Source organism: Sphingobium sp. B2D3A (assembly GCF_025961795.1).
Taxonomy (GTDB): domain Bacteria; phylum Pseudomonadota; class Alphaproteobacteria; order Sphingomonadales; family Sphingomonadaceae; genus Sphingobium.
Map to the genome: position 1 here is coordinate 1 of NZ_JAOQOI010000001.1, position 228,346 is coordinate 228,346.

Genomic DNA, 228,346 nt, shown 5'->3' on the forward strand with positions numbered 1-228,346 from the left:
CACCACGATCAGCCCGTGGATCGTGACGATGGAAGCGCTCGCGCCCTTCCGCGTGGCCGCGCGCGGTCGGCCGGGCGACGAGCCGGCGGTCGCCGCCCATCTGCTCGACGCGCAGGATCGCGCGGCAGGCGGCATCAACATCGAACTCACCGCCGACTTCGCCAATGCGGCGGGATCGAGCGCCCGCATCGTGCGCAGCAATCTCGCCGAACTCTATTGGACGCTGGCACAGATGGTCGCGCATCAGGCCTCCAACGGGGCACCGCTGGAAGCGGGCGACCTGATCGCGACCGGCACCGTCTCGGGCGCCGCGCAGGAAGCGCGTGGCTGCCTCGCAGAGATCGTGCTGCGCGACGGCGAGACCATCGATTTGCCGGATGGCACGACACGCCGCTGGCTGGAGGATGGCGACACCCTCACCCTCAAGGGCCGCGCAGTGGCGGAGGGCTATGTGCCCATCGGCTTCGGCCCGTGCAGCGGCACCATCCACCCGGCAGGAGCAAAGGCATGACCATCACCACCTGTGGCGACCGCCAGCCGATCAAGGTCGCCGCGCGCGGCAAGCATCTGGTGGTGGACATCCATTGCCACCTCGGCATTCCCGCCGCCGACGCCATCGTGCAGGCGCGCCACCCCGGCCCGCCGCCCGGAATCAACGATTTCACCAGTGCGAAAACGAGTGAGGTCAACCGCGCCCAGTTCGCCACGATGGGCCGCACCCTCAACACGCTCGACCAGCGGCTGGCCGACATGGATCGGCTCGGCATCGACGTGCAGGCGATCAGCCCCAGCCCCGGCCAATATTTCTATTATGCCGATGCCGATGTCGCGCGGGAGGCCGCACGCACCGTCAATGACGGCATGGCCGCCGCGGTCGCACAGCACCCTGACAGGCTGGTCGGCATGGGCACGGTGCCGCTGCAGGATGTCGGCCTTGCCGTCGAGGAAATGCGCCGCTGCGTGCGCGATCTGGATCTGCGCGGCATCGAGATCAGCTCCAACGTCAACGGCCGCGACTTCCATGCCGAGGAGTTTCGGCCGTTCTTCGCGGCCGCCGAAGAACTGGGCATCCTGCTCTTCATCCACCCGCTGGGCTTCACCCATGCCAACCGGATGAGCGAATATTATTTCAACAACCTCATCGGCAATCCGCTCGAATCGACGCTGGCCGTGGGTCATCTGATCTTCGGTGGCGTGCTGGATCGCTATCCGGGGCTGCGCATCTGCGTGGCCCATGGCGGCGGCTATGTGCCCGGCTATTGGGGCCGGATGGACCATGGCTGGCGCGCGCGTGGCGATTGCAGCGAGCATTGCCAGCACGAGCCCTCCAGCTATCTGCGCAAGCTGTGGCTGGATACGCTCGTGTTCGATCAGGACCAGCTCGACAGCCTCGTGCGCACCCATGGCGCCGACAAGCTGTGCTTGGGCACCGACTATCCCTTCGACATGTCCGAGCCCGATCCGCTGGGCTTCCATGCCCGCCTGAGCGACGAGGAGCAGCGCAAGATCCTCGGCCTCAACGCCGCTGAACTGCTGGGACTGGAGACTGCCGACAAGAGCTGACCCAGCTACATACGACCACCACCAAGGCCGCCGCACGAAGCAGACCTCCCATAAGAGGCAGGACCGATCAGGAGAGAAGACGGTGACGAAGACGCAGCACGGCGGGGCCTGGGTGCCCGGCTATACTCTGTTCCTGCTTTTCGTGAGCAATGTGTTCAATTATGCCGACCGGGCGCTGCTCGGCATCGTCGTCGATCCGGTGAAGGCCGATCTGCAGCTGAGCGACACGGCGATGAGCCTTGTGTCCGGCACGGCCTTCGTGCTGTTCAACCTCATCGTCGGCATCTTCATCGCCCGCTGGGTCGATCATGGCAATCGCAAGAAAATCCTGCTGCTCGGCGTCGCCATCTGGTCCGGCGCCACGGCGCTGACAGGCCTTGCCGAAGGCTTCGTGTCGCTGGCGCTCACCCGGGTTCTGGTCGGCGTCGGCGAGGCGACGGCCTTTCCGGTCGCCATCTCCGTCATTGCCGACCTGTATCCCAAGGATCGGCGGCCGCGCGCGCTGGGCATCTATCAGTCGAGCGCCTTCGTCGGCATCGTCGGCGGGTCGATCGCGGCGGGGATATTGGCCGCGATATTCGGCTGGCGGACGATGTTCTTCATCTGCGGCGGCGCGGGCCTCGCCTTCGTGCTGCTGCTCGCGCTGACCATGAAGGAGCCACAGCGTGGCATGCATGACGAGCCGGATGCGGCGGATATGGGCATGCGCAACCTGCCCCAATCCATCCGCTTCCTGCTCGATGTGCCGGGTTTCCGCATGCTCGCGGTCGGCATGGGGATCTCGGCGATGGGCGCGGGCGTGCTGCCGGTGTGGGCGCCGGCGTTCCTGCTGCGCAGCCATGGCGTGAGCCTTGCCGAGGTGGGCGCACTGATCGCGCCCTCGGTCGGCCTTGGCGGCATCGCCGGCGCCATTGCATCCGGTTTTATGGCCAGCTACTTCACCAAGAAGCACGGGCGGGAGATCGACAGCCTCATGGTGCCCCTGATTGCACTGCCCCTGTCCATCCCCTTCTTCATAGCCTTCTGCTTCGCGCCGTCGCTGGCCCTGACGCTGGGCGCAGCGGCGATCATGAACTTCCTGCTCTCCAGCGGCATCACCCCCTGCTTCTCCGCAGCCATGGGGCTGGCCACGCCGCAGACCCGCGCGGTTGCATCGATGTTGTTGCTCGCTTCGTCGGGCATCATCGGCTCGGCGCTGGCGCCGCTCGTGGTCGGTGCGGCCAGTGATGCGCTGACGCCGCAGTTCGGCACCGAATCGCTGCGCTATGCCATGTCTGCCGTGACGGTGGCTCCGCTGCTGGGCTGCGTCTTCCTCTGGCTCGCTTATCGCCGCGCCCGCGCGACGGCCATGGCTGAGACCGCCACCGCGTGAGCACGCCAGCATCCCCGTCCGAGTTCCGCCATGGCTGGCCGGTGGTCCTCGCCGCCGCTTGCGGCTCGGGACTGGGGATTGCCGGATTGCTGACCTACTCGGCGGGCATCTTCGCGAAAGATCTCGAGAGCGCGATCGGCCTCAGCCGCACGACGCTGGGCGCAGCCTTCTTCCTGGCGACGGTGGCGCTGGCCATCGCCCTGCCCATCGCCGGCTGGCTGATCGACCGCGTCGGCCCGCGCTGGCCTGCCGTCGCCGGCTCACTGGCGCTGAGCGGCGGATTCGCGCTGCTCGGGACCGTCGTCCATTCGGTCGCCGGCTATATGAGCGTGATGGCAGGTATAGGCCTCCTGGCCGCCTGTTCGTCGCCCGTAGCCTACACACGCGCCGTCAATGCCGTCTTCGACCGCGCACGCGGACTGGCGCTCGGCCTGACGCAGGTGGGCATCGGCATTTCCGCCGCCGTCGTGCCGCCTGCTCTGGCCATCATTGTGGCAGAACGGGGTTGGCAGGCCGGCTATCTGGCGCTCGCCGCCATTGCCGCGATGGGCGTCATCCCGGCGCTCAGCCTGCCCAACCTCCGCAGCCCCCGGACGCCCGATCGCGCAGGCGGCATGGCCCGCGCCCAGATGCGCTCGCCGCTCTACCTGCTGGTGCTGGCATCCTTCGGCATGATGGCGCTCTCCTTTGCCGGCCTGCTGCCCCATTTCGTCCCGATGCTGCGAGAATCCGGCCTGGATGCCCGCACCGCCGGATCGCTGGCGGGCCTTATCGGCGGCTCCGTGATCGTCAGCCGGGTCGTCGTCGGCTGGCTGGCAGATCGGGTGCCGGCGCCACGCATTGCCGCGGCCTGCTGCGCCTTGTGTGCGCTGGGATGCATCGCGCTGGCAACCGGCGGCGCAACGCTCGCCTGGGTCGGCGCCATCGCGCTTGGCACGGCCATGGGCGCGGAAGCCGACCTCATCGGCTATCTGACCGCCCGCTACTTTGGCATCACCCATTATGGTGCGCTGTACGCCGTGCAATATGCCAGCTTCATGCTGCTGGCGGGGCTTGGCCCACTCTGGGTCGGCGCGCTGGCCGACGCCACTGGCGGATATAATGCCCCGCTCTGGGTGGCCGCTGCCGGCCTTGGCGTTTCCATCCTGCTGTTCCTGCGCTTGCCCAACCCGCAGACGAGCCGCTAGAGGCTGTCACGAGGCAGGCCGCAACCAAACGACCGCCGCGACCATTCACCCGAGGTCGAAACGGCTTTGATCCGGCGCATGGCCGGGCCAGACTGACCGTCAACCCAAAACCGGAGGCCTGCGCCTGATGCCTTTCTGCCCGCCATCTGCACCCTTCGCCCGTCCTGTCGCGCTGGCGCTGACGCTCGGGCTCACGCTCGGCGCCTTCGCGTCGACCGCCTCGGCCAAGGAGAAGGAACCGCGCCGCGTGCGCATCGCTATCGGGCCGGAAATCCAGCCCAGCTTCCCCGGTTCCGACAGCCTGTCCGTCCGGCCCTTTCTGGAAGGCGACATTGCGCGCGGGAATGAACCTTTCGAGTTCGAGGCACCGGACGAGAGCTTCGGCATCCCGGTGGTGAGTGTGGGCGGTTTTGAGGTCGGCCCATCCATGGCCGTTGAAGGCAAGCGAAAGGCGGACGAGGTTCCCGGCTTCGTCAAGGTCAACCGCTCGCTGGAACTTGGCGGGTTCGTGCAGGTCTTCCCGATCCCGTCCTTCCGCCTGCGCGCCGACGTGCGCCAGGGCGTGACCGGGCACGAGGCGCTCGTCGGATCGGTCAGCGCGGACTGGGTCATGCGCGATGGCGACCGCTGGCTGGTGTCGCTCGGCCCGCGCGTCACGCTCGGCAGCGGTAAGCACCAGCGCACATGGTTTGGCGTGTCGCCCGCGCAGTCTGCGGCCTCGGACTTGCCAGTGTATGAGGCAAACGGCGGCGTCCAGTCCATCGGCGCTGCCGCCGGCTTCATCCGCCAGCTCGACGCACGCTGGAGCCTCCATGGCTATGCGCGTTACGACCGCCTGATGGGCGATGCGGCTGATTCGCCGGTCGTGCGGGCCTATGGCGCGCGCGACCAGTTTTCCGGCGGATTGGCGCTGGGCTACACCTTCTGGTGGGGCAATCGCTAATCCGCGCGGGGCGCCCTATCGCCCCTTCAGCCGCGCGTAGGCAGGCGAGTGGGTAAAAGCCTCCCAGCGCGTGCACCATTGGCGCACCGGCTTGGCATCCGGCCAGAACGGCGTCCAGATCTCGCCCGGCTCGGCGCCCAGGGCCTGGGCGACCTTCTGGCTCGGCACATTGTCATCGGCGATCATGTGCAGCGTCTCACTCTGGCCAAGGGCCTCGTGCGACCAGCGGAAGGCGGCGGCTGCCGCCTCCGCTGCATAGCCCTTGCCTTGCGCGGACGGGAAGATGCACCAGCCGATCTCGAACGCCGGCCAACCGGGCGGGTTCATCGGCCCGACATGGCCGATGAATGCCTCGCTCGCTTTCTCTTCCACCGCGAAATTGCCATAACCGCGCGCCACCCAATGGCCGGCGAGACTGCAGAAGCGTTGCCAGCTTTCGCCATAGGTGAGGCCGCGCCCTTCCTTGGTGATGAACCGCGCGAAGTCATCGTCCGCCATGGCCGCGCACAAGGGCTCGGCGTCAGACGCACGGAACGCTCGCAGGATCAGCCTGGACGTTTCGATAGTCGGTGCGCGGTCGATGGTTGGGGCAGTGCAGTTCTGTTGGGTCATCCGTGGCCTCTCCTTGTCAGCGCAAGTCTTGCCGGAGACCTGCGCGGTGACAAGGCATGATTAGGCCCCGAGGATGATCCGCGCCCGCACGACATCGGCGCTCATCTGCTCGACCAGCGCATCCAGGCTGTCGAACTTGCGCTCGCCCCGCAGCCGTTCGATGAGGGCGATCTCCAGCGTCTGGCCGTAAAGGCTGCCGGAGAAATCGAACAAATAGGTCTCCAGCAGCTCGCGCGGCGGCACGAAGGTCGGGCGGATGCCGAGATTGGCGGCGCCGCAGACGATTCGGCCATCGGGCAATCGCGCGCGCACGGCATAGATGCCGTAAGCCGGGCGCAGATAATGGCCCATCTCCATATTGGCGGTCGGGAAGCCGATGGTGCGGCCGCGCTTATCTCCATCGATGACTTCACCGGCAATCGCGAAAGGCCGGGTGAGGAGGCCCGTCGCCGTGACGCAGTCGCCAGCCAGCAGGGCCTCGCGCACGCGGCTGGAGGAGATGATCTCGCCCTGCTCGTCGCGCACCGGCGCCACGGCCTCGGCGGCCAGGCCGTGCACCGCGCCAAGCGTGCGCAAGGCGGCGACGTTGCCCGAGCGCCCGCGCCCGAAGGTGAAGTCCTCGCCGGTCACCACCCCCGCCGCGCCCAGTTCGGTCGCCAGCATGGCCACGAAGTCCTCCGCGCTGTGCGAGGCCAGCTCAGCCGTGAAGTGGAAGACCAGCATGGCATCCGCGCCCGCCTCGCCGAACAGGCGCTCGCGCTGATCGAGCGTGGTCAGGCGGAAGAAGGGCGCATCCGGCCGGAAGAGGCGCATGGGATGCGGATCGAAGGTCGCGACAATGGCCGGACGGCCCTGCGCACGGGCCAGTTCCACGGCGCGGCCGACCACGGCCTGATGGCCCCGGTGAAAACCGTCGAAATTGCCGAGGGCAATGATGGCACCGCGCAAATGTGCCGGTATCGGCTGATCGCTGCTGATCCGTTCCATGGCGGGCGCCTATAGGCGGAGCGACGCGCGGGCGCCAGCCCCGATGGCGGCTCGCATGCGCACCGCGATCAGGCTCCGCGCCGCAGAAATGTGCGGTAGCTGAAGGCGGCGACTGCGCCCTCCGCCGGGTGATCCTCGCGCATCGTCTCATCCCACCGGGCGGGATCGGGCGCATCGATGCGCGCGTCGCCGGGCGGCGAGAGATGTACTTGCGTGATCTCCAGCCGGTCGGCCAGCGGTTCGAACAGCCGATAAACTTCCGCACCGCCAATCACCGACAGCACCGGCGCCTGCGCGGCGGCAAGGGCTTCATCGACGCTGTGGACAACCTCTGCGCCGTCCGCCTGCCACGCGCGGTCGCGGGTCAGCACGATGTGGCGACGGCCCGGCAGCAGCCCGGGCAGGCTATCGAAGGTCTTGCGCCCCATCAGCATGGGCGTGCCCATGGTCATGGCCTTGAAGCGCTTGAGATCGCCGGGGATCCGCCAGGGAATGTCGCCCTCGCTGCCGATCACGCCATTGTCGGCGCGGGCGAGCAGCAGCACGATTTCTGGACGCGCGTCCATCGTCATGCCGCGCTATCGCTTATGTGCACGCGCGTTACATGGCCCATCTTGCGGCCGGGGCGTGCCTCGTTCTTGCCGTAGAGATGGAGATGCGCCGTCTCGTCGGCCAGAATCGCCTGCCACTCATTGGCCTCGTCTCCGATCAGGTTCTGCATGGAGACGGCCGGCGCGGCAAGCGCCGTCGATCCGAGCGGCAGGCCGCAGATGGCGCGGACGTGATTCTCGAACTGGCTGGTGACAGCGCCCTCAATGGTCCAGTGCCCGCTATTGTGGACACGCGGCGCCATCTCGTTGAAGATCGGCCCGGCGGCCCCGGCAAAGAACTCCAGCGTAAGCACGCCAACATATTCCAGAGCCTGGGCGACGCGCGCGGCAATGGCCCGCGCTTCGGGCACCTGCGCCAGCACGACCGCCGGAGCCGGCAGCGTAGATGTCGCGAGAATGCCGTCGACATGCACATTATGCGGCGAATCCCAGAAGCGCACGGTGCCATCCTGTCCGCGCACGAGCACGACCGAAAACTCGTGGTCGAAGGTGACGAACCCTTCCAGCACCGCCGGATTGCAGCCGATTGCCTCCCAGGCGGTGTCCAGAGTCTCGGGCGCCGCATCCATCAGGCGGACCTGGCCCTTGCCGTCATAGCCAAAGCGCGTCGTCTTGAGGATGGCGGGCGCGCCGATCCGCGCGATTGCATCCTGCAGCACCGCGCCGCTGGAGACGGGCGCATAGGGAGCCGTCCGTCCGCCAAGGCCGGCGACGAAGCTCTTTTCCAGCAACCTGTCCTGCGCGACCGCCAGTGCGCGGGCATTGGGCCGGACGTGCCCGAGCTTGGCGAGCAAGGCAACGGCGTTGCTCGGCACATTCTCGAATTCATAGGTGATGATATCGACCGCGTCTGCGAAGGCGGTGAGCGCGGCGTCATCCTCATAGGGCGCCTGCGTCCACGCGCTGGCAATGTCAGACGCGGGGCCGCTCTCCTCAGGCGCGAAAATATGGACCCGATAGCCAAGCTGGATCGCGGCCATGCCGATCATCCGGCCAAGCTGGCCGCCGCCGACGATGCCGATGGTCGACCCGGGCGCAATCGTCATGGGGGAGGTCATTGCGGGCTGCCTGCCACCGAATCCGTTTGCGCCGCACGCCATGCATCCAGTCGATCGGCCAGCGCCGCGTCGCTATTGGCTAATATTGCAGCTGCGAGCAAACCGGCATTCTTGGCGCCTGCCTTGCCGATGGCCAGCGTCCCGACCGGAACGCCGCCGGGCATCTGTACGATGGAAAGCAGACTATCAAGCCCGGAGAGGGTCGCCGACTGCACCGGAACACCGAGCACCGGCACGCGAGTCATGGCCGCGACCATCCCCGGCAAATGGGCCGCTCCGCCGGCTCCGGCGATGATGACGTGCAGACCTCGGCCTGCTGCCGTCTTGGCATAATCGACGAGTCGATCCGGGGTGCGGTGAGCCGAAACAATCCGCGTTTCGCATTCAATTTCAAGGTCTTGCAGAACATCGACGGCATGGCGCATCGTGTCCCAGTCGGACTGCGAGCCCATGATCACACCGATTTTCGCCATTCTTCGCCGCCCCGTCCTCGTGCTGCCTGGCGTCAACGGGAACGCCGGCCGGAAACTTCTCTTTAAGTCTCAGCCCATAGACACCAGCGCCATGGCGCACAACCGGTCAAAACGCTCTGATCATACGGCGGAACGCGGGTTCCGCAGTGCACAAAGGCAAAGCTTGGAACTATACCCAGCTCACAGGGTTACATGCTGCGGTCGCGCACAGGAGATAGAGCTTTGATGGAAGCCACTGCGCGGACGGTCGCACTCGATCTTCCCGCACCTGACATTTCAGCGCTTGAGCAGGAGTTGGATATACTCCGCCGGGAGCTGTCCCTTCTTAAAACCGCCAACAAGGAACTTGAACGACTCGTCATTCGCGATACGCTCACCCCGCTCTACAATCGGCGGCATTTCATGAACTGCCTTCGGGATCGGTTGGACCGGCTCGAACGGCATGAAGGCAAATGCGCACTGGTGTTCATCGATGTGAACTCGATGAAGCGGATCAACGATCGCTTTGGCCATGGCGCCGGTGATGCCGCTCTGGTGCATATGGCGCGCCTTCTCGCGAATGGATTGCGGTCCACAGATGTCGCGGCCCGCATGGGGGGCGATGAGTTCGCGTTGTTGCTGGACGATCTTGACCCTGAGGCCGTCGAGGAAACCACCCGGCGGCTCCAGCGCATGATCGCGGAATCGGCCTGCTTGCACGAAGGCGTGCTGCTGCCACTGTCCATCTCTGTCGGCTGGACGGCCCTCGAACAGGGCGACACGGAATTTTCCGCCCTTACTCGCGCGGATATGGCGATGTATGCTGCCAAAAGACCCGGCAGCACCTTTGCCGAGGCAGCAGAATAAGGAGCAGGTCATGGCCCACGCGGTTCAGGACAATGCCGAGCGCAACCGCTACGAGATCATAGTGGACGGCGAGATCGCTTTCGCCACCTATGAGCGCGATGGCGACACGCTGGCGATCACGCACACCTTCACCCCACCGGCTTTGCGGGGGAAGGGCGTCGCGGCCGATCTGGTCGCCGGGCTGCTCGACGATGCGCGCGCACGCGGCCTCAAGATCCAGCCGGTGTGCAGCTACGTCGTCACCTATTTCGAGCGCCACCCCGATCAGCGCGACCTGCTCGCCGCCTGACGCGCGGGCCGTCCGCTCACGGTCAGGCCCCCTCTAGCTCGGCCTTCTCGCGGTCCATCATCGCCTGGAGGATACGCCGCCCCTGCACCGCGGTTCCGTCGCTTTTGAGCATCAGCTCGGGCGGGAGGACGTCCAGCGTGGAAATGATCTTCTCGATTTCCTCAGTCGCGAACTTGTCCTCATCCAGCACAGGCTCGAGACGCCGACGAGCGTCGTCCACCCGCGCCTGTGACGGCGCGCTCATCGCAAAGAAGTAGTTGCAGCTGGTCTTTTTCGCCGGCGTGACGGCATGCCAGACCCGGCTCGTGTGGAGCACCTCGCCGGCCTTCTCATGACCCTGCGGATAGCGGGATTCCCCAATCCCTGCGTGAAAGCCGGGGAAGAAGAAATCCATGCCGGAGATACGATCGACCAGCCCGTCGTGCACGCTGCGATCATGATAAGGCGGCATCGGCGTATCGCGCATGATCCGCCGGCTCGACAGGCGACGGTCATTGAGGTCGCGCACTTCGGGCGTCGCGGCATCGTCGGGCGTGCCGATCGATGTAGCATGGAGATAGCCAAGATGGCTCAGGTCCAGCAGGTTATCGTTGAGCAGTTGATAGCGCCCATCGACATGCATGGAATAAAAGGCATCCGGGATCATGCCGGGAATGTTGAAACCGATCTCGTCCAGCGTCGGGATGAGCGACTCATCCGCCTTGTCGGGATCGCCCGGCCAGATCCACGCCCATAGCCCGCGCTCGACCAGGGGATAGCTTTTGATCCGGTAGACGCCGGGAATGGTGCTCTGGCTCGGCACCATCGTGCAGGCCCCCGAAGAATCGAAGGTGATGCCGTGATAGCCGCACTGGATCGCATCGCCGACGCGCTTGCTCGCGCCCAGGGGATAATGCCGGTGCGGACAGCGGCCTTCCACCGCCACGGCGGTGCCATCTTCCTTGCGATAGAGAACAACCGGCTCGTTGAGGATCCACCGGCTGAGCAAATCCTCGCCGATTTCGCGCACAAATGCGGCGACGTACCAGCCGTTGCGCGGCGCGTAGCTGCCAGGGGTGAAAGGATACATAGGGTCCGCTCCTAATCGAACATCGTTCGTTTAGCGATTGATGCTTTTTCACCGGCAAACTGTCAAGGGAGCAGCATGTCATTCGCGAAGCTGGATCAGGACGGGATCGTCGAGGAAGCCATTGCGCTGCTGAAGGAAGAAGGGCTGGGGGCAGTCAGCCTGCGGAAGATCGCCACCCGGCTCAGCGTCAGCGTCTCATCGCTTTACTGGCATGTGGAGGACAAGCAGGCCCTCCACGCACTCATGTCCATCTCCATTTTCAAGGCCTGCCTCGACTCGGTGCCGCCGGCAGAAAGCTGGTGGGCATGGCTGCATGATTTCGGCATCGCCTTATGGGACGCGCAGACATCCATACGCGATGCGCGTCAGCTCATTGCCGTCACCCGCGCGCAGCGGGGGGCTGGCAACCATCTGATCGGGCAAATCGTGAAGGAGTTGACCGCGCTCGGCCTGAACGCAGAGAGGGCCGCCGTCGCGCAGCGGTCCGTCCAGGCGCTCGTCACGGGCTGGACGACGCTGCGCGCGGTTCAGGTCGAGGCGGACCGGGACAGCTTCATCCTGGCGCTGGATGTTCTCATCGACGGCTGGCGAACACGCGCAGCAGCGGATCAGCCGTGACGGACACGCCAAAACGCCCGGCCAGCAACTGACCGGGCGCCTGATCGGCAGAGGCAGGGCGAAAGCGCCCCGCCGCGCGTCTTCAGCCCTGGCGGGCCTTGAAGCGACGCTGCGTCTTGTTGATGACGTAGGTGCGCCCACGACGGCGGATCACGCGGTTGTCCCGGTGACGGTCCTTGAGCGACTTGAGCGAGTTGCGGATCTTCATGATCGGGTCCAAATGATTCTTGCGTGACGGAAAATTCGAAGCCGCGCCTCTATGGGTCAGCCTCCGGAAAGTCAAGGCGGCGGTGCAAGTTTTGCGCAGCCCCGTCCCCTCATGCCGGCAACCGCTTTCCTGAACAATCGTTAAGCCATCATGCAGCATTTCCGGTGCAAACTCGACCGATGAGACGCCATTTCAGAGAGATGGCCAGATGATAAGGGATGCAAGGCCATGACGAGCAGTTTTCCCATGCCGCCGCTCCATGGGCGGGCGACTCCCTACATCGAGGGTCGTCCGCGATTCGGCGCGCGCAAGGCCGGCGTCGCGGCCATTTTGCTTGGCGCGCTCGCCCTGGGTGGCTGCGCCACATCCACCGGGCCTGTCGACGTCACCCGATTCCATCAGCCGGACGTCGCCCGGCAGGGCACCGTGCTCATCGTGCCCGGCAATCCGGACGATAGCGCCAGCCTCGAATTCCGCACCGCCGCCAATGCTGTGAGCGCGGCGCTGGCGCGGGCGGGCTTCTCGCCTCTCCAGTCCGGCGCGTCCGGTGCAGGCGCAGCGCAATATGAGGCGGTTGTGGACATGGGGCGGGAAACGATAGCGCCCCTGCCCGCACGCTCCCCGGTGAGCGTCGGCGTGGGCGGATCGACCGGTTCTTATGGCAGCGGAGTCGGCCTTGGCATCGGGATCAATCTCTCCGGCAAACCCAAGCCAGTGGTCGTGAACCGGATGCGCGTGCAGTTGCGCCGCGCGGGCGACAAGGTGGTTGTGTGGGAAGGTCGCGCTGAGACGCAGGCCAAGGAAGGCACGCCGGCCGCCCAGCCCGGCCTCGTGGTCGGTCGTCTCGCCGATGCGCTGTTCAAGGGCTTTCCCGGCACGTCGGGCGAGACTATCACGGTGCCATGACCGCACAGCAGACAGGCAGCACCCCGCCCCTTCGCATCAACAGTAGCTTCGATAGCGGCAACATCCGTGTCGAGGCGATCGACGGCACCACCGCGACTCTCTCCATCCACAAGGACCATGAGAGCGATTTCTTCCAGTGGTTCCACTTTCGCGCTGCCGCGCCGGCGGGCACGCGCCTGACCTTGCGCATCACCGGACTTGCGCAATCCGCCTATCCCGATGGCTGGCCCGGCTATGCCGCCTGCGTATCGGAAGATCGCGAGCGCTGGGGCCGTGCCGCCAGCCGTTATGATCCGGGCGTCGATGGCGGCACCCTCACCATCGACTACACGCTCGTCGGCGATGCCGCATGGTTCGCCTATTTCGCGCCTTACTCACAAGAGCGGCATCACGATCTCGTGGCGCAGGCGGCAGCCTGCGAGGGCGTAACGGTGCGCCAACTGGGCGAGAGCCTCGACGGCCGACCGATCGATTGCCTGGAACTGGGGAGCGGTGACAAGCCGATCTGGCTGATCGCGCGCCAGCATCCCGGCGAAACGATGGCGGAATGGTGGATGGAAGGGGCGCTCGACATGCTGACCGACCCCACCAACGCCCATGCCCGCGCCTTGCGTGCCGCCTGCCGCTTCTACATCGTGCCGAACATGAACCCCGATGGCGCCTTTCGCGGCCATCTGCGCACCAATGCCCGGGGTATCAATCTCAATCGCGAATGGCACGAGCCGCAGGCCGACCGCGCGCCGGAAGTGCTTTGCGTACGCAATCGCATGGACGAAACCGGCGTCGCCTTCGCCATGGACGTGCATGGTGACGAGGCGATCCCCGCCGTCTTCCTTGCCGGGTTTGAGGGCGTCCCCTCGATCAAGGACGCGCAGCTTGCGCTGTTCCGGCGGTATCGCGATACGCTGGCCGTCCGCACGCCGGACTTCCAGACCCGCTTGGGCTATCCCGAGGCACGCCCCGGCAAGGCCAATCTCTCCATGGCCACGGCACAGATCGCCGAGCGCTTCGGCGCGGTAGCAATGACGCTGGAAATGCCGTTCAAGGACAATCACGACCTGCCGGACACCGCCCAGGGCTGGAGCCCGGAGCGCTCCATGCAACTCGCCCGCGACTGCCTCGCCACGCTGGCGGAGATGGTCGGGGATATTTGAGAGCGGTCGACACGAGGCGACCGATTAATATGCCGTCACCCCGGGCTTGACCCGAGGTGACGGATGCTGGGAGCGATCAGCGCTCTCACCTCACCCCAGCTCATCGCCCAAAAACGCCATCGCAGCGCGCCAGCTGCACCGGTTGGTCTCCGGCTCGAAGCCGAAGCTGCGGTCCGCATTCAGCGGCACATCGTCTGCGGTGAAGGCGTGGCCGGTGCGACTATAGGTGGTGAACTGGAAGTCCACGTCCGCCGCCGCCAGCTCCTTGCACAGGGCCAGCTTGGCATCGGGCGGGCAGAGATTGTCGTTCCAACCGTCGCAGATCATCAGTTTGGCGGTGATCGGCGCGTTGGGGAATGGCGGCGCGTCGTAGACGCCGTGGAAGGAGACACCGGCCTTGATGTCCGCCCCGGCGCGCGCAAGATCGAGCACGCATTTGCCGCCCGCGCAAAAGCCGATGGCGCCGATCCGGCTGCCATCCACGCCCGGCAACGCACGAAGCTCCGCAAGGGCATCGAGCAGCCGGGCCTTCACCGCCTGGCGATCCGCCATGAAATCATGCAGCAGCTTACCCGCGCTCTCCATGTCCGTGCCGCGCTTGCCCTGGCCGTAATAGTCGACGACCAGCACCTTGTAGCCCTGTGCCGCCAGCGTCTCGGCCTTGGCGAAATCCCATTCCTTGGTGCCCATGAAGTTGGGGAACAGCAGCACACCTGGCTGATCGCCTGCATCCGCATCGCCGACGAACATCGATTCAAAGGGACCGCCGGGGCCTTCATGAAGGTGGACAGTGCGGGTGATCGCCATGGTTCCTGCTCCTTTGCTGCAATGGGATGATGCGCTCATCCATGGCGAATTGTGCTCGGGCGGACAAGGGCGCTTGCGGCAGTGATCCCGGCCGAAAAGACAGCCCGCGCCGGTGGTTTCTCAACATTTAACGCAGCCGGTCGCTTTTGCCGGAACCAACCGGCCCCGGCGCAGTTTTCTGCCAGCAATATGGGAGTTTACGAGATGAAGACGTTGTGGGATCCGGGCTTTCTCCAGAGCCAGATCCAGCAATTCGAAGCGCAGGCCACAACGGCGATGCACCCGGATGAGAAAGCCGCCTATCAGAGCTATGTGCAGCATTATCAGACGATGCTGAAAGCGCTTCAAGCGCGTGGCCACGCCGCGACCCTCGAGCACGCCTGAAGCGTCTCTGCGCGTCTTCAAGACCCGCCCGAACGGATTGCGCTCACACCAAATCCCGCTATCAGGCCCGATAACGGTAAAACCGCCGAAGATCGGGAGATAAGACCTCATGCCCACCCTCGTCCTCATCCGCCATGGCCAGTCGGCCTGGAACCTGGAGAACCGCTTCACCGGCTGGTGGGATGTCGACGTGACCGAGAAGGGCGCTGCCGAAGCCAAAGCGGCCGGCGCGCTGATGCGGGACAAGGGCCTCGATTTCGACCAGTGTTTCACCTCGCTGCAGACCCGCGCGATCAAAACGCTCAATCTGGCGCTCGAGGAAATGCAGCGGCTCTGGCTACCGGTGGAAAAGGACTGGCGGCTCAACGAGCGGCATTATGGTGGCCTCACCGGCCTCGACAAGGCCGAGACGGCTGCCAAGCATGGCGATGAGCAGGTGAAGATCTGGCGCCGCAGCTTCGACGTGCCGCCGCCGCCACTGGAGCCTGGCAGCGAATTCGACCTGAGCAAGGACCGGCGCTATGCCGGCATCGCCATCCCGGCGACGGAGAGCCTCAAGGATACCATCGCGCGCGTGCTGCCTTATTGGGAGGGCCGGATCGCGCCCGAGCTGAAGGCCGGCAAGCGCGTGCTCATTTCAGCGCATGGCAATTCGCTGCGCGCGCTGGTCAAGCACCTCTCGAACATCCCCGACGACGAGATTACGGGCCTCGAAATCCCGACCGGCCAGCCCATTGTCTATGAGCTGGCCGACGATCTTTCCGCGAAGGACCGTTATTATCTGTCTGAGCGGTAAGGGTAAGGCGGCCGGTCAGGCCGCCACCTTCACCTCAAGCTGATCGACGGCGGCCAGCGCCGCCTCGATACCGGCCGCGCGATGTTCGGGGCCGGCGGCAGCGCCTTCCGCCACGATGAATTCGGGCGTTATGCCGATGAAGCCGAAGACGGCGCGCAAATAGCTCTCCGCATGTTCGACAGCGGCGGCAGGCGTGCCCGCGCCGTAAAAGCCGCCGCGCGAGAGGGCGACGATCACGCGCTTGTCACCCGCCAGGCCGATGGCATTGCCAGTCTCGTCATAGCGGAAGGTTTTGCCGGCCACCGCGATATGGTCGATCCACGCCTTGAGCTGGGTGGAAATGGTGAAATTGTACATCGGTGCGCCGATCACGACCGTGTCCGCATCCAGGAATTCAGCCAGCACGGCCGCCGCCTCGTCCGTCCCGAAGCCGGGCAGCGTCAGGTGCGGCAAGGGCTGCGCAGCGAGATCGCGATAGCGCACGTCCGCGCCGGGCTGCTCCGCCTTGAGGCGCTCGACGATGGCTGCCGAAATCTGGCGGGTGATGGAGTTTTCGCCCTGAATGCTGGAATCGATATGCAACACGGTCATGGTCGGCCCTTTCGTAAAATTGCTGTTGAGAGACGGATCGGGAAGATCAGTTTCTGTTTGCAACCAGCTAGGGTGGACCTCTAGAACCAACAAGAACGCATTTTTTCGAGACCTAGTCACATGGATATGACCACCACCCGCCTCACCGTGACGTCGCACAAGGAGTGCATGCGCATCACGCAGACCCTCGCGCGCTTCGGCGACCGGTGGACATTGCCGGTGGTGGCAGCACTGGGTGATGGCACGATGCGCTTCAACCAGATCCGCCGGGAGGTGAGCAGTATCTCGCAGCAGATGCTCACCCGCACCCTCCGCGCGCTGGAGCGGGACGGCATGGTCAACCGCACCGTCCACCCGACGACACCGCCGCAGGTGGATTACGCCCTCACCCCGCTCGGCCATTCGCTGGCCCGCGAGGCGATCCGCCTCGGCAGATGGGCGCAGATGCATCGCGAGGAGATCGACGCGCATCGGGAGCGGTTCGATCGCCTGCAGGAGGGCTGAGGCGCTCTACATCATACAAAGTCCTCCTGCGAAGGCAGGAGCCTAGGACGGCAAGGCCCGGCATCTGAGCCATGGGCTCCTGCCTTCGCAGGAACACTGTGGTGGACCTATGCCTTGCTGCGGACGAACGCCACGGCGATGCCGGCGATGAACAGCGGCAACCCGAAGGCCAGCGCCACGCCGAACGGTCCAACACCCTGCGCCAGCAGCCAGCCCCCGGTCGCCGGCCCGATGATCGCCAGCAGTCGCCCCGCCCCGGCCGTCCAGCCAAGCGCCGTGGAGCGGATCTGCGTGGGATAGGCCGCGGAGATGAAAGCATAGAGCCCGCTGATCGAGCCGACCACGAAGGCGCCGAAGGCAATCGCCATGAACGCGGCCAGTGCCGGCGTGAACGGCTGTACCATGTAGACGAGCATCGAGGTGCCGCCCGCGAAATAGCAGAAGAGCAGGGTGCGCTTGACGCCGATCCAGCCGACCAGCGCGATCATGATGAACGGCCAAACGATTGCGCCGACGGAGGAGAGGGCAAACAGCGCCGCCGCATCCGCCATCGGGAAGCCGGCCTGCATGTGCCAGAAGGTCGGCGCCCAGGAGGCAACGGCATTGCCGACGAACATCATCATGCCTCCCGCCAGCATGAACAAGAGGGTCATGGCCAGCCGCCCCTCGGCAAAGACGGACTTGAGTGACGCCCGCCCGGCTGGCGGCTCATCGAGAAAATAATGGGCTGTGTCGCTGACGTCGCGCGTGATGTGCCGCAGGACGCGGTTGACCTGTGCAGTGCTGCGCCCGGCGGTGACGAGAAAGCGCGGAGATTCAGGCAGAGTGAAGATCAGCACTGGCAGGAGCAGCAGCGGTGCGGCGCCACCCGCCAGAAACGCGCCCCACCAATCGAGCCGATGAACAATGAGAGGCGCAAGCGCGCTGCCCATCGCCGAACCGAATGCGAAGCAGGCGGTGACCAGAATGATCTGGCGGGGACGGATGTGGCGCGGCGAAATCTCCGCCACCATTGCGATGATGTTGGGCGTGATGCCGCCGAAAAACGCAAAGGCGACCAGCCGCAGTAGCGAGACCGCCGTCAGGGTCGATGCCAGGGCCGTGACGAGCGTGACGAGGCCGAAACCGAGCACGCACAAAATGACGATCGGCTTGCGTCCAACCCGATCTGCCAGCGGCGCGATGAAGGCATAGCCCAGGGCCAGGCCGATGCCCTGCGCCACGAACACGGCGGAAATCGCGGCTGGCTCGACAGCAAGACCCGCAGCAAGAGCCGGCACGATGGCCCCGAGCATGTACATGTCGAAGCCCTCCATCGCCATGGCGATGCCGCAGAGCGCAAAGATGTACCACCGCCAGGCCCCGTAAGGCCGGTCCAGAATGGCCTCGATGTCGATCCGCTGCCCGTCTGCATGGGACTGCGCCATGTATCTCTCCCCCGAAGGCTGGTCGGTCTGTATTCGAGGGTCGAATGATGAGAACCGCCCCCGCCGCATGTGCGCTCCTGCGGAACCGCTGCCCGTCTGGCAAGCCAGAATTCACCGTGACCAACCGCGCGCGAAGCAAGATTTTGCGCCGGCGAACAATGCCTTGCGGCTGCCTCCCATAGCGCCGGTTGAAGGAATTCTGGCCCTTCGCGATCACGTAAAGGTAGAGCGCTCCGCTGCGCTTTCATCGAAAACGGGTCCGATTGTGCGGTTGCACCAAAGTCGTGCGCCTGTAATGTCCCGCTCAGGTGCGCAATTCATCAGGCCACGAAGGGTCCCCAGTCTTGTTCGAAAAGTCCGCGACACTCATCCTGTTCGGCGCCACCGGCGATCTGGCGCACCGGATGCTGTTTCCTTCGCTCTACCATCTGCTGTGCGACGGGCTGCTGCCCGAGCCGTTCAACATCCTCGCCTCCGGCCGGTCCGAGATGGATGACGCGGCCTTTCGTGAAACCATCCGCAAGGCGCTGGCGACCTATCTCGCCGATGAGCATCATGATGAGGCGCGCGTCACTGCTTTTCTCGAAAAGATCAGCTATTGCGCCGTGTCTGCCGGCGAGCAGGCGCATTTCGATGCGCTGGCGAAACGGGCGAAGGCGCTGGGCGAGGGTCCCATCGCAGTCTATCTGTCCACCCCGCCCTCGCTCTTTGCGCCCACCGCCCAGGGTCTCGCCGCCGCTGGTCTGGTCGATGCGCACACCCGTATCGCCATGGAAAAGCCCATCGGCAAGGATCTCGCCTCGTCCAAGGTGGTGAACGACGCCATTGGCGACCTGCTCGATGAAGAGCAGATTTTCCGCGTCGACCATTATCTGGGCAAGGAAACGGTGCAGAACCTGATGGCGCTGCGCTTTGGCAACCGCCTGTTCGAGCCGCTGTGGAATGGCGGGGCGATCGATCATGTCCAGATCACCGTCGCCGAGACGGTGGGGCTGGAGGGCCGCGTCTCTTATTATGACGGCGTCGGCGCGCTCAAGGACATGGTGCAAAACCACATGCTCCAGATCCTCTCGATCATCGCCATGGAGCCGCCCGCGCGGATGGATTCCACCTCGGTGCGCGACGAGAAGGTGAAGGCGCTGCGCTCGCTGCGGCCGATGACGCCCGAAACGGTCCGCACCCACAGCGTGCGCGGCCAGTATCGCGACGGCGCGGTGAAGGGCAAGATCATCGCCGGCTATGCCGAGGAACTGGGCAAGGACAGCGATACCGAGACCTTCGTGGCGTTGAAGGCCCATATCGACAATTGGCGCTGGACCGGCGTGCCGTTCTATCTGCGCACGGGCAAGTGCATGCCCAACCGCCAGTCGGAAATTCTCATCCAGTTCAAGCCGGTGACGCACAGCATTTTCCGCCGCAACGGCTATGATCGCGCGCTGGAGCCCAATTCGCTGATCATCCGCCTGCAGCCGGACGAGAACATCCGCCTGTGCATCATGGCCAAGCGGCCGGGGCTCGACCGGGATGGCGTGAAGCTGCAGGAAGTCGGCCTCGACGTCTCGCTCACACACGCCTTTGCCGGTGAGCGCCGACGGATCGCCTATGAGCGGCTACTGTTGGATCTGCTGGAGGGCGACACCACATTGTTCGTGCGCCGCGACGAGGTGGAAGCGCAGTGGACCTGGATCGATTCCATCACGCAGAGCTGGCAGGAATCCGGCCAGCAGGTCGTGCATTATGCCGCCGGCACCTGGGGGCCATCCGCTGGCATTGCCTTGATCGAGCGCGATGGAGCAAGCTGGTATGACTGATCTCAATTCCACCGTCGCCGCCGTCACGCAGCGCATCGTCCAGCGCAGCGCGGTCAGTCGCCGCAAATATCTCGACCTCATCGAGCGCGGGCGCGATGCCGGCACCAACCGGGATCGGCTTTCCTGCGGCAACCTCGCCCATGGCTTTGCCGCCAGCGGCGAGGACAAGCCGGTGATCCGCGCCGGCAATGCCATGAACATCGGCATCGTCACGGCCTATAACGACATGCTCTCGGCCCATCAGCCCTATGGCCGCTACCCGGAGGCGATCAAGATCGCGGCGCGGGAAGTCGGCGCCACGGCGCAGGTCGCGGGCGGCGTGCCGGCCATGTGCGACGGCGTGACGCAAGGCCTGGCCGGCATGGAGCTATCGCTCTTCTCGCGGGACACCATTGCGCTCGCGACCGCCGTGGCGCTCAGCCATGCGATGTTCGAGGGCGCGTTGATGCTCGGCATCTGTGACAAGATCGTGCCCGGCCTGTTGATGGGCGCGCTGCGCTTTGGCCACCTCCCCACCATCTTCGTCCCCGCCGGGCCGATGCCTTCGGGCCTCGCCAACAAGGAGAAGCAGCGCATCCGCCAGCTCTATGCCGAGGGCAAGGTGGGGCGCGAGGAGCTGCTGGAGAGCGAGAGCGCCAGCTATCATGGGGCGGGCACCTGCACCTTCTACGGCACGGCCAACACCAACCAGATGATGATGGAAGTAATGGGCCTGCACATGCCCGGCGCTGCCTTCGTCAATCCCGGCACCAAGCTGCGCAGCGAGCTGACCCGCGCCGCCGTGCATCGTGTCGCCTCCATAGGGTGGGATGGCGATGATTATCGCCCGCTCGGCAAGTGCATCGATGAGAAGGCGATCGTGAATGCCGCCGTGGGCCTGCTGGCGACTGGCGGATCGACCAATCATGCCATCCACCTGCCCGCCATCGCGCGCGCGGCGGGGATCGTCATCGACTGGACGGATCTCGCCGATCTCTCCGCCGCGGTGCCGCTGCTGGCGCGCGTCTACCCCAATGGCGCGGATGACGTGAACAACTTCCATGCCGCAGGCGGCATGGCCTGGATCATCACCGAATTGCTGCGCGGCGGCCTGCTGCACCGGGACGTGATGACCGTCGCCCGCGCTGATCTCACGGATTACGGGCGGATGCCGACGCTGGAGAATGACGCGCTCGTCTGGGACGAACCGCTAACCGCGCCCGGCAACGAGGCGATCCTGCGCCCCCTCTCCAACCCATTCAGCGCGGATGGCGGAATGCGGCTGCTCGCCGGCAATCTCGGCCGCTGCATCATGAAGACCAGCGCCGTGGACCGCGAACGCTGGACCATCGAGGCGCCGTGCCGTGTGTTCTCCGATCAGGATCAGGTCATGGCCGCATTCAAGGCGGGCGAGCTGGATCGGGACGTCGTGGTTGTCGTGCGCTTCCAGGGGCCGCGCGCCAACGGGATGCCGGAACTGCACAAGCTCACCCCACCGCTCGGCGTGCTGCAAGACAAGGGCTTCAAGGTCGCGCTGGTGACCGACGGGCGCATGTCCGGCGCCAGCGGCAAGGTGCCGGCGGCCATTCACCTTTCGCCCGAGGCGCTGGGCGGTGGCCCCATCGGCAAGCTGCGCGATGGCGACATCGTCCGCGTCTGCGCCGAGAGCGGCACGCTGGAAGCAAAGGTGGATGCCGCGGAATGGGATGCGCGCGATCAGGCCGAAGCGCCGCCGCCGCCCTATGACACCGGTCGGGAACTGTTCGCCCTGTTCCGCCATAACAGCGATCTGGCGGAAGCGGGCGCCTCGCCGCTGCTGGCAGCCATGGATGCGGAACTATGACCGATCTTGTCGCCGCCGACATTGGCGGCACCAATGCCCGCTTCACCCGTGCCACGCTCGATGCGCGCGGCGTGCCCACGCTGGGCACCGTGCGCAAGTACAAGGTCGCCGATCATGCCAGCCTGCAAAGCTGCTGGCAGGCCTTTCTGGCCGATGACGACGGGCCGGCGCCCGAGCGGGTCTCCATCGCCTTCGCCACGGCCATCGGGCGGGAGGTCATCAAGCTCACCAACTCCAGCTGGATCATCCGTCCTGCCCAGTTGGCCGATGACCTCGGCGTTGCGGCGGTGCGGCTGGTCAATGATTTCGAAGCAGTTGCGCACGCCATTGCGCGGTTGCCGCTCAGCGATCTACCGTTGCTGTTCGGGCCAGACGAGGCCTTTCCCGAGAATGGCTCGGTCACGATTCTCGGCCCCGGCACCGGTCTTGGCGTGGCGATGATCGCGTTTGACGAGGGCGTGCCGCATATCGTCGCGACCGAGGGCGGTCATGTCGATTTCGCGCCGCTCGACGCGCTGGAGGGCCGCATTCTCGCGCAGTTGCGCACCGATCTCGTGCGGGTCTCGACGGAGCGGATCGTCTCCGGACCGGGGCTCAATACACTCTACCGGGCGCTGGCGACGATCAGCCAGGCGCCGGTCACGCTGATGAACGACGCGGACCTGTGGGCCGCCGCTCTGGATGGCAGCAATCCCCTCGCCCGCACGGCGCTGGAGCGGCTGTGCATGAGCTATGGCGCCACGGCCGGCGACCTCGCTCTGGCGCATGGGCCGCATCATGTGGTGCTGGCCGGCGGACTGACGCAGCGGATGCGCGACTTCCTCGTGAACAATAGCGCCTTCCATGACCGTTTCACCGCAAAGGGTCGCTTCGAAGCCTTGATGAGAACCATTCCGGTTCGCTTGGCAACCCATCCTGAAATTGGCCTTTATGGCGCCGCCGCTGCATGGCGGGAGAAGAAAGCATGAGCATGACTGTCGATGACGTAATGGCGCTGGCACCGGTGATCCCGGTACTGATCGTGGAGTCCGTGGCGGATGCCGTCCCGCTGGCGCAGGCGCTGGTCGCCGGAGGTCTGCCGGCCCTCGAGGTCACCATGCGCACCCCCGTCGCGCTCGAGGTGATGCGCGAAATGGCACAAGTGCCCGGCGCCGTGGTCGGGGCCGGCACCGTGCTCAACCCCCGGCAGATCGATCAGGCGCTGGAGGCGGGGGCGCAGTTCATCGTGTCGCCCGGCCTCACCGAGCCGCTCGGCAAGGCCGCGATCGCCAATGGGGCCACCCTGCTCCCCGGCGTCGCTACGGCGGCGGACATCATGCGCGGACTGGATCTGGGGCTTGAGCGCTTCAAATTCTTCCCGGCCTCGACCAGCGGCGGCCTGCCTGCCCTCAAGGCGCTGGCGGCGCCCTTTGGCGGTGTGCGCTTCTGCCCGACCGGCGGCATCACGGCGGCCAATGCGCCGGAATGGCTGGCCCAGCCGTTCGTCGGTTGCGTCGGCGGAAGCTGGGTTGTGCCCAAGGGGCCGCTCGATCCCGCAGCCATAGAAGCGCTGGCGAGGGAAGCTGCGACGCTTCCGCGATAATCGGAGAGGCGCCGCTGGCGTGCCTTGATGGGCACGCCCACGCCGAAGTTTCCGTCAGTCCAGCGCGCCCCACAGGCTCGCGGCCTGCACATAGCCGCGCCGGCCGTTCACCTCCATCGCGCACCAGCCGTCCGAGCAGCCGGAGAGCCGCCCCACGACGCCCGGCGCCAGGCGGAACAGAAGGCGAGCGCTCTCGGAGGGGCCGTCGCGCATCTGGGCGATATTATCCTTCACGATCGCGGTCGCTTCATCCTTGAGCAGCCGCACGTGCATCCAGCCCTGCGTGCCGTCCGGATCCTCGATCTTGCGCCAATTGGTATAGACCTCGACCACCTTCACCGGCAGGTCGCGCTGGCGGTAGATCCAGCTCGCCGGATAGTCGGCGCTCGGCCCCACGCGCATCTTGGCCTCCCCCTTGGAGAGTGAGGCCCAATAGGGCGTTGGGCGACCGGTTTGCGCCTGCGCGTCGGCAGCGCCCAATCCCAGGGCCAGCGCCGCAAAAGCCGTGAATAGCCCGCGCGCGTTCATGCCATCGATCTCCCGGAAAATGCCCACACCATAAGGCCCGCTTCTGCCACGGCCACCGCATGGCATCAACCGGAAGCAGCCTTGCGCGAATTGCCGCTTGCCTTTCCGCTCTCGCCTGAGCATTCCCGCCACATGTCCAGGCGTCCCCGGCCCGCTTCGCCCCGCGTGATCGTGACGCGGCGTCTGCCGCAAGCGGTGGAAGCCCGGCTGGGCGAACTGTTCGACGCCCGCTTCAATGTCGACGATCATCCCATGACCCACGCCGAGTTGCATGAAGCCATGCAGCAGTGCGACGTGCTGGTGCCCACAGTGACGGACGATCTCGATGCCGATCTGGTCGCCGGCGCAGGCGATGCGCTGCAGCTGATCGCCAATTATGGCGCCGGCGTGAACCACATCGCCCTGCCCGCCGCCCGCGCGAAGAACATCATCGTCACCAACACGCCCGGCGTGCTGACCGAGGACACGGCGGACATGACCATGGCGCTCATCGTCTCGGTGCCGCGCCGCTTGGCCGAGGGCGAAAAGCTGGTGCGCTCCGGCGAGTGGACCGGCTGGAGCCCCAGCAACATGCTCGGCCATCGCATCGGCGGCAAGGCGCTCGGCATCGTCGGCATGGGCCGCATCGGCCGCGCCGTCGCCCGGCGCGCCCGCGCCTTTGGGCTCTCCATCCACTACCATAATCGCCACCGCCTGCCCGAGGTGGCGGAGCAGGAAGTGGATGCGATCTGGCATCCCGATCTCGATGAGATGCTGCGCAGCATCGACATCCTGACGATCCACACGCCGCGCAATGCGCAGAGCGAGAATCTCATCGACCGGCGCCGCATCGGGCTATTGCGTCCCCATGTCTACCTCATCAACGCCTCGCGCGGCGGCATCGTGGATGAAGAGGCGCTGATCGAAGCGCTGGAAGCCGGGCAGCTTGCCGGGGCCGGCCTCGACGTGTGGGAGTTCGAGCCTCAGATCGACCCGCGCCTGCTCGCTTTGCCCAATGTGGTGATGACCCCGCATATGGGCTCGGCGACCTTCGAGGGCCGCATCGCCTCGGGCGAACGGGTGATCGCCAACATCCGCATGTGGGTCGGCGGCGACCGGCCGCCGGACCAGATTCTCGAAGGCTGGGTTTGAGGACCGCATAGGCCTCACACGCTCGTCATCCCGGACTTGATCAGGGATCCCGCTTCTTCTTCGCTCACGATTACAAAGGCAGCAAGACCCCGGGATCAAGTCCGGGGTGACGAGACCTCGAGCGGCATTTGAACCGGATTAACCCGCCAGCGCCTTCGTCGCCTCAATCGCGCTGCGATAGGCTTCCTGCCGCGCTTCGCTCCAGTAAGCGAGTTCGCCGAGCGGGATTTCCACCCCGCTCACGGCGCAGATTACGAAACGGCCCGAGCGGACCACCTGATAATCCGCCGCGCGATATTTGAGGATGGCGAGGCCCGGCATGTCCGGCGTGCGCATCATGCTCATCAGTCCCCGGTGAGGATGCGGTCGACCAGTTGCTTCACGGTCGGCACGAACCCGTTGGAGTAGAAGGGGTCCTGCTTGAAGCGATAGGCGCCATGGCCGGCGAACAGCAGGTTCTTGTCGACATCGCCGCCATGCACTGCGTCCTGCAGGGTCTTCTGGATGCAGAAGCTGCGCGGATCGGCAAGGCGGCCAGTCGAATAATCGTCATGGTCCTTCCACGACGAGAAACCGCAATGCGAGAGGCAGCCCATGCAATCAGCCTGATCCTTGCGGATAACGGCGCGGTCCTCGTCGGTAACGAAGACCAGCGTGTTGTCGGGTGTCTTGAGCGCAGTCTCATAGCCCTGCAGCACCCACTCGCGAGCGCGCAGCAGATCGTTGCGGGTCACCCAGTAATTGCGGCCTTTGATGCCGACATCGAGCTGATGGTTGTGGTCGCCCGCTTCCTCCATGGAGAAGGCAATCTGCCGCTCCGAGCGCGCCTCGAGATCGCGCAGGAAGGGATTGCGGATCGCGGAGGAATAGAAGCCGGTCGGCGAGAAGCGGTGGAGGAGGATGTCGCCTTCCTCCAGCGTCATCAGCTTCTCCTTCCACGCCTGCGGAATCGGGCTTTCCTGCGTGAGCAGCGGACGGGTGCCGAACTGGAAGGCAATCGCTCCCAGCTCCGGATTGTCGATCCAGTCACTCCAGTCCCGCAGATACCAGACGCCACCGGCCATCACGATCGGCACTTCGTCGCTGATGCCGCCCTCGCGCATCGTGTCGCGCAGCGCCTTCACGCGGGGATAGGGATCCTCCGGCTTGGTTGGGTCTTCCGCGTTGGACAGGCCGTTATGGCCACCGGCCAGCCAGGGGTCTTCATACACCACCGCGCCCAGCCACTCCGCAGCCTTGTGATAGGCCCGCTTCCACAGCGCGCGGAAAGCGCGGCCTGAGCTGACGATCGGCAGGTAGCTGACCTGATGCTGCGCAGCAATCTCGCTGAGCTTGTAGGGCATGCCGGCCCCGCAGGTCACGCCTGCGACCATGCCCTTGGTGCGCTCCAGCACGCCTTGCAGCACGGCCTGCGCGCCGCCCATTTCCCAGAGCACGTTGATGTTGATGGCGCCCTTACCGCCGGCCATCTCATAAGCGCGCTTCACCTGCTCCACACCACCTTCGATGGCGTAGGCGATCAGCTCTTCATGGCGCTGCTGGCGCGTGCGGCCATGGTAGATTTGCGGGATGACATTGCCGTCGGCATCATAGCTGTCCGCATTCACGGCCGACACGGTGCCGATGCCGCCAGCGGCAGCCCATGCCCCGGAGCTCATGTGATTGGAGACCGCAACGCCCTTGCCGCCTTCGATAACCGGCCACACCTCGCGACCGCCATAGACGATCGGCTTCAAGCCCTTGAACAAATGAAACTCCTCAGTGCCCCATCGGCCAGCTTCGCAAGCCAGCCACGAGCGCCTTTACCAGCATTTTCCTCAAACCAAGTGCTAAAATGCCACAAAACTCAAAATAACGCCAGTTCGTTACCGACCGCCTCACCATAGAGCCGGGCGTAGAGCTGGATCATCACGGCTTCATCGAAACAGCGCCTCGCTCTGTCGCGATTGGCTGCGCCGATGGTCCGACGCAGATCGGCATCCCCGGCCAGTTCTGCAAGGGCAGCCTGAAAATCATCGGTCGCATCGGGGGCCACGATGAAGGGCCGGTTGTCCGGCGCGACCATGCCGAGCGTATCGCCGACGTCGGTCGCCACCACCGGCAGGCCGGCCGCCATCGCCTCCATCAGGGCAGTGGGGAACTGCTCACTATCGGAGGACAATGCGAAAATATCGAAGGCGCCGACATAATCCTGGGGGCGCGGCAGGGCACCCGGCATCAGCAGATCGTGCATCCCTTGCCGCTGCGCCTCCGCCAGAATCGCCTCCCGCTCCTCGCCGTCACCGACGATGACCAGACGCAGCCGGTCGCGCAGGGGCGCCACCGCCCGGACGAGCCGGGGCAGGTTCTTGACCGCACGCAGATTGGCGACGGTGCCCACGATCAGCCGTCCGTCCGGTACCAGCCCGGGAATCGCAGCGACCGGCCGGGTGCCTTCATAGGCGGCGACATCCAGCCCGTTGGGGATCTGGTGGACTTTCTCGGCGGACTGCCGCCACTCCGCCTGAGCGATATGCGCCAGCTGCGCCGACGGGACGACGAGCGCCCGCGCGCCCTGCAAGGCGATCTGGCGGTAGCGGTTGCGAGCGGCCTGGCGGACGAACGCCTCGTCCACATCGAAGCCCTCTTCGTGGTGGATCAACGGCGGCAGGCAGCGCAGCCGGCGGAAGAGACGGTGCGCCATGACGCCATCGATCGCGCCCCAATTGAAGCTCAGGATGAGATCATAGCCGCGCATCGCCTTGGCCAGCGCGTTGAACCGGGCGAAGGTCGCGGGCCCCTCCAGCGCGGGCGAATCGAGAAAGCGCACCTTCAGCGTGGGGTCGAGCAAGGCTTGCGCCCCAGTGGCACCCGGCTCGGCCAGCAGGATGTCGTGCTGCATCCGCCCACCCCAATGATTCATCAGCCGGGCAAGGCGCGCTTCCTTTCCGCCCAGATCGAAGGTGCGGTGAATTTGCAGCACGCGCAGCGGCTCGCGGGAGAGATCGCGCCGGGCCGCCCGCCGCGTCATGGCTTCTCGCTGATCCTGGCGAGCAGCCTGTCGAGCGCCGCCACCGCTTCTGGCTCTTCCAGCGTGGGTGCATGACCCACCCGCGGCACCGTCACCAGATCCAGCTGCGGGAGGCGCGTCTGCATCGCCTGCGCCGTCTGGACGGTCAGCAGATCGCTAAGCGCGCCACGCACCAAGGTGAGCGGGATATCGCCGATCGCCTCGAACGCCGGCCACAGGTCGACGCCCGCCGCACCGCCGGGCGCCCGGAACGGCTCGGCGAGGCGCTGGTCATAATCCAGCACGATGCGCCCCTGGCTCGTCAATCGATATAGCCGCTTGGCGATGCGCAGCCAGTCGGTCAGCTTGTAATCGGGGTAGATCACCCCCTGCACATCCGCCACCGCCCGCGCGGCGTGCACCCAGGTCGGCTGCGCGCTACCGGTGCCGACCCCTTGCCGGATGCGCTCCAGCCCTTCCTCGGCGATCTCCGGCCCGATATCGTTGAGCAGCGCGCCCGCGAGGCTCCCGCGCCGCGTCGCCGCGATCAGCATAAGCATGATCCCGCCGAGCGACGTGCCGACCCCCACGAAGCGCGGCAGGGCCAGCTCATCGATCAGCTTGAGCAGATCCTGCAGATAGACCAGCGGCACATAGCTCATCGGGTCCTTGGCGTAAGCGCTCTCGCCGCGCCCGCGCAGTTCCACCACGATAACGCGCCATTCGCCCGCTAGCCGCTCTGCCACCGGCTCGAAGTCGCGGACGTTGCGCGTCAGGCCTGGCAGGCACAGGATCGGCGGCCGATCGTCGCGCCCGGGATAGTCCCGGTAATGCAGCCGTAAATTGTCCTGCGACCACCAATATTTGTCTTCATAGCCCGACAAGCTTGATCCTTTCCCGGGGCGCCCCCCATATCAGAGCATGGACGCAGCGCTTAAGACAGACATATTTCATCCGGAACGCGCAATAGCTTTAATTGCGGATTTTCTGGCCGATCCCGTGCAACCGGCGGATTTCCCGCAGACGATCCTCCGCTTCCGCAATGATTGCGCGGCCAGCACGGTGGGGCTGGCGGCGCTCGACGATGCGCAATGGATCAGCCATTTCGGCCGCTTCACGCCCCTGCCCGGCGCGCAGCCGGAACCACTGGCGCTGCGCTATCACGGTCACCAGTTCCGCACTTACAATCCCGATCTCGGCGATGGGCGCGGCTTTCTGTTCGCCCAGATGCGGGAGGCCGCGCCTGCAGGCGGCCGATTGTTGGATCTGGGCACCAAGGGCTCGGGCCGCACGCCCTGGAGCCGCACGGCGGACGGCCGCCTGACCCTCAAGGGTGGCATGCGCGAAATCCTCGCGACCGAAATGCTGGAAGCGCTGGGCGTCACCACCTCGCGCACCTTCTCGATCGTCGAAACCGGCGAGCCGCTGGTGCGCGGCGACGAGCCTTCCCCCACCCGCTCGGCGGTAATGGTGCGGCTCAGCCACGGCCACATCCGCATCGGCAGCTTCCAGCGGCTCGCCTATCTCGGCCAGCGCGAGGAGAGCGCACGGCTGATCGACTACTGCCTGCGCCATCTGCTGGCGGTGGAGCCGGGCGAGGTGCCCGCGCTCACGCTGCTGGAGGCGGTCGTCGCGCGCACGGCCGATCTCGCCGCGAGCTATATGGTCGCCGGCTTCGTCCATGGCGTCCTCAACAGCGACAACATCGCGGTCACGGGCGAGAGCTTCGACTATGGGCCGTGGCGCTTCACGCCGCGCTGGGAGCCGGGCTTTACCGCCGCCTATTTCGACCAGACCGGCCTCTATGCCTTCGCCCGCCAGGCTGAGGCTATCCACTGGGATGTCGCGCAACTGGCGCAATCGCTCGTGGAGCATGCGGAGACGGAGGCGCTGGTCGAGGTGCTTCGGCGTTTCCCGGCCATTTATGAGAATCGCCTGATCGAGCGGTTCCTTTGGCGGCTGGGCCTGACCGCGCCAGACGCGCAGGCCGGCCGCGCCTTCGTAGTCGCCGCTGTCGAGGCGCTGCGCGGCAGCGATGTACTCATCGACCGCTTCTTCTTCGATTGGCGACGTGGCGACCATGCCGAATCGCGTTATTCGGGCGCAGCGTGGGACGAGGTGCGGGCCGCGCGCGAATCCCTCACCCTACGGCCCGGCGCCGGTGACCACCCGTATTGGCACGGCGATGCGCCCTGCTCGATGCACATCGAGGAAGTCGAGGCCCTCTGGGCGTCCATCGCCGAGCGCGATGACTGGAGCCCGCTTTACGCCAAGATCGAGGCGATCCGCGCCATGGGGGCGGGGCACGGCCCGGTGCCCGGCCAGCCGCTCGCCTCGCGCAGCGCATAAGCCGATGCGCGCTCCGGCGCGCGCGTCGTAAATCCGCTGGAAACTAATTGCGCCGCATAGCCGCTCCATGTTGCACGCGCCGCTTCATGCCACCGAGGCTCCGCACGAGCCTGCCATCGTCGAATCGCTCGATCCGGCGACGAGCGAGGTCGTCTGGCAGGGGCAGGAGGCCGACCCCGCCGCGCAGATCGCGCTGGTGGCGCACCAATGGACCGCATGGGCAGGCCTCTCCTCCGCTGTCCGCATCGAGACCATGCGCCGCTTCGCCAATGCCGTGCGCGCCAGTGAGGAGGCCTTCGCGACCCTGATCTCGCGCGAAACCGGGCGACCGCTCTGGTCCACGCGGCAAGAGGTGATCAGCCTGTTCGAGCGGGTCGAGAAGGCCGTGCAGGCCTATTCTGAACGCACGGGCCAGCGGCAGAGCGAAGGCGCGATGGGCGCCCGCACCGCCCTGCGCCACAAGCCGCATGGCGTGCTCGCCATCATCACGCCGCATTGCCTGCCCGCGCGCATCCCGGTCGATCATATCGTGCCGGCGCTGCTGGCCGGCAATGGCGTGCTGTTCAAGCCCTCCGAGAAGGTGCCCGCCACCGGAGAAATGCTGGTGCGCCTGCTGCATGAGGCCGGCGTGCCGCACGATCAGGTGCAATGCGTGATCGGCGGCCCGGGGGTCGGCGAAGCGCTGGCCGCGGCGCCGGACGTTCACGGCGTGCTCTTCACCGGATCAACCCGCACCGGCCGCGCCATCAACCGCGCCTGCGCCGACCAGCCCGGCAAGCTGCTGGCCCTGGAGATGAGCGGCAACAATCCGATCATCGCCTGGGACACGCCGGACATCGCCAGCGCCGCCGCGCTCATCGTCCAGTCCGCCTTCGACATGAGCGGGCAGCATTGCCTGTCCGCCCGCCGCCTCATCGTGCGCGATACCCTCGCCGAGCCCTTGCTGGGGGCGGTGAAGGCGCTGACGGACCGCCTGATCGTCGGTCCGCCGACCGGCGATCCGCTCCCCTTCATGGGGCCGGTGATCGACATGGATGCTGCCGACGGCCTCACCGAGAGCTTCCTGTATCTGATGAGCCATGGCGGCCGGCCGATCCGGCACATGCAGCGCCCGGTCGAAGGCCTGCCCTTCGTCACGCCCGGCATCATCGATGTGACGGCCATGGCACCGCGCAGCGACGTCGAACTGTTCGGCCCGATCCTGCAGGTTATATGCGTTACCAGCTTCGACGCGGCGATCATCGAAGCCAACAGCACCCGCCACGGCCTGTCCGCGACGCTGATCGGCGGTGGTCCCGAGCAATATGATCGCTTCTGGGCTAATAGCCGCGCCGGCATCGTCAATTGGAACCGGCCCACTTACGCGCTTGCACCTAACGCACCAGTCGGCGGCACAGGCCTCTCGGGCAATCACCGCCCGGGCGGCAACTATATGGCAGACAATTGCGCCTACCCCGTCGCCTCATCCGAAATGCCCCAGCCACGCGCGACAATTGGGGTTGGGCTGAGGCCGATCGTGGCGGATCGGTGAGGGTCAAGGCGATCAATCATGGCTTGCCTCTGTCAGCCAGTATCGAGTGAGCAAATAGACTGCTTTATGGCTGCTCTGTCGCTTACTCATTGTAGCGCGCGGCGACCGCTTTGGCATGGGGAGCGAGCATTGTGGTGCTGACCGTCAGATGGAGATCGCTATGATATCGAAGATGATCGAGGAGGGACTGCGAATTGCAGGTGTCGTTGACGTCGACACCGGTGATGATTTCAGCTTTGAATTTCCGCTGCGTGACCTGTATTTTCCTGAATTTGGTACAGCTCACCGGGGTCAGCCAAAATTCGGATTATTCATCGGTTGGGAGTTGCGCGCTGACACAGCTCAAGCATTTCTAGAGGTGTCATCTGAGGCCGCAGCAGTTTTTGCCTGGCGCTTTACTGCACTTTGGCATCAATGTGGCGGACACTTGTGTAGCCAAGAAGCTTTCTTAGCTACTCCGATGCGAGTTCGAGCAGACACCCTTGAAACCGTAAAGGAAATTGTCGACAAATACTGGTATTCAAATCTGCAGAGAGCGCCTGCGGAAAAGCATTTTACGGAGTATAAGGAATTTACGGCTGCCCGTAAGATTGCGGTCGACGAGGCGCTGGCGCGTACGGACTGTTTCATGGAATCAGTCTACCCCATGGATGCCAGCCGGGCCAATCTTGAACGCTTGGCAGCCGATCCTGACCGCCATATGAGGTCTCTGGAGCCCTTCATGGAGAATAAGCTTCTCTCAGAACGACTTTGCATTTTCCTCATTTCAGATAATTGCGATTAGCGTCGGCAGGGATTTTCTCCGCGCCGATGGGCTGCTTGTTTTTAGACCCCGATGAACACCCTCACGCCGCCAGCGGCTGCTCGTCCCGCCGCAGCGTCAGCACCTCGACGCCGGTCGCCGTCACCGCCACAGTGTGCTCGAACTGCGCGGAAAGCTTGCGGTCCTTCGTCACCACCGTCCAGCCGTCGCCCTTGGTCATCACGCCGCGCGTGCCCTGGTTGACCATCGGTTCCATGGTGAACACCATGCCCTCGCGCAGTGTGAGGCCAGTGCCCGGACGGCCGAAGTTCATCACCTGCGGGTCCTCGTGCATCTCGCGCCCGATGCCATGGCCGCAATATTCCCGCACGACCGAGTAGCCATGCTTCTTGGCGTGGCGCTCGATGGCAAAGCCGATGTCGCCGAGGCGCGCGCCGGGGCGCACCTGGCGGATGCCCTGCCACATCGCTTGCTGGGCAACACGCACAAGCCGGCGCGCGGCGGGCGAGACCGTGCCGACGAGATAGGTCTTGCTGCTGTCGGCAATGAAGCCGTTCTTCTCCAGCGTGATATCGAGATTGATGATGTCGCCATCCGCAATGATCCGGTCGGCATCCGGCACGCCATGGCAGACGACCTCGTTGATCGAACAATTGAGCACATAGGCAAAGCCATATTGCCCCTTGCTCGCCGGACGCGCCGCCAGATTATCGACGATGAAGCGGTCGACCAGATCGTTGACCGCCATGGTGGAGCGGCCGACAAGATCCTCGCCGTCCAGCATCTCGAAGACCGATGCGAGCAAGCGGCCGGAGATGCGCATGAGGGCGAGTTCGTCCGGCGTCTTGACCATCTCAGGCGGCCTGCGCGGTGGCGAGGTCCTGCCGGTCCTTTTCCATCTTCACGATCTCGTTGAACGACAATGTGGGATGGGCCTCGGCGAGCATCCCGATCTTCATCCAGAACTCGGCCTGAGCATTGATGGAGCGGCACATGACGGCGCTGGTGCGGCGCGCTTCCTCATGCAACCCATCCTCGATCTTGACCAAACCCATGAACCGCTCCGCATATAGAGAATATGCGGACCATATATGGTTCATATCGTCCTACGTCAAACGATAGGGCTCAGCTGGTGAGGCCCGCCAGCGTGGCCAGGCCCAGGAAGGAGAGGAAGCCCATCGAATCGGTGACCGTCGTGACAAAAATCGACGAGGCGACCGCAGGATCCACATTGAACCGCTCGAACAGGATGGGCACCGCGACTCCGGCAAAGCCGGCCGTGACGATGTTCAGCACCATCGCGGAGCCGATGACTCCGCCCAGCAAGGGGTCCTGGAAGAACAGCCCGACCCCGATGCCGAGCACCACCGCGACCGTCGCCCCGTTCAGCACGGCCACGCGCAATTCGCGCATGATCATGCGCCAGGTGTTGGATGCGGTGATCTGGTTGGTGGCAAGGGCGCGGACGGTGACCGCCATGGTCTGGCTGCCGGCATTGCCACCCACGCTGGCGACGATGGGCATCAGCACCGCCAGCACGACCATCTTCGCGATCGCATCCTCAAAGGCGGCGATGATCGCGGTGGCGAACAACGCGGTGATGAGATTGGCGAGCAGCCAGCGCACGCGCGCCTTGTAGCTCTCCCGCACCGGCTCGTTGATGTCACCTTCACCGGCGCCGGAGAGGCGGAGAATGTCCTCGCCAGCCTCTTCCTGAATGATGTGGACCACGTCGTCCACGGTGATCATGCCGACGAGACGCCCACCCGGGTCGACCACCGCCGCCGAGATCAGCGCATATTTCTGGAAGCGCAGCGCGACCTCTTCCTGATCCATATCGACCGGGATCAGCGTCTGCTCGCGCTTCATCACATCGCTCATGGCGATTTCGCGCGGGCAGCGCAGCACCCAGGAGAGCTGGCAGGAGCCGATCGGCCGATGAGCCGCGTCGACAACGAAAATTTCCCAGAAATCCGATGTCAGGTCGCGGGTATCGCGCAAAAAATCGATGGTCTGGCCGACGGTCCAATGCTCAGGCACCGCGACCAGATCGCGCTGCATGAGTCGGCCTGCGGATTCCTCGGGATAGCCCAGCGCGCTCTCGATAGCGGCGCGGTCTTCCGGCTCCATCGCATCGAGGACGGTCTGCTGGTCCTCCTCGTTGAGATCCTCGATGATGGCGACGGCATCGTCGGTATCCAGTTCGCCGGCCAGTTCCGCGAGCTGCTCAAGCTCCAGCGCCTCGACGACGGTATCGCGCACATAATCGTTCAGCTCGGACAGCACTTCCGCGCCGACCAGCGAGCCCAGCGCATGAACCAGCCCGGCCCGTCGATCCTCGGGCGTCAGCTCGAGAAGATCGGCGATGTCGGCGGGGTGCAGCGTCTCGACCAACGCCTGCGCTGCATCGTCCTTGCCCTCCTCGACTGCGGACAGAACGGCAGAGACGAACTCCGGCCGAAGACGATCATCCTCGTCCAGATTGGTATCGACGAGCGCGTCTTCCTCCTCGGGAGGGATCGCGCCGGGCTGCGATGCGGCCTCGGTCTCGCTCATGCGGCGCCTCCCTTTCCGGCTGCGGCCGCCACTGGCCACGCCTGCTCTCGATAATCGCCCCTTTTGCCCATGCCCGGGGCAAATGCAACGTCATGCAGCCTTCCCTTGACGAAAGCAGTCACTATAGAGGCCGCTCCATTCCCCCGCCCGCTTCCGCTCCGCATTGCGACCCGAGGCCGGTAGAGACAAGGAGACTGCCCCCATGGCCGACCAGACCCTTACCCTGACGCTCGACACCGGCGACGTCGTGATCCAGCTGCGCCCCGATCTGGCCCCCAAGCATGTCGAGCGCATCAGCGCGCTTGCCAAGGACGGCTTTTATGATGGCGTGGTGTTCCACCGCGTGATCCCCGGCTTCATGGCGCAGGGCGGCGATCCGACCGGCACCGGCATGGGCGGCTCGAAGCTTCCCGATCTGCCGGCCGAGTTCAACAGCGAGCCGCATGTGCGCGGCGTGTGCTCTATGGCACGTAGCTCCAACCCGAACAGCGCCAACAGCCAGTTCTTCATCTGCTTCGACGATGCGACCTTCCTTGATCGTCAATATACCGTCTGGGGCGTTGTGACCGAAGGCATGGAGCATGTCGACGCGCTGCCCAAGGGCGAGCCGCCGGCAAAACCGGGTAAGATCGTGAAAGCTACGGTGAGTGAAGCCTAAGGCAAGATTGCCTGCGCGATTGTAATACTATCGTGAAGTCTTCAAGTAAAACTGAACGCCAAGTGAATGGCTCCGTTGTGTAGCACATGTGCAACAGCGGGGCCTTTCCACAATTGCTCCACAATTCATTCGGGAACGGTTCATCTGGCTGAGCCATTTTAGGGACAGTGATCGACGCAGGTCGGTCGCGAAACGAGGACCTAAACAGTCCTGTTCTGTTAATAGAAGGTTCAGTGTTATGAAAGCTTTTCCCCTCACCCTCGCCGTTGCTCTGGCAGCGGGTCTCTCGGCCCCGGCTCTGGCACAGGACGCGCAGGGCCTGCAGCCCTATGTCGGCGTGATGGGCGGCCTGCATGACTTCGACAACCAGCAGCCCGCAGGTGGACCGCCGAGCGGCTATCGCGGCTGGGTCGCTGAAGGCGTGGCCGGTCTGAACTACGACCTCGGCCCCGTCGTGGTCGGTGCCGAAGGTAGCGTCGCCAAGGGCTTCGACAAGGACATCGACTGGGAATATGGCGCCGCAGGCCGCCTGGGCCTCAAGGCCGGTAAGGACAGCATGTTCTTTGCCAAGGTCGGATATCAGTGGACCCAGTTCAATGACAAGACCGTGCCGCTCGCCGACACCGATCGCCACTATCATGGCGTGACCTATGGCGGTGGCGTCGAGCTCTCGCTGGCCGACATGGGCAGCACGGCCGAAACCAGCAACATCCGTCTGCGTGCGCAGGTCGACACGCGCGGTAACTTCAACAGCTTCCGCCCGATGGTCGGTGTTGTTGCCAAGTTCTGATCACCAGTGACTGCGATCCGCTCGATCTGAGCAGATCGCATGAAAAGAAGCGGCCGGGAGTTTCCTCCCGGCCGTTTTTTTAGTGGCTTACCCTTCCGTTCGCCCTGAGCTTGTCGAAGGGCCGTCCTTTTCCTCTGGCCGGGGAAGAGGAAAGCAGACCTTCGACAAGCTCGGGCGAACGGGACGAGTGAGAGGGGGCCGCAACGCCTGCCCGCCAGCCGTTCCTTATCCGCTGTTGCGCAGGGCCGTGGCAATTGCGTTGATCGAGAGTTCAATGCCTTCGCGAATGCGCGGGTCGGTCTCCCCGGCGCGGTGGCGCTTGAGCAGTTCCACCTGCAGCAGATTGAGCGGCTCGATATAGGGCAGCCGCAAGCGGATGGAGGCGTCCAGCGCCGGGCTGTCCGCCAGCAAATGGGTCTGCCCGGTGGCAGCGAGCAGCTGGTCATGGGCAAGATTCCAGCCCTCGCGGATGCGCTCGAAGATCGGATCGCCCACCGCGCGGTCCGCGACCAGCGGCAGATATTTGGCGGCGATCTCCAGATCCGACTTGGCGAGCACCATTTCCATGTTTGCCATGCTCGCCCGGAAGAAGGGCCAGGCCTGCGCCATGTCCTTGAGCAGAGCGTCATCCCCAAAATCGCGCAGCGCCTGCCCGACGCCATACCAGCCAGGCAGCATCACCCGCGCCTGCGCCCAGGAGAAGACCCACGGGATCGCGCGCAGATCCTCGATGCGATTGCTCTTGGTGCGGCTGGCCGGGCGCGAGCCGATCTTGAGCCCGCTGATCTCCTGAATGGGCGTCAGCTCGCGGAAGAACTCGCGAAATCCCTTGGTCTCGTAAACCAGCCCGCGATAGGCTTCAAAAGCGAGGCCGGAAATGCGCGTCATTGCCTGAGTGAAGCGCTCGTTGTCCGCAGGGGAGAGCCGCTCGGGCTCCAGACTAGCCAGCAGGGCCGCGCTGGTGACGGCCTCGAGATTGGTGCGCGCGCTCTCCAGCGTGCCATATTTGGCGGCGATGACCTCGCCCTGTTCGGTGATGCGAATGCGTCCCTGCACGGTGCCGGGCGGCTGCGCCTGAATGGCCGCGAAGGACGAGCCGCCGCCGCGCCCGACTGCACCGCCGCGCCCATGGAAGAGCTGCATCGCAACGCCGGCTTCCTCGAACACCGGTGTGAGCGCAAGGCTGGCTTCGTACAGGCCCCACGTCGAGGTGAGATAGCCGCCATCCTTGTTGGAATCGGAATAGCCGATCATCACTTCCTGATGGCCCCGCGCCCGGACCAGCGCGCCGATCTCCGGCAGGCCGAAATAATCGCGCATGATGGCAGGCGCCTTTTCGAGGTCCGCGATCGTCTCGAACAAGGGCACAGCCATGATCGGCGCGTGCGGCGCGCCCTCGCCCTGCGCCGCGCGCCACAGGCCGGCTTCCTTGAGGAGGATGTTCACCTCCAGCATGTCCGAGACGCTCTCCGCCTTGGAGATGAGGTAATGGCGAATGCAGGCCGCGCCATAGCGGCGATGCGCCTCTGCGGCCGCCTCCACAATGCCGAGTTCGGTGGCGGTTTCCTCGCTCCAGTCCGCAAAGCGGGAGCCCAGCGGGCGGTTGGTGGCCAGTTCGCGGCGCAGCAAGGCGACGCGCGCCTCTTCATCGAGCGCGAGATAATCCGGCTCGACGCCGGCGACCTTGAGCAATTCCGCGACGACGCGCTCATGCACCGCGCTGTTCTGGCGCATGTCCAGCGTGGCGAGGTGGAAGCCGAACAGCTCGACCGCGCGGATCAGGCGGGCGAGACCGCCGCCGCTGCCGAGCGCGCCATTGCCTTCCACGGCGAGGCCGCGCCCAAGCGTCGCGAGATCGGCGCGCAGTTCGCCCGCATCGGCATAGGGCTCGCCCGAAAGGCGTGAGGGCCGCGGCGGCGGAGTGCCGATGAGCTGCTCATAGGTCGCGGCGACGCGCGCATAGATGCCGGCCACAGCGCGGCGATAGGGCTCGTCGCGCCGGCTGGCGGCCTCGTCACCGCTGGCGGCCGCCAGATCGCGCACGCCTGCGGGAATGGCCGCAAGCTCGCTGGAGATGGAGAGCTGCGCGCCCAGCTCGTGCAGCGCATCCATGTAGAAGCGCAGGGTCGATCCGCTCGCCCGGCCCAGCGCGGTGCGCAACTGCTCGGCCTGGACGAAGGGATTGCCGTCCCGGTCCCCACCGATCCAAGTGCCGAGCCGCAGGAAATTGGGGACGCGCTGCCCCAGCACCCGGTCCCAGCGGGCGTAAAGGCTCGGCAGCACCGGCATGAAGATGTCGCGAAAATAGGAGAGCGCATTGTCGATCTCGTCGCGCACGAACAGCCGCTCACGGCGCAGCGGGCGCGTCTGCCAAAGCAGCGCGATCTGGCGGCTGATCGCCTCGTCAATCGGCTCGCCATGATCGGTCTCGCTCGCGCCGGTATCGCGCAGGGCCATGAGATCGGAGATCACGTTGCGATGGTCGATCATCGACTTGCGGCGCACTTCCGTCGGGTGCGCGGTCAGCACCGGCACCACCAGCGCCGTTTCCAGCAGCTTGACGATATCGGAGGGGCTGACGCCATGCTCGCTCAGCTTGGCGGTCGCACTGGCAACGTCCGCGCCCGGTTCGGCGGCGACGCCCTGGCGGTCCTCCGCGAGATTGGCGAGCATGGAGAACAGCATGAAGCCGCGCACGAAGGCGAGCGTATCGTCCAGCGTCAGCGCATCCAGGCCACTGTCCACGCCCTCGGCCGGGGCGACGCCACGCGCCCGGTCGACGGAGGCGGACCGGATGTATTCGGTCTGTTTGAACAGGCGCTCGCCGCCATAGACGCGAATGACATCCCCGAGCAGGCGCCCGAGATAGCGAATGTCAGGATTTTGGGTGATGGCGGGGCGCATGGGTGACATGCACGCCATGCTGCATTGCAGCGATCAACGGGTCAAGAACGGATTGGGCGGGCGGGCTACAAGTTCAGCCGCCCGATCAGTCGGTCAGGCATGCTCCAGCGTGCACTGGAGCGGATGCTGGTTCTGGCGGGCGTAATCCATCACCTGATTGACCTTGGTTTCGGCCACTTCATAGCTGAACACACCGCACACGCCGACACCGCGCTGGTGGACGTGGAGCATCACGCGGGTCGCCTGCTCGATGTCCATGCGGAAAAAGCGCTGCAACACATCGACGACGAATTCCATCGGCGTGTAGTCGTCGTTGAGCATCAACACCTTGTAAGGCGTGGGCTTGCGGGTGCGTGCGCGCGTACGGGTGGCAACGCCAAGACCGGGATCGCCCGGCCCTTCCTCATCGGGCCGCCCAGCCATGAGCGGCTGATTCATGATCGCGCTTCTGTCTTGCATGGCCCAAAAATAGGGCATCGCCCCCCTTGGTTGCAAGGGCACAGAGACGGACTGCCCAAAAAAGCAAAGGCGGCCCGCCGGAGCGAGCCGCCTTTTCTCAAGCAGATCGGCCTGATCAGGCTGCGATCGACTTCACCTTTTCCGTCACAACCGACACGCGGTTGCTGATCGGCTGGGAAATGTCGCTCACCAGCTTGAGCATCTTTTCGCTGTTCTTGGCAGCCTCGGACGCGAAGCTGTCCATCGTCTGGCTGAGCAGTTCGCTCTGGAGCTGGAAGAACTCGGCCGGCGACTTGATGGAGGCAAAGCTCTTCATCGTAGCGCTCGACTTCTCGAAGGACTTGCGGCCGAATTCGGCGGCGTCCTGGCCCAGCGTTTCCATGCCCTTGGCAGCGATCTTGGAGGATTCGACCATCGCCTCGAGATTGCCGCGCGTCAGTTCGCCCAGCTCTTCGAAAGCCCTGCCAGACTTCTCCATGGCAGCCTTGGTCTTCTCGTTCATTTCAGTGAAGGCACTCTGCATACGGGTCTTGGCCTCCTCGGCATAGGTTTTCGCGGTGTCCATCATATCGGTCATGGTCGGTTCGCCTTTCGCTGCGGCGGATTTCCCGGTGTCGGGAAGGGGGATTGCATCCGCCAATTCTGGGTTCGAGACAGGTGAGAGGGGCGCCGGACTGGCATCAACGGCTTCAGCCTTGGGGGCAGCGCTGACGGGCCATTCCACCGGCGTTCTGACGGCCGGCTTCTCCACAATCGCCTCAGTGGCAGGTGCGGCTTTAGGAGCCGCTGCAACAGCAGGCTTGGGCGCGGGGGGAGCCTTCGGCGTCACCGGCGCCTTGACCGGCATCGGAGCGGCCGCCGCGACCTTCTCACCCGTGGGCTTGGCCACAGGCTTGGAAACCTCGTTCTTGGCCGGGCTCCGTGCAGCGGACGTCGCGGGCCGGGGACCGGCTTTGGACAAACGGGACTTGCGCGGGGTTGCCAACAGACTCACTCCTCGAACTTTGCTGCGATGCAACATAAGCGAATCGGATCGAATCTGCAAGTAAAATGATGCAGTGCAACAAAACTGTCTTATGGGCGGCGAATCAACGCAAAAGCGCCGGTCAACGCTGCGTGACGTAGCGTCCGGGCGCATCCTCGATTGCGGGAAGCTTGCCTTCTCCCGGCATCCGCGCACCGCTGGCACTGACAGTCTCTGGCGACAGCTCTGCCAGCCACGCCCGCCAATCCGGCCACCAGCTCCCCTTCGTTTCCTGCGCGGCTTTGCGGAAAGCGATAAAGTCCGGCTGCGGCGCGGCGCTGGTCCAATATTGATATTTGCCTGCTGCGGGTGGATTGACCACGCCGGCGATGTGCCCCGAGCCCGCCAGCACGAACCGCCGGGCCCCGGAGAACTGGTCCATCAGCTTCCATACGCTGCAGGGCGGCGCGATATGATCCTCGACACCGGCCTGAATATAGGAGGGTGTTTCCACCTTGCGCAGGTCGATATGGATGCCCTCAATCTCAAGGCCGCCCGGCACGACCAGCCGGTTATCGCGATATAATTGGGTGAGATAGGCCCGGTGCCATTTCGCCGGCAGGTTGGTGGTATCACCGTTCCAGTAGAGCAGGTCGAACTGGGGATAATCCTTCCCCAGCAGGTAGTTGTTGACCACATAGTTCCAGATCAGATCCTGCCCGCGCAGCAGGTTGAATGTTGCCGCAAGATAGCGCCCATCCAGATAACCGTCCTTCACGAAGCCATCGATCAGCGCCAGTTGCTCGTCGTCGACGAAAAGAGCGAGATCGCCGGCCTCGGAGAAATCGACCTGGGTGGTGAAGAAAGTGGCGCTGGCGACCTTGTCGCTCTCACCCCGCGCGGCCAGCCATGCAAGCGTCGCGGCAAGAAAAGTGCCCGCCACGCAGTAGCCGATGGTGTGGACGCTCGGCACATCGAGCAGATCGCGCACCACATCGATCGCGTCCACCTGCCCCTTGAGCATGTAGTCGCCCAGGTCGAAATCGGCCATGCTGGCATCGGCGGATTTCCAGCTGACCATGAACACGGTCAGCCCCTGATCCACCGCCCATTTGACGAAGCTCTTCTCCGGATTGAGGTCCAGAATGTAGAAGCGGTTGATCCATGGCGGGAAGATGAGCAGCGGGGTCTTCATCACCTGCGGCGTGGTCGGCTCATATTGGATGAGCTGGTAGAGCGGTGTCTCATAGACCACTTTGCCCGGCGTGGTGGCGATGTTGCGCCCCAGCTGGAAAGCGGACCCGTCCGTATGGGTGAGCTGGCCGCGATCAACGTCGGCGAGCATATGTTCCAGCCCCGTCAGCAGGCTCTCGCCCTTGGTGTCGATCAGTCGCTGGAGCGCGGCGGGGTTGGTGAACAGGAAGTTCGCCGGGCTCGCTGCCTCGACGAACCGCTCGGTCACGAAGCGCAGCTTCTCCTTGTCCCGCACATCGAGACCATCGACGCTGTCGGCCAGTTGCATGAAATAGTCGGAGGCCAGCAGATACATCTGGCGAATGAGGTCAAACACCGGATTGTCGTGCCAGCTCGGATCGGCAAAGCGCCGATCACGACTGGCAGGCGCAGGTTTCGCATCGCCGTCCGGTCCTGCGCCGTTGGCGTCCATTGCTCGCGCCAGCACCTGCTGCCACACCGCCATGCTGCGTTCCGCCGCCTGCGACTGGATGCGCGCAATCTTCTCCAGATTGGGCCGCGCCTCATGCCCGGGAAAGCGCGTCGCCTGCTCCGCCAGCTCGGCGCTGCGCTCCAGTATCGCCTGCTGGGCAAGCCCCACCACTCGCGTCCAGTGCTGCAGCTGAGCAAGGCCGGTCGCGTCTTTCAGGTCCTGATCCATGGGAGATGCCTCGCTCGATTGTCCGGACGATCTGTTTTCCAGACTCGCCGCCCGTTGTTTTGGTGGCACGACTGGCTGGCGCAAGCTATATGCAGCATTGGCCGGTCCTTACCACTTGCAGTGTGACACGGCCATTTCAACCCAAATGGAGATCGACATCCCAATGTCCGACGAATTCTACCGCATCAAGCGACTGCCGCCTTATGTCATCGCCGAAGTGAATGCGATGCGGGCAGCGGCGCGCGCGGCGGGCGAGGACATTATCGACCTCGGCATGGGCAATCCCGACCTGCCGCCGCCCGATCATGTGATCGCGAAGCTGGTCGAAGTGGCGCAAAAGCCGGATGCCCACGGCTATTCGCAATCCAAGGGCATTCCCGGCCTGCGCCGTGCCCAAGCGAATTATTATGCCCGCCGCTTTGGCGTGGAGGTGGACCCGGAGACCGAAGTCGTGGTGACGATGGGCTCCAAGGAAGGGCTTGCCAGCCTCGCCACGGCGATCACCGCGCCCGGCGACGTCGTGCTCGCGCCCAATCCGAGCTACCCGATCCACACCTTCGGCTTCATCATTGCCGGCGCGACGATCCGCTCGGTGCCGACGACGCCGGATGAGAATTATTTCCGCGCGCTGGAGCGGGCGATGCACTTCACCGTGCCGCGCCCGAGCATCCTCGTCGTCAATTATCCCGGCAATCCCACGGCGGAGACGGTGGACCTGGCGTTCTACGAGCGGCTGGTCGCCTGGGCGAAGGAGAACCATGTCTGGATCCTCTCCGACCTTGCCTATTCCGAACTGTATTTCGACGGCAACCCGACCCCTTCCATCCTGCAGGTGCCGGGCGCCAAGGACATCGCGATCGAGTTCACGTCCATGTCCAAGACCTACTCCATGGCCGGCTGGCGCATGGGCTTTGCGGTCGGCAACCAGAAACTGATCGCGGCGATGACGCGGGTAAAGTCCTATCTCGATTACGGCGCCTTCACCCCCATTCAGGCGGCTGCCTGCGCGGCGCTCAATGGTCCGCAGGATATCGTCGAGAAGAACCGCCAACTCTACCAGAAGCGCCGCGACGTGATGGTGGAGAGCTTTGCGCGGGCGGGCTGGGATATCCCGTCCCCGCGCGCATCCATGTTCGCCTGGGCGCCCCTGCCGCCAGCGCTCAAGGAGATGGGGAGCCTCGAATTCTCCAAGCAGCTCCTCACCCATGCCAAGGTCGCGGTCGCGCCGGGCGTCGGCTATGGCGAGGATGGCGAGGGCTATGTGCGCATCGCCATGGTCGAGAATGAGCAGCGCCTGCGTCAAGCAGCGCGCAACGTGAAGAAATATCTCCAGTCCATGGGCGTGAACACACCGGTGACAAAAGGCGCGGCCTGATGCCCGTGCCGGTGCTGGAAGCGCCCGAGGTCAGCCTCGTCGCGCACACGATCCAGTTGGCGGTGGCGCCGGTGTTCCTGCTCGCAGGCATCGGCGGCTTCCTCAACGTCTGCGCCAGCCGCCTCGCCCGCGTCATCGACCGGGCGCGGGCGGTGGAAGCGCAGGTGATGCGCACGACGGGCGCCGAACATGACCGGCTGATCGACGAGATCCGCATTCTCGACCGGCGCATCACAGTGGTGAATGCGGCGATCTTCCTTTCGGTGCTTGCCGCGCTGACGATCAGCGCGGTGGTCATTCTGCTGTTCGCCTCCAACCTCATTGAGGTGAATCTGGGCACGGTCATTTCGCTGCTGTTCGTGGGGTCGATGACCTCCATCGCCGCAGCATTCGCGATCTTTCTCTACGAGACCCGGCTCGGCTCGCGCGTGACGCACATCCGCAATGAGGTGCTGTATCACAAGGTGGAGAGCGAGCTTTCCGGCGAGGGGCCGCGCCCAAGCAAGCCGGCCGTTCCCGCGCCCGAGGTCAGGCAGTCGCGCTAAACCCGATGCCCGAGCCGCTCCGTCTCGTCATGCCGGCGCCCGTCTACCTGCCTGCCTATCGCGCGGCGCTGGAAGCGGGCTGGTCGCCGGACACCGTGCTGGGCAATCTGGCGACCCAGCGCGAGCTGGACCGGATCGACCGCGACGCCATGGCCTTCCTTCTGTCACTGGATGATCCCAAGGCCAAGGGGCCGCCGGTGCTGATGAAGGATGGGACGCCCCGGCCACGTCTACCGGGCTATCGCCGCTGGATGTGGGATGGCGAGTTCTGCGGCAGCATCAGCCTGCGCTGGCAGGAGGGCACGGCTGCGATGCCGGACTACTGCCCCGGCCATATCGGCTTTTCCGTCGTGCCCTGGAAGCGCGGGCACGGCTATGCGGCGCAGGCGCTGGGCGCCTTGCTCCCTGAGGCACGTGGACGCGGCCTCCCCCATGTCGACCTGACGACGAACATCGACAACGACGCGGCGCGCCGGACGATCGAGCGATGTGGCGGGATTCTGGTCGACCATGTCGAGAAGGACGCCGGCGACGGTGGCGGCAGCGCGGCGCGCTATCGGATCATGCTGGGATAATCGCCCGACGATCGGCAAGCCGTGCTCGCCACCCTCGCGACCAAAGAGACATAAGCCCAAATGAGAGGGGCCGCCGGAACCTCCCATCGGAGGTGCCGAGCGGCCCATCAGCATGGTCAGCGGCCGGAAGTGCCGCCACCCGGGGATTTACGCCGCGGTCCGGTTTCCCTCAGGAGACCCTCGCGCGACCCGCCACCAATGCCTTAGCGGCAGGCTCCCCGAACGGACTTGACCGACCCCATTGCTGAACCATGAGACATCGGATCACCTCCTTTCGCTTGCGTTGAAACTCTCTCGCCGGGTTGGCTGGAAGCCGTGCGTCCCTGCGATGGGTTAGATGTGAGTCATTCCGCGCTTGCGAACAAGACTTGTAATTATCTTTTTTCGAATCATAATCATGCGCTCGCCGATTTTAGGGCGACGCAGCCGGAACGGCCTAGCTCCGGCAGTCCTCTACGACGCGCCCGATTTCTGAGACCACCGGCAGAATGATCCGTTGCCCGCCTGCGGGCTCGATGGACACGCGACCGCGCGAAAATGCCATCCAGTCCAGCCCGGGATCATTGGCGGGGCGCGTGATGACCAGCCCGCTGGCGCCACCCATCGGCTGGGTCGCCCCGCTCCAGTCGAGCACGCCCTTGCTGGTACGCAGGGTGACGCGCGGACTGGGGCTCCCCGCCAGCGTCATCGACACTTGCCGACTGCTCTTCTGACAGCGCAGGACCACCAGCGGCGCCACGGGTGAGGCGCCAAAGCTGGCGACACTCTCGCCAGTGCGGCTTTCATAACCCCAGCTACCGGACGTCACCGGCGCCACTTCCCAGGCATCGCTCGACTGCGACGGGGCAGGGACGGGCGCGGGGGCCGGAGCAGTTGGCGCGGGCGTGGGCGCCGGCGAGGGCTGCCGACCGCCCGTTTCCGGCACGACCTGGCAACCAGCCAGCGCGATAATAACGAGGGAAGCCGTAATATGCGGCGCGACGCTTCTGCTGATACGCATGATCAGGGCCGGACCTGACCGGTGCCGCGCACAACCCATTTGTACGTCGTCAGCCCTTCCAGCGCCACCGGCCCGCGTGCGTGCATCCGCCCAGTCGAGATACCGATCTCGGCGCCGAGACCGAATTCGCCGCCATCGGCAAATTGGGTGGAGGCGTTCCACATGCAGATCGCGCTGTCGCAGCGGGCAAGGAACTGCTCAGCAGTCGGGGCGTCCTGCGTGATGATCGCGTCGGTATGGTGGCTGCCATGCACCGCGATGTGATCGAGCGCCTCATCGACGCCATCCACGAAGCGCGCCGCGATGATGGAATCGAGATATTCGGTGTTCCAATCACCATCCTGCGCCGGCTCGATGCGGGGGTCGAGCTTGGTGACGGCCTTGTCACCGCGCACCTCGCATTGCGCATCCAGCAGCGCGGCCACCAGCGCTTGCGGCTCGGCATAGCCCTTGTCGATCAGCAGCGTCTCTGTGGCGCCGCAGATGCCGGTGCGCCGCATCTTGGCATTGACCACGATCTCGCGGGCCATTTTGGGGTCGGCGGCGGCATGGACATAGGTGTGGCAGATGCCATCGAGATGGGCGAGCACGGGCACCCGCGCCTCGTCCTGCACGCGCGCGACGAGGCTCTTGCCGCCGCGCGGCACGATGATGTCGATCAGACCCACCGCGCGCAGCATCGCGCCCACCAGCGCACGATCGGTGCTGGGAACATATTGCACCGCATCGGCGGGCAGGCCGGCCTCGGTAATGCCGCGCACCATGGCAGCGTGGATCGCCCGGTTGCTCTCCACCGCTTCCGATCCGCCCCGCAGGATCACCGCATTGCCGGAGCGCAGGCCGAGCGCAGCCGCATCAGCGGTGACATTGGGGCGGCTCTCATAGATGATGCCGATGACGCCGAGCGGTACCCGCACACGGCTGAGGCGCAGGCCATTGGGCCGCTCGGATTCATCGATGACCTGCCCCACCGGATCGGCAAGATTGGCGACCTGTTCGACCGCGTCCGCAATGCCATTGATCCGCGCCTCGTCCAGCCGCAGCCGATCCAGCATGGCAGAGGAGAGGCCATTGGCGGCGCCGCGCTCCATATCGGTGCGATTGGCTCGGATGATCTTCGGCATCGCTTCCCGCAGCGAGCGCGCCGCGGCAACCAGCGCCTGCGCCTTCAGCTCGCTCGGCGCCTGCGCCATGTCCGCAGCGGCGCGGCGAGCACGCGCACCCATCTGGGCAATGAGCATTTCAGGCGTCTGCGTGAGATCATTCATGATAAGAGTCGTCCTGTCCGGCGGAGGGCACTCCCCATAGCATGGGGAGAGAGTCGCGCAAATGGCGGCAACCCGACGCATGGCGGAGCGTTTGCCCTTTCAGCCGAAGGGAACCGCGAGCGATGCCCAACAGGGAGACGAGCATGAACCGACTGAGCCAGATTTCCTCGATTGCCGTGCTCACCTTCATCCTTGCGGGATGCCAGGTGTCGCCCGATGCGGACAATCAGGCCAATGGCATGAACGCGGCGCAGGCGGACGAAGCCCTCGATAACGCGCTCAATGCCAATGACAGCGGCACCACTTCGGTACAGCCGGAATTTCTCGGCACGCTCGTTCCCCCTGCCCCTGGCGAGCAGGGCGGCCTACCCGATGACCGCACCCCGCTCAACGAGGCGGCCGCGCGCGTGCCGACCAGCGTTGAAGCCTCGGGCGCGACCATCCAGCTTTGGGGCCTCGCGCTGGCGCAGGGGCGCTTTGGCGATGCCTATAGGCTCTATGCCGATTCCGGGAGGGGCAGCGGCATGACGGAGGCGCAGTTTTCGAGCGCCTATAACCGCTACAGCGATGTGCAGGTTCTGGTCGGCCGTCCCCAGTCGACCGGCAATCAGCGCGTGAAGGTGCCGGTGCAGATGTATGGCCGGATGCGCGAGGATGGTCGCCCGTTCAACATGATCGGCACAATGACATTGGTGCGCAACCCCGGCGGACAGAAAGGCGAGAGCGGCCAGATGGCCTGGCTCATCGCGGAATCGGACCTCTCGCCGCGCGGCACGGTGAAGATCATCCCGCCGGGCGGCGAGACAGGCGCCGGCGCCATTCCGCAGGCCTTCCGAGGCAACTGGTCGTCCAGCGCGGCGGCGTGCGGCAAGCCCGGCGACAATATGCGGCTAGCGGTGGGCGCGGACGACCTCACCTTCTACGAGAGCGTCGGCAAGGTGACGCAAGCCCGCCCGCTCTCGCCCAATCGCCTGAGCGTCACCGCCACTTACTCGGGCGAGGGCGAAAGCTGGACGGATACGGCCGCGCTGACTCTCTCCGGCGGGGGCGACGTGTTGACCATCGGGTCCGTCAAGCGCGTGCGCTGCCCGAGCTAATGCCCCGCACGAGGCTGGCGCAATAGCAGGACATTTAGTTTGAAAAGCCGGGCAGAAAAATGTCCGGAATGAGAGCCTTGCCTGCGTCGGCGATCCGCTTTACGCCCGCCACCGCCGCCCTGTTTGTCAGACAGTATCCGCCTCCGAAGGGGCGGACATGCAGCGCCGGCAGGGAGAGGCGCGATGAGTCAAACCACGAGTCTGTTGGCAGGCCGGCTTCGCTGGGGCGTCCTCGCCGTGCTGTTTGGCGTCACCGTCATCAATTATGCGGACCGGGCGATCCTCTCGCTGGCGGCGCCCCTGATGACGCGCGATCTCGATATCGATCCGCTGCAACTCGGCATCGTCTTCTCGGCCTTTGGCTGGTCCTATGTCGCGGCGCAGCTCCCCGGCGGATGGTTGCTCGACCGATTTGGCGTTCGCCGGGTCTATCTCGTTGCCATTGTGGGCTGGTCGCTGTTCACGGCCGCGCAGGGCCTGGTGGTGTTCCTCTCCGGCGCCGCCGCCATCACCGCGCTCTTTCTGCTCCGGCTCCTCGTTGGTCTGGCCGAAGCCCCGTCCTTCCCCGGTAATGCGCGGATCGTCGCCAGCTGGTTTCCCGCCAGCGAACGCGGCCGCGCCACGGCCATTTTCACCTCCGCGCAATATTGCGCCACGATCCTGTTCGCGCCGATCATGGCCTGGATCATCGGGGTCATCGGCTGGCCGGAGGTCTTCCTGTTCATGGGCGGGGTCGGGCTGGTCGCGGCCATGGCCTGGGCGCGCACGGTCCACGAGCCGCATCGTCACCCGCGCATCCAGCCCGCAGAGCTGGCACTGATCGTCGATGGCGGCGCCTTGATCGAAAAGGCCGAACCGGCAGGCCGGCCGGATGGCGAGACGGCGCGGCACGTGCGGTCCCTCATTCTCGCCCCGTCGCTCTGGGGGCTTTATCTCCACCAGTTCTGCGTGAACGCCCTCACCTATTTCTTCATCACCTGGTTCCCGGTCTATCTCGTGCAGGAGCGTGGCCTCTCGATCATCGAGACCGGGCTGATGACCGCCATTCCATCGATCTGCGGCTTTCTTGGCGGCTTGCTGGGCGGCCTGTGGTCGGACTGGCTGCTCAAGCGCGGGCATAGCATGACGCTGGCCCGCAAACTCCCCATTGTCACCGGCATGATGGGTTCGCTCGCCATTCTCGGCTGCAATTACACCAGCGCGCAGACCATGATCATGATCTTCATGAGCCTCGCCTTTTTCGGCAAGGGCTTCGGCGCGCTGGGGTGGGCCGTCATGTCCGATATCGCGCCACCCGGTGCGGCGGGTTTGAGCGGCGGCATCTTCAACATGTTCGGCAACATGTCGTCCATCGTGACGCCGATCGTGATCGGCTTCATTCTGCAGCAGACGCAATCTTTCGAGCTGGTGCTGATCTTCCTCGCCGGCTGCGGCTTCACGGCCGCCTTCAGCCTGCTCTTCCTGTTCGGCAAGGTCGAGCGCATGAAAGCGCTCGCCCCTGCCGCTGGATAACCCGAAGCAATTTAGTCAGAGTTATTCATCGATCGGCTGCGGCTCGGGCAAGGCGTTGGTCGGCTTCGCACCCCACAACGCGTAGAACAGCACGTAGAGTTCGCACGCCGCCGTCAGCAGGAACGACATCTGAAGGCCATAGCTGTCCGCCAGCCAACCCTGCACGATGACCAGCGCGCCGCCGGCAATTGCCATGATCAGCAGCCCCGAGCCTTCCTCGGTCAACGGTCCCAGCCCCTTGATGCCGAGCGTGAAGATGGTCGGGAACATGATCGAGTGGAAGAAACCCACGAGGATCAAGGCCCACATCGCCGCCGGGCCGGTGGTGAAGACCGTGACCAGCATCACCACGAACGCACCGATGGAGAAGGCCGCCAGCACCGTCTCCGCCGGAATCTTCTGCATGATCGCCGAACCGACGAAGCGGCCGACCATCATCCCGCCCCACAGGAAGGTGAGGTAGCGACCGGCCTGCTCATGGGTGAGGTTGGCGATGTGCGGCTGACTGACGAAGTTCACGAACAGATTGGCGACGCCGATCTCGGCAATCAGGTAGATGAAGATCGCCGGCACGCCGAACACGAGATTGCGGTGCCGCCAGAGCGAGTGGTTGCGGCGCTCCTCCTTGCTCGCACGATTGGCGGCCGACCCCATGGCGGGCAACGGAAAGCGCGCAATGACGATGGCGAGCACGATCAGCACGACCGCGACGAGGCCATAAGGTAGGATCACCGATTGCGCATCGGCAAGGCGCTCCGCCTGGGTGAGCACAACGCCCGCTTCCGCCGTGCCGCCCTTGGAGCGACCGAGGATCAGATAGGCGCCGAACAAGGGCGCGAACATCGTGCCCGCCGAGTTCATGGCCTGCACGAGATTGAGGCGGGAGGATGCCGTTTCCGGCGACCCGACCACGGCGACATAGGGATTGGCAGCCACCTGCAGCAGCGTGATGCCGCTCGCGATGACAAAGAGCATGACGAGGGTGACGCCATAAGATGGCAGGCTGGCGGCGAGCATCATGCCCAGCGACCCCGCCGCCATCACCAGCAGGCCGACGACCAGCGACTTCTGATAACCGACCCGCTTGATCAGCCAGGCTGATGGGATCGACGCGACGAAATAGGCAATGAACCAGACCGATTCGATCAGCGTCGTCTGCGTATAATTGAGATCAAACACGCTGCGCAGATGCGGCAGCAGCGTGTTGTTGATGACGGTGATGAAACCCCACATGAAAAACAGGCTGGCCAACAGCACCAGGGCAGGGGTGTAATTGACCCCGCCGCTGTCCCTGCTCACCCCATTTGCAACCCCTGCCGGTCCGGCCATCGGCTCCATCCCCTCATCAATTTTGCCGGGGCGTTTTCGCCGGAATGTCGGCTTGCGTCAATGTCATTTGTCTGACTATAAACCCGCACAGCGCGGACAGAGACAAAAGGATTGGGGCAGGGATGCGAAGTGCATATTGGATAGCGATCATCTCCGGAACGCTGGCGATGGCGATGCCGGTTTCCGTGGTTCAGGCCGCCGAGGCGCACCGTGCGGCTGCCGGCACCCTCGCCGATGGCACCGCCATTGAGGCGATCACGCTCAAGAACGCGCAAGGCGTGGAAGCAAAGATCATCACTTATGGCGCCACGCTGCAGTCGCTGCTCGTCCCCGGGCGCGACGGCAAGCGGGCTGATGTCGTGCTCGGCTTCGACAGTGCGGCCCAATATGAGGCGCACCCCAATTATCTCGGTGTAACCGTCGGGCGGTTCGCCAACCGCATCGCCAATGGCCGGTTCGCGCTGGATGGCAAGACCTACCAGCTGACGCAAAATGACGGGACCAATTCGCTGCATGGCGGCGGCAAGGGCTTCGATCGCGCCGTGTGGAAGGTCGTCTCGGTGGAGAGCGGCCCGACCGCGCGTGTCGTGCTCGCTCATGTCAGCCCGGATGGCGACGCCGGCTACCCTGGCAAGCTGGACGTCACCACCACTTACACGCTGGATGAGAGCGGCGCGCTCGGCATTGCCTTCGAGGCCAGGACGGACAAGCCAACCATCGTGAACATGACCAACCATGCGCTGTTCAACATGGCCGGCGAGGAGTCACCCGGCGGCGCGCTCGACCAGTTGCTGACCATTCCCGCCAAGGCCTTCACGCCCGTCGATGCCAAGCTGATCCCCACTGGCGAGCTGCGCCCGGTGGCCGGCACGCCGTTCGACTTTCGCAAGCCGCGCCGCATCGCGCAGGACATTCGCGATGGCCGGGACGACCAGATCCGCGCCGGCCGCGGCTATGACCATAATTTCGCGCTCGACAAGGGCGTGACGGCCAAGCCCGAACTGGCCGCCCGCCTTGAAGACCCCGCCTCCGGGCGCGTCCTCGAAGTGCTGACGACCGAGCCGGGCGTGCAATTCTACGCCGGGAATTTCCTGGATGGCACAGTCCCCGGCAAGAGCAGCCGCCTGTATCGCATGGGGGATGGCATCGCGCTCGAACCGCAGAAATTCCCGGATGCGCCGAACCATCCCGATTTCATTTCCGCCCGCGTTGATCCCGGCAAGCCCTACCGGCATGCCATGATCTACCGCGTTTCAATCCAGCAGGGCACGCACCACAAATGACAGACCCAAAGGGCTCGCGCCTGCGCTCGCGCGCATGGTTCGACAATGACGACAATATCGACATGACGGCGCTCTATCTGGAGCGTTACCTGAATTTCGGGCTCAGCCTCGAGGAACTCCGCTCGGGCAAGCCGATCATCGGCATCGCCCAGACCGGCAGCGACCTCTCGCCCTGCAACCGCCACCATCTCGTGCTGGCCGAGCGGGTGCGCGAGGGCATTCGCGAGGCCGGCGGCATCGCCATCGAATTCCCCGTCCACCCCATTCAGGAGACGGGCAAGCGACCGACAGCCGGGCTGGACCGCAACCTCGCCTATCTTGGCCTGGTCGAGGCGCTGTACGGCTACCCGTTCGATGGCGTGGTGCTGACCACCGGCTGCGACAAGACCACGCCCGCCGCGCTGATGGCCGCAGCCACGGTGAACATTCCCGCGATTGCGCTCTCCGTTGGCCCGATGCTCAATGGCTGGCATGAGGGCGAGCGCACCGGATCCGGCACCATCGTGTGGAAAGCGCGGCAGATGCTTGCCGCCGGCGAGATCGATGATGAAGGCTTCATCAGGCTGGTCGCCTCCTCAGCCCCCTCAACCGGCTATTGCAACACCATGGGCACGGCCACGACCATGAACAGCCTTGCCGAGGCGCTGGGCATGATGCTGCCGGGCTCCGCCGCCATTCCCGCGCCCTATCGCGACCGGCAGGAAGTCGCCTGGCGCACCGGCAAGCGCATTGTCGAGATGGTGGCGGAAGACCTCAAGCCGTCCGACATTCTGACGCTCGACGCCTTTCACAATGCCATCGTGGTGAATTCGGCCATCGGCGGCTCGACCAATGCGCCCATCCACCTCGCGGCGATTGCGCGCCATATCGGCGTCGACCTGCCGCTCAAGGATTGGGAGCGGCTCGGCCACAAGGTGCCGCTGCTGGTCAACCTCCAGCCAGCCGGCGAGTATCTGGGCGAGGATTATTATCGCGCTGGCGGCGTGCCCGCCGTGGTCGCGCAGCTCATCCGCCACGGCCTGATCCGCGAAGGCGCGCTGACCGTGAACGGCGCCAGCATGGGCGACAATTGCCGGGATGCGCGGATCATGGACGAGCGCGTCATCCATCCGTTCGAGCAGCCGCTGGTCGAGGACGCCGGCTTTCTGGTGATGAGCGGCAATCTGTTCGATGCCGCCATCATGAAGACCAGCGTGATCAGCCAGGAATTCCGCGACCGCTACCTCTCCAACCCGGACGCGCCGGGCGTGTTCGAAGGCCCCGCCATCGTGTTCGACGGCCCGGAGGATTATCACAAGCGCATCGATGATCCGGCCACCGGCATTACCGAGAACACGCTTCTCTTCATGCGCGGCGCCGGTCCCATCGGCTATCCCGGCGCGGCAGAGGTGGTGAACATGCGCCCGCCGGCCTATCTCATTACGGAAGGGATCAGTGCCCTCCCCTGCATCGGCGACGGGCGCCAGTCCGGCACGAGCGCCAGCCCGTCGATCCTCAATGCCAGCCCGGAAGCGGCGGCCATGGGCGGCCTCGCCCTGTTGCGCGACGGTGACCGGGTGCGCATGGACCTGAATGCCTGCACGGTGGATGTGCTGATCGCCGACGCGGAGCTTGCCGAGCGCCGTGAAGCCCTGATAGCCAAGGGTGGCTATGCCTATCCCGCGTCCCAGACCCCATGGCAGGACATCCAGCGTTCGCTTGTCGGGCAGCTGGACAAGGGCGCGATTCTGGAAGGCAGCGAGCAGTTCCAGCGCATCGCGCAAACCCAGGGCCTGCCGCGCGACAATCACTAAGGCCGAAAGGGCAGCAGGATGACGGGCTGGCGGATCGTCGAGCGCGACGTGCGCGACGAGCTGGGCGAGGGGACGCTGTGGAGCGCGCGCGACAACGCGCTCTACTGGACGGACATTCTCGCGCCGGCTCTCAACAGGCTCTCGCTCGCCGATGGCACGGTCGACCGCTGGGCGATGCCCGAGCGGCTGGGCTGGGTGGTCGAGCGCGATCAGGGCGGTTTCATTGCCGGGTTCGCGAGCGGCTTTGCGCGGCTCTCGCTCGATCCCCTCACCATCGAGCCAATTGGCAACCCCGAGCCGCATCTGCCGGACAACCGTATGAATGACGGTAAGGCCGATGCCGGCGGGACGATCTGGTGCGGCACCATGCACAGCCGGATCGAGGGCGAAAGCGGCACGCTCTACCGGTTCACGCCGGATGGTCGCTGGACGCCGATGGACAGCGGCTACACCGTCACCAACGGCCCCGCCTTCTCAACCTGCGGCCGCTGGCTCTACCACACCGATACCATGCGCGGGCTCATCTACCGGTTCGCGCGCACGCCGGATGGTGGCATCGCCGACCGCGAGGTCTTCGTCCGCTTTGGCGAGGGAGATGGCGGGCCGGATGGCATGACCGTCGATGCCGAGGACGGGCTGTGGGTCGCGCATTGGGGCGCCGGCCGGGTGAGCCGCTTTTGGCCGGATGGCACGTTGGATCACAGCATTGCGCTACCCGCCTCCCAGATCACCAATATCGCCTTTGCCGGTGAGCGGCTCGACCGAATGTTCGTCACCTCTGCGGCGACCGGCCTGCCTCCGTCCGACTATGATGGCGCCCTGTTCGAGATCGAGACGTGGTTCAAGGGTGTCGCGCCGGGCCTCTTTCCGGCCTGACATCGACGCCAAGCCTCATCCGTCCTGCCCTGATCCTATTAGCGAGTAGCTATAACTTATAGCCTCACAGGCCGTTGCTTCTAACTGCCTCTCCGCATGACAAGGTGGTTCAAAATAGGGAGAGGAACGATGAGCTATTCAAGGAAGATGGCGTCCAAAGCCGCGTGGCATGGCGCCAGCCGGCTGATTATCGCGGCATGTGCGGGCATTGGGCTTTCCGCCGCGATGGCACAACAAGGCGCGAATTCGCAGCAGGCGTCGCCGCCGGTCGGCCCTGACTGGACCTATTATCCGCAGCCGACCAAGGCCCCCAAGGGTGCCCCCAATATCATCCTCGTCCTTATGGACGATGTGGGCTTCAGCGCCTCCACCTCTTATGGCGGCCCCATTCCGACGCCGGTGTTCGACAGTCTCGCTGCCTCGGGCCTGCGCTACACGCGCTTCCACACCACCGCCATGTGCTCGCCGACGCGCGCCGCATTGCTCACTGGCCGCAACCACCATGCCGTCGGCAACGCATCGATCTCCAACGTATCGATCGATGCGCCGGGCTATACCTCCGTGATGCCGGACAGCGCCGCGACGCTGGGCCGGGTGCTGCGCGATAATGGCTATGACACGTCTTGGTTCGGCAAGAACCATAATATCCCCGACTGGGAGACCGGGCCGATGGGTCCGTTCAAGCGCTGGCCGATCGGCCTGGGCTTCGATTATTTCTACGGGTTCAACGGCGCGGGTGCCGACCAGTTCAACCCAACCATTGTCGAGAATATCAACCCCGTGCGGCGCGACCGGACGGACGATAATTATATTTTCGACCGTGACATGACCGACAAGATGCTGGGCTGGCTGGGCGCGCAGCAGGCGCAGGACCCGAACAAGCCCTTCTTCCTCTATGTCGCGCCCGGCGCCATGCACGGCCCGCAGCAAGCCCCGGCCGATTGGGTGGCCAAGTTCAAGGGCAAGTTCGACATGGGCTGGGACAAAATGCGCGGCCAGATTTTCGCGCGTCAGAAAGCCATGGGCATCATCCCCAAGGACGCCCGCATGGCGCCGCCCCTGCCCGGCGTGCCGCGCTGGGATAGCCTGCCTGCCGATCAGAAGGCGCTTTACGCGCATATGATGGAAGTGGCCGCCGCGCAGCTTGCCTTCTTCGACGATCAACTGGGTCGCGTGATCGAGCGGGTGCGTCAGGATGGCGAGCTGGACAACACGCTGGTGATCTTCATCAACGGCGACAACGGCGCGGCGCTGCACAATATGTACGGCTCGATCAACGCTTACTCGCAGTTCGCTGGCATCAAGGAAACTCCCGAGACGCTGCTGCCGCAGAAGGACAAGTTCGGTACGGAGGAGAGCTTCGGCAACTATCCGGTCGGCTGGGGCTATGCGCTCAACACGCCCTACCCATGGGGCAAGACGGTCGCCTCCCAGCTCGGCGGGTTGCGTGTGGGGATGGTCGTCTCCTGGCCTGATAAGATCAAGGACAAGGGCGGCATCCGCACCCAGTTCAGCCATGTCATCGACATCGCGCCGACCATCTATGACGTGGTGGGGATCACACCGCCGGCCACGGTGGACGGTGTGGCCCAGCAGCCGATCGACGGCATTTCGATGAAGTACAGTTTCGATGCCCCCAAGGCCCCGTCGCAACGGCGCGAGCAGTATTTCGAGATGCTGGGGAGCCGCGGTTATTACAAGGATGGCTGGTTCGCCGGGACCGAGGTCAATTGGGAACCATGGGGACCGAACAAGACCGACCCGACCAAGGCCGGCTGGGAGCTGTATAATCTCAACGAGGACTGGTCGCAGACCCGCAATGTCGCCGCGCAGTATCCCGACAAGCTGGCCGAACTGAAGGCGGACTTCGAGGCGGCGGCCCAGAAGTTCCATGTCTATCCGCTCTCGGCCGACTTCTTCGAGCGGCTGAACTACAAATATCGCCCCAACGCCCTCGCGCCCGAGCGGACGCGCACTTATTATACGAGCGACATCCGCTATCCGGCCGTGACCTTCCCGGAACTCAACCCCAACTGGACTGCCGAAGCCCGCGTCAAACTCAGCGGATCAGCGGTCAGCGGGCCAATTCTGACCCAAGGCGCCAAGTTCGCGGGTTATACGCTCGCGATGGAGAACGGCGTGCCGGTCTTCACCTACAACCCCTCGGGCCGCGCGCAGGAACGCAAGGTCCTGCGGGGCACCCAGGCGCTCGGTGCGGGCGACCATGTGATCACCGCCCAGATCGCCCCGGCGAGCGAAGGGCTGACGATCTCGTTGCTAGTCGACGGCAAGTCGCAAGCAACAGCTTCGATCCCCCGCGTCATCAAGATCGTGACCGGCGAAGCGATGATCGGCCACGCGCTGATCGATGATCGCACGGGGCCGCTGAACTTCCCCGATACGATCGAGAAGGTGACGATCACCAGCTACTGAGACCAGCACTTGCCCATGGCCGCCTGCCTATCGGTGGGCGGCCATGTCATTTGGGGTATGCAGGCCGCTTAGCGGCCGCTGTTGACCAGCAGCAAAATGGCCACGATCAGGATCGCGAGTGCCTGGAAGGTCACGCGGCCCATCATCGCCTTGTTCTGGCGCAGGCTGGACTGGCTCGGGCCGGTGCCATCGCCTTTCAGCTCCGCCTCGGTCGTGCGCAGGAACGTCACAATGCCGCGAACGAGCATGAAAAGTGCGCCTAGCATGGCGAGCACCAGCAGGATGATCATGAGGGCATTGCCCATAGCTTGTCTCCTTGTGGCCCCGATTTAGGAGGCTTCGACCCTGATTCCAACCGGAAAGCGGCCAGCCTGCAAATCTTCGGCGAGCGCCGGGCCGGAAAGGCCCTGATCGCGCAGCTCCGCAAGGCTCAGGCCATCGGCGCGCTTGGCAAGGCGCTTGCCCGCCGCATCCACGATCAGCCGGTGATGCCGGTAGCGCGGACTGGGGAGGCCGAGCAGCGCCTGCAGGGTGCGATGGGCGTGGGTGGAGGCGAACACGTCCCGCCCCCGAATGACATGCGTGACGCCCTGTGCCGCATCATCGACCACCACCGCGAGATGATAGCTGGCTGGCCGGTCCCGCCCCTTGATGATCAGATCGCCCAACGCATCCGGCTCGACCGGGACGGTGCCGGCAAAATCGTCCTGCCAGACCAGCGGACCAGTGCGCGCCAGCGCCGCGCCCATATCCAGCCGCCAGCTATGCGGATTGCCTGCCGCGATCCGTGCCGCGCGCTCCTCCAGCGCCAGCGCGCGGCAGGTGCCGGGATAGAGCGGCCCGTCGGCGCCATGGGGGGCGTGAAGGCTCGCGGCCAGTTCTCGCGCGATATCGCCGCGCGTGCAGAAGCAGGGATAGACGACGCCCGATGCTTTGAGTCGGTCCAGAGCCTGCTCATAGGCATCGAAGCGCGTCGACTGGATCATCAGCCCGTCCCAGCCGATGCCCAGCCAGCGCAAGTCTTCGTAAATGCCCTCGGTAAATTCGGGCCGGCAGCGGGTGACGTCGGTATCCTCGATGCGCAGCAGGAAGGTGCCGGCATTTTCCCGCGCGAAGTCATGAGCCTGCAACGCCGACCAGCCATGGCCGATGTGCAGGCGCCCGGTCGGGCTCGGCGCGAAACGGGTCACCACATGTCGTGGAGAGTCGTTTTCCATCATACAAGGCCTTGACGAAGACTCATCGTCTCTGCTGTCATATGCACGTCACGCTTCTCTTGGAGAGAGTGCGGCGAAACGAAAGGGGCAAGAGCGCGCATGTATCATCCCGATCGAATACGCCATCCAGAAAATTGCCCGGCGCTCGTGTTGAACGCCGACTACACCCCGCTTTCTTATTATCCGCTGAGCCTCTGGCCCTGGCAAACCGCCATCAAGGCGGTTTTTTTGGATCGGGTGGACATCGTCTCCAGCTATGAGCAGGAAGTTCATTCGCCGAGTTTCCAGATGCAAATCCCCTCGGTGATCGCGCTCAAGCAATATGTGCGGCCGAGCGAGCATCCCGCCTTCACCCGTTTCAACCTCTTCCTGCGCGACAAATTCTCCTGCCAATATTGCGGATCGACCAAGGATCTCACCTTCGATCATGTCGTGCCGCGCCGCGCCGGTGGTCGCACGACCTGGGAGAATGTCGCCACCGCCTGCTCGCCGTGCAACCTCAAGAAAGGCGGGCGAACCCCGCGCGAGGCGCATATGCCGCTGCGCCAAATGCCGATCCGCCCGACGACCTGGCAGTTGCAGGACCATGGCCGCGCCTTCCCGCCCAACCATCTGCACGAGAGCTGGCACGACTGGCTCTACTGGGATGTCGAGCTGCTGGCCTGAGCCAGGGAACCCGTCTCCGCCCTGCCCCTTGCACGCGGCTCTGGAGCCGCTAAGAAGCCGCGATGGACCGTATCCTCATCCGCGGCGGCAAGCCGCTCTCCGGCAAACTCCCCATCTCCGGCGCGAAGAACGCCGCGCTGACGCTGCTGCCTTGCGCGCTGCTGACCGAGGAGCCGGTGACCCTGCGCAACCTGCCCCGTCTGGCGGACGTGGACAGCTTCGGCCATCTGCTCAACCAGCTTGGCGTATCGACCACCATCGAGGGATCCCGGCAGGAAGATTTCGGCCGGGTGATGACGCTCAAGGCCGCGCGCGTCACCTCATCGGTCGCGCCCTATGACATCGTGCGCAAGATGCGCGCCTCCATCGTTGTGCTGGGGCCACTGCTGGCGCGCACCGGCGAGGCGACCGTGTCGTTGCCCGGCGGCTGCGCCATCGGCAACCGCCCCATCGACTTCCACCTGCGCGCCTTTGAGACGCTGGGCGCGACGATCGAGATGGCCAATGGCTATGTCCGCGCCATTGCGCCGGATGGTGGCCTTAAGGGCGCGCTCGTTACCCTGCCCTTCCCCTCGGTCGGCGCGACCGAGAACACGCTGATGGCGGCGGCGCTCGCCAATGGCGAAACGATCATCGAGAATGCCGCGCGCGAGCCTGAGATTGTCGACTTGTGCGGCCTGCTTGTCGCCATGGGTTGCGAGATCGAGGGCATCGGTACGGACCGGATCGTCATCCACGGCAAGCAGCGCCGCTATGGCACCACCTATCGGGTGATGGCAGACCGTATCGAGGCGGGAAGCTATGCCTGCGCCGCTGCGATCACCGGCGGGGAGCTGGATCTGATCGGTGCCAATGCCGATGACATGCACGCGATCCTCAAGGGCCTGCGCGATGCCGGCGTCCACATTGAGGAAAGCAAGACCGGCATCAAGGTCGCGGCCGACGGCCCGCTGAAGCCCCTGACGCTGACAACGGCGCCGCACCCCGGCTTTCCCACCGACATGCAGGCTCAATTCATGGCGATGCTGACGCTGGCCGGTGGCGCGAGCGTGCTCACAGAGACGATCTTCGAGAACCGCTACATGCACGTGCCCGAGCTGGCTCGCATGGGCGCGGATATCACCGTGAACGGCCGCACCGCCGTGGTGCGCGGCGTGGAAAAGCTGACCGGCGCGCCAGTGATGGCGACCGACCTGCGCGCCTCGATGAGCCTGATCCTCGCCGGCCTCGCCGCACAGGGCGAAACCGTAGTGAGCCGCGTCTACCATCTCGACCGGGGCTATGAGCGGCTGGAAGAGAAACTGAGCGCGGTCGGCGCCGACATCGAGCGCGACAGCGACGGGTAAGCCCCCGCCGCAGGTCTGATGGGGCGGTCTGCACGGCGTTTTAATCGCTAATCTTTCGTCATTCCCGCGAACGCGGGAATGACGGTCATAGAAATCGGCGGATGACTCTGCCGCCGATCTTACCGGCAAAGGGGTAAGAGCGGCCCTCTCAGGCCGCCGTATCGATGCCCAGTTCCGCCAGCTTGCGGTAGAGCGTCGAGCGGCCGATGCCGAGGCGACGCGCCACTTCCGTCATGCGGCCGCGATAATGGCCGATGGCGAGGCGAATGACGTCGGCCTCGATATCGGCCAACGCGCGCAGATGGCCGTTCGGCTCGTAGAGCGTGACGCCGATGCCGCTTTCCTGCGCGTTGCGGACCATGGGCGTGACCTGCCCGTTCTCGCGCCGCACCGGCTCGCTCTGGTTGAGCTTGCCGGAGAGTTGCGGGAAATCCGCGGCCGTGAGGGCATCCCCCTCGCACAGCACAGCCGCGCGGAAGAGCGTGTTGTGCAACTGACGGACATTGCCCGGCCAATCGTGCAGGGCGAGCAAATTGATCGCCTCATTGGTGATGCCGAGGCTGCGCATCCCCGGCTGCGCCACCACGCGCTCCAGCAAATGACGCGCCAGCGCGGGGATATCGCCGCGACGATCCCGCAGCGGCGGAATGGTCAACTGGACGACGTTGAGGCGGTAATAGAGGTCTTCGCGAAAGCGCCCTGCCTCCACCTCGTCAAGCAGACGCTTGTTGGTCGCCGCGATCACGCGGACATCGACCTGACTGGGCAGGCGCGCGCCGACCGGCTGGATCTCGCCATCCTGCAGCACGCGCAGCAGCTTGACCTGCGCATCGAGCGGCAACTCGCTGATCTCATCGAGGAAAATGGTGCCGCCATTGGCGGTGCTGAACTTGCCGACATGCCGATCGAACGCGCCAGTAAAGGCGCCGCGTTCGTGGCCAAACAGGTCCGATTCGACCAGATTCGACGGGATCGCGCCGCAGTTGACCGTGACCATCGGCGCGCGGGCGCGCGGACTGGCGGCGTGGATGGCGTGGGCGATGACTTCCTTGCCGACGCCGCTCTCCCCCTCGATCAGGATAGGCACGCGGGCACGCGCCGCCTTGGCGGCGATGGCGAGGGCAGAGCGGAAGGTGGGCGAGGAGCCGACAATCTCGTCGAAGCCGAGCGGTGCGCGGTTCTTCTCGGTGAGCGGGCGCAGTTCACCCGCGCTGCCTGAATGGTTGAGCGCCGCCTGCAGCGCGCTCAGGAAACTGTCCGGCGCGATCGGCTTGATCAGGAAATCATGGGCGCCGGCCCGCATCGCATCCACCGCCCGCTCGGCAGAGCCATTGGCGGTGATGACCAGAACCGGCAATTGCGGGCGACGGACGCCGATGGCGCGGATGAGGTCGCTGGCCTCGCCTTCCTGCGTCCAGTCGTCGATCATCACGGCATTGATGCGCGCGCCTTCACGGGAATCGAGCAGCTCGAGCGCATCCTCGGCCGTGCTCGCGCTCATCGCACGCCAGCCTGCCCGATGCGCCATGGCAATATTGAGTCGGCGCTGCGCCGGCTCGTCGTCGACCAGCAGCAGAACAGGATTTTCGGGATCGGTCATGCTCTCTTCCGCTCGTTGCAGCCGCCGGAATTAAAGAGCGGGGGTAAAGAGGCTGTTAAGCCGACCTGTCTTTGCGGCAAGCTGCTTGAGGCCGCCAAATAATGCCGCTAGGACATTGCGAAGACGACAATCTGGAACAGGATAGCCATGGCGCACGAACAGGACATGAATCAGGCAACCGGCAGCTACAGCGGCTTCGTGACGCTGATGAAGTGGGGCACGATTCTCAGCGCAATCGCCGCGCTCATCGTCATCATGATCATCGCCTGATCCCTCCGAACGGGGGGATGTTCATGAAAATCGCCGTCATTCGCGAGACCGCCGCTGGCGAGCGGCGCGTGGCCGCGTCGCCTGAAACCGTCCGCAAGTTCAAGGCGCTCGGTGCGGAGCTGGCGGTGGAAACGGGCGCGGGCCTGTCTGCCAGCGTCTCCGATGCGGAGTATGAGGACGCTGGCGCTACGGTGACCGACCGGGCTGCCACCGTGCAGAACGCGGGCATTATCCTGTGCGTGCAGGGACCGGATCCCGAGAGCATTGCGGGCGCGGCGCCGGGCGCATGGCTGGTCGGATCGCTCAATCCCTTTGGCGAGCGCGCGCGGATCGATCGTTATGCGGCAGCCGGGCTGGAAGCGCTGGCCATGGAGTTCATGCCGCGCATCACGCGCGCGCAGAGCATGGACATTCTCTCCTCCCAGTCCAACCTCTCGGGCTACAAGGCGGTGCTGGACGCCGCTGCCGAATATGGCCGCGCCTTCCCGATGATGATGACGGCGGCCGGCACCGTGTCCGCCGCGCGCGTCTTCGTGATGGGTGTGGGCGTCGCAGGCCTTCAGGCCATCGCCACCGCCCGCCGGCTCGGCGCGCAGGTGAGCGCGACGGACGTGCGCGCCGCGACCAAGGAACAGATCGAATCGCTCGGCGCCAAGCCGATCTTCGTGGACGCGGTGAAGGGCATCGAGGGCGAAGGCAGCGGCGGCTATGCCACCGAAATGTCGCCGGAATATCAGAAAGCGCAGGCCGAGTTGGTCTCCAGCCATATCGCCAAGCAGGACATCGTGATCACCACTGCGCTGATCCCTGGCCGCGCGGCGCCGCGCCTGATCTCGGACGCGCAGATCGCGACGATGAAGCCGGGCAGCGTGATCGTGGATCTGGCTGTCGAGCAGGGCGGCAATGTCGAGGGCGCGGTGCCAGGCGAAATCGTGGAGCGCCATGGCGTGAAGATCGTCGGCCACCGCAACATGCCCTCGCGCCTCGCGGCGGACACCTCCGCGCTGTTCGCGCGCAATCTCTACAATTTCCTGTCCGCTTATTGGGACAAGGACGCCAATGCGCCGGTGCTGCCGGATGACGACGAGATCGTGAAAGGCATCCGCGTCACCCAGGGCGGCAAGGTGGTGAATGAGAGGCTGCAGACAAGCAGCACCTAGTCTCCATGGGAGGGGACCAGAATCATGGACTTCATTGCGGTTCTTTCGATCTTCGTGCTGGCCTGCTTCGTGGGCTATTATGTCGTGTGGTCGGTCACGCCCGCGCTGCACACGCCGCTGATGGCGGTAACCAACGCGATTTCCTCGGTCATCATCGTCGGCGCGCTCATCGCGGCGGCGGAGGCGGGCAATCCGCTGGCTGAGTGGCTGGGGCTGATCGGCGTGGTGCTGGCCTCGATCAACATCTTCGGCGGCTTTGCCGTGACCGAGCGGATGCTGGCGATGTACAAGAAGAAGGAGCGCAAGTGATGCTGGCGTTCCTGCCTGTCGGGCCGCTGGCGGCCCTCGCCTATCTCATTTCCGGCGTGCTGTTCATTCTGGCGCTGCGCGGCCTTTCCAACCCGGAGAGCAGCCGGCGCGGCAATCGCTTCGGCATGCTCGGTATGTTCATCGCCGTGGGCACCACCGTGGCGACGCATGATGCGGTGGCGATGCCGCGCATCGGCATCGCGATCATCATCGGCGGCGTGCTCGGTTTCGTGATCGCGCGGCGGATCGCCATGACGGCCATGCCACAGCTCGTCGCGGCCTTTCACAGCCTTGTCGGCCTTGCCGCCGTGCTGGTCGGCGTCGCCGCCTTCCTCAGCCCGGTGTCCTTCGGCATTGCTGACGAGCTGACCGGCGCGATCCATGCCGCCAGCCGCATCGAGATGGCGCTGGGCGTGGCGATCGGCGCGATCACCTTCTCGGGCTCGGTCATCGCCTTTCTCAAGCTCAACGGCAATATGAGCGGCAAGCCGATCCTGCTGCCGGGCCGCCATGTCATCAACATCGGCACGCTGCTGGCGATCCTCTTCTTCACCTACGGCTTCTGGCACAGCCAGGCGCCGATGGACTTCTGGATCATCCTTGTCCTCGCCTTCGTCATCGGCTTCCTGCTCATCATCCCCATTGGCGGGGCAGACATGCCTGTCGTGGTCTCGATGCTGAACAGCTATTCCGGCTGGGCGGCCGCCGCCATGGGCTTCACGCTCGGCAACAGCGCGATGATTATCACCGGGGCGCTGGTCGGCTCCTCGGGCGCGATCCTCAGCTACATCATGTGCAAGGCGATGAACCGCAGCTTCCTGTCCGTGATCGCCGGCGGGTTCGGCGCAGAAGCGGCGAGCGGCGATAGCGAGGCCAAGGAGCAGCGCCCGTGGAAGCGCGGCAGCGCGGAAGACGCGGCGTTCCTGATGAAGCAGGCGGACAGCGTCATCATCGTGCCCGGATACGGCATGGCCGTTTCCCAGGCGCAGCACGCGCTGCGCGAGATGGGCGATATGCTCAAGGCGGAAGGCGTGAGCGTCAAATATGCCATCCACCCGGTGGCAGGCCGCATGCCCGGCCATATGAACGTGCTGCTGGCCGAAGCCAATGTGCCCTATGACGAGGTGTTCGAGCTGGAGGACATCAACAGCGAGTTCGCGCAGACCGACGTTGCCTTCGTCATCGGCGCCAATGACGTGACCAATCCCGCGGCCAAGACGGACAAGTCCTCGCCGATCTACGGTATGCCGATCCTCGATGTGGCCAATGCCAAAACCGTGCTGTTCGTGAAGCGCTCCATGGGCGGCGTGGGCTATGCGGGGGTGGACAATGACGTCTTCTACATGGACAACACGATGATGCTGCTCGCCGATGCCAAGAAGATGGTCGAAGAGATCGTCAAGTCGCTCGGGCACTGACACGCAAGATGGAGTTTTGATGCGCAAGCTTGGACTGATCGGTGGCATCTCCTGGACGTCCACGGCCCGCTATTACGACCTCATCAACCGATCCGTGCAGCGCGAACTGGGCGGGCTGCACAGCGCGACGCTGCTGATCGACAGCCTCGACTTTGCCGATGTCGCCCGCTGCGCCTCGGCCAATGACTGGGATTGCGGGGCCGGCCACATGGTCGGCGCAGCCAAGCGGCTGCAGGCGGCCGGCGCGGAAGCGCTGATGATCTGCGCCAACAGCCTGCACAAGGTGGTGCCGCAGATCGAGGCGAGCGTGGACCTGCCGGTCATCCACATCATCGACGAGATTGGTGCGCGGCTGAAGGCGGACAAGGTGAAATCGGTCGCGCTGGTCGGCACCAGCAATGTGATGAGCGACCGCGATTATCGCCAGCATCTGGTGCAGGAGGGCGGCGTCTCACTGCTGCCCGCCGAGGCCGATCTGGCCGAGGGCATCGACAAGCTCGTCTATACCGAGCTGGCGGCCGGCATCATCACCCGCGAGGCCGAGCGCTACATGAAGACCGAGCTGACCAACATCGCCAAGGAGGATGTGCAGGCCGTGGTTCTCGCCTGCACGGAGCTCGACCTGATCGTGGACGTGAACGCCAATGTGCTGCCGATCTACGACAGCACGACCATCCATGCGGAGGCCGGCGCACGCTTCGTGCTGGGCAAATAGCCGGGCCGCTTTGGGCTTGTGCCGGGGTTCGCGCCGGGCGATACATACGGTCCTAATGGTTTGAAAGACCAAGCGAGAGGATCTGCCCGATGCAAGTCTCCCCGACCAAGATCTCGTTGCCTTTGATCGCCGCCGCGCTGCTGCTGAGCACCGCGCCTGCTTATGCCCAGATGCGAGCACTTAATGACGCGGTGGTGGCGCATCCCGACCCCGAATCGCTGTTCACGAGTCCCGACCCGAAGCTCCATCGCAACAAACAGGCCGCGCTCAAGATCGTGAAGGAGCTGCTGGAGGCCAATCACTGGGACCGCGCGCCCCTCTACCTCACCGATCGCTACATCCAGCATAATCCGATGGCGGGCTCCGGCCTTAAGGCCGTGATGGACTTCTTCATGAACGTCGCCAAGCGCACGCCCACGCCGATCCCTGAGAAGATGAAGACGCCGGTGGTGGCGGTGCAGGCCGAGGGTGATTTTGTGACGGTCAGCTTCGTGCGGGAAGTGCCCTATCCCAACGATCCTTCCAAGACATACACGACGACCTGGTTCGACATGTGGCGCTTTGTCGATGGCAAGGCCGACGAGCATTGGGACCCGGCAACGCTGCCTGCCGCCCCGCCGCCCGCAGCCGCCCCGACGGCGGCGCCTGCCGCGCCGTCCCAGCCCGTGCCGCCGCCGGCCGGCTGAACCATAAACAGGGAGAGGACAGATGACGACACGCACAACTCTGACCGGCGTGGCGCTGAGCGCACTCATGCTGGTCGTTCAGCCTGCCCCGCTGCTCGCGCAACATGCCGGGCATGGCGATCAGGCCGATCACGCCCGCATCCTGCAGGAAGTGCAGGACCGCACCCAGATCGAGAAGCTGATGTGGGATTATGTGCGCGCGGCCGACAGCTTGAATGCCGAGGCCTATGCCGCGCAGTTCACGCCCGACGGCGCGTTCAACGACGTCAAGGGCAGCGAGGCGCTGCGCAAGATGATCACCGCCATGAAGACCAGCCAAGAGGAGCGCCGGGCCAAGGGCGAGCATATCGGCGCGATGCACCACATGATGAGCAACCAGACCATCACCTTCATCGACCGCGACCATGCGCAGGTGAATTACTACTGGCAGACGGTGTTCGCCGACCGCGCGCTCAATCCTCCGCCGCGCCTCGCCGCCGCCGGTCGCGGACGCGACGACGTGGTGCGCGTTAACGGCAAGTGGCTGATCCAGCTGCGCAATGTCGCGGTAAAGGACTGACAGCGGAGGTCCGCCCGTGCAGCAACAGGTCGCCGTCATCACGCTGGGCATCGGCGATCTGGCACGCGCGCGGCGCTTTTATGGCGAGGGTTTCGGCTGGACGCCGGTGTACGAGGGGGAGGACATCCTCTTCTACCAGATGAACGGCTTCGTCCTCGGGCTTTGGGCGAAGGACGCGTTGGCGCAGGACATGCAGCGTCCGGTGGCTGGCCATGGCGCTGCTTCGGTGGCGCTGGCGCATAATGTCGCGACGCAAGCGGAGGTCGCGCCGCTGATTGCCCGGCTTGTCGAAGCGGGCGGCGAACTGCTGCGTGCCGCCGACGCGCCGCCCCATGGCGGGATGCGCGGCTATGTTGCCGATCCTGACGGCCATGCCTGGGAGATTGCGTGGAATCCGGCCTGGCCGATCGATGCCGAGGGGCGCGTGACCTTCGCGCTATAAGCAGGGGTCGAGCCGTTCGCGGACAATTATAGCCCCTCCCCTTCAGGGAAGGGTTGGGGTGGGGCTCAACGCCTACGAATGTTCGCAAAGCGAGCGATGCTGCGCATCGCCCCCACCCCCTCCCCCTCCCCTGAAGGGGAGGGGTTGATGGAGGTCAGCTTTCGGCCGGCTCCTTCGCAAGCAGGATCGGATCGTCCAGCCCCGCCGCCAGCGCATCCTCGACCGTCTCTAGCCAGATGAACTCCAGCTTCTCCCGCGCATTCGCGGGGATGTCGTCATAGTCGCGCTTGTTGCGGGCGGGCAGCATCACGCGGGTGATGCCGGCGCTCGCGGCGGCGACGACCTTCTCCTTGATACCGCCCACCGGCAGCACAAGACCGCGCAGGGAAATCTCCCCGGTCATCGAGGTATCGCTGCGCACCGTGCGGCCGGTGAGCAGGGAGGTGAGCGCCATGAACATGGCGACGCCCGCGCTTGGCCCGTCCTTGGGCGTGGCGCCAGCGGGGACATGGACGTGAATGTCGCTCTTCTCCAACAGCTCCGCCGAGACGCCGAGGCTGTCGGCTCGGCTCTTGAGCAAGCTCAGCGCCGCCTGCGCGCTTTCCTTCATCACGTCGCCGAGCTGGCCGGTGAGGATGAGCCGGCCGGAGCCGGACATCTTCGTTGCCTCGATGAACAGGATATCGCCGCCGACGGGCGTCCAGGCCATGCCGGTGGCAACGCCGGCCACGCTGGTGCGCTGCGCCACCTCATTCTCGAAGATGCGGTCGCCCAGCACCTCGTGCAGATCATCGACACCTATTGAGACCTGCGCGGCGCTGCCCTCGGCAATCCGCACGGCGGCGTTGCGGATGGTTTTGCCGATCTCCCGCTCCAGGTTCCGCACGCCCGCCTCGCGGGTGTAGTAGCGGATGATCTCGCTCAGCACGGCATCGTCCACCGTCACCTGCTCGGCCGTGACACCATTGGCGGCGAGTTGGCGCGCGACGAGATAGCGCTGGGCAATCGCCAGCTTCTCATCCTCGGTATAGCCCGAGAGGGTGATGATCTCCATGCGGTCGCGCAGCGGGCCGGGGATGGTCTCCAGCATGTTGGCGGTGGCGATGAACACCACGCGCGAGAGATCGAACGGCACGCCGAGATAATTGTCCCGGAAGCTGCCGTTCTGCTCGGGATCGAGCACTTCGAGCATCGCGGCCGAGGGCTCGCCCTGCACGCCGCGGCCCATCTTGTCGATCTCGTCCAGCATGATGACGCAATCGCGCCGCCCGGCCTTGCGGATCGCCTGAATGATGTTGCCGGGCATGGCGCCGACATAGGTCCGGCGGTGGCCGCGAATCTCCGACTCGTCATGCACGCCGCCCAGACTCACGCGCTCGAACGGGCGGCCCATGGCCCGCGCGATGGACTGGCCCAGCGAGGTCTTGCCGACGCCGGGCGGGCCGGCGAAGCACAGGATCGGCGCCTTGCCGCCGGGCGCGAGCTTGCGCACGGCGAGATATTCGACGATCCGCCGCTTGATCTTGTCGAGGCCATAATGATCCGCATCGAGCGTCTCGCGCGCCTTGGCGATGTCGATGGGCTGCTCCTCGGGAATGTCCCACGGCAGCTCCGTCAGCCAGTCGAGATAGGTGCGGATGATGCCATGTTCAGCGGCGGCCTCGGGCATCCGCTCGAGCCGGCGCAGTTCCTTGCGCGCTTCCTTCTCGACCGCCTCGGGCATCTTGGCGGCCTCGATCTTCTCGGTCAGCTCCGCGATCTCCGCCGCACGGCCATCATCCTCGCCGAGCTGGCGCTGGATGGCGGCCATCTGCTCACGCAGGATCGCCTCGCGCTGGCGGCTGGTCAGCGTCTCCTGCACGTCCTTGCCGATCTCGGCCGAGAGGCGCAACACCTGCAGGCGCTGCTCCAGCAGCCGTGAGACACGGTCCAGCCGCGCAGGCAGCGAGACAGTCTCAAGCAGCTCCTGCTTCTGGGTGGTATCCACGTCCAGATAGGCGGAAATGGTATCGGCCAGCGTCGATGCCGACGCGATGTTCTGGATCGCCTCAGCCAGACCCTGCGGCGCCTGCGGCAGCAGCTGCACCGTTTCCAGCGCCTGTTTGCGCACATGGATCAGCCGCGCCTCGACGTCCGGGGTCTTGTCCTCCTGCTCGGCGAGCTTCTCGACCCGCGCGACCATGAACGGCCAGCCTTCCAGAAACTCGACGATGCGAAAGCGCGTCTCGCCCTGCAGGATGAGGTGATGGGTGTCATCGGGCGCCGTCACATAGCGCAGCACATTGGCGAGCGTGCCCATGGCGTGCATGTCCGCCGGGACCGGCGCGTCCACGCCCGCATCGCGCTGGGTGAGCACACCAATTGGCAGGCTCTCGCGCACCGCAGCCTGTGCGGCGTTGACCGAGACGGCCCGGCTGAGCGCCAGCGGCATCACCACATCAGGGAACAGCACGAAGCCGCGCACGGGGACGATGATGATCGCATCCTCCGGCAGCGGGCGGAAAGGCTGCGTCTCGCCGGGCGCGGCGCCCTGGGGCTGCGCGGCGCCGGTGGACGTGGGATTGGCGGTGTTCGTGGTCAGAACGTCCATCAGAAGCGGCCTCCATCGACCTTGCTGAGCGTAACGAGCAGGCAGCCATTCACGGCGGCGCGACGCACGCCGTGATACTGGCCGCCGGGGAGCGGCAGGCGGCGCTCGAAGCGGCCCTGCGGCAATTCGAGGCGATGAATGCGCGCGGTGCGCAGCTCCGGCGGCAGGATGCGCTGGCCGCGCACGATGAGCACGCCATCCTCGATGAACGCCTCCGCCTTCTCTGCATCGACGCCGGGCAGCGCGACGATGGCCAGCACCTCATGCGCGGTCTCAATCATGTCGGCGGGCGGCTCCCAGGCCGGCGGACCGCTGGCGGCGCGGACGGGCGCGTAATTCTGCTGCTGCAGGCGTTGCATACGATCCAGCAGGTCGACCGCATCGGCCCACATCCAGTGCCTGTTCCGCGAAGTCATGCGCGCCCCCTTCCCCTTGGACCACCGGGCGAGATGCGCGGCGTGCATCCAATAAGGTTGCTCGCCGGACCGATTTCAAGCCCGGCAGGAGGGCGCGGGGAAAGCCCGGGCAGCAATCAGCTGCCGGTCAGCACCGCAGGCAGATGCACGGGCGCGTTCGGCCCGAGCGGCAGGTCAAGGAGCGTCCAGCCGGCGAGCAGTGCCCCGCCAAAGAGCAGCAGCCAGAGGGAATAAGGCAACATGACCGCCGCGAGGCTGCCAAGGCCGAAGCTCGGCACCCAGCGCTGGCAATAAATGAGGATCAGCGGGAAATAGACCATCAGCGGCGAGATGATGTTGGTCGCCCCATCGCCGACCCGATAGGCGGCCGTCGTCGTCTCCGCACTGATCCCGAGCAGCATCAGCATCGGTACCAAGACCGGGGCAAGCAGCGCCCATTTGGCGCTGGCCGAGCCGACGAACAGATTGAGCACGGTGGTGAACAGCACGATCAGGAGCAGCAGGACCGGCGTCGGCAAGGCGACGGCCTGCAGACCGCCGGCGCCGTGAATCGCGAAGATGAGGCCGAGATTGGACCAGCCGAACATCGCCACGAAATGCGCCGCCGCGAAGGCGAGGACGAGATAATAAGCAAGGTCGCCCATCGCCCCGCTCATCATCTTCACCACGTCGCGATGATCGGCGATGGTGCCCGCCGCCTTGCCATAGGCCCAGCCGCCGGCAAGGAAGAGCAGGAAGAAGGCGCCGACCAGCGACTGGTAGAAAGGCGTCAGTCGCGCCTCCGGCACCACTGCATTTGCATCGACCAGTGGCGCACCCGGCATCAGCGCCATGATCGCCCAGAGTGCGACCACCGCCAGCATCGCCAGGCCGCCATGGCGCAGGCCCTTGCGCTGCGCGGTGGTGAGGCGCTGTTCGGCGGTGGCATCCGGCGTGCCCGCGATCATCGCCGCCTTGCCCTGCGGCACATAGCCGCCAAGGCGTGGCTCGATGATCCGGTCGGTGACGTACCAGATGACCGGGATGTAGAGGATGAGCAAAGCGGCCATGAAGAACCAGTTGCCGGCAATCTTCATCTGCCAGTCGGCATCCAGCAACTGCGCGGCCTGCTGTGTGATGCCGAAGAGCAGCGCGTCGAGCTGGCCGGGCAGGAGATTGGCCGAGAAGCCGCCGGACACGCCGGCAAAGGCGGCTGCGATCCCGGCGACGGGATGGCGACCCGCCGCCGCATAGATGATGCCGGCCAGCGGCACGAGCACGACATAGGCCGCATCCGCCGCGAGATTGCCCATCATCGCAACGAAGGCGACCATCGGCGTGAGCAGCGCGGCCGGTGCATTGGCGACACTGGCGCGCATGGCAGTGCCGAACAGGCCGGAGCGCTCGGCCACGCCCGCGCCGAGCATCACCACCAGCACATAGCCGAGCGGATGGAAATGGGTGAAGGTGGCGGGCATCTCGACCCACAGGCGGCGGATATTCTCGGCCCCGAGCAGGCTCTGGGCGGTGATCGTTACCGGCGCGCCGGTTTGCGCATCGACCTGCGTCGGGTGCACGGCCGACAGGCCGGCCAGCGCGGCGACGAGCGAGATCAGTACCAGCGCGAGGATCAGGTAGAAGAAGATGAACACCGGATCGGGCAGCTTGTTGCCCGTCCGCTCGATCCAGCCGAGGATACCCTTTGGTGCGCTGTCCGTCCCCGCCTGTGCCACGAGCCCTCGCTATGTGATTGTGATCGCTTGGCTTGTGCTAACCCGACGGCGCGAGTGGGGCAAGGCGGGTGGTGGGCTGGAGGCGATCCAGTGCTCCTGCGAAAGCAGGAGCCTCGGGCAGATAAGGTGGTCGGTTGGGCCCTGGGCTCCTGCTTCCGCAGGAGCACGCGGGGGACCTAGTAGCGATAATCCACCGCAATGCGCACGGTGCGCGGGCGCTGCGGCGTGGTGTAGCCGCCGGTGCCGGTGCCAAAGGGCGTGCCGAGCGCGAAGCGGTTGCCGGTTGTGTCCAGCAGATTGGTGAGGGACAGCGTGACCCCTCGTCGCGCATCGCCGTAGCGGGCGGTGACGCCGGTATCGACATAATCGCCCTGCTGATCGCCCAGCACCGGCCCGATGCCAAGGCGCGAGGGGCCGATATATTTGAGCCAGCCGGCCAGCCGCAGATCCGCCGCACCCAGCGGCACGCGATAATCGATGCGCGCCTGCGCGGCATATTCCGCGACATTGGGAATGCTGCCAGGCGAGGCATCCGCGCTGAGCTGGCCCAGAGAGCCCAGAGCGGGAAGCTGGGCCAGGGCGTTGGTCACGGGCAAATCGGTGGCCCGCAGCGCGGCGAGCCGGAACGCCTCAGGCGTCAGCGCGATGACGCGGCTGTGATTGTAGACGGCATTGAAATCGATCTGCAGCCCCTCGAGCGGGAAGAGCGAGAGGCTGCCGGCTATGGAGGTGATGCGGCCATTGCCGATATTGGCCGTGGTTGGCAGCCCATTGCCGTCGATGAAATCGGCCTGGATGTCGCGCCAATAGGCGTAAGCGGCCGAAAGGCTGGCGGCGAAGCCATAATAAGCGCTACCCATCCGCACCCCGCCTTCCAGGCTCTGGATGTGATCGTTGCGGAACTGGCGGACGAACTGGGATTCGATGGCCAGGCCGCCGGGGCGGAAGCCCTCTTCATAGCGGGCATAGACGGTGAGCCCCGGCACCAGATGCGCCAGCACCTCGCCGGAGGGCAGCAGCTTGGTCTCGGTCCGGCTCGCGACAATATCGCCGCCCTGCAACGCGAACAGCGGCTGCACATCCTCCGCGCTGCCACTCAGCCGGCTATGGGTGATCCGCCCGCCGCCGCTCAGCAAAATGCCGCGCGACACCTCGACGCTGAGCTTGCCATAGCCGGTCAGCTCCGTGACGCGATTGCGCACGCCCGTCGCCGCGGCGCGCAGCGTGGTGAGCCCGAAGGCGCGGCGCTGCTCGGCCTCATTGTCGATGGCGCTGACGCCCAGCACCCAGCCAAAGCCATTTTCGACCGGGCGCCACAACCGCGTCTCGCTCGTCAGCATCCGCGTGCGGTTGCGCTGCTCGAACACGCGCGGGAGCGTATCCGTCCGTGTCGCATCGAAGCGCTCGTCCAGACCGTGGCTGACATAGGCATTGGAGGACTGGAAGCGCAGCGCGCCGAAATCCTTGCGGACCACCAGCGTCGCCATGCCATAATCGGCATTGGCATCCTCGACTACAAAGCTGTTGCGCGTGAGCGGCGGAGCCTCGCGGTCGGCATATTGCGAATCGTCGATGAGCGTCGACTGATAGATGCCGCCGACATCCACCGTCCATGCATCCCCTAGGTCCAGCCGCAGCACGGCGCGCCCGCCGGCAATGCGCGTGCGGTTGACGTCGTTCACGCCGCGCACCGGATTGTCGATATAGCCGCCGTCGGTGATGCCATAGCCGGTCAGGCGCAGGGCATGGCCGCGCGTGCCGATGGGCATGTTGACGGTCGCGGCGACATCGGCGCCCGGCTCGCCATGCTGGGTGAAGCTGAGCCCAGCGCTGGTCTCAACCGTGAACCCGCGCGGATCAGGATCATTGGGCACCAGCCGGATGATGCCGCCGAGGGACCCCGCACCATAGAGCGTGCCCTGCGAGCCCTCCAGCACCTCGACCTGCTTGATGTCCTGCAGGCGCAGATCCGGGTCCGGCGCATTATAGGTGAGGCGCAGGTCGCCCAGATACTGCCCTACCGTCGCCTGCGTTGGCCCGGTGAAGCTGGAATCGGCGATGCCCCGGATGAACAGCTTGTTGCGCCCGGAGCCCAGATGCGTCGAGGCAACGCTGGCGAGGCGCGAGGCGATGGAGTCCGTGCCGCGCTCACCGCCAAACCGCAGGTCACTGCCATCGAGCAGATGCACCGCGCCCGGATAATCCTCATAGCGCTGATCGAGCTTGCTGGCGGTGACGACGAAGGATTCCACTTCGGCCGGCGGGGCCGGAGGGGGTGGCGGAGCGACCGGACGCCTGGGCCTTTGCGCCTGCGCTACGGCAGCGGGCGCGCTCACCGCATCGATCCGCCAGCTCGTGGCGCTCAACTGCACGGCCCGGCTGCGCGTGCCGGCCAGCATCCGCGCAATGGCCTCGGCCGGCGTCATGGTGCCGCGCACGGGCTTGACCTTTGTGCGCCAGAGCGCGTCGCTGGTCACACTGATGCTGATGCCCGCCTGCCGCGCGAGTTGCGGCACCCGATCGGACAAGCGCCCTGCAGGCACGTCGATGGGCCGGGTCTGCGGCGCCTGCGCGGCGGCCGGCCCGGCGACGCCCAGCAGCGCCGCCGTGGCGAACAGCGCCAGCTGGGCACGAGCTATCTTGAGAGCGTCCACCCTCCGCTTTCCTTTGTCGCAGAGGTGCCGGAAAGGGCCGCGAGATCGTTCACCAGCCGTTCCTCGGGCAGATCGGTGCGCAGGGCCCCGCGGAAGCGGATGCCTGCCGCGGCTGGCGTGGTGCGCAGGGCAATGCCGGTGGTGCGCGCGACTTCCGCCGCGACATCATCCAGATGCACACCATCATAGACGAGCTGGCCGGCGCGCCAGCCGCCTACCGCTGCGGGACTGACCGCGCTCAGGTCCGTCGCGCTGCCATCATCCCGCACGGTGAAGCGATAGCCGGCATCGACGCGGATCGCCGCGCCGCGCGGATTGTAGACCACCGCGCCTTCCGACACGGCCACGCTGATCCGCCCGTCATTGCGCGCGACATCGAACACCGTGCCGACATCGACCAGCTCGGCGCCGCCGACCGACACACGGAATGGCGCAGCATCCTTGTGGACGACGGAGACGAGCACCTGCCCTTCCTCCAGCTCGATCCGGCGCGGATCGCTGCGGCTGAGCTTGACCGAGGAGCCGCCGTTCACCGCAATCTCGCTGCCATCGACAAGGGTGACCACTTGCGAGCGGCCCAGTGGGGTCTTCACCCGGTAGCTATCCGACGACGCCTGAAACAGGCCAATGCCGACCATGCCGGCGATGGAAGCCGCCAGCGCGCCCCCGACCCACAGCCGACGGCTGAAGCGACGCGGCATGGACGGTGTGGCGGGCGCGGCCCGGCCCCCGTCCCGCGCCACGGCGGCGCCCTCCGGCCAGATATCCTCCGGGCGGGCGGGCAAGGTATCAAGATCGGCATCCAGCGCGGCGAGCTGGTGATAGGCGGTCGCATGGGCCGGATCGCTCTCGAGCCAGTCGGTGAAGGCTTCCCAAGCGTTGAAGGCCGGATCGCGCTGGCGCATCAGCCAGTCGATGGCCGCAGCGTCCGCCGGGTTCATCCCCGCCTGCCGATCATGCGTCATCGGGCTGTCTCCTTGCGGCCAGCAGGGCAGCATAAGCACGGCGCAGATCGCTCTCGACCGTGCTGAGGCTTACCCCCAGCTCGGCGGCAATCTGACGTTGGGGCACGCCATCGAGGCGATAGCGGCGGAAAACCTGGGAGGCGCGCGAGCCGAGCGCGTCCAGCGCGCGGTCGAACCGCCGCAAATCCTCGCGCGCAATCAGCTGCGCTTCCGCAGTCGGCTCGGGTACGACCTCGCCCATGCCGCGCGCCTCCGTCCATGCCTGGTCGCGGGCACGGGCCTGCCGCTCGGCACGATAGCGATCGACCATGAGGTTGTTGGCGGCGCGATACAGATAGCCCAGCGGGTTGCCGACCGGGCCGGTAGGGCGCTGGGTGACGCGCATCCACAGTTCCTGAAACAGATCCTCGGCGGCATCTCCGGCGCCATGGGCAACCAGAAAGCGGATGAGCTGGACGCGATGCGCCATCAGCGCACTGGCCAGCCCCTGCCCTTCGACAGGACCGGTATCGGTTCCCGTTTCACCTCTCATGGCCCGTCCGTTGTGGCTTCCCCGTGCCTTCATCGCCCGGCGACCTGTGTCCCGGGTCGCACCTGAAGCTCCTGCGCGGTATAGCCCGCTGACACCGACGCGCAAGGGCCGGCGCAGCCTGCTCCACACGGGCTCCACGCCCCGTGAGCGAACGGCGCAAGGGGACTGTGAGCCAGCGTGCGTGCAGCGGTCGATCGCAAGGACGGTCATCTCCATTCAACTCCGGGTTGGGCAAGAGGGAGTGGGGGGGTGGTGGGCACGGTTCCACGCTCCCTCTTGCCCGCACATCGGCCTCAAGAACCGTTTAGAGGCCGATGCGAAGACTGGCGCGCAGCGACAGAGCCCAATTGCCCTGATACTGCTCCGCGCCGAGTTCACCGCCGATCTGGAAGCCGCTGTTGCCGGCGACGCCGCGCAGGCGCCCGACCCAACCACTTTCCCGATCATCGGGCAACAGCGTGAACGCCTCGCCACCCATGAACTGCGCCACCGTGGTACCGAGATTGCCGCTCACGATCTCGCGACGACCGGCCTCTACCTCCAGCCGGGACCAGCCGGACCACTCATCCTGGCCGCCCATGTCGATGCCCAGCACTGCGGTGCCGGTGACCGCCAGCTCGTCGCTGGTCCGCGAGCGCACGATGAGGTTCATGGCATCGCCGCCGCCCGTCTCGGTGTAGCCATTCTCCTTTAGCCGGAAATAATCGAGCGACACGACCGGGCGGAAGGAGATTCCGCCCTGCGACACCCAGTCGTAGGAGAGCGTGCCCATGGCCGAATAGAGTCGGGCATTGCGATCGCTATTGGCGGTCAGCGTGGTGGTGGCGCCATCCTTCAGCCCGTCGAAGCTGCGCTTGCCTTCCAGGTCGACGAAGCCGACCGACCCTCGCGCCGTCGCCCGCAAGCGCCCGGTCTTCAGGCGCCAGTAGCCGGCGACCTCGATCTGGTTGGCGGTCACCTGATTGGCCGTGTCGCCATCGCGATTGCGACCCCACAGATAGGCCACCGATGTACCGAAGCTGCCAAAGCCGGTCTTGATTTCGGCGCCGCCGCCGAAACCCCAGCCGGAGGTCTCATACGCCGCCGTGTCGCCGCGCCCCTTTTCGACGCCCCAGACGAGCTGGTTGATCCAGTAGCCCCATTTGCCTTCATCCTTGAACGGGCCGGTGGGGTCATCCAGCATCCGCCCGAAGGTGCGCGATCCTTGGGTGACGACCTGGAAGGTGCCGCCGGCATGATCCGGCAGAAGCTGGCGCAGGCTGGTGCGGAAGTCTTCGCCATCGGTGATGCCGAGGAAGGCGGTTTCCACCCGTTCGTCCTTGGAGAGGGCGGCATAGATCGCATCGAATGCCGCAGCCTCCGAGCGGTTGAGGCCTAGGTCCGCAGTGGTCTTGCGGCCGAGGGTCACGCTGAGCGTGTTGGCGCTGCTGCTGAGCGTCGCCTTGTAGAGATAGGGCACTAGCGCGGTTTCGGCATTGAGGTTGCCGGCGCCTGTGAGCGTGCCGGCGGTCAGCACCAGATGATTGCCCACTGCATTCTCGATATCGCTGACCCGCAGCACCAGCCGCGAGTCCGCCGCGAAGCTCGCGGTGCCGGCGACCGAGAGATAGGCCGTGCTGTTGCCGGCCGCCCCCAGCGTGATGCCGAGCGCGCCCTTGTCGGTCACGGCCAGGCTGCCGATCTGCGCCGGGCCCGTGAGATCGAGTGCACCGCCCGCAAGGCTGAGCGCCAGTTGGCCGGCATTGGCAAAGGTGCCGGAATAGACGGCGGTACCGCCAATCGAGAGCGTGCTCGCGGTGCCGCCGAAATCGGTCGTGCCCTTGAAGCGCGACGTGCCGGCAAGGCTCATCGTGCTCGTGCCGGTGCCGAAGGCGACATTGCCCGTGTAGACCGCATCGCCGCGCAGCCGGAGCGTGTCGGCTCCGGCCCCGAAGCTGGTGTTGCCGGTGACCGTCCCGTCCGCAATGTCGAACACGTCATTGCCGCTGCCGAACCGGACATCGCCCACAATGCTGGGCGCGGTGGCGCTGGCGGCCACCTCGGTCTGCTTGACGGTCACGCCGCTGCTGTTGGCGGTGAGATCGATAGCGATGTTGCGCCCCGAATCCGCCTTGGCGCCGGTCGCCGAGATGGCGCCGCTATTCTCGATCAGCGTCAGGCCGCCCGAGGCGTCGACGATGGCGACCGCGCTGCCGGCCTCGCCGGTCGTCGCCTTGATCGTGCCGGCATTGCGCAGGGTCGGCAGGCTGGCGCCGGCATCGACGCGTACGGCGGTCGCCGTCGCGCCATCCTTGCTGGTGCCGGTCGCCTCGACCTTGCCGGTAACGTGCAGCAGCGGCGTCGACGCCCCGGCGCCGAGGCGCAGGGCCGTCGCCGAGGCATCGCGGGCGGAGGCCTCGACGCTGCCACTGATGCCGATGCCCCCGGCGATGGTCACGGCGCCACCCTGGCCGCCGACGAGCAGGCCATTGCCCTGCACGCCGGTGTAGAGGCCGCTGCCGGACACGGTGCCGTCGATGATCAGGCCGTAGCCGCTGCCCGTCGCCGGCACCGCACCGATGGCGATATCCCGCCCGGCCGCGCCGATCCGCATCGCCGGTGCCGCGCCATAAGAGCGCACGACGGCGGAGCCTTCCTCGCTGTCCTTGATGCCGTCCTTGTCTTCGTCATCATCGGTGGTGCTGCTGTCTTTGGGGGGTACGGCAAGGATGATGCCGCCCGCGACATTGCCTTCCACGATGACGGCCGAACCGCCCTGCAGCAGGTCGTCCGCATCCAGCTTGGAGGGGTCCGACGGCGGCGTGGTATAGCGATAGCCGGTGGCGCTGATCGCGCCCTGAATGGTCAGCGTACCACCGACATTGCCCAGAAACGCAGCGCCGACCGCATTGACGCCCTGTGCGCCAACGGTGCCAGCAAGGCGGACATTGCCGCTGATGTCTCCGGCCTGCACGCCGATCGCACGATCGCCCAGCACGCTGGTCGTGCCATCGTGCGAGAAGGCGCCAGTGAGCGGACCGCCCAGCCGGATGCCGAAGGAATCATTGCCCTCGACCTGGATCGTGGCACCGCGCGCCACCGTGATGGCGCCGGAATAGGCGCCCAAAGTGCGGATGCCGTGGCGCCCGGTGCCGACCGCGAACGGCCCGTCGAGATCGCCGTCATTATCGCCATCGGTGGGCGTGTAGCTCTCATCAATGATGATCTTGCCGCTGTGGACGATGCCGCCCGACGTGCCGGCATTGGCGACGATGCCCGCGGCATTGTCCGCATTGCTGATCTGAATCGTGCCTTCACTGGTGATCTTGTTGGCACTGTTGACCGTGACCGCAACGCTACCTGCGCCGGTCAGTTCGATCGATCCCGCCGAGGCGATCTTGATATCGTCGGCCGCGCCATTGTTTGCGGTGGCCGTCGCGATTGCGGTGGTCCGCCTGGTCGTGATCGAGGTTTCCGCTGACGCCGCACTGGCAAGAGCGAAGGCGCAGGTGGAGGCAAGCAGGAAATGACGCATGAATACTCCGCTGGTCGTTCAGTACCGGGGAGTGTTCCCTCCCCCCTTGACCAGCAGGACGGAGCCGAGGGCATACAGCCTTGGCTCCGACCGATATTCTGCGCCGCGTGATGCGGCGACCGGCGGACTGAGGCCCGCCGATCCCGCAGCTTATTGCGGTTTTGCCGCCACGCTCATCACATAAGTGGCGACGTCGTTGATGTCCTTCTCGCTCAGCTGGCCCTCATAGCCCGGCATGGCGCCGGCGCCTTTCGTGACGCGCTCGACGATCAGCGCATGGGTGAGATTGGCATTGCCATCCAGCGAGGGGCCGATGGGGCCGCTGGCATCGGCTGCGGCCAGCGTGTGACAGGCACCGCACACGGTGCTCTCGAACACCTGCTTGCCATGGGCAGGATCGCCGGCGGGCGCATCGGCTGCCTGCGCCGGAATCAGGGCGAGCGGTGCTGCGGCGAGCAGGGCGGCAATCGCTGATATGCTCCACATCTTGGCGGCGTTTGCGCGTGTCACAGAAAATCCCTCCGTCCGAATCATTGCCATTCTAATCATCTGCGCCCTAAGTCAGGATCGGCAAAAAAGTCCAGAACCGCGCCTGACGCTCAAGGTCTTCGTTCCGGCGCCTGAACCGGGGCGGCTGAACGGCGGCTGACGCGCGCGGCAAGACGAGAGGAGCAGAGCCATGGGCCAGGCAGACACAACGCGCTTTTCCGACGTGCGCTTTCCCCAGAGCGGTGGGTGCCAGTGCGGCGCGGTGCGCTATGAACTGAACGCGCCGCCGCTGGGCATCTGGGCCTGCCACTGCAGCCTGTGCCGCAAGCAGAGCGGCAGCGCCTTTGGGCTCTCCATGGGTGTGGCTATCGAGAGCCTGGTGTTCACGCAGGGGACGCCGGCGATCTGGACGCGCGACACCGACTCGGGCCATCGGCTCGACTGCCTGTTCTGCGCTGATTGTGGGTCGCGGCTGGTCCATCGTCGCCATCGACATGAAGGCATGCAGACGCTCAAGCCGGGCACGCTGGACGATACGAGCTGGGTGGTGCCGGGGCGCCATTTCTTCGCGGAGACGGCGCTGGATTGGGTGAGGCCGCTGATTCAGGGCACGGACTAACCGCTGATCTAAAACCTATTTGGAATATTCTTTAAGATCAATCCAAATTCGCGCTTCCTCGGCTGAGGCTGCAAAGACCTCAAGTCTCTGGTGCCCCCTGCACTTGCCAATATCCCCAGTCAGGCCCATGGGATGGCGATGCTTTCGCTGCTCTCCATTCTGATCGGCGCGGTCGCGCTGATTCTTGCCATTCCCGCGATCATCCCCGGCCTTGGCTGGGCCAATTGGGTGATTGTGCCGATGGCCCTGTTCGGGGCGCTGATCGGCCAGTTCGCGGCGGGCACTGGCGCGCGCAATTTCTGCCTCGCCGTCGCCGCCTTCGGCATGTTGCGCCTGTGGGCCGGCGGCGGAATTTTCTGAACGAGAGCGGCAATATGAGCAGCCAACCCACCGACATCGCGGATGCCGAACAGGCGGCCCAACGGCGCGCGGGTCTGCTCGCCGGCGTCGGCGCCTATGCGATCTGGGGCCTGATGCCGCTTTATTTCAAGCTGCTCGGCCATGTCTCTCCTTTCGAGATCGTGGCGCATCGGGTGATCTGGTCCGTCGCCTTTCTCGCCATCGTGCTGGCGGCGATGCGGCAATATCGCGCCTTCGTCGCGATCTTCAGCCAGCCGCGCATTCTCGCCGCGCTGGCGCTGAGCGCGGTGCTCATCGGCATCAACTGGCTCGTCTATATCTGGGCGGTGGATACCGACCATGTCGTGGCGGCGAGCCTTGGCTATTTCCTCAACCCGCTGGTCAATGTGCTGCTTGGCACGCTGGTGCTCAAGGAAGTGCTGCGCCGCCGGCAGGCTGTCGCCATCGGCATCGCGGCGGTGGGCGTGGCATTGCTCGCCATCGGCGAGTGGCAGACGCTCTGGATCAGCCTCGCGCTGGCGATCAGCTTTGCCTTTTATGGCTTGGTCCGCAAGCTGACGCCGGTGCCCTCGACCTCGGGTTTGGCGGTGGAGACGCTGGTGCTGTGCGCCCCGGCCCTCGCGCTGGTGAGCTTTTATGCCGCGCAGGGCACCCTGGCCTTCGGTGAGGATCGCTGGGTGACGCTCGGCCTGATCGGCACCGGGGCGCTCACCTCCGTGCCGCTGATCCTGTTCGCTATTTCCGCGCGCGCCCTGCCGCTCGTGACCCTTGGGCTGATGCAGTATATCGCTCCCTCGCTGCAGTTCCTGTGCGGGGTGTTCCTGTTCGGCGAACCGATGTCCGCCGGGCGCTGGGGCAGCTTCCTGCTCATCTGGCTCGCCCTCGCGCTGTTCGTGTGGGATAGTCTGAGCGGCGCTCGCGCGCGGCGGCGCACGCTGGCATGAGCAGCGCCGCCGCTGCCGCGGCCCCCTCCGCGCCCGCACGCCGCGACCGGCCCCTGTTCGCGATCATGCTGCGGCTGCTGGCGATGATGATGATCGGCGCGACCTACGCCATCGGCAAGCTGCTGATCGAGCGCGGCGCCAATCTGGCCGAAGTCGTGTTCTACCGGCAGTTATTCGCCTTCCCCGTCGCGGCGATCTGGGCGGTCGCACTGATGGGCACGGCCCTGCTGCCCAAGGCGCCGATGCGCACCCATATCACCCGCACCAGCCTCGGCATGATCGGCATGTTGCTCAACTTCGGCGCGGTCGCATTGCTGCCGCTGGCGGAGGCGACCTCCATCGGCTTTACCATGCCGATCTTCGCCACCATCCTTTCCGCCCTTCTGCTGCGCGAACAGACCGGTATCCACCGCTGGAGCGCGGTGCTGCTCGGCTTTGTCGGCGTGGTCATCATGACCCATCCGGACTCCGCCAATTTCGCCTCTGCCGGCGTGTTCGTGGCGCTCGGTGGGGCGATGGTGACGGCGCTCGTTGCCATCGTATTGCGCGATCTCGGCAAGCGCGAATCGGCCCCGATCATCGTCTTCTGGTTCACCCTGCTCTCGCTGCCACCGCTTGGGCTGATGCTGATCTGGTACGGGCAAAGCCACGATCCCGTCGCATGGCTGCTGTTCGTCGGCCTTGGGCTGACCGGCGGGGCGGCGCAATTGTTTATGACCTCGGCCCTGCGCTACGGGCCGGTCTCCATCGTCATCCCCATGGATTACAGCCAGATGATCTGGGCCACGCTGGCCGGCTGGCTGCTCTGGTCCTACTGGCCGGAGCCTTCAACGTGGGTCGGGGCGGGCCTGATCGCGGCGAGCGGCCTCTACATCGCCTGGCGCGAGCATGTGCGCCGCCGGGCGCTCACCGTCAGCCCGGATGAGGACCGCGCCGGAAGATCAGGCTGAGATTATTGGCCGGCATCTCGACAACGCGCTTCAGCTCGAAGCCCTCGGACGCCGCTGCCGCCTCGACATCATGCACCCAGCGCAGGCCCCAGGCGGAGTCGCGCGCGCGCAGCGACTCATCGAAAGCGAGATTGCTTGGGGCCGTCTCCACCTCGCAGCGGAAATAGGGGCCGTAAAGAAAAAGCGGCGCGCCTTCCGGCAACAGCATCGCCGCGCCGTGGAGCAGGCCGAGCGTCGCAGCCCAAGGCGAGATATGCACCATGTTGATGCACAGGATCGCGTCCGCCTCGCCGATCGGCCAGGCCTCGGGGTCGGCGGCGTCGATCTGCAGCGGCGGGGCGAGATTGGGCAGCGCCACCTCATCCGCCCAGGCGGTGATCGAGGCGCGCGCGACCGGGTCAGGGTCGCTCGGCAGCCAGCGCAAGGCAGGGAAGCAGCGCGCGAAATGCACGGCATGTTCGCCCGAGCCGCTGGCGATCTCCAGCACGAGCCCGGTGGCCGGCAGGGTCTGCGCGAGCAATTGGGCGATGGCATCGCGGTTGCGCACCGTGGCGGGGGCATGACGCTTGCCGCCCCGTGCGGGGGCTTCACCGGTCAGCCAAGGCTTCGACCTGTCATCCATCGATCCATGCTCCCTGTTCAAGCTCACCCTCTATAACAGACCGGGCGACGAAAAGAGGCATCAAACCGACGTAAAATGGCTCAATCCCAGCGCATGACGGTCTTGCCGATCAGCGCACCCGCCTCCAGCGCGGCGTGCGCCTCGCGCAGCGTGTCGACACTGGCTGTGAGCGTTCGGGTGCGGGTGGAAACCAGCGTGCCCGCATCGACCAGCGCCGCCACCTGCCGCAAAACCGCCTGCTGCTCGGCCATGCGAAAGCCGTTGATCGACTTGGCGAACATGAACTCCCAGTGGACCGAGAGCGCCTTCTGCTTGAACGGCAGGATGTCCAGCGCGGCGGGATCGTCGATGACCATGAGATGACCAAAGGGGCGCAACAGCGCGGGAATGACCGGCAGATAGGCGTCGGTATGCGTGGTGCTGAAGATGGCATGGAGATCATGCAGGCCCAGCGCCGCCAGTTCGGGCTGCACGTCGCGGCCGATGACATGATCGGCGCCCATAAGCTGCGCGAAGGCGACCGTCTCCGGCCGGGACGCGGTGGCGATGACGGTGGCCGGGGTCAGCGCCTTGAGCAGCTGGATCGCCATCGAACCGACACCCCCTGCCCCGCCGATGATCAGCACGCGGCTGTCCGCATCATAGACGATGCCGCGCTCCAGCATCGCCTCATAGGCGGTAAGCGCGGTCAGCGGGAGGGCGGCGGCATCGGCGAAATCGAGGCTCGCGGGCTTGTGCGCGACAAGGCGGTGATCGACCGCTTGCAGGCGGGCATAGCTGCCCGGCCGGTTGAGATCGCCGGCATAATAGACGGCATCACCAACCGCAAAGCCCTGCACCTGCGCGCCAACGGCCTCGACGATGCCGGCAGCATCCCAACCGAGCACGACCGGCGCATTCGCCGTGCCGCCGCGGCGCTGGCGGATCTTGGTATCGACCGGATTGAGCGCGAACGCCACGACCCGGACCAGCAGATCCTGTGGGCCGGGCACCGGATCGGGCAGGTCGCGCAGGGTGAGCGCAAAGTCCGTCAGCGGGTGGGCGGCGTCATAAGCAAAGGCCTTCATCGCGGGTCGACTCCTGGCTCCTGAATTGGGCATCTGGTTGGAAAGGGCGCCGTCAGTCCTTCAGGCGGACCCAGACCGGGGCGTGATCGCTGGCTTTCTCCCGCCCGCGATAGGCCTTGTCCACCTGCGCATCGGCCAGCCGGTCGGCAGCAGTGGGCGAGAGCAGCAGATGGTCGATGCGGAAGCCCGCATCGCGTTGCCAGGCGCCGGCTTGATAATCCCAGAAAGTCCACACGCCGCCGAGCGGATGGCGCGCGGCCAGCGCATCGGTCCAGCCGTCGTTGAGCAGGGTCTTGTAGGCGGCGCGGCTCTCCGGCTGCATCAGTGCATCGCTGGCCATGGCGGGTGGCGACCAGACATCGCGATCGAACGGGATGACATTATAATCGCCGGCCAGCACGGCGGGCACTTCCTCCGCCCAGATCTGCGCCGCACGGGCGCGCAGCCGCGCCATCCAACGCAGCTTGTACTCGAACTTGGGGCCGGGCACCGGATTGCCGTTGGGCAGATAGATGGAAGCGATGCGCACCCCGTTCACGTCCGCCTCGATGTAGCGGCTGTGCTCGTCTTCCGGCTCTCCCTCGAGCCCGCGCGTCACTTCCTGCGGGGTGGCGCCCTTCGCCAGGATCGCGACGCCGTTAAAGCCCTTCTGGCCGTGCCAGATGGCGCCATAGCCGGCATCCTCGATATCCTTGATCGGGAAGCCTTCATCCTGCGTCTTGATTTCCTGCAGGCAGGCGACGTCCGGCTGGGTTTCCGTCAGCCACTCGACCAGACGCGGCAGCCGCGCCTTGATGCCGTTGATATTGAAGGTCGCGATCCGCATGAACTAAAGCCCTTTTGCCGGCACCTGCCAGTGAGGGTCCGTCTTAGGGAGAAGCGGGGCGCTTCGACAAGCGCGTCCCGGCGCAAACGCTCAGAAAGTCAGACCGAGAAGCTGGTTCCGCAGCCGCAGCCGGCGGTGGCATTGGGATTTTCCACCTTGAAGGCGGCGCCGCCGAGATTGTCCACAAAATCGACCACGCAGCCCCGCACCAGATCGAGGCTCATGGAATCGACGACCAGCTTCACGCCGTCCGTCTCGACCATCACATCGTCCGCCTCGGGCGCATCGGCCAAGCCGAAGCGATACTGGAAGCCGGAGCACCCCCCGCCTTCCACCGCGAGGCGGAGAATAGCCGGCTTGCTCTGGCGCTCGGCGATCCAGGCGACCCGTGCGGCGGCGGTGGGAGAGAGGCTGATATCCATGGCTGCTAGATAGGGCGCGCGCGCCACAACGGCAAGCGGCGGCCCGCAAGGGAGCCGCGTCGCGCTTGACGATAGAGAAGGAAACTCAGGACAGCCTGCTCACCCGAGCGGGCGAGCGGCGATCAACGATCGCGGTTGTCGGTGGGGCGGTTGGCTTCCGGGCCACCCATGGCGACCTGACGATCGCTGTGCTCCTTGGCCTCGGCCAGAGCCAGCTCGTAATTGGTGCCTTCCAGATAGGGCATCGGGTTCACGGCGCTGCCGGCGATGCGGACTTCATAGTGAAGGTGGCTGCCGGTCGAGCGACCGGTGGAGCCCATCAGGCCGATGAGCTGGCCGCGACGGACGCGCTCATTGGGCTGGGCGATCAGCTTGGACATGTGGCCGTAGCGGGTCTCGAGGCCGTTGCCATGGTTGATCTCGACGAGATTGCCATAGCCGTTCACCCACTGCGAGCGGCGCACGACGCCATCGGCCGTCGCATAGATCGGCGTGCCGATCGGGCCGGGAATGTCGATGCCCTGATGCATGCGAGCGCGGCCGTTAAACGGATCGCTGCGGGTACCGAAGGAGGAGGTGAGACGCACATCGTCGACCGGCTGGCGCGACGGGATGGAGGCCTTGCTGTCCGTGCTCTGCTCGGTGGACTGCTCCATCTGGACCATCGCCGAGAAGAGCGAGGCAAACTGGGCGTCGTGGCCGGCATCGGCCAGGGCAGGAGAGGCAACCATCAGACCGGCAATCGCCAGAACCTTCGCGGCAGCTTTGAGGACACCCTCTTTGGCGAAGGTCATAGCGCTCGAATCGATCATTTGGACCCCGTGATGGGCCGTGACCGACCCCTCAATGTTTTTGTGTTTCCGGCTCATGTGAACCGGCTGGGGCTTTTCGAGCGAAGAACGGGTTAAGGCGCAAGAGGCAGGTAGAAATCGCGCGTCAAACCGGCCTGACTCCGCGCTGAGTCGTTGAACGGCGGCTTAACGGCACCGCGAAAGTGGCGCCGAACCAACATTTGGTAGCTTTCCTGCGGGTTTGCGCCGGATCGATTCATCGACCACAAAAACCATTTCGTCCCTGCGCCGACATGACGAACTTCGTCGTCAACGATTCGGGTCAGCATCCGCGCGGTCCGCTCATCGTTGAAATGCCTGAAACGCACGATGGTTTCCGGCGTGATGTCCAGCGCCCGCGCTTCCAGCACCATCGGCACGATGGCGAGGCGAGCAGCGACGTCATGCGCGGTTTCGATCGCGGCCTCCCACAGACCGTCATGGGCGGGCAGATCGCCATAGGCGCTGCCCAGTTCCTCCAGCCGGCGCGCAAGCAGGGCGAAATGCATCGCCTCGTCGGCACCGACACGCAGCCAGTCGTCGGCAAAGTCGGGCGGGAAGTCCGCGCCAAAGCGTGCGATGAGATCGAAGGCCAGGTCGATGGCGACGAATTCGATATGCGCCAGCGCGTGAATCATCGCGATGCGGGCGCGCTCCGAGCCACCCTTGCCGCGCTTGGGCATGCGGTTGGGCGGCAGAAGCTCAGGGCGCTCGGGCCGGCCGGGTCGGTCTGGCGGGGGCGTATCGAACCGGTGCGCGAGGCGCCCGAGGCGCCAGTCCCGTGCCGCCTTGCGTGCCGCCATCACCTTCTCGCGCGGATTGCTGCATTGCAATACGGCGACGCAGGCCTCGCCCAGAGTAGCGGGTTCAGTCAGAGCCATTCCATCAGAGCCTTCCCGATGTAGAGCATGCCAATCGCGGTGACGATCCACGCCGTATAGCGCCGGAAGTGGCCGTCACTGATCCGGTCCAGCAGTCGCCCGCCAAGCATCGTGCCGACCATGGACAGCGGCACGGCGATGGCGAACACCCACCAGGGCGGCATGGCGCTCCGCCCCGCAAGCAGCATCGGCGTTCCGAACACGCCGATCTTCGCGATATGACTGAAAACCTGTCCCGCCGCCTTGGTCGAAACGATCTGGTGGCGAGTGAGCGGGGTGCGGACGAAGAACACGTCCATCATCGGGCCGGCAACGCCCGCCGTCAGGTTGAGACCAGACACAGTGAACCCGGCAAGGAAGGCATGGGAGGGCCGGGATGCATCGAGGGCGATCCACCGGCGGGGCAGCCAGACGACCAGCGGCACCAGCCCGAGCAGCAGGAACAGCAAGGGCCGCGAGGGCGAGAAGCCGACCATCGCGACCACCGCACCTGCAGCAAAGACGCCCAGGGCATAAGTGCGCATGATCGGCCAGACGACATGTTCGCGATGCACCACCGCGCGCCAGCCATTGGCGACAAGCTGGAGGATGCCATGCGTAACGAACGCCGCCGACACCGGCAGCAGGAAGGCGAGGATGCCCATCAGCAGCAATCCCCCCGCCATGCCGAAGATGCCGGAAAGAAACGCGGTGGCGAAGGCCGCGATTATGATCAGGACGCCCGTCATTGTCGGCGCGGTTAGCCGCTTTTGGTCGGCCCGTCACCCGCCTGCTTGCCCATCACCAACGCGCCGCCGCATCAGTCTTGCCGGGCGAGAACGACGCGCCTAGGGCGAAACCGTGTGACGGATCAATGATCGCGACAGCACGGAGGGGCCAGGCATGATGAGCGCGCAGCAGATGAGGGACCAACGGCCATGAGCAGCGGGGGCACCTTCTCTCCCTTGCGCCACCGGACCTTCCTGCTGATCCTGCTCGGCAGCCTGTTCTCGCACTTCGGCAATGCCATCCAGTCCGTGGGCGCCGCCTGGCAACTCACGATCACGGGTCAGCCGGCCGACGTCATCGCCCTCGTCCAGAGCGCGACCAATCTGCCGATCATGCTGCTGGCCCTGCCGGCCGGCGCCTGGGCGGACATGTTCGACAAGCGGCTGGTGATGCTTGGCGCGCAGACCGGCATGGTCTCGCTTTCCATCCTGCTGGCGGCGCTCGCCTTTGTCGGGACGACACCGCCGGGGCTGCTCATCGGCCTCACCGCCCTGCTCGCGTGCGGCGTGGCCTGCTTCAACCCGGCGCTCGCCTCCTCCATCGGCAGCATCGTGCCGCGCAGCGAACTGGCCGCGGGCGTCGCGCTCAACATTCTGGCCTTCAACATCGCCCGCAGCCTTGGCCCGGCCATCGGCGGCGGCATCGTCGCGCTGGGCGGCGCGAAGGCCGCCTTCGTCGTCAATGCCCTCTCCTATCTGATGGTTATCGTCATCCTGCTGCGCTGGCACACCGCGCCACCGGCACCAGCCACAAGGCGCCCGCTGCTGACGGTGATCGGCGAGGGCTTCCGCTTCGCGCACGGCTCCCCGGCGATCCGCACCGTGCTGGTCCGCGCCATCAGCTTCACGCTCGCCGGCAGCGCCGCCTGGGCGCTGATGCCACTGGTCGCAACACAGATGCTCGGCCGGGGATCGATGACCTTCGGCCTGCTCCTCGGCGCACTCGGCCTAGGCGCGGTGATCGGCGCGGCGAGCAGCACATGGTTCCGCCAGCGCTTCTCCAGCGAGGCGATCATCCGCGGCGCGGGGCTCCTCTATGGCGCGGTGTGCGTGTGCGTTGCGCTCGGCATCGGGCTGGTCCCCACGCTTGTGCTGCTGGTGATGGGCGGCGCCGGCTGGGTGCAGGCGCTCTCCGGCTTTGCCGTTGCCGGCCAAATGTGGTCGCCCGCCCCGCTTATCGGGCGCATTACCGCCATGGTGAGCAGCCTGACCTTCGGCGGGATCGCGCTGGGGAGCTGGCTCTGGGGCCATGTGGCGCAGGCCCATGGGGTTGCCAGCGCCCTGCTGTTCTCGGGCCTGGCGATGCTGGTTCTGCCGCTCATCGGCCTGATCTGGCCGATGCCCCGGCACGAGGGCGCTAAGCCCGCCTGAGGCGCTGCTTCCCCGGGGCCTCCCCCGCCCTCCTGCCCCCACGCTCTTGCCGCCGCTGGCCCACGCGCCTAGGGAAGCAAGGGACCATGGCCGATCCCCGCATCATCGACATCGTGCTCGACGAGAAGACGATATTGTGGCGCAGCGCGGATGTGGAGCAGGAGCGACGGATCGCGATCTTCGACCTGCTGGAGGGCAATCATTTCGCACCGGTGCGCCAGCATGAGGACGGCTATGCCGGCCCTTACCGGGTGTTTCTCCGCGTGGCGGACGGGCGGCTGGTGATCGAACTGCGGCGCACGGACGACAGCGCGCTGGAAGCGATCATCCTCGGCCTCGCCAGCCTGCGGCGCGCGATCCGGGACTATTTCGCGATTACGGAGAGCTATTATCAGGCGATCCGCCAGGCGACGCCGAGCCAGATCGAGACCGTCGACATGGCCCGGCGCGCTGTCCACAACGATGCCGCCGAATTGCTGCGCGGGCGGCTGGAGGGGAAGATCGACGTGGATTTCGATACCGCGCGGCGGCTGTTCACGCTGATCTGCGTGCTGCATATCCGCGCATAACAGGACTGACGAACAACATGAGCACCACAAAGGCCAAGCGCATGAGCAGCGCTCCGGGCGCCCGGCGCCGGCGGATCAAGGTGACGCCGCTGCGCCTCTTCATGCTGCTGCTGGTGATCGGCGGCGGACTGGTAGCGGGCCTGTTCATGCTCGCCCGCAGCTGGACGCCCTCGGCCAGATATTTCCCCGTGCAAGGCATCACGCTGAGCGCGCAGAGCGGTACGATCAACTGGCGGATGGCCCGCGCGGCAGGTGCCGACTTCGTTTATCTACGGGCCACCGATGGCGCGCGCGGGCGGGACAGCGCCTTTAATGATTATCTCGCCGGCGCGGTCGCCAACGACATGCGCCACGGCGCGATCCATCGCTATGATCTGTGCAGCAGCGCCTCGGCGCAGGCCACGCGGTTCATCGCCACCGTCCCGCGCGACCCACAGATGCTGCCGCCGGTGGTGGAAATGGGCTTCGACCTGCCCTGCACGGCGCGGCCCAACCGCGATACGCTGCTCGCCGAGCTGAACACCTTTCTCAACCAGATCGAAACCCACTCCGCCAAGCCCGCCGTGATCCGCACCAGCCGCGAATTCGAGGCGGCCTATGACGTGGCCGGTGGCATCAACCGCACCTTGTGGGTGGACGGCGACTTCTTCGTGCCCGATTACACCACGCGTCCCTGGACGATGTGGACCGCCTCCACCTGGAAGCGGATCAACGGCGTCGAGGGGCCGATCGAATGGAATGCGGTGCGGCAATGAGCGATGAAGCGACCCGACAAGACCTGACAGCGCCGACCCCGGACGAGCGCACGCTGATCGACGCCGCCCGCGGCGCAATGGCGCAGGCCCATGCGCCCTATAGCCGCTTTGCGGTCGGCGCGGCCTTGCGGCTGACCGACGGGACGATCCTCACCGGCGCCAATTTCGAGAATGCGAGCTACGGCCTGTCGCTCTGCGCCGAGACCGTGGCCATCGCTGCCGCCAATGCGCAGGGGCAGCTACGGGATATCGCGGCCATCGCGGTGACGGGCGCCGCGATGGACGGCGGGGATGGCGGCATCATCACGCCCTGCGGTCGCTGCCGGCAGATCATCAAGGAGGCGCAGGATATGGGCGGGCGCCCGCTGACGATCCTGTGCGCCACGCCAGATGGCGGCGCCGTGCTGCGCCTTACGCTCGACGCGCTGCTGCCGCACGCCTTCGGCCCGGCCAATCTCGGCATCGGTCCGGGCTGATCCTCACCATATCATCGCCTCTGGCATTCGGCGCGGCGAGCGATTAGCAACGCCCCCATGGCCATACTCTCCGACAAATGGATTCGCCGTCAGGCGCAGGAAAACGGCATGATCGAGCCGTTCGTGGAAAGTCAGCGGCGCGAGGGCTGCATCAGCTACGGCCTCTCCTCCTACGGCTATGACGCGCGAGTGGCCGAGGATTTCAAGATCTTCACCAATGTCGACAGCGCCGTGGTGGACCCCAAGGATTTCGCCGCCAACAGCTTCGTCGACCGCAAGACGGACGTGTGCATCATCCCGCCCAACAGCTTCGCGCTGGCGCGGACCGTGGAATATTTCCGCATCCCGCGCGATGTGCTGGTGATCTGCCTCGGCAAATCCACTTATGCGCGCTGCGGCATCATCGTGAACGTGACGCCGCTGGAGCCGGGCTGGGAAGGCCATGTGACGCTGGAATTTTCCAACACCACGCCGCTGCCCGCCAAGATCTACGCCAATGAAGGCGCCTGCCAGTTCCTGTTCCTGGAAGGCAATGAGCCGTGCGAGACGAGCTATGCCGACCGCGCCGGCAAATATATGGGCCAGCGGGGTGTGACTCTACCCAAGCTCTGATCGCGGAGGCATATCGCCGGAAAGCTTTTGCTAAGCACGATTGCGCTGGCCGGATCGCGCCCGCTCGTTTTATATGGAGAGGCACATGTTTGGCCTCTTCAAATCCAAGTCAAAGCCTGAACCTCTGACCCATGCGCCAGACCTGGGCGAGGGCCGCCGCGTCTATGCGATCGGCGACATTCATGGCCGGCTGGATCTGCTGCTCGAACTCATCGATCTGATCGCGGCCGACGACCATAGCCGTGGCCCGACCGGCAGCACGCAACTGGTGTTTCTGGGCGATTATGTCGATCGCGGGCAGGACAGCAGGGGCGTGATCGACTATGTGCTGCAACTTCGCGACTGGTGGCCGAACATCCTCTGCCTGCGCGGCAATCATGAGGAAGTGTTCGCCATGGCCGTGGAAGGCGATGAGAGCGCGCTGCGCTTCCTCACCCGCATCGGCGGCCGCGAGACGCTCCTCTCCTATGGCGCCAGCGAGGCAGATCTCGACACGATGACGCTAGGCGAACTGCGCGACTGGCTGACGAGCGCGGTGCCGGACACGCATCGCGCCTTCCTCGCCGAGTTGACGGACAAGGCGATCATCGGCAACTATGCCTTCGTCCACGCCGGGGTCCGGCCCGAAGTGCCCCTGGACGAGCAGGACGAAAAGGACCTGCGCTGGATCCGCGAGGAATTCCTGTTCTACGACGAACCGCACGATTATTTCATCGTCCATGGCCACTCGATCACCGAGGCGGTTGAGCCGCGCGAGAACCGGATGGGAATCGACACCGGCGCGTACAAGTCCGGCGTGCTGACAGCGGCCGGACTTGAGGGCACGGAGCGGTGGTTTCTCTCGACCGGTAGATCGGGGGCTAGGTCGGCTCCGTCAGGCACAACGCAGACACTGCGATGAGTGCAGCCGGACTGCCCTCGCTTCCCGTCACCTACGGCTCCCCACCGCTCCGTTCGTGTCGAGCGAAGTCGAGACACGGTTGGCACAGGCCTCGCGTGTCTCGACTTCAGCCAAAGGCTGAAGTTCATCCCGAGCGCTCGCCTGCGGGCAGTCGAAGGGCTCGACACGAACGGCGCGTCTGTTCTGAGCACATGATGCGATCGCACCGATGGTGCCATCGCCACGGGGTTGAGGCCGCGCGCGCAAGTGCTTTAAAGGCTTCAGCTCACGCTCTACGAGCGCCTTGTCGGTCGCCTCGCGCGTCCGCCCGGCCGCGCGTGTCAGGAATTTGAATCACCATGAATTATCGCCATTCCTTCCATGCCGGCAACAGCGCCGATGTCGTGAAGCACAGCCTGCTGATCGCCCTTGTGCGCGCCTTGCAGCAGAAGCCGGGCGCCCTGACCCTGATCGACACCCATGCCGGCTGCGGGCTGTACGACCTTGGCGGCGAGCAGGCCCAACGCACCGGCGAGGCCATGAACGGCGTGCTGCGCGCCTTTGCCGATCCTAACCCCTTGCTGAGCGACTATCGCGCCGCCGTGCAGGCGGTGAACGTGGGAGCCGAGCCGCGCCTCTACCCCGGATCGCCGCAGATTCTGGCGCAGCTTCTGCGCCCGCAGGATTTGCTGATCCTCAACGAAAAACATCCCGAAGACGCTTACTCCCTGCGCGGCGTAATGCGCGGCACGTCCGCCGCCGTGCACGAGCGCGATGCCTACGAGCTTTGGCTGGCGATGGTGCCGCCCCGCACCGCGCGCGGCGTGGTTGTGGTCGACCCGCCTTATGAGCAAACGGACGAACGCGCCCGCATCACCGCCACCCTCGCCGCCGCTCACCGCAAATGGGCGCATGGCGTGACGGTGATCTGGTACCCGCTCAAAGACCGCGCCACGCATCAGCGGTGGAGCGGGCAACTCCGCAAGCTCGGCATCCCGAAATTCCTGCAGGTGGATCACTGGTTATACGATGCCGACCAGCCGGGCATCTACAACGGCGCAGGGCTTTATATCGTCAACCCGCCCTACGCCTTCACGCAGGCGCTGCCGCCTCTGCTGGACGCCCTGCGGGCCACGCTGGCGCCGGAGGGGCACAGAGGCGAGATTAAGGCCGATTGGTTGAGCGAGTAGGGCATCATTCGAGCCGGGGCGGCAGTGAGCTCGAAAGCCCCCGTTTGCCGGTGGGTCAGCGCATGGCCGGTCCTTCGATACGCTGCTTCGACAGGCTCAGCAGCTACTCAGGACGAACGGAGGATTGTCGGCTACGAAGTCGTGCCCGGATAGGCTGCTTGTAGAGCATAGGCAGTTTACGCCGCTCGGAAGATCGCCTGGGGTGAGAGTGCAGTCTTAGCCCCTCCTCTTCAGAGGAGGGGTTGGGGTGGTGCAACAACGCCTCGGTCACTCACTCCCATGCCACCCCGGCCCCTCCTGTGAGTTGCAGGCAAGCGAAGCTCAACCAGAAGGAAGCATCATTCGGGATGCGGTTTTTGGTCGCAGACGACGCGGCGGCTATTCCATCCGAGACTGCATCTATCTGGGGGGTGCGCCAAGTCCAATCGAGGCGCTTGTCTGCCCTGGGCTCCTGCCTTCGCAGGAGCACGGGGTTGTTTTTTTGGAGGGCGGGTGTGTCCGGTATAAGGGGCGTATAGGCTGCCCCCATGCGGCTCCCCATCCCGCGTCTGCCGGTTCCGGCGAGGTCCACGCAGCAAAGGCCGACGGATCGCTCCGCCGGCCTTCGCCATAAATCCAGTTCGCAGCGTGACGTCAGGCGACCTGCGCCGTCTCCAGCTCGTCGATGATCTCGTCGGGATCGCGCAGCACATAACCGCGGCCCCAGACGGTCTCGATGTAATTGTCGCCGCTGCATGCCAGGCTGAGCTTCTTGCGCAGCTTGCAGATGAACACGTCGATGATCTTGAGTTCCGGCTCGTCCATGCCGCCATAGAGATGGTTGAGGAACATCTCCTTGGTGAGCGTGGTGCCCTTGCGGAGCGACAGCAGCTCCAGCATCGCATATTCCTTGCCGGTGAGGTGGACGCGATTGCCATCCACTTCCACGGTCTTGGCGTCGAGATTGACCGACAGCTTTCCGGTGCGGATGACGCTTTGCGAATGGCCCTTGGAGCGGCGGACGACGGCATGGATGCGCGCGACCAGCTCTTCCTTGTGGAACGGCTTGGTGACGTAATCGTCTGCACCGAAGCCGAAGGAGCGGACCTTGCTGTCCATCTCGGCAATGCCGGAGAGAATGAGGACCGGGGTCTGCACGCGCGATGCGCGGAGCTTCTTGAGCACGTCATAGCCGTGCATGTCCGGCAGGTTCAGGTCCAGGCAGATGATATCGTAATCGTAGAGCTTGCCGAGATCGAGGCCTTCTTCGCCCAGATCGGTCGTGTAGACGTTGAACCCCTCGGTGGTCAGCATCAGCTCGATAGCTTTGGCAGTCGTCGGTTCGTCTTCGATCAGCAACACGCGCATACACCAGCCCCTTTGCTCAGTTGGCCGGAGAGCTGCTCGTCACTCAATCCAACCACCAGTAACTATTAACCATATGAAGAGTGAACGCAAAAGGTTAATTTTACGTAAACTGGCCTGAAAGCACGAGTCGCGGGCCGTTTGCGTGCTTAATGGAGTGAGAATCAATGCGGCTCCCTCCGCCAATGGCAAGTAAATGGAGGCCATCCCTCCCTGCGTCTTCCCCCTGCGGGCGATAGCGCCTAGGGAGGCTGCATGTCCTTTACCCATGATCCCCGGAACAGCCGCAGAGGGTCGCCCGTGGGCGATCTGTCCCCCCTTACCGACCGGGTGATCTTCATGGATGGCGAGGCCATCGTGCTGGACAAGCCGGCGGGCCTGCCCGTCGACCGCCCGCGCGACGGCGCGCTGAGCCTGGAAAATCATCTCGACAGCCTGACCTTCGGCTTCCAGCGCTGGCCGGTGGCGGTGCATCGGCTGGACCGGGACACCAGCGGCTGCCTGCTGCTCGCTCGTAATCCCAAGGCTGCCAAGCGCTTCACCCAGGCCTTCGAAGCGCGCGAGGTGGAGAAGGTCTATCTTGCGGTGCTGGACGGCGTGCCAGCGGAGCGCGAAGGCGTGATCGACCTGCCGCTGGGCAAGACCAGCACGCGCGAGGATGGCTGGCGGATGCAGCCGGACCCGAAGGGCAAGCCGGCCGTCACGCGCTGGCGCCTGCTGGAGGCGCGCGATGGCCGCGCGCTCGTGCAGTTCCGCCCCGAAACCGGGCGCACGCACCAGCTGCGCGCCCATGCCCTGCACGGCCTTGGCCTCGGTATATTGGGCGACCGTTATTACCCCTCCGCGCCACCCGGGGCGCCATGGGATGGCCGGATGCTGCTGCACGCAGTCAGCCTCAAGCTGCCGCGCGCAGGCAAGCCGCCCGTCGAGGCCGAAGCCCCGCCCCCGGCGCCGTTTGCAGCGGCGGGCTTCCCCGATGCCCAGTCGCTTAACCGGGACGCGCCTTCACCGGCCGAGGGCTAACAGGGCTGGTCAGACCTGCGCCTTGAAGGGCGTGAAGTCGGTCTGCTCATCATAGACGTCCAGCCCCTCGCGCCGCTTGAAGAAATTGACGGCGAGGTAGGTGACCGGCGTCAGCACCGCTTCCCAGCCTACTTTCAGCGCCCAATTGGTGACCATCACGGTCAGCACCTGATCGGTGGACCATAGGCCATAAAAGGCCAGCGGATAGAAGAGCAGGCTGTCAACGCCCTGCCCGACGATGGTCGAGCCAATAGTGCGAGTCCACAGATGCTTGCCTTTGGTCAGCAGCTTCATCTTGGCGAGCACGAAGCTGTTGGTCAGCTCACCGGCCCAAAAGGCGAAGATCGAGGCGAAGACGATCCGCGGCACCTGGCCAAAGACCGACTCATAGGCCGCCTGCCCGTCCCAGCCATCCGCCGGGGGCAGCGAGACGACCACCCAGCTCATCAGGGCCATGAACAGCATCGCGGCGAAGCCGGCCCAGATGCAGCGCCGGGCGCGGGCATAGCCATAGACTTCCGTCAGTACGTCGCCCAGCACATAGCCTAAAGGAAAGAACAGGATGCCGGCACCGAAGGTGAAGCCCCACAGGCTCGCCAGCTTGGCGGCGCCGATGACGTTGGAGAGCAGCAGCACCGCGACGAAGGCGGCCATCACGAAATCATAATATTGCAGCCGGTGGCCCGCGAGCGCGCTGGCATCGACATGAGCGATCGAATGGGGAGCGATCGAGGGCGGAGTCGCGGCGGACGCGGCGTCGGAGGGAGCAGCCATGGCGCGGGACTATGCCGCGCGATATCGCGCCCTGCAATCGATCTTGCAGCCTCCTGCCCCCACCCAAAACCGCGCGCGGCATCGCTTTGCCATTGCCAGACGCCCGGCGATGCGGTTAGCGGATCGTTCCGTGGCCCCGTAGCTCAGCCGGATAGAGCATTCGCCTTCTAAGCGAATGGTCGCAGGTTCGAATCCTGCCGGGGTCGCCACTTCTTCCATTTCGCGTCAGCAAAGGCCGGGAAAGTTAAGCCCGCGCCGCCTGTGCCTGAGCGCGCCGTCGCTTGGCGGCATAGAGCGCCTCGTCCGCCTCGCGCATCAGCACTTCCATGTGGCTCTCCTCGGCGCGCGCGGTCGCGGTGCCGATGCAGGTGGAGATGCGGATGCGGTTGCCCTCGATGACGAAGGGCTGCGCGATGGCGCGGACCACGCGATCAGACAGCAGCGTGGCATCCTCCGCCTTATCGAGGCCGAACTGCACGATGACGAACTCATCGCCGCCCAACCGCGCCACGATATCCTCGCTGCGGATGGCACTGCTCAGCCGCTTGGCGACCATCTGCAGCAGCGTATCGCCGGCGGCATGACCGTGGGTGTCGTTCACCGGCTTGAACCCGTCGAGATCGAGATAGTGAACCGCCACGATCCCCTTTCCCCGCTTGAGGACCACGGCCTCATCGAACCGCTCGCGCAAGGCGAGCCGATTGGCAAGGTTGGTCAACGGATCGCGCCGGGCCAATGATCCGGAGGTCAGCCGCTTGCTGATCCCCGTCACGGCAGACTCATGCCGCGTCGCAAGACTCTGCGCGCCGGCATAGAGGAAGGCCAGAATGGAGGCGCCGGTGGCGATCGACATGGCGTCGGCACGGATAAAGGCGGCCAGAGCGGTGGGGAGGCTGGCCGCCAGCATGCCCGGCACGGCAACGGGGGGGCGCAGGCCCGACCCGGCGGCGAGGCCGGCACAGAAGCCGACGACCAGACACACCATCAATGGCTGCCCGTCCGACTTCTGCAGGATGACAAGCCCGCTGAACAGGCCAAGCGCGAGGGCAAAGCTGAGCTGGGGTATGAGGAACATGAGCTCGAGCTGTCTGGCCCGGACCGGGTGAAGGTCGCTGGCTAGCGCCTGTCCGCGCAAACGCAGCGTGACGATGATCCGCACCCCCATCGCCAGCACCCCGGCCACGCCGAGCGTCAGCGTGAGCCGGTCCCGCGTCTCGTTGACAATAAGGGCGACGCTGAGGGTAAAGGCGACCGCCATGATGGCAGACGGCGTCACATTGACGAACAGGCTGCGCACCAGTTCGACATACACCTTGTCCGCGAGCAGCACCTGCCGGTTGATCATGGCCCTCTTCCCTGCCCCCTTCTACCAGCAAAACACACGGGCGCCGAGAATGTTCGCCGGGAGCCGGAAAAGACGGGAAATGCCAAGACGGCGCAGTGGTTCCCTACGCGCGCAGTTAGCGCGTTATCCGCGGATCAAGGTTCCGGCGGCCCGCAGGCTTTCGTCACTGTTGACCAGCATCGACCAGCCCTGCGCATGCTGCTGCTCCAGCAGGCGGCCGATCTCGCGATAGCCCTGCGCCAGCGGGTAGCGCTCGTGCGCCTCCAGCCAGAGCCGCAGGAGCAACCGCTCGCGACCGGGCGTGTTGGTAAAGCCGGTGCGCGAGTGCATCACCCGGAAATTGTGCCAGAAGATCATCTCGCCCGGCTGCAGGGTGAAGGACACCTTCAGCTCCGGCCGCGCCGCCATGCGCATCAAGACGCGCAAGGCCTCCACGAAGCGCTCCGGCACCGGCTCGCCCCTGATCTGTGCGGCCTGCACGATGAAGAGCACATAATTGTAGATGCCGATATGCCCGTCGATCACGGAGAAGCTGGGCACCTTGTAATCGGTGACGCTCTCCAGGCTGGTCGGGTAATAATAGCCCTCCTCCAGCACCGCCAGAACGTCCGGTCGCTCCGCTTGGATCGCCGCGTAGACGGCGGCAGCACTGACCAGCCCGCTTACCCCGCCCTCCGGCGAGGTGACGACGGAAGCCAGGCTGAGGATCTCGTGATAGTCGGTGTGCGGCCCGAGCTCGGTATCGTTGAGATAGCCGCGCCGTTCGGGATTGGGCTCCTTGCGCACCAGCCCGATGCGATCGTGGCGCGCGCTCTGTTCGACCGCGCGGCCCAGATGCGTGCCAAGACCGAAGTGCAGGCGCTGGAACGCTTCCAGGTCGTAGCGCGCGATGTCGATCCCGCTCAGCAACACGGCGCCGCGCCCGGCCATCAGGTCGTAATTCACCGCTGCCATCAGGCTCGCGATCGCCGGCGCGCCGAAATCCTCCTGCGTGACGGCGGTCGGCGCGCGGCCCTGCGTGGCGCGGACGGCAGCGTCCAGCGCGTCGAGCTGCGCCGGTCCCAGCCGCCGGGTGAGGCCCTCGGCACCCCCGCCGAGCGTGCCGGTCCATGCGCCGGAAGGCTTACCGAGACGGGTCAGTTCGCTCGGGTCGGGGCGGGATAGGGTCGCGCTGTCAGTCATCAATACTCTCAATTCACGGGATTATTCCGCTGCGGCGGCCTGCTCGGCTTCCGGCATCTTGCCTGCCTGGTCATGCAGGAACACGCCCTGCCTGCGCAACTCTGCCTGCAGGCTGGTCACATCGAGCGCGCGCGGCTGAACGCCGGCGTTCACGCTGAGCGCCGCTGCGGCGCCGGCGGCCTGTCCGGTCAGCCAGCATTGCGGGATTTCGCGCATGAAGCCATGCGAGTTGGCATCGCAGCTGATGTGCTTGCCGCCCGCCAGCAAGCCATCGAGCTTGCGCGGCACCAGCGCACCATAGGGCACCGAGATCACCGGATATTTGAGGCTGACCGATGGGCTGACCCCGACCTCGTCAGGGAGCGCAATGCCGTCGGCCCACTGGCTGCGCAGGATCTTGCCCATGCCGGCCAGACGCCGTGTGTGCCGCACGCCAAGCTGCGAGCCGCTCTGCAGCATATAGCATTGCTCGAACCCCGGCGCATGTTCGAGGAAGAATTCGCAATGGGTCTGCATGAACCGGTGCGAGCGGATCTCCAGCTCGGTCTGGTCATCCACGTCCAGCGCGGACAGGCCGGACTGGCGCGGGCCGAGGAACAGCGCGATGTCGTTGCGCCAGGAGACATAAGGCGGCTGGAAGAAGCCGAGGCGCTCACGGCCGAGCTTGGCGAACTCGGCATATTGCTCGGGCTCATTGGCGCGGAAGGCCAGCCAGCGGTCCATGTCCACACCGCCCAGCATGAAGCCGGTGTTGGCGCTGTGATGGACGTCGCCTTCCTCAATGTCGGTGTCGAACTCGGCCCCGGCGCGCGCGAAGATGTCGCCATCGCCGGTGGTATCGACGACCACCTTGGCACGCAGCGCCTGACGCCCGGCCTTGGATTCGAACACCACGCCCTCGACCTTGCCGTCGGCGACCATCGGCACTGCCGCCCAGCTGTGGAACACCAGCCGCACGCCGGCTGCCAGCAGCATCTCCTGGCTGATCAGCTTCAACCGCTCGGGATCGAGCGTGGGCGACCAGCAGACCGTGCCGTGGAACGCCGCAGTGCGCTGGCCCCAGTAGCTGGCCTTCTTGGGATCGCGCGAGCCCCAGTCGGCGCGCGGCGGCCCGGCGAGGCCCGCAGCGGGCAGGCGCCCCAGCACATCATTGGCAAAGCCCTGGATGACCTGCCGGCCGGTCCAGTCGGTCATCCGGTCGATCCAGATGACGAGGCCGCCGGTGGAAAGGCCGCCCAGATGATTGTAGCGCTCCATCAGCACCACATCGGCCCCGGCCTGCGCCGCCGCCCAGGCCGCCGCCGTGCCCGAAGGCCCGCCGCCGACCACCAGCACGTCGCAGCTGTGATACACCGGAATCTCGCGCGCAGGCTCGACCCAGGTCCCCGTGCCATTGGCCCGCGGCAGCACCCGACCACCCGTCTCGAACACGTCAGAGGCCAGAAAACGATCCTCCGACTGGCGAACCTGACGGACCTTCGGCGTCTGCTCTTCAGCCATCTGACATTCTCTCCTCACTGATTCGCCTTGCTTCATAGTCAAGGCAACAAATTTTCGCTCGTGTATAGAGAGCTTGCTAATTATTAGTTCAGATGTAGCTAAACAGGTAGCGAAATGATCGCAGTCCCGGCAAAGGACGGCGAGATATGGATAATCTGCACGAAGAGGGAGATGCCTGCGGTATGGCCAGAGCGGCAAAAACGGTTGATCTTGCGACGTTGCTCGACGGACGCAAGCTCACGCCCTTCAACTATCTGCTGATCATGCTCTCCTGGCTCGTCACGCTGTTCGACGGGCTGGACATGATGATGATGTCGTTCACCGCCCCCTATATGCAGGACGAACTGCAACTGACCGACATCGAGATCGGCAATGCCTTCTCGGCCGGCACGGTGGGCATGGTCGTCGGCGGGTTGATCTTCACTTATGTCGGCGACCGCATCGGCCGCCGCCCGACCATCATCATGTGCACCTTCGCCTTTGGCATCCTGACCTTCCTCACCGGATTCGCGACCAATTATCCCGCTTTGCTCACCCTGCGCTTCCTCGATGGGCTGGCCATTGGCGGCGCGCTGCCGCTCGCCTGGGCGCTCAATGTCGAATTCGTGCCACCCAAGCTGCGCGCAACGGTGATCGCCTTCATCATGATGGGCTTCAGCCTCGGCAGCGCGGCCGCCGCCCCGCTCACCAACATGATCGCACCCATCCATGGCTGGGAAGGCGTGTATTTCGCCGGCGGTATCGGCTCGGTCGTCTGCGCGCTCGCCATCGCGATCTTCCTGCCGGAATCCCCGCGCTTCCTGGCCAGCAAGGGCATCAAGCCCGAGCTGATCGTCGCGACCATCAAGCGGCTGGACAAGAGCATCGACGTGCAGGCGGACGACCAGTTCATTCTGGCCGACGAAGGCAAGCACAAGCGCAACTTCCGCTTCAGCGACCTGTTCGTCGGCAATCTGCGCCTGCTCACCCCGATAATCTGGATCGGCTATGGCGCCAGCGCCCTCGGCATCTTCTTCAAGTCCGCCTTCGGCCCGCTGGTGCTGGAACGGATGGACGTGGCGCGGGAAACCGCCGCCAACGTTTCGGCCATCGGCGCGCTGCTCGGCGCGGTTGCCGGCGTGGTCATCATGCGCTTCTCCGCCCGCTACGGCCTCAAATTCGCGGCTGCCTGCACGCTCCTTATCGTGCCCATGGCCGTCGGCATCGGCATGGAATGGATTCCGCGCGCGATGCTGCTGCCGACCATCGTGGTGCAGAGCATGCTGGTCGGCGGCTGCCATGCGGCAATCATCAGCCAGCTCGCGCTCTATTATCCGAGCGCGATCCGGGCGAGCGCCGGTGGCTGGGCCTCGGCGGTCGGCAAAATCGGCGGGATCGTCGGCCCGCTGATCGGCGGCGCGATCCTCGCGAGCGGCATCCCCGCCGTGCGCACCTATGCACTGGCGGCGATCTGCCCCTTCATCCTCTTCCTCTCGATCCTCGTGATCAACATGCTGCTCAAGCGGCCGGAACGCCCGGCGCCGGAGGCTGCCGGCACTGCGGCGGCTTAACTAGATCCTCCCCGCTTGCGGGGACGGGGACCGCCGAAGGCGGTGGAGGGGGTTATCGTCCACCCCCTCCGTCAGCGCTGCGCGCTGCCACCTCCCCATTTCATGGGGAGGATCTAGCGGCGCTTAGCCGAGCGCGCGCTCGATCAGCGCCATGGTGGAGGGGTCGAAGCCCTGCGCGCCGTTCTGTTCGATGGACTTGGCGATCTCCTTGCCGAGTTCCACCCCGAACTGGTCGAAGCTGTTGATCTCCATCAGCACGCCATTGGCGAAAGTGCGGTGCTCATAGAAGGCGATCAGCGCGCCCAGCGTGTGCGGGCTCAGCTCATCGATGAGGATCGTCGTCGAGGGGCGGTTGCCCGGATAGGCCCGGGCCGGATCGGCCGCATTCTCGCGACCCTGCATCAGCGCAGCGCCCTGCGCGAAGCAATTGACCAGCAGGGTCTGGTGATGGGCAGGATCGAGCGTGTCGCCCGGTTCGGTCACCGCGACGAACTCCACCGGCACGACATGCGTGCCCTGATGGAGAAGCTGGAAGACCGCGTGCTGCGCATCCGTGCCGACACCGCCCCAGGTGATTGCAGACGTCGGTCCATCGACCGGGCTGCCATCCGCCTTCACCGACTTGCCGTTGCTCTCCATCTCCAGCTGCTGGAGATAGGAAGGCAGCAGCCGCAGCCGTTGATCATAAGCGAAGACGGCGCGGGTCTGGCAGGCCATGACGCGGGCATAGAACAGGTCGACAAAGGCAGCGCGCAGCGGGGCATTGTCGCGCGGCTCGGCATGGCGGAAATGCCGGTCCATCGCCGCAGCACCCTCCAGCAGCGCCTCATAGGCATCCCAGCCCAGCGCCAACGCGGCCGGGAAGCCGATGGAAGACCAAAGCGAATAGCGCCCGCCGACGCTTTCGGAAAAGCCGAGGATGCGCGTTTCGTCCACGCCCCATTCGATGGCCTTGCCCGGCGCGGCGGTGAGCGCGATGACCTGGCCATAGGGATCGTCCACCCCGGCCTGCGTCATCCACGCGATCGCGCTGGCGGCATTGAGCATCGTCTCGGTGGTGGTGAACGTCTTGGAGGCGATGACGAGCAGCGTGAAGGCCGGATCGAAACGGGCCATCGCATCCTCCAGCGCCACGCCATCGACGTTGGAGACGATGGCGACGTCATAGCGGTCGGCATGACGAGCAAGCGCATCGACCAGCAGATCAGGCCCCAGCGCCGATCCGCCGATGCCGACGTGGAGGATGTGGCGGATCTCGCCGAGCGCGCCGGCCTCGATGGCGTCGATCAGCGTGCGCATCCGCACCTTGTGCTCGCGTGCGGCGGCCACGCTGTCCGGGTTGCCCTCGCCACGCTCCGCGGTGTGCTCGACAGCGCGACCTTCGGTCACATTGATGACCTCGCCGGCGAACATCGCCGCGCGCTTGCCGTTAAAATCAACTGCCTGTGCCAGCGCCTCGAAGGCCGAGAGCGTCGTCTCGGTGAGGTGCGTCTTGGAGAAATCGAAGCGCAGGCCGGCCTCCTCGACCACATGGCCCGCCAGCCGATCCGCCTCGTCGCGGAACAGGCTGCGCAGATCGGGAATCGGCGCCGCCTTGATGTCGGTCCAGCAAGCGGTGATGCGATCAGGGTCTGTCATGGTGCGTAAGCGCTCCGGTCTGGCGTTGCTTCATTAAGGGGCGGCATATCCAATGCGCAGGCCTATTGCACGTGCGAAGCGCGCCACAATGCTTGACGCCGCCACCCCCGCCCCGCAAAGACGCTATATTCCCGTCATCGCGACGAACCTGTCTGGAAAGCTGCCTTTCGATGTCCCACAAATCCGAGACACGGGATTTCCTGTGGTTCCTCGTCAAGCTTGTGGTGATCGTGGTGGCGATCCGCTCGCTGCTGATTGCGCCGTTCAATATTCCGTCCGAATCCATGCAGCCGCGCCTGCTGATCGGCGACTATCTGCTCGTCTCCAAATGGTCCTACGGCTATTCGCGTTACAGCTTCCCGTTTCAGCCCGCTTTGTTCGAGGGGCGGGTGATGGGCAAGGTGCCCGAGCGCGGGGACGTGGTGGTGTTCGCCTCGCCGGGCAATCCCAAGGAAGACTGGATCAAGCGCGTTATTGGCCTGCCGGGCGATACCATCCAGATGCAGGACGGCGTCGTCTATCTGAACGGCAAGGCCATTCCCAAGCGGCGAATCGATGATCTGGTGATCCCCGTGACGGCCAACATGCTGCAGGCAGCCAATACCGAGCGCAGCCCCTCGCCCTGTTTCATCGAGGAATTCGAGTTCACGGATGCCAAGGGCGAGGCGTTTTGCCGCTACCCGCGCTATCGCGAGACGCTGCCGAACGGAAAAAGCTACGAAGTGCTGGACCTTATCGACGGTCCGGCGGACAATAGCGCCGTCTCTGTTGTACCGGAGGGCCACGTCTTCGTCATGGGCGACAATCGCGACCGCAGTGCCGACAGCCGCATTCCCGTCGACGCCCGGGGCGTCGGGCCGTTGCCGATCGACCATCTGATCGGGCGGGCGCTGGTCAGCTTCTTCTCCACCGACGGTTCGGCCAATCTGCTCCTGCCCTGGACATGGTTCACCGCCGCCCGGCCTGAACGTATCGGCGAAGGCTTTTGAGCACGGCCGATCTCGACGCCTGGCTCGCCGACCTTATCGGTCAGGCGCCGGGGCATCGGGCGCTCTATGAGCAGGCGCTGACCCATGGCAGCGCGAGCGCGACCCATTATGAGCGGCTGGAGTTTCTGGGCGACCGGGTGCTGGGGCTGGTGATGGCCGATTGGCTCTACGTCCGCTTTCCCGCCGAGAAGGAAGGCCAGCTCTCCCGCCGGTTCAATCAGCTGGTGACCGGCACTAGCTGCGCGCAGGTTGCTCGCGAGATTGGCGTGCGCACGCATCTGCGCCTCGGCAAGCAGGCGCGCGACGACGGGGCGGTCGAGAGCGACAATGTGCTCGGCGATGTCGTGGAAGCGCTGATCGGCGCCATGTATCTGGACATCGGCATGGATGCCGCGCGCGCATTCATCCACCGCATGTGGGAGCCGATGGTCGAGGGACAGGCCAGCGCGCCCAAGCACCCCAAATCCGCGCTGCAGGAATGGGCGGCCGCCCATAACCGCCAGCCGCCACATTATGAGCTGCTGGAGCGCAGCGGGCCGCAACATGCCCTGCGCTTTACCATCTCGGTGTCCATCCGCAGTGCGGGTGAGGCGCAGGGCGAGGGCCATTCCAAGCAGGAGGCCGAGACGGCCGCCGCCATTGCCCTGCTCGCCAAGCTCAAGGCATGATCCGCACCCCCTTTTCAGCCAGCGCGCGCCATGCGCCCGACGGAGTGACCAGTGACCTCAACGCCATCGCCTGACCATCAACGCTGCGGCGTCGTCGCGGTCGTGGGGGCTCCGAATGCGGGCAAGTCCACGCTGACCAATGCCTTGGTCGGCCAGAAGATCGCGATCACGAGCCCCAAGGCGCAGACCACCCGCACGCGGGTAATGGGCATCGCCATAGAGGGGCCCGCGCAGATCATCCTTGTCGATACGCCGGGCATCTTCCAGCCGGACAGGCGGCTCGACCGCGCCATGGTGCAGGCCGCGTGGGGCGGCGCGCAGGATGCCGACCTGATCGCGCTCATCGTCGATGGCCGCGCCGGCCTTGGGCCCAAGATGGAGCCGATCCTCGATGGCCTCGCCCAGCGGCGCGAAACAAAATGGCTGATCGTCAACAAGGTGGACATCGCCGCCAAGGACAAGCTGCTCACGCTGACCCAGCGTCTGCATGAGCGGGTGGATTTCGCTGAGACCTTCTTCGTGAGCGCCACCACGGCGGACGGTCTGGTCGACCTCAAGGCCGCCATGGCCGCCGCCGTGCCGGAAGGGCCGTGGCATTTCCCCGAGGATCAGGTTTCGGATGCGACGGACCGCCTGCTCGCCTCCGAAATCACGCGCGAGCAGCTCTATCACCAGCTCCACGACGAACTGCCCTATCAAAGCGCGGTCGAGACCGAGCAATATAAGGAACGTGCCGACGGGTCGGTGGAGATCCACCAGCAGATCCTCGTCGCGCGGGCCACGCAGCGGGGCATCATTCTCGGCAAGGGCGGGCAGCGGCTGAAGGAGATCGGCAGCAAGGCCCGGGCCGAACTGTCGAGCCTGCTGGGCGTGCCCGTCCACCTCTACCTGCATGTGAAGGTGAAGGAAGGCTGGGACGAGGACCGCCACGTTTATCGTGACATCGGCCTCGACTGGGTGGACTGACCCCATCCCTCGCGCAATCCCGGATTGGATCAATCCGCTCCTCGCGTCGAAACCAGTGGTTGACGCCACGACCCTGCTTTTTCATGGAGCTTAGGTCGCTACCGAACGCCGGGAGGCTCGGTCGCGGGGGTGGGAGGATTGATCGCTTTTGGGAAGAGCGCTGCCCAGTCTGACCGAAGCTATCCTGAGTGCGCCTCTCACCGAGGGCGGCTGGGAGGACGCCTTGCGTGCGCTCGCCAGAGAGACGCGGTCCTTGTCCGGCCAGTTGCTCGGGATCGGATCGCCAACCACGCTGGCCTTCAACCTCCTCACTGACCCGGTTAACGAGCGTCTCTGCCGCCAGTTTGACAGCGAGGTTGCCAATTATTCCCATGGGAACTGGCGGGTCGCCGCTGCCAGCGGTCCGCTCGATGTGCGCCACGAATATCATTATGATGCCATCAAGGCCGCGCAGAACACCGACATCTATGACGACTTCACGCATGACGCCAACATGCCACATGGCTGCCAGGTCGTGCTCGTCAATGACGGGCAGGTGATGGTTGGACTGGCCGTTCTGCGCACCTTTCAGGATGGGCGCACCACCGAGGCTGATCGCGCCGTTTTCACGCAGGCCGCGCCGCTGATGCAGTCCGCCGTCCGGATGCAGCGCACGCTGGAAGGCGAAGGCGCAAAGCTGCTCGCCGGATCGCTGGACACGATGAACACCGCCGCTTTCGTGTGCGACGGGCTGGGCCGGGTGTGCGCCACCACCCGCGCCGGTGAGGCGCTGCTCCGCGCCGAAGACCTGATCATGCTGCGCGACGAGCGGTTGACCGCCCCCAACAGCGCCGAAGCGCGCGAACTGCGGATGCAGATCGGCGCGATGCTGCAGGCAGGTGACCTGGCGCTGCCGAGTTGCGGGGTGTGGCTGGGCCAGCAGCGCCCTATCGCCCAGCGCCGCCTGTGCGAGATCTTCCGCCTGCCGGCCAAACCCGCCGCGCTCGGCTTCGAGCCGCGGCTGCTCGTCACTGTACGCGCGGCTGGCAACATTGGCGCGATGGAGCGCCAGGCATTGCAACGCATGATGGGCCTGACGCGGGCCGAGACCGAGATCGCCATGCTGCTGGCCGAAGGCACCTCCCGCGAAATGATCGCCCTGCAGCGCAGCACGAGCCTTGGCACCGTCAACATCCAGATCAAGCGCCTGTTCGAGAAGACGGGCACCAATCGGGAAGCCGAGCTGGTCGCGCTGATCAATCGCCTGCTCCGCTGAGCGGCTTTTCGGACTTTATCAACGTCAACCATCGCGCATGGCTTGACCGGCGGGGGACAAGCGGGCAGCAGCGGCAGCACGAGACTTTTCGAGAGGAGCCGGAAATATGAGCGCCGGAAATATGAGCGATCGCCGCATGGTGACCATTGCGCCCACCGGGGGCACCACCTTCAAGAGCGCCAACCCGGCGCTGCCCACCCAGCCGCAGGAAATCGCTGACGACGTCTACGCCTGCTACAAGGCCGGCGCCTCCATCGCCGCCATCCATGCGCGGCGCCCGGACGACGAGGCCACCTGCAACCCGGCCATCTATCGCGACATCAACGAGCGCATCCGTGCCAAGTGCGACATCATCCTCAACAACTCCACGGGCGGCGGCAACAGCGGCGACATGCTCATCGAGCGGCCCGACGGCATGTTCGAAAACAGCTTCGAGGAGCGCCTCAAGGGCACCGAGGGCGGCGCGGAAATGTGCACCTTCGACGGCGTGACCGTGGTCGACACGATCAGCGGCAAGGACGTGCTGGTCATCACCCCGCCCTCGCGCTGCGAGACGCTTGTCAAGGCGATGGTCGACAAGGGCATCAAGCCGGAGTGGGAAGTCTTCTCGCCCGACCACATCCTTCAGGACGTCGCGCGCCTGATCCAGAAGGGCTATGACAAGCCGCCCTACTACATCAACATCGTGCTGGGCGGCGAAAAGGGCTTTCAGGGCGCGATGCCCTACAGCACCGACATTCTCGACTTCATGGTCAAGTGCCTGCCGCCCCAGTCGATCTGGTGCATCTCCGGCATCGGCCCGGCGCAGCTTCCGGCCACCACCCAGGCGCTGCTGCTCGGCGGCCATGTCCGCGTGGGGCTGGAAGACAATCATTATTATTCGCGCGGTGTGAAGGCGACCAATCTCCAGCTCATCGAGCGGCAGGTGCGCATCATGAACGAGATGGGCATCGAGCCGATGAGCGCGGCGGAGTCGCGGGAGTTGCTGGGATTGAAGGCGGTCTGAAGTCAGGCGGTGGGGGGTGAGTGATGTGCCGCTGCCTCAACGGCAGGCACAGGTGCGAGCTTGCTCCCCACCCCAACCCCTCCCCTGAAAGGGAAGGGCTTAGGAGGGTACGCGCAGCGGTTTGACTCTGCTGCACTGACCATCCAAGGTTGCCCGGTCGATGAACGCGCGGACGGGCTGCTGAGATCTGCCTCATCGAGCATGGAACCGCCCGATTGTCCGCGCTGACCGCGCCGGCCTGACGGCTGCCGGGGATTGGGACGGACAGCATGGCGGACGCATCGATGGGTTTCGGGCTGGGGCAGGCCATCATCCTGATGGGGGCCGGCGTGATTGCGGTGCCGCTGTTCCGGCGGCTGGGTCTCGGATCGGTGCTAGGCTACCTCGCCGCCGGCCTCTCCATCGGTCCCTTCGGGCTAGGGCTGATCAACGATCCGCAAGCACTGCTGCACATCGCCGAGCTAGGCGTGGTGATGTTCCTCTTCATCATCGGCCTCGAGATGCGGCCGCGCAAGCTGTGGAACCTGCGCAAGCAGATCTTCGGCCTTGGCGCGGCGCAGGTGCTGCTGTGCGGGGCGCTGCTGACCCTGCTCGGCATGGCGGCCGGCCTGCCTCCGGCCGTAGCGGCGGCAGGCGCGATGGGCTTCGTCCTCTCCTCCACCGCTGTCATCATGCAAATGCTGAACGAAGCTGGGGACGCGGGCACCGAGGAAGGCCAGAAGGCGATCTCCATCCTGCTGCTGGAAGACCTCGCCATCGTGCCGCTGCTCGCGCTCGTCGCCTTCTGGGCGGCGTTCCATGGCGCGGTGGGTGTGGAGGACGCGCCGCCCGTCTGGCAAAGCATCGGCATGGCGCTGGCGGCGCTCGCGGCGTTGATCGCGGCGGGGCGCTGGCTGCTCGATCCGCTGTTCGGGCTGATCGCGCGGGCCGGGGCGCGGGAAGTGCTGACCGCCGCCGCGTTGCTCATCGTACTGGGATCGGCCGTGCTGCTCGATGCCGCCGGGCTGTCCATGGCGATGGGCGCTTTCCTCGCTGGCGTGCTGCTCTCCGAATCCAGCTATCGCCATGAGTTGGAGGCCGATGTCGAGCCGTTTCGCGGCATCCTCCTCGGCCTGTTCTTCATCAGCGTGGGCATGTCGCTCGATCTCTCGACCGTGCTGCGCGAGTGGCAGCTGGTGCTGGGCGGCGTCCTCGCCTTCATGGTCGTCAAGGCGATCGGCATCTATACCGTCGCGCGGCTGATGGGCTCGGCCCACAGCGCCGCGAGCCACCGCGCAGCGCTGTTCGCGCAGGGCGGCGAGTTCGCTTTCGTGCTCTATGGCGCCGCGCTGGCAGTGGGCCTGTTCGATGCGCGCATCGCGGCGATCATGAGCGCGATCGTCATCCTTTCCATGGCGCTGACGCCACTGGTGCTGATCGTGCAGAGCCGGATGCGCCGCAACGCGCCGGTTTCGCTCGACGGCGTCGACAAGGCCAAGGACCTGACCGGCCGCATCCTGTGCATTGGCTTCGGCCGCTTCGCGCAGGTGGCGAGCCAGGCGCTGCTCGCGCGGCGCTTCGAGCTCTCGCTGATCGAGAATGATGTCGAGATGATCCAGGCGGCCGGCAATTTCGGCTTCAAGGTCTATTATGGCGATGGCACGCGGCTGGACGTGCTTCATGCCTCCGGCGCCGGGCGGGCCGAGGCGATCCTCGTCTGCGTCGACAAGCCGGATGTGGCCGACAAGATCGTCGAGCTGTGCCGGCACGAATTCCCGCTCGCCAAGCTCTATGTGCGCGCCTTTGACCGCGGCCATTCGCTGCGCCTGATCAAGGCGGGCGTCGACTATCAGATCCGCGAGACGTTCGAATCCGCGCTGGCCTTCAGCGAGGCGGTGCTGACCGACCTTGGCGTGGACGAGGACGACGCTCGCGAGGCGATCGAGGACGTGCGCGAGCGCGATGCCCAGCGGGTGGAGCTGCAACTGGTCGGGGGGATCACGGCAGGGCGTTCACTCATGCGTGGGAATATGGTGACCCCGGAGCCGGAGCCCTTCTTCCCGCCGCAGCGGGCTGAGGGCGGCTAGGGGGGTTGGGCGGGCCGGAGTATCATGCCCGCGTTCCATTCGTGTCGAGCGAAGTCGAGACACGCCAGAACTGCGCATGGTGTCTCGACTTCGCTCGACACGAACGGGGGTAGGGGTGGGAGTAAATCCCGCTCTTCCCTTTTCCGTTCACCCTGAGCGAAGTCGAAGGGCCCTGCTGAGCGGAGGCGAAGCCAACCTCGCTGCGCTCGGCTTCATCCTTCGACTTCGCTCAGGGCGAACGGTGAGAGGGTAGTCGGCGCGAGAACCGCTCGGCTCAGCCCTCGCTGAGCGCAGCCACCAAGGCTTTCACCTTCTTCTGCCGCCATTGCGGGAGCGGAGCGATAAGCCAGTAGCCGGGGCCGTTACGCGGTTCCCCAAGGGCGGCCACGCGGCCGGCGGCGATGTCCGCGGCCGCCAGCAGCGCGGGTACGCAGGCGCGGCCGAGGCCGTTGGCTGCGGCATCGATGGCGAGGCCGGCGTCGGCGACGCGGACGATGGCCTTGCCGTCATCGACCGGGCAGCCGGGCCAGGCGATGGGCGACTCCAGTCCGCCGCCATCGGGCGCGCCGACCGTGACGAAGCGCGGCTCGCCGAGGGCGACGCCCTCATGCTCGCCGGCACCGTCGGTCAGGCGCAAAGCGAGATCGAGATTGGCCTCGGTGAAATCGAGCGCATCGTCGGCAGCCACCAGCATGAACTGCACGCCTGGCTCCTGCGCCGCATAAGCGGCGAGGCGTGCGCTCAGCCATTTGGCGGTGAGATCGCGCGGGGCGGCGATGGTGAGATGCTGGCTGCTCTGCCCGGCCTGCATGGCACGGACCGATTCCTCGAGTTCCAGGAAGGCGCTGCGCAGTGCGGGCAGGCCAGCCTCCGCTTCGGGCGTCAATTCCAGCCCGCGGGGCGTGCGACGGAACAGCACGACGCCGAGCATATCCTCCAGCGCGCGGATCTGCTGGCCGACGGCGGCGGGGGTCACTGCTAGCTCATCCGCCGCGCGGGTGAAGGAGAGATGCCGAGCTGCCGCGTCGAACACGCGCAGGCCGTTCAGCGGTAAATGGGTCCGCTTCATCCCGAGACCGCCGGCGCCTGCAGCGCGAAGCGGGGGATGCGCACATCCAGCAGGCTGCCGCCGGCATCGAGCATCTGATAGCTGCCTTCCATCCAGCCGGTCGGCGTCGAGAGTGGGCAGCCGGAGACATAATCATAGGCCGCGCCGGGATGGATCACCGGCTCCTCGCCGACCACGCCCTTGCCCTCGCGCTTGTACAGCGCGCCGCGCCCGTCCGCGATGGTCCAGTGACGGGTGAGCAACTGCACCGGCGCCTTGCGGCCATTCTCGATGCGGATGTGATAGGCCCAGAACCATTTGCCCATATCCGGCTCCGACTGCTCGGAGAGGAAGTTCACGGACACGCGCACGGTCACGTCATGCGTCGTCTCGGCATAGGCGAAAAGGGCGTTCATCAAGGCATTCATGCTACGACCCGTCCTGTGTCCTGCCTAGCCCCGAGACCGACCCTACTCAAAGGCCGACAGCGGTCAATGCCTGATCCAGATCGGCGATGATGTCCTCCGGGTCTTCCAGCCCGACATTGATGCGCACCATGCCCTCGCCCACGCCGGCCTCGGCGCGGCCCTCCGGCCCCATATTATTATGGGTGGTGGAGGCGGGATGGCACAGCAACGTGCGGGAATCGCCGATGTTGTTGGAGATGTCGCACAGCTCCATCGCATTGAGCAGCGCCATCGCCTGTCCGCGATCAGCGAGGTTGAACGAGAAGATCGGCCCGGCGGCGCTCATCTGCTTCATCGCGAGATTGTGCTGCGGATGGCTCGGCAGGCCGGGATACAGCACATCCACGCCACGCTGCTCCATGAAGCGCGCGACCTTGAGCGCGTTTTCGGACTGCCGATGGGCACGCAGGTCCAGCGTCTCCAGTCCCTTCAGCACCACCCAGGCGTTGAAAGGCGAGCAGATCGGCCCGGTGTTGCGCTGGAAAGGCGAGAGCACGCCGTTGATCCACGCATCCGTGCCGCAAATGGCGCCGGCAAGCACCCGGCCCTGCCCGTCCATCAGCTTGGTGGCGCTGTAGGCCACGACATCCGCGCCGAAATCGAGCGGGCGCTGCAGCACCGGCGTCGCGAAGGCATTGTCCACCACCGTGGTGATGCCATGGGCACGGGCGAGGCCGCAGACATGCTCCAGATCGACGATGTCCATCGTGGGATTGGCCGGCGTCTCGAAGAAGAACACCTTGGTGTTGGGCTGGATCGCCTTTTCCCACGCATCATTGTCCCGCGCGTCGACGACGCTGTGCGTGATGCCGAAGCGGTTGAGCACATTGGAGAGGATCCAACGGCACGAGCCGAAGGCCGCGCGCCCGGCGACGACATGATCGCCCGCGCTCAGCATGCACAGCAGCGCACTGGTCATCGCCGCCATGCCGCTCGCCTGCACCTTGCACGCCTCGGCGCCTTCCATCAGCGCAATGCGCTCTTCCAGCATCTGCACCGTCGGGTTCTGGAAGCGGGAATATTGCATCCCCGTCGCTTCCCCGGCGAAGCGGGCAGCGACTTCCTCCGCGCTGTCATAGGTATAGCCCGAGGTGAGGAAGAGCGCCTCGCTCGTCTCCCCCTGCTCGGAGCGCCAGGTGCCGCCGCGCACGGCCTGTGTCGCGGGCCGCCAGCGGCTGGTGCGGGAACGATCCTGTCCGGTTTGTCTCTTCATGACGTTGCCTTCTAGACCCTGTCAGGGGCCGGTCAATCCAATGGCGTCAGAGCGCCGCGAGCACGGCATCGCCCATGGCAGACGTGCTCATCGTGCCGCCGAGGTCGGCAGTGCGGGCACCACCGGCCAGCGCCTTGGCCACAGCGGCCTCGATGCGATCGGCCGCCTGTGCCTGATCGAGCGAGAAGCGCAGCATCATCGCGGCGGAGAGGATCGTCGCCAGCGGATTGGCCTTGCCCTGCCCGGCAATATCCGGCGCGGAGCCGTGGATCGGCTCGTACAGCCCCTTGCCGTTGGCATCGAGCGAGGCAGAGGCCAGCATGCCGATGGAGCCGACGCACATGCTCGCCTGATCGGAGAGAATGTCGCCGAACAGATTGCCGGTCACGATCACATCGAACTGCCCCGGATTGCGCACGAGCTGCATGGCGGCATTGTCGACATACATGTGCGACAATTCGACATCGGGATAGTCGGCGGCAACCTCGATCACCACGTCGCGCCAGAGCTGGCTGGTTTCCAGCACATTGGCCTTGTCCACCGAGCAGAGCTTGCCCCTGCGCGCCTGCGCGGCACGGAAGGCGCTGTGGGCGATGCGGCGCACCTCGGCCTCGTCATAGGACATGATATCATAGCCTTCGCGCAGGCCGTCGGCGGTCTTGCGAATGCCCTTCTCGCCGAAATAGACGTCGCCATTCAGTTCGCGGACGATCAGCAGGTCGATCTTCTCGGCGACTTCCTTGCGCAGCGTGGAGGCATCGGCCAGCTCCGCGAACATCTTCGCAGGGCGCAGGTTGGAGAAGAGCGTCAGCTCCTTGCGCAGGCCGAGAATGGCCTGCTCGGGCCGCAGGGCGCGTTCGAGCGAATCGCAATCGGGATCGCCCACCGCGCCGAACAGGATCGCGTCCGCGCGCTTTGCCAGATCGAGCGTAGCGGGCGGCAGCGGATGACCCTCCGCCTTATAGGCCGCGCCGCCGACCGGCGCTTCCTCATAGGTCAGGCCGGGGATCGCCAGCGCATCGAGCACGCGCTTGGCCTGCGCGGTGACTTCCGGGCCGATGCCGTCTCCGGGCAGGATCGCAACGAGCATGGGTTTGCCTTTCTCAATCTGAAGACGGGCGGTGGCTGCGAGACAGGCGCGCCAGCCCTGAGGATGTGGGCTGAGCCATTGCCTCAAGCAGGCCGGGTCACGCAACCGCTCTTTTGAGCCGTTCGATCAGCCGCTCGCGCGCGGCCAGCACGTCAGACCAGCGTGGATCGAACAGCGACTGGGCGAGGAAATGGCCGGTCAGGTCAAATCCGGCGAGAATATCCGGCCAGCCGGCTTCGCCGCCCTCGGTGAGGAAGGCGGGCAAGGGCAGCAACCGGTCGCGGCGTGTACCGGCCGCCGCTGCCGTCACCGCGCGCCCGGTGCGCGGGCTGACATAGGCCAGCCCCTCGCGCGCGCCGGTGACGGCGCATTCCGCCAGATCGAGTCCGAAGCCCAGCTCGGCGAGCAGCAGCAGCTCGTAGCGCACCAGCGCCACGGCCCAGCCACGCGCGGCGGGTGCGGCTTCCACCGCATCGAGCACCGCGCCCAGCGCGGCATAGAGCGCGGGGTAGGGATGGCCTTCCGGCAAGGTCACCGCCGTGAAGGCGCAGGCCCAATCGATGGCGGCGGCGGGCAGCGGCTCGGCGAGTAGCGGCCCCCGGCTATGCTCCAGCTCGACCGAGAGGCTGGCGAGCTGATCGGCGGTGCGGGCGCGGAAGGTGCCGCGCACGATATTGCCGGGCAGCAGCACTGGGCGCATCCGGCTCGAGCGGCCGCCCTGCACATAGCCCGCGACCAGCCCCGCATCCGCCGTGAGCGCCCGCACGATCGCGCCATGCTCGCCATGCGCCCGAACGGCGCAGACGATGGCAGTGGCGGCGAGCGTGGACATGGGCGCTTATCTACCGGCTCGCGACCGGTTTAGCGATGCCGATCAGGCTGCAGCGATGATCGGCCCGAATTTGGCGGCGGTGAGGCTGGCCCCGCCGACCAGCGCGCCGTCGACATTGTCGGTGTGGAGGATGTCCGCCGCATTGTCGCCGCTCACCGAGCCGCCATAGAGGATGCGCATGGCATTGCCGGCCTCCGCACCCAGCGCCTTCACGAGCGCGGCGCGCAGCGCGGCGTGCATGGCCGCGATCTGCGGCGGGGTGGCGACCTTGCCGGTGCCGATCGCCCAGACCGGCTCATAGGCGATGGTCAGCCATTGCGGATCGGCGCCCTCGGGCAGCGAAGCGACAAGCTGATCGGCCACGAAGGCGTGCGCCACATCGTCGCCCTGCTCGCGCGTATCGAGCGTCTCACCCACGCACAGCACCACCGAGAGACCGCCCTTGTGCGCGGCGAGCGCCTTGGCGGCGACATCGGCATTGCTCTCACGCTGATATTGCCGGCGCTCGCTATGGCCGACCAGCGTGCCGCGCGCGCCAGCTTCGGCCAGCATGGCGGCCGAGAGATTGCCGGTATAGGCCCCGGCCTCCGCCTGATGGCAATCCTGCGCGCCAATGAGCACGGCGCCGCCAAGCGGCGCGGCGGGCGCGATGAGCGTGGCCGGGAGATAGAGCGCCACATCGATATCGTTGCGGGCGGCGGCAAGCTCGGCAATGGCGGATACCTCGCCAAGCTGCCCCTTGAGGCCGTTCATCTTCCAGTTGCCGGCGACGAATTTGCGGCGGACGGTCATAGCTTCACTCTCCTGCACAGGTGATCAATGATCTGGCGGCCCGGATGAACGGGCAGAACGGCTTTGTCCAGCCGGCACCGCATGGCTGCGGAAGCCCCATGGACAGCCGAGCGCGCAAAGGCTTGATGCCGTCGGACGCCCGCCCTAAAGCAGCCCCCAGCCTTTCGCCGCCTTTCTGGACAAAGACCCCATGCAGATTTTCCGTCGTCTTCTCGGTTCGAAATTTGGCGGCGTGTTCGCAATCGGATTTCTCGCGATCATCGCCTTTGCCTTCATCGCGGGCGATCTCACTGGCAACAACGTCAGTTTCGGCGGCAGCTCCAAGACGGAAGTCGCCAAGATCGGCGACCGCCCGCTGACCGTCGCCGAGTTGCAGAGCCGCACGCAGATGGTGTTCGAGCGGCAGCGGCAGGAAAATCCCGCGCTGACCATCGACCAGTTCTTGGCCCAAGGCGGCCTTAAGCGCGTGGCCGACGAGCTGATCTCCTCGCGCGCGCTGATTGCCTATGGCGAGAAACACGGGATGCGGGTGAGCAAGGCGCTCATCGATGCGGAGATCGCCCGCAATTCCGCCTTCACGGACGCGACCGGCAATTTCAGCGAGACGGTGTTCCGCCAGATGCTCGCCCAGCAGCGCGTCTCCGAGCAGGATCTGCGGGACGATATTGCCGCGCAGATCATCCAGCAGCAGCTGCTCCAGCCGGTGGGCGTGGGCACCAAGGCGCCGGCCAGCATGGTGCCGCCTTATGCCGCGATGCTGATCGAGGAACGCGCCGGCGAGATGTTCGCGATTTCCGCCGCCAGGTTCGCGCCGCAGACCGCGCCCACGGAGGCGCAGCTGCAGGATTATTACAAGCAGCATGGCAGCCAGTTCGCGATTCCCGAGCAGCGCCAGCTGCGCTACGCGCTGGTCAATCTCGCCCGCTTCGAGCCCCAGGCGACGCCGACCGACGCGGAAATCGCCGATCTCTACAAGAGCCGCCAGAGCCAGTTCGCCGGCCGCAAGACGCGCGATTTCAGCCAGCTGATCCTCGCGACGGAAGCGCTCGCCAAGGATGCCGCCGCCAAGGCGAAGGCCGGCCAGTCGCTGCAGGATGTCGCCAAGAGCCTCGGCCTCGCAGCCTCGCGCGTCGACGGCGTGGACGAGAAGCAGCTCGCCACGCAGATGAATGCGGAGATCGCCAACGCCGGCTTCGCCGCCGCGCAGGGCAGTATCGTCGGTCCGGTCCGCTCGCCCGCCGGCTGGGCAGTGTTGCGCGTGGAAGCCCAGCGTGACGTGCCGGGCAAGACGCTGGCCGAAGCGCGCGAGGAACTGTCCGCCGAAGTGCGCCAGATCAAGGAGCGCCAGCTCTTCAGCGAATTCCTGAACGATATGGATGGCCGCCTGGGCGCCGGCGCGACGCTGACCGACATCGCCAAGGAGCACAACCTCACCATCGTCGAGACGCCGCTGATCGTGCGCAACGGCCAGTCGCTGCGCGATCCGGCGTTCAAGCCCGACGCGACGCTGCAGGCGCTGCTCGAAGGCGGCTTTGCCGCGCGCCAGGATGACGATGCGCAGATCGTGCCGGTGAAGCCCGACGAGGAAGCCGCGCTGCTGACCGTGGCCGAAGTGGTGCCCGCCGGCCCGCCGCCCTTCGCGCAGGTGAAGCCGGCCGTGGAAGCGGCCTGGAAGCTGGCGCAGGGCGTTGGCAAGGCGCGTGAAATCGCCACGCAGCTCGCGGCGCAGTTGGGCAAGGGCGCCGAACCGGGGCCGCTGCTCGCCAAGCTCGGCATCGCCGACGCGCCGCGCCAGCCGCTCTCTGCGCGCCGCGCCGACATCAACCAGCAGGGCGGCCAGATCCCGCCGCCGCTCAAGGCGCTGTTCAGCATCCGCCAGGGCGGAACGCAGATGGTGCCGCTGGAGAATAATCAGGGCTTCATCGTCGTGCGGCTGGACAAGATCACGCAGAATGATCCCACGCAGGTGCCGCAGCTGATGCAATCCACCGCAGCGGGCCTCAGCAATGTGCTGGGCGGGGAATATGCGCAGCAGTTCGTCACGGCGATTCAGCAGGAGCTGGGCGTCAAGCGCAGCGAGGCCGCCATGGCGGCTGTGGAGCAGGAACTGCGCCGCGCCTATGGCGGCAGCGCGGAATAAGGCGGACCCGTTGACCATCGCGCAGGACAGCATCGACGCCGCACGCGCGGCCCTCTCCGCCGGGCGCTCCGCGCTCGTGTGGGCGCGGCTGATCGCGGATACAGAAACGCCGGTCTCCGCTGCACTCAAGCTGATCGAGCCGGAACGGGGCGACTTCATTCTCGAGTCGGTGGAGGGTGGCGCAGTACGCGGGCGCTACAGCCTGATCGGCATCGCGCCGGACCTCGTGTTTCGCGCCACTGGGCGCAGCGCCGAGATCAACCGCGACTGGCGGACCGACCGGACCGCCTTCACGCCGCTGGAGAGCGATCCCCTCGCCGCGTTGCGCGATCTGGTGGCGGAATGCCGTGCGGATGTCGACCCGGCGCTGCCGGCTGCGCTCGCCTGCCTCGTCGGCTATTTCGCTTATGAGACCTTCAGCCTGGTCGAAAAGCTGCCGCGTCCCGCCGACAATGGCCTCGGCACGCCAGACATGCTGTTTGTGCGCCCGACGGTGGTACTGGTGTTCGATCGGCTGGCCGATGCGCTCTACATCGTCGCGCCGACCTGGGCCGACCGGCTCGGCACCGGCGAGGCCGCCATCGACGCGCTGATCGATACGGCTGTGGGGCGCATCGAGGATGTCGCGGCGCAGCTCGCCCGGCCGCTCGCCGCGCAGACCAGTCAGGCCCCCGCCATCGATCTGGACGCGATCACGCCGACGCCGGTGATGGAGCCGGGCGCCTATGCGGACATGGTTAGTAAGGCCAAGGACTATATCGTCGCGGGCGACATCTTTCAGGTCGTGCTGGCGCAGCGCTTCACCACGCCCTTCCCGCTTCCGCCCATCGACCTCTACAGGGCGCTGCGGCGGATCAATCCCTCGCCCTTCCTCTACCATCTCGATCTGCCCGGCTTCGCGCTCACCGGCTCCAGCCCGGAGATTCTGGTCCGTGTGCGCGATCGGGAAGTGACGATCCGGCCCATCGCGGGCACCCGACCGCGCGGCAAGACGGCCAGCGAGGATGCCGAGAATCGCGATTCGCTGCTCGCCGATCCCAAGGAGCGCGCCGAGCATCTGATGCTGCTCGACCTGGGCCGCAACGATGTCGGCCGGGTTGCCAGCGCCGGATCAGTGAAGGTGACGGACAGCTACACCATCGAATTCTACAGCCATGTGATGCACATCGTCTCCAATGTCGTCGGCAAGCTCGACCCGAAGCACGATCCGCTCGATGCGCTGTTTGCGGGCTTCCCGGCCGGCACGGTCTCCGGTGCGCCCAAGGTGCGCGCCTGCGAGATCATCGCAGAACTGGAGCCGGAAACGCGCGGGCCTTATGCCGGCGGCGTCGGCTATTTCTCGCCGGACGGGAACATGGATAGCTGCATCGTTCTGCGCACCGCGCTGGTGAAGGACGGCGTGCTGCACGCGCAGGCGGGCGCCGGCATCGTCGCGGATTCCGAGCCGGCCTATGAACAGCGCGAATGCGAGCACAAGGCCGGCGCCCTGTTTGCGGCCGCGCGGGAAGCCGTGAAGGTCGCGCAGGACGGCCGCTTCGGGCAGTAATAGCCTGTTCTCAGCAATGCTGTGCTCCTGCGAAGGCAGGAGCCCAGGGCGGGTAGCGTCGTCCGTCGCGCCCTGGGTCCCTGCCTTCGCAGGGACACGATAGTTCTCAAATACCCCGATCAGCCCTTTGACCGCGCTACAAAGGCCCCCTTGGCACGATCCTTCACCACCTGATCCGCACGGAACACCGTGCCATTCATGGTGATGTAAACGCCCGGCGGGGCGATCTGCGCCGTTGCGAAGGCCATGCCGAGATTGAAGGTGGCGTCGCTCTCCGAGAAGCGCGCCGGGGCCAGCGCGCCGACCAGCACGATGGTCTTGCCGGGAATGCCCGCCAGCGCGGCGGCCGTGTCCGTCATCGTATCCGTGCCGTGGGTGATGACGATGCGCTCGGCGGGCGAGGCCGCAACCCGCGCCGCGATCAGCGCGCGATCATCGGCGGTCAGCTCCAGACTGTCCTTGCGGACCACTTCCTCGATCTCGACCGGCAGCTTCACCCGCGCGATCTCCAGCAGGCGCGCGAGGATCGACTCGCCGATCTGATATTCGCTCAGCGCATCGAAATAGAGCTTGTCGATGGTGCCGCCGGTGGTGAGCACATGGATGCGCGGGTCTTGCTGGGTCATGCCCGCGCTTATAACCGGTCGGTGCGGCCTTGTCCCGCTTGCGCGGTGGAGCGCCGGCCCGTAGAAGCCGGCCATGATCCTCGTCATCGACAATTATGACAGCTTCACCTGGAATCTCGTCCATTATCTGATGGAGCTGGGCGCTCAGGTCGAGGTGGTGCGCAACGATGCCATGTCGGCCGGACAGGCGATGTCCTCCGGTGCGGAAGCCTTTCTGCTTTCGCCCGGGCCCTGCACGCCCAATGAAGCCGGGATCAGCCTCGATCTCGTCGCGGCCTGCGCCGATGCCGGCAAGCCCTTGCTCGGCGTGTGCCTGGGCCATCAGACGATCGGCCAGCATTTCGGCGGCAAGGTGGTGCGTGGCGGCCTGATGCACGGCAAGACATCCCCGGTCACGCACGACGGCACCGGGCTTTTCGAAGGCCTGCCCTCGCCCTTCACGGCCACGCGTTATCACTCGCTGATCGTCGAGGACATTCCCGATTGCCTGCTGGTCAATGCCACCAGTAAAGATGGATCGGTGATGGCATTCCGCCACGCGAGCCTGCCCATCCACAGCGTGCAGTTCCATCCCGAGAGTATCGCGACCGAGCACGGCCACGCGATGCTGGCCAATTTCATGCGCCTCGCCGGAATGCCAGTGACCGCGCGCGCAACGGCCTGACCCGAAACCGTTCGTCCCGTTTGAGGGAACGCCCATTTATCTCCCACGTTGGTCGGCCATCATGCGAATGCGCCGCAACAGTGGAGAACATAGGTGAAAATCGACCCTGCGGCCGCGCTCGCCTTGGCCCTTCTACTAGCGGCCTGCAGCGGTCGCGATGACGCGGCCAATCAGCATCCCGATGAGCCTGCCGTCCAGCTGATCGCCCACCCCGGCTCTCAGGCCGCCAAGGGCAAGGCAGCACTGAATCTGACCGAACGCGAACTGCTCGATGCCGAACTGGTTGATACCGACGGCACGGAGCTGGGCGATGTGATCGCCCTGAAGCGCGGTCCCGGCGGTGCTGTCGAAGGGCTGGTGATCGCGGTCGAAGGCAGCGGGCCCGAGCAGCATGTCTATCTCCCCCTCGATGGTCTTGCGCCCCTGCGCGAGGGCGATGACTGGACGATCGTCACGAGCCTCACCCCGGCACAGATCGCCGCGCTGCCCAAGGCCAATCCTGACCCGCCGACCGGCCAGCCCGCAGCTGCCACCGCCGGTTCGGCGCCGTCTCACGGAGCAGCCAACGTCCGTTGAGGGCAAGCGCCGGCCAGGTCTGGCGCCCGCGACAATCCACCTAATATTAACGCCGGGCTGATAGGACGCCCCTGTCCGATCCCGGTGCGGCTGCCATGGTTGCCGCTTGTTCACGCTCCAGCGGCGAGTTAATAGGTGCCACAAAGTACGACAATCCGATCCATGTTGCTCGACAAGATGAGGGGGATGTTCAGGCAGCCGATGGCCGGGCATATACTGGCCGCAATCTTCCCGCTGCACATGTAATGATTTGTAGGCATCTTGCCTCGCCCACCGCTTTCTAGGATGACAGGCTCGATCGGGGGATCGCCGGGCCTTCAACCGAGAACCGATTTTTACCACTTCACGCTTGTTCTGGAGACTATGGATGTCACTGCTGAGGAACGTCTCGCTCGTTGCGCTCGCTTCCCTTTCCCTCACGATCGCCGGCTGCGAGAAAAAAGCCGAAGGTCAGGTCGTGGCCGTGGTCAATGGTGAGGAAATCACCCTGACCGAACTGAACGCCGAGATCGCCGATCTCAACGTCCCTGCCAGCGCCGACAAGGACATGGTGCGCAGCCGCGTGCTGCAGCGCATGGTCGACCGCCGGCTGCTGGTTCAGGCCGCCAAGGAAGCCGGGCTGGACCGCGACCCTGAATATCTGACGCAGGAGCGCCGGATGCGCGAGCAGCTGCTCGTCAACCTGTACGGCCGCAAGACGATGGACACGGTCAAGGTGCCGGATAACGCCGCCATCGACAAATATATCAGCGAGCGCCCCAACGCCTTCGCGCAGCGCAAGCGCTTCGCCCTCGAGCAGCTGCAGATGGATCCGCCGTCCAAGCCGGATGGCCTCAAGGAGCTGGAAACCGCCAAGACGCTCGATGAGGTCGCATCCCGCCTGACCGCCATGGGCATCGCCTTCGAGCGTGGCCGTGGCTCGCTCGACACCGCCGTGATCGATCCGCAAATGCTGGCCCGCATCGAGGCGCTGCCCCCGGGCGAGCCGTTCATCGTGCCGGCCAATGGCAAGCTGGTCGTGAGCGTGATCACCGGCAGCGAAGCGACCCCGGTTCCGCAGGAGCAGGCCCGCCAGATCGCCGCGCAGGCCATGCGCAACGAGGAGCTGAACAAGATCGGCGAATCGCGCCTGAAGGAAGCCAAGGCCAAGGCCAAGATCGAGTATCAGCCGGGCTATGCACCCAAGGACGATGCCAAGGCCGCCGGCGCCCTGCCCGCAGCCGGCAACGCCGCGGCGCCCGCCGCCAAGTAACGGCGAGGCGTTTTCCGCACGATATGAGGGGAGGAGGCACCAGCCTCCTCTCCACCCCCTCGAAGCGTCGACGCGCCAGTCGCCAGACGCGGGAATGAAGGCATGATGACCCTCGACTCTCTGGCTTGGCTCATCATTGCCATACCCGTGCTCCTGCTGGCCGTGCTGGCCGTGGAGCTGGCCCTGGGCCTGATCGCCGGCCGCCCGGCAAGGCCGCGCACTGCCGCCCCCCACAGCGCCATCATCCTCATGCCCGCCCATAATGAGGCCGCCGGCATTGCCCGTACCATCGCGCTGCTCCAGCCGGCGCTGGATGTGCATATCCGCCTCATCGTCATTGCCGACAATTGCACGGACGACACCGCCGCCGCCGCGCGCGCGGCTGGGGCACAGGTTATCGAGCGCAATGACCCCAGCCAGCGCGGCAAGGGCCATGCGCTGGCCTTCGGGCGGGACTGGATCAAGGCCTCGACCGACGCCCCGCCGCCGGATTGTATTGTGGTGCTGGACGCCGACTGCGAAATCGACGGAGCGTCTCTGCGCGCGCTGATCGACGCGACCTGCGTCCGCCAGCGCCCGGTGCAGAGCTGCTACCTGCTCCGCTCAGCCGCCGAGGACGGCGCGATGACGCAGATTTCCAACTTTGCGATGCTCATCAAGAATCGCGTCCGCCAGCGCGGCGCCTCTGTTCTGGGATCGCCCGCCATTCTCGGCGGCACCGGCATGGCCTTCCCCTGGGCATTGATCGAGTCGGCGCCGCTGGCGACGAGCCACCTGGTCGAAGACCTTGTGCTCGGCCTCCATTTCGCGCGAGCGGGCGCAGCGCCCCGCTATCTGGAGGGCGCGACGACCTGGAGCGACCCTGCGAGCCAGAGCGACACGCTCACACAGCGGGCGCGCTGGGAGCATGGCTATATCCAGACCGCCTTGCAGCAAGGCGCACCGGTCGTTCTTGAAGGCATTGCCAAGGCCAAGCCCAGCCTCGCCTGGTTCGGCCTGAGCCTGCTCGTGCCGCCGCTGGCCCTGTTGATGAGCCTGAGCCTGATCGCGCTTGTGGTGAGCGCCGGGCTCGCGCTGCTGGGCGCCACCACTGCCGCGCCTGCTACGCTGGCGGGGTTGCTCGCACTGGTCGCGCTGCTGCTGGCCTTCGCCTGGATGCGCGATGGGCGCGACACGGTCTCGGCCGCAACGCTGGCGCGCATCCCGCTCTACATTCTATGGAAAATCCCCGTCTATCTACGACTGGTCAAGAAGCGCGAGACAGAATGGGTGCGCACGCGCCGCAAGGGCGAGTGATGAAGCGGGGCGCCAAACCGGTGCCCTGAACCGCTCAACAGCCTCGCATTGATGATCTTTCAACTTGCATTGGCCGCCGCAAAGCGCGCTATGATGGCAGGGCGCCAGCGGGTGAAGGAGAGGGCATGACGGGGACGAGCGAAGCGACGAGCGCGCGCGGCTGGGGCGGGTTCCTGCTGATCCTCATCGCGCTGATGGTCGAAGGCTTCGACCTGCAGGCCGCCAATTTCGCCGCGCCCTCCATTCTGGAAGATTTTGGCGTAGGCCGCGCCGAGATCGGACCGCTGCTCTCCGCCAGCCTGTTCGGCGTGCTGATCGGCGCCGTGTTCATCGGGCCGCAGGGCGACCGGCTGGGCCGCCGGACGATCCTGATCAGTTGCTGCATCGGCTATGGCATCATGTCGCTGGTGGGCGCGCTGGCGACGAACCTCACGCAACTCATCGTGCTGCGCTTTCTCATCGGGATCGGCCTTGGCGCCGTGCTGCCCAATGCGTTGGCGCTGGCCGGCGAACTGGCGCCACGCAAATATCTCGCGCGGGCGACGGCGCTGGTCGGCATCGGCATCACCTTTGGCGGGGTGCTTGCCGGCATCGCTGCCGCCAAGCTGCTTGCGCCTTATGGCTGGCAGAGCCTGTTCATCCTCGGCGGTCTCCTGCCCATCGCAATTGCGGCGCTGCTCTGGATCGGACTGCCGGAAAGCCCGGTGCTCAACCGCGCACAGCACCCTGCACCGGGCGAGCGCGGGCTTTCGGCCATTCTTTCCCCTGCTCAGCGCGCCCGCACGATCGCGATCTGGATCATCTTCGCGCTGGTGCTGATGGTCGTCTATCTGGTGAGCGGCTGGGTGCCCCTGCTGGTCAAGGATCAGGGCTATTCGACGACCACCGCCTCGTGGATCGCCACCGGCACCCATGCCGGCGGCGTGGTCGGCGGTGTGGTCGCCAGCCTACTGCTGGTGCGCCGCAACTGGTCGGTCGTGGCGCTGTTCGCAGGGCTTGGCGCGCTTACCCTGGCGATCATCACGGTGCATGATTGGGGCATTGTCGGCCTCACCGTGTTGCTCGTGCTGGTCGGCCTGTTCAGCACTGGCACGCAGAATGGCCTCAATGGCTCATGCGGCGCCACCTACCCCGCGACCATGCGCGCCTCCGGCCTTGGCTGGGCGCTCGGCATGGGGCGCGTTGGCTCGATCGCCGGGCCGCTGGTCGGCTCACTCGCGGTGCTGCTCGGCCTCTCGGCGCCACGCACCTTCTTCATCCTGCCGGTCATCCCGCTGGTGATAGCTGCCGCGCTGGCGCTCTGGCTCGCCCGCCGGACCGGGCCTGCCGCCCCCGAGACCAGCGCTCAGGACAGCCCGGCTCCCCTTTCCGCCCCCATCATGGAGACTGCCCGATGACGAAGATGCGCAAGATCGCCACCGAAGAAGCCTGGTCGATCCCCGAGGTCGCTCATGCCCTGCGGGATGTGACGCGCGGGCCATCGCAAAGCCTCGACAAGCTGCTCGTCGGTGGCATCTACGATCCGCCAGAAAATGCGACCGGCTATGCCGCGATGAACTTCCTCGATGGCCTGCTCGATATCGAGGAAAAGCGCCTGCCGGAGATGGACGCGCTGGGCGTGGACATGCACCTGCTCTCGCTCACCGCGCCGGGCGTGCAGATGTTCGATGCCGACACGGCGACCGATCTGGCCGCGCTCGCCAATGACCGGCTGGCCGAGATCTGCCGCAAGCGTCCCGACCGCTTCGCCGGCCTGGCCAGTTTTGCCCCCCACAGCCCGAAGCGCGCGGCAAAGGAAATGGAGCGAGCGATCAACGACCTCAAGCTCAACGGCTTCATCCTCAACAGCCACACCCATGGCGAATATCTGGACGATCCCAAATATTGGCCCTGCCTCGAAGCCGCCGAAGCGCTCGACGCCTGCATTTACATCCACCCCCGCGCTGCCTCCGACACGCTGAAGGGGCCTTTGCAGGATTACGGCATGGACAGCGCCATGTGGGGCTATGGCGTCGAGGTCGGCACGCATGTCGTGCGGATGATGGCCAGCGGCGTGTTCGATGCCTTCCCCAAGCTCAAGATCTGCATCGGCCATATGGGCGAGGCGATTCCCTTCTGGATCTGGCGCATCAATTTCATGAACACCCGCGCCCAGAAGATCAGCCGCGCGCCGAAGACGAAACTGAGCATCGCGGAATATTTCCAGCAGAATTTCGTGGTGACGACGAGCGGCGTCGAAGACCCGCTGGCACTGCGCTACACCATCGACAAGCTCGGCATCGACAATGTGCTCTGGGCGATCGATTACCCCTATCAGCCGCAGCAACCGGCGGTGGATTTCATGGATGCGGCGCCGGTGACGGAGGCGGAGCGCCACGCGCTGTACCACGGCAATGCCGAGCGCATCTTCCACATCGCGCCGCTCACCGACTGACGGCGCTCATTGAGCGCAGAAAAAAGGGCCGGGCGTCATCGACGTCTGGCCCTTTTTTGCATCTTTCAATCCGATCAGAAGTCGACCGAGAGCGACGCTTTGTAGGTGCGCGGCGCGCCCTGCAGGAGTTGGGGGCTGAACGCATCGAAGGCGGAAGCCCAGTACCGCTCATTGGCGACATTATCGACGTTGAAGCGGAAGGTGACCGGCTGCGAACCCAACACCGCGACATAGCGCGCGCCAAGATCGACGCGCGTCCATTCTGGCAGGCGCAGGGTGTTGGCATTGTCTGCCATCTGCTTGCCGGTGTGGACGACGCGCCCGGTGAGCGTGAGGCCGGGGACAAATGCGGTGTCCCACTCGAGTCCGGCGTTCACGAGATAGTCCGGAATGCCCGGCACGCTGTTGCCTTCATTGACGCCATTCAGCGTCTCGCGGAACTTGGCTTCATTCACCGAGGCACCGGCGATGAGGTACAGGCCCTTCGTCAGTTCGCCATCCAGTGAGACCTCGATGCCCCGATTGCGCTGCTTGCCATAGGCGCCGTAGCGCAGCAGGCCCGACCCTTCCGGATCGGGGATCGCATAAGCGCTGGGCTTATCGGTCTGGTAAAAGGCGAGCGAAGCCGCGATGCCGCCGATGTTGAGCTTGCCGCCAAACTCATATTGGGTGGACCTGAACGGCGCCAGCACCTCACCACGATTGATGACGGTCGCCTCGTTCGGCGCGGTGGCGCCGCGCTGCAGGCCCTCGATGCGATTGGCGAAGAGCGACAGGCCCTCCACCGGCTTGATAACGAGACCAGCGACCGGGGTCAGCTCGCTTTCGTCATAGGTGGAGGTGAGAGCGCCGCCGAACGCAGAATAGCTCCTGCTCTTGATCGCCTGAATGCGAACGCCGCCGGTGAGCAAAACGCGGTCATCCAAGAAACCAAGCGTGTTGGATGCGAACACGCTCGCCAAACGACTGCGCTCGATCGGGAAGGGATCGTCAAGATTGCCGCCAACCGGGAAAGAAAGCGTCGAGGACCGGGGAAGCACGACCGGATTGTAGATATTCGTTGTGCCACTCGACGTATAAAACGCATAGGCGTTACGATTGGTGAGCCAGTTCACCGAGCCGCCGATATTGGCTTGACTGCTCACGACATCATTGCCGAACTTGGCGCGCAGGCCGGCCTGAACGCTCTCATTGTTATCGGTGCGGGGGATGTACGAACTCGAATAATCCGCAGCGCCGGTGACGGCGTCCGCCAAGACGATGCTGCCGTAGATGCCATGCTCGCTGCTGTCGCGCGCGCCGGCCGAGGCATAAAACAGCACGTCGTCGGCGAGGTCATATTCCAACTTGGCGATGCCGAAAATGTCGCGCGCCGTGGTGTAGGTCCATGGCTGGGCATAGTTGGTGTCGGGCGCGGGTACGGCCGGAATGGCGCCAGCGAAACGCAGCTTGGGCCGCAGGCTGCGCACATGCATCCGCTGATAGGCCACATCCAACGACATGCGCAGCGGCCCGGAATTATAGTCGAACGCGCCGCCGACCAGATAGGTGCTGCGGAACTCGTCGTCGATAGCGACATCGCCGCGACGGGCCACGGCATTCAGCCGCACGCCGAACGCACCGCCGCCAAAGCGCTGGCCGACATCAAGGCTGCCGCCGAAATGCTCGCTGGACGTATAATTCAGCGTCGCGCGCTTCAGGCCGTCCGCCGTTGCCCGCTTGGGGACGAGGTTGACGCTGCCGCCAAGGCCGCCGCCACCGGGCGCAGCGCCATTGAGGAAGGCGCTCGCGCCGTTCAGCACCTGTACCGACTCGTAAAGCTCCGGTGCGACGAGCTGGCGGGGGACGATGCCATAGAGGCCGTCAAAACCGACATCGTCGCTGGCCAGCGTAAAGCCGCGAATGACGAACACTTCCTGCGCGTTGCCAAAGCCGTAGGTCGTGCGGACCGAGGGATCGTTCTCCAGCACCTGTCCGAGCGTCTGCGGCTGCTGGTTGAGGATGAGCGCCGCGTTATAGCTCTTCACGCTGAACGGCACATTCTCGGCGGACTGGTTGCCGAGCACGCCGACGCTTCCCTCGCGGCTCACCTGCGTGCGATTCTCGCGCTGCGCCGTGACGATGATCTCGCTGGCCTCCTGCGCCGCGGCAGGCATGGCCACCGCGGCGACCGAGGCGATCAGCGCAGCTTTCAACATTTGGCTGGAACGATGGAAATTCATGCGTCTTTTCCCTTTGAAACGCGCTTGCATGCGCGGCTTGTTCTCATGATCGGCGATATCGGAAAGCCCAGAGGGTGGCGGCGAGAGGCGCGGCCAGCGCGATCCAGGACAAAGCGTCGGCCCAGCCATCGCCGGTCAGCGCGCTGACCAGACCGACGATGCTGAGCAGGGCGAGGGCGAGCGGCATCGCGAAGATGCGGCCGAGCGGCGTGCGGCGGCTCATTCGGCTGGCGCCACAAGGCCGCCGCTCTCGACCTCCCGCACACGGGCCGCCAGCGGGGCGCGACGCTTGCCGAGCCAGAGGTAGAGGCCAGAGCCGAGCACGACGATGGTGAACAGCGTCAACGCCGCCCACAGCAACTTGAGCGGCAGCCCGCCATAATCGCCAAAGTGCAGCGGCTGCGAATAGAGCAAGGCCAGCGTGTACCAGGGCATCGGCCGCACATCGGTCAGTTCGCCCGTCTCAGCATCGATGAGCGCCGGCGTGAGGGCGCGCTGGGTGAGCGGCGTGTTACCCTGGAAGAACACCGCATAATGATGCTTGCTGCTGTACGAGCCGCCCGGAAAGGCGATGAATTGGGGATTGTTGCCGGGCAACGCCTGCCGGGCGGCGGCCATGGCCTTGTCCAGCGAACCATAGCGCTCGGGCGGCAAGGCCGGGCGACCGGCATAAGCGCCGGTCATCTCGGCGAGTTCGTTCATCTGCCACACCTTGATGATCGGCGTCGCCAGCGCGTTGATGACCCCGGTCAGGCCCACGACACTCATCCAGGCCAGCGCCACGATGCCGAGCAGATTGTGGTAATCCAGCCATTTGAGCCGGCGGCTGCGGCTGACCCGGATCGTGCCAAAGTCCAGCTTGCGCATGAAAGGCGCGTAAAGGACCACGCCCGAGACGATGGCGGCGAAGAAGAGCACGCCCATCGCGCCGAGGAACAGCATGCCCGGCAAGCCCAGGAACATGTCGGTATGGAGTTGCAGGAGGAAGTGCATCACGCCCTCCTCGACCACTTGCCCCGCCGGCTCCCCGGTCACGCGGTTGAAGAGCTGGATGGTCATGGCACTGCCCGGCGAATCCGGTGCCGGGGCAGTGGTGACCGTGAGGATCGGCGTCTCATTGTCGAAGGCCATGAACACCGGCACCTCGCCCGGTCGCGCGGCCAGTGCCTTGCCGAGCATGACATCCAGCGGCTGCAGGCCCGGCCCGTCGCCGGACGAGCCCGCCCCCTGCATCGCCGGTGCTTCCCCGGTCATCACCTCGATTTCGTCATGGAAAATCAGCGGCAAGCCGGTCAGGCAGAGCATCAGCAGGAACGCCGTGCAAATCAGGCTCGTCCATTTATGGACGAGATACCAGATGCGGAGACTGCGCGTTCTCAACGAGACACAAACCTTGATATTGCGAGCGATTTGCATGGGCGCTTAATAGGAAGCCCTCGCAATTGCAACATGAGCCGGCGGCAATTTGGCGCATAAGTCCCCCGTCGATTGGCGCGGACGGGTTGTCGCGCGAACAGCACAGCCAACCAGCCCTTGCCCCCACGCCGTCCATGGCTATGACGGCGCGGTGACCTCTTCAATCGTGATCGGGACGGATGCGCATGGCGCGCCGGTGCCCATGGACATGGAAGAACTGCTGGCCACCCGGCTGCTCGTTCAGGGCAATAGCGGGTCGGGAAAGTCGCATCTGCTGCGCCGGATGCTAGAGGAAAGCGCCGGCCTGCTGCAGCAGGTGGTGATCGATCCGGAAGGCGATTTCGTCACGCTGGCCGAGCCGTTCGGCCACATTGTCATCAACGGCGCGGCACATAATCCCGGCGAGATCGAGACGCTGGCGGCCAAGGTCCGGGCGCGCCGCGCCTCCGTGGTGCTGGCGCTGGACGAGCTGGAGCTGGAAGCGCAGATGCGCTGCGCCGCTCAGTTCATCGCTGCCTTGTTCGATGCGCCCCGCGAGCATTGGTATCCCGCTTTGGTGGTGGTCGACGAGGCCCAGATGTTCGCCCCAGCCGCCGCCGGCGAAGTGGCCGATGATATCCGCCGCATGTCGCTCGCGGCGATGACCAACCTGATGTGCCGAGGCCGCAAGCGCGGCCTCGCCGGCGTGATCGCCACCCAGCGCCTTGCCAAGCTGGCGAAGAATGTGGCGGCGGAAGCCTCGAACTTCCTGATGGGGCGCACCTTCCTCGACATCGACATGGCGCGCGCCGCCGACCTGCTCGGCATGGAACGGCGGCAGGCCGAGCAGATCCGCGACCTGGAGCGCGGGCGCTTCCTCGCGCTCGGCCCGGCGATCAGCCGCCGCCCCGTTTCCGTGAGGATCGGCGCGGTGAAGACCAGCGCACGGACCTCTTCCCATTCCCTCATTCCCCTGCCCGGCGAGCCGACCAGCGACCTTGAGGATCTGCTCGCGCCGCAACCTGGCGAGGAGCAGCCCGAACTGTTCGCCGCGCTGATCGCGCCGCCCCCGGCCGTCGACAACAGCGCCCGGCTGGAGCGCGAAGACCCGCCCACTGCCGAGGGCCCCTTGTCTGTGGATGAAGAGTCGGCCGTCGAGACAGCCAGTCCTGCCGCCACCGAGACGCCGGACCGCCCTGCCCGCGAGCCGGTGATCCGCGCGGTTTTGGCCGACATGGCTGCGGAAGAAGACTGCACCTATCGCTCGACCGCCGCGCTATTCCAGGATTTCGCGGTGCGCTGCCGGATGCAGCGGATCGGCAATCCCGGCATCGATCTGCTCAGCTTTCGCCGGCGCTTCGCGGTCGCCGTGGCGGGTGGCGAGGAGGATGAAGACCCGCGCTGGCAGGCCGCGCTCGCGCTCTCCAGCCGGGTGCAGGACGATGTGCTCGCGCCGTTCCTGCTCATCGCCCGCGCCGCAATCAAAGGGCAGCCCTGCCCCGACGACGAAGCGCTGGCCCGCGCCTATGGCACGCGCTCGGTAGGTCGAATCCGGCGGTTGCTGGATTATCTGGAGAAGGGTGACCTCATTGTCGTGCGGACCGACTTCGGTGGGCGGCGCTCGGTTGGCATTCCCGAACTCGGACTGACCACCGCCCCCGCTGAAGGCTGACCGCCGCCAGGATGGCGCTAAGCAGCGGCTGGCGGAGACTTTTGCATCGCCTCATAGGCCCGGCGCAGCAGTTGCTGCAGCGTCTTCACCTCTTCCTCAGACAAGGCATCATGAATCGGCTGCTCGACGTCCTGGGCGCGGGCGATCATCTGCGCGGCAAGGCGCTGGCCTTCGGGCGTGAGCGACAGCGTGTTGCGCCGCCGGTCCCGCGTCGAGCGCATCCGGCGGGCAAGACCGCGGGCTTCCAGATCGTCGATGATCGCCACCATCGCCGAGTCGTCCATCGCAACTTCCCGCGCGATTTCGGATTGGGAGCAATCGGGATTCGCCTCGATCAGTGCCATGGTAGAGAGGGCGCCGTGGCGAAGGCCGAAGGACGAATAGACGTCCACGATCCGCACCGACAGCTCATTCCGTAACAGCCGAACGACTGTGCCCACTGCCTGATCGAGCGCACCCCAGTTCAGGCCGGTCTCCTCCGGCCGCTTCCCGTCTTTCATAACACTCCCCTTCGACCCGGTGCCTTATTTGGCTTGCCGCTTGTGTAACTTATAGCAATGATTGTGGTGCCCGACTATTTGGATCGTGGACCAAAGGGCTATTCAAAAAAGGCGATGCTCCGGCATTCGATGCTCTCGCGCGGCACCGGGTCGGGCAGGCTGTCATCCCAAAATGCCGTGTGCGGCACCCGCCAGGCGCCGCTGCGGTCGCTATCGTGGAATTTGAACAGCAGGGCTTCATCCCGCACCATGTTGGAGAAATACCACCAGCGGTGAGCGGGATTGTGCCGGAAGATGTGCGCAGCCGGTTGGCGGTCATCGTCCATCGGCGCGAACATGGCGTCGCCTTCGGGGATCTTGTCGACGATCCACAGGATATTGGTGGTGCCCTCATCATCGCCGACACTGCGCGCATCGCACAGGGCCAGCGGACAATCGTGTGGCGGCGGCGAATAGCTGCGCCAGAAGCTGGAGACGATGAACCGGCGGAACCCCGGCCCGTCCGGACGGGCCTTGCGGTAGGCGATCTCGGCGGCGCGCTGCTGCCGGGCGGGATCGGTATCGACGTGCACCTCGCCAGCAGGCGGCTGTACGCCCTCGGCATGGCGATAGGGCGCGTCCAGCTTCTTCTGCCGGCAGGCAAGATCGCCGGACGTGCGGATCATCCAGCCACCGACGACGACGAGATCGGCGCCTGTCGCCTGTTGGACATAGCGGGAGACCTCGCCCGGGTAGACGCGATTGACCTCGTCCCGGTCGGTGAAATCGGCGACGTCACTCGGCGCATCGAGCAGCACGAAGCCCTGCCGATCGAGCGTAAAATGCGGGCGGATGGCGCGCGCGTCACGGATCGTGACGGGGAATGGCCCGTAGCGGCCGGTGTTCACTTCCACCCCGGCGGAGACGAACCGCCGATTGATCGCGGGGCCGGGCAGCAGATATTGAAGCTGCGCCTCGACGCTGCGCACCGTGGCTTCGGGATCCATGACCTCATTACTCATTATCTGCTCTCCTAAGCGACGCCCGACTCTTTTGCCGCACCATGGCAGGCTATCCCGCTCCCCCGCAAGCGCCTGCATCGGCAACTATTCTTCGGCGCCTCTTGGCGAACGCGCGCCCGCCTGTCATGGCTGGCGCGGGATGAGTTTGACTAACAATCCATCGGAGGGGGAGGCCAGCATAGCGTCGGACGACGCCGCGGCCTTGCGTCGCTCGCAGCTGGCCGCCATCGTTCTGGCCGCGACGTCCTTCATGGTCGCCATCGATCTGATGGTGCTGCTCACTGCCCTGCCGCGCATGGCGCAGGACTTTGCCGTGCCGCTGACCCTGCTGAGCGCGACAATCACCATCTACATTCTCGTCACCGTGCTGGTACTGCCGATCAGCGATTGGGTGGGCAAGCGCTTCGGCACCCGCCGGGTCTGCACGCTCGCCATTCTTGGGTTCGTGCTGGCCTCGCTGGGGGCTGGCCTGTCGCCCAATCTTCCGGTCTTTCTGGCGATGCGGATGTGTCAGGCGGCCTTTGGCACCCTGATCGTGCCGGTCGGCAGCATCGCCCTGCTCAGCATTACGCCCAAGCGCTATCTCGTGACAGCGATGACGATCAGTTCCACCCCGGCCCTGATCGCGCCGGTGATCGGCCCGCCCATCGGCGGCCTCATCACCACCTTTCTGGACTGGCGCTGGGTGTTCTTCCTGAACGTGCCCACAGGTCTCCTCGCCTTTGTCCTCACCCTGCGCTTCATCCCCAATATCCATGCTGTGGAGCGAAGGCCCTTTGACGGGCGCGGCTTTGCGCTGGTCGGCGGGTTCCTGGCCTGCATCATTGCCGGATTCGAGCGGCTGGGCGCCAAGGGCGGCGGCTGGCAGCAAGGGCTGCCGCTGATCGCGCTCGGGATTTTCCTGGGCTGGCTGTGCTGGCGACACATCCGCCGCGTGCCCCACCCGGTCGTTCCGCTCGATGCGCTGCGCCACCGCAGTTTCTTCGTTTCCACGATCGGCGCGGGAATGCCGGCGCGCACGGCCTTCATGGCGACGGCGTTCATTATCCCGCTGATGATGCAGGTCGGCCTCGGCCTCACCGCCTTTCAAGCCGGGCTGCTGCTGCTCGCTCAGAATGCCGGCGACCTGGCGCTCAAGGCGATCGCCACGCCCTCGGTACGGTGGCTCGGCATCCGGATGGCGCTGACCAGCGGGGTGGTGACCATGGCGCTCTCCTTTGCCGCCTGCGCGCTGCTGACCCCGACCATGCCATTCTGGCTGCTGGTGGCAATCATGGTCTTCGTCGGCATGGCCCGCTCGGTCCACATGACCGCGATCATGGCGCTGCGCTTTGCCGACGTGCCGCAAAGCGAAGTCGGCGGGGCGACTGTGCTCGGCAATATCGCCAACCAGATTTCGCAAGCGCTAGCGATTTCCGCCGCGGCCGCCCTGCTCAACCTGCTCTCGCTTGGTGTCGCGGAACCGACCCTCGCCGATTTCCAGATCGCCATGCTCGTCTTTGCCGGCCTCGCGCTGGCCGCCGCGCCTTTCTATGCCCGTCTTGCGAAGGACACCGGCGCCGCCGTGACCGGGCGCGAGACGCGGGGCCTGCGCGCGATCCGTAACGAGGAGGTTTAGATGGGCGCTACAGCCTCAGCGTGGCACCGCGGCTTTTCCGTCTGCGTCAAAGCGTGGCTCTATCTCAGTCAAAGCCTCGCTTCGGGCAAAAGGATAGTGAGCTTCCTAGCCAACGGACGGACGGGGCGCTCCATGAGAGCCTCGCGCCGCGTCGTCTGGCTGCCGGTCATTGCGTCTCGACGGCGACAGCCGCCCGACCTTTCCGCCTGACAGAGGCGGGCAGGCGGCTCGCGCGGGGACGAAGAAACGACCGGCAAAGCGAAGAGGAGGGGAGATTCACCAATGAACAAAGTTCGTCATAACCGCGCACGCACCGTGTCGCGCATGGCGCTGAGCGCCGGAACCATGTTGTCCGGCGCGCTGATGCTCGCAATGCCCGCAATGGCCCAGACCGCCGCGCCGCAGGGCGCCGCCGAGGGCAATGTCGACGACATCATCGTCACCGCGCAGATGCGTGCGCAGAATGTGCAGGACATTCCGCTGGCAATCACCGCCATCAGCGGCGACCAGCTCGAAGCGCGCAGCCAGACGCGCCTGACCGACATCACCGCGCAGGCACCGAACGTCATCCTGCAGCAGAACCCCTCTGGCTCGGGCAATTCGATGCGCGCCTATATCCGTGGCGTGGGTCAGGGCGATGCCAGCCCCTCGGTCGAGCCAGGCGTGGGCATCTATGTCGACGATATCTATTTCGGCACGGTCACGGCCTCGGCTTTCGACCTGACCGACCTCGAGCGCGTCGAAGTGCTGCGCGGCCCCCAGGGCACGCTGGCCGGCATGAACTCGCTGGGCGGCGCGGTGAAGCTCTACTCGCGCAAGCCCGAAGGCCGAGGCGGCTATGTCGAACTGACCGCCGGCTCGCTCAACCGCCGCGACATCAAGGCGAGCGCCGACTTCACCGTGGTGCCCGATGCCGTGTTCGCCCGCATCACTGGCGTGTCACGCAACCGCGATGGCCATGTCACGCGCTACGATTATGCCTGCCTCAATCCCAATGATCCCTATGTGCAGCCGGGCACCAGCGTGGTGCAGCCGGGCGGCGCGGCGATCCCCAGCCTGGCATCGGGCGGCAATTGCAAGCTCGGCACGCTGGGCGGCCAGAGCATGTACGCCGTGCGCGGATCCTTGCGGATTGCGCCGGTCGGCAGCCCGCTGGAGATCAACCTGTCGGGCGATTACACCCACGACACCTCCACGACGCAGGCCTCCGTGCTCATCGCCAGCGCCGAGCTGACTGGGCGGCAAAATAACAGCATTCCCTATCAGGGCGCGCCGTTCGACAACCGCTTCGTGACCTACGGCCAGTATCGTCGCGCCGGCGCGGTGCTGAACGATCCCTATGCGACCTACGCCAACTTCTACGATCCGGGCGTGACCTATCGCGCGGCGACGACGGCGTCTGCGGGTGGCCCCGGCACGGCCGGCGCGCCCAATGGCCCAACCTATGCCGAACCCCTGAGCGGTGTGAAAGGCTGGGGCGTGTCCGCCGAGATCAACTACACGCTGGGCGACAATCTCGCGCTCAAGTCGATCACCGGCTACCGCAAATATGATTCGCGCAGCTCGGACGACAACGACAACTCGCCGATTGCCTTCATCGGCGGCGTCTACAGCGACTTCTCGCACAAGCAGTTCAGCCAGGAACTGCGCCTCTCGGGCAAGGTGCTGGACGATGCGATCTCCTTCACCATCGGCGGTTTCTATTATGATGCGGACACGCGCTATAACGCCCGCATCCACACGCCGTTCTCGGGCTTCGGCGAATATGCCGTTTCCCCCTGCGGTGGCGCGCTCCCGGCGTGCGTGATCGCCAAGCCGACCTTCTCGTTCATCAACGACGATACCGCCAGCCTGCGCACCTATGCCGGCTTCGGTAACGTTGCGTGGAACATCACGCCGGCCCTGACGCTGGAAGCCGGCATCCGCGTGAGCCACGAGAAGAAGGACTATCTCTACAACCGCCTCAACCCCAATGGGGTCGGCGACTATCTGCCGCTCAGCAACGCTACCAATCCGCTGACCGGCCAAGTGGGTACCTACAAGGAAACGCTGACCGACTATCGTGCGGCGCTCTCCTACAAGATCACGCCCGACATCATGGCCTATGCGCAGTTCGCGACCGGCTTCAAGGGCGGCGGCGTGGCACCCCGTCCGTACAGCTTCCAGCAGATCCGGCCGTTCGGCGCGGAAAAGCTGAAGTCCTATGAAATCGGTATCAAGGCGGACCTGTTCGACCGGCTGCTGCGGATCAACGCCAGCGGCTTCCGCATGGACTATACCGACTATCAGGGTATTCCGCAGGTCTGCCTCGACTCCAACAACAATCCGCTCCCGGTCAACCAGGGCGGCGTACCCGGCCTGTGCGGCCAGTATCTGAATATCGGCGATGCCCGCGTGAACGGCTTCGAGCTGGAAACCACGCTGCGCCCGGTCGAGGGTTTCACCATCGACGGTTCGCTCAGCCTCACCGACTTCAAGTTCACCTCCATCAACTATCCCACGACCTCCATCGTCGTCGGCGCGAGCCGGCCCGGCGTGGGCAAGTGGAAGTGGAGCCTGGGCGCGCAGTATCAGGCTGATCTGGGTGATGTTGGCACGCTGACGCCGCGCATCGACGTCTCCTATACGGACGGCTATTGCGGCGACTTCCTCTGCACACCGATCGCCATCGTGGACAGCTACACGCTGGCCAATGCCCGCTTGACCTATGAGACGGTGGACAAGGACTGGTCGGTCGCGCTGGAAGTGACAAACCTGTTCGACAAGCTGGTCTATCTCAACAAGTTCACGAACGCCTGGTACGCGACGGCTCAGCCCGGCCTGCCGCGCCAGTGGGCCGTGACCGTGCGCCGCAAGTTCTGATCAGGCGGTGCGCAACACAGATTGATCCGATAGAAAGAGGAGGAGAGGGGCAACCCTCTCCTCTTTGTCGCTGGGGCGACAGCAGAATGATAAATTGGGAGAGTGGCATGACATATTGGCGGACCGGTTCGAGCGCATTTCTTCTGTCCCTGCTGGCGATGACCGCCCCAGCGACCCTCCAGGCCCAGCCGAGTTCAGCGCCGCCCCCGGGAGTCGGCGCCGATCTCGCCGCACAGGCTGCCGTCCAGATGATGGAAGAAAGCCGGGCGCCAGACAGCACGGGCACCGGGCCATACAAGGCCATCAAGCGGCAATATGAGAATTTCCCCGGCTTCGTCGTCTATCAGCCCGCCGATCTGAGTGCACTCGGCGTTCGCAAGATGCCGGTCTATGTGTTCGGCAACGGCGCCTGCACCGAAGACGGCGCCTCATCCCGCCAGCATTTGCTGGAGGTCGCCTCCCATGGCTATCTCGTCATCGCGCCGGGCGGCATCTACAGCGGCCCGGGCGTGACCGTCACGCCGCAGAGCTGGGAGCAGCATCGCGACAAGACGCGCTACCAGCAGCTGGGGCAGGCCATCGACTGGGCTGCGGCCGAGAATGGCCGCGCGGGCAGCCCATTCAAGGGCAAGATCGACACTGCGCATGTCGCGGCCTCCGGCTATTCCTGTGGCGGCATTCAGGCGCTCAAATATGCCGGCGACAAGCGCGTCAGCACCTTCGTCATCATGAACAGCGGCATCATGAACGGGCCGGTCCCGGGCGGCTCGGGCGAGATGTCTGCGCAGAAGAGCCTGCTCCAGAAGATCGACAAGCCGACCCTCTATGTGCTCGGCGGCAAGACGGACATCGCCTACCCCAATGGCATGGACGATTATGCGCGGCTCACCCACATCCCCTCCGCCGTGATCAACACCGACGTGACGCACGCCGGCACCTATGCCGAGCCGAATGGCGGACGCGCGGCGCAGGCAGTGGTGGCGTGGCTCGACTGGCAATTGCGCGGCGACAAGTCGGCGCGAGCGTGGTTCGTCGGCGATGACTGCAAGCTGTGCAGCGATCCTGCGTGGACGATCGAGAGCCGCAAGCTGGACACGCTGCCATGAGCCGGTTGTTGCGGGCAGCGCTGGCGCTGGCGCTGATCGCGCCCGGGGCGGCGTCGGCGCAGCAGGGTGATGCTCCTGACAGAGCGCTCGCCCAGCGCGTGCAGGTGCTGGAAGACCGCGAGGCGATCCGCCGCGTGATCATCGCTTATGGCGAATATCTCGATGCGCGCGATTATGCCGGCTATGCCGGGCTTTTCGCCAGCGACGGGACTTGGTCCGGCGGGCTGGGCAGCGCCACCGGGCCGGCGGCGATCCAGAAGCTGCTTGAGGAGAAGCTGGGCAAGCCGGAAGCGGGCTTCGTCAACAAGCGCAGCTTCCACCTCGTCACCACCGAGGTGATTGACGTGACCGGCGACACCGCCATCGCTCGCTCCCGCTACATGTTCTACACCGCCGACGGGGAGGGCCGCCCCGCGACCACGCTGGCCGGGCGCTATGTCGATCATTTCGTGCGCGAGAACGGCGCCTGGAAGATCAAGACGCGGACCAGCCATGGCGTGATCCCATGGCGCGATGGCGACAATCCAGAGCGCCCGCCGCTGCCGCCGCAATTGCACGGCGCCGTGAAGAACTGAGGGGGGCAGGACGACGTCGCCGGCTCGCCCTCACCGTTCGTCATTCCCGCGAACGCGGGAATCCAGTTCGGCCTCGCGTTGACGAGCAGGGTTGCAGCTGGATTCCCGCGTTCGCGGGAATGACGGGAGTGGGGTGCAGAAGGCGCCCCCGAAGCGCCTTACTCCTCGCGGTGGGTGCGCAGCTCATCGCCCCGGATGGTCGCGACATGGAGCACATTGGTGGACCCCGGCGTACCGAAGGGCACACCGGCGAGCACGATGATCTTGTCGCCCGCCCCCGCAAAGCCGTGGCGCATGGCCATGCGCTTGGCCTTGCCGATCATTTCCTCAAAGCTGCCGATATCCTTGGTGCGCACGGCATGGACGCCCCACATGAGGCCCATGCGCCGGGCGGTATCCATGCGCGGGGTGAGCGCCAGGATCGGCGCGCCCGGCCGCTCGCGCGCGATGCGCCGCACGGTGCTGCCAGAGGTGGTGAAGCACACGATGACCTTGGCCGAGACCGTGTTGGTGATGTGCTGGCTGGCGCCGGCCAGTGCGTCCGACGTCGTCGGGTCCGGCATGGTCTTGGTGAAGTGCAGCCGGTCCAGATAGCCCGGATCATGCTCGACGCTGTGGGCGATGCTGTCCATCATCGCCACGGCTTCCTCCGGCCAGTCGCCCGCCGCCGTCTCCGCCGAGAGCATCACTGCATCCGCGCCGTCATAGACCGCCGTGGCGACGTCCGACACCTCGGCGCGGGTCGGCGTGGGCGCCTTGATCATCGATTCCAGCATCTGCGTGGCGACGACCACCGGCTTGCCCAAGCGCCGGGCGCTCTCCACGATCTGCTTCTGCAGCGGCGGCACGGCATAAGGCGGCAGCTCGACGCCGAGATCGCCACGGGCGACCATCACCGCGTCGGACATCTCGACGATTTCCTCCAGCCGCCCAAGCGCGGCTGGCTTTTCGATCTTGGCGAGCAGATAGCCATAGCCACCCATCAGCTTGCGCGCCTCGGCCAGGTCATCAGGCCGCTGGACGAAGCTGAGCGCGATCCAGTCCACGCCGGCCTCGATGGCGAAGGAAAGATCGCGCCGATCCTTCTCGGTCATCGCCGCCATCGGCAGCACGACGTCCGGCACGTTGACGCCCTTGCGCTCGGACAGCGAGCCGCCGACCTCGACCAGCGTATCGATGACATCGTCACGCACCGCCCGCACGCGCAGGACAAGCTTGCCGTCATCGATGAGCAGGCGCATCCCTTCCTGCGCGGCGGCGAATATCTCCGGGTGCGGCAAAGTGACGCGGCTGCTGTCGCCGGGCGCGGGGTCGCGATCCAGCCGAAAGGCGGCGCCCTTTTCCAGAAAGACCGCGCCCTGCGCGAAAGTGCCGATCCGCAGCTTCGGTCCCTGAAGGTCCGCGAGGATGGTGGTCGGGCGGCCGAACTCCTTTTCAAGTCCTCGGATGATCGCGACATTGGCGGCATGAACGTCGTGCGTGCCGTGGCTCATGTTCAGCCGGAAGGCATCGGCGCCAGCCAGGAACAGCTTGCGGATCATCACCTCGCTGCTGCTCGAAGGGCCGAGAGTCGCCAGAATGCGGACCTTGCGGGTGCGGGGAGTGAGCTTCTTCATTTGGCCTCTTGCTTCGGTGCGTTCTCTGCCCACATGGCGAATGCCGTGGCGGCCACCGGCGTGGCCCGAGGTTGGAACCGGACATGAAGGTGCAAGCAATGACGATAGACACGCTCGATGACAAGACAGCGGCAGAAGCTTTTCGCCGGCTCGTCCACCATCTGCGTCACCGCACCGATGCGCAGAATGTCGATCTGATGGGTCTGGCGGGCTTCTGCCGCAACTGCCTGGCCGACTGGGTGGCCGAGGCCGACGGCGCGTTGGACAAGGCCGCTGCACGCGAACTTATCTATGGCATGCCGCAGGATGAGTGGAAGACGCGCTACCAGACCGAGGCGACGCCGGAGCAGCTCGCGCGGATGAAAGATAGCGTGGCGAAGAACAATCACTGAGCGACGGCAAGCCTAAAAAGCCGTTTCTCATACGCCGCGCGATCCCGTAAAGCGCGGACATGCTCGCGCGCCTGACCCGCACTGATACCAGCACTGATACCGGCACCGCGCAGGCCCGTGGCCTGATCGCCGCGTGGCTGGCGCTTGTGCTGCTCGCGCGGCTGCTGGTGCCGGCCGGTTTCATGCCCGCCGTGCAAAACGGTCCCGCGGTCGTGCTCTGCACCGGCGCCGGCATGATCACCGGCTGGATCGATGCGGACGGCACCGTCCGCAAGCAGCAGGACAAGCAGAACACCGCCTCGGATGCGCCCTGCGCCTTTGCCGGGATCGGCGCCTCGCTGGACAGCATCCCGCCCGCGATCGCGCGGGTCGCCATGACGATAGTGACGGTACCCATCCTCAGCCCGAGCACGGCCGTGAGCATCGGACGCGGTCTGGCCGCGCCGCCGCCCCCGCAGACCGGCCCGCCGCATCAGCCCTGACGCTCCCCTCGCTGTCGCCTCGCGCGACATCCCCATTTCGGCACGCCCCCGCGCGCTGCCCGTCAAGGCTGACCCTTTCATGACTCGATTGCTCTTCTGCTGCGCAGCCATGCGCCGCCCTCCCCTCGCCCGTGCGCCATTGTCCGCCGGAGGCCGCCGATGAGCGCGCGCTCCAAGACCGGCGGCGGCTTCTATCAGGCCGTGTGGCGCTGGCATTTCTATGCCGGCCTGATCGTCCTCCCGGTGCTGCTGTGGATGGCGATCACCGGCGCGCTCTATCTCTACAAACCGGAGATCGAGCGGCGGGTCTATGCGGACTGGTCGCATGTGACGCCAAAGGATGCGCCCCAGCCGCTGAGCGAGATGATCGCCACCGTCGAGCGGGAATCCGGCCAGCAGGTGAGCCAGATCCAGCGGCCTGCCGAGCCGACAGAGAGCTGGCGCATGACCCTGCAGGGCGCGGACGGCGCGCGCCGGCTCGCCTTTGTCGATCCCTATCGCGGCAAGCTGCTCGGCACCGCGCAGGCCGGCGGCATCATGCAGACCGTGCGCGATCTGCACAGCCTCATCATCACCGGACCGGTCGGCAATGCGCTGGTGGAGATCGTCGCGGGCTGGGCGATCCTGCTGGTGCTGACCGGGCTCTACCTGTGGTGGCCCCGGCGCGGCAGCCCGGTCGTCGGCCTGCGCGGGCAGGCGCGCGGGCGACTGTTCTGGCGCGATCTGCATGCCTCGACCGGATTGCTCGCCGGCGGGGTGATCCTGTTTCTGGCGATCACCGGCCTGCCCTGGTCCGGCTTCTCGGGCAAGCAGTTGCAGGGCTGGGTCGCCCGTGCGGAGCTGGGCCGCCCCAAGGCGCCCGGTCCCAACCCCTGGGAGGCGCCGGTGCCACGCGCGCATCACGGCCACGGCCATGACGAGGGCGCGAAGCAGAGCCTGCCCTGGTCGATGCAGGAAGCGACGCCGCCCGCCGCATCGGGCAGCGACGACATCGGCGTCGACCGGGCTGCGGAGATCGCCGGCAAGCGCGGCCTCGCCGCCCCTTGGACGCTCACCCTGCCGATGGCGGACGGCGCGCCCTATCTCATCTCGCGGACCGTACGCCGGGCGCAGGATGCGCGTGCTATCTACATCGATCCGGCAAGCGGCGCGGTGATGCAGGATGCCCGCTTTGCGCATTTCGGCATCGGCGCGCGGGCGATCGAATGGGGCATCGCCACCCATCAGGGCCAGCAATATGGCGAGATCAACCGCACGCTCATGCTGCTCGGCTGCCTCGCGCTGATGCTGCTGTGCCTCACCGCGCCCGTGCTCTGGTGGAAACGCCGCGAGAACGGCCGGCTGGAGGCGCCTGCCCGGCCCGCCGATCCCCGCAAGGCGCAGGGCGTCGCGGCGATCATGCTCGCCATCGGCCTGTGCCTCCCCCTGACCGGCCTCACGCTGGCGGCCGCCTTGGCGCTCGACATGCTGATGGGACGCTGGCGAAGCCGAGCCGCCATGGCGGGCTGATCGAGCGATGAGTCGTGATACCGCCGGAACAAGGGCGGTTGTACGGCGTTATTCAGCACGAGCCGGCGCGATACGTGCCGGTCGCTTGTTTGATATTACGAGGATGAGTCCGATGAAGAAGATCCTGCTCGCCACGGCGCTGATGGCGTTTGCGATGCCCATGGCACCGGCCATGGCCGATCCGCCACACTGGGCGCCCGCGCACGGGAAGCGCGCGAAAGACCGGGACAATGGCCGCGCCCTTTCCCATAACGACCGCATATGGCGCGGCGACGATGGCCGGTACCGCTGCAAGCGCAATGACGGCACGACCGGTCTGCTGATCGGTGCCGGCGTCGGCGCGCTCGCCGGCCGCGCGATCGACACGAAGGGTGACCGCACAGTTGGCACCTTGCTCGGTGCGGTTGGCGGTGGCCTGCTCGGTCGCTCGATCGACCGGGGCGAAGTGCGCTGCCGCTGATCCACCGAAAATCTGAAGATCATGGATGCCTGCTTTCTCCCGAGAGCAGGCATCTTTGCCATTTACAGCAGGCGCCACGCTCGCTAGAGGCGCGCGCCATGTCCATGATGATCGTTCAGCCGATTATTACCAAACCGACCCGCATCAGCGGGGCGGTTCGGATGCGCGCGGCCTAAAGAGCCACGATCAGCCGGACAGGAAGCCCCGCGAAGTGCGCGGGGCCGACTTTCCAGACGAAAGCCTGACCGCCGCGTCCTTCAATCAACAGGAAGGAACGTATAGATGGTTGCCCGCTTTTCCCCCGATGCCCGCCTGAATGTCGGCGTGGTCGGCGCCACCGGCCTCGTCGGCTCGATGATGCGCCAGTTGCTCGCCGAGCGCGATTTCCCGGTCGGCACGCTGCGTCTGTTCGCCTCGGCCCGCTCGGCCGGCTCGCAGGTCGAGTTCAAGGGCCAGCAAGTGACGGTGGAAGATGCCGCGACCGCCGACTTCGCCGGGCTCGACATTGTGTTCTTCTCCGCGGGCGGCTCCACCAGCAAGGCGCTGGCGCCCAAGGTTGCCGCAGCCGGCGCCATCGTGGTCGACAACAGCTCGGCCTGGCGTTCCGACCCGGACGTGCCGCTCGTCGTCTCCGAAGTGAACCCGCATGCGCTGGCAAACCTGCCCAAGGGCATCGTCGCCAACCCCAATTGCACGACCATGGCCGCCATGCCCGTGCTCAAGCCGCTGCATGAGGCCGCCGGCCTCAAGCGCCTGATCGTGGCGACCTATCAGGCCGTCTCCGGTGGCGGCATGGAAGGCATCGACGTGCTGGCGCGCCAGATCGCTGCCGTGGGCGACAAGGGCGCCGCGCTCGCCTTCAACGGCAAGGCCGACTTCGTGCCCCAGCCCGAGAAGTGGGCGGTGCCGATCACCAACAACATCGTGCCGCTCAATTATGTGCTGGGTGAGGACGGCTATACCGAGGAAGAGCTGAAGCTGCGCGACGAGAGCCGCAAGATCCTCGAAATTCCCGGCCTGCCCGTCTCCGGCACCTGCGTGCGCGTGCCCGTGTTCACCGGCCACGGCCTCTCCATCAATGCCGAGTTCGAGCGGCCGATCGATGCGGAGACAGCGCTGGCGCTGCTCGGCAAGGCGCCGGGCGTGGTGGTGAGCGATGTGCCCAACGCACTCGACGCGACGGGCGCGGACCCGGTGTTCGTCGGTCGCGTGCGCCCGGACCGCACGGTTGAGCATGGCCTCGCCATGTTCGTCGTCGGCGACAACCTCCGCAAGGGCGCCGCGCTCAATGCCGTGCAGATCGGCGAAGTGCTCGCCGGGCGCTAAAATCCATATCGTGCCTCCCCGGCCGCTGGTCGGGGAGGACATAGAGCGCTGCTCTCAGAGGCGCTTGCTCAGGAAGAAGCGCTGCTGGCCGACGGGATGATCGTCCAGCTTGCCGAACACGCTAAAGCCCAGCTTCTCGTAAAAGCCGCGCGCCTGGAAGGCATAGGTATCCAGCCAGATACCGACACAGCCATGGGCCCGCGCCACCCGCTCTGCCTCGGCCATCAGCGCCTTGCCGTGGCCACCGCCGCGATGCTCCGCCGCGATGGCGAGAAGCTCCACGAACATCCAGTCATAGGAGCATTTGCCCCAGATGCCGCCCACGCGCTCGCCCTGCTCGTCGGTCAGCAGAATGGCGATAGGGCGGATATTCGGATTCCCCGCTTGCGCGATGTTATAGGCCAGCAAGGGTGCGAACACGGCATTGCGGTCGGCCTCGGAGGGCTGCTCGGGCACAGTGATATGAAGAGGCATAGGCTGATTAGTAGGCCGAATGCAGGGCATGGCAAGGGCGACGACCGGCTCGGCTGCGCGTCCGAAATCGCATGCCCACGCGAGCATACTTGCTTTTTCCGCAAACGCCCTCTATGTGCATCGCAGCATTCGGCGCCAGGACTAGTGATCCGGCGCAATCCCGCGCAGCGTGAGGCCCCGCATCTTGCACAAGGGCCGCCGGGACGGACGGATGCGAGAATCGCTCAAGCTTCCTTATTCACGCAGGGTCGCCCGTTTGGAGACCACTGCTGCGCCCGCTCGCGACAGACGCGAGGGCGACGCATGTCATATCGAAAGTCTATTCATGTCTTTTTTCAATGAGCTTGGCCTTGCCGAGCCTATCCTCCGCGCCCTTGAGACCAAGGGTTATGCGGACCCCACGCCGATCCAGCAGCAGGCCATTCCGGCGCTGATGCAGGGCCGCGACCTGCTCGGCATCGCGCAGACCGGCACCGGCAAGACCGCAGCCTTCTCGCTGCCCTCGCTGCACCGGCTGTTCAACAATCCCCAGCCCCGCAAACCGGCCTCCTGCCGGATGCTGGTGCTCTCGCCCACCCGCGAGCTGGCGGCGCAGATCGCCGAGAACATGCGCGGCTATGCCAAGTATCTCAGCCTCAACGTGCAGGTCGTCTTTGGCGGCGTGCCGGTGGGCAAGCAGGCCCGCGCGCTGGTGCCGGGCACCGACATTCTCGTCGCGACGCCGGGCCGCCTGCTCGACCTGATCGACCAGCGCGCGCTGACGCTGCGCAATGTCGAGATCTTCGTGCTCGACGAGGCCGATCAGATGATGGACCTGGGCTTCATCAAGCCGCTCACGCAGATCGCCAAGATGCTGCCGGCCGAGCGCCAGAGCCTGTTCTTCTCCGCGACCATGCCGCAGGCGATCGCCGAGCTTGGCAAGCGCTTCATCAACGATCCGGTCAAGGTCGAGGTTGCGCCGCAATCCACCACCGCCGAGCGCGTGGAGCAATATGCGACCTTCATCGACCAGAAGGAGAAGCAGGCCCTGCTGACCCTGCGCCTGCGCGATGCCATCGCGTCCGGCGCGCTCGACCGGGCACTGGTCTTCACCCGCACCAAGCATGGCGCGGACCGCGTGGCGCGGCACCTCGTCGCCGCCAAGATCAGCGCAGCGGCCATTCACGGCAACAAGAGCCAGGGCCAGCGCACTGCCGCCCTGCAGGGCTTCCGCACCGGTAGCGTGCAGGTTCTGGTGGCAACTGACATCGCCGCGCGCGGCATCGACGTGTCGGGCGTGAGCCATGTCTTCAACTTCGAGCTGCCCAATGTCGCCGAGCAATATGTCCACCGCATCGGCCGCACGGCCCGTGCCGGCGCCGACGGTATTGCGATGAGCTTCGTCGCGCCGGACGAGAAGCCCTATCTGCGCGACATCGAGAAGCTGACCCGCGTCAAGCTGGCGGTGATGCCGCTGCCCGAGGACTTCGTGGTAGAAGCCCGCCGTCTGCCGCTGCCCTCCAAGGCGGCTGTGGCCGAAGCCGTCGGCGATGCCGATGGGCGCCGGCAAGGACGGGGCCAGGGTCGAGACCAGGGCCAGGGCCGTCGCCCCGAGTCGCAGCAGCGCCGCGATCGCCCGGAACGCGGCCGGTCCGACGACCGTCGCGAAGCCGGCGCCGGCGCACCGCGCCATGATGGACGGGGTGAGGGACGCGGCGAGCGCCCAGCCCGCTTCGATCGCGCACCCGGTCAGGATGGCCAGCGCCGGAATGCCGGTGAACGCGGCGAACGCCCCTTCCGTGGCGAGCGGGACGGCCAGACCGCCCGCCCGGCGCGCGCGCCTCGCGATGGGCAGGACGCCCAGCGCGGCGGCCAGCGCAATCCCGGCGGCCGCTATCATGATGGCCACGCCCCGAACCGGCCCGGCTTCGACCCGCTGGCCCAGCGCCCTGAACCTGCCGCGACCATGGATGCCGAGCGCCTGCCTAAGCGCCTGCGCCCGGTCTATGCTGCCGCATCGGGCGAACAGCGCCAGACGGACACCCGCTCCGAGGGCGATCGCGCCCGCAAGCCGGGCGGTCAGCGTCCGCGCCACTTCGGCGGCGGACGTCCGCAAGGCAATCCCGGTGGCGGTCGTCGCAGCGGCGCCGGCCGCGCGGGCTGATCCGTCAGGCCGATATCATTGAGATCCGATGGGGGGGGAGCGCTGCTTCCCCCTCATTGCATTCCAGCTAGTGCAGATGGCGCAATTTATCAGGATTGCGCACCACATAGATGCCAATGATGCGCCCCGCCTCGATCTCGAAGGCGGTGGTCTGCAGCTCGCCATCGGCCTCGCGCGTCACGAACCCCGGCAGGCCATTGATGAGCGCCGTGCGCACAAGCTGCGAGCCATGCTTGCGGAACAGCACCGCCAGCGCCTTGTGAAGCAGCAGCACATTGCGTCGCCCGAGAACCTCGGCGACCGCTGCCGAACGCTTGCCCCCGCCATCTGCGTGCATGCTGACATCAGCAGCCAACATCGCGCCGAGCGCGGTCATGTCGCCGGTGCGCGACGCCGCAAAGAAGGCGCTCGCGATCTCCAGACCGCGCTGCTTCTCAACCTCGAAGCGGGGCCGCGCCTGCCGCACATGGTCCCGTGCCCGCGCGGCAAGCTGGCGGCAGGCCGCCGGCTCCCGATCGATGGTGGCAGCGATTTCCTCGAACGAGACGCCGAACACATCATGCAGCAGGAACGCCGCGCGCTCGAGCGGTGAGAGCCGCTCCAGTGCGAGCATCAGCGGCAGGGTCACATCTTCCTGCTCCTCCTCATCCTCGATAACCGGTTCGGGCAGCCATGGCCCGACATAATGCTCCCGCTGGACCCGCGCCGACTTGGCATGATCCAGGCAAAGCCGCGTGACGGTACGGCGGAGGAACGCCTCCGGCTCGCGCACTTCTGCACGGTCGACCCGCATCCAGCGAATGAATGCCTCCTGCACCACATCCTCGGCATCGGCGACGGAACCGAGCATCCGGTAGGCGACCCGCACCAGCCGGGGACGCAGCGGATCGAAACTGATCGCTGCATCCTCCTGCTGATGCGCGGACATGGAATGCCCGGCGTGCATCAGGCGGCGAGCTTGCGGGTCGCTGGGGTTTCGATCCACAGGTCGAAGCCGACCGCGAGGCGGTTCCAGCCATTGATGATGTTGATCAGCAGCGTCAGCTTCACCTGCTCTTCCTCGCTGAACTGGGCCGCGAGCTGTGCATAGGCTTCGTCCTTTCCGCCATGCCCTTCCGACAGACGCGTAAGCGCCTCGGTCCACGCCAGCGCGGCCCGCTCCCGTGCGCTATAGCATGGCGCCTCGCGCCAGACCGAGAGCAAGTAGAGGCGCTGCTCGCTCTCGCCCTTTTCGCGTGCTTCGGCGGTGTGCATGTTGAGGCAGTTGGCGCAATGGTTGATCTGCGAGGCGCGGGCCTTCACCAGTTCCACCAGCGCAGGCTCCAGGCTGTCGTTGATGGCAAGCGAGGTCGCCATCCATTGCTTGATGAGCGCGGGCGCGGCGGTGAAGGGATCGAGGCGTGCGGTCATGATCGTGTCTCCTGTCCATCGGGTTTGCACAGGCATGACGAGTGGGCGGACGGCGATTGTGACATGGCGGGAAATTTTTTCTGCCGCCTGCGCAATGGCTACGCCGTCCGGTGCGATCGATGCCTAGACAGGAAGGGCAGCGGCTGGCTAGGACCGCGCATTCGATTCTGACACATTCCATCCGGAGACCTTGCAGACATGAGCGACAACATCGCCGCCGACCAGTTGCGCCTTCTCATCGAGCGCATCGAGCGCCTCGAAGAAGAAAAGAAGGGCATCTCGGACGACATCAAGGATGTCTATGGCGAAGCCAAGGCAACAGGCTATGACGTCAAGATCATGCGCCAGATCGTCCGCCTGCGGAAGCTGCCGCCGCATGATCGCCAGGAGATGGAGGCAATCCTCCAGACCTATCTGGCGGCCCTTGGCATGGAATAAGCCGCACGCGCGGCGAGAGGAGCGGAGAGATGGCCGATAATCCCTGGGGCAATGCCCCGACCGAGATGATCGTCACGACCACCAACAATATCGATGGCCGCACGGTGCAGCGTTATTGCGGCGTGGTGACCGGCGAGGTGATCGTGGGTGCCAATCTCTTCCGCGATCTCTTTGCTAGCGTGCGCGATATCGTCGGCGGGCGGGCCGGCGCCTATGAGGAAGTGCTGAGCCGCGCCCGCGAGGAAGCCATGGCGGAGATGCGCCAGCGCGCCGCCGCGGCCGGTGGCAATGCGATCATCGGCGTGGACCTTGATTATGAAGTGCTCGGCTCGGGCGGATCGATGCTGATGGTCTCGGCCACCGGCACGGCGGTGCTGCTCACGGACCCGGCCTGAATTGACGCCGGCCGAGGCGCCGCCGCTCAAGGCGCAGTAGGCGCCAGCGGCTTGAGCTTTCCGCGATTGAAATCCGGCACCGGAATGGGCGCATCGAGCATGGTCCATTGCGCGCCGACCAGCGCCAGCCAGCTCGTATAGGGATGCCAGTTGCCGTCCCGGCGCTGTTCCCACTGGCAATCGAAGGCGCCGGGCGCCTCGCTGGTTTCCACGCAGGTCACGGCGCGCAGATCACCGGCATCCACCTCTCCGCTGCCATGATCCCGCAAGGCATGCGAGAGCGCGTCCGGACTTGGTGCGGGTGACGCGGCAGGTGCCTGTGCCGCCAGCGGCGCCGCGACCGGCCAGGCGAGCGCGACCAGCCCCGTGAGGACCGCCATGGCCGCGCCGCGCACGACGCCTGTTACTCGGCCGCCTTGGCGACGCCGACCAAAGCCGGGCGCAGCAGGCGATCCTTGATCATGTAGCCGGCCTGCATCTCCTGCACGATGGTGCCGGGCGCAGCCTCTGCCGAGGGCATCTCGATCATCGCCTGATGCTTGTTGGGATCGAGCGGCTCGCCCACCGAGGTGAACTTCTCCACGCCATGCTTGCGCAGCGCGCTCTCCATCTCCTTGCCGGTGGCATCGAGGCCGGCGATCAGCCCTTTCACCTTCTCGTCCGCGCGCAGTTCGGCCGGAATCGCCTCCAGCGCGCGGCTGAGATTGTCGGCCACGGAGAGAATGTCGCGGGCGAAGGCGGTCGCGGCGTAGGCGCGGGTATCGGCCAGTTCCTTCTCCAGCCGGCGACGGACATTCTGGGTATCCGCGACGGCGTAGAGCGTTTCCTGCTTGGCGTTGGCCAGATCTTCCTCCAGCGCGGCGATGCGCGCGGCGGCGATCTCCTCGCGGCTCAGCGTCTCGCCCGCGCCCTCGGCGATGTCAGCGGCCAGGGTCTCATTCTCATTGTTGGTCTGGTCAGTCATGTCTTCCGTCATTTCATCAATCTGCTGAGGGTCTGTGCGGTGAAGTCCACCATGGGGACGACGCGGGCATAGTTCAACCGGGTTGGGCCGATCACACCGACCACGCCGACCACCTGCCCACCGGGTCCGCGATATGGCGCTGCTATGACCGAAGAGCCGCTCAGGGAAAAGAGCTTGTTCTCCGAGCCGATGAAGATCTTGGTCGCGGCACCGGCGCGGGCGCTGTCCAGCAGGCGGGCGATCTCGCTCTTGCCCTCCAGCTCGTCCAGCAACTGGCGCACGCGCTCCAGATCGGCGGCGGATTGCTCGTCGAGCAGATTGGCCTGGCCGCGCACGATGAGCACGGGCCGATCCTCGGTATCGCGACTCCACGCTGCCACGCCCCGCGCGACCAAATGGCGCGAAGCCTCATCAAGCGCCGTTTCCTCCGCTTCGATCTGTCCGCTCAGCCAGGCCTGCACCTCGCTCAGCGTGCGGCCGGTGGCGTGGGCGGAGAGATAATTGGCCGCTTCCACGAGCATCGATGGCGTCGTGCCCGGCGGCAGATCGACAATGCGGTTCTCGACGGTGCCATCCTGCCCGACCAGCACGGCCAGCGCCTGCCGGTCCGAAAGCCAGGCAAAACCGAACTGCTTGAGCAGCGTCTCGCGGCGCGGAACCATCACCAGCCCGGCGCAGGCAGACAGGCCCGAGAGCAGAGCCGAGGCGGCGTTGAGTGCTTCCTCGATCGGCCCTTCCCCGGTCAGCTGCCGCTCGATGGCGCGCTTCTCGTCCTCGGAGGGCTCGGCGACCTGCATCATGGCGTCCACGAACAGACGCAGGCCGGATTCGGTCGGCATCCGCCCCGCCGAGGTGTGCGGCGCAGCGAGCAACCCCGCTTCCTCGAGATCCTGCATCACATTGCGGATCGACGCCGGCGAGAGATTGAGCCCGCTCAACCGGCTGATCGTGCGCGAGCCGACCGGCGCCCCGGTGCCGATGTAGGATTCCACGACGACGCGAAAGATATCGCGCGCGCGATCGCTCAAAAGGTTGATGGGCGGGCCGGACATGCCCTGTATGTAGGACGGCGCGCGGCGCTGGCCAAGTCGCAACAGGGGCGCTAGAGCGCGGGCAAATTTCAGCAGACAAAAGGACATGCTCATGCGCCCATCCGGCCGCGCCCCCGACGAAATGCGCACGATCGCCATGGAACCCGGCTTCAACGTTCATGCCGAGGGCAGCTGCCTCGTTTCCTTTGGCGATACGCGGGTGCTCTGCACGGCGAGCGTAGAAGAGCGGGTGCCGCCGTTTCTGCGCGGCAAGGGCGAAGGCTGGGTGACGGCGGAATATGGCATGCTCCCCCGTGCCACGCACACGCGTGGGTCACGCGAGGCAGCCAAGGGCAAGCAGTCTGGGCGCACGCAGGAGATTCAGCGGCTGATCGGCCGCTCGCTCCGGGCGGTGGTGGACCTCAAGGCCCTTGGCGAGCGGCAGATCACGCTCGATTGCGACGTGATCCAGGCCGATGGCGGCACCCGCACGGCCAGCATCTCCGGCGCCTGGGTGGCGCTGCGGATCGCAGTGGACAAGCTGCTCGCCAGCGGCGCGCTGACCGCTGATCCGATCCAGGCCAAGGTCGCGGCGGTCTCCTGCGGCATCTATCAGGGCAATCCGGTGCTCGACCTCGATTATATCGAGGACAGCAATGCCCATGCCGACGCCAATTTCGTGCTGCTTTCCAATGGCAATATCGCCGAGGCGCAGGCGACGGCAGAAGGCGCGACTTACGACGAGGAAGCGCTGCTGCGCCTGCTGCGCCTTGCGCGCATCGGCTGCACCCAGATCTTCGCCGCGCAGGACTGCGCGACGGGGCGGTGAAGTCCTAACGCCCCCGTTCGTGTCGAGCGAAGTCGAGACACGGAAGGACTGTGCTGGACGTGTCTCGACTTCGCTCGACACGAACGGAAAGAGAGCGCTGAATGACCCGCAAACTCACACCCGGCAAGCTCGTCATCGCGAGCCACAATGAAGGCAAGGTGCGCGAGATCAGCGCGCTGCTCGGGCCTTATGGCATGGCGCCGGTGTCTGCCGGATCGCTCGGCCTGCCCGAGCCGGAGGAGACCGGCACCACCTTCGCGGAAAACGCCGCCCTCAAGGCGCTCGCCTCCGCCACTGCCTCCGGCCTGCCCGCGCTGGCCGATGACAGTGGCCTCGATGTGGCGGCGCTGGGCGGACGGCCCGGCGTCTACACCGCCGACTGGGCGGAGCGGCAGTGGTTCGAGGGCGAGCCCGGGCGCGACTGGTATATGGCGATGGGCAAGGTCGAAGGCCTGCTCTGCGCGCAAGGCCCGCAGGCGGACCGCAGCGCGGCCTTCGTCTGCACGCTCTGCCTCGCCTGGCCGGATGGCGAGACCGTTTTGTTCGAGGGTCGCGTCGCCGGCAGCCTTGTCTGGCCGCCGCGCGGCGCGCAGGGCTTTGGCTATGATCCGGTGTTCCTGCCGATCGGGGCGACGCAGACCTTTGGCGAGATGTCCATCGAGGCCAAGCAAGCGGTCAGCCACCGCGCCCGCGCATTCGAGCAACTGGTCACTGAGCTGTTCTGAAAGGACGCCCCGCGCTCAGCGCCCCGCGTAATCGACCGACGCGCGGTGCCCGTAGACATTGCCCGCCGGATCGTAGCGGCACACCAGCACGTCCAGCGTCGCCGTGGGGTGGAGCGCGCAGCCGACGCGGCGCGTGCCGGCCCAGATGATCTGTGAATAATGGCCAACATCCGCCCAATTGCCGCTGCGCGAAATATCCGGCACCGGCGCATCCAGGTAGAGCGCGCGCTCTTCCAGCCAGCTTTCCGCCATTTCCTCATAGGCATAGGCATCGCGGGTGCCGGCCCACAGATTCTCGCCGTAGTGGCCCGCGCCGCCGGATTTGTGATGGGCCGCAATCGGGTCCGGCTCCTGCGCCAGCCGGGTAGCACTCTGCGCCGCATCGGCTGCGAGTTCATCGCTCCACGCCAGTTTCGGCACGCCGCGCGCGGCGCGTTCGCCATTGTGAGCAGCCAACATGATATCGCGGAAGTGAGCCGCATCGCGCGGCATGGCAGCAGAAGGCGCATCGCCGGCCAGCACGGGCGCCGGCGTCAGGGTGCAGAGCGCGAGCAGGCCAATCGCCGCCCGCATACGCCGTCGCACCACTTCTCGCCCTTTGCCCGCGTCCATGTGCGTCCGCCGTTCCCCCTGCGGTTCCGCTGTGGAACCTAGCTCAGTATGAACGGTTGGGAAAACATTTTCTTCACCAATAAATTGCGTTAAATCATTGTTAATTAATATTTAACCACTGAACCGTGGCATATTCGCCATGGGCTGACTTTGGCGCGCAGTCCGCTATAGCGGCGGCCATGGCCTCTCCCGCGCCGCTTGCCCTCTATATCCACTGGCCGTTCTGCGTGGCCAAATGCCCCTATTGCGACTTCAACAGCCATGTCCGCGACGCCGTGGATCAGGCCGCGTGGCGCGCCGCGCTGCTGGCCGATCTGGCCCATGAAGCCGCGCTGCTGCCGGGCCGGACGCTGGGCAGCATTTTCTTCGGCGGCGGCACGCCCTCGCTGATGCCGCCCGAGACGGTGGCCGCGCTGATCGATGCGGCGGCGGGCCACTGGGCGGTCGCGGACGATATCGAGATCACCATGGAAGCCAATCCGAACAGCGCCGAGGCCGCGCGGTTCGCGCAGGTGGCGTCCGCCGGGGTCAACCGCCTCTCGCTGGGATTGCAGGCGCTGGACGATCATGCCTTGCGCTTTCTCGGGCGGGCGCACGGCGTGGACGAAGGCCTCAGAGCGCTGGCGGCAGCGCAGGCTTGCGTGCCGCGCGTCAGCCTCGACCTCATCTATGCGCGCCCCGGCCAGAGCGAGGCGGACTGGGAGCGCGAACTGGCCCGCGCGCTCAGCTTCGGCACCGACCATCTCTCGCTCTATCAACTGACCATCGAGCCCGGCACGCGGTTCGAAACCGACGTGCGCCGGGGCACGCTGGTACCCGCCGATGCGGACCATGCCGCGACGCTGTTCGAGTTGACGCAGGCCATGACGCTGGCAGCCCGCCGCCCGGCCTATGAAGTCTCCAACCATGCCGCGCCGGGGCAGGAGAGCCGGCACAACCTCGCTTACTGGCGCTATGCCGATTATGCCGGTGTCGGTCCCGGTGCGCATGGTCGGCGCGGCGGCATGGCCACCGTGCGTCATCGCAAGCCCGAGAACTGGATGGCGGCGCTGCATCGCCATGGCCATGGCCTCGCCGAGGAGCGCGTACTGCCCGCCGGCGAACAGGCGGCCGAAGCGCTGATGATGGGCCTGCGCCTCGCCGAAGGGATCGATCTGGCCGCGCTCAGCCAGCGCACCGGGTTGGACCGCCCGTCGCTAGTGGACAAGGACGCCATTGCGAGGTTGGCCGGCCATGGCTTGATCGAGCAAACCGGCGAGCGCCTGCGCGTCACCCCGGCCGGGATGCTGCTGCTGGATGCCATTCTGGCGGAAATCGTGGTGGCAGGCTGAGGCCGTCGCAGTCAGCCATGAAAATCGGGAGGTCGAGAGCGGCCAGTCCGCAAAGGATCGGCGTGAAGACGATTGCGGGATGGCTCGAGCCAAGGCTCATTCCTCTGGAGACGATCGCGCGGGCCGGCCTGCGCCTGTACCGGCCACCGGCCCAGACTCAGGCGCTTGACGCGACCGCCTCGCGATCGTCGCCTGTCACTCCCGCCATTTCCCCCGCCCGGCCTTCACCGACGCGCGCTTGGTCTTGCCCTCAACGCGGCGCACCTGCGAGGCTTTGGTGGGCTTGGTCGGCTTGCGCTTCTTGGGCACGATGGTGGCCTGTGCGATCAGATCGCACAGCCGCTGGCGCACCTCGCGGCGGTTCTCGAACTGCGAGCGCGAGCCCTCGCTGCGCAGGATGAGCACGCCCTCCCCCGTCACCCTTGCGCCCGCCAGCGCTGCGAGGCGCACCTTGACCGCCTCCGGCAGCGACGGCGAACCGGCGACATCGAAGCGCAGAATGACCGCGCTGTCGGTGGTATTGACATGCTGACCGCCAGCCCCGGACGCGCGTGTTGCGCTCTCGAGAAGCTCGTCCTCATCGATGCTGATCGATCGCGTGATCTGGATGCGCGGCATAGCCCCTCATCACCCGGCGCGGGGCACCGCCGCAAGAGCCAATCGCTGCCGGGCCTGACGATCAGTTTCCGGTGGCCGGCGCGCTGGGAGACAGCAGCGGCGCCTCACTCGGCACCGAAGGCGAGGACGCGGCGGGAGGCGGGGCCGGATTCGCAGACGCGGGCTGCGATGTGGTGCGTGCAGGCGCGGATCGGACTTGCGGCGGTGAGGCCTGCCGCTCGGTCCGCGCTGCGGGCGCAGGTGCGGCTGTCGCGGCGCGTGGCTGCGCCTGTGTTCGAATTTGGGCCGGGCGCGCGGCAGGACTAAGCGCCGGCGCAACAGCCGACACCGGCGGAGCGACCTCTTCAGGCAGAGGACTGGCCGGCGCAGTGCTGTTCGACGCGGCCTCGGGCACCACGCTCTCCATCGCAGCGGCGGGCTCGCTCGAGGGACCGAAGGCGCCCAGCCGCTCGCCGAGCATGAGAGCGCCCGCCGCAAACAACGCCAGCGCAATCAGCCCGACCAAGCCCATTGCCGCGATCCACACCGTCCCCATCCGGCGGACGTGGCGGGCGGAGGTCGTCGCCGCATCGCTCAGTTCGCCGGAGAGAGAAACCTCGGTCCAATCCGTCATCGCTCGCCGCATCGCTCCAGCCAGTGGGACCGTGAGCGCCAGGCCAACGAGCGCCGCCAGCAGCGCCATCATCATGCCGCCGAAGAAGGTCAGAGCCACTTGCGAGAGGGCATCCGGCCCGAGGCTGTCCCGCGCGAGCAGGCTGAGGCAAAGGCCGCCGGCATTCAGCAGAACCAGCATCGTCAGCGCCCAGCGATAGAGCGCGGAGGTCTCCTCCACCAAGCGCGTCATGCCGGTGCCAAGCCGCTCGACGCCACGGCGCCCGACGTCCCGGCCCAGCGCCCGCATCTCCTCCGCTTCGCTCACGCCTGTCTGCCCGATCGGCTCCATGGCTGCTTCCCCGTTTCGTTAACCGGACGATAATCCAGCGCCTGAAGACCATGCGGCGGCCCGATCCGCAAGAGCCAAGAGGCTGGCGCGGCGGACAAGCGGCGCCTAAATGGGCAGGCATGTACGATTTTTCTCCCGCAACGGGCAGCGACAAGCCCGCTCTTTATGCCGATCTCCTCGCTGCGGCCCGTGCGCTGACCGAGGGCGAGCCAGACGCCATCGCCAATATGGCGAATGTCGCGGCGCTGATCTGGCAATATGTCCCGGACCTCAACTGGGCCGGCTTCTACCGGCTGGTGGATGACGTGCTGGTGCTCGGGCCGTTTCAGGGCAAGCCAGCCTGCATCCGCATCGCGCTGGGCAGCGGCGTGTGCGGTACGGCTGCGGCGACCCGGCAGGTCCAGCGCGTCAAGGATGTCCACGCCTTCCCTGGCCACATCGCCTGCGATGCCGCCTCCGCATCGGAACTGGTCGTGCCGGTGATCCACGAAGGCGCGCTGATCGGCGTGCTCGATCTCGACAGTCCCCGCCCCGCCCGCTTCGACGAGGCCGACGCCGCCGGGCTGGACGCGCTCTGCGCAGCAATCGCCCCCGCTCTGGCAGGCTGACGCAGGGGCCTTTCGGCTGATCCACTTTGGGACGCGCGACGGGGCGAGCGGACTCGCCAAGCCGGTAAGGCATTGATAGCCTCCCCTTATCGCTCGCACCAAGGCGCATGGCCGCAAGGCGCAACATCGCGGCCACACGCCCCGAGCGAACTGGAACCGGGGGGCTTTCCAGCAGGGGTCCGGCCGCTTTCGAGCGGCCGGACCCTTAGCGTTTTGGGGTGGGGGTGTGCACGAGGCGCTCTTGCACAAAGAGCGCCTTTTCGAGTTTTCAGCTCGAAAGCGGACGTTCCGGACTCGACGACATTGCGGATCTCCCGTCCGTTCGTCCTGAGTAGCTGCTGAGCTTGTCGAAGCGGCGTATCGAAGGACCAGCCTATGCGCTGCGATGCTTCGATATGGCTCTTCGATACGCGCCTGCGGCGCCACTCAGACCCTACTCAGCACGAACGGGGAGGTTTGGCAAAGACCACTCCCCACGACTTTCCAGCCGCAGGCTTAGCCTTACCTGCTCTCAAGTGCGGAACTCCTAGCGCACGACACCCTCCGTTCAGACCGACGCAGGCCGATTATTTGAGAACCCGCCCCTCATGGTCGCGAGTCAGGCTCTGTTCCGGGCGGGCGGCATTCGGGGTGTCGGACTGGCCTGCCGGCAGCACCAGCCGCTCCCAGCCGGCGCGGCCGAGCTTTTCCATCGGCTGATAGCGGACCTTGTAATTCATCCGGTCCGAGCCTTCGACCCAGTAGCCGAGGTACACATAAGGCAGGCCGGCGCGTTGGGCGCGCAGGATGTGGTCGACGATGATGTAGCTGCCGAGGCCATTGCGGCCTTCCAGCTCCGGCTCGAAGAAGCTGTAGATCATCGACAGCCCGTCGCCCTGCTTGTCGGTTAGGCAGGCGCCGATCAGCCGACCGGGGCGGCCGTCTTCCCCAGGCTCGCGATATTCGATGAGATAGGTCTCGACCGGCGTCTGCTCGACCATGTCGGCGAAGTCGATCTCGTCCATCTCGGTCATGCCGCCGGTCGGGTGGCGGGCGGCGAGATAGCGCTGGAGCAGCGAGAACTGCTCGTCGGTGGACCAGGGCTTGCACGCCCGCACCACCAGATCGCTATTGCGGCGCACGAGGCGGCGTTGGGTAGCGTTGGGCTTGAATTCGTTCGCCACGATCCGCACCGAGACGCAGGCCGTGCAATCCGCGCAGCTCGGGCGATAGGCGACGTTCTGGCTGCGGCGAAAGCCGATGCGGCCCAGCGCGTCATTGAGCTCGGACGCATGCTCACCTGTCAGCTCGGTAAACACCTTCCGCTCCGTGCGCCCAGGCAGATAGGGACACGGTCCGGCATTGGTCATGAAGAACCGCGGAAAGCGGAAAGCAGCGCTCACATCAACTCCCAGCGGCCCGGCAAAGGCCCGTGATTCAATGGCTCAGGAGACTATGCCTCTATCCCCCCAGTGTGAAAAGAGCATTTACCACGGATTTTTCTGTGCCCCTTGGGGCAGGCTTCGCGCTGCGCGACAATCACGAGCCTTGCTTCTCGCGCCGTCCTGATCGATAGTAAGGTAACGAATAATGGAGAGCCTGCCATGGTGATGCTGACCGATGCCGAACAAGCCATGCTGGACGGAGAGTCCGGCGCCGCGACGCAAAAGGCCATGGAACTGCTGATCCGCTATGCCGACGCGCTCGGCGCGGAGCGTTTCGTCGAGACAAACAACGTTGCCGGCGTGCCCGGCTCCGCCCCGCAATGGGTGAAGGATTATTATGCCGCAGATGGCGGAGATTATCGCGCCGTCTTCTCCCGCTTCGATCTCGACAGCGACGAAGTTGTGGACGTGCCGCGCATGAACGCCTTTTCCTGCCATCTGCAGGGCGGCATGGACCCCACGCTCTGGCAGGAACAGGGCATGACGGCGGAGGCGCACGACAATTTCGTCTCCGACGAGGCGGAAGTCGCCGCGCACGGCATCCAGATCCTCAAGACCTGCACGCCCTATCTCGCCGGCAACGTGCCGGTGATGGGCGAGCATTGCGCGTGGATGGAATCCAGCGCGGTGGTGTTCGCCAACTCCGTCATCGGCGCGCGGACCAATTGCGAGGGGCGCGAATCCACCAGCGCCGCGATGCTGGCCAAGCGCATTCCCGACTGGGGCTTCCATCGCGACGATTTCCGCAAGGGGCAGCACAGCGTGGACGTGCAGGTGCCGGTCGACAGCATCTTCGAATGGGGAATGCTCGGCTATTTCGTCGGCGATGCCGTGCAGGACACGATCCCCGTCATCACCGGCGACATCAGTGAGGCGAGCCTCATCCGCCACAAGCATTTCGGTGCGGCGGCGGCCTCCTCCGGCGGCGTCGAGATGTATCATATGGTCGGCATCACCCCCGAGGCGCCGAACGTAGAGACGGCCTTCGGCGGCGCGGCAAAAGGGGAGCGCTTCGTCTATGACGCGGCGGCGCGGCGGCGCATCTACGAGACGCTGAACAGCGTCGGCTCCAGCGAGGATGTCGATTATGTCATGCTCGGCTGCCCGCATTATTCCATCGAGCAGATTGCGCAGGTCTGCGCGCTGATCGAGGGGCGCAAGGTGAGCGCCAACAGCGCCTTGTGGGTGTTCACCAGCCGCGCGGTGAAGGCGACGGCGGACGCCAATGGCTATTCCAAGATCCTGCGTGATGCGGGCGCCTACCTCATGACCGACACCTGCTCGGCAATCAGCCAGGCGGTGCCCAAGGGCACGAAGGTCGCGGCGCTCGATAGCGCCAAGCAGGTGCATTATCTGCCCGCGATGATGGGCATTGAGGGCTGGTATGGCACCACCGCCGACTGCGTGGATGCGGCCTGTACCGGCAAGTGGAAAGGAGCCCTGGCATGAGCGACGTTCTGGACAAGCCCCGCCTCATCATCCGCGGTCGCGCCGTGGTGCCGGGCATCGCCGAGGGAGAGGCGCTGGTGACGCGCGAGACGATCTCCGGCTGGGGCGGCGTCAACCCGATGAGCGGCACGGTGATCGAGAGCCGCCATGAGCTGAAGGGCCAGAGCTTTGCAGGCAAGGTGCTAGTCTTCCCCGGCGCGAAAGGCTCCTCGGGCTGGTCGAGCATTTTCCACATGTCCAAGCTGCGCGGCGCCTCGCCGGTGGCGATGGTGTTCAACATCATGACCACCAAGGCCGCGCTCGGCGCCGTGGTGATGCGCACGCCGACGGTCACCGAGTGCGACCAGGACCCGCTGGATGCCATCCGTACCGGCGACTGGGTGCGGGTGGATGGCGATGCCGGGACGATTACGGTTTGGGATCGCAAGCCCGGGTGAACGGCGGGTGCGGATCGGCCTTCCCCTGATCCTCATCCCTCGTCATTCCCGCGAACGCGGGAATCCAGCTTCGACACTGTCCCATAACGCAAGCGCTGACCTGGATTCCCGCGTTCGCGGGAATGACGAAGTGTGAGGTTATCCGCGCAGGCTTCGGCTCGCTACCTTACCGCCGCGCCATGATGCTCTGCGCCACGGCCTCGGCGACCTTGATGCCGTCCATCGCCGCCGAGAGGATGCCGCCGGCATAGCCCGCGCCCTCGCCGGCGGGGAACAGGCGCGCGACATTGAGGCTCTGATAATCCTTGCCGCGGGTGATGCGGATCGGCGAGGAGGTGCGCGTTTCCACGCCGGTCATCACCACGTCCGGGTGATCGTAGCGCGCGATCTGGCGGCCAAAGGCGGGGATTGCCTCATGGAAGGACTCCAGCACGAAATCCGGCAGGCATGATGACAGGTCCGTCATCGTCACGCCCGGCTTGTAGGAGGGGGTGATGCTGCCCAGCTCCGTGGAGGCACGCCCGGCGAGGAAATCCCCCACCTTCTGCCCCGGGGCGCAATAGTTGGAGCCGCCCGCGACATAGGCCAGCGATTCCCAATGCCGCTGCAGCGCGATGCCCGCCAGCGGCCCATCGGGGTAATCGCGGGCGGGATCGATGCCGACCACGAGGCCCGAATTGGCATTGAACTCGGCGCGGGAATATTGGCTCATGCCATTGGTGACGACGCGCCCTTCCTCGGAGGTCGCCGCGACCACCCGCCCGCCCGGGCACATGCAGAAGCTGTAGACGGTGCGCCCGTTGGCGCAGTGATGGCTGAGGCTATAGGCGGCTGCGCCCAGCACCGGATGCTTGGCGTATCGCCCGTAGCGCGCCTCATCCACCCAGGCCTGCGGATGCTCGATGCGCACGCCGAGCGAGAAGGGCTTTGGCTCGATGAACACGCCGCGCTCGTGCAGCATCTCGAAGGTCGGCCGCGCGCTGTGGCCCACGGCGAGGACGACGTGATCGGCCTCCAGAAAACTGCCATCGTGCAGATGCAGCCCGCGCAGGGCCATGTTGCCATCCGGGCTGCGATCCAGCTCCAGCCCGTCCACCCGCGTCTGCCAGCGATATTCGCCGCCAAGCCCCTCGATGGTGCGGCGCATGCTCTCCACCATGGTGACGAGGCGGAAGGTGCCGATGTGCGGATGCGCCTCGGTGAGGATGTCCTCCGGCGCGCCGGCGCGGACGAACTCCTCCAGCACCTTGCGGCCAAGGAAGCGCGGGTCCTTCACCCGGCAATAGAGCTTGCCGTCCGAAAAGGTGCCCGCGCCGCCCTCGCCGAACTGGACATTGCTGTCCGGGTTCAGCTGTGAGCGGCGCCACAGGCCCCAGGTATCCTTGGTCCGCTCCCGCACCACCTTGCCGCGATCCACGATGATCGGGCGAAAGCCCATCTGCGCGAGGATCAGCCCCGCGAACAGACCGCACGGCCCGGCGCCGATGACCACCGGGCGCAGGCCGGACCAGCCCTCCGGCGCGCGGGCGACGAAGCGATAGTCCGTATCCGGGCGCGGCCGCACATCCTTGTCGCCCGCGAACCGCGCCAGCACGGCGGCTTCGTCGCGCAGGGCGGCATCCACGGAATAGACGAGCAGAATCGCACTCTTGCGCCGCGCATCATTGCCGCGCCGCACGACCTCATGGCTGAGCAGATCGGCCTGCGGAATGCCAAGGCGCGCGGCAATGGCGGGCGCGAGCGCATCGTCCGGGTGATCGAGGGGCAGGGTGAGACCGGTCAGGCGGATCATCGCGCCGCCCTAGCGCGTGTGGGGCGGGAGGGGAATGGGGTGTTGGGGAGCGAGAGGATAAGAATTCGGTGACGAAGAACCTCATTTCCGTAACTACGGCAAGTTGACCTATTAACTGCCGGAGGTATTGCCAAACCACATTGGAATTATCGTAGGGACTTTTCGAGTGCGTTGGACCGGTAAATTGCCCTTGGCGGCTTTTGCGATCCTTGGTGCATGTAGCGGCGGTGGAGGTGGCGTCAACAACACACCCCCGCCGCTTCCATCCCCATCGCCGACACCAACGCCGGCGCCAAACGTGACCGTAAATGATCTCCATTCCAGCCAGACTTTTGCAGTGTCCGCACCATCCGCGGCGGTGGAATTTGATCTTTACACCTTACAGAGCAGTTCGGGTGTTTATGATCGTAAGGCGCTCACCATAAGTTACGACGCAGTAAACAATAGTTACACGTTAACTACGCCGATTCGTTCGCAAACCTTCACTCCAGAGGACAAAGAAGCGGGCAATTCTCCCAATCAACTATCTTACGTGATCGGCGGAGCTTCTAGCGGTACAAGGGATGTACTGATGATTGCGCATCAGCAATTTTCACAGACTGATCCCAACCAATTTGTAGGCTTCGGCTATTGGCAACACGATGAATTGGAAGGCGAGAAGCAGAAGGCTTCGTTCAGTATGTTCACTTATGGATTCCCAACTCCCGAAGCTAATATCCCCAGAGTCGGAACAGCAGCCTGGGACATCGACTTATTTGGCATCGCCAATTCGAGCGGCTACTCACCGCAGGGTCTGGGAGGATCCGGCGTTTTCAACGTGGATTTTTTGACCGGCGACTTTGCAGCAACTGCTGACGTGCAGATAGTCAATCTAGTCACGATGGAACCGGGCGAGTTCACATCCAAATTCGAGGCCCTCGGCAGGCTCGGCAGTGCTAACAGCTTTGCAGGCACGGTACTGGTTGTTGGACCGCACGCATATGCTGGATCAATCGAAGGGCAGTTCTTCGGGCCCAATGCCGAGGAGATCGGCGCAACGATTCTCGCTACGCTGCAAGGCGATCCAACCCTGAACAGAGAGGGATTCGTGGGCACAATCACTGGCCGACGCAACCCCAATCCCAATCCGATAAATCTCAATCTCATGAACCTCCAGCAGGATTTGATGGTAGAGACAACTGTCGCACAATTCAGATCAGGGACGGATCCCGGCACGGCGTTTCCTGCGGGGACCACTACGATGCTTCAAGATTTTCTCGGGCAGGTAGTTACGCTCGCTACGGACGGCAGCGTAAAACTGACCGCTGACTTTCTACCGGGATTGAACGCCACCTTCGCCAGCACCGACCGGGTTGGACAAAATTCGCGTTTCGTGACCTACCAGAAGACTATCGATGAGGTTCCGACAGAGCTCGGGATTTTTCGTCCAGGCCTCGCCAACGCTGACATCGCTCTCTCCTATGCCAGCTTTGGCTACTGGTCCACGCACACCGTTAAGGAGAACGGAGGCTTCGATGCCATTCGCAGCTATTTCCCTTACGGGTTCCAAACGCCTCTAAATATGCTGGCCGTCAAGACGGGCAGTGCTCACTATAGTGGCGTGGTCTACGGGACCGGTGCGTTCGGTGACGCGCAACCGTTCGAAGTGGGCGGATCTTCAAATTTCGATTTCGACTTTGCCATGAGCAGATATACAGGCGCCCTAGATCTGCATCAAATTTCCGCAGGGGGATCAGCGGGTGCAGCCTTAGGCCGGTGGACCATCAGCAGCGGCTATATTACGTCTGGAATCCCTTATGGTGGCGGGCTTGTTGGCCCCGTCGAACACGCCAGTGGGGGCTCAATTCTGCCGCGCTTTTACGGTCCAAACGCCGAAGAACTCGTAGCTCGCTTCGTTATTGGGACGCCTACTACAGGCCAGCCTAGACCTGGGGAGGTGTGGATTGCAGGGGTGACGGTCGCCAAGCAAGACTGAGAATGGCCGTCATCACAAACGGTTGAGGTCATGATCGCAATCAGGACTCTGTTCCCCTACTCCCCTCCCCCTTCAACACTCCCGCCACCAGCGGCCCCACCCGTCCCACAATCGTCTCCACGCCTTGCGGATTGGGGTGGATGCCGTCGGGGAGCATGAGGGTGCGGTTGCCGATCACGCCATCGAGGAAGAAGGGGTAGAGCGGCGCGTCGTACTTCTTCGCGAGATCGGTGAAGATCGGATCGAAGGCCTTGGCGTAGTCCGCGCCCATATTGGGGGCGGAGACCATGCCGGTGAGCATGATGGGGATGCCGCGCTTTTGCAGCTCGGCGAGGATCGCATCGAGATTGGCGCGGGTTTCCTTTGGCTCCAGGCCGCGCAGCATGTCGTTGCCGCCGAGGCCGACGATCACGAGATCCGGCTTGCGCTCCAGCCCGTCGAGCGTGAAGGCGAGGCGCTGGCGGCCGGCTGCGGTGGTATCGCCCGAGACGCCGGCATTGACCACCTGCGCGGGCACGCCCTGCCGCTCCAGCGCACGCTCCAGCACCGGGGCGAAGCCCTCGCGTGGCCCAAGATTATAGCCGGCGTAGAGACTGTCCCCGAACACCACGACCAGCTTGCGGTCCGCGACCGGGGCGCTGCTGGCGTTAGCGGCATTTGCCGTATTGGAGAGGGCTGCGGCGGCGTTATTGCCGGCACTGGCATCACCCTGAGTGTCAGGAGTTTGTGGAGAACAGGCGAGCAGTGCTTGGACAAGCAGCAATGAGACACCATAACGAGTAAACGTCTTTGCCACGCGAGGCCCTTTCCGCATGCATGCACCCATCGATGCCTCCCATATCGCGATCCGCGCCCGCAATGTCACCCTCTCGCTCGGCACGGGCGAGGCGAAGGTGGATATCCTCAAGGGCGTGGACCTGGACATCATGCGCGGGGAGAGCATTGCGATCCTCGGCGCATCGGGATCCGGCAAGTCCTCGCTGATGGCGGTGCTCTCCGGCCTGGAGCAGGCGAGCAGCGGCAGCGTGAGCGTGGCGGGCACGGATTTCAGCACGCTGGATGAGGACGGGCTGGCGCGGGCGAGACGGGGCCAGATCGGCATCGTGCTGCAGGCCTTCCACCTGCTGCCGACGATGACGGCGGTGGAAAATGTCGCGGTGCCGCTGGAGCTGGCGGGGCTTGATGACGCCTTTGCACGGGCGCGTGCGGAGCTGACGGCGGTGGGCCTCGGCCATCGCATCGACCATTATCCCGCCCAGCTTTCCGGCGGGGAGCAGCAGCGCGTTGCGATTGCGCGCGCGGTGGCGCCGGGGCCGCAGATCATCTTTGCCGACGAGCCGACCGGCAATCTGGACGGGCACACCGGCGCAGCGATTATCGACCTTTTGTTCACCCGCCAGCAGGCGAGCGGGGCGACGCTGATCATCATCACCCACGACCCCGATCTTGCGCAGCGCTGCGACCGCATCGTCGAGATGCGCGACGGGCTGATCGTGGAGGGCGCGCCCGCATGAGGGCGGCGCGCACGAGGACTTTGGGCCTGCGGGCGAGTTGGTCGATTGCCCGGCGCGACCTGAATGCGGGCCTGCGCGGACTGCGGCTGCTGTTCGTCTGCCTGTTCCTGGGCGTGGCGACGCTGGCGGCAATCGGCAGCCTGACGACCTCCATCACCAGCGAGATTGCCGCACGGGGGCAGACGATCCTGGGTGGCGATATCGAGGCGCGGATGAGCCAGCGCGAGGCGAGCGAGGCGGAGAAGCAGTCGCTGCGCGCGCTGGGGACGATGAGCGAGACCATCCGGCTGCGGGCGATGGCGAATGCAGTGGGGGCCGGCGACACCGATGGCCCCGCGGCGGTGCTGACCGAACTTAAGGGCGTCGATGGCGCCTATCCGCTCTATGGCAAGCTGCTGCTGCGCGAAGGGATTTATGCCCCGCTTGCCGCCGACCGCATCATGATCGGCCAGGCGCTCGCGGAGCGCTTGCAGGTGCGGCCCGGCGGCGCGCTGCGCTATGGTACCGCGACCTTCACCATCGCCGGGATCATCGCCGAGGAGCCGGACCGGGTGGGCGAAGGCTTTACCCTCGGCCCGGTCGCCATCGTCTCGCTGGAGGGTTTGCGGCGCACGGGGCTCATCCAGCCGGGCAGCCTCTATGAGAGCAAATATCGCGTCCGCGTGGCGCCGGGCACCGATGTCGAGGCGCTGCGCAAGCGGCTGGAGGACGAGCAGGCCGAGGCAGGCTGGTCGTTCCGCGACCGGGAGAATGCCGCGCCGGGCACCAGTCGCTTCATTGAGCGCATGGGGCAGTTCCTCTCGCTCATCGGCCTCACCGCCCTGGTGATCGCGGGCATCGGCGTGAGCAATGGCGTCTCCTCCTATCTCGCGATCAAGCGCGGCGGCATCGCGACCTTCAAGGTGCTGGGGGCGACCTCGGCCGATATCGAGCGGATCTATCTGATGCAGATCGGCACCGTGGCGACGATTGCCATTACCTGCGGGCTGATCGCGGGCGCGCTGCTGCCGCCGGCGCTGATTGCCGTGCTGGGCGATGTGCTGCCGGTGCAGCCGGGCTTCCGCATCCATCCGCTGCCGCTCATCACCAGCGCGGCTTATGGCCTGCTGATCGCCTATATCTTCACCCTGCCGCCGCTCGACCGGGCGCGGACGCTGCCGGTCGCCGCGATCCTGCGCGCGCATGTCGAGCCGCGCAGCCGGCTGGACCGGCGCAGCGTGGCGGGCGTGGTGCTGGGCGTGCTGTCGGTACTGGCGATTGCGCTCGGCACGGCGCGCGAGCCCTTGTTCTCGGCGGCGGTGCTGGGAGCGACGGCGGCGGTGCTCGGCCTGCTGCTGCTGCTCGGCTGGGGCATCAGCGCGCTGGCAAGGCGGGTGCCGCGCCCACGCCGGCCGCTCTGGCGCCTCGCCATCGCCAATCTCTATCGCCCCGGCGCGCAGACGTCCGCGCTGGTGATCGCGCTCGGCCTCGCCCTCACGCTGTTCGTCACGCTGGCCGGCGTGCAGACCAGCCTCACCGCCGAGATCGACCGGACGGTGCCCAAGAAGGCGCCCAACCAGTTCGTGCTCGATATCCCGTCCGATCAAGAAACGCGCTTCCGGCAGATCGTAGCGAAAGAGGCGCCGGCGGCGGAGCTGAACGTGGTGCCGGCACTGCGCGGTCGCATCGTCGCTTATGCCGGGCAGCGCGTCGCCGACATGGAGGAACTGCCTGAGGGCGCCTGGTTCCTGCGCGGCGAGCGCGGCGTGACCTATAGCGCGACGCTGCCGGAGGGAAGCGATCTCGTTGCGGGCCAGTGGTGGGCGCCCGATTATGTGGGGCCCCCGCTCATCTCGCTGGACGAAGAGGCAGCGAAGACCCTCAACCTCAAGATCGGCGACAGCATGACGGTGAGCGTGCTCGGCCGCGAGATCGAGGCGAAGATCGCCTCGCTGCGCAAGGTGAACTGGGACAGCATGGGGTTCAACTACGTCATGGTCATCTCGCCAAGCGCCTTGGCGAGCGCGCCGCACAGCCTCACCGCCACCATTACCATGGACGAGGCGCAAGGCGCGGGCGTGACGCGCGCGCTGCTGGCGGCCTTCCCCGGCGTCTCGGTCATCGCGGTGGCCGAAGTGGTCGAGCAGATCAGCGGGCTGCTCGAGCAGATGTCCGGCGCCATCGTGGCGGCGGCCTCCATCGCCATCTTCGCGGGCGTCGCCGTGCTGATCGGCGCCATCGCTGCCTCGCGGCAAGCGCGCAGCTATGACAGCGTGATCCTCAAGACGCTGGGCGCGACGCGATGGCAGATCCTCGGCACGCAGGCGATGGAATATGCGCTGCTCGCTGCCACGCTGGCGCTGGTCTCGCTGGCGCTGGGCATGGGCGCGGCCTGGTACGTGATCGTGCAGGTGTTCGAGTTTGGCTGGGCGCCGGACTGGGGCGTGGTGCTGGCGACATTGGCGGGCGGCGCGATCATCACGCTGGGCATCGGGCTGGCCGGATCGATCCCACTGATGTCGCTGCGGCCCTCGCGGGCCCTGCGGGAATTGTAAGGACTGAAATTTTGTCCACAACTTATGTGCAATTGTAGACATAAGTCCGCTTTACAGGCACCTAGGGTCCCTCTTATGGTTAATGCATCTCAGAAGCATGACCATTTAACGGATCATCAAACGGCCGATGAAGCATTCCTTGAGCCATTTGACAGGTCTTTTTGCGCTCTACGGCCTGCCGCGGCCATGGGCGATCGCAAAGCAGCTTTCGAGGCAATTCGCCTCGCTGGCTGAGCTGGTCCACGCTCCACCGGATGTCCTCAAATTGCGGGGCGCTTCGGAGGCCCAGATACGCGCGATCAAGGACTTTCGGAGCCTTCACCTCAGCGTGCTGGCATCCGAAGCGTTGAAGACCACGCAGCCCCTCGATGTCGAAAAGTTGAAGCGTCACCTTGCTGCGGAAATCGGGCATTGCCGCATCGAGCACTTCCACGTGGTCTATCTGAGCCAACTCAAACACGTCATCGAGAGCCGTACCCATTGGTCCGGGGGATATGACAGCACCCCGGTCTACGTCCGCGAAATCGTCATGACCGCGATCATCCTCGGGGCGGCGCACGTCATTCTTGCCCACAACCATCCCTCCGGCATCGCCGAACCAAGCAAGGCCGACCGGATCATGACGGACCAAATCTGCAAAGCGGCGCGCCCCTTGGACATTCATGTCGCAGACCACTGGATTTTCGCCGGTCAGGCCGTCTTCAGCTTCGCCGAACACGGCCTGTTGTAGTGGGGACTGCGGCGCGGGTGCGGAAATGGGCGGCAGGCTTAAGGCGGCCAAAGAGAAGCGAGCTCGGACCTTTCAGCTGGCGGAACGTTTGTTCAGGATTCCAGTCGCTTGGGTGCTCCGCGGGCAGAGATTGTTATCTCTGAAAAGGCGGGGAGAGCAGCCCCTGTTTCTTCCGTCACCCCGGGCTTGACCCGGGGTCCAGCTAGCCTTCTTCGGCAGAGCGTATTTCGCCAGAACCTTCTGAAAACGCCGCGTCCGAAGTATATTCAGAAGCTGACTAGAAAGAAGCTGGACCCCGGGTCAAGCGCGGGGTGACGGCGTGAGAAGGGCCGCGATGGCGCGGTGTCCGAACAGTCGCTTTTGCGCGCTCTCCTGTGAAGGACAGCAATGTATATCCAGCCCAGTCCAACCCTCTCCTGCTGACAGGAAAGGGCTAACGGACCAGCTCAGAACAGCTGATCGAACGCCGTTTCCAACCGCTGGAGGCTGGCGGGCACGTCCTTGAGCTTGTCGAGGCCGAAGAGGCCGATGCGGAAGCTGCGATAATCCGGGCCTTCATCCACCATCAGCGGCACGCCGCCGGCGACCTGCAGGCCGAGTGCGGCGAAGGGCTTGCCGGTTTGCATCGCGGCATCCTCCGTGAAGACCACGACCACGCCCGGCGCGGCAAAGCCATCGGCGGCGACCGACCGCACGCCGCGCTCCGCCAGCATCGCCCGCACGGCATTGCCCTGCTCCCACTGCGCGGCGCGCAGCGTCTCGAAGCCGATCTGCTTGGTCTCCATCATCGCCTTGTGGAAGGTGCGCAGCGCATCGGTGGGCATGGTGGCATGATAGGCATGGCCGCCGTTCAGATAGGCTTCGATGATGCTGTTCCACTTGGCGAGATCGATCGCGAAGCTGGTCGACTGGCGGGCGCGGCAGCGCTCCAGCGCGGCGGCATTCATCATCACCAGCCCAGACGATGGCGGCGCGGACCAGCCCTTTTGCGGGGCGGAAATGAGGATGTCGACGCCCGTTGCGACCATGTCCACCCAGATGCAGCCCGAGGCGATGCAGTCCAGCACGAAGAGGCCGCCCACCTCATGCACCGCGCCCGCGACGGCGCGGATGTAATCGTCCGGCAGGATCATGCCCGAGGCGGTCTCGACATGCGGCGCGAAGACGACGGCGGGCCGCTCGGCACGGATGGCGGCGACGACCTCGTCGACAGGCGCGGGCGCGAAAGGCTGGTCCGCGCCGCCATTGCCGATGCGGCGGGCCTTCATGACCGTTTCCGACGCGGGGATCGATCCTGCCTCGAAAATCTGCGTCCAGCGATAGGAGAAGAAGCCGTTGCGGATGACCATCACGGTTTCGCCGGTGGCGAACTGGCGGGCGACCGCCTCCATCGCATAGGTGCCGCCGCCGGGGACGACCACCGCGCGCTCGGCGTTGTAGACTTCGCACAAGGTGGCGTGGATATCGCGCATCACGCCCTGGAAAGCCTGGCTCATGTGATTGAGCGAGCGATCCGTGAAGACCACCGAATATTCGAGCAGGCCATCGGGATCGATATCGGGGCGCAGGGCGGGCATAGATGGTTCTCCTTGCTTCAGGCAGCGCATCCTGATGCTGCCCGTTCGTGCGACGGCGCTGACTCGATGCCACGCAATCGCCGCTGGCCGCGCATAGCGGGGCATGGTGCGGGATGCCAGTTGATCCTTCGCATCACCGTTCGGTGCTTGGATGAAGCGAAAGATGCAGATCGCGCTTGACGACGTCCACAGGGATCGGCATGACGCTGTTAATGCGATTCATTGTCATTAGCAGATCAGTGCAGTCGCAACGCCTTCACCCGCGCGAACCCCTCTTCGCGCGGCGCGGACGTTCCCGGCCTGCAGGTGCAGCGGGCCGGGGACGTCCTTCCATCGGCGATATGCGCGCTTGCCTCGCCGGCGCCAGCGCCGCCTGCCATCGCCCCTGACTGCCACGGGAGAGATTGCCCATGTATGCGTTTCTGGATTGCCCGCTTTCGTTGCTCGATCGTGGCGGCCGTTTGCTCGTCTGGGCCATGCGGCACTGGGCAAAGGCGGTCTCTTGCGGGCGTTGCCCGTGCGGCGATGTCGGCCCGGCCTTTCACAAGGCGGATCTCATGGCCGGCTTCCCGCATTTCCACATGATGATGGCCGTGGTCAACCGCCACGCGCGCGAGAAGCTGTCCTTTGCCGACGTCGATTGCCCCCGGCTCAGCGATGGCGAGGCGCTTCTGCTCAGCCTGATCCGCCTGCCCGGCGGGGCACACGCGGATCAAACGCCCGCGACGGTCGCGCTTGTCGTGCAGCCCGAGGGCGCCCCGGCGCTGCGTATGGCGCTGGATTCGCTCGGCGCGGCGCTACGGACGGTTGAACTCTGGCCCGCGCTGCCCATGTTCGATCCTGCCACTGTAAGGTTCCCCAATGAATGACATGACCCATCACGGCTTCGAGCTCGAGCCGACCGGCGCACTCAGCGTGGAATCCGTTCGCTGGGTGAAGCACTGGAACGACCATCTCTTCAGCTTCGCGATCACGCGGCCGGCGAGCTTCCGCTTCCGCTCCGGCGAGTTCGTGATGCTCGGCCTGCCGGGTGAGAATGGGCGGCCGCTGCTGCGCGCCTATTCCATCGCCAGCCCCGCTTATGCCGAGGAACTGGAATTTCTCTCGATCCGCGTCGAGGATGGCGCGCTCACCTCGCGCCTGTGCAAGATCCAGCCCGGCGACAGTCTCTATCTTGGCCGCAAGCCCACCGGCACGCTGGTGATGGACGCCCTGCGGCCCGGCAGCCGCCTGTTCCTGCTCTCCACCGGCACGGGCCTCGCGCCCTTCCTCAGCCTCGTGCGCGATCCAGACGTCTATGAGTATTTCGGCCAGGTCATGCTCGCGCACAGCGTGCGCACGGTCGCCGATCTGGCATGCCGCACCGATCTGGAAAGCCAACTCGCCGGCGATCCGCTGGTGCAAGATCAGGCCCTGCTGCAATTCCATTATTGCCCCACGGTGACGCGCGAGCCTTTCCGCACCACGGGGCGGCTCGATGCCCTGATCGACGACGGCACGCTATTCCGCGGCCTGAGCGGCCCCGCGCGCCTGGACCCGGAAACCGACCGGGTGATGATGTGCGGATCGATGGCGATGATCCGCGACTTTTCCGCCCGCCTCGACGCGCTCGGCTTTGAGGAGGGCTCGAATGCCAAGCCGGGGGATTATGTGATCGAGCGGGCGTTCGTGGATTAGGTTTTAGGTGCAGAGGGTTAATCGCGAAGGCGCTTCACCTTCGTCATTCCCGCGAACGCGGGAATCCAGCTCGGACGTTACTTCCCGGCGCAGGCGTGGAACTGGATTTCCGCGAGCGCGGGAATGACGAAATCCTGGTCCCCCACTCGCCGATGGCGATCAGGCGCTCCAGGAGACCGCGAGGGCGCCCAGCGCCTTGAGCGCAGCCTCGTCTTGCGGGCGGACATCTTCGGCGAAGGTCGGCGTCTCGACATAACCGATCACAATCAGCGGACTGCGTCCGCCCGGCGGAACCAACACCGCCAGATCGTTGGTCTTGTTGCCGACGCCTCGGCGCATCCCGGTGCCCGTCTTGTCCATGCCCTGCCAATCGGTGGGAATGCCGGCCCTGATGCGATTGCGCCCGCTCTGGGTCTGCACCATCCACTCCCTCAGCCGGTCGCGACTGGCCGCGCTGAGCACATCGCCAAGCACGATCTTGCGCACCGTTTGCGCCATCGCCTCTGGCGTGGTGCTGTTCTGCTCTGTGCTAGGCGGGATCACATTGATCTCCGGCTCATAGCCATCCAGCCGGCTCGTGTTGTCGCCAATCTCCCGCCAGAAGCGCGTCAACGCCTCGGGGCCGCCGAGCCGGCGCATGAGGATGTTGGCGGCGGCATTGTCGCTGGTGATCTGGATCGCCTGGGCCAAGCTGAGGATCGGCAAGCGCCCTTTGGCGAGATTTTCTTCCACCACGGGCGCGTAGGCGACGAGGTCCGCCTGACTGAAGCTCAGCTCTTCCGCCAGATCGAGGCGCCCGGCGTCGCTTTCGCGCAGGGCCATCGCCGCCAAGGACAATTTGAAGGTCGAGCAGTGACAGAAGCGCTCGTCGGTCCGCCAGCCGAAGCTGCGTCCGCTGCCGGTATCGAGCACGAGCGCGCCCAGCCTGCCGCCGATCGCGCGCTCCATCGCCTGCAGGCGGGCCACCGGGTCATTCATCCCCTCCCGCTTGTCGGCACAGCCGGCCAGCAGAACACTCGCGCCCATAGCCAGGGCAAAATCGCGACGATCGATCATCCGGCTTTGATAAGCGGGACGAACCGGTTTCGCCAACCCTTCCTGACTGCGCCGCGCATTGCCTCTGCATTCTGAGCGAGAAAACGCCCCCGCGCGGCCATTGGGTGCTGCATCATCAGGCAAAACTGTGCATTAGGTTTGTCAGATGCTGACGATATTGCTGATTTCCTTCCTCGGCGCCTGCCTGATGCCGCTGCTGGCCTACGTCATTGGGCGTGGTGCGGGCATGGTGATCGCCCTCTTCCCCTTCGGCCTGCTCGCGGCGTTCGTAAACATGGCGCAGTTCGTGGAACGGGGCTGGGTGAAGGGGGAAGCAGCCGAATGGGCACCCTGGCTCGGCCTTGATTTCACGCTTCGGCTCGATGGCTTTTCTTTCCTGCTCTGCCTGCTCATCACCGGGCTGGGCGGGTTGGTGACGATTTATGCCGGCGGCTATCTCACCAACAAGTCGCCGGCCGAACGCGCCCGTTTCTTCTGCTACATCCTGCTCTTTCTCAGCGCGATGCTGGGGGCGGTGCTGGCCGAGAACCTGCTCGTCTTCCTCGTCTTCTGGGAAGCGACGAGCATTCTCTCCTTCCTCCTCATCGGCTTTGAGGGACGCAGCGCCCGCGCCCGCCGGGCGGCCCTGATGTCGCTGCAGGTGACGGCGTTCGGCGGTCTCGCATTGCTGATGGCCGTCGCGATGATCGGCCATGTGCTCGGCACCTATTCCATGGCGCAGGCGGTGGCGCGGGTTGGCGAATTGCATGACAGCCCGTGGGGCACGGCGATCGTCGTGTGCATTTTGATCGCGGGTTTCACCAAGTCCGCGCAATTCCCGTTCCACTTCTGGCTGCCCAACGCGATGCAGGCCCCAACGCCCGCCTCGGCCTATTTGCACTCGGCGACGATGGTGAAGCTGGGCATCTATCTGCTCGCCCGGTTCGAGCCGGTGATCGGCGCGGAAAGCTGGGGACGGGGCGCGCTGATCACCGTGGCCTGCGTCACCATGCTCGTCGCCGCGTTGCAGGCCCTGCGGGCGGAGAACTTCAAGTCCGCGCTGGCTTATTCCACGGTCGCATCACTCGGCATTCTCGTGCTCCTCGTCGGGTTGGACGGGCCGGCGGCATCGGTGGCGATGATCGGCTTCCTGTTCGCGCACGCCCTTTACAAGGCGGCATTGTTCTTCTGCGCGGGATCTGTGCTGCACGCGACGGGCCTCTACAGCTTGCGCGCCATGGGCGGGCTTGCCCGGCATCTGCCGCTGACGGCGCTGGCCTGCCTCGGTGCCAGCCTCTCCATGGCCGGCATCCCGCCATTCATCGGCTTCATCTCCAAGGAATTCCTGTTTCAGGCGCAGTTGGAGAGCAGTTGGGAAGTCATCCCGCTGGCCATCGCCGTGATGGTCAACGCTGTCATGGTCGGCGTGGCCGGGGTAGTGACGCTGCGTCCGTTCTTCATGGGCCGCGGCAAGGTGAACAAGGTGCAGCATGGCGAAACCTTCTCGCTGGTGATGCCGCCGCTACTACTCTCTGCCGCCGGCCTGTTCATGAGCCTCGCGCCGGACTGGATCACGCGCGTCGCCATCCGCCCGGCGGTCGCCTCGGTCTATGGCCGGGCCGTGGAAGTGGACCTGACGGTGTGGCACGGCCTCACGCCGATGCTGCTGCTGAGCTTTGTCGTCGTCTCCATCGGCGCCCTGATCGTGGCTTTCTGGCGGAAGATCCACATCTGGCTGCGGCAGACCAAGCAGTTCAACACCTATGAGATCGAGCCGCTGTGGGAAATCAGCCTGCGCGCCCTCATCCTCTCCTCCCGCAGGCTGACCGACGCGCTCCAGCATGGCGATCTGCGGCGCTATCTGCTGGCCGTGGTCGGCGGCGCCGGGTTGCTGATCGCCTGGTCGGTGGCGAAAGCCGGCGTTGGGCCTGACATCCCGTTCCCCAACGATTTCCGGCCGGGCGAGGCACTGGTCGCGCTGGTCGGGCTGGGCGGGGCCATTGCCGCCGCGCGCGCCAATACGCTGCTGAGCGGCATGATCGCCACCGGTCTTGCCGGCTTTGCCGCCGCGATCACCTTTCTGATGAACGGCGCGCCCGATCTGGCGCTCACCCAGTTCACCGTGGAAGCGCTGCTGGTCGTGCTGCTCTCCGCGCTGTTACTGGCAGTGCCGCTCGCCAGCCCGGCGACCCGCACCCGTGCGATGCGCAAGCGCGACGCCCTGCTTGCGATCAGCATCAGCGCGCTGCTGTTCCTGGCAGTGATGGACATGGCCGCGCGCGAACATGTGTCCGCCGCCAGCCACTTCTTTGGTCAGATGAGCCTCGTGGCGGCGCACGGCCATAATGTCGTCAACGTCATCCTCGTGGATTTCCGCGCCATCGATACGCTGGGCGAGACCATCGTGATTGCCATTGCCGCCGTCATGGCGCGCTCGCTGCTGCGCAGCCGGGGCAGTGAAGGGCCGGTGCCCGGTCCCGAGCCGGTCCACTTCTCCCTGCAGGTTGCCGGGCGCTGGATCAGCCTGCTGCTGCTGCTCGCCTCGCTGGTCATTCTGTTCCGCGGTCACAACCAGCCGGGCGGCGGGTTTGTGGGCGGGCTGGTCGCAGCTCTCAGCTTTGCGCTGCTGGCGCTGGCTTATGGCGTCAACCACGCCCAGCGCGTGCTGCGCCTGCGCACCCTGACGCTGGTGGGCCTTGGCATGCTATGTGTGCTGCTCGCCGGCCTGCCCGGCCTGATGACCGGGGAGCCGTTCCTGACGCATCTCTGGTGGGAGCCGGGCGGCCTCATCCCGGCCCTCTCGACCACGTTGATCTTCGATTTGGGCGTTTATCTCGTGGTGCTCGGCGCCGTGCTGGCCTTCCACTTCGGCCTCCAGCGGGAGGCAACGCGATGACGCTGCTCTATGGCGCTGTCGGCGCGGGCATCATTGCGTGCGCGCTTTACATGATCCTCTCGCGCAATCTGGTGAAGATGCTGCTTGGCTTTTCGATGCTGGCGACGGGGGTCAACATCCTGATCTTCCTCGCCGGGCGCATCCAGAGCCGGCAGCCGCCCATCGTGGGCGAAGGCCAGCGCGCGCTGGGCGAGTCCGCCGATCCGATCACGCAGGCACTGATCCTCACCGCGATCGTCATCGGCTTCGCGCTCACGGTGATGCTTGCCGTTTTGGTGCTGCGCGCCTGGCGCCACAGCCACAGCATCGATGCGCGCAACGTCGATTCCGCCGAGGCGCTGGGCACGCCGCAGGAGCGGGAGCTGACCGATGACTGATGCGCTGCTGCTGCCCGCGCCCGTCATCCTGCCCTTCATCGGTGCGGCCCTGGTGCTCATCCTGCGCGCGCGCATCGCGCTCACCCGCGCCATCGGCCTGATTACGAACGGCCTGCTATTGGTCGTCTCGCTGCTGCTGTTCGTGCAGGCCAATGGCGGCAACCTCGTCCCGCTCACCGTCTTCGGCGGCTGGCCGCACGGCATCTCGATCAGCTTCTCGGCGACGATGCCGGGGCTGGTGCTGGTGGTCGTCACGGCACTCATCGCCTTTGCCGCAGCGATCTACGCGCTGGTCGACGTCGGCCCGCGCCGCCGCCGCGCCGGCTATGACGCGCTGATGCTGGCGATGACCGGCGCGGTGAACGGCGCGTTCCTGACCCGCGATCTGTTCAACCTCTACGTCTGGTTCGAACTGGCGCTGATCGCCGCGCTGGGCCTGCTGACGCTGGATCGCCGCCCGGCGCAGATCGATGGCGCCATCCGTTATGCCAGCTTCTCCATGCTGGCGGCGACCTTCATCCTGCTCGGCGTCGGCATGATCTACGGGATCACCGGCACGCTGGATGTCGGCGCAGCAGCCGCTGCGCTCGCCAGCCGCCCGCCCAGCTTCGCCTCCGCCACGGCGACCGCGCTGTTGATGGCCGGTTTCGCGCTCAAGGCCGGGCTGTTTCCCTTCCACCTCTGGTTGCCGGCCTCCTATCATACCGGGCCGATTACTGCCGTCGCCGTGTTCGCCGGCCTGCTCACCAAGATGGGCTTTTATGCGCTGCTGCTGGTCTTCGCCGGGGTGTTCGGCGTGGGCGCGGGCGGCATCGGCGCCGCGCAGATGGTGCCGGTGTTCGGCTGGATTGCGGCGGCCACCATCCTCATTTGCTGCGCGGGCGCGCTGGCGCACACCGATATGCGCCGCATCCTCGCTTATCATATTGTCGCGCAGGTGGGCTATATGACCATCGGACTGGCGATCGCCACGCGCGAGGGGATTGCCGGCGCGGTGTTCTACATGGTCCACTCGATCATCGTGCAGACCAATCTGTTCCTCGGCGCGGGGCTCATCCGCCGGGCCAGCGGAAGCTGGGATCTCACCCGAGCGGGCGGCATGGCGCGGACGAACCCGCTCTTTTCGCTGGTGCTCGCCGTGCCGGTCCTGTCGCTGGCCGGCATCCCACCCCTCTCCGGCTTCTGGGCCAAGTTCATCGTCATTCGCGAGAGCTTCGATGCCGGCATGGCCTGGCTGGGCATTATCGCACTGATCGGCGGGCTGATGACCATCGTCTCCATGTCCATCTTCTGGTCCGATGCCTGCTGGAAGGAACCGCGCGGCAAGCCGGTGCGCAAGGTGCCGCTGGCGGGGTTGATCGCCATGGCGATCCTCTCCGGCGCGACTATCGCCATCGGCCTGCTGCCACAAAGCCTGTGGACGCTCTCGCTCCTCGCCAGCCGCGCGCTGGCCGCCGTCAGTGGAAGCGGCCTATGAGGCCCGCCCGCCGCCTGCGCGCCAGCCTGACGCTGGTCGCGATGTTCCTGTGGGATCTCCTCGTCGCATCCCTCGCCGTCGCCAGGATAGTCCTGTCGCCGCGCATCCGCACGGCACCGGCGATCATCCGTGTGGAGACGGAGTTGGAGCGGCCTTGGGCCGTGGCCCTCTTCGCCTATTTCATGTCGCTCACGCCCGGATCGACCTGCCTGCATGTCTCCGAGGACCAGCGCAGCCTCTACGTCCATGTGCTCAACACCGCCGATGCGGCGACGACAATCGCGCGGTTCAAGCGGATCTACGAGCGCTGGATCATGGAGTTGGAGCGATGATCGATATGGCGACGCTCACCACTGTTCTCGCCGTGCCGCTGGCACTGGCCTTCCTGCTGGCCGGCTGGCGCATGGTGACCGGGCCGAGCTTTGCCGACCGGTTTGTCGCCCTCGACATGCTGACCGCCATCGCCGTCGGGTTCGCGGCACTGACCACGCTGGCGACCGGGCGCGGCGCCTTTCTGGATATTGCGCTCGGCATCTCGTTGATCAACTTCGTCGCCACGGCAGCCTTCGCCGTGTTCCTGGAACGCAAGCGGAGGCGGCAATGATGATCCTCGCCATGGCCCTGCTGATTGCAGGTACCGCCTTTCTGCTCATCGCCGCCATTGGCATCGTACGACTGCGCGATCCCCTGCAGAGGATGCACAGCGCCACCAAGGCTGGCACACTGGGGGCAACGCTGATGCTGCTCGGCGTCGTGCTGGCGGCCGACATCGCGGAGCTGAACTGGACCAGCGGGCTGACGATCCTGTTCCTGCTCATTACCCTCCCGATCGGCGCGCAGTTGCTCGGCCGCGCTGCCTATGTTTCCGGTACGCGGCTGGAAGGGCTGGCGCATGATCCGCTCAGCGACGAGTTGGAGCGCCATCCCGGCAAGCCTGATGAGCTGACGCGGGACAGCTAGCCTCAGCGTCCCCGAGGACGAACGGAAACGCCAAGTTTCGCTCGTCCGGATATGTTGCCCATTTGCAACAATCTGGCGCCACTAGTGATGCATCGCAACCACGAGAAGGTTGACCCCGTTAACCGGGCTCCATAAGCGGCCCGTCCGCCTCGTGCAGAAGGCGAGATTAAAACAAGGAAAATACAATGAAACTTGCTGTTCTGGCTTCCGCAGCCGCCGTGATCGTTGCCACCCCTGCCGCTGCGCAGGAAGGCCCCACCTTCTCCGGCCTGAGCCTCGCGGTCCTCGGCGGCTATGACTCGGTGCGGCTGAGCGACGGCGTCGACAATGGAAGCAGCGATGATTTCGCTTATGGCGTGAGCCTCGGCTACAATGCCGATCTCGGTTCCGCTGTGGTTGGCGTCGAAGTGGAAGCCGCTGACTCCGAGGTCAAGGAATCGGTCACGGACCAGTTCGTGACGGGCGACGAGCTGTCCCTGTCAGCAGCGCGCGATCTGTACGTCGGCGTCCGCGCTGGCGCCAAGCTCGCCCCCAACGCGCTGATCTACGCGAAGGCCGGCTACACCAACGCCCGCCTCAAGGTGAGCTACACCGACGGCGTCGACTCCGTCAGCGACGGCGACAACCTCGACGGCTATCGTCTCGGTGCCGGCGTTGAGTACAGCTTCGGCCGCTTCGGCATCCGTGGCGAGTATCGCTTCTCCGACTATGGCAAGCTGAAGTTCGACGACGTCGACACCGGCATCAGCATGCAGCGCCATCAGGTCATGGTCGGCCTCGTCGGCAAGTTCTGATCCAGCGTTTTCGCTAAACGACAAGGGTCGGCCTAGCGCCGGCCCTTCTTTTTTGTGCGCGACATGGCCAATCCAGGCGCGCCGGTTCCGATCTAGGCGGCGACGGCGCTCACCAGCAAAGCCTTGCCGGCAAGCATGACGCCCTGGCCCGGCACATGATGCGGCGCAAAGGCCGCCGTGAGGCGAGCCTGCGCCTCAGGCATCCGGTCAGGCGCGACCTGATTGCCGATGTGCATGGCCGACAGCACGAAGGTCGCGGCATCCTGCGCGCTCGCGCCGGGTCCCCCGACCGGCAGGTCCCGCAGGCACGGCGCCACGTCCATGTTTGCGAACCCTGCGTGCGCCAGCACCTCTCCCAGCCATGCCGTATCGGCAAAGGCAAACGGGCCGGGGGCTCTGGGGTCCGGCCGCCCATCCGGCGCCGGCAGCAGATCCTTCAGCGCCTGCTGCATCAGCTGCATCCAGGGATTTTCCGGCGGCGCCGCCCAGACCGCGAGATCGATGCGGCCGCCGTCGCGGACCTGCCCGCGCAGATTGCGAAACGCCGCCTTGGGCCCGGCAAAGAACATCGACCCGAAGCGCGAAAACAGCCGGTCGAACGGCGCGCCGTTGATCGGCGCGGCACCGGCGTCGGCGCAGACGAAGCTGACATTCTGCAGGCCACTGAGCGTTGCACGCGCACCGCAGGACAGGATGAGGTCGGACGAGATATCGACGCCGGTGACATGCCCCTCCGGCGCCACCGCCCGGGCAATCGCAAGGCTGGTGCCACCACCGCCGCAGCCGACATCGATCACGCGCTCGCCCGGCTGGAAGTCCGCCCGAGCCAGCGCCACCGCGCCGATCGGGTCGATCATCCCCTCAAGCCGATCCAGATTGGCGAGCCAGTTGCGCCCCATGTCGCCTGCCCAGCCTTCAGCAGTTTTGCTGATCCCCACCCCGCTGTTATCGGCACCCATGCCTTTGTCTCCCGACCCATGATGCGGCCCCTGCCGTCATGACTGTTCGGCAGGCCGCTTGCTTAATAGATGACAATGTCCCGTCCCTCTGTCGAGCGGTGATGCGCGCGACATCAAATGCTTTGCGCTTGCATGTTTCCGCGCAGCGCAAGCTCCAGCATCCGCGCCGCCAGTTCGCGCTCGCCCATCACGACGTCACCGATCCCCAGCTTGATCAGATGATCCACCTCGCCGTCCGAATGGGCCCGCGCGACAATGCCGATCCCGGGGCGCAGCGCGCGCGCCTTCTGGGCGATGGCCCCGGCGTCGAACCCCTCGGGAATCGCAATGAGCAGGCTGGTCGCGCGGTCGATGCCCGCCGCCTCCAGCACCCGCCGGTCCAGCGCGTTGCCGGTCACCGCCTCATGGCCGTCGCGCCGCGCGGCATCGGTCAGTTCGGCATTGCTCTCAATGACCACCAGCGGCTTGTTCCGCTCGCGCAGGGCCTTGGCGATCAGCCGGCCGACGCGGCCATAACCGACCAGCACGACATGCACGAGCGTGGCGGACGGCGCTGCCACCGGCGGCGCATCGACCTTGGCCGCCTCGCTCGCGCGATGGGCGATGTAGGAGAACAGGAAGGGATGCAGGAAGATCGAGATGATCGCGCCGGCCAGAATCAGATCGCGCGCCTCGGACGGAAGGACGCCGAGACCGAAACCCAGCGTGACAAGAATGAACGAGAACTCGCCGATTTGCGCCAGGCTGGCGGCAACCGTCATCGCCGTCTTGCGCGGATAGCCGGATACCCGGACGATGGCATAGGCAGCGAGCGATTTTCCGACCGTGATGATCGTCACTGTCGCGAGCAGCGGCAAGGGCTGGCGAAGGATCACCATCGGATCGAACAGCATGCCGACCGAGACGAAGAACAGCACCGCGAATGCATCGCGCAACGGCAGCGTCTCCTCCGCCGCGCGCCGGCTGAGCGGGGTTTCGCCGAGGATCATGCCCGCAAAGAAGGCGCCGAGCGCGAAGGACACATCGAAGATGAAGGCCGATCCAGCCGCCACGCCCAGCGCAATCGCCAGCACGGCAAGACGGAATAGCTCGCGCGAGCCGGTATGCACCACCCAGTGCAGCGCCCATGGAATGATCCGACGCCCGACCAGCAGCATCAGCGCGACAAAGCCGCTCACCTTGAGGATCGTGACCAGAACCGGCCAACCGATCGCCGAGAGACCCTCGCTCTGCGGATCGAGCGCGATGCCGGCCAGCACCGGCAGCAGCACGAGAGCCAGGACCATCACCAGGTCCTCGACGATCAGCCACCCGACGGCGATGCGTCCGCGCTCCGTCTCGACCAGATCGCGCACCTGCAAGGCGCGCAGCAGCACAACCGTACTGGCGACCGACAAAGCCAGGCCGAAGATGAAGCCGGAGAGCAGGCCCCAGCCCATCAGCCAGGCCAGCGCCATGCCGAGCACAGTCGCGGTGGCGATCTGCACAACCGCCCCGGGCACGGCGATGCGTCGCACCGCCATCAGGTCCTTCACCGAAAAATGAAGCCCGACCCCGAACATGAGCAGAATGACGCCTATTTCGGCAAGTTCATTGGCGAGGTTGGGATCGGCGACGAAGCCCGGCGTGAACGGTCCCACCATCACACCGGCGACGAGATAGCCGGCAATGGGCGAGACCCGCAGCCGCATCGCCAGCGCGCCCATGAAAAAGGCAGCGACGAGGCCGGCGACGACCGTGGCGATGAGCGGCGTGTAATGCGGCATCCTGTATGGCAGCTCCTGTTGAGGCGAAATCCTATGGTGCGGAACGCGAATGTTGCAGCGTCTCTGCCAGAAAGGCATCGCACGACGCCGCAACCATCGCTTCGTCGCAAGGACTTTAATGGCTTGACGACCATGCGCAACGATGGTCATTGCCTTCAGACACTTAGGCAGGCCGCACCGGCTGTGACGAGACCGCGGACCATCCGCGTTGCTGGCCGTTGCGCCGAGCGCCGCTTTCCGCTAAGGGCCGCGAGAAATTCCGGCCGGATGACCCGTGTCGGCCGTCCACAAGCCCAGAGAGATTATCATGAGCCCCCGTCCCAACGCTCTGCGGAACGTTGCCATCATCGCGCACGTCGATCATGGCAAGACCACCCTCGTCGACCAGCTTTTCCGCCAGTCCGGCACTTTTCGAGACAATCAGCGCGTCGATGAGCGGGCGATGGACTCCAACGATCTGGAGAAGGAGCGGGGGATCACGATTCTCGCCAAGCCCACCTCCATCGAGTGGGAAGGCACGCGCATCAACATCGTCGACACGCCCGGCCACGCCGACTTCGGCGGCGAGGTGGAGCGCATCCTCTCGATGGTCGATGGCGTGGTGCTGCTGGTGGACAGCTCCGAAGGCGCGATGCCGCAGACCAAGTTCGTGACCGGCAAGGCGCTGGCCCTCGGCCTGCGTCCCATCGTCGTCGTCAACAAGGTCGATCGGCCCGACCAGCGCATCCAGGAAGTGCTGGACGAGGTGTTCGACCTGTTCGTGAGCCTCGACGCGACCGACGAGCAGCTCGACTTCCCCGTGCTCTATGCTTCCGGCCGCAACGGCTATGCCAGCACCGACCCGACCAAGCGCGAAGGCACGCTGACGCCGCTGTTCGAGACGATCGTCAACCATGTGCCGCCGCCGGCGCTGGACATCGACGCGCCGTTCACCTTCCTGGTGACGCTGCTGGACCGCGACAACTTCCTCGGTCGTATCCTCACCGGCCGCGTGACCTCCGGCACCGTGAAGATCAATCAGCCCATTCATGCGCTGGACATGGACGGCAAGATCATCGAGACCGGCCGCGCCTCCAAGATCATGACGTTCCAGGGCCTCGACCGCGTGCCGGTCGATGAAGCGCGCGCCGGCGACATCATCAGCCTCGCCGGCCTGACTGTCGCCACCGTGGCCAACACCATTGCTGACACCTCGGTCTCCGAGCCGATCAAGGCGCAGCCTATCGATCCGCCGACGCTCTCCATGCGCTTTGCGGTGAACGATTCGCCGATGGCGGGCCGTGAAGGCGACAAGGTGACCAGCCGCATGATCCGCGACCGCCTGTTCCGCGAAGCCGAGAGCAACGTCGCGATCAAGGTCACTGAGAGCGCCGACAAGGACAGCTTCGAGGTCGCCGGCCGCGGCGAGCTTCAGCTGGGCGTGCTCATCGAGACGATGCGCCGTGAAGGCTTCGAGCTCGGCATTTCGCGCCCGCGCGTGCTGTTCGGCGAGGACGAGAACGGCAACCGCACCGAACCTTATGAGACCGTCGTTATTGACGTTGATGATGAATTCTCGGGCACGGTTGTGGACAAGATGAATCAGCGCAAGGCCGAGATGACCGACATGCGGCCCTCGGGTGGCGGCAAGACCCGCATCACCTTCTCGGCGCCCTCGCGCGGCCTCATCGGCTATCATGGCGAGTTCCTCTCCGACACGCGCGGAACCGGCATCATGAACCGGCTGTTCGAGAAATACGGTCCCCACAAGGGCAAGATCGAAGGCCGCAAGAACGGCGTGCTGATCTCCAACGGCGCCGGCGAGGCCAATGCCTATGCGCTCGGGCCCCTTGAGGAGCGCGGCGTGCTGATGGTCGGCGTGGGCGAGGCGCTCTACGAAGGCATGATCATCGGCGAGAACGCCAAGCCGGAAGACCTTGAGGTCAACCCGATGAAGTCCAAGGCGCTCACCAACTTCCGCGCCAGCGGCAAGGACGACGCCGTCCGCCTGACGCCGCCGTGGAAGCTGACGCTGGAGCAGGCCATCGCCTATATCGACGATGACGAGCTGGTCGAGGTAACACCCAAGACCATCCGTCTGCGCAAGCGCTACCTCGACCCCAACGAGCGCAAGCGCGCTTCGCGGTCCAAGGCCGCCTGATCCAAAGGGCGCTTGTCCAGCCGGACGAGCGCCCTTTTCTTTTGGGGAAGAGGCGGCGTGCGCCGAACGACCCCATTCCCAGTCCCGCTCGAGGGCGTTGTGCGCGCGAGGGACAAGCTCCCAACCCTCTCCCCTTGAGGGAGAGGGTTGCGCAGACTTGGCAGCCTGCGGCCTTAGTCGAAGCTGGGAGAGGGGTAAGCGATCCAAAGGATCGCGCGGATCAAAGATCCGCCACCCCTCATCCAACTCCGCCTAACCGCCAGATGGCGACAAGGCGCCGTATCCTCCTCCCTCAAGGGGAGAAGGTTGAATTTGACCCGCGCCACTTCGTCCCTGCAACCTAGCGCGCAGGCGTGGGCGTTGCTGTCCCAGTCGTTCGCATCGCGGCGACCACCCGGTCCGCCTCGGCATGGGCCTCCGCCTCGACACCCTGATAATCGCGCGTGTAGCGCTGGGCGAAGCCCTGGACGCCCCATTGGCGATACTGGTGCACATGGTGCAGCTCGTGCGCCCATAGGCCGACATCCGAGGCGGCATCCTCGGCGGAGCGGAACAGCACCACATCGTCCAGCGTGATCGCTGCGGCATTGCTCCGGTTGAAGGTATTGGTCTGCAGGCTGAACTCGTGACCCTGGCCGACGCGATAGCGCACGCGATCCAGCAGGGCGTCCGGCATATGGCCGCGCAGCCGCGCGCGAATGGCGGGCGGGATCGGCTCGACGCCGGCGGCCACCGCATCGTTGCGCGAGGCGGTGATCCAGCTCGCCAGCGCCTGCGCCGCGAACAATTGCCCGGCACCCTGCAGATCGGTCAGCAAGCGCCGGCCGGCCTCGTCAAATGCCGGGACGACCTGGCGGGCGGCGTCCTGAGCCCGCGCGGGAACGGTGAAACCGGAAGCGGGAATCAGAAGCCCCACCGCAGCAAGCGGCACGACCAGCAGGGAAGGAAAGGAGAAACGGGGCATAGACCAGACCTCTAGGTCGTCGCGGCTGAACCCGCTTTTAACGCCTTACGTGTCCCATGCCCTTCGCGACCATCCTTCCACATATCACCGCATCCAGGGCACGCCCCATGGGCAGATGAACGGCCTGTTTCGCGGGCGTTCAGGCCGGTCTGGCAGAAAGGATGGATCGGACGAGCGAGGCCGCGCGCAACGCCGACATTGGACACAGGAGAATGACATGCCTCTTACCCCCCGCCTCGCTTCGGTCGCCTTCGCCGTTGCGGCCACATTCGGCCTCATGCCGCTCGCTGCGGCACCGGCTCAGGCCCAAAGCAGCCTGTCGATCAGCTATCGGGATTATGATCGTGGCGCCTATCGTGATGGCTACCGCGACGTCCGCCGCGACCGCCATTATCGCGAACGGTCTTATCGCAGCGACCGCCGGGACTGGCGACGTCACGACCGCGGCTATCGTAGCGGCTACGGCTATAACGACCGTCGCCGCTGCTGGACCGAAACCCGCTGGGACCGCTGGCGCGGCGAGCGGTATCGCGTGCGCATCTGCCGCTGATCATGCCAACCGCACGACCGGGGCCGGACAGTCTCCGGCCCGGCCGCCCTCGCGGACTGCCCCATGCGCGCTCCTGAGAAGCGTTGACTGGCCGAAAGCTCTTCGGCAAGGACGAGCCATGGTTGATACTCCCGCATCCGACACGCCCGCCGCACCGCAGAGCGAGACGCCGCCCGACCGCCTCTCCACCAATCCGCGCAGCCCGCATTTCGACGTGGAGACGCTGCAGCGGGGCATCGGCATCCGCTTCAAGGACCGGGTGCGCACCGATGTGGAAGAATATTGCATCTCCGAAGGCTGGATCCGCGTCGCCGCCGGCAAGACCCGCGACCGCCATGGCCAGCCGCTGACCATCAAGCTCTCCGGCCCGGTCGAGGCCTGGTTCGAGGACGCCAAGCAGGACTGAGCCCTGATGGCCCGCGACAGGCGCGCGGGCCAAACCATCTGCGTTGATGGCCGCGCCGATAGTGGCGGATGATCGCCATCCGATCGAAAGAATTGCCTTCCCGCCCGCCTCGTTTATGGTAGCGTTATCAAGACGCGAAGTTGAACGCGATTGGGGAGGATTAGATGGCGGCTATGTCCTGTCATACGCATGCGAGAGGCGTGTCGGCGTCTCGCCGTGAGTTGCTGGCTTCCGTCGCCTCGGCCACGCTGGTGAGCGGGATTCTCGCGCCAGTTACCGCGCGTGCAGCCTTGCCATCAGCTCAGTCTAAGGGCGCGCTCAGCGTGGCGCCGCGCCTTCAGCCCTTCGACATGGCGGATGTGACGCTACTGGAAAGTCCGTTTCTCGCCGCGCAACGAGGCACGGAAGCCTATCTGCTTTCGCTCGAGCCGGACCGGATGCTGGCCAATTTCCGCACAAATGCCGGGCTCGCTCCCAAGGCACCGGTCTATGGCGGTTGGGAATCCGAGGCGACCTGGGCAGACATCCACTGCCACGGCCACACGCTCGGCCATTATCTCTCCGCCTGCGCACTGATGTTCCGGTCCACCGGCGATGGGCGATTCAAGCAGCGCATCGATTATATCGCCGACGAGTTGGATGCCTGCCAGCGCGCATCCGGCGTGGGGCTGGTCTGCGCCTTTCCTGAAGGCGCCGCGCTCGTCGCCGCGCATATCCGGGGCGAGCCGATCACCGGCGTCCCCTGGTACACACTGCACAAGATTTTTGCCGGTTTGCGCGATGCGTGGCAGCTTGCCGGCAGTGACACTGCTCGCCTTGTGCTGCTGCGCATGGCCGATTGGGCGGTGGTCGCCACCCGGCCGCTCGACGCCGCCGCCTTCGAGGCGATGCTCGCCACCGAGCATGGTGGCATGAACGAGGTGATCGCCGATCTCTATGTACTGACCGGAAAGGCCGATTACCGCACCTTGGCCGAGCGATTCTCCCAGAAGGCGGTAATGGAGCCGGCCGCTAAGGGGCGGGACTTGCTGGATGGCATGCACGCTAATACGCAGGTGCCCAAGTTCGTCGGCTTCCAGCGCGTCTACGAGGTGAATGGTGAGAAGGCCTATGGCGATGCCGCAGCCTTCTTCTGGCGCACAGTCGCCCGCACCCGCTCCTATGCGACGGGCGGCCATGGCGATGCCGAGTTCTTCTATCCGCCCGCCGACTTCGCCGCGCATGTCTTCTCGGCCAAGGGCTCTGAAACCTGCGGCCAGCATAATATGCTCAAGCTCACCCGCGCGCTGTTCCTGCACGATCCGCAGGTGGAGCTGGCCGACTTTTACGAGCGCGCGCTCTACAATGGCATTCTGGCGTCACAGGACCCGGAGACCGGCCTCGTCACCTATTTTCAGGGCGCGCGGCCGGGCTACATGAAGCTCTACTGCACCCCGGTCGACTCCTTCTGGTGCTGCACCGGATCGGGCATGGAGAACCATGCGAAGTATCGGGATTCGATCTATTTTCATGATGCCGAGGCGCTGGTCGTCAACTTGTTCATCCCCTCATCGGTGCGCTGGCGGGAGAAGGGCGCGGTACTGACCCAGACCACCCACTTCCCCGAAGAACCGTCCACCACCCTGCGCTGGTCTCTGACCCGCCCCATCCGCGCGACCCTGCGCCTGCGCCACCCGCGCTGGAGCCGGACAGCGCGCGTCAGCCTGAATGGCGCGCCGCTGGCGCAATCGACGAAGCCGGGCAGCTATCTGGAGGTGGACCGCAGCTGGCGGGATGGCGACATACTGACGCTCCAACTGGACATGCAGGTGCGCGTCGAAGAATCGCCCGCGGCGCCGGGGATCGTCGCGTTCACTTATGGACCGGTCGTGCTCGCTGGCGCACTCGGCACGGAGGGGCTGGCACCGGGATCGGATGTGGTCGTCAACGAGCGCCTCTATGGCCAGTATAACGATACGCCCTTCTCCCCGCCCCAACTGGTGGGCGATGCCGAGACGATCGCGGGGCAGCTCCGCCCCGGCACCGCCCCGCTGGAATTCATCATCGCCGACCGGGAGGGACGCCCCGTGCGGCTGATCCCTTATTATCAGATCCGTCACGAACGCTACGCAACCTATTGGCCGCTACAGCCTGCCACCGGTTGAGGATCGCTCCAGAATCTCCTGATCGGCCTGTGCTTCAGAGCGGCTTAGCGGTCCCATACCGCCATCTCGTCTTGCGAATGCTTCTCAATATATGCAATGGAGGCGCTCGAACATGATTCGCGCAGGCTGATCGCTGCGCGTCGCCAATCATCGTCGGGGGGCATGTGGACGGACAGCGGGTGGACAGGCAGCGGGCGGATGAGCCGGCAGCGTCGGCAGGCGGCGCGGCAGCCATCGCGCGCGGGGCGTCCGTGTCGGCATCTCCCTCCAGTGCCGCTCGGCCCACGCAAAAGGCCCCGGGCAAGCGCAAGGCGCGCGCCTTCTGGCTCAAGCAATTGCACAGCTGGCACTGGATCAGCGCGGCGATCTCGCTGATCGGCATGATGTTGTTCGCGATCACCGGCATCACGCTCAACCACGCCGATTCCATCGGTGCCGCGCCGAAGGTCGAGGAGCGAACCGCGACCCTGCCGTCCGCCCTGCTCGCCCAGATCGAGGCGGCGCCTGCTTCAGCCGATGCGCCGCTGCCCGCCCCGGTCGCCGCGCATCTGCGTCAGGCAGTCTCACTCGACGCAACCGGGCGCGCGGCGGAATGGTCGGACGAGGAGGTCTATGTCGCCCTGCCCGGCCCAGGCAGCGATGCATGGATCACCATCGATCGCGCGACCGGCGCCGTGACGGCCGAGCGCACCGATCGCGGCTGGATTTCCTACTTCAACGATCTGCACAAGGGCCGCAACACCGGCGGCACGTGGAGCTGGTTCATCGACATCTTCGCTGTCGCCTGCATCGTCTTCACCCTCACCGGCCTGCTGCTGCTCCAGCTTCACGCCCGGCATCGCCCCTCGACCTGGCCGCTGGTCGGGTTGGGGCTGCTCATCCCGCTCGTCATCGCCCTGCTGTTCATTCACTGAGGACCCGCTCTCCCATGAAGAAGACTTCCCTCGTCCTTGCCGGTCTCGTCGCCACGCCTGCCACGGCAGGCACGATCAGCGTGACCATTCCCCGCCTCAACGTCGCCGAGTATCACCGCCCCTATGTCGCCGCATGGGTGGAGCCGACCGGCGGCGGCGCGGCGCAGACCATCTTCGTCTGGTATGACGTCAAGCTGCAGGGCCGCGAGCCTGGCACGAAGTGGCTCTCCGATCTGCGCACCTGGTGGCGCAAGGGCGGCCGCAGCCTCAAGCTGCCCGCCGATGGCGTGAGCAGCGCCACCCGCGCACCGGGCACGCACAAGATCGCCCTGCCCGCCACGCTCAAGCCGGGCCAGTACACCCTCTATGTGGAAGCCGCGCGCGAGACGGGTGGACGCGAGATCGTCTCCATTCCGCTGACATTGCCCGCCCAAGGCGGCTCGGCCAGCGGCAAGTCCGAGCTGGGCGCCATCACCTTTTCCGCTCGCTGAGCTTTCCAAGACCCGAAAGGCCACGACCCCATGCGCATCAAGACCGCTCTGCTTGCCGCCGCAGCGCTGATCGCCGCCGCAGCGACGCCTGCCACCGCTCACCGCCAGTGGCTGCTCCCCTCCGGCACCATCTTCTCGGGCGAGAACCCGTGGGTGACGGTGGATGCGGCCACCTCCAACGATCTCTTCTACGCCGATCACAACGCCATGCGGCTCGATGCGGTCAAAGCCTGGCGGCCGGATGGCAGCGAGGCGGAGATCAAGAACGCCGCGACCGGTCGCTATCGCTCCGTCTTCGATGTGCAGCTCGATCAGCCGGGCACCTGGCGGATCGGCAGCACGCAATCGGGCGTGATGGGCACGTTCAAGGTCGATGGCGTGGAGTGGCGGCTGGGTGGACGGCGCGGACCGCCGCCGGCACCGGGCGCAGCATCCGGTGCAGCCCAGGCGCCCGGCAATCAGGTGAGCAGCGTCGCGGACATTCCGGCCAATGCGACCGACCTCAAGCTGACCGAAACCAGCGGCCGCAACGAGTTCTTCGCCACCAAGGGCGAGCCGAGCGCCATCAAGCCGCTGGGCAAGGGGCTGGAAATGATGCCGATCACCCATCCCGCCGAGCTGGTGCAGGATGAGCCGGCCAAGCTGCGCTTCCTGGTCGATGGTCAACCGGCGGCCGGCCTCAAGGTCACGCTGGTGCCGGGCGGCAAGCGCTATCGGGACAATGAGGGCGTGTTCGAGGTGACCACTGATGCCGACGGCGTGGCAACGGTGAACTGGCCGATGGCAGGCATGATCTGGCTGAATGCCGCGCTGAGCGACGACAAGCCGGCCACCCCGCGCGCGACGGCGCGGCGGATGAGCTACACCGCGACGCTGGAAGTGATGGCCCCCTGACCATGCTCGGCGCCGTCCCGCGCATCGTCGTGCCCCCGATCCAGTCCGGCGCCCTCGCCGGGATCGATCCGGGCGCGCCGGTGCGGGAGATTGGCGGTGAAACCATGGGCACCATCTGGCGGGTCCGCTTCTGCGCCCCGCCGGACGGTGATGCCGAAGGGCTCAAGCAGGATGTGCAGGCACGGCTCGATGCCATCGTGGCGGATATGAGCCATTGGGCGCCGGATTCCGCCCTCAGCCGCTTCGGCGCGGCGCCGGGTGGGCAGTGGACCACCTTGTCCGCCGACTTTGCCGCCGTGATGGAGACCGGCCTCGCTCTTGCCGAGCGCACCGACGGCGCGTTCGATCCGGCCATCGGGCGATTGACGGACCTCTACGGGCTTGGTCCCAACCCCGCGCAAAGCGACCCGACCGACGAGGCGATTGCGCAGGCGCTGACGCAATCGGGCTGGCGACACCTCGCTTTCGAGGCGGGGACGCGGCGGCTGCGCCAGCCGGGCAGCCTGTGGCTGGACCTCTCCGGCATCGCCAAGGGCTATGCCGTCGATGCGGTGGCCGACCTGCTGGCCGGTCATGGCGTGGTGCATTGCCTCGTTGAAGTGGGCGGCGAACTGGTGGGTCGCGGGATGCGTCCGGATGGCGACCCGTGGTGGGTCGACCTTGAAATTCCGCCGTCCATGCGCGCCCGCCCGATCCGCATCGCCCTGCATCAACTGGCCGTGGCGACATCCGGCAATTATGTGCGCGGCGCCCACACGCTCGATCCGCGCACCGGGCGGCAGGTGGAGAACGGCGTTGCCTCGGTCAGCGTCCTCCACGCCCGCGCCATGGATGCCGACGCCTGGGCCAGCGCGCTCACCGTGCTCGGACTGCACGCCGGCGCCGCACTGGCGATCCGCGAGGGGCTGGCCGTCCACATGCTCGCCCAGGACGGCGCGACGACCCGTGAATGGATCAGCCCTGCGCTGGCGGAGATGCTGGCAGATTAAGACACTCTGCGAGCGCCTCACGTCTCATTGACTGGCGCTCTGAGGCCCATCCGCGCGCCGCTCCTTCACCGATACTGTCTTGACGCACCGCCCGTCATTCTGTCGAAGCTCCAGTGGCATGACATGAGATGGAAAGGTGCCAGGATGGGGAAGTCAGGCTTGAGGGTCGGCGCTCTGCTCCTCTTGGCAAGTGCGGGGGCAGCGCAATCTCGCGATGCTCAGCAAGGGGATTTTTGTGCCCGACTTGCAGCCAATATCGGCGTGGACAAACCCGCCTCGCCTGATGGATTGACGACATGGACGGCCAATGCGGCAAACTTCGGCCAACGTTTCATTTTTGGCGGAACCGTCAGCACTGGACTCAGCGTGAGTCCTGTCGAGCCCGCGACTGTCGAAGATTACAAGCGACTGACCAACATGTGCGCAACGCAAGGTAAGGGCGCCATTTGCCGCCTGGAAGGTCCACTCGATTTCACCTTCACTTGGAAAGGCCAGTCAATCGTGACGCCCATGGAAGCGGGAGAAAGAGCGGTCGTGACAGTCGCCGGAACCAGGACGACCTGCCAGTCCGTACCGTCGTCCCCGGCGTAAGATCGGCCGCCCCTAGCATGGCGACGATGTTTTGCCGTGGAGCCGACGTCATAACCACACGACAGCTCACTTCCCCATCTCATTGGGATCGAACTTCAGCATCGCCGCGCTTTTGAGCGCCGGGTCCCAATGTTCGGCGATCAGGCCGTTTTCGATCCGGTACACATCGAACCAGCTGGTGACATAGGGCTTGCCCGCCTCGTCCTTCATCGGGCGCTCGCTCATCACCAGCACATAATCGCCCTCCGCCACGATCCTGATGATCGGCAGCGTGATAGTCGGCGAAATCGGGCGGGCGAGGCGTGAGCCGCGCAGGAAGGCCGCCAGCGCATCCCGGCCCGAGGCGACATTGGGATTATGCTGGATATAGTCGGGCGTGAAGAAGCGCTCGACCAGATCGGCATGGCCGCCCTGCACGATATGGCGATACATGTCGTAAACGAGCTTCTTGTTGGCGGCGAGCTTTGGGTCCGGGCTGGCGAGCATCGCCTGCTGCGCCTCGGCCGAGGCCGCGACCTGAGCATGCCCCGGGCTGGTGACCATGGTCATGGCAATTAACAGCGCCGCGATGGTCGGAATGCGTGCGAAAACCCTCATGCTCTCTCCCCTCTCCATTCCGCCCGTGCGTCCCGTGCCGGCGGCTCTGGCCTTTGTGCCCCAAAAGTCCCATGCTGGCGAGCCTGAGGGAGAGACCGCATGGAAGACCGCAACAATCGCCAGGCCGTAGACCTGCTCAACAGCTTCCCGTTGCTGCTCATTCCGGTGCTGATCTATAATCTGGTGGCGCTGTTCGCCGGCGCGCCGCAGCCGGATCAGACCGAGCCGGCGCTGGCCGCCGTGATGCGGGGCGAGGCTTTCACGCTGCCCATGCTCTCGGGCGTAATGCTGATGCTGAACTGGGGTGACATGCTGTTGCTGCTCACCATCGTCTTCCTGCTGGTCGAGGTGGTGCGATCGACGCGGCGCGGGCCATCCTCCATCGCCAATCTGCTGCTGACCATGGCGGTGTTCCTGTTGTGCGCGGTCGAGTTCTTGCTGATGCCGCGCTTTGTCAGCGCCACCTTCTTCCTGCTTACCATGATCGTTCTGTTGCACGGCCTGACCGGCCTGTCGCTCTGGCTGGCAGACCGGCGCCACGCCGCAGCCGCCCCGCCCGCTTAGCGCAAGGCCAGTTCCGCAGGCTTCGGCGCCGGGCCAGCCGCCGCCGCGTCGGCCGTCGCTCCGCCGCGCAGCAGCGTCCCGCAAGCCGGCGCCTGCGCTTCGTCCGGGTCGACAAAACCGACGATGGCCCGCACATCCGGCAGCACCATCGATAAGCCGAAAAGGCGCTGGGGCCGGAACAGGTCGACCGGCTCGCGCAGCACCGTCGGCGCGGCCAGCGTGCCGCCGATCAGGATCGGCGAGGGGCGACCGAACCATTCGCGGGTCTTGCCCTGCGCCTGCAAGCGCAGATCGAGCCGCTCGCCCCGCAGATCGAACTGGCCGCGCCCGGTGACGACATGACCATCGGTATCGATCAGGATCGGGTCGGCCGTCGCCAGCCCGTCGCGGACCGAAAAGGCGATCAGTCCGCAATTGAGGTGGGTCGCGTCATCTACCGCCGCCTTATCGCCGCCGATCCTGAGGCGCTGACCGAGGCCCCAGAACATGCCTCCCCCCGAATCCACCCCGTTGCCGCTGCGCGTGCCGAACATCGCAGCACGCAGATTGGTCATATCCAGCTCCGAGGCGCTTGCCCGCGCCATGCCCACGCGCCCGGCCGGCAGCACCAGGGCGATGCGGCCATCGGCATGACCGAGCGTCTCGCGCAGGGTCTCGCCGCGCCCGCTCAGCTGGATGCGCCCGCGCGCCAGCGCAGTCGTCTCGCGCGGGGCGAGGCCCCAGCCGGCCAGCAGCGGCCCCATCGGCGTCGGCGAGAGGCGAATATCGTAGCGGGCAAGCGCCGGGGCGGATCGCGCATCGATGTAGATATCCGATGAGACGAAGCCGCCCGCCAGATCAACGCTGGCCGGCGACAGCATGAACCGCCCATCGATAAGCGCGAGCCGCATGGCGAGATGCGCGGGCTTGAGCGCGGAGGCCGCGTCCCCGATGCCCTCGATCTGCTCGGCCTTATAGTCGACCACGGCATCGAAACTGCGCAGCGCCTCGGAAGACAGGGTGGCATCCGGCAGCAATGAGGCGACGGGTTGAGGACCTTCGCCATCGGATGGGGACGTCGCAGTGCGCAGCCCCAGCACAGCCATGCCGTCCGCCAGATGCAGGGCCCCGGACGCCAGAGACGCGACGACGCGCGGACGGGCGCCGCGTTGATCGAGCGTGAGGCTGCCGCTGAGATCGGTCTCGCCAAGCTGCCCTGCGATGCGGCTGAAATGCCAGCCGCCACGCCGTTGCGCGAGCCGGGCCGTCAGCGAAAAGGAGGGCGCGGCTGGAAGATCGATGCGCGCCAGTGCCGCCAGCGCGGCAAGGTCGGGACCGCGCGCCGTCACGCGCAGGTCCGCCCCGGCTAGCCGGAAGGGACTGTCGCTTTCCCCTTCCAGCCGCAGGTCCAGTGTCTCCGCGCCCGCACGCACAGCAAATCGAAATGGTTGCCCTTCGGCCGAGTTGCTGGAGCCACTCATACGGAAGGCATCACCGGCAAGACTGGCCCGCCCGGTGAAACGCACCGCGCCCGGACCGCTGCCGACCAGCTTGAGCCAGCTCTCGATCCCGTCGCGCTCGTCCCGGTAGCGCAGCACGAGATCGTCCGCGTCCACCCGCCGCACGCCAGCGACGGCAAATAGACCGTCCTTGCCACCGAGCTTCCAGTTGGCCGCGCCCGTGCTCGCCTGCCGCTCCAGATCAAGCGTGCCGCCGCGCAACCCGAGCGCACGCGGGCCAGAGCGCCCGATCAGCAGATCGAACGTGGAAAAGCGCGCCGTCAGAGCGCGGACATTCAGCAGATCCGTCGCCTGCGCCCAGGCGGCATTGGCGATGCGCACATCGTCCGCAGCCAGTTGCAGGGAGAAAGGCGTCACTAGCAGGCGGACATCGCCCTCGATCGCGACGGCACGGCCCAGCGCGGCACTCGCCCGGCGCTCGATCGGTTCGCGCAATAGCGCGGTGCCAAGACCGGCGGCCAGCCCGGCCCAACCCAGCAGCGGCAAAGCCAGCGCCGTCCAAAGCAGCGGACGGCGACGGCGCGCGGCCCGAGGCGTGCCAGGGTGAGGCTCGCCCGAGGGCGGCAGGCGCGGTGGTGCGGTCACGGCGCGCCAGTACTGGCACGCCGGATCATCAGCGCTGCCGCCGCCCCACGCTTGTCCCCGGAGTTCATGCCGCCGCACTAGCGCCGGCAAGCTGAACCGCCGCTGAGCGCTGGCGCGACTTACTTCTCGAAGGCCGCGCTGATCGTCAGTTTAACCTCGTCGGACACGATGGGAATCGCATAGGTCATGCCGAAGTCCGACCGCTTGATCGCCGCCGTCGCCTCGAAGCCGAGCGTCGCCTTGCCGTTATACGGATGCTTGCCGGCCCCGGTGAACTCGGCCTCAAGCACCACCGGCTTGGTCACGCCGTTGAGCGTCAGGTCGCCGGTGATCTTTGCAGCCGTGGCGCTCGTCGCGACCACACTGGTGGAGACGAAGCGGGCCGGCGCCGGATCGGGGCCGAAAAAGTCAGGTTTTCCGCCATCCTTGCCCGCGCGCAGCAAATGGCCGTTGAGGCCGGCACTGGCCGTCACCACCCGCGCGACCGGAATGGACACATCCACCTTCGCGGCGGAGAGCTTCGCCGGATCAATCTCCAGCGTGCCGGTGATGTCCCCGAAAATGCCGAAATAGTCGTTGAAGCCGAAGTGGTTGGCGCGCCAGCCGACGAGCGTATGGCCCGCATCAGCCTTGTAGGTGCCGGCTGCGACCCGGCTGACATCCTTCTGCCCGGGCAGTTGCGCATCATTCTGCGCGGCCAGCGGCGCCACGACCAGAATGGCCGGCAGGGCCACCAATGCGGTCGCCAGAGCGATCTTTGTTCTTTTCATCATTCCACGGTCCTCCAACCAGTCAAGAAAAGGCGTAGGGATATCGGGCGCTCAGAGCGGCGAATCCGGATTGAACAAGGTCCGCCACATATGGGCGCTCGGGCTGCTATCGAATCCGAGGCCCTCCGCGGGCTGACGGAAGTGGCGGCCGATCACATCCTCGAACGGATCGAGCGAGACCTGCGCACTGGGATCGAAGGCGTAGAGATCGTTCACGGTCACAAGGCGGGCCGCCATGTACCAGCGGTGCTTGCGGACCATCGCGAATTCGCGCTGCACATGCGGCGGCGGGACATAATCCTCGCCGAACATCTCGCGGTAGATATCGGGATAGGTGTAGCCCGTCTCCGCGTCCGGGAAGAAGCGCAGCGCGGCATGATGCCGGATGGCGAAGGCGACCTTCTCGGAGACATAAGGCTCGAAAAGCTGCGCGCTCCAGAAGCCGTGATTCGCGCGCATCATCGCCATCGACAGGTCATGGACGAGGCAGGCGAAGACGATATCCTCATCCATGTTGCGCTTGCGCGCCTGCGTGGCGCTCTGCAGGCAGTGGTTGGACGTGCTCTGAAAGCGCAGGCGAATGAAATCGGCGAGCTTGGGCTTTTCCGGCATGGGCGCCAACACGTCGACAGTCCCCTGCTCGGCGATGAAGACATTGCCGACACCCCGCCGGTAGTGGCGCGTGGGGATCTGCGCATCGACCTGCGCGACGCTGGGGAAGGTGCGCCCCACTGGACCAAGATTATCCGCCAGCGCATGTTCCAGCGCATCGGCCTTAGCCTCCGCGCTCATCGCCGCGACAGCGGCCGCGCCACCGAGCGAGGCGATGAACGCACGCCGCCCGATTCCGCCGACAATATCCTCCGCTGCTCCCGATTGCATGTGATCCCTCCCCGTCTGCCCCGAGACTTTTCAATTGACTTTGTGAACTCCATTGACGGATTTGCGAACAGATTTGTATCTGGATCATGACGTTGCACTGCGTTTTTCCGTCACTCGGAAAACTGACAGGTGCTGATTGACAGTGCTATCCGAATAGCACGCGCAATGGAGGGGAATGATGGGCGGCACGCAAAGCCGGGGCCGGATCGGCGCGGCATTTTCATGTCCATGGGTTACGCAGCACCGGGCGCACGCACCAACCTCGCGCGCCGCCTGGATGCACGCGGAATGACCAGCCCGCGCGGCTCGGCAGAGCGAGTCATCTATCTCCTCAGGCTGGTGATCGAGGGCAGCGAGCAGTTCACGCTCGGCGAGCTTGCGGAGCGGTCGGGCCTGCCGCTCAGTTCCGTCCACCGCCTGCTGCGCCCCTTGCTCACCGAAGGCATCGTCGAGCGCGGCGATGGCCAGACCTACCGCACCGGGCGCGAACTCACGCGGCTGGCATCGCAGCTGATGGCACAATTCGATCCGGTGCGCAGCGCGCGACCGCTGCTTGCCGGGCTGGTGCGCAAATGGTCGGAGACGGCCGTGCTGTGCCTCTATGCCCCGGTTCGGCGCCGCGCCGTGGTCGCCGCTGTGGCCAATGCCGCCTGCGACCATTGCCCGGCGCTGGAAGAAGGCATCGAGATCGAATTGCCCTGGGGATCGCTCGGCCAGGCCATTCTCGCCAGCCTGCCACCGGGCGAGAGCGAAGCCATCTTCCGGTCCATCACCCGCAGCCCCATCGCGGGCAGACCGCCGGCAAAGCGCGCCCAATTCCTCGAGCAGATGCGGTGCATCCGCGACGAGGGCGTCGCGCGCAATCTGGATGAGGAGCTTGGCCTCGCCGGGGTCGCGGCGCCGGTTTTCGATGGCGCGGGACGGCTAATCGGCTCGCTCGGCGTCGTGATGCCCCTGCCCCGCTTCCACGCGGCGCGCGATGCCGATCTCGTCCGTGACGTGCTGAGGGCCGCGAACAGCTTCGCAGGCCGCGCCGCCGACAGCACAGGGCGCGCCCATTCCTTCCACATTCCGGAATTGCGGCCCGATGTCCATTAAGAGGATTGACGCCATGGCGCCTCCACCCCTGTCTGGCAGGAAAAGCTGCACACAGCGCGCAAGGGGGAGAGGCGGGGTGACACATATTGGCGGATTACGGGGCAAGCGCCGTGCGCCCGATTACTGAGCCGCTGCCCATCGGCCGGGAGAGCGCGGTCGCCCCATCCTCTCTGCCCAAGGAACAGCGGGCGCCCTGGCCCTGGCAATCGACATGGCCATTCGCAATGCTGATGGTCGTCTCCATCTTCAACTATCTGGACCGGTCCCTGCTCGGGCTCGCCTTGCCGGCGATCAAGGCGGAGATGGGCGTTTCCGACACCGCGCTCGGGCTGGTTTCGGGCGTCGCGTTCATCGTAATCTATTCGCTGATGGGCCTGCCCATCGCGTGGGCGGCCGACCGATTCAATCGCCGTACGATCATCTCCATCGGACTCGCCTTCTGGAGCGCCGTCACGCTCGCAACCGGCTGGGTTACCAACATTTGGCAGCTCGCTTTCGCGCGCTTCTGCCTCGGCGCAGGCGAGGCCAGCAGCACGGCGCCGGCCAATTCGATGATCGCCGACCTGTTTCACCCCACCAGACGCCCGCTGGCCTTGGCGATCTACGGGATCGCCGCGACCATCTCGCACATCGTGCTGTTCCCGGTCGCCGGCTGGATTGCGGAAACCTATGGCTGGCGTGCCATGTTCATCGCGGCCGGCGTGCCCGGCGTCGTGGCAGCGTTAGTCTTTCGTCTGACAGTCCGCGAGCCGGCCCGCACTGCTGCTCGGCCGGCGCACAACCGCTCGCCGATTGCCGCAATCAGAACCGACGTGCGCGCTCTGCTGGCCAACCGCTGCTATGCTTGGATGCTGCTCGGCATGACGTTCATGGGGTCCAACATCTGGGCGACCGGCTCCTGGACGCCGACCTTCTTCCAGCGCGTCCACGGCCTGACCATGGCGGAAGCGGCGACGATCATCGGCCCCTCACGCGGTTTTCTCGGCGCGGCGGGCATTCTCCTGGGCGGCCTGCTGGTCGATAGGCTGCGTAAGAGCCAGTTGCGCTGGCGGGTCGGCATTCCGGCGCTCGCCTGCCTGGCGATGGGCCCCGCGGAACTGCTGTTTCTGCTCGGCGAGGAAACCGCGATCTGGGTGCTGGGCTTTGCCGGCGCCAGCTTCTTCACCCTGCTGCATCAGGGGCCGATCTATGCCGCCGTCGTCAATGTGGTGGCGCCCGACCAGCGCGCGCTGGCCATTGCGATGCTGCTGCTGGGCGGCGGCCTCGTCGGCAACATCATTGGACCGACGGCTGTCGGCATTTTGAACGATGTGCTGGCGGCGGACTTCGGCCAGTCCGCCATCCGCTATTCCCTGTTGCTCATCGCGATCACGCCACTCTGTGCCGGCGCCTGCTTCTGGCAAGCCTCGCGCCTCTACGTGCGCACCGCGAATGAGGAGGGGTGAGCGCCACCGTGCAACGAGTTGATTTCGAAAATCATGTTTGCCGCTCGATGCGGCCGCGCCGTCCTTCCATATACTAGAAATCCTGCCTTCATCGCGTGACAAAAGAAAATTGATTTTGTATACCGAGACTCATGAAGGGGATTTCTAAAACGGCGCGCAAGAGAATGAGCGCGATGGCAGGAGAGGCAGCCCGGTTCGGCGGATCACGCCAGGGCGCTGCTGTGATTCTTGCGGCGGGCGCAGTCTATCTGGCCGCGCTCGGCGTTGCCTTCCCTGTGCAGGGCGACGAGCCCACTGCCGTGGCGGAGAATGCGCCGCACCCGATGATCGGCAAATACTGCATGTCCTGCCATGATTCGGAGGAGCGCGTGGCTGGCCTCTCCTTCGAGGGGATGGACTTCGACCATACCGGCAAGAATGCGGCCATCTGGGAAAAGGTGGTGCGCAAGGTGAGCGCAGGTGCCATGCCGCCGCTCAACAGCCCTCGGCCCGAGGCGGGCGAACTGGCCTCCTTTCTGGGCGAATTGACCGATCGGCTCGATTCCACGCCCGCGCCACTCCCCTCGGCCAACCTGCGCCGCCTGAACAGAACCGAATATGCCAATGCCGTGCGCGATCTCATCGGGCTGGAAATCAATCCGGCGGACTTCCTGCCGCCCGATGCCGCGACCGGCGGGTTCGACAATATCTCCAGCGTACTGACCACCTCCCCGGCGCTCATTCAGGGCTATCTCAATGCCGGGCTCACGATCAGCAGCATCGCCACGGGCGCTTCAACGCTCGAACTGACGCGGACTGTTTACAACGCGCCCGGCAAACTCGTGCAGACCAAGCATCTGGAAGGGCTGCCGCTCGGCACGCGGGGCGGGATGCGGGTCAACCATTTCTTCCCGGTGGACGGCACATACGAGATCAGCGTGCGCACCAGCACCGGCGGGTTCATCGCCGGACGCCGGGCGCCGGCCCCCATGCCGGCCGTCAACCTCACCATCGATGGCCGCCGGGTCGCGCTGGGCAAGGGCGACAAGGTCCGCGTGAAGCTGGGCGCCGGGCGACGCACGATCACGGCGGCGCTGCTCGACGAGGTCGCCGGTGCGGGCGTGAACGACATCTACGCCAATTATCTGACCAAGGGCCTCGTCCTCAACGTCGCGGTCAACGGGCCATTCACGACGCAGGGGCCGGGCCGCAGCGCGCCGCGCGCCACGGTCTTCTCCTGCCGTCCCAAGAGCTGGATGGAGGAAAAGCCCTGCGCCCGCGCGATCCTGACGCGCCTCGGCAGCCTGGCCTTCCGCCGCCCGCTCAAGCCGATGGGCGGCGAGGTGGACGCGATCATGAAGATGTATGATGCGGGCCGGGCGCAGGGCACGTTCGAGGACGGTGTCCGCGCCGGCCTCTCCTACATTCTGGTCGATCCCCGCTTCATTTACCGGTTCGAGCAGCCGGTCGCGCAGGACAAGTTTGCGATCAGTGATCTCGACCTCGCCTCGCGCCTCTCCTTCTTCCTGTGGAGCAGCATCCCCGACCAGCAATTGCTCGATCTGGCGGCGCAGAACAAGCTCAGCGACCCAGCCGTGCTGGACCAGCAGGTCAACCGCATGCTCGCCGACCCCAGGGCGGAAGCGCTGGTCGACAATTTCGCGACCCAGTGGCTGCATCTGCGCGAATTGCGCTCGGTCCAGCGCGAGAGCCCGGCGTTTGACGACAATCTGCGCGTCGCTTTCGAGAATGAGACCAAGGGCCTCGTTCGCTATGTGATGCTGCAGAACCGCCCGATCCGCGATCTGCTCGATGCCGACTACACGTTCGTCAACGAGCGGCTGGCCCAGCATTATGGCATTAGCGGCGTGCGGGGCGACTATTTCCGCAAGGTCAGCCTGCCCAAGGACAGCGTGCGCCGTGGCCTGCTCGGGCAAGGTGCGATCCTCACCGTCACCTCCGTCGCTAACAGGACCTCGCCGGTCATTCGCGGTGCGTGGGTACTGGAGAACATCCTCGGCGTGAAGCCGCCGCCGCCGCCGCCCGGCGTCGAGACCAATCTCGACGCGAATGCCGAGGCGACGAGCCTGCGCCAGCGCCTTGCCGTGCATCGCGAGAACAAGGTGTGCGCCTCCTGCCATAATATGATGGACCCCATCGGCCTGGCGTTGGAGAATTACGATCTGGTCGGCCAGTGGCGGACGCGGGACGGCGCCTTCCCGGTCGATGCCTCCGGCGTGATGTCCGACGGCACCAAGATCAATGGCCCGCGCGATCTGCGCAACGCCATCCTCGCCCGCTCGGACGCCTTCACCCACACCTTCATCGAGAAACTGATGACCTTCGCCATCGGCCGCGAACTTACCTTTGCCGACATGCCGGAAGTACGCCGGATCGCCCGGACCAGCGCCGGCAATGGCGATCGCTTCCAGACGATCCTGCGCGGCGTCGTCACCAGCCGGCAGTTCCGGATGCCGGCGGGCAGCCAGAAAGATCGGCTGCGCGTGTCGCCCAGCCAGTTGACCTGGAACACCAGCCGGCAGCCGCCCGCCATGATTGGGAGAAAGAAGTGATGAACGGCGATGACTTTTCGGGCGATGGCGCGGGCATATTCGACCGGCGCAGCGTGATCGCCGCCGGCTCGCTGCTTTCGCTGGCGCTCTCGTCGGGTGTGGCGATGGCCGCGGAAGCCCTGCGCGGTGACGAACTACCGCTGCGCACCACGGGTCTGGAACATATCGGCATGCTGGTGCCGGACGTGACGAAGGCCGCGCAATTCTATGGCCGCTTGTTCAATCCGGCGGTCCACAAGGAGGCCGATCCGCCGCTGCGTTATTATGTCGTGCTGGGCAAGGGCTATATCGCTCTGGGATCGCGCGCCACCGCGCCCGATCCGGCGATCGACCATTATTGCGTGCTGCTCGAGAAATACGACCGCAAGGCGATGGATGCGCGCCTCGAGCGTGAAGGGCTGGCCCCTGCCATGCGCGGCATCGTCTACGATCCCGATCACATTGGCCTGCAATTGCTGGAAGAACCGGCCGGCCTCGCCAGCACGACGGTGCCGGCCGGAAACATCGTGGAGGGCGCGCCCCTCGTCACCCCGCTCAAGATGGAAAGCATCCTGCTGCGCGTCAGCGATCTCGCTGCCACCAGCAAGTTCATGTCGCTCTTCTTCAAGGAGATGCGCGCGCCGGCGCCGGGCCAGCGCTGGTTTGCCGCGGCGAACACGCCCATCGCCATCCGCCAGACGGTCGGCCGGGAAAAGCCGGCCGTGGATGACTGGACGGTGAGTTGCCGCCGCTTCGACAGTGGCAAGGTCGCCGCCGCGCTCGCGCAGATGGGGGCAGTCATCCTGCCTTCCGCGCCCGGCACGCTGCGCCTGCTCGATCCCAATGGTTTGCCGCTCACGATGAAGATGGCCGGCTGATGCGCCGGCCCGCCCCGCCCTTTCCGCTTGGCTCTGAGGTCTGGAGACGTCGATGACCTACCTTACCCGCAAATCGCTTTCGCGCCGGACCGTGCTTCGCGGGGCCGGCGCCTGTCTTGCGCTCCCCTTCCTGGAATCGATGATACCCGCCGCATCGTCCGGGCTGCCACCGGCGCGGACGCGGCTGGGCTTCTTCTATGTGCCCCATGGCGCGGTGATGGACAGGTTCCGCCCGGCGACGCTGGGCGCCGGCTTCGAGCTGTCGCCCACGCTGCGCCCGCTTGCGGCCTTTCACGACAAGATCAACGTCATCAGCGATCTGACCCTGCCGCTCGCCTACACGCAGGATGCCTCGGCCGCGGCCAATCATAGCAGTTCCTCCGCCGTCTACCTCTCCGGTACGGCGATGACCAAGAATGTGAACAAGCTCGGCATGACGGCGGACCAGGTCGCCGCCAAGCATCTCGGCCAGGATACGCCCCTGCCCTCGCTCGAACTCGGTATCGAGGAGCCCTCGGCAATCTGCGGTGAAGGGTGGAGCTGCGCCTATCGCGACACGATCAGCTGGCAGGACGCCAACACGCCGCTGCCGATCCAGCGCAACCCGCAACTGTTGTTCGAGCGCCTGTTCGGCGCCGGCGGCACGCCGGAGGAACGCGCGGCGATCTGGAGTGAATCGCGCAGCATGCTGGACACGGTGACCGACCAGACGCGCAAGCTCTCAGCCGATCTGCCGGCCGAGGACCGGCGGCGGCTCGACCAGTATCTGACCGATGTGCGCGAGGTCGAACGGCGGCTGGAACTGACCCAGGCACAGACCAGCCACGATATCGTGGTGCCGGAAAAGCCAATCGGCATTCCCGAGGATTTCGAGACGCACATCAAGATGATGTTCGATCTGCAGGTGCTGGCGTGGCAGACGGAACTGACCCGCATTTCCACATTGATGCTGGCGGTCGAGAACAGCAACCGCATCTACCCGGGCAGCGGCGTGATGGAGAGCTTCCATCCGCTCTCGCACCACAGCAACGTGCCGGCCAATAAGGACAGGCTGGCGCAGCTCAATGCCTATCACATCTCCATGTTCGGCTATCTGCTCGACAAGATGGCCAGCACGCCGGATGGCAATGGCTCGCTGCTCGACAACAGCATCCTGATGTGGGGTAGCGGGATGAGCGATTCCAACGTCCATAATCACGGCCCTCTGCCGATCGTCCTCGCAGGCGGCGGCTCGGGCAAGATCGCCGGCAAGCGCCACATCAGCGGCGGCGTCGGCAAGGATCGTCCGCTCTCCAACCTGCTGCTCTCCATCCTGCAAAAGGCGGGCGCACCGGTGGAAAGCTTCGGCGACAGCGACGGCACGATCGACATCTGATGCCCGCCACAAGCAAACGCATCGCGCTGGCAGGCCTGGCGCTCCTGGCGCTCGCCCTTGTCGCCTTCCTGCTGCTGCGTCCGCAGCGCCCCGTGCTGCCGCCGGCCAAGGCGCAGGAACTGGGCGTGCAGATGGCCTCGGCGGCGCGCGACAATCAGCTCGAGCGCATGTACGAGCTGGTCGACAGCGGCGCCAATCTCGATGCGCGCTCGCCGGACGGCACGCCCGCGCTGCACTGGCTGGCGCGGCGCAACCTCGCGGACGATGTCGACCGCCTGCTTGATCTTGGCGCCAATGCAGGCCTCACGAACGAATATGGCCTCACGCCCTTGCATGTGGCCGCCGAATTTGGCGCGTCCGCTGTGCTGCGCCGCCTGCTCAGGGCCGGCGCGCCTGTGGATACCCTCTCCCACACCGGCCAGACCGCGCTCATGATCGCCGCGGGCGAAGGGGACGGCGCCAACGTCAAGGCGCTGCTTGCGGCCGGTGCGAACCCCAATTTCACCGACAAGGCCTATGGCCAGACCCCGCTGATGCTCGCGGTGCGCGGCGGCAGCGTGGAGGCGGTGCAGGCGCTCATAGAGGCCGGCGCCAACGTCAACGCCGCCACGAAGCTGGGCAGGAAGCCCGAGTTCCGCGCGCCCGGCGAAGGCGGGGGCTCGCATGGCGACGGCATCGTGCGCGGCGGCGTGCCGCCCGAGGGTTCGCGCGCCGAGTGGCCCGGCAAGATCACCCCGCTCCACCTCGCCGCGCGCGAGGGCACGGTCGAGATGGCCAAGGCGCTGGTCGAGGCCGGCGCGAAGATCGAGCAGCCCGAGGCCAATGATGCGCGCCCGCTGCTCGTGGCGGTGCTCAATGACAATGTGCCGGTCGCCCAATATCTGCTCGACAAGGGCGCCAATCCCAACGCCGCCGATTGGTATGGCCGCACGCCGCTCTGGGCCGCTGTCGACGTGCGCAACATGGAGCTGGATACCGACACCGCCAAACAAAAGGGCGTGGATCGTCCCCGTGCGCTCAAGTTCATCGGCGCGCTGCTCAACAAGGGCGCCAACCCCAATGCGCGGGTGATGCGCTATCCGCCGACCCGCTTCTGGCTGTTGACGGCTGGCTCTCTGTCCTGGGTCGATTTCACCGGGCAGACGGCGTTTCTGCGCGCCGCCCTCTCCGGCGATGTGGACGCCATGAAGCTGCTCGCCAGCAAGGGCGCCGACCCCAATATCACGACGAACAATGGCACGACGCCGCTCATGGCCGCTGCCGGCATCAATTGGGTGTTCTTCCAGACGTTCGACGAGGGCGAGGACAAGCTGCTTGAGGCCGTCCGGCTCTGCCACGAGCGGTTCGGGCAGGATCTGAACGCGACCAATGCCATGGGGCTGGCCGCCGTTCATGGGGCAGCCAATCGCGGGTCGAACAAGATCCTGGCCTATCTGGCGAGCAAGGGCGCGCGCTTCGACATTCGGGATGCCGAGGGCCGCACGCCCTACACCTGGGCGAAGGGCGTGTTCCTGGCGACAACCGCCGCGGAGCCGAAGCCGGAGTCTATGAAGCTGATCGAGCAGGTCTGCGCGCGTACCGGGCAGTCCTGCGGCATCAACTGACATCGTCCGGACACAGCGGACCGCATCATTCGGGGGATTTTCGTGCAGGACTTCATCTTCTTCCTCGGTCGCTTCCACGTTCTCGTGCTGCACCTGCCGATCGGCATTCTGATGCTGGCGATCGGGCTGGAGATCGCGACGCGCTGGCCGCGCTTCGCCGCCCTGCGTCCCGCGGTTTCCGCGACATGGCTGATCGGCGCGCTCTGTGCCTTCCTCACCGTGACATTAGGCTATATGCACGCGAGCGAGCCCGGCTTCACCGGCGAGGCGGTCAACTGGCACCGCTGGAGCGGCGTGCTGCTGGCAGCCAGCGCGCTGCTGGTCTGGGCCTGGCAGCGCGAATTCCCGAACATCTATGACCGAGGCTGGCCGCTCGCCTGCCTGATCACTGGAGGGTTGCTCGTGGCCACCGGCCATTTCGGCGGCAATCTGACGCACGGCCCGACCTACCTCACCGAATTCGCGCCCGGCCCGCTGCGCTCCGGCCCCGGCGGCCGGTCACCGGTGACCAATGTCGCCGACGCGGACATCTTCCTCGATGTGGTCCAGCCCACCCTGCAGACGCGCTGCGCCTCCTGCCACAACGATGACAAGCGCCGCGGCGCTCTCTCCATGGCGACCTACAAGAGCCTGATGGAAGGCGGCGAGAGCGGCGCGGTGATCGATCCGGGCGAGAAGCAGCGCAGCGACCTGTATCGCCGCATCACCCTGCCTGCCGACCACAAGGACTTCATGCCCAAGAACGGTCGCACGCCGCTCACCCCGGATGAAGTCGCGGTCATCGGCTGGTGGATCGAGGCCGGCGCCTTGCCGGAAGGCACGGTCGGCAAGCTGAATGCACCCGAGGACATCCGCGCCAAGATCGCCAAGGTGCTCGGCCTTTAACCGCAAGCGGCCAGACGAGACCCGCCGGGCTTGTCTTCAAAATCTCACAACGATCCCGCTGGCCGATGAGGGACCCTGCCGATCCACGCCCCCGCCGCTCGTGCAATGGCCCAGCCGTTCCAAGCCCTGCCTCATAAAAAACGGGCGGATCGATTATCCGATCCGCCCGCCGCAATGGTGTTAGCGGGTGCCGGGGCACCCGCCCCCGTTAGAAGTCGTAACGGATCGACGCGCCGATCATGCGTGGCTTTCCGCGCACCACCGAGAGCATGTTGCGCGGCGGTGCGCCGACGCCGGTGGGCGTGAAGCTGTCGAAATAGGCGCCGCCGAAGCGGGTGGCACCCGTCGCGTAGGTCTTGTCGAACAGATTATTCGCGAAGACCGAAATCACCACCGGCACATTCTTCGGCATGAAGCGAATGCGGGCGTTAACGAGGCTATAGGCCGGAAGCTGATACTTCGAGTCGGGATTATCGAGGTTCAGCGTGGCCTGGTCGTCGGTGTAGCTCCAGTTCATGTTGACCGTGAACTCGCCGAATTCGGCCGGCACATTGAGCGTTCCGCCGAGGCTCAATTGCTTGCGGGGGATATCCGGGAAGAGGAACGGCCCGCCATTACGCACCGGATCGAGCTTGACGCCGGTCAGCGAGCCGCTGGCATCGAGCGAGAAGTTCCGCGAGAGGCGCAGGCGGCTGTCCAGTTCCAGTCCGTAGACATCGATGTCGCCGGCATCGACAACCTGAAGGTTGAACCCCAGCGGGCAGGACGGCCCGGTCGTGCAGGTCACGCGACGCGCTGACTGCCGGTTGCCCCATTGCATATAGAAGACGGTCGGATTGACGATGAACGCCCGGTTGAAGAGCGCCATACGCAAGCCGACTTCATAGTTGCGGACGGTCTCGGGCGGCACGGTCGGCACGCCGTCGCCGCTCTGCGCCGGGCCGGGAATGTTGTCGGCGATCGAGAAGCTGTAGAGGCCGGCCTTGTACGCCTTGGAAATCGTCGCATAAGCGAGGATATCCGGCGTAATCTTGTAGTCGATGGTCGCGCGATAATCGACCTGCTGCCAATGTCGCGAACTGTCGACGAAGGTCGATGTTGTGCCGGGCGCCGGTGTGAAGTCCGACGAGGCATATTCGATCGATTCGATCCGCTTGCGGTCATACGCATAGCGCAGGCCGCCCGTAAAATTGAGCCGGTTGGTCACGTGCCAGGTCGCGCTGACGAAGGCACCGAAAGAGTTGGCCACCTGCGTCGTGTCGGCGTCCTGCCGGCGGACCAGGCCGCCATCGGCATTGCCGTTGGGGCTGTTTGGATAGACGCTGGTGCCCTTGCGGGTAATGGTCAGGCCCTGCTCGTCCGACTTTTCGTAGAAATAATTGAGGCCACCGACGACATCGAGCGCGCCGCCGAACGGCGCCGCGTTGAGCTGCAGTTCCTGATAGAAAACCTTCGATCCGGTATCGAGCTTGCGGTTTTCCGTGCCCAGCTGCTGATAATCGATCACCCCGTTGAAATCGAGCTTCGACAAGCCGGAGGTCGAGGACAGGGTCACATCGTCGGAGAGTTCGTAGGACATGCGCAGATCGGCCTGCCAATAGACCGATGTGTTCCGCTGCACGCACTCTTCGCCGAAGTCGGGATTGAAATCATCGAGCAGGCAGATGTCATGCTGGCGATATTTGTCACCGGTCACCACGCGCGGATCGTTATAAGGCGCAATCGGCGCCTGACCGACGGACTTGAAGGCATCATTGAGCCAGTCGCCATAATTGCCCTGAATGCCGACAAAGCCCGGCGCTGGCTCGATGCCCGGCCGCAGATCGAGCTCCTCGGTGACGATCGGCGACCCATTGGCGCGAGAATCGGTGTAAAGAAAGCCCAGCGTGGCCTCGAAGCGGTCGTTCGGCTCGAAGCGCGCCTGCACGCGCCCGACATAGTCCGTGGATGCACCGTTCTTCTCGGTACCGCGCTGCACCCATCCGCCCTGATGCAAATAGGCGCCCTGCGCGCGCACGGCCAGCGTATCGCCGATGGGGATATTGATCGCGCCGACGATATCCGCCCGGTCATAATTGCCGGCCGTCACCTGCGCATAGCCTTCCGTCTCGCCGAGGCGCGGCTGCTTGGTGAAGTAACGCACCGCACCGCCCGTGGAGTTGCGGCCGAACAGCGTGCCCTGCGGGCCGCGGAGCACCTCGATCCGGTCGATATCGATCACTTTGAGAACCGAGCCGGCAGTGCGCGGCATGTAGATACCGTCGATATACAGGCCCACGCCGCGCTCGCCGAGTGCGCCACCGCCGCCGCCGATGCCGCGGATCGTGAAGGAGGGGGTGGATGTGCTGCCGCCGCGCTGCGGGGCGATGCTGAGATTGGGTGTCTGGTTGGCCAGATCCTCCAGATCCTCGATGCCGCGCGCTTCCACCATTTCTTCGTTTACGGCGACGATCGAGAGCGGGGTATCCTGCAGGTTCATCGCGCGCCGCTCGGCGGTGACGACGATGTCATGGATGACGGAGGTCTTGTCCTCATCGTCATTATCAACGTCTTGCGCGGAAACCGGAGAGACGCCGCCCGCCCCTATCAACGCGGCGCCAGCCAATAGCAATCCATTGCGCCGCAAGGGCGCCCGTTGAACGATCTGCATGTAACCTCCCCTAGATGGAAACCTCTGGCTTCCGGCCCCGCACCTTGTCGGTGACCGAAGCAGGGAGGGGTATTGCAGGCCAATTATCGATACACAAGAGTTTTGTTGATTTTGATAACGAAATGGATCATCCGTTCAGGCTGATAACTTGAGGAGGTTCCGAACAGCCAGAACAGTTCCCCGAAAATAACTGGCATTACGGCCAGACATCCCACGTCACGCACATCTGCGCGACGCGTTTCTGTCTAAATGCTGTTGTTGATTTGAATACCGTCGAACGATCGCCGGGGACCGGTTGATCGATCGATCAGCCGCGCGCCATCGCGCGGGCATTTTCCATCAGCAAGGTGAGGACGGCGCGATAGCGGGCCTCTTCTCCCGGCTCCAGAACGCCCAACAACCGCGCATCGCGATCGGCCTCTGCCGTGGTCAGCAGGCGCCACAAGCCGCGCCCCTCCGCCGAAAGATCGAGCAGGATATCGCGGCGGCCAGGCACTTTCGTGCGGTTAACCAGCCCGATGCTCTCGATGCGCGTCAACGCGCGCACGATCTGGCTCTTGCTGGCCCCCGTCGTGCGCGTCAGGCTGAGCTGGGTCATCGGCTCGTTCTTGCCGATCAGCAGCAGCATATCCGCCTCGAAAGACGAAATCGCCCCGACCCGCTTCGCCAGCAGGGTGGCGGTGCGGTTGAGATAGGAGGCCAGCGTCGTCAGCGGCGGCAGAACCATCACATGCACGCGCGCATCCGCGATGCCGGGCTCGTTCCGCTCATTGGGGCGCCGCTCCGACTTGCGCTCCGCCCCCGGCTCCTGCGTGCCGCCGGACAGCTGGATCTCAGCGTCGAGCATCGCCGCCGCCTCGTCGATCATGAAGCGGGTCGCACGGATGAAAAAGTCCCGGGTCGGCGCGTCGAGCCCGCCGCAGACCTCCACATTGCGAGCAATGGCAACCGCGAGGATCTCCTCGTAGACCGCCCGGCCCTTTTCGGTGAACTCCGCCTTCGAGCGCACGTCGGGACGGTGCACGAGGCCCTTGGCGGTCAGGTGCGCCAGCGACCGGCTGATCTGCGCACGCTGAATGCCCGAGAGCCGCGCGATCTGCGTGAAGGTCACCTTGCCCCGCCGGCCGATCAAGGACAGCAACCGCCGATCGAGATTGGCCAGATCCAGCTCGGCATCGATCTGCCGCGCGCTGGACATCTGCGCGGTCGCCAGAAGACTGTTGATCAGCCTGCCAAAAGACGTGCGCTCGGGCGCCTTGCCAGCGGATAATTCCGGTTCTCGCGACATGATGCGCGTTATGCAATGAAACGCGCCAAAGCCAACCGGAAATCGCGAGCGCGGGGAGATCAGGGCGGGACACTGCGGTAGCGAACTGGTCACCAGTTTGCTGCGAAACGTGCTGCTTGGACCTGGCTCATTGCCCCGATCCTGTCCTTCATCCGAAGGACAGACGGCGCGGCGGCGCTTCCATATTGCTCCAGGGATCATCTGGAGAAGAGCGGAATGCTGGCTGACAACAAGGTCATAATTACAGTCGCGATCAACGGCGGAATGCAGCAGGACCGCGATGGAGCGGTGGTGCCCAAGCAGCCGGTCGAGATCGGCGAAGCGGCCGCGCGTTGCTACGAGGCGGGCGCGGCGATGGTGCATTTTCACGCACGCGGCCCCGATGGCATGAACAGCGGTGATCCCGCGATCTATGCCGAGGCAATCCGTGAAATTCGCGCCCGTTCGCCGATCCTTGTGCAGACCACCAACGGCATTGGCGTTCGCCGGGACAAGCTAACCGGGCAGTTGCACTGGCCATCGGACAAGGAGCGGCTCGGCATCCTCGCCATCGAGCCGTCGCAGGACTTGTTCGGCATCGCCGCGGGCTCGGCGGATTTCTACAATCCGGGCGGCAATTATCCGGGCGAAACGCCCTATGTGAATTCGCCCGAACTGCTCAAGAGCACGATCAAGGCGGTTTATGAACGCGGCTCGGCACTTGAATATGAAGTGGTGGAAGCCAGCGCCCTCCATCGCCTGTTGCGCTATGCCAATGAGGGCATTTTCGATCGTGATCGGGACAATATGTGGCTGCTCCATGGCGGTGGCTTCGGGGCAACGCCGGCCATCGCTCGCAATGTGATCTTCTCGATCGATGAGGGCCTGCGGCTTTTCCCCAAGGCCATCGTCGGCGTCACCGCCACCGGGCAGGACATGTTCCGCTTCGTCACCCTGGGCATCGCCATGGGGTGCGATCTCGTGCGCGTCGGCCTGGAAGACAGCCTGTACATGCCGGACGGCTCGATCGCGCGGGACAATACCGACATGGTGCGCGCCGCCGCGCAGATCGCGGCGCTCTATGGCGCAAAGCCCGCGACGGTCGAAGAAGCCCGGGCAAGGTTCGGCCTCAAATCATGAGGCCGCCTGTCCTTCGGATGAAGGACATATTTCGGCCCGCAGAGCCGCTACGTCACAAGAATAAACAGAAACAAAGGGAGATTGTATGTCGAGCCGGCTAATCGTGCTGTTATCGGGCACAGCCCTGAGCATCATGCCCGCCCTTGCGCATGCGCAAGCCGTCACGGCTTCTGCCCCACAGGATGGCGCAGCAGGGCTTGAGGATATCGTCGTCACGGCGCAGCGGCGGGAAGAGAATCTGCAGCGCGCGGCCGTCTCTGTCACCGTCCTTTCCGGCGAAAATCTGACGACGCGAGGCGTGACCACGGCAGCGGCGCTGACCCAGGTGGCTCCTGCGCTGCAGGTCACTGCAGGAACCGGACCCTATACCGTCCTGACGGTTCGGGGCGTCAGCAACTTTGGCGGCAATGCCTTTTCCGACCCGGCCATCGCCGTCAATTTCTCAGGCGTATATCTTGCCAGTCCCACGGCGGTGCAGGGCCTGTTCTATGATCTTGAGCGCGTCGAGGTGCTGAAAGGCCCGCAGGGCACATTATATGGCCGCAACGCGACGGGCGGCGCCATCAACATCCTGCCGCAGCACGCCCGCATCGGTGAACGTGGCGCGCAACTCAATTTTGAAGTCGGCAATTATGCGCGGGTTGCCGCGTCCGGCGCTGTCAACCTCCCGGTCGGCGAGAACAGCGCCTTCCGCGCCGCGTTCCAAATCCTGCAACGCGATGGCTTCTTCTCGGACGGGCTCGACGATGAGCGCGGTCAGGCCGTCCGTCTCTCCTACCGGCTCCAACCGAGCAGCGCCGTCACCATCGACATCGTCGGGGATTATACCCATCAGGGCGGCCGCGGCGGCGGCTCGACGGTGCGCAAGCGCTGCGGGCCGGACATCTGCTATTTCGGCGACCCACGCACCAGCCTTTCCCAGCAGGATGCGGCATTCGCCCCCCTCGCGCGGCAGACCGACAATTCGTTCATCGACAGCGACTATTATGGGCTGCTCGCGAATGTGAATGTCGAGACCGATGCCGGCACGCTGACGCTGATCCCCGCTTATCGAACATCCAGGCTGAGCTACAACAGCGCCCAGACCGGCTTCCAGATCATCGAGCAGCAGCAGCCCGAGCAAATCTCCATGGAAGCGCGGCTCGCCTCGCCATCGGGCAACCGCTTTGGCTGGCTGATCGGGGCCTACTATCTCGACACGCATGTCACCGCCCGCTCGAACACGGAAAGCGCGGCCGCCCTCACCTATAGCGATCAGATCATCGACACATCGGGCAAGACCGCCGCCGGCTTCGGCCAATTGACCTTTGCGATCGTGCCCGCATTCCGCGTGACCGGGGGACTGCGCTACACCTGGGAGCGCAAGACCAGCGACAGCGAGCGGTACACCATCCGCAATGCTCCGGGGCCAGACCCGGTCATTCCCCTTCTCCCGGTCGGCGCGCCGGCATTTGTCGTCGACCGATCGCTGACGTTCGAAGCCGTCACCTGGCGCGCCGGCCTCGAGTTTGACGCGGGACCGCGCTCGCTGGTCTACGCCAACGTCGGCACCGGTTTCAAAGCGGGCGGCTTCTTCCTCGGTCCACCGGGCGCCAACAGCTTCGAGCCGGAAAAGGTGACCGCCTATACCATCGGCACGAAGAACCGCTTCCTCGACAACCGCCTGCAACTCAATGTGGAGGCGTTCCTGCTGGACTACAAGGACCAGCAACTCGGCTATGTGAAGCTCATTCCCCCATCCGTGGTTCTGGTGACGGAGAATATCGGCCAGGTTCGCACCAAGGGCGTGGAGGCCGAAGCAGAACTGCTGGTTACTCCGTCGACCCGGATCGGGCTGCAGGCCCAATGGCTGGACGCCCGGGTGAAAAAGCTCGTCTATAATTCGGTTTCGACGCCCGGCCCGACCTCGCAATGCCGCACCGCCGGCACGACGGTCGATTGCAGCGCGCTTCGCGCGCTCAAGTCGCCTGAGTGGGTGGTCGCCGCCTCGCTGGAACAGAGCTTTACGCTCGGATCGGGCGACCGCATCATCGCGAACATCTTCAGCCGCTATGAAGGGCCGCGCGAGCTGGATCTGGCCTACACGCCGGAAACGCGCGTTGGCGGTTCGACCCGGACTGACGCGGTGCTGACCTATGCGTTCGAAGGCAAGGGCCTGAGCATCAGCGCATTCGTCAACAACATTGAGGATGACGTCGTCGTCAACAATGTGGCGCCAAACCCGGCCTATTCGACTATTGGTGTGGTCGCGACGTCGCTGCGCCCGCCACGGACCTATGGCGTGCGACTGTCGGGAACCTTCTGATTTCACCCGCATCACTCCCACGGCCAGGCGCGAAAGCCTCGACGCTTCTGATCGTGTCGATCTGTGCGATGGTCTATTTTCTGGACGGGCTGGTCCACACGATCATGGGTCCGCTCGCTCCCGAATTCGCGCCGATGCTTGGCCTTGGCGATGCCGATCTCGGCCCGATCTTCTCGGCCAATCTGATCGGTCAGTGCATCGGCCTGATTGCGTTTCCTCCGCTGGCCGCGAGATTTGGCGACCGGTGGACGGTGGGGCTGACCCTCGCCGGCTTTGGAGCCGCTCAAGCCTTGACGGGCCTCGCGAACAGTGCCGAGCAATTGTTCTGGATGCGGCTGGTAACCGGCGTCCTGTTGGGTGGCTGTCTGCCGAGTTGCCTTGCAATCGTCACCGCAGCCGCCCCGGTCCAACGTCGCGGCCTGGCGATCACCTTCCTGTTCACCGGCTACGGCCTCGGCGCCACCATCGCGGGCATCGTCGCCATCGCCTTTACCGGACTAGGCGGCTGGCGCGTGGCAATGGGCGCGGTGGGACTGCTCTGCCTCGCGACATCCGTCATCACCATCATGGTTCTGCGGGACGCCGAGGAGGTGGCACCGCAAAGCGATGCGCCCCAGCCCCGCGCCAGCCCCTTGAGCCTCCTGGCCCCGCACTATCGCCTGGGCACCACGATGTTGTGGTTCGTCTTCATCGCGATGCTGACCATCAGCTACTGCCTCAGCTCCTGGCTGCCGGTTCTGCTCGTCCGGCTCGGCTATGCGCCGGCCTTCGCAGCCTTGGCGCTCTCCATCTTTTCCTTCGGCGGCATCGCTGCGGCGCTCTGCATGGGGCTTTTGATCGACCGCTACGGCGCCTATCGCGTTCTCGTCTCGTCCCTGCTCATCGCAGCAGCGTTCTTCTTCGTGGCCGGCCAGATTGTGGGCGCGTCCTCAGCCCTGGTCCTTCAACTCGTGCTCGCGGTATGCGGCTTCTTTGCCCTCGGCGCTTATGGCGGCGTGAATGTCATCCTCGCCAGCTTCTACCCGCCGCGCCTGCGATCGACCGGTATCGGATGGGCCAAGAGTGTCGGCCGCATCGGGACGGTCGCGGCGCCGGTCCTGATTGGCGCGCAGCTTGAGGCGGGCATTGCGGAGACCACCATTCTGGCCTCCTTTGCGGTGCCGGCCATCGCGGCGGCGATTGCGTTGATCGCCATGAAGGTGTTCAAGAGGCGTGGAGTCGCGACTGAGGGGGTATAATCCCAGAGGCGGCAGGAGAGCTGAATGTCCTACATCCGCAAGATCGAGGAATGGCGCGCCCCCGTCTCCATGGGCGCCATCTATGAACGCTTGCTGGAAACCGCCGGGACCGACCAGTTCGGCACCGCCGTCCATGATTCGGTGATGACGGTCACCGGTGGCGCGCGCAGAATTTACTTGTTCGAGGCGACGGGCAGAGAAACCAGCGAACTGCAATATTTCTTCGGCGAGCCACGCGTGGAAGCAATGCTGCCGGCCTACAGCCAGCATTATCACAATATCGACCCGGTATGCGACGCCTATAGCGCAGCGCCATGCGTGAGCGACCTTGCCATCCAGCGCATCCGCCCGCCGGACATCAGCTCCGATGAGTTCCGCAGGCGCTTCTTCGATCAGGCCGGTATCGTTGAGCGCGTCTCGATCATCCAGCGCGGACCACAGGCCTGGCGCGTCATCAATGTCGCGCGCCATCGCTCCACCGGCCTGTTTACGGATAGCGAGCTGGACGCGTTGGTGGGTCTGGCCCGCCTAGCGCTGCCGATGCTGCCCCTCAACCGCAGGCGCGCCCTTTCCTGCTTCTCCTCCGCCCAGCACATCGAAAGCCGACTGCGGCACTTGTTCCCAAATCTGACCCGGCGCGAGCGGCAAGTCTGCGCCCGGGCGACCGCCGGCATGTCGGTCGAGGCAACAGCGCTGGATCTGGGTATCGCGAAAACGAGCGTCATGACCTATCGAAAGCGCGCCTATCAGCGACTGGGGATCAGCAGCGTGCCGGAATTGTGTGCGCTGGCAGCGCACTGATCTGGTGAGGAAAGGCGCTGCGAAAGGCTGGCGGAGAATTACGCGGACGTCTGTTATCGCGCTAATACTAAACCTTCCGGGAGCATATATAAGCCTCAAAGATGAATGACGAAGCCGGCGTCGGCTATTTAATGATAATATATCAAATACCTACATTATATCTAATGATGGCAATCATGCCCCCACACTTGCAATTATATTGCCCATGCGAGACGCCAGCCCTGGCGCCCGAACATTCGGTACGTCTCGCTTCCCACTACTGGGTTCAAGTGGCGGATGCCCCCCGCAGCTTCGATGCTGAAAATTATAAGTTAGCCAACTTCAAGTTGTGCGACCTGCGCCGCTCTGTCGCCTTTCAGTGCCCTCGCAATTACCGTCCTGATCACCAACTCGATCGCCGATAAAGTGGCGCCGCTCACCGTAAGTGGCTTTGACCAAGCATCTGCGACGACGGCCGTCTTTTGGCCCAGGCCAACGAGAAATTGGGACGCCCATCTTGCTCTGGCGACAGCGGGTGAACAAGCCACCCGCCGTTTAGGGGCCGTTCTTTAAAAATGGGGCACGCGGCCGCACGGCCATTTCAGCCCGAAGATTGCGCTGATGGAACGACCATCCTTCTTTGTCGCGTTCAAAATGTCAATGCCACGTTAGCGCGAGCGGCCGTTTCCTTAACAATCAACGCGGTACCGCAGCGCATTAACCATCTCTTTTTCCTACGAGATGATTTTATTGCTGTTAATTTTCGTAAATTGCATCTAAGGGCCGGTTAATGCGAGTCTTCTTGAAAGAAAATCAGCATTAAACCCGACAATGGCAAACCATCGGCGACGATGGGACGCAAAGCTTCCGGTCTCGAAAGAGATAGCGGGGATGCCGAAGGAACAAAAAGTGCCCGACATATCTTGTCGTGTAGTTGCGCCATCTCTCTCTAGACTTCAGCGCCCTGCTCTACAAAAATATGAGTTCAGCCTTTCCTGCATATTTTCGTGCAGCGGGCAGCGCGATACTATATACGCCGTGCCTTCTAAGGTAGGCGTGACAAGCGCCAATGCCTCAGCCACATATCTCGGCCACAGTCCGCTCGCCCACCGCGCCCTGCATCGCTCGGCCCCGCCTGCGATCGCGCTGAGCACCCAAGTCTTTCCGCGGAGGGAGACTGGCCTTTCTGTCACAGCGGATTGGGCAACCACGCAGCCAACTGGAACGCGGCGGGCAGCCTCAGCGGGGGCGCTGAGGCCAAAGCCTTGGCCAATCGACCACAGCACTCGCTGAAAAACCAACGGGGCAGAAGCGGCGCTCTACGCCCTGCTGCTGCCGCGCGCAACGATTACATCTAGATTTTTCAATACTTTGGGGGAAATCATGAATAAGCAAGCCAAGTTTCTCGTGTCGGCCGGTGTCACGGCCTTGTTGGTGGCGGCTTCATCCGCCGCGTCTGCCCAGAGCAGTGATCCGATCATCGTCGATGGGCAGAACGGCACCGGAAAAGTGGTCTCCGGCAACGCGGCGCTGTCCGGCAATAGCAACGTGGTCGGGAACAGCGTCGCTGTCGGAGAGGCTGATCGCCAGACGGTTTACACCAACTTCCGCACCGAAGGCGGCGCCGGCTCGGGCGGTGGTGCCGGTCTTGGCGGCGTGTTCTTCATTGATAGCGGCGCAACCCTAACGCTGAATAATGTGAGCTTTGCGAACAATCACGTCAAAGGCGGCGAAGGCGGTGGAATTGCCACGTCGTCGGTCGCGCCGATCGCGGTTTCAGTCGTCGGCGCCTCGGCAGATGCGTCCGCTGCCAGCATTCTGCAGCCGACATTGAGCGACGTGACTTACAATGGAAACGGGCAGTTCGTCGTCAACAAGATCATTTCTATCGGAGACAATACGCTCATTCAGGCCGGCGCAGGTATTGCCCAAAAGCTCGGTGACGGCTCGGTCGGCCAGGTGAACGCGACGATCACGGAGATCAATCCCGCGGGCAGCAACGCTTATGGGACGCTTAATGAAATAAGTCTGTCAGGCGGCATCGCGATCGATTCCTCCAACGTCGTCAGCGGCCTGCTGAGCGGCGGCAACACCGTCACTCTGAACGCCCCGGTGGCGGCTGCCGATGTGATGAGGGGCCAGACGGTCTATTACAAGGACACCAATAACGTCACGCGGACTGCTACGGTCAGTCAGGTCAACTATAACAGTGACAACAAAGTCACTTCCTATGTGCTCAATGAGTCGATTTCCGCGAACGGCCCGATCGACACGCCGGCTGTATCGGCCTTCGCGGTAACACGTTTCCAGTCGGCCTCCAGCTCGACGCTTTCGAACACGATTACGCCAACCGGACCGCTAGGCGGCTTTGCCGTGGGCATGACCGTCCAGGGCGCTGGCGTTCCGGCCAACACCGTCGTTACGGCTGTCGATCTGAACAGCGGTGTCGTCACCCTTTCGAACGCGATCGACCTCCAGCAGGTGACGTCGCTGAAGGCATCCTTCAGCCCCCTGATCTCGAACGGGAGCGGCAGCGCGACCATCCAGGTGGGCTCCATCGCGGGCTTCGCGGTGGGTCAGACCGTTTCGGGAACCGGCATTCCAGCCGGTACGACGATCACCGGGATCGACCCCGATACCAAGCAGGTGACGCTGAGCAACGTCATTGGCGCCAATGGCGTCTCGGCGATCACCGCCGGCAAGTTCGTGCTCACCAGCGATCCGGTGCTGAGCGTAAATAGCGGGGCAAAGACCATCCGCCTCGCCTCGGTTTCCGGCCTCACCGTTGGCAGCTTGCTGGTCGGGGATTCGGCTATTCCGGCCAACGCGGTGATTACCGCGATCGACACCGCAACCAATACCGTCTCCTACCGGATCGATCCGGAGGCAGCCAATCTCAACAAGGGCGGTGCCATGAACGGCCTGACCGCCTCGGCGCCCGCGGGCTCCAACGGTGGCAACGGTCAGTCGGGCAGTTCCTTCAACTCCATCCTCGTCGATGGCGAAGGGTCCGCCGGAACCAATGGCTATAACGGGGGCGCAAGTGCCAACGGTGCCGGCGGCGATGGCGGCAAAGGTGGCAGTGGCAGCAGTGGCAAGCCCTTCAACACCAGCCTCATCAATGCCGTTGCACAGGACGGCATCAACCTGGGGCTGAAGATTGCGCAAGGGGCCGCGGCTCTTGCCAACTTCCCCCCTGCAGCAGCGCTGTCGGCGTCATTCTACGTCGAGGTCGCCGCAGTCGGCGTGCAGCTTGCGCTTAACACCGCCAATCTCGTCACCTGGAATATCGACCTCGCGCAAGGCAAGGTCGGCCATGGCGGCAGTGGCGGCCAGGGCGGGAAAGGCGGCAACGGCGGCACCTTCTTCGGCGGTGGGGCCGGCGGCTCGGGCGGCTCGGGCGGTGCCGGCGCGACCGGGATCACGGACGGCGGCGAAGGCGGTTCCGGCGGCAACGGCGGCACGGGCGGCTTCGGCGCAGGCGGTGGTTCCGGCGGCGCGGGTGGCGCTGGCGGCCAGAACGGCCAGAGCATCGAAGGATCTGATGGCGATGGCGGCACGGGCGGGTTCGGCGCCGGCAATGGCTCGTCGGCTGGTGTCGGCGGCGGCGGCGGTTCCGGCTTCGGCGGTGCCATTTTCGTCCGCGAGGGCGGCACGCTGTTCATTCAGGGCAACTCGATCTTCGAGAACAATTCGTCTGTGGGCGGCTCGAGCACCAATGGTGGTGCGGCAGGCCAGTCCGCCGGTGGCGCGCTCTTCATGATGCGCGGTTCCTCCGTCACGCTGTCGCCCGGTGTCGGAAACACCATCACCTTCCGGGACTCGATTGCGGACGACAGCGCCACCAGCATCTCCGGAACCAGCCTTGCGGCCGGGAACGGCGCAGGCATCCGCATTGCGGGTGGCGGTCTGGTTCAGTTCCAGGCGGCAAACACCTATAGCGGCACCACCGACATCAATGGCGGCACATTGCGGGCCGACGATGGCGTGGGCATCCATGCATCGAGCCACATCCTGTTCAGCGGTGCCGGCACGATCGGCGCGTCGGGGCAGAATGACCTCAGCCTCACGAACGCCGGCGTGCTCCTCACCTCGGGCAATTTCATCCGCTCGGTCGGGTTCAACCCGAGCCAGATCTCATGGACAGACTCGACGGGTGCGACCAAGGGCAGCGGCGGCTTTGCCGCAACCGCGGAGGGCCTGACCGTCAACCTGGGTTCGCTGAACTCCGGCGTTGGCCCGACCCTGTACTGGAACGCGGGCGGGTTCCTCGCGAACGGCCAAACACTCATGTTCGGCTCCGATGCGGTCGAGGCAACCGGCATCGTCACCTTCCGCAACAGCATCAACATGAATGGCGGGACCGGCAAAATTGCCGTCTATGACAATGTCGCGAACAGCGATTATGCTGTCATGAACGGTGTCCTCTCCAACGGCGCGCTCGACGTGAACAGCGATGGCTTCACAGGCGCCCTTTATCTGACCGCCACCAACACGCTCAGCGGCATCACCGTTGGCGGCGGCACAGTTTCGACCAAGCTGAATGGCAAGGTCGGTCGCTTGATGAACGCCAGCACTGGCGGGTCGGTTACCGTCAACGCCGGCTCACTGCTGCTCGCAGGCGACGAGACGCTGACCACCGTTCAGGTCTCGGCCGATGGCACCATGACGACGCAGGGTGCCGTCACCAGCGGCGCGATCACCAACGCCGGACGATTGCTGCTGGCCGGCGGCGCCACAACGGGCGCCATCGCCAACAGCGGCACGCTCATGATGTCGAACGACGTCAATGCAGCCAGCGTGGACAATAGCAGCGTCCTTGCAATGCAGGCCGACCTCACTACGGCGGGCACGTTGAACAACGATGGGCTGCTCTTCGTGGTGGGCTCAACGCCCGAAGCCACGGAAGGCGCGGTGACCCGCAAGATCGTCACGGCAGGCCTGACCGGCGGCGATGAGAGCGTGATCCAGCTCGGCGGCCTGGCCGGCACGGTCGGTAATGTGCTGATCCTCGATCAATCCGGAAACAGCAGCTACGCCGGCGCCATCACCGGCGCGGGCGCGCTGACCAAGCAGGGTGCGGGGAAGCTTGCCCTGACCGGCGTGAGCGACTTCACTGGTCCGCTCACCATTGAGGCCGGCGAAATCGACACCACCGGGGGCGGCACTCTTGCCAACACGCTGGCGGTATCTGTGAGTGAGAATGCCACCTTCACCCTCGGCACCGACGATGTCATCACGTCGATCAGCAACGCCGGGACGCTCACCGCCAATGCAACGATCGGCCTGAACACGATCGACAACAGCGGCAGCGCCACGATCAATGCGCTTCTCATCGCCAATGGCGATGTCAGCAACAGCGCCCAAGGAAGCTTTACCGTCTCCGCAGGCGCGAATGCCGGTATTGCCGGCAAGCTCTCCAATAGCGGTAGCTTCTCGAGCAGCGGCAATTTGCAGGTGGATGGCGATGTCAGCAACCAGGCCGGCGGCACCATGACGTTTGATGGCGCCGGATCGACCCTGTTGGCCAGCCTCGACAATGCCGGCGCCGTGACGGCTTCATCGCCGCTCGCAGTGACTGGTCTCGTCGCCAACAATGCTGGCGGCCTGATCACGCTGAACGCCGGCTCCACGCCTCAGTTCGGCAGCCTCCGCAACGCAGGCACCGTTAACGCCAACGCCAATCTGGTGGTGGCCGGCAGCTACCAGCAGAACGCCGGCAGCCTCACGGCCTTGCACGGCCTCTCGGTCGGCTCGCTTTCGGGCGAAGGTGGGCAGATCGAAATCGGCGCAAGCGGGATGACGATCAACCAGACCCAGGATGGCACCTATGCCGGCTCCATCTTTGGTTCGGGCACGGTCACCAAGACCGGTGCGGCAACGCTGACGCTCGCGGGCGGTGTCGACACGTTTGCACCGATCATGCTCAGCATCGAGCAGGGCGGCCTGACCGTCCAGAACGCAGGCATCCTCGACAATGCACTGACCGTGGACATCGCCGCGATTGCCACGCTTACCCTGAAGGCTGACCAGACCATCCACAACCTCACTGGGTCGGGCCTGCTTGACCTGGGTGCCAACTATCTCACCCTGGCGACGGGCGGCACCTTCTTTGGCCAGATGAAGGGCACCGGCAATATCCGGCTGGCCAGCGGCGCGCTCACCATCGAGGGCGCAGTGAACTCAACGGATGGCTCCTTCGTCGTGGAACCGGACAGCACGCTCAATGTTGCGGCCACCGGTTCGGTGACGACGACCGACCTCCAGATCACCGAGAGCCGCTTGAACCTGGAAGGAACCGCAACGGCCAAAACGGTGACGGCCAGCGGTGGCGCCGTCGTCCATCTGGGCAATGGCCTCGCCATGGGCGCGGGCGGTACAGGCGGCACGCTGACCGGTCAGGTCATCTACGTCAATGGCGGCAGCCAGTTGACCGGCAATGGCACGATCAACGGTCAAACCATCATCGGTGGAGCCAGCGCGGGAATTCTCTCCCCCGGCAACTCCCCGGGCGTCATGACCTTTAGCGACCTCACGCTGGCCAACAACTCGTCCACCTTGATGGAGGTCGACGGTCTGGCCGGCGCGGGCGTCGCTGGCGGCCACGATGAACTCATCGTGCGCGGCAAACTAACCATTCAGGGCAGCGCAGCGATGGTCGTCGGAAACTCGGGCGGGTCGGACGACTTTGTCCTTCCTCTTGGCAAGGGTGTCCGTCTGTTCAGCTTTGCGCCGGGCAGCGTGAGCGGCCAGTTCGGTTCGGTCACCAGCCTCGATGCAAATGAGAATCTGATGTTCAACCTGTCGAACGGCACGCTCTACGGCCTTGGCAGCTATACCCCTGCCAGCTTCGCCGCAGCCGTTTCTGCCAGCCCTGTCGGGCAGGCAGCAATGGAAGGCATCCTTGTCAGCAACAATGGCGGCGTGTCCCAATATTATGGCGGCAATCTGCTCGGATCGCTGACGTCTGCCCTGGCGACCGGCGGAACAGCTGCCCTGGAAGCCGTGCTGACCCGCTGGTCGCCCGGCGGCTATGGCGGCATTGCCGACGCGATGAAGGTGGCGGCTCTTAATAATCTGCCTGAACTGGGCGATTATGATCGACTGTCACCCGGCAAGACGATCGCCACGGGGTCGGTCCAGCATCAGAGCCTCAAGGGTACGACAGCTGCAGGATACCGGCGCAACAGCTTCAACGACACGGCGTTCAACATCGGCTTTGCCCGCGACCTGCCCTTTGCCCAGCTGAGCCTGTGGTACGGCCACAACACGGGCGGCTTCCACAACGAAACGATCAACGCGGACTTGGACGGCAACCAGTTCGGCCTCGGCGTATCGCTGCCTCTGGACGGCGACCAGTCGTTCCGCGTTCTGGGTCGGTTCGTCTATGGTGACTTCAAGACCAAGGGCGACCGGTCGATCCTGGGCGGCAGCGCAGCCTTCTCGTCGGTTGGCGGTTCGGTGATGATGTATGGCGGTGGCGTCCAGTACGTGACGACCCAAGGCCGCATTAGCTTCGATGCAACGGCCGAGGTGCTGGGCCTGCGGCAGCTGCGCGACGCGTTTTCCGAGCGGGTGTCGACTGCGGGCCTGGATCAATTCAACATCCGGCGGATGAAACGCCACGATGCTGTGGCAAAGCTGGACGCGAAGCTGGGTTATGCGTTCGCATCGGCGCTCACCGGCTACGCAAAGGTTGGCTACGTCCACGACTTTGGCGACGACTTCACCAAGGTGGTCGCTGATGGCGCGTTCGACCCGATCGTCGTATCCGTGGGCACGCCGGGCCTGGCGCAGGACCGCGTCTTCGGCGGCCTGGGTCTCCAGATGCGGCTGAGCCAGAAGGTCCAGCTGAACCTGGACGGCAATGCCGGCTCGCAAAGCAGCTACCGCGTAAACGGCGGCGTCCGCGTCCAATTCTGAAGATGACAGGCGGTCCGCTTACGCGGGCCGCCTGCAACATAGGGGCGGGACAAGAGTGCAACGTCATAGCCGCGGCTGTACGGCTCGAGAGTCTGCCCAACAAATAGCGCAACTTTTTAGCGGTCATTGCAGGAAGCCTGACCGGGTCAATCCATTGCCGGCGAACGGAGGCTCAGCCACAATCCGAGGCCCGACATCGCCTGCTCGCAAGACAAGCTCACCCATCGATATGGGCACACAGGAAGGCGTCGAATTGCAGACGGGTGGCGGGGGCAAATCTGGGCGGCAAGCTGTCGGGCGGCGATCATATCCGGTCGACCATGTTCAGGGACCCGCAATCCGCATTCGAACGGGGTACAGCCAAGGTCAGCTCGGCAAGGCTCCCTTAGGACCCGAGGCATGGTTTCCACCCAACGAATGACCACTATGGGGGCGTGATCGACCCATAGGTCCATAGACTGCGGGTGGCTCACGCCAGCAGTCGAACTGTCCAACGTGCGGTCACGCTCAAAGCTCTCAGGTCAATACTCCTTACGGCGTCGTTGACGAATTGAACTCCGCATTCGCCTTGCATGTTGAGGTCTACAGGCCGAGCGCTGAGTAGCGCTTGGTGAATCGCGCAGGCCTCAGCAATTGGCGAAACGTGTAGCTTTCTGACTCCGCCCACGGCCTGATATCAGCACCCCCAAGGACAGGGCGTGTGCTGTAGCGT

At 65.5% G+C, this 228,346-nt stretch carries 206 protein-coding genes, 1 tRNA gene, 1 pseudogene and 1 riboswitch; of the genes and pseudogenes, 123 read left to right on the plus strand and 85 right to left on the minus strand.

Translation table 11 applies throughout. The annotated features are described in order from the left end of the window. From M2337_RS00005 to M2337_RS00025, 5 genes are all read left to right on the plus strand, one after another. Positions 1–511 (plus strand): fumarylacetoacetate hydrolase family protein (locus M2337_RS00005; protein ID WP_264588578.1); only part of this gene is annotated, 511 nt, incomplete at its 5' end. Further along, positions 508–1,563 (plus strand): amidohydrolase family protein, encoded by a 1,056-nt coding sequence (locus tag M2337_RS00010; protein WP_264571168.1) that lies wholly within the window; start codon positions 508–510, stop codon positions 1,561–1,563. The genes M2337_RS00005 and M2337_RS00010, both read left to right, overlap by 4 nt. An 82-nt stretch (positions 1,564–1,645) precedes the next feature. Continuing rightward, on the plus strand, positions 1,646–2,935 hold the full coding sequence (locus tag M2337_RS00015) for a spinster family MFS transporter (RefSeq protein WP_264571169.1): 1,290 nt from the start codon (positions 1,646–1,648) through the stop codon (positions 2,933–2,935). Beyond that, positions 2,932–4,122: an MFS transporter gene (locus M2337_RS00020; protein ID WP_264571170.1), complete on the plus strand. Its 1,191-nt coding sequence runs from the start codon at positions 2,932–2,934 to the stop codon at positions 4,120–4,122. Before M2337_RS00015 ends, M2337_RS00020 begins: the two co-directional genes overlap by 4 nt. A 127-nt stretch (positions 4,123–4,249) precedes the next feature. Continuing rightward, positions 4,250–5,065 carry a MipA/OmpV family protein gene (locus M2337_RS00025; protein ID WP_264571171.1) on the plus strand — a complete coding sequence of 272 codons (816 nt, stop codon included), beginning with the start codon at positions 4,250–4,252 and terminating at the stop codon, positions 5,063–5,065. A gap of 15 nt (positions 5,066–5,080) precedes the next feature. Here M2337_RS00025 and M2337_RS00030 read toward each other — a convergent pair whose 3' ends face one another. The 5 genes from M2337_RS00030 to purE form a co-directional block, all read right to left on the minus strand. Next, entirely contained in the window at positions 5,081–5,677 is a 597-nt protein-coding gene (locus M2337_RS00030) for a GNAT family N-acetyltransferase (protein ID WP_264571172.1), read from the minus strand. A 60-nt stretch (positions 5,678–5,737) separates the two neighbouring features. Beyond that, a complete protein-coding gene (locus M2337_RS00035) occupies positions 5,738–6,664 on the minus strand; it encodes a bifunctional riboflavin kinase/FAD synthetase (RefSeq protein WP_264571173.1) in 927 nt (308 codons plus the stop codon). A gap of 68 nt (positions 6,665–6,732) precedes the next feature. After that, positions 6,733–7,230 (minus strand): dihydrofolate reductase, encoded by a 498-nt coding sequence (locus M2337_RS00040; RefSeq protein ID WP_264571174.1) that lies wholly within the window; start codon positions 7,228–7,230, stop codon positions 6,733–6,735. A 2-nt stretch (positions 7,231–7,232) separates the two neighbouring features. Continuing rightward, positions 7,233–8,321, minus strand: a complete 1,089-nt coding sequence (locus M2337_RS00045) for a 5-(carboxyamino)imidazole ribonucleotide synthase (protein WP_264571175.1) — start codon at positions 8,319–8,321, stop codon at positions 7,233–7,235. 8 nt (positions 8,322–8,329) lie between these two features. Continuing rightward, positions 8,330–8,806 (minus strand): 5-(carboxyamino)imidazole ribonucleotide mutase, encoded by a 477-nt coding sequence (purE, locus tag M2337_RS00050; RefSeq protein WP_264572299.1) that lies wholly within the window; start codon positions 8,804–8,806, stop codon positions 8,330–8,332. A 225-nt stretch (positions 8,807–9,031) separates the two neighbouring features. Between purE and M2337_RS00055 the strand changes: the two genes are divergently transcribed. Both M2337_RS00055 and M2337_RS00060 read left to right on the plus strand, forming a co-directional pair. Further along, positions 9,032–9,652: a GGDEF domain-containing protein gene (locus M2337_RS00055; protein WP_264571176.1), complete on the plus strand. Its 621-nt coding sequence runs from the start codon at positions 9,032–9,034 to the stop codon at positions 9,650–9,652. Between the two features lie 10 nt (positions 9,653–9,662). Further along, positions 9,663–9,941, plus strand: coding sequence for a GNAT family N-acetyltransferase (locus M2337_RS00060; RefSeq protein ID WP_264571177.1), 279 nt, complete (start codon positions 9,663–9,665; stop codon positions 9,939–9,941). 22 nt (positions 9,942–9,963) lie between these two features. Here the strand turns inward: M2337_RS00060 and M2337_RS00065 are convergent, their stop codons facing one another. Next, the gene (locus M2337_RS00065; RefSeq protein ID WP_181560494.1) at positions 9,964–11,010 is read right to left on the minus strand and encodes an aromatic ring-hydroxylating dioxygenase subunit alpha; all 1,047 of its coding nucleotides are present in this window, start codon (positions 11,008–11,010) and stop codon (positions 9,964–9,966) included. A 75-nt stretch (positions 11,011–11,085) separates the two neighbouring features. On the opposite strand from M2337_RS00065, the gene M2337_RS00070 reads away from it, so the two are divergent. After that, positions 11,086–11,628, plus strand: coding sequence for a TetR family transcriptional regulator (locus M2337_RS00070; protein WP_264571178.1), 543 nt, complete (start codon positions 11,086–11,088; stop codon positions 11,626–11,628). A gap of 82 nt (positions 11,629–11,710) precedes the next feature. Here M2337_RS00070 and ykgO read toward each other — a convergent pair whose 3' ends face one another. Then, a complete protein-coding gene (gene ykgO / locus M2337_RS00075; RefSeq protein WP_008069451.1) occupies positions 11,711–11,836 on the minus strand; it encodes a type B 50S ribosomal protein L36 in 126 nt (41 codons plus the stop codon). A gap of 228 nt (positions 11,837–12,064) precedes the next feature. On the opposite strand from ykgO, the gene M2337_RS00080 reads away from it, so the two are divergent. Together M2337_RS00080 and M2337_RS00085 are read left to right on the plus strand one after the other, a co-directional pair. Beyond that, the gene (locus M2337_RS00080; RefSeq protein WP_264571179.1) at positions 12,065–12,742 is read left to right on the plus strand and encodes a DUF4136 domain-containing protein; all 678 of its coding nucleotides are present in this window, start codon (positions 12,065–12,067) and stop codon (positions 12,740–12,742) included. Then, positions 12,739–13,896: a M14-type cytosolic carboxypeptidase gene (locus tag M2337_RS00085; RefSeq protein WP_264571180.1), complete on the plus strand. Its 1,158-nt coding sequence runs from the start codon at positions 12,739–12,741 to the stop codon at positions 13,894–13,896. Before M2337_RS00080 ends, M2337_RS00085 begins: the two co-directional genes overlap by 4 nt. A gap of 90 nt (positions 13,897–13,986) precedes the next feature. Here the strand turns inward: M2337_RS00085 and M2337_RS00090 are convergent, their stop codons facing one another. Continuing rightward, positions 13,987–14,703: a dienelactone hydrolase family protein gene (locus M2337_RS00090; protein WP_264571181.1), complete on the minus strand. Its 717-nt coding sequence runs from the start codon at positions 14,701–14,703 to the stop codon at positions 13,987–13,989. A gap of 81 nt (positions 14,704–14,784) precedes the next feature. Here M2337_RS00090 and M2337_RS00095 point away from each other — a divergent pair, with 81 nt between their 5' ends. Together M2337_RS00095 and gpmA are read left to right on the plus strand one after the other, a co-directional pair. After that, the gene (locus tag M2337_RS00095; RefSeq protein ID WP_264571182.1) at positions 14,785–15,087 is read left to right on the plus strand and encodes a hypothetical protein; all 303 of its coding nucleotides are present in this window, start codon (positions 14,785–14,787) and stop codon (positions 15,085–15,087) included. 109 nt (positions 15,088–15,196) lie between these two features. Continuing rightward, positions 15,197–15,883 (plus strand): 2,3-diphosphoglycerate-dependent phosphoglycerate mutase, encoded by a 687-nt coding sequence (gpmA, locus tag M2337_RS00100; RefSeq protein ID WP_264571183.1) that lies wholly within the window; start codon positions 15,197–15,199, stop codon positions 15,881–15,883. A 15-nt stretch (positions 15,884–15,898) separates the two neighbouring features. Here the strand turns inward: gpmA and M2337_RS00105 are convergent, their stop codons facing one another. Continuing rightward, positions 15,899–16,474 (minus strand): FMN-dependent NADH-azoreductase, encoded by a 576-nt coding sequence (locus M2337_RS00105; protein ID WP_264571184.1) that lies wholly within the window; start codon positions 16,472–16,474, stop codon positions 15,899–15,901. A 120-nt stretch (positions 16,475–16,594) separates the two neighbouring features. On the opposite strand from M2337_RS00105, the gene M2337_RS00110 reads away from it, so the two are divergent. After that, entirely contained in the window at positions 16,595–16,978 is a 384-nt protein-coding gene (locus M2337_RS00110; RefSeq protein WP_264571185.1) for a winged helix-turn-helix transcriptional regulator, read from the plus strand. A gap of 107 nt (positions 16,979–17,085) precedes the next feature. On the opposite strand, the gene M2337_RS00115 is transcribed toward M2337_RS00110, so the two are convergent. Next, positions 17,086–18,405 carry an MFS transporter gene (locus tag M2337_RS00115; protein ID WP_264571186.1) on the minus strand — a complete coding sequence of 440 codons (1,320 nt, stop codon included), beginning with the start codon at positions 18,403–18,405 and terminating at the stop codon, positions 17,086–17,088. Between the two features lie 344 nt (positions 18,406–18,749). Between M2337_RS00115 and zwf the strand changes: the two genes are divergently transcribed. Genes zwf through eda form a run of 4 tightly spaced genes read left to right on the plus strand, consistent with a single transcriptional unit; the run spans position 18,750 to position 23,620 of the window. Continuing rightward, positions 18,750–20,216: a glucose-6-phosphate dehydrogenase gene (zwf, locus tag M2337_RS00120; protein WP_264571187.1), complete on the plus strand. Its 1,467-nt coding sequence runs from the start codon at positions 18,750–18,752 to the stop codon at positions 20,214–20,216. Then, positions 20,209–22,038 (plus strand): phosphogluconate dehydratase, encoded by a 1,830-nt coding sequence (gene edd / locus M2337_RS00125; RefSeq protein WP_264571188.1) that lies wholly within the window; start codon positions 20,209–20,211, stop codon positions 22,036–22,038. Before zwf ends, edd begins: the two co-directional genes overlap by 8 nt. Beyond that, on the plus strand, positions 22,035–23,006 hold the full coding sequence (locus M2337_RS00130) for a glucokinase (RefSeq protein ID WP_264571189.1): 972 nt from the start codon (positions 22,035–22,037) through the stop codon (positions 23,004–23,006). The genes edd and M2337_RS00130 overlap by 4 nt, the downstream gene beginning before the upstream one ends. Continuing rightward, positions 23,003–23,620, plus strand: coding sequence for a bifunctional 4-hydroxy-2-oxoglutarate aldolase/2-dehydro-3-deoxy-phosphogluconate aldolase (eda, locus tag M2337_RS00135; RefSeq protein ID WP_264571190.1), 618 nt, complete (start codon positions 23,003–23,005; stop codon positions 23,618–23,620). Before M2337_RS00130 ends, eda begins: the two co-directional genes overlap by 4 nt. 54 nt (positions 23,621–23,674) lie before the next feature. On the opposite strand, the gene M2337_RS00140 is transcribed toward eda, so the two are convergent. Beyond that, positions 23,675–24,148, minus strand: a complete 474-nt coding sequence (locus M2337_RS00140; RefSeq protein WP_264571191.1) for an SH3 domain-containing protein — start codon at positions 24,146–24,148, stop codon at positions 23,675–23,677. Positions 24,149–24,280: 132 nt separating this feature from the next. On the opposite strand from M2337_RS00140, the gene M2337_RS00145 reads away from it, so the two are divergent. Further along, positions 24,281–25,279 (plus strand): 2-hydroxyacid dehydrogenase, encoded by a 999-nt coding sequence (locus M2337_RS00145; RefSeq protein WP_264571192.1) that lies wholly within the window; start codon positions 24,281–24,283, stop codon positions 25,277–25,279. 138 nt (positions 25,280–25,417) lie between these two features. Here M2337_RS00145 and M2337_RS00150 read toward each other — a convergent pair whose 3' ends face one another. From M2337_RS00150 to M2337_RS00165, 4 genes are all read right to left on the minus strand, one after another. After that, positions 25,418–25,624 carry a DUF2093 domain-containing protein gene (locus M2337_RS00150; protein WP_264571193.1) on the minus strand — a complete coding sequence of 69 codons (207 nt, stop codon included), beginning with the start codon at positions 25,622–25,624 and terminating at the stop codon, positions 25,418–25,420. Continuing rightward, positions 25,624–27,027, minus strand: coding sequence for an NAD(P)H-dependent flavin oxidoreductase (locus M2337_RS00155; protein ID WP_264571194.1), 1,404 nt, complete (start codon positions 27,025–27,027; stop codon positions 25,624–25,626). The genes M2337_RS00150 and M2337_RS00155 overlap by 1 nt, the downstream gene beginning before the upstream one ends. 98 nt (positions 27,028–27,125) lie before the next feature. Then, on the minus strand, positions 27,126–28,289 hold the full coding sequence (locus tag M2337_RS00160; protein WP_264571195.1) for a glycosyltransferase family 4 protein: 1,164 nt from the start codon (positions 28,287–28,289) through the stop codon (positions 27,126–27,128). Further along, a complete protein-coding gene (locus tag M2337_RS00165) occupies positions 28,286–29,152 on the minus strand; it encodes an alpha/beta fold hydrolase (RefSeq protein WP_264571196.1) in 867 nt (288 codons plus the stop codon). The genes M2337_RS00160 and M2337_RS00165 overlap by 4 nt, the downstream gene beginning before the upstream one ends. A 37-nt stretch (positions 29,153–29,189) precedes the next feature. Here M2337_RS00165 and M2337_RS00170 point away from each other — a divergent pair, with 37 nt between their 5' ends. From M2337_RS00170 to M2337_RS00180, 3 genes are all read left to right on the plus strand, one after another. After that, positions 29,190–30,617 (plus strand): protein adenylyltransferase SelO family protein, encoded by a 1,428-nt coding sequence (locus tag M2337_RS00170; RefSeq protein WP_264571197.1) that lies wholly within the window; start codon positions 29,190–29,192, stop codon positions 30,615–30,617. A gap of 67 nt (positions 30,618–30,684) precedes the next feature. Further along, positions 30,685–32,148, plus strand: coding sequence for a succinylglutamate-semialdehyde dehydrogenase (locus M2337_RS00175; protein WP_264571198.1), 1,464 nt, complete (start codon positions 30,685–30,687; stop codon positions 32,146–32,148). Positions 32,149–32,320: 172 nt separating this feature from the next. After that, on the plus strand, positions 32,321–32,932 hold the full coding sequence (locus tag M2337_RS00180) for a hypothetical protein (protein WP_181560515.1): 612 nt from the start codon (positions 32,321–32,323) through the stop codon (positions 32,930–32,932). 61 nt (positions 32,933–32,993) lie between these two features. Here M2337_RS00180 and map read toward each other — a convergent pair whose 3' ends face one another. The 3 genes from map to mgtE form a co-directional block, all read right to left on the minus strand. Then, complete coding sequence (gene map, locus M2337_RS00185; RefSeq protein WP_264571199.1) at positions 32,994–33,764, minus strand: type I methionyl aminopeptidase; 771 nt, start codon at positions 33,762–33,764, stop codon at positions 32,994–32,996. A 1-nt stretch (position 33,765) separates the two neighbouring features. Further along, the gene (locus M2337_RS00190; RefSeq protein WP_181560517.1) at positions 33,766–33,966 is read right to left on the minus strand and encodes a ParD-like family protein; all 201 of its coding nucleotides are present in this window, start codon (positions 33,964–33,966) and stop codon (positions 33,766–33,768) included. Between the two features lie 70 nt (positions 33,967–34,036). Further along, on the minus strand, positions 34,037–35,467 hold the full coding sequence (gene mgtE, locus M2337_RS00195) for a magnesium transporter (protein WP_181560518.1): 1,431 nt from the start codon (positions 35,465–35,467) through the stop codon (positions 34,037–34,039). Positions 35,468–35,669: 202 nt separating this feature from the next. Here mgtE and M2337_RS00200 point away from each other — a divergent pair, with 202 nt between their 5' ends. Both M2337_RS00200 and M2337_RS00205 read left to right on the plus strand, forming a co-directional pair. Further along, positions 35,670–36,125: a peptidylprolyl isomerase gene (locus M2337_RS00200; protein ID WP_181560519.1), complete on the plus strand. Its 456-nt coding sequence runs from the start codon at positions 35,670–35,672 to the stop codon at positions 36,123–36,125. Positions 36,126–36,363: 238 nt separating this feature from the next. Further along, a complete protein-coding gene (locus M2337_RS00205; protein ID WP_181560520.1) occupies positions 36,364–36,915 on the plus strand; it encodes an outer membrane beta-barrel protein in 552 nt (183 codons plus the stop codon). A gap of 225 nt (positions 36,916–37,140) precedes the next feature. Here the strand turns inward: M2337_RS00205 and ppc are convergent, their stop codons facing one another. The 4 genes from ppc to M2337_RS00225 all read right to left on the minus strand — a co-directional run bounded on the left by ppc (position 37,141) and on the right by M2337_RS00225 (position 43,136). Further along, entirely contained in the window at positions 37,141–39,828 is a 2,688-nt protein-coding gene (gene ppc / locus M2337_RS00210) for a phosphoenolpyruvate carboxylase (protein ID WP_413716209.1), read from the minus strand. 84 nt (positions 39,829–39,912) lie between these two features. Continuing rightward, positions 39,913–40,257: an ATP-dependent Clp protease adapter ClpS gene (gene clpS / locus M2337_RS00215; protein ID WP_264571201.1), complete on the minus strand. Its 345-nt coding sequence runs from the start codon at positions 40,255–40,257 to the stop codon at positions 39,913–39,915. A gap of 136 nt (positions 40,258–40,393) precedes the next feature. Next, entirely contained in the window at positions 40,394–41,299 is a 906-nt protein-coding gene (locus M2337_RS00220; protein ID WP_264571202.1) for a phasin family protein, read from the minus strand. Between the two features lie 85 nt (positions 41,300–41,384). Next, positions 41,385–43,136 carry a PHA/PHB synthase family protein gene (locus tag M2337_RS00225; RefSeq protein ID WP_264571203.1) on the minus strand — a complete coding sequence of 584 codons (1,752 nt, stop codon included), beginning with the start codon at positions 43,134–43,136 and terminating at the stop codon, positions 41,385–41,387. A gap of 163 nt (positions 43,137–43,299) precedes the next feature. Here M2337_RS00225 and M2337_RS00230 point away from each other — a divergent pair, with 163 nt between their 5' ends. From M2337_RS00230 to M2337_RS00240, 3 genes are read left to right on the plus strand one after another with little or no spacing between them, the layout of a single operon-like run. Continuing rightward, entirely contained in the window at positions 43,300–44,511 is a 1,212-nt protein-coding gene (locus tag M2337_RS00230) for an LL-diaminopimelate aminotransferase (protein WP_264571204.1), read from the plus strand. Next, a complete protein-coding gene (locus tag M2337_RS00235; RefSeq protein ID WP_264571205.1) occupies positions 44,511–45,056 on the plus strand; it encodes a DUF2721 domain-containing protein in 546 nt (181 codons plus the stop codon). Before M2337_RS00230 ends, M2337_RS00235 begins: the two co-directional genes overlap by 1 nt. Positions 45,057–45,061: 5 nt before the next feature. Continuing rightward, positions 45,062–45,631, plus strand: coding sequence for a GNAT family N-acetyltransferase (locus tag M2337_RS00240; protein ID WP_264571206.1), 570 nt, complete (start codon positions 45,062–45,064; stop codon positions 45,629–45,631). 436 nt (positions 45,632–46,067) lie between these two features. On the opposite strand, the gene M2337_RS00245 is transcribed toward M2337_RS00240, so the two are convergent. Further along, positions 46,068–46,631, minus strand: a complete 564-nt coding sequence (locus M2337_RS00245) for a hypothetical protein (protein ID WP_264571207.1) — start codon at positions 46,629–46,631, stop codon at positions 46,068–46,070. 2 nt (positions 46,632–46,633) lie between these two features. Next, a complete protein-coding gene (locus M2337_RS00250; protein WP_264571208.1) occupies positions 46,634–47,899 on the minus strand; it encodes a glutamate-5-semialdehyde dehydrogenase in 1,266 nt (421 codons plus the stop codon). Positions 47,900–48,042: 143 nt separating this feature from the next. On the opposite strand from M2337_RS00250, the gene M2337_RS00255 reads away from it, so the two are divergent. Beyond that, on the plus strand, positions 48,043–48,996 hold the full coding sequence (locus M2337_RS00255) for a hypothetical protein (protein WP_264571209.1): 954 nt from the start codon (positions 48,043–48,045) through the stop codon (positions 48,994–48,996). A gap of 183 nt (positions 48,997–49,179) precedes the next feature. Beyond that, complete coding sequence (locus M2337_RS00260) at positions 49,180–50,508, plus strand: MFS transporter (RefSeq protein WP_264571210.1); 1,329 nt, start codon at positions 49,180–49,182, stop codon at positions 50,506–50,508. A gap of 21 nt (positions 50,509–50,529) precedes the next feature. On the opposite strand, the gene M2337_RS00265 is transcribed toward M2337_RS00260, so the two are convergent. Beyond that, positions 50,530–51,837 carry a sugar MFS transporter gene (locus M2337_RS00265; protein WP_264571211.1) on the minus strand — a complete coding sequence of 436 codons (1,308 nt, stop codon included), beginning with the start codon at positions 51,835–51,837 and terminating at the stop codon, positions 50,530–50,532. Between the two features lie 173 nt (positions 51,838–52,010). On the opposite strand from M2337_RS00265, the gene M2337_RS00270 reads away from it, so the two are divergent. The 4 genes from M2337_RS00270 (at position 52,011) to M2337_RS00285 (ending at position 58,222) form a co-directional block, all read left to right on the plus strand. Beyond that, positions 52,011–53,120 (plus strand): aldose epimerase family protein, encoded by a 1,110-nt coding sequence (locus M2337_RS00270; protein ID WP_264572300.1) that lies wholly within the window; start codon positions 52,011–52,013, stop codon positions 53,118–53,120. Then, positions 53,117–54,913, plus strand: a complete 1,797-nt coding sequence (locus M2337_RS00275; RefSeq protein WP_264571212.1) for an IlvD/Edd family dehydratase — start codon at positions 53,117–53,119, stop codon at positions 54,911–54,913. The genes M2337_RS00270 and M2337_RS00275 overlap by 4 nt, the downstream gene beginning before the upstream one ends. 18 nt (positions 54,914–54,931) lie before the next feature. Then, positions 54,932–55,789, plus strand: coding sequence for an SMP-30/gluconolactonase/LRE family protein (locus M2337_RS00280; RefSeq protein WP_264571213.1), 858 nt, complete (start codon positions 54,932–54,934; stop codon positions 55,787–55,789). A gap of 129 nt (positions 55,790–55,918) precedes the next feature. Beyond that, complete coding sequence (locus M2337_RS00285) at positions 55,919–58,222, plus strand: arylsulfatase (RefSeq protein ID WP_264571214.1); 2,304 nt, start codon at positions 55,919–55,921, stop codon at positions 58,220–58,222. A gap of 68 nt (positions 58,223–58,290) precedes the next feature. On the opposite strand, the gene M2337_RS00290 is transcribed toward M2337_RS00285, so the two are convergent. Together M2337_RS00290 and gluQRS are read right to left on the minus strand one after the other, a co-directional pair. Beyond that, positions 58,291–58,527, minus strand: a complete 237-nt coding sequence (locus M2337_RS00290) for a twin transmembrane helix small protein (RefSeq protein ID WP_181560534.1) — start codon at positions 58,525–58,527, stop codon at positions 58,291–58,293. A 24-nt stretch (positions 58,528–58,551) separates the two neighbouring features. Continuing rightward, positions 58,552–59,442 carry a tRNA glutamyl-Q(34) synthetase GluQRS gene (gluQRS, locus tag M2337_RS00295; protein ID WP_264571215.1) on the minus strand — a complete coding sequence of 297 codons (891 nt, stop codon included), beginning with the start codon at positions 59,440–59,442 and terminating at the stop codon, positions 58,552–58,554. Between the two features lie 96 nt (positions 59,443–59,538). Between gluQRS and M2337_RS00300 the strand changes: the two genes are divergently transcribed. Both M2337_RS00300 and murA read left to right on the plus strand, forming a co-directional pair. Continuing rightward, positions 59,539–60,105: an HNH endonuclease gene (locus M2337_RS00300; protein WP_264571216.1), complete on the plus strand. Its 567-nt coding sequence runs from the start codon at positions 59,539–59,541 to the stop codon at positions 60,103–60,105. A gap of 62 nt (positions 60,106–60,167) precedes the next feature. Next, a complete protein-coding gene (murA, locus tag M2337_RS00305; RefSeq protein ID WP_264571217.1) occupies positions 60,168–61,451 on the plus strand; it encodes a UDP-N-acetylglucosamine 1-carboxyvinyltransferase in 1,284 nt (427 codons plus the stop codon). Positions 61,452–61,599: 148 nt separating this feature from the next. On the opposite strand, the gene M2337_RS00310 is transcribed toward murA, so the two are convergent. Next, complete coding sequence (locus tag M2337_RS00310; protein ID WP_264571218.1) at positions 61,600–63,051, minus strand: sigma-54-dependent transcriptional regulator; 1,452 nt, start codon at positions 63,049–63,051, stop codon at positions 61,600–61,602. Between the two features lie 147 nt (positions 63,052–63,198). Between M2337_RS00310 and M2337_RS00315 the strand changes: the two genes are divergently transcribed. From M2337_RS00315 to M2337_RS00350, 8 genes are all read left to right on the plus strand, one after another. Beyond that, entirely contained in the window at positions 63,199–63,321 is a 123-nt protein-coding gene (locus tag M2337_RS00315; RefSeq protein ID WP_181560539.1) for an aa3-type cytochrome c oxidase subunit IV, read from the plus strand. A gap of 23 nt (positions 63,322–63,344) precedes the next feature. After that, the gene (locus tag M2337_RS00320; protein WP_264571219.1) at positions 63,345–64,481 is read left to right on the plus strand and encodes a Re/Si-specific NAD(P)(+) transhydrogenase subunit alpha; all 1,137 of its coding nucleotides are present in this window, start codon (positions 63,345–63,347) and stop codon (positions 64,479–64,481) included. A 24-nt stretch (positions 64,482–64,505) separates the two neighbouring features. Next, positions 64,506–64,790: an NAD(P) transhydrogenase subunit alpha gene (locus tag M2337_RS00325; protein WP_181560541.1), complete on the plus strand. Its 285-nt coding sequence runs from the start codon at positions 64,506–64,508 to the stop codon at positions 64,788–64,790. Then, positions 64,790–66,208, plus strand: a complete 1,419-nt coding sequence (locus tag M2337_RS00330) for an NAD(P)(+) transhydrogenase (Re/Si-specific) subunit beta (protein ID WP_264571220.1) — start codon at positions 64,790–64,792, stop codon at positions 66,206–66,208. Before M2337_RS00325 ends, M2337_RS00330 begins: the two co-directional genes overlap by 1 nt. Before the next feature lie 19 nt (positions 66,209–66,227). Then, a complete protein-coding gene (locus tag M2337_RS00335) occupies positions 66,228–66,923 on the plus strand; it encodes an aspartate/glutamate racemase family protein (RefSeq protein ID WP_264571221.1) in 696 nt (231 codons plus the stop codon). Between the two features lie 89 nt (positions 66,924–67,012). Then, the gene (locus tag M2337_RS00340; RefSeq protein ID WP_264571222.1) at positions 67,013–67,609 is read left to right on the plus strand and encodes a nuclear transport factor 2 family protein; all 597 of its coding nucleotides are present in this window, start codon (positions 67,013–67,015) and stop codon (positions 67,607–67,609) included. Between the two features lie 22 nt (positions 67,610–67,631). After that, the gene (locus M2337_RS00345; protein ID WP_264571223.1) at positions 67,632–68,168 is read left to right on the plus strand and encodes a nuclear transport factor 2 family protein; all 537 of its coding nucleotides are present in this window, start codon (positions 67,632–67,634) and stop codon (positions 68,166–68,168) included. A gap of 16 nt (positions 68,169–68,184) precedes the next feature. Further along, positions 68,185–68,610: a VOC family protein gene (locus tag M2337_RS00350; RefSeq protein ID WP_264571224.1), complete on the plus strand. Its 426-nt coding sequence runs from the start codon at positions 68,185–68,187 to the stop codon at positions 68,608–68,610. Between the two features lie 154 nt (positions 68,611–68,764). Here M2337_RS00350 and lon read toward each other — a convergent pair whose 3' ends face one another. From lon to M2337_RS00390, 8 genes are all read right to left on the minus strand, one after another. After that, complete coding sequence (gene lon, locus M2337_RS00355) at positions 68,765–71,200, minus strand: endopeptidase La (protein ID WP_264571225.1); 2,436 nt, start codon at positions 71,198–71,200, stop codon at positions 68,765–68,767. Continuing rightward, positions 71,200–71,616 (minus strand): Hsp20/alpha crystallin family protein, encoded by a 417-nt coding sequence (locus M2337_RS00360; RefSeq protein WP_264571226.1) that lies wholly within the window; start codon positions 71,614–71,616, stop codon positions 71,200–71,202. The genes lon and M2337_RS00360 overlap by 1 nt, the downstream gene beginning before the upstream one ends. Positions 71,617–71,732: 116 nt before the next feature. After that, positions 71,733–73,328, minus strand: a complete 1,596-nt coding sequence (locus tag M2337_RS00365) for an AbgT family transporter (RefSeq protein WP_264571227.1) — start codon at positions 73,326–73,328, stop codon at positions 71,733–71,735. Positions 73,329–73,504: 176 nt separating this feature from the next. Then, entirely contained in the window at positions 73,505–75,982 is a 2,478-nt protein-coding gene (locus M2337_RS00370) for a TonB-dependent receptor (RefSeq protein ID WP_264571228.1), read from the minus strand. Beyond that, on the minus strand, positions 75,964–76,947 hold the full coding sequence (locus M2337_RS00375) for a FecR family protein (RefSeq protein WP_264571229.1): 984 nt from the start codon (positions 76,945–76,947) through the stop codon (positions 75,964–75,966). The genes M2337_RS00370 and M2337_RS00375 overlap by 19 nt, the downstream gene beginning before the upstream one ends. Further along, positions 76,937–77,479 carry a sigma-70 family RNA polymerase sigma factor gene (locus M2337_RS00380; RefSeq protein ID WP_264571230.1) on the minus strand — a complete coding sequence of 181 codons (543 nt, stop codon included), beginning with the start codon at positions 77,477–77,479 and terminating at the stop codon, positions 76,937–76,939. The genes M2337_RS00375 and M2337_RS00380 overlap by 11 nt, the downstream gene beginning before the upstream one ends. A gap of 304 nt (positions 77,480–77,783) precedes the next feature. Further along, positions 77,784–80,993 carry an autotransporter domain-containing protein gene (locus tag M2337_RS00385; RefSeq protein WP_264571231.1) on the minus strand — a complete coding sequence of 1,070 codons (3,210 nt, stop codon included), beginning with the start codon at positions 80,991–80,993 and terminating at the stop codon, positions 77,784–77,786. Between the two features lie 150 nt (positions 80,994–81,143). Further along, positions 81,144–81,503 carry a c-type cytochrome gene (locus tag M2337_RS00390; protein WP_264571232.1) on the minus strand — a complete coding sequence of 120 codons (360 nt, stop codon included), beginning with the start codon at positions 81,501–81,503 and terminating at the stop codon, positions 81,144–81,146. 169 nt (positions 81,504–81,672) lie between these two features. Here M2337_RS00390 and M2337_RS00395 point away from each other — a divergent pair, with 169 nt between their 5' ends. The 4 genes from M2337_RS00395 to M2337_RS00410 all read left to right on the plus strand — a co-directional run bounded on the left by M2337_RS00395 (position 81,673) and on the right by M2337_RS00410 (position 84,355). After that, on the plus strand, positions 81,673–82,101 hold the full coding sequence (locus tag M2337_RS00395; protein ID WP_264571233.1) for a GFA family protein: 429 nt from the start codon (positions 81,673–81,675) through the stop codon (positions 82,099–82,101). Positions 82,102–82,233: 132 nt separating this feature from the next. Next, positions 82,234–82,461, plus strand: a complete 228-nt coding sequence (locus tag M2337_RS00400) for a hypothetical protein (RefSeq protein WP_413716210.1) — start codon at positions 82,234–82,236, stop codon at positions 82,459–82,461. A gap of 14 nt (positions 82,462–82,475) precedes the next feature. Then, on the plus strand, positions 82,476–83,405 hold the full coding sequence (gene rarD / locus M2337_RS00405) for an EamA family transporter RarD (protein ID WP_264571234.1): 930 nt from the start codon (positions 82,476–82,478) through the stop codon (positions 83,403–83,405). Further along, a complete protein-coding gene (locus M2337_RS00410) occupies positions 83,402–84,355 on the plus strand; it encodes a DMT family transporter (RefSeq protein ID WP_264571235.1) in 954 nt (317 codons plus the stop codon). The genes rarD and M2337_RS00410 overlap by 4 nt, the downstream gene beginning before the upstream one ends. On the opposite strand, the gene M2337_RS00415 is transcribed toward M2337_RS00410, so the two are convergent. From M2337_RS00415 to M2337_RS00445, 7 genes are all read right to left on the minus strand, one after another. Further along, positions 84,318–84,977, minus strand: coding sequence for a class I SAM-dependent methyltransferase (locus tag M2337_RS00415; RefSeq protein WP_264571236.1), 660 nt, complete (start codon positions 84,975–84,977; stop codon positions 84,318–84,320). The genes M2337_RS00410 and M2337_RS00415 overlap by 38 nt on opposite strands. A gap of 80 nt (positions 84,978–85,057) precedes the next feature. Then, entirely contained in the window at positions 85,058–86,044 is a 987-nt protein-coding gene (locus M2337_RS00420; RefSeq protein WP_264571237.1) for a zinc-binding alcohol dehydrogenase family protein, read from the minus strand. A 52-nt stretch (positions 86,045–86,096) separates the two neighbouring features. Further along, complete coding sequence (gene xth / locus M2337_RS00425; protein WP_264571238.1) at positions 86,097–86,870, minus strand: exodeoxyribonuclease III; 774 nt, start codon at positions 86,868–86,870, stop codon at positions 86,097–86,099. Positions 86,871–86,968: 98 nt separating this feature from the next. Then, the gene (gene erpA, locus M2337_RS00430) at positions 86,969–87,292 is read right to left on the minus strand and encodes an iron-sulfur cluster insertion protein ErpA (protein WP_181560559.1); all 324 of its coding nucleotides are present in this window, start codon (positions 87,290–87,292) and stop codon (positions 86,969–86,971) included. 122 nt (positions 87,293–87,414) lie between these two features. Next, a complete protein-coding gene (locus M2337_RS00435) occupies positions 87,415–88,104 on the minus strand; it encodes a M23 family metallopeptidase (RefSeq protein WP_181560560.1) in 690 nt (229 codons plus the stop codon). Positions 88,105–88,196: 92 nt separating this feature from the next. After that, positions 88,197–89,003, minus strand: a complete 807-nt coding sequence (locus M2337_RS00440; protein ID WP_264571239.1) for a ferritin-like domain-containing protein — start codon at positions 89,001–89,003, stop codon at positions 88,197–88,199. After that, a complete protein-coding gene (locus M2337_RS00445; protein WP_264571240.1) occupies positions 88,994–89,731 on the minus strand; it encodes a sulfite exporter TauE/SafE family protein in 738 nt (245 codons plus the stop codon). Before M2337_RS00445 ends, M2337_RS00440 begins: the two co-directional genes overlap by 10 nt. Before the next feature lie 189 nt (positions 89,732–89,920). On the opposite strand from M2337_RS00445, the gene M2337_RS00450 reads away from it, so the two are divergent. From M2337_RS00450 to M2337_RS00480, 7 genes are all read left to right on the plus strand, one after another. Next, entirely contained in the window at positions 89,921–91,141 is a 1,221-nt protein-coding gene (locus tag M2337_RS00450; RefSeq protein WP_264571241.1) for an MFS transporter, read from the plus strand. An 86-nt stretch (positions 91,142–91,227) separates the two neighbouring features. Beyond that, complete coding sequence (locus M2337_RS00455; RefSeq protein WP_264571242.1) at positions 91,228–91,710, plus strand: UPF0262 family protein; 483 nt, start codon at positions 91,228–91,230, stop codon at positions 91,708–91,710. A gap of 17 nt (positions 91,711–91,727) precedes the next feature. Then, positions 91,728–92,465 carry a GH25 family lysozyme gene (locus M2337_RS00460; RefSeq protein WP_264571243.1) on the plus strand — a complete coding sequence of 246 codons (738 nt, stop codon included), beginning with the start codon at positions 91,728–91,730 and terminating at the stop codon, positions 92,463–92,465. Continuing rightward, positions 92,462–92,941 (plus strand): cytidine deaminase, encoded by a 480-nt coding sequence (locus tag M2337_RS00465; protein WP_264571244.1) that lies wholly within the window; start codon positions 92,462–92,464, stop codon positions 92,939–92,941. The genes M2337_RS00460 and M2337_RS00465 overlap by 4 nt, the downstream gene beginning before the upstream one ends. 57 nt (positions 92,942–92,998) lie before the next feature. Then, a complete protein-coding gene (gene dcd, locus M2337_RS00470) occupies positions 92,999–93,553 on the plus strand; it encodes a dCTP deaminase (RefSeq protein WP_181560566.1) in 555 nt (184 codons plus the stop codon). 85 nt (positions 93,554–93,638) lie between these two features. Then, positions 93,639–94,454: a metallophosphoesterase family protein gene (locus M2337_RS00475; RefSeq protein WP_264571245.1), complete on the plus strand. Its 816-nt coding sequence runs from the start codon at positions 93,639–93,641 to the stop codon at positions 94,452–94,454. 338 nt (positions 94,455–94,792) lie between these two features. Then, positions 94,793–95,623: a 23S rRNA (adenine(2030)-N(6))-methyltransferase RlmJ gene (locus M2337_RS00480; RefSeq protein WP_264571246.1), complete on the plus strand. Its 831-nt coding sequence runs from the start codon at positions 94,793–94,795 to the stop codon at positions 95,621–95,623. A 633-nt stretch (positions 95,624–96,256) separates the two neighbouring features. Here the strand turns inward: M2337_RS00480 and ctrA are convergent. Beyond that, entirely contained in the window at positions 96,257–96,970 is a 714-nt protein-coding gene (gene ctrA, locus M2337_RS00485; protein WP_181560569.1) for a response regulator transcription factor CtrA, read from the minus strand. Positions 96,971–97,276: 306 nt separating this feature from the next. Between ctrA and M2337_RS00490 the strand changes: the two genes are divergently transcribed. Further along, positions 97,277–97,990 carry an RluA family pseudouridine synthase gene (locus M2337_RS00490; protein ID WP_264572301.1) on the plus strand — a complete coding sequence of 238 codons (714 nt, stop codon included), beginning with the start codon at positions 97,277–97,279 and terminating at the stop codon, positions 97,988–97,990. Between the two features lie 9 nt (positions 97,991–97,999). Here the strand turns inward: M2337_RS00490 and M2337_RS00495 are convergent, their stop codons facing one another. Continuing rightward, complete coding sequence (locus tag M2337_RS00495; RefSeq protein ID WP_413714709.1) at positions 98,000–98,764, minus strand: queuosine precursor transporter; 765 nt, start codon at positions 98,762–98,764, stop codon at positions 98,000–98,002. Between the two features lie 132 nt (positions 98,765–98,896). On the opposite strand from M2337_RS00495, the gene M2337_RS00500 reads away from it, so the two are divergent. Beyond that, a tRNA-Arg gene (locus M2337_RS00500) sits at positions 98,897–98,973 on the plus strand. Between the two features lie 35 nt (positions 98,974–99,008). Here the strand turns inward: M2337_RS00500 and M2337_RS17250 are convergent. The 3 genes from M2337_RS17250 to M2337_RS00515 all read right to left on the minus strand — a co-directional run bounded on the left by M2337_RS17250 (position 99,009) and on the right by M2337_RS00515 (position 102,791). Beyond that, entirely contained in the window at positions 99,009–100,109 is a 1,101-nt protein-coding gene (locus M2337_RS17250) for a diguanylate cyclase domain-containing protein (protein WP_181560572.1), read from the minus strand. 123 nt (positions 100,110–100,232) lie between these two features. Further along, the gene (locus M2337_RS00510; RefSeq protein ID WP_264571247.1) at positions 100,233–101,291 is read right to left on the minus strand and encodes a TauD/TfdA family dioxygenase; all 1,059 of its coding nucleotides are present in this window, start codon (positions 101,289–101,291) and stop codon (positions 100,233–100,235) included. Positions 101,292–101,312: 21 nt separating this feature from the next. Further along, positions 101,313–102,791, minus strand: a complete 1,479-nt coding sequence (locus tag M2337_RS00515; protein WP_264571248.1) for an FAD-dependent oxidoreductase — start codon at positions 102,789–102,791, stop codon at positions 101,313–101,315. A gap of 146 nt (positions 102,792–102,937) precedes the next feature. On the opposite strand from M2337_RS00515, the gene M2337_RS00520 reads away from it, so the two are divergent. After that, positions 102,938–104,341, plus strand: a complete 1,404-nt coding sequence (locus M2337_RS00520; RefSeq protein WP_264588579.1) for an MFS transporter — start codon at positions 102,938–102,940, stop codon at positions 104,339–104,341. 123 nt (positions 104,342–104,464) lie between these two features. Here the strand turns inward: M2337_RS00520 and pgi are convergent, their stop codons facing one another. After that, a complete protein-coding gene (gene pgi, locus M2337_RS00525) occupies positions 104,465–105,979 on the minus strand; it encodes a glucose-6-phosphate isomerase (protein WP_264571250.1) in 1,515 nt (504 codons plus the stop codon). Between the two features lie 170 nt (positions 105,980–106,149). On the opposite strand from pgi, the gene lepB reads away from it, so the two are divergent. From lepB to M2337_RS00555, 6 genes are all read left to right on the plus strand, one after another. Next, on the plus strand, positions 106,150–106,968 hold the full coding sequence (lepB, locus tag M2337_RS00530; RefSeq protein WP_181560576.1) for a signal peptidase I: 819 nt from the start codon (positions 106,150–106,152) through the stop codon (positions 106,966–106,968). Next, positions 106,965–107,636, plus strand: coding sequence for a ribonuclease III (gene rnc / locus M2337_RS00535; protein WP_264571251.1), 672 nt, complete (start codon positions 106,965–106,967; stop codon positions 107,634–107,636). Before lepB ends, rnc begins: the two co-directional genes overlap by 4 nt. 51 nt (positions 107,637–107,687) lie before the next feature. After that, a complete protein-coding gene (gene era / locus M2337_RS00540; protein WP_264571252.1) occupies positions 107,688–108,602 on the plus strand; it encodes a GTPase Era in 915 nt (304 codons plus the stop codon). Positions 108,603–108,825: 223 nt separating this feature from the next. Continuing rightward, positions 108,826–109,857: a helix-turn-helix transcriptional regulator gene (locus M2337_RS00545; protein ID WP_264571253.1), complete on the plus strand. Its 1,032-nt coding sequence runs from the start codon at positions 108,826–108,828 to the stop codon at positions 109,855–109,857. A 106-nt stretch (positions 109,858–109,963) separates the two neighbouring features. Continuing rightward, the gene (locus M2337_RS00550; protein ID WP_264571254.1) at positions 109,964–110,863 is read left to right on the plus strand and encodes a 3-keto-5-aminohexanoate cleavage protein; all 900 of its coding nucleotides are present in this window, start codon (positions 109,964–109,966) and stop codon (positions 110,861–110,863) included. A 269-nt stretch (positions 110,864–111,132) separates the two neighbouring features. Continuing rightward, positions 111,133–112,929 (plus strand): monovalent cation:proton antiporter-2 (CPA2) family protein, encoded by a 1,797-nt coding sequence (locus M2337_RS00555; protein ID WP_264571255.1) that lies wholly within the window; start codon positions 111,133–111,135, stop codon positions 112,927–112,929. A gap of 274 nt (positions 112,930–113,203) precedes the next feature. Here the strand turns inward: M2337_RS00555 and M2337_RS00560 are convergent, their stop codons facing one another. The 6 genes from M2337_RS00560 to tpiA form a co-directional block, all read right to left on the minus strand. Then, positions 113,204–113,998 (minus strand): LysR family transcriptional regulator, encoded by a 795-nt coding sequence (locus tag M2337_RS00560; RefSeq protein WP_264571256.1) that lies wholly within the window; start codon positions 113,996–113,998, stop codon positions 113,204–113,206. After that, positions 113,995–114,393: a Co2+/Mg2+ efflux protein ApaG gene (gene apaG, locus M2337_RS00565; protein ID WP_181560583.1), complete on the minus strand. Its 399-nt coding sequence runs from the start codon at positions 114,391–114,393 to the stop codon at positions 113,995–113,997. The genes M2337_RS00560 and apaG overlap by 4 nt, the downstream gene beginning before the upstream one ends. 58 nt (positions 114,394–114,451) lie before the next feature. Further along, positions 114,452–115,657: an O-succinylhomoserine sulfhydrylase gene (gene metZ / locus M2337_RS00570; protein ID WP_181560584.1), complete on the minus strand. Its 1,206-nt coding sequence runs from the start codon at positions 115,655–115,657 to the stop codon at positions 114,452–114,454. Between the two features lie 46 nt (positions 115,658–115,703). Continuing rightward, the gene (gene leuB, locus M2337_RS00575) at positions 115,704–116,747 is read right to left on the minus strand and encodes a 3-isopropylmalate dehydrogenase (RefSeq protein WP_264571257.1); all 1,044 of its coding nucleotides are present in this window, start codon (positions 116,745–116,747) and stop codon (positions 115,704–115,706) included. 97 nt (positions 116,748–116,844) lie between these two features. Beyond that, positions 116,845–117,579 (minus strand): DNA repair protein RecO, encoded by a 735-nt coding sequence (recO, locus tag M2337_RS00580; protein WP_264571258.1) that lies wholly within the window; start codon positions 117,577–117,579, stop codon positions 116,845–116,847. Between the two features lie 42 nt (positions 117,580–117,621). Further along, positions 117,622–118,371 (minus strand): triose-phosphate isomerase, encoded by a 750-nt coding sequence (gene tpiA, locus M2337_RS00585; protein WP_181560587.1) that lies wholly within the window; start codon positions 118,369–118,371, stop codon positions 117,622–117,624. Positions 118,372–118,561: 190 nt separating this feature from the next. On the opposite strand from tpiA, the gene M2337_RS00590 reads away from it, so the two are divergent. Together M2337_RS00590 and M2337_RS00595 are read left to right on the plus strand one after the other, a co-directional pair. Further along, positions 118,562–120,511 (plus strand): peptidylprolyl isomerase, encoded by a 1,950-nt coding sequence (locus tag M2337_RS00590; RefSeq protein ID WP_264571259.1) that lies wholly within the window; start codon positions 118,562–118,564, stop codon positions 120,509–120,511. Positions 120,512–120,521: 10 nt separating this feature from the next. Further along, on the plus strand, positions 120,522–122,057 hold the full coding sequence (locus M2337_RS00595; RefSeq protein ID WP_413716211.1) for an anthranilate synthase component I family protein: 1,536 nt from the start codon (positions 120,522–120,524) through the stop codon (positions 122,055–122,057). Between the two features lie 119 nt (positions 122,058–122,176). Here the strand turns inward: M2337_RS00595 and M2337_RS00600 are convergent, their stop codons facing one another. Continuing rightward, positions 122,177–122,683, minus strand: a complete 507-nt coding sequence (locus tag M2337_RS00600) for an asparaginase (protein ID WP_264571261.1) — start codon at positions 122,681–122,683, stop codon at positions 122,177–122,179. A gap of 73 nt (positions 122,684–122,756) precedes the next feature. Between M2337_RS00600 and M2337_RS00605 the strand changes: the two genes are divergently transcribed. The 6 genes from M2337_RS00605 (at position 122,757) to M2337_RS00630 (ending at position 128,905) form a co-directional block, all read left to right on the plus strand. Then, complete coding sequence (locus M2337_RS00605; protein WP_264571262.1) at positions 122,757–123,347, plus strand: anthranilate synthase component II; 591 nt, start codon at positions 122,757–122,759, stop codon at positions 123,345–123,347. Positions 123,348–123,440: 93 nt separating this feature from the next. Continuing rightward, positions 123,441–123,923, plus strand: a complete 483-nt coding sequence (locus tag M2337_RS00610; RefSeq protein WP_264571263.1) for a PRC-barrel domain-containing protein — start codon at positions 123,441–123,443, stop codon at positions 123,921–123,923. A 367-nt stretch (positions 123,924–124,290) separates the two neighbouring features. Further along, positions 124,291–125,175 carry an EpsD family peptidyl-prolyl cis-trans isomerase gene (locus M2337_RS00615; RefSeq protein ID WP_181560593.1) on the plus strand — a complete coding sequence of 295 codons (885 nt, stop codon included), beginning with the start codon at positions 124,291–124,293 and terminating at the stop codon, positions 125,173–125,175. A gap of 102 nt (positions 125,176–125,277) precedes the next feature. Next, the gene (locus tag M2337_RS00620; RefSeq protein WP_264571264.1) at positions 125,278–126,471 is read left to right on the plus strand and encodes a glycosyltransferase family 2 protein; all 1,194 of its coding nucleotides are present in this window, start codon (positions 125,278–125,280) and stop codon (positions 126,469–126,471) included. Positions 126,472–126,596: 125 nt separating this feature from the next. Beyond that, a complete protein-coding gene (locus M2337_RS00625; protein WP_264571265.1) occupies positions 126,597–127,868 on the plus strand; it encodes an MFS transporter in 1,272 nt (423 codons plus the stop codon). Then, positions 127,865–128,905 carry an amidohydrolase family protein gene (locus M2337_RS00630; RefSeq protein WP_264571266.1) on the plus strand — a complete coding sequence of 347 codons (1,041 nt, stop codon included), beginning with the start codon at positions 127,865–127,867 and terminating at the stop codon, positions 128,903–128,905. The genes M2337_RS00625 and M2337_RS00630 overlap by 4 nt, the downstream gene beginning before the upstream one ends. Positions 128,906–128,979: 74 nt before the next feature. On the opposite strand, the gene M2337_RS00635 is transcribed toward M2337_RS00630, so the two are convergent. From M2337_RS00635 to M2337_RS00645, 3 genes are read right to left on the minus strand one after another with little or no spacing between them, the layout of a single operon-like run. Continuing rightward, the gene (locus M2337_RS00635; RefSeq protein WP_264571267.1) at positions 128,980–131,127 is read right to left on the minus strand and encodes a TonB-dependent receptor; all 2,148 of its coding nucleotides are present in this window, start codon (positions 131,125–131,127) and stop codon (positions 128,980–128,982) included. 43 nt (positions 131,128–131,170) lie between these two features. Continuing rightward, positions 131,171–131,350 (minus strand): hypothetical protein, encoded by a 180-nt coding sequence (locus M2337_RS00640; RefSeq protein WP_181560596.1) that lies wholly within the window; start codon positions 131,348–131,350, stop codon positions 131,171–131,173. After that, positions 131,347–132,507 (minus strand): PepSY-associated TM helix domain-containing protein, encoded by a 1,161-nt coding sequence (locus M2337_RS00645; RefSeq protein ID WP_264571268.1) that lies wholly within the window; start codon positions 132,505–132,507, stop codon positions 131,347–131,349. Before M2337_RS00645 ends, M2337_RS00640 begins: the two co-directional genes overlap by 4 nt. Positions 132,508–132,694: 187 nt before the next feature. Between M2337_RS00645 and M2337_RS00650 the strand changes: the two genes are divergently transcribed. Next, entirely contained in the window at positions 132,695–134,194 is a 1,500-nt protein-coding gene (locus M2337_RS00650; protein WP_264571269.1) for an ATP-binding protein, read from the plus strand. 17 nt (positions 134,195–134,211) lie between these two features. On the opposite strand, the gene M2337_RS00655 is transcribed toward M2337_RS00650, so the two are convergent. Both M2337_RS00655 and M2337_RS00660 read right to left on the minus strand, forming a co-directional pair. Further along, positions 134,212–134,694, minus strand: a complete 483-nt coding sequence (locus M2337_RS00655) for a MarR family winged helix-turn-helix transcriptional regulator (RefSeq protein ID WP_264571270.1) — start codon at positions 134,692–134,694, stop codon at positions 134,212–134,214. A gap of 98 nt (positions 134,695–134,792) precedes the next feature. Next, complete coding sequence (locus M2337_RS00660) at positions 134,793–135,695, minus strand: CmcJ/NvfI family oxidoreductase (RefSeq protein WP_264571271.1); 903 nt, start codon at positions 135,693–135,695, stop codon at positions 134,793–134,795. A 139-nt stretch (positions 135,696–135,834) separates the two neighbouring features. Here M2337_RS00660 and M2337_RS00665 point away from each other — a divergent pair, with 139 nt between their 5' ends. From M2337_RS00665 to M2337_RS00680, 4 genes are all read left to right on the plus strand, one after another. After that, positions 135,835–137,313, plus strand: coding sequence for an MFS transporter (locus M2337_RS00665; RefSeq protein ID WP_264571272.1), 1,479 nt, complete (start codon positions 135,835–135,837; stop codon positions 137,311–137,313). 282 nt (positions 137,314–137,595) lie between these two features. After that, positions 137,596–140,175 (plus strand): TonB-dependent receptor, encoded by a 2,580-nt coding sequence (locus M2337_RS00670; RefSeq protein ID WP_264571273.1) that lies wholly within the window; start codon positions 137,596–137,598, stop codon positions 140,173–140,175. 107 nt (positions 140,176–140,282) lie between these two features. Further along, positions 140,283–141,281 (plus strand): hypothetical protein, encoded by a 999-nt coding sequence (locus M2337_RS00675; protein ID WP_264571274.1) that lies wholly within the window; start codon positions 140,283–140,285, stop codon positions 141,279–141,281. Next, on the plus strand, positions 141,278–141,856 hold the full coding sequence (locus M2337_RS00680) for a nuclear transport factor 2 family protein (protein WP_264571275.1): 579 nt from the start codon (positions 141,278–141,280) through the stop codon (positions 141,854–141,856). The genes M2337_RS00675 and M2337_RS00680 overlap by 4 nt, the downstream gene beginning before the upstream one ends. Positions 141,857–142,014: 158 nt before the next feature. Here M2337_RS00680 and pyk read toward each other — a convergent pair whose 3' ends face one another. Continuing rightward, on the minus strand, positions 142,015–143,472 hold the full coding sequence (gene pyk / locus M2337_RS00685; protein WP_264571276.1) for a pyruvate kinase: 1,458 nt from the start codon (positions 143,470–143,472) through the stop codon (positions 142,015–142,017). 98 nt (positions 143,473–143,570) lie between these two features. Here pyk and M2337_RS00690 point away from each other — a divergent pair, with 98 nt between their 5' ends. The 5 genes from M2337_RS00690 to M2337_RS00710 all read left to right on the plus strand — a co-directional run bounded on the left by M2337_RS00690 (position 143,571) and on the right by M2337_RS00710 (position 147,641). Next, positions 143,571–143,864, plus strand: coding sequence for a DUF1244 domain-containing protein (locus tag M2337_RS00690; RefSeq protein WP_264571277.1), 294 nt, complete (start codon positions 143,571–143,573; stop codon positions 143,862–143,864). A gap of 59 nt (positions 143,865–143,923) precedes the next feature. Continuing rightward, positions 143,924–144,346 carry a hypothetical protein gene (locus M2337_RS00695; RefSeq protein ID WP_264571278.1) on the plus strand — a complete coding sequence of 141 codons (423 nt, stop codon included), beginning with the start codon at positions 143,924–143,926 and terminating at the stop codon, positions 144,344–144,346. Positions 144,347–144,505: 159 nt separating this feature from the next. Further along, the gene (locus tag M2337_RS00700; RefSeq protein WP_264571279.1) at positions 144,506–145,855 is read left to right on the plus strand and encodes a PepSY-associated TM helix domain-containing protein; all 1,350 of its coding nucleotides are present in this window, start codon (positions 144,506–144,508) and stop codon (positions 145,853–145,855) included. A 112-nt stretch (positions 145,856–145,967) separates the two neighbouring features. After that, positions 145,968–146,315 carry a glycine zipper 2TM domain-containing protein gene (locus M2337_RS00705; protein ID WP_181560607.1) on the plus strand — a complete coding sequence of 116 codons (348 nt, stop codon included), beginning with the start codon at positions 145,968–145,970 and terminating at the stop codon, positions 146,313–146,315. 282 nt (positions 146,316–146,597) lie between these two features. After that, a complete protein-coding gene (locus tag M2337_RS00710; RefSeq protein WP_181560608.1) occupies positions 146,598–147,641 on the plus strand; it encodes an aspartate-semialdehyde dehydrogenase in 1,044 nt (347 codons plus the stop codon). Positions 147,642–147,695: 54 nt separating this feature from the next. Here the strand turns inward: M2337_RS00710 and M2337_RS00715 are convergent, their stop codons facing one another. Beyond that, complete coding sequence (locus tag M2337_RS00715) at positions 147,696–148,115, minus strand: GNAT family N-acetyltransferase (protein WP_181560609.1); 420 nt, start codon at positions 148,113–148,115, stop codon at positions 147,696–147,698. A gap of 325 nt (positions 148,116–148,440) precedes the next feature. Between M2337_RS00715 and M2337_RS00720 the strand changes: the two are divergent. Next, positions 148,441–149,877 (plus strand): annotated as a pseudogene (locus tag M2337_RS00720) (DEAD/DEAH box helicase); the annotation flags it as partial. Between the two features lie 448 nt (positions 149,878–150,325). Here M2337_RS00720 and M2337_RS00725 read toward each other — a convergent pair. Together M2337_RS00725 and M2337_RS00730 are read right to left on the minus strand one after the other, a co-directional pair. Further along, positions 150,326–151,186 (minus strand): sigma-70 family RNA polymerase sigma factor, encoded by an 861-nt coding sequence (locus M2337_RS00725; protein WP_264571281.1) that lies wholly within the window; start codon positions 151,184–151,186, stop codon positions 150,326–150,328. Positions 151,187–151,203: 17 nt separating this feature from the next. After that, on the minus strand, positions 151,204–151,668 hold the full coding sequence (locus tag M2337_RS00730; RefSeq protein ID WP_264571282.1) for a carboxymuconolactone decarboxylase family protein: 465 nt from the start codon (positions 151,666–151,668) through the stop codon (positions 151,204–151,206). Positions 151,669–151,866: 198 nt separating this feature from the next. On the opposite strand from M2337_RS00730, the gene M2337_RS00735 reads away from it, so the two are divergent. Continuing rightward, complete coding sequence (locus M2337_RS00735) at positions 151,867–152,106, plus strand: DUF2312 domain-containing protein (RefSeq protein WP_181560613.1); 240 nt, start codon at positions 151,867–151,869, stop codon at positions 152,104–152,106. A 65-nt stretch (positions 152,107–152,171) separates the two neighbouring features. Beyond that, a complete protein-coding gene (locus tag M2337_RS00740) occupies positions 152,172–152,501 on the plus strand; it encodes a heavy metal-binding domain-containing protein (protein WP_264572304.1) in 330 nt (109 codons plus the stop codon). A gap of 26 nt (positions 152,502–152,527) precedes the next feature. Here the strand turns inward: M2337_RS00740 and M2337_RS00745 are convergent, their stop codons facing one another. From M2337_RS00745 to hrcA, 3 genes are read right to left on the minus strand one after another with little or no spacing between them, the layout of a single operon-like run. After that, positions 152,528–152,881 carry a hypothetical protein gene (locus tag M2337_RS00745; protein ID WP_264571283.1) on the minus strand — a complete coding sequence of 118 codons (354 nt, stop codon included), beginning with the start codon at positions 152,879–152,881 and terminating at the stop codon, positions 152,528–152,530. Between the two features lie 23 nt (positions 152,882–152,904). Continuing rightward, positions 152,905–153,465 (minus strand): nucleotide exchange factor GrpE, encoded by a 561-nt coding sequence (grpE, locus tag M2337_RS00750; RefSeq protein WP_413714708.1) that lies wholly within the window; start codon positions 153,463–153,465, stop codon positions 152,905–152,907. Between the two features lie 8 nt (positions 153,466–153,473). Then, positions 153,474–154,517 carry a heat-inducible transcriptional repressor HrcA gene (gene hrcA, locus M2337_RS00755; protein WP_264572305.1) on the minus strand — a complete coding sequence of 348 codons (1,044 nt, stop codon included), beginning with the start codon at positions 154,515–154,517 and terminating at the stop codon, positions 153,474–153,476. Between the two features lie 91 nt (positions 154,518–154,608). On the opposite strand from hrcA, the gene rph reads away from it, so the two are divergent. Continuing rightward, complete coding sequence (gene rph, locus M2337_RS00760) at positions 154,609–155,325, plus strand: ribonuclease PH (protein ID WP_264571285.1); 717 nt, start codon at positions 154,609–154,611, stop codon at positions 155,323–155,325. 101 nt (positions 155,326–155,426) lie between these two features. Continuing rightward, complete coding sequence (rdgB, locus tag M2337_RS00765) at positions 155,427–156,050, plus strand: RdgB/HAM1 family non-canonical purine NTP pyrophosphatase (RefSeq protein WP_264571286.1); 624 nt, start codon at positions 155,427–155,429, stop codon at positions 156,048–156,050. Positions 156,051–156,065: 15 nt separating this feature from the next. Here rdgB and M2337_RS00770 read toward each other — a convergent pair whose 3' ends face one another. Next, entirely contained in the window at positions 156,066–156,662 is a 597-nt protein-coding gene (locus M2337_RS00770) for a CAP domain-containing protein (protein ID WP_264571287.1), read from the minus strand. Positions 156,663–156,841: 179 nt separating this feature from the next. On the opposite strand from M2337_RS00770, the gene hemW reads away from it, so the two are divergent. Beyond that, entirely contained in the window at positions 156,842–157,993 is a 1,152-nt protein-coding gene (hemW, locus tag M2337_RS00775) for a radical SAM family heme chaperone HemW (RefSeq protein ID WP_264571288.1), read from the plus strand. A gap of 195 nt (positions 157,994–158,188) precedes the next feature. Here the strand turns inward: hemW and arfB are convergent, their stop codons facing one another. Then, positions 158,189–158,611, minus strand: a complete 423-nt coding sequence (gene arfB, locus M2337_RS00780; protein WP_264571289.1) for an alternative ribosome rescue aminoacyl-tRNA hydrolase ArfB — start codon at positions 158,609–158,611, stop codon at positions 158,189–158,191. Between the two features lie 61 nt (positions 158,612–158,672). Continuing rightward, the gene (locus tag M2337_RS00785) at positions 158,673–159,554 is read right to left on the minus strand and encodes a hypothetical protein (RefSeq protein WP_264571290.1); all 882 of its coding nucleotides are present in this window, start codon (positions 159,552–159,554) and stop codon (positions 158,673–158,675) included. Between the two features lie 119 nt (positions 159,555–159,673). Between M2337_RS00785 and M2337_RS00790 the strand changes: the two genes are divergently transcribed. Next, positions 159,674–160,162, plus strand: a complete 489-nt coding sequence (locus M2337_RS00790) for a GAF domain-containing protein (RefSeq protein ID WP_264571291.1) — start codon at positions 159,674–159,676, stop codon at positions 160,160–160,162. 566 nt (positions 160,163–160,728) lie between these two features. On the opposite strand, the gene M2337_RS00795 is transcribed toward M2337_RS00790, so the two are convergent. After that, positions 160,729–161,544: an arginyltransferase gene (locus M2337_RS00795; RefSeq protein ID WP_264571292.1), complete on the minus strand. Its 816-nt coding sequence runs from the start codon at positions 161,542–161,544 to the stop codon at positions 160,729–160,731. A gap of 201 nt (positions 161,545–161,745) precedes the next feature. On the opposite strand from M2337_RS00795, the gene M2337_RS00800 reads away from it, so the two are divergent. Together M2337_RS00800 and M2337_RS00805 are read left to right on the plus strand one after the other, a co-directional pair. Then, the gene (locus M2337_RS00800; protein ID WP_264571293.1) at positions 161,746–163,035 is read left to right on the plus strand and encodes an aconitase X catalytic domain-containing protein; all 1,290 of its coding nucleotides are present in this window, start codon (positions 161,746–161,748) and stop codon (positions 163,033–163,035) included. Then, entirely contained in the window at positions 163,032–163,472 is a 441-nt protein-coding gene (locus M2337_RS00805) for an aconitase X swivel domain-containing protein (RefSeq protein WP_264571294.1), read from the plus strand. Before M2337_RS00800 ends, M2337_RS00805 begins: the two co-directional genes overlap by 4 nt. 166 nt (positions 163,473–163,638) lie before the next feature. Here the strand turns inward: M2337_RS00805 and M2337_RS00810 are convergent, their stop codons facing one another. Then, positions 163,639–165,264: an NAD(P)/FAD-dependent oxidoreductase gene (locus tag M2337_RS00810; protein ID WP_264571295.1), complete on the minus strand. Its 1,626-nt coding sequence runs from the start codon at positions 165,262–165,264 to the stop codon at positions 163,639–163,641. Between the two features lie 298 nt (positions 165,265–165,562). On the opposite strand from M2337_RS00810, the gene M2337_RS00815 reads away from it, so the two are divergent. After that, positions 165,563–167,239, plus strand: coding sequence for a transferrin-binding protein-like solute binding protein (locus tag M2337_RS00815; RefSeq protein WP_264571296.1), 1,677 nt, complete (start codon positions 165,563–165,565; stop codon positions 167,237–167,239). Positions 167,240–167,279: 40 nt separating this feature from the next. Here the strand turns inward: M2337_RS00815 and M2337_RS00820 are convergent, their stop codons facing one another. After that, the gene (locus M2337_RS00820) at positions 167,280–168,035 is read right to left on the minus strand and encodes an arylesterase (RefSeq protein ID WP_413716212.1); all 756 of its coding nucleotides are present in this window, start codon (positions 168,033–168,035) and stop codon (positions 167,280–167,282) included. A 16-nt stretch (positions 168,036–168,051) separates the two neighbouring features. Here M2337_RS00820 and M2337_RS00825 point away from each other — a divergent pair, with 16 nt between their 5' ends. From M2337_RS00825 to M2337_RS00835, 3 genes are all read left to right on the plus strand, one after another. Next, complete coding sequence (locus M2337_RS00825) at positions 168,052–168,753, plus strand: ABC transporter ATP-binding protein (protein WP_264571298.1); 702 nt, start codon at positions 168,052–168,054, stop codon at positions 168,751–168,753. Next, entirely contained in the window at positions 168,750–171,287 is a 2,538-nt protein-coding gene (locus M2337_RS00830) for an ABC transporter permease (protein ID WP_264571299.1), read from the plus strand. Before M2337_RS00825 ends, M2337_RS00830 begins: the two co-directional genes overlap by 4 nt. Positions 171,288–171,426: 139 nt before the next feature. Further along, positions 171,427–172,017 (plus strand): JAB domain-containing protein, encoded by a 591-nt coding sequence (locus tag M2337_RS00835; protein WP_264571300.1) that lies wholly within the window; start codon positions 171,427–171,429, stop codon positions 172,015–172,017. 446 nt (positions 172,018–172,463) lie between these two features. Here the strand turns inward: M2337_RS00835 and M2337_RS00840 are convergent, their stop codons facing one another. Then, the gene (locus tag M2337_RS00840; protein WP_264571301.1) at positions 172,464–173,594 is read right to left on the minus strand and encodes an aminotransferase class V-fold PLP-dependent enzyme; all 1,131 of its coding nucleotides are present in this window, start codon (positions 173,592–173,594) and stop codon (positions 172,464–172,466) included. Positions 173,595–174,004: 410 nt separating this feature from the next. Between M2337_RS00840 and M2337_RS00845 the strand changes: the two genes are divergently transcribed. Then, a complete protein-coding gene (locus M2337_RS00845; RefSeq protein ID WP_264571302.1) occupies positions 174,005–174,463 on the plus strand; it encodes a hypothetical protein in 459 nt (152 codons plus the stop codon). Then, the gene (locus M2337_RS00850; protein WP_264571303.1) at positions 174,456–175,271 is read left to right on the plus strand and encodes a ferredoxin--NADP reductase; all 816 of its coding nucleotides are present in this window, start codon (positions 174,456–174,458) and stop codon (positions 175,269–175,271) included. Before M2337_RS00845 ends, M2337_RS00850 begins: the two co-directional genes overlap by 8 nt. Before the next feature lie 159 nt (positions 175,272–175,430). On the opposite strand, the gene bla is transcribed toward M2337_RS00850, so the two are convergent. Further along, the gene (bla, locus tag M2337_RS00855; RefSeq protein ID WP_264571304.1) at positions 175,431–176,327 is read right to left on the minus strand and encodes a class A beta-lactamase; all 897 of its coding nucleotides are present in this window, start codon (positions 176,325–176,327) and stop codon (positions 175,431–175,433) included. Positions 176,328–176,472: 145 nt separating this feature from the next. Here bla and mbhE point away from each other — a divergent pair, with 145 nt between their 5' ends. The 7 genes from mbhE (at position 176,473) to M2337_RS00890 (ending at position 182,810) form a co-directional block, all read left to right on the plus strand. Next, complete coding sequence (mbhE, locus tag M2337_RS00860; protein ID WP_264571305.1) at positions 176,473–179,202, plus strand: hydrogen gas-evolving membrane-bound hydrogenase subunit E; 2,730 nt, start codon at positions 176,473–176,475, stop codon at positions 179,200–179,202. After that, on the plus strand, positions 179,199–179,579 hold the full coding sequence (locus M2337_RS00865) for a sodium:proton antiporter (protein WP_264571306.1): 381 nt from the start codon (positions 179,199–179,201) through the stop codon (positions 179,577–179,579). The genes mbhE and M2337_RS00865 overlap by 4 nt, the downstream gene beginning before the upstream one ends. Further along, entirely contained in the window at positions 179,572–181,056 is a 1,485-nt protein-coding gene (locus tag M2337_RS00870; protein WP_264571307.1) for a proton-conducting transporter membrane subunit, read from the plus strand. Before M2337_RS00865 ends, M2337_RS00870 begins: the two co-directional genes overlap by 8 nt. Next, positions 181,053–181,388: a Na+/H+ antiporter subunit E gene (locus M2337_RS00875; RefSeq protein WP_264571308.1), complete on the plus strand. Its 336-nt coding sequence runs from the start codon at positions 181,053–181,055 to the stop codon at positions 181,386–181,388. The genes M2337_RS00870 and M2337_RS00875 overlap by 4 nt, the downstream gene beginning before the upstream one ends. Further along, the gene (locus tag M2337_RS00880) at positions 181,385–181,660 is read left to right on the plus strand and encodes a monovalent cation/H+ antiporter complex subunit F (protein WP_181560637.1); all 276 of its coding nucleotides are present in this window, start codon (positions 181,385–181,387) and stop codon (positions 181,658–181,660) included. Before M2337_RS00875 ends, M2337_RS00880 begins: the two co-directional genes overlap by 4 nt. Beyond that, entirely contained in the window at positions 181,657–182,016 is a 360-nt protein-coding gene (gene mnhG, locus M2337_RS00885; RefSeq protein ID WP_264571309.1) for a monovalent cation/H(+) antiporter subunit G, read from the plus strand. Before M2337_RS00880 ends, mnhG begins: the two co-directional genes overlap by 4 nt. Before the next feature lie 185 nt (positions 182,017–182,201). Further along, positions 182,202–182,810 carry an outer membrane protein gene (locus M2337_RS00890; protein ID WP_181560639.1) on the plus strand — a complete coding sequence of 203 codons (609 nt, stop codon included), beginning with the start codon at positions 182,202–182,204 and terminating at the stop codon, positions 182,808–182,810. Between the two features lie 92 nt (positions 182,811–182,902). Here the strand turns inward: M2337_RS00890 and M2337_RS00895 are convergent, their stop codons facing one another. Next, entirely contained in the window at positions 182,903–183,769 is an 867-nt protein-coding gene (locus M2337_RS00895) for a class I SAM-dependent methyltransferase (protein ID WP_264571310.1), read from the minus strand. 113 nt (positions 183,770–183,882) lie between these two features. After that, positions 183,883–185,535, minus strand: a complete 1,653-nt coding sequence (ybaL, locus tag M2337_RS00900) for a YbaL family putative K(+) efflux transporter (protein WP_264571311.1) — start codon at positions 185,533–185,535, stop codon at positions 183,883–183,885. 307 nt (positions 185,536–185,842) lie between these two features. On the opposite strand from ybaL, the gene typA reads away from it, so the two are divergent. Further along, positions 185,843–187,675 (plus strand): translational GTPase TypA, encoded by a 1,833-nt coding sequence (gene typA / locus M2337_RS00905; protein ID WP_264571312.1) that lies wholly within the window; start codon positions 185,843–185,845, stop codon positions 187,673–187,675. Between the two features lie 340 nt (positions 187,676–188,015). Here typA and M2337_RS00910 read toward each other — a convergent pair whose 3' ends face one another. Continuing rightward, positions 188,016–188,639, minus strand: coding sequence for a DUF4157 domain-containing protein (locus M2337_RS00910; RefSeq protein WP_264571313.1), 624 nt, complete (start codon positions 188,637–188,639; stop codon positions 188,016–188,018). Between the two features lie 217 nt (positions 188,640–188,856). On the opposite strand from M2337_RS00910, the gene M2337_RS00915 reads away from it, so the two are divergent. The 7 genes from M2337_RS00915 (at position 188,857) to M2337_RS00945 (ending at position 195,027) form a co-directional block, all read left to right on the plus strand. After that, positions 188,857–189,189, plus strand: coding sequence for a hypothetical protein (locus M2337_RS00915; protein ID WP_264571314.1), 333 nt, complete (start codon positions 188,857–188,859; stop codon positions 189,187–189,189). A gap of 118 nt (positions 189,190–189,307) precedes the next feature. Beyond that, positions 189,308–189,595 carry a DUF3297 family protein gene (locus tag M2337_RS00920; protein ID WP_264571315.1) on the plus strand — a complete coding sequence of 96 codons (288 nt, stop codon included), beginning with the start codon at positions 189,308–189,310 and terminating at the stop codon, positions 189,593–189,595. A gap of 200 nt (positions 189,596–189,795) precedes the next feature. Then, positions 189,796–191,739 (plus strand): glycoside hydrolase family 127 protein, encoded by a 1,944-nt coding sequence (locus M2337_RS00925; RefSeq protein WP_319799447.1) that lies wholly within the window; start codon positions 189,796–189,798, stop codon positions 191,737–191,739. 251 nt (positions 191,740–191,990) lie between these two features. Then, on the plus strand, positions 191,991–192,653 hold the full coding sequence (locus M2337_RS00930; RefSeq protein WP_181561520.1) for a PepSY-associated TM helix domain-containing protein: 663 nt from the start codon (positions 191,991–191,993) through the stop codon (positions 192,651–192,653). A 14-nt stretch (positions 192,654–192,667) separates the two neighbouring features. Continuing rightward, a complete protein-coding gene (locus tag M2337_RS00935; RefSeq protein WP_264571316.1) occupies positions 192,668–193,144 on the plus strand; it encodes a DUF2271 domain-containing protein in 477 nt (158 codons plus the stop codon). A gap of 30 nt (positions 193,145–193,174) precedes the next feature. Continuing rightward, a complete protein-coding gene (locus tag M2337_RS00940; protein WP_264571317.1) occupies positions 193,175–194,038 on the plus strand; it encodes a DUF4198 domain-containing protein in 864 nt (287 codons plus the stop codon). Between the two features lie 2 nt (positions 194,039–194,040). Then, on the plus strand, positions 194,041–195,027 hold the full coding sequence (locus M2337_RS00945) for an FAD:protein FMN transferase (protein ID WP_319799448.1): 987 nt from the start codon (positions 194,041–194,043) through the stop codon (positions 195,025–195,027). 657 nt (positions 195,028–195,684) lie between these two features. Here M2337_RS00945 and M2337_RS00950 read toward each other — a convergent pair. After that, a complete protein-coding gene (locus tag M2337_RS00950; RefSeq protein WP_264571318.1) occupies positions 195,685–196,215 on the minus strand; it encodes a nuclear transport factor 2 family protein in 531 nt (176 codons plus the stop codon). Between the two features lie 99 nt (positions 196,216–196,314). Between M2337_RS00950 and M2337_RS00955 the strand changes: the two genes are divergently transcribed. Next, a complete protein-coding gene (locus M2337_RS00955; protein WP_264571319.1) occupies positions 196,315–196,779 on the plus strand; it encodes a hypothetical protein in 465 nt (154 codons plus the stop codon). On the opposite strand, the gene M2337_RS00960 is transcribed toward M2337_RS00955, so the two are convergent. The 3 genes from M2337_RS00960 to M2337_RS00970 form a co-directional block, all read right to left on the minus strand. Then, entirely contained in the window at positions 196,776–198,863 is a 2,088-nt protein-coding gene (locus tag M2337_RS00960; protein ID WP_264571320.1) for an AsmA family protein, read from the minus strand. The genes M2337_RS00955 and M2337_RS00960 overlap by 4 nt on opposite strands. 119 nt (positions 198,864–198,982) lie before the next feature. Next, entirely contained in the window at positions 198,983–199,636 is a 654-nt protein-coding gene (locus tag M2337_RS00965; protein ID WP_264571321.1) for a YceI family protein, read from the minus strand. 48 nt (positions 199,637–199,684) lie between these two features. Further along, entirely contained in the window at positions 199,685–200,515 is an 831-nt protein-coding gene (locus M2337_RS00970) for a hypothetical protein (protein ID WP_264571322.1), read from the minus strand. Positions 200,516–200,680: 165 nt separating this feature from the next. Between M2337_RS00970 and M2337_RS00975 the strand changes: the two genes are divergently transcribed. From M2337_RS00975 to M2337_RS01005, 7 genes are all read left to right on the plus strand, one after another. Further along, positions 200,681–201,613 carry an IclR family transcriptional regulator gene (locus M2337_RS00975; RefSeq protein WP_264571323.1) on the plus strand — a complete coding sequence of 311 codons (933 nt, stop codon included), beginning with the start codon at positions 200,681–200,683 and terminating at the stop codon, positions 201,611–201,613. Positions 201,614–201,723: 110 nt separating this feature from the next. Further along, positions 201,724–203,058 carry a spinster family MFS transporter gene (locus M2337_RS00980; RefSeq protein ID WP_264571324.1) on the plus strand — a complete coding sequence of 445 codons (1,335 nt, stop codon included), beginning with the start codon at positions 201,724–201,726 and terminating at the stop codon, positions 203,056–203,058. 164 nt (positions 203,059–203,222) lie between these two features. Continuing rightward, positions 203,223–205,610 (plus strand): DUF1592 domain-containing protein, encoded by a 2,388-nt coding sequence (locus M2337_RS00985; RefSeq protein ID WP_264571325.1) that lies wholly within the window; start codon positions 203,223–203,225, stop codon positions 205,608–205,610. Then, the gene (locus M2337_RS00990; protein ID WP_264571326.1) at positions 205,610–206,467 is read left to right on the plus strand and encodes a VOC family protein; all 858 of its coding nucleotides are present in this window, start codon (positions 205,610–205,612) and stop codon (positions 206,465–206,467) included. The genes M2337_RS00985 and M2337_RS00990 overlap by 1 nt, the downstream gene beginning before the upstream one ends. Before the next feature lie 52 nt (positions 206,468–206,519). Then, positions 206,520–207,842: a DUF1552 domain-containing protein gene (locus tag M2337_RS00995; protein ID WP_264571327.1), complete on the plus strand. Its 1,323-nt coding sequence runs from the start codon at positions 206,520–206,522 to the stop codon at positions 207,840–207,842. Continuing rightward, positions 207,842–209,446, plus strand: coding sequence for an ankyrin repeat domain-containing protein (locus tag M2337_RS01000; protein ID WP_264571328.1), 1,605 nt, complete (start codon positions 207,842–207,844; stop codon positions 209,444–209,446). Before M2337_RS00995 ends, M2337_RS01000 begins: the two co-directional genes overlap by 1 nt. A 42-nt stretch (positions 209,447–209,488) precedes the next feature. Further along, entirely contained in the window at positions 209,489–210,331 is an 843-nt protein-coding gene (locus tag M2337_RS01005; protein WP_264571329.1) for a c-type cytochrome domain-containing protein, read from the plus strand. A gap of 208 nt (positions 210,332–210,539) precedes the next feature. On the opposite strand, the gene M2337_RS01010 is transcribed toward M2337_RS01005, so the two are convergent. Together M2337_RS01010 and M2337_RS01015 are read right to left on the minus strand one after the other, a co-directional pair. Next, positions 210,540–212,981 carry a TonB-dependent receptor gene (locus M2337_RS01010; RefSeq protein WP_264571330.1) on the minus strand — a complete coding sequence of 814 codons (2,442 nt, stop codon included), beginning with the start codon at positions 212,979–212,981 and terminating at the stop codon, positions 210,540–210,542. Positions 212,982–213,288: 307 nt separating this feature from the next. After that, positions 213,289–214,179 (minus strand): MarR family winged helix-turn-helix transcriptional regulator, encoded by an 891-nt coding sequence (locus M2337_RS01015; RefSeq protein ID WP_264571331.1) that lies wholly within the window; start codon positions 214,177–214,179, stop codon positions 213,289–213,291. A gap of 306 nt (positions 214,180–214,485) precedes the next feature. On the opposite strand from M2337_RS01015, the gene M2337_RS01020 reads away from it, so the two are divergent. The 5 genes from M2337_RS01020 to M2337_RS01040 all read left to right on the plus strand — a co-directional run bounded on the left by M2337_RS01020 (position 214,486) and on the right by M2337_RS01040 (position 227,634). Beyond that, positions 214,486–215,388, plus strand: a complete 903-nt coding sequence (locus M2337_RS01020) for a 3-keto-5-aminohexanoate cleavage protein (protein ID WP_181560660.1) — start codon at positions 214,486–214,488, stop codon at positions 215,386–215,388. A gap of 85 nt (positions 215,389–215,473) precedes the next feature. Next, a complete protein-coding gene (locus M2337_RS01025) occupies positions 215,474–217,693 on the plus strand; it encodes a TonB-dependent receptor (RefSeq protein WP_264571332.1) in 2,220 nt (739 codons plus the stop codon). Between the two features lie 53 nt (positions 217,694–217,746). Beyond that, positions 217,747–218,931 carry an MFS transporter gene (locus M2337_RS01030; protein WP_264571333.1) on the plus strand — a complete coding sequence of 395 codons (1,185 nt, stop codon included), beginning with the start codon at positions 217,747–217,749 and terminating at the stop codon, positions 218,929–218,931. A 24-nt stretch (positions 218,932–218,955) separates the two neighbouring features. Then, complete coding sequence (locus tag M2337_RS01035) at positions 218,956–219,732, plus strand: helix-turn-helix transcriptional regulator (protein ID WP_264571334.1); 777 nt, start codon at positions 218,956–218,958, stop codon at positions 219,730–219,732. An 802-nt stretch (positions 219,733–220,534) separates the two neighbouring features. Further along, positions 220,535–220,610, plus strand: a riboswitch (cyclic di-GMP riboswitch). 484 nt (positions 220,611–221,094) lie between these two features. Beyond that, positions 221,095–227,634 (plus strand): autotransporter-associated beta strand repeat-containing protein, encoded by a 6,540-nt coding sequence (locus M2337_RS01040; RefSeq protein ID WP_264571335.1) that lies wholly within the window; start codon positions 221,095–221,097, stop codon positions 227,632–227,634. Positions 227,635–228,346 lie beyond the last annotated feature (712 nt).

What these genes read in the sequence shown, in the direction of transcription:
- M2337_RS00010 (WP_264571168.1), top strand. Translation starts at nt 508, where the DNA reads ATGACCATCACCACCTGTGGCGACCGCCAGCCGATCAAGGTCGCCGCG.
- M2337_RS00025 (WP_264571171.1), top strand. Translation starts at nt 4,250, where the DNA reads ATGCCTTTCTGCCCGCCATCTGCACCCTTCGCCCGTCCTGTCGCGCTG.
- M2337_RS00030 (WP_264571172.1), bottom strand. Translation starts at nt 5,677, where the DNA reads ATGACCCAACAGAACTGCACTGCCCCAACCATCGACCGCGCACCGACT.
- M2337_RS00035 (WP_264571173.1), bottom strand. Translation starts at nt 6,664, where the DNA reads ATGGAACGGATCAGCAGCGATCAGCCGATACCGGCACATTTGCGCGGT.
- M2337_RS00040 (WP_264571174.1), bottom strand. Translation starts at nt 7,230, where the DNA reads ATGGACGCGCGTCCAGAAATCGTGCTGCTGCTCGCCCGCGCCGACAAT.
- M2337_RS00045 (WP_264571175.1), bottom strand. Translation starts at nt 8,321, where the DNA reads ATGACGATTGCGCCCGGGTCGACCATCGGCATCGTCGGCGGCGGCCAG.
- purE (WP_264572299.1), bottom strand. Translation starts at nt 8,806, where the DNA reads ATGGCGAAAATCGGTGTGATCATGGGCTCGCAGTCCGACTGGGACACG.
- M2337_RS00055 (WP_264571176.1), top strand. Translation starts at nt 9,032, where the DNA reads ATGGAAGCCACTGCGCGGACGGTCGCACTCGATCTTCCCGCACCTGAC.
- M2337_RS00060 (WP_264571177.1), top strand. Translation starts at nt 9,663, where the DNA reads ATGGCCCACGCGGTTCAGGACAATGCCGAGCGCAACCGCTACGAGATC.
- M2337_RS00065 (WP_181560494.1), bottom strand. Translation starts at nt 11,010, where the DNA reads ATGTATCCTTTCACCCCTGGCAGCTACGCGCCGCGCAACGGCTGGTAC.
- M2337_RS00070 (WP_264571178.1), top strand. Translation starts at nt 11,086, where the DNA reads ATGTCATTCGCGAAGCTGGATCAGGACGGGATCGTCGAGGAAGCCATT.
- ykgO (WP_008069451.1), bottom strand. Translation starts at nt 11,836, where the DNA reads ATGAAGATCCGCAACTCGCTCAAGTCGCTCAAGGACCGTCACCGGGAC.
- M2337_RS00080 (WP_264571179.1), top strand. Translation starts at nt 12,065, where the DNA reads ATGACGAGCAGTTTTCCCATGCCGCCGCTCCATGGGCGGGCGACTCCC.
- M2337_RS00085 (WP_264571180.1), top strand. Translation starts at nt 12,739, where the DNA reads ATGACCGCACAGCAGACAGGCAGCACCCCGCCCCTTCGCATCAACAGT.
- M2337_RS00090 (WP_264571181.1), bottom strand. Translation starts at nt 14,703, where the DNA reads ATGGCGATCACCCGCACTGTCCACCTTCATGAAGGCCCCGGCGGTCCC.
- gpmA (WP_264571183.1), top strand. Translation starts at nt 15,197, where the DNA reads ATGCCCACCCTCGTCCTCATCCGCCATGGCCAGTCGGCCTGGAACCTG.
- M2337_RS00105 (WP_264571184.1), bottom strand. Translation starts at nt 16,474, where the DNA reads ATGACCGTGTTGCATATCGATTCCAGCATTCAGGGCGAAAACTCCATC.
- M2337_RS00110 (WP_264571185.1), top strand. Translation starts at nt 16,595, where the DNA reads ATGGATATGACCACCACCCGCCTCACCGTGACGTCGCACAAGGAGTGC.
- M2337_RS00115 (WP_264571186.1), bottom strand. Translation starts at nt 18,405, where the DNA reads ATGGCGCAGTCCCATGCAGACGGGCAGCGGATCGACATCGAGGCCATT.
- edd (WP_264571188.1), top strand. Translation starts at nt 20,209, where the DNA reads ATGACTGATCTCAATTCCACCGTCGCCGCCGTCACGCAGCGCATCGTC.
- M2337_RS00130 (WP_264571189.1), top strand. Translation starts at nt 22,035, where the DNA reads ATGACCGATCTTGTCGCCGCCGACATTGGCGGCACCAATGCCCGCTTC.
- eda (WP_264571190.1), top strand. Translation starts at nt 23,003, where the DNA reads ATGAGCATGACTGTCGATGACGTAATGGCGCTGGCACCGGTGATCCCG.
- M2337_RS00140 (WP_264571191.1), bottom strand. Translation starts at nt 24,148, where the DNA reads ATGAACGCGCGCGGGCTATTCACGGCTTTTGCGGCGCTGGCCCTGGGA.
- M2337_RS00145 (WP_264571192.1), top strand. Translation starts at nt 24,281, where the DNA reads ATGTCCAGGCGTCCCCGGCCCGCTTCGCCCCGCGTGATCGTGACGCGG.
- M2337_RS00150 (WP_264571193.1), bottom strand. Translation starts at nt 25,624, where the DNA reads ATGAGCATGATGCGCACGCCGGACATGCCGGGCCTCGCCATCCTCAAA.
- M2337_RS00160 (WP_264571195.1), bottom strand. Translation starts at nt 28,289, where the DNA reads ATGACGCGGCGGGCGGCCCGGCGCGATCTCTCCCGCGAGCCGCTGCGC.
- M2337_RS00170 (WP_264571197.1), top strand. Translation starts at nt 29,190, where the DNA reads ATGGACGCAGCGCTTAAGACAGACATATTTCATCCGGAACGCGCAATA.
- M2337_RS00175 (WP_264571198.1), top strand. Translation starts at nt 30,685, where the DNA reads ATGTTGCACGCGCCGCTTCATGCCACCGAGGCTCCGCACGAGCCTGCC.
- M2337_RS00180 (WP_181560515.1), top strand. Translation starts at nt 32,321, where the DNA reads ATGATCGAGGAGGGACTGCGAATTGCAGGTGTCGTTGACGTCGACACC.
- map (WP_264571199.1), bottom strand. Translation starts at nt 33,764, where the DNA reads ATGGTCAAGACGCCGGACGAACTCGCCCTCATGCGCATCTCCGGCCGC.
- M2337_RS00190 (WP_181560517.1), bottom strand. Translation starts at nt 33,966, where the DNA reads ATGGGTTTGGTCAAGATCGAGGATGGGTTGCATGAGGAAGCGCGCCGC.
- mgtE (WP_181560518.1), bottom strand. Translation starts at nt 35,467, where the DNA reads ATGAGCGAGACCGAGGCCGCATCGCAGCCCGGCGCGATCCCTCCCGAG.
- M2337_RS00200 (WP_181560519.1), top strand. Translation starts at nt 35,670, where the DNA reads ATGGCCGACCAGACCCTTACCCTGACGCTCGACACCGGCGACGTCGTG.
- M2337_RS00205 (WP_181560520.1), top strand. Translation starts at nt 36,364, where the DNA reads ATGAAAGCTTTTCCCCTCACCCTCGCCGTTGCTCTGGCAGCGGGTCTC.
- ppc (WP_413716209.1), bottom strand. Translation starts at nt 39,828, where the DNA reads ATGTCACCCATGCGCCCCGCCATCACCCAAAATCCTGACATTCGCTAT.
- clpS (WP_264571201.1), bottom strand. Translation starts at nt 40,257, where the DNA reads ATGAATCAGCCGCTCATGGCTGGGCGGCCCGATGAGGAAGGGCCGGGC.
- M2337_RS00220 (WP_264571202.1), bottom strand. Translation starts at nt 41,299, where the DNA reads ATGTTGCATCGCAGCAAAGTTCGAGGAGTGAGTCTGTTGGCAACCCCG.
- M2337_RS00225 (WP_264571203.1), bottom strand. Translation starts at nt 43,136, where the DNA reads ATGGATCAGGACCTGAAAGACGCGACCGGCCTTGCTCAGCTGCAGCAC.
- M2337_RS00230 (WP_264571204.1), top strand. Translation starts at nt 43,300, where the DNA reads ATGTCCGACGAATTCTACCGCATCAAGCGACTGCCGCCTTATGTCATC.
- M2337_RS00235 (WP_264571205.1), top strand. Translation starts at nt 44,511, where the DNA reads ATGCCCGTGCCGGTGCTGGAAGCGCCCGAGGTCAGCCTCGTCGCGCAC.
- M2337_RS00240 (WP_264571206.1), top strand. Translation starts at nt 45,062, where the DNA reads ATGCCCGAGCCGCTCCGTCTCGTCATGCCGGCGCCCGTCTACCTGCCT.
- M2337_RS00245 (WP_264571207.1), bottom strand. Translation starts at nt 46,631, where the DNA reads ATGCGTATCAGCAGAAGCGTCGCGCCGCATATTACGGCTTCCCTCGTT.
- M2337_RS00250 (WP_264571208.1), bottom strand. Translation starts at nt 47,899, where the DNA reads ATGAATGATCTCACGCAGACGCCTGAAATGCTCATTGCCCAGATGGGT.
- M2337_RS00255 (WP_264571209.1), top strand. Translation starts at nt 48,043, where the DNA reads ATGAACCGACTGAGCCAGATTTCCTCGATTGCCGTGCTCACCTTCATC.
- M2337_RS00260 (WP_264571210.1), top strand. Translation starts at nt 49,180, where the DNA reads ATGAGTCAAACCACGAGTCTGTTGGCAGGCCGGCTTCGCTGGGGCGTC.
- M2337_RS00265 (WP_264571211.1), bottom strand. Translation starts at nt 51,837, where the DNA reads ATGGCCGGACCGGCAGGGGTTGCAAATGGGGTGAGCAGGGACAGCGGC.
- M2337_RS00270 (WP_264572300.1), top strand. Translation starts at nt 52,011, where the DNA reads ATGCCGGTTTCCGTGGTTCAGGCCGCCGAGGCGCACCGTGCGGCTGCC.
- M2337_RS00275 (WP_264571212.1), top strand. Translation starts at nt 53,117, where the DNA reads ATGACAGACCCAAAGGGCTCGCGCCTGCGCTCGCGCGCATGGTTCGAC.
- M2337_RS00280 (WP_264571213.1), top strand. Translation starts at nt 54,932, where the DNA reads ATGACGGGCTGGCGGATCGTCGAGCGCGACGTGCGCGACGAGCTGGGC.
- M2337_RS00285 (WP_264571214.1), top strand. Translation starts at nt 55,919, where the DNA reads ATGAGCTATTCAAGGAAGATGGCGTCCAAAGCCGCGTGGCATGGCGCC.
- M2337_RS00290 (WP_181560534.1), bottom strand. Translation starts at nt 58,527, where the DNA reads ATGGGCAATGCCCTCATGATCATCCTGCTGGTGCTCGCCATGCTAGGC.
- gluQRS (WP_264571215.1), bottom strand. Translation starts at nt 59,442, where the DNA reads ATGATGGAAAACGACTCTCCACGACATGTGGTGACCCGTTTCGCGCCG.
- M2337_RS00300 (WP_264571216.1), top strand. Translation starts at nt 59,539, where the DNA reads ATGTATCATCCCGATCGAATACGCCATCCAGAAAATTGCCCGGCGCTC.
- murA (WP_264571217.1), top strand. Translation starts at nt 60,168, where the DNA reads ATGGACCGTATCCTCATCCGCGGCGGCAAGCCGCTCTCCGGCAAACTC.
- M2337_RS00310 (WP_264571218.1), bottom strand. Translation starts at nt 63,051, where the DNA reads ATGACCGATCCCGAAAATCCTGTTCTGCTGCTGGTCGACGACGAGCCG.
- M2337_RS00315 (WP_181560539.1), top strand. Translation starts at nt 63,199, where the DNA reads ATGGCGCACGAACAGGACATGAATCAGGCAACCGGCAGCTACAGCGGC.
- M2337_RS00320 (WP_264571219.1), top strand. Translation starts at nt 63,345, where the DNA reads ATGAAAATCGCCGTCATTCGCGAGACCGCCGCTGGCGAGCGGCGCGTG.
- M2337_RS00325 (WP_181560541.1), top strand. Translation starts at nt 64,506, where the DNA reads ATGGACTTCATTGCGGTTCTTTCGATCTTCGTGCTGGCCTGCTTCGTG.
- M2337_RS00330 (WP_264571220.1), top strand. Translation starts at nt 64,790, where the DNA reads ATGCTGGCGTTCCTGCCTGTCGGGCCGCTGGCGGCCCTCGCCTATCTC.
- M2337_RS00335 (WP_264571221.1), top strand. Translation starts at nt 66,228, where the DNA reads ATGCGCAAGCTTGGACTGATCGGTGGCATCTCCTGGACGTCCACGGCC.
- M2337_RS00340 (WP_264571222.1), top strand. Translation starts at nt 67,013, where the DNA reads ATGCAAGTCTCCCCGACCAAGATCTCGTTGCCTTTGATCGCCGCCGCG.
- M2337_RS00345 (WP_264571223.1), top strand. Translation starts at nt 67,632, where the DNA reads ATGACGACACGCACAACTCTGACCGGCGTGGCGCTGAGCGCACTCATG.
- lon (WP_264571225.1), bottom strand. Translation starts at nt 71,200, where the DNA reads ATGGACGTTCTGACCACGAACACCGCCAATCCCACGTCCACCGGCGCC.
- M2337_RS00360 (WP_264571226.1), bottom strand. Translation starts at nt 71,616, where the DNA reads ATGACTTCGCGGAACAGGCACTGGATGTGGGCCGATGCGGTCGACCTG.
- M2337_RS00375 (WP_264571229.1), bottom strand. Translation starts at nt 76,947, where the DNA reads ATGACGCATGATCGGCAGGCGGGGATGAACCCGGCGGACGCTGCGGCC.
- M2337_RS00380 (WP_264571230.1), bottom strand. Translation starts at nt 77,479, where the DNA reads ATGAGAGGTGAAACGGGAACCGATACCGGTCCTGTCGAAGGGCAGGGG.
- M2337_RS00385 (WP_264571231.1), bottom strand. Translation starts at nt 80,993, where the DNA reads ATGCGTCATTTCCTGCTTGCCTCCACCTGCGCCTTCGCTCTTGCCAGT.
- M2337_RS00395 (WP_264571233.1), top strand. Translation starts at nt 81,673, where the DNA reads ATGGGCCAGGCAGACACAACGCGCTTTTCCGACGTGCGCTTTCCCCAG.
- M2337_RS00400 (WP_413716210.1), top strand. Translation starts at nt 82,234, where the DNA reads ATGGCGATGCTTTCGCTGCTCTCCATTCTGATCGGCGCGGTCGCGCTG.
- rarD (WP_264571234.1), top strand. Translation starts at nt 82,476, where the DNA reads ATGAGCAGCCAACCCACCGACATCGCGGATGCCGAACAGGCGGCCCAA.
- M2337_RS00410 (WP_264571235.1), top strand. Translation starts at nt 83,402, where the DNA reads ATGAGCAGCGCCGCCGCTGCCGCGGCCCCCTCCGCGCCCGCACGCCGC.
- M2337_RS00415 (WP_264571236.1), bottom strand. Translation starts at nt 84,977, where the DNA reads ATGGATGACAGGTCGAAGCCTTGGCTGACCGGTGAAGCCCCCGCACGG.
- M2337_RS00420 (WP_264571237.1), bottom strand. Translation starts at nt 86,044, where the DNA reads ATGAAGGCCTTTGCTTATGACGCCGCCCACCCGCTGACGGACTTTGCG.
- xth (WP_264571238.1), bottom strand. Translation starts at nt 86,870, where the DNA reads ATGCGGATCGCGACCTTCAATATCAACGGCATCAAGGCGCGGCTGCCG.
- erpA (WP_181560559.1), bottom strand. Translation starts at nt 87,292, where the DNA reads ATGGATATCAGCCTCTCTCCCACCGCCGCCGCACGGGTCGCCTGGATC.
- M2337_RS00435 (WP_181560560.1), bottom strand. Translation starts at nt 88,104, where the DNA reads ATGATCGATTCGAGCGCTATGACCTTCGCCAAAGAGGGTGTCCTCAAA.
- M2337_RS00440 (WP_264571239.1), bottom strand. Translation starts at nt 89,003, where the DNA reads ATGGCTCTGACTGAACCCGCTACTCTGGGCGAGGCCTGCGTCGCCGTA.
- M2337_RS00445 (WP_264571240.1), bottom strand. Translation starts at nt 89,731, where the DNA reads ATGACGGGCGTCCTGATCATAATCGCGGCCTTCGCCACCGCGTTTCTT.
- M2337_RS00450 (WP_264571241.1), top strand. Translation starts at nt 89,921, where the DNA reads ATGAGCAGCGGGGGCACCTTCTCTCCCTTGCGCCACCGGACCTTCCTG.
- M2337_RS00455 (WP_264571242.1), top strand. Translation starts at nt 91,228, where the DNA reads ATGGCCGATCCCCGCATCATCGACATCGTGCTCGACGAGAAGACGATA.
- M2337_RS00460 (WP_264571243.1), top strand. Translation starts at nt 91,728, where the DNA reads ATGAGCACCACAAAGGCCAAGCGCATGAGCAGCGCTCCGGGCGCCCGG.
- M2337_RS00465 (WP_264571244.1), top strand. Translation starts at nt 92,462, where the DNA reads ATGAGCGATGAAGCGACCCGACAAGACCTGACAGCGCCGACCCCGGAC.
- dcd (WP_181560566.1), top strand. Translation starts at nt 92,999, where the DNA reads ATGGCCATACTCTCCGACAAATGGATTCGCCGTCAGGCGCAGGAAAAC.
- M2337_RS00475 (WP_264571245.1), top strand. Translation starts at nt 93,639, where the DNA reads ATGTTTGGCCTCTTCAAATCCAAGTCAAAGCCTGAACCTCTGACCCAT.
- M2337_RS00480 (WP_264571246.1), top strand. Translation starts at nt 94,793, where the DNA reads ATGAATTATCGCCATTCCTTCCATGCCGGCAACAGCGCCGATGTCGTG.
- ctrA (WP_181560569.1), bottom strand. Translation starts at nt 96,970, where the DNA reads ATGCGCGTGTTGCTGATCGAAGACGAACCGACGACTGCCAAAGCTATC.
- M2337_RS00495 (WP_413714709.1), bottom strand. Translation starts at nt 98,764, where the DNA reads ATGGCTGCTCCCTCCGACGCCGCGTCCGCCGCGACTCCGCCCTCGATC.
- M2337_RS17250 (WP_181560572.1), bottom strand. Translation starts at nt 100,109, where the DNA reads ATGATCAACCGGCAGGTGCTGCTCGCGGACAAGGTGTATGTCGAACTG.
- M2337_RS00510 (WP_264571247.1), bottom strand. Translation starts at nt 101,291, where the DNA reads ATGACTGACAGCGCGACCCTATCCCGCCCCGACCCGAGCGAACTGACC.
- M2337_RS00515 (WP_264571248.1), bottom strand. Translation starts at nt 102,791, where the DNA reads ATGGCTGAAGAGCAGACGCCGAAGGTCCGTCAGGTTCGCCAGTCGGAG.
- M2337_RS00520 (WP_264588579.1), top strand. Translation starts at nt 102,938, where the DNA reads ATGGATAATCTGCACGAAGAGGGAGATGCCTGCGGTATGGCCAGAGCG.
- pgi (WP_264571250.1), bottom strand. Translation starts at nt 105,979, where the DNA reads ATGACAGACCCTGATCGCATCACCGCTTGCTGGACCGACATCAAGGCG.
- lepB (WP_181560576.1), top strand. Translation starts at nt 106,150, where the DNA reads ATGTCCCACAAATCCGAGACACGGGATTTCCTGTGGTTCCTCGTCAAG.
- M2337_RS00550 (WP_264571254.1), top strand. Translation starts at nt 109,964, where the DNA reads ATGAGCGCCGGAAATATGAGCGATCGCCGCATGGTGACCATTGCGCCC.
- M2337_RS00555 (WP_264571255.1), top strand. Translation starts at nt 111,133, where the DNA reads ATGGCGGACGCATCGATGGGTTTCGGGCTGGGGCAGGCCATCATCCTG.
- M2337_RS00560 (WP_264571256.1), bottom strand. Translation starts at nt 113,998, where the DNA reads ATGAAGCGGACCCATTTACCGCTGAACGGCCTGCGCGTGTTCGACGCG.
- apaG (WP_181560583.1), bottom strand. Translation starts at nt 114,393, where the DNA reads ATGAACGCCCTTTTCGCCTATGCCGAGACGACGCATGACGTGACCGTG.
- metZ (WP_181560584.1), bottom strand. Translation starts at nt 115,657, where the DNA reads ATGAAGAGACAAACCGGACAGGATCGTTCCCGCACCAGCCGCTGGCGG.
- leuB (WP_264571257.1), bottom strand. Translation starts at nt 116,747, where the DNA reads ATGCTCGTTGCGATCCTGCCCGGAGACGGCATCGGCCCGGAAGTCACC.
- recO (WP_264571258.1), bottom strand. Translation starts at nt 117,579, where the DNA reads ATGTCCACGCTCGCCGCCACTGCCATCGTCTGCGCCGTTCGGGCGCAT.
- tpiA (WP_181560587.1), bottom strand. Translation starts at nt 118,371, where the DNA reads ATGACCGTCCGCCGCAAATTCGTCGCCGGCAACTGGAAGATGAACGGC.
- M2337_RS00590 (WP_264571259.1), top strand. Translation starts at nt 118,562, where the DNA reads ATGCAGATTTTCCGTCGTCTTCTCGGTTCGAAATTTGGCGGCGTGTTC.
- M2337_RS00600 (WP_264571261.1), bottom strand. Translation starts at nt 122,683, where the DNA reads ATGACCCAGCAAGACCCGCGCATCCATGTGCTCACCACCGGCGGCACC.
- M2337_RS00605 (WP_264571262.1), top strand. Translation starts at nt 122,757, where the DNA reads ATGATCCTCGTCATCGACAATTATGACAGCTTCACCTGGAATCTCGTC.
- M2337_RS00615 (WP_181560593.1), top strand. Translation starts at nt 124,291, where the DNA reads ATGTCACTGCTGAGGAACGTCTCGCTCGTTGCGCTCGCTTCCCTTTCC.
- M2337_RS00620 (WP_264571264.1), top strand. Translation starts at nt 125,278, where the DNA reads ATGATGACCCTCGACTCTCTGGCTTGGCTCATCATTGCCATACCCGTG.
- M2337_RS00625 (WP_264571265.1), top strand. Translation starts at nt 126,597, where the DNA reads ATGACGGGGACGAGCGAAGCGACGAGCGCGCGCGGCTGGGGCGGGTTC.
- M2337_RS00630 (WP_264571266.1), top strand. Translation starts at nt 127,865, where the DNA reads ATGACGAAGATGCGCAAGATCGCCACCGAAGAAGCCTGGTCGATCCCC.
- M2337_RS00635 (WP_264571267.1), bottom strand. Translation starts at nt 131,127, where the DNA reads ATGAATTTCCATCGTTCCAGCCAAATGTTGAAAGCTGCGCTGATCGCC.
- M2337_RS00640 (WP_181560596.1), bottom strand. Translation starts at nt 131,350, where the DNA reads ATGAGCCGCCGCACGCCGCTCGGCCGCATCTTCGCGATGCCGCTCGCC.
- M2337_RS00655 (WP_264571270.1), bottom strand. Translation starts at nt 134,694, where the DNA reads ATGAAAGACGGGAAGCGGCCGGAGGAGACCGGCCTGAACTGGGGTGCG.
- M2337_RS00660 (WP_264571271.1), bottom strand. Translation starts at nt 135,695, where the DNA reads ATGAGTAATGAGGTCATGGATCCCGAAGCCACGGTGCGCAGCGTCGAG.
- M2337_RS00665 (WP_264571272.1), top strand. Translation starts at nt 135,835, where the DNA reads ATGAGTTTGACTAACAATCCATCGGAGGGGGAGGCCAGCATAGCGTCG.
- M2337_RS00670 (WP_264571273.1), top strand. Translation starts at nt 137,596, where the DNA reads ATGAACAAAGTTCGTCATAACCGCGCACGCACCGTGTCGCGCATGGCG.
- M2337_RS00675 (WP_264571274.1), top strand. Translation starts at nt 140,283, where the DNA reads ATGACATATTGGCGGACCGGTTCGAGCGCATTTCTTCTGTCCCTGCTG.
- M2337_RS00680 (WP_264571275.1), top strand. Translation starts at nt 141,278, where the DNA reads ATGAGCCGGTTGTTGCGGGCAGCGCTGGCGCTGGCGCTGATCGCGCCC.
- pyk (WP_264571276.1), bottom strand. Translation starts at nt 143,472, where the DNA reads ATGAAGAAGCTCACTCCCCGCACCCGCAAGGTCCGCATTCTGGCGACT.
- M2337_RS00690 (WP_264571277.1), top strand. Translation starts at nt 143,571, where the DNA reads ATGACGATAGACACGCTCGATGACAAGACAGCGGCAGAAGCTTTTCGC.
- M2337_RS00695 (WP_264571278.1), top strand. Translation starts at nt 143,924, where the DNA reads ATGCTCGCGCGCCTGACCCGCACTGATACCAGCACTGATACCGGCACC.
- M2337_RS00700 (WP_264571279.1), top strand. Translation starts at nt 144,506, where the DNA reads ATGAGCGCGCGCTCCAAGACCGGCGGCGGCTTCTATCAGGCCGTGTGG.
- M2337_RS00705 (WP_181560607.1), top strand. Translation starts at nt 145,968, where the DNA reads ATGAAGAAGATCCTGCTCGCCACGGCGCTGATGGCGTTTGCGATGCCC.
- M2337_RS00710 (WP_181560608.1), top strand. Translation starts at nt 146,598, where the DNA reads ATGGTTGCCCGCTTTTCCCCCGATGCCCGCCTGAATGTCGGCGTGGTC.
- M2337_RS00715 (WP_181560609.1), bottom strand. Translation starts at nt 148,115, where the DNA reads ATGCCTCTTCATATCACTGTGCCCGAGCAGCCCTCCGAGGCCGACCGC.
- M2337_RS00725 (WP_264571281.1), bottom strand. Translation starts at nt 151,186, where the DNA reads ATGTCCGCGCATCAGCAGGAGGATGCAGCGATCAGTTTCGATCCGCTG.
- M2337_RS00730 (WP_264571282.1), bottom strand. Translation starts at nt 151,668, where the DNA reads ATGACCGCACGCCTCGATCCCTTCACCGCCGCGCCCGCGCTCATCAAG.
- M2337_RS00735 (WP_181560613.1), top strand. Translation starts at nt 151,867, where the DNA reads ATGAGCGACAACATCGCCGCCGACCAGTTGCGCCTTCTCATCGAGCGC.
- M2337_RS00740 (WP_264572304.1), top strand. Translation starts at nt 152,172, where the DNA reads ATGATCGTCACGACCACCAACAATATCGATGGCCGCACGGTGCAGCGT.
- M2337_RS00745 (WP_264571283.1), bottom strand. Translation starts at nt 152,881, where the DNA reads ATGGCGGTCCTCACGGGGCTGGTCGCGCTCGCCTGGCCGGTCGCGGCG.
- grpE (WP_413714708.1), bottom strand. Translation starts at nt 153,465, where the DNA reads ATGACTGACCAGACCAACAATGAGAATGAGACCCTGGCCGCTGACATC.
- hrcA (WP_264572305.1), bottom strand. Translation starts at nt 154,517, where the DNA reads ATGTCCGGCCCGCCCATCAACCTTTTGAGCGATCGCGCGCGCGATATC.
- rph (WP_264571285.1), top strand. Translation starts at nt 154,609, where the DNA reads ATGCGCCCATCCGGCCGCGCCCCCGACGAAATGCGCACGATCGCCATG.
- rdgB (WP_264571286.1), top strand. Translation starts at nt 155,427, where the DNA reads ATGACCCGCAAACTCACACCCGGCAAGCTCGTCATCGCGAGCCACAAT.
- M2337_RS00770 (WP_264571287.1), bottom strand. Translation starts at nt 156,662, where the DNA reads ATGGACGCGGGCAAAGGGCGAGAAGTGGTGCGACGGCGTATGCGGGCG.
- hemW (WP_264571288.1), top strand. Translation starts at nt 156,842, where the DNA reads ATGGCCTCTCCCGCGCCGCTTGCCCTCTATATCCACTGGCCGTTCTGC.
- arfB (WP_264571289.1), bottom strand. Translation starts at nt 158,611, where the DNA reads ATGCCGCGCATCCAGATCACGCGATCGATCAGCATCGATGAGGACGAG.
- M2337_RS00785 (WP_264571290.1), bottom strand. Translation starts at nt 159,554, where the DNA reads ATGGAGCCGATCGGGCAGACAGGCGTGAGCGAAGCGGAGGAGATGCGG.
- M2337_RS00790 (WP_264571291.1), top strand. Translation starts at nt 159,674, where the DNA reads ATGTACGATTTTTCTCCCGCAACGGGCAGCGACAAGCCCGCTCTTTAT.
- M2337_RS00800 (WP_264571293.1), top strand. Translation starts at nt 161,746, where the DNA reads ATGGTGATGCTGACCGATGCCGAACAAGCCATGCTGGACGGAGAGTCC.
- M2337_RS00805 (WP_264571294.1), top strand. Translation starts at nt 163,032, where the DNA reads ATGAGCGACGTTCTGGACAAGCCCCGCCTCATCATCCGCGGTCGCGCC.
- M2337_RS00810 (WP_264571295.1), bottom strand. Translation starts at nt 165,264, where the DNA reads ATGATCCGCCTGACCGGTCTCACCCTGCCCCTCGATCACCCGGACGAT.
- M2337_RS00825 (WP_264571298.1), top strand. Translation starts at nt 168,052, where the DNA reads ATGCATGCACCCATCGATGCCTCCCATATCGCGATCCGCGCCCGCAAT.
- M2337_RS00830 (WP_264571299.1), top strand. Translation starts at nt 168,750, where the DNA reads ATGAGGGCGGCGCGCACGAGGACTTTGGGCCTGCGGGCGAGTTGGTCG.
- M2337_RS00840 (WP_264571301.1), bottom strand. Translation starts at nt 173,594, where the DNA reads ATGCCCGCCCTGCGCCCCGATATCGATCCCGATGGCCTGCTCGAATAT.
- M2337_RS00845 (WP_264571302.1), top strand. Translation starts at nt 174,005, where the DNA reads ATGTATGCGTTTCTGGATTGCCCGCTTTCGTTGCTCGATCGTGGCGGC.
- M2337_RS00850 (WP_264571303.1), top strand. Translation starts at nt 174,456, where the DNA reads ATGAATGACATGACCCATCACGGCTTCGAGCTCGAGCCGACCGGCGCA.
- bla (WP_264571304.1), bottom strand. Translation starts at nt 176,327, where the DNA reads ATGATCGATCGTCGCGATTTTGCCCTGGCTATGGGCGCGAGTGTTCTG.
- mbhE (WP_264571305.1), top strand. Translation starts at nt 176,473, where the DNA reads ATGCTGACGATATTGCTGATTTCCTTCCTCGGCGCCTGCCTGATGCCG.
- M2337_RS00865 (WP_264571306.1), top strand. Translation starts at nt 179,199, where the DNA reads ATGACGCTGCTCTATGGCGCTGTCGGCGCGGGCATCATTGCGTGCGCG.
- M2337_RS00870 (WP_264571307.1), top strand. Translation starts at nt 179,572, where the DNA reads ATGACTGATGCGCTGCTGCTGCCCGCGCCCGTCATCCTGCCCTTCATC.
- M2337_RS00875 (WP_264571308.1), top strand. Translation starts at nt 181,053, where the DNA reads ATGAGGCCCGCCCGCCGCCTGCGCGCCAGCCTGACGCTGGTCGCGATG.
- M2337_RS00880 (WP_181560637.1), top strand. Translation starts at nt 181,385, where the DNA reads ATGATCGATATGGCGACGCTCACCACTGTTCTCGCCGTGCCGCTGGCA.
- mnhG (WP_264571309.1), top strand. Translation starts at nt 181,657, where the DNA reads ATGATGATCCTCGCCATGGCCCTGCTGATTGCAGGTACCGCCTTTCTG.
- M2337_RS00890 (WP_181560639.1), top strand. Translation starts at nt 182,202, where the DNA reads ATGAAACTTGCTGTTCTGGCTTCCGCAGCCGCCGTGATCGTTGCCACC.
- M2337_RS00895 (WP_264571310.1), bottom strand. Translation starts at nt 183,769, where the DNA reads ATGGGTGCCGATAACAGCGGGGTGGGGATCAGCAAAACTGCTGAAGGC.
- ybaL (WP_264571311.1), bottom strand. Translation starts at nt 185,535, where the DNA reads ATGCCGCATTACACGCCGCTCATCGCCACGGTCGTCGCCGGCCTCGTC.
- typA (WP_264571312.1), top strand. Translation starts at nt 185,843, where the DNA reads ATGAGCCCCCGTCCCAACGCTCTGCGGAACGTTGCCATCATCGCGCAC.
- M2337_RS00910 (WP_264571313.1), bottom strand. Translation starts at nt 188,639, where the DNA reads ATGCCCCGTTTCTCCTTTCCTTCCCTGCTGGTCGTGCCGCTTGCTGCG.
- M2337_RS00915 (WP_264571314.1), top strand. Translation starts at nt 188,857, where the DNA reads ATGCCTCTTACCCCCCGCCTCGCTTCGGTCGCCTTCGCCGTTGCGGCC.
- M2337_RS00920 (WP_264571315.1), top strand. Translation starts at nt 189,308, where the DNA reads ATGGTTGATACTCCCGCATCCGACACGCCCGCCGCACCGCAGAGCGAG.
- M2337_RS00935 (WP_264571316.1), top strand. Translation starts at nt 192,668, where the DNA reads ATGAAGAAGACTTCCCTCGTCCTTGCCGGTCTCGTCGCCACGCCTGCC.
- M2337_RS00940 (WP_264571317.1), top strand. Translation starts at nt 193,175, where the DNA reads ATGCGCATCAAGACCGCTCTGCTTGCCGCCGCAGCGCTGATCGCCGCC.
- M2337_RS00945 (WP_319799448.1), top strand. Translation starts at nt 194,041, where the DNA reads ATGCTCGGCGCCGTCCCGCGCATCGTCGTGCCCCCGATCCAGTCCGGC.
- M2337_RS00950 (WP_264571318.1), bottom strand. Translation starts at nt 196,215, where the DNA reads ATGAGGGTTTTCGCACGCATTCCGACCATCGCGGCGCTGTTAATTGCC.
- M2337_RS00955 (WP_264571319.1), top strand. Translation starts at nt 196,315, where the DNA reads ATGGAAGACCGCAACAATCGCCAGGCCGTAGACCTGCTCAACAGCTTC.
- M2337_RS00965 (WP_264571321.1), bottom strand. Translation starts at nt 199,636, where the DNA reads ATGATGAAAAGAACAAAGATCGCTCTGGCGACCGCATTGGTGGCCCTG.
- M2337_RS00970 (WP_264571322.1), bottom strand. Translation starts at nt 200,515, where the DNA reads ATGCAATCGGGAGCAGCGGAGGATATTGTCGGCGGAATCGGGCGGCGT.
- M2337_RS00975 (WP_264571323.1), top strand. Translation starts at nt 200,681, where the DNA reads ATGGAGGGGAATGATGGGCGGCACGCAAAGCCGGGGCCGGATCGGCGC.
- M2337_RS00985 (WP_264571325.1), top strand. Translation starts at nt 203,223, where the DNA reads ATGAGCGCGATGGCAGGAGAGGCAGCCCGGTTCGGCGGATCACGCCAG.
- M2337_RS00990 (WP_264571326.1), top strand. Translation starts at nt 205,610, where the DNA reads ATGAACGGCGATGACTTTTCGGGCGATGGCGCGGGCATATTCGACCGG.
- M2337_RS00995 (WP_264571327.1), top strand. Translation starts at nt 206,520, where the DNA reads ATGACCTACCTTACCCGCAAATCGCTTTCGCGCCGGACCGTGCTTCGC.
- M2337_RS01000 (WP_264571328.1), top strand. Translation starts at nt 207,842, where the DNA reads ATGCCCGCCACAAGCAAACGCATCGCGCTGGCAGGCCTGGCGCTCCTG.
- M2337_RS01010 (WP_264571330.1), bottom strand. Translation starts at nt 212,981, where the DNA reads ATGCAGATCGTTCAACGGGCGCCCTTGCGGCGCAATGGATTGCTATTG.
- M2337_RS01015 (WP_264571331.1), bottom strand. Translation starts at nt 214,179, where the DNA reads ATGTCCAGCGCGCGGCAGATCGATGCCGAGCTGGATCTGGCCAATCTC.
- M2337_RS01020 (WP_181560660.1), top strand. Translation starts at nt 214,486, where the DNA reads ATGCTGGCTGACAACAAGGTCATAATTACAGTCGCGATCAACGGCGGA.
- M2337_RS01025 (WP_264571332.1), top strand. Translation starts at nt 215,474, where the DNA reads ATGTCGAGCCGGCTAATCGTGCTGTTATCGGGCACAGCCCTGAGCATC.
- M2337_RS01035 (WP_264571334.1), top strand. Translation starts at nt 218,956, where the DNA reads ATGTCCTACATCCGCAAGATCGAGGAATGGCGCGCCCCCGTCTCCATG.
- M2337_RS01040 (WP_264571335.1), top strand. Translation starts at nt 221,095, where the DNA reads ATGAATAAGCAAGCCAAGTTTCTCGTGTCGGCCGGTGTCACGGCCTTG.